This window comes from Thioclava sp. DLFJ4-1 (assembly GCF_002020145.1).
Lineage (GTDB): Bacteria > Pseudomonadota > Alphaproteobacteria > Rhodobacterales > Rhodobacteraceae > Thioclava > Thioclava sediminum.
The window spans coordinates 449,636-649,591 of record NZ_MPZT01000003.1; the positions used below are offsets into that span (position 1 = coordinate 449,636).

At 63.8% G+C, this 199,956-nt stretch carries 182 protein-coding genes, 4 tRNA genes, 1 other RNA gene and 4 pseudogenes (1 of these 191 running past the window's edge); 92 read left to right on the forward strand and 99 right to left on the reverse strand.

The annotated features are described in order from the left end of the window. Positions 1-18, reverse strand: partial view of an NAD(P)-dependent oxidoreductase gene (locus BMI85_RS11990; protein WP_281481026.1) — the start only. Its footprint begins 957 nt before the window's first position; the window shows 18 of its 975 coding nt (coding positions 1-18); the start codon lies at positions 16-18; its stop codon lies beyond the left edge, outside the window. A gap of 48 nt (positions 19-66) precedes the next feature. Between BMI85_RS11990 and BMI85_RS11995 the strand changes: the two genes are divergently transcribed. Beyond that, on the forward strand, positions 67-2,550 hold the full coding sequence (locus BMI85_RS11995) for a penicillin acylase family protein (RefSeq protein ID WP_078601440.1): 2,484 nt from the start codon (positions 67-69) through the stop codon (positions 2,548-2,550). A 48-nt stretch (positions 2,551-2,598) separates the two neighbouring features. Here BMI85_RS11995 and BMI85_RS12000 read toward each other — a convergent pair whose 3' ends face one another. From BMI85_RS12000 to BMI85_RS12015, 4 genes are all read right to left on the reverse strand, one after another. Then, positions 2,599-3,891 (reverse strand): HlyD family type I secretion periplasmic adaptor subunit, encoded by a 1,293-nt coding sequence (locus tag BMI85_RS12000; protein ID WP_078601441.1) that lies wholly within the window; start codon positions 3,889-3,891, stop codon positions 2,599-2,601. Positions 3,892-3,928: 37 nt separating this feature from the next. Next, positions 3,929-5,827 (reverse strand): cadherin-like domain-containing protein, encoded by a 1,899-nt coding sequence (locus BMI85_RS12005; RefSeq protein ID WP_078601442.1) that lies wholly within the window; start codon positions 5,825-5,827, stop codon positions 3,929-3,931. A 3-nt stretch (positions 5,828-5,830) separates the two neighbouring features. Then, positions 5,831-7,603 (reverse strand): type I secretion system permease/ATPase, encoded by a 1,773-nt coding sequence (locus tag BMI85_RS12010; RefSeq protein ID WP_078601443.1) that lies wholly within the window; start codon positions 7,601-7,603, stop codon positions 5,831-5,833. A 73-nt stretch (positions 7,604-7,676) separates the two neighbouring features. Then, positions 7,677-14,519, reverse strand: coding sequence for a peroxidase family protein (locus BMI85_RS12015; protein WP_078601444.1), 6,843 nt, complete (start codon positions 14,517-14,519; stop codon positions 7,677-7,679). Between the two features lie 253 nt (positions 14,520-14,772). Here BMI85_RS12015 and BMI85_RS12020 point away from each other — a divergent pair, with 253 nt between their 5' ends. Then, the gene (locus BMI85_RS12020) at positions 14,773-16,263 is read left to right on the forward strand and encodes an ATP-binding protein (RefSeq protein WP_168174782.1); all 1,491 of its coding nucleotides are present in this window, start codon (positions 14,773-14,775) and stop codon (positions 16,261-16,263) included. A 191-nt stretch (positions 16,264-16,454) separates the two neighbouring features. Then, positions 16,455-17,117 (forward strand): response regulator transcription factor, encoded by a 663-nt coding sequence (locus BMI85_RS12025; RefSeq protein WP_168174783.1) that lies wholly within the window; start codon positions 16,455-16,457, stop codon positions 17,115-17,117. A 39-nt stretch (positions 17,118-17,156) separates the two neighbouring features. Here the strand turns inward: BMI85_RS12025 and BMI85_RS12030 are convergent, their stop codons facing one another. Continuing rightward, positions 17,157-17,930 carry a 3-hydroxybutyrate dehydrogenase gene (locus BMI85_RS12030; RefSeq protein WP_078601447.1) on the reverse strand — a complete coding sequence of 258 codons (774 nt, stop codon included), beginning with the start codon at positions 17,928-17,930 and terminating at the stop codon, positions 17,157-17,159. A 318-nt stretch (positions 17,931-18,248) separates the two neighbouring features. On the opposite strand from BMI85_RS12030, the gene BMI85_RS12035 reads away from it, so the two are divergent. The 7 genes from BMI85_RS12035 (at position 18,249) to BMI85_RS12060 (ending at position 25,132) form a co-directional block, all read left to right on the forward strand. Continuing rightward, complete coding sequence (locus tag BMI85_RS12035; RefSeq protein ID WP_078601448.1) at positions 18,249-20,075, forward strand: extracellular solute-binding protein; 1,827 nt, start codon at positions 18,249-18,251, stop codon at positions 20,073-20,075. After that, on the forward strand, positions 20,072-20,191 hold the full coding sequence (locus BMI85_RS21805; protein ID WP_338113616.1) for a lipoprotein: 120 nt from the start codon (positions 20,072-20,074) through the stop codon (positions 20,189-20,191). The genes BMI85_RS12035 and BMI85_RS21805 overlap by 4 nt, the downstream gene beginning before the upstream one ends. Positions 20,192-20,324: 133 nt before the next feature. After that, complete coding sequence (locus BMI85_RS12040; RefSeq protein ID WP_078520654.1) at positions 20,325-20,648, forward strand: hypothetical protein; 324 nt, start codon at positions 20,325-20,327, stop codon at positions 20,646-20,648. Between the two features lie 272 nt (positions 20,649-20,920). Beyond that, positions 20,921-22,387 (forward strand): class I adenylate-forming enzyme family protein, encoded by a 1,467-nt coding sequence (locus BMI85_RS12045; protein WP_246832551.1) that lies wholly within the window; start codon positions 20,921-20,923, stop codon positions 22,385-22,387. After that, positions 22,384-23,031, forward strand: a complete 648-nt coding sequence (locus BMI85_RS12050; protein WP_078601450.1) for a DsbA family oxidoreductase — start codon at positions 22,384-22,386, stop codon at positions 23,029-23,031. Before BMI85_RS12045 ends, BMI85_RS12050 begins: the two co-directional genes overlap by 4 nt. Positions 23,032-23,168: 137 nt before the next feature. Next, positions 23,169-24,389, forward strand: coding sequence for a multidrug effflux MFS transporter (locus BMI85_RS12055; RefSeq protein ID WP_078550415.1), 1,221 nt, complete (start codon positions 23,169-23,171; stop codon positions 24,387-24,389). Positions 24,390-24,457: 68 nt separating this feature from the next. Then, positions 24,458-25,132 (forward strand): class I SAM-dependent methyltransferase, encoded by a 675-nt coding sequence (locus tag BMI85_RS12060; protein WP_078601451.1) that lies wholly within the window; start codon positions 24,458-24,460, stop codon positions 25,130-25,132. On the opposite strand, the gene mfd is transcribed toward BMI85_RS12060, so the two are convergent. Beyond that, a complete protein-coding gene (mfd, locus tag BMI85_RS12065; protein WP_078601452.1) occupies positions 25,104-28,547 on the reverse strand; it encodes a transcription-repair coupling factor in 3,444 nt (1,147 codons plus the stop codon). The two genes, BMI85_RS12060 and mfd, sit on opposite strands and share 29 nt — an antisense overlap. Before the next feature lie 49 nt (positions 28,548-28,596). After that, the gene (locus BMI85_RS12070; RefSeq protein WP_078550422.1) at positions 28,597-29,130 is read right to left on the reverse strand and encodes a hypothetical protein; all 534 of its coding nucleotides are present in this window, start codon (positions 29,128-29,130) and stop codon (positions 28,597-28,599) included. A 156-nt stretch (positions 29,131-29,286) separates the two neighbouring features. On the opposite strand from BMI85_RS12070, the gene hemB reads away from it, so the two are divergent. Continuing rightward, positions 29,287-30,288 (forward strand): porphobilinogen synthase, encoded by a 1,002-nt coding sequence (hemB, locus tag BMI85_RS12075; RefSeq protein WP_078540992.1) that lies wholly within the window; start codon positions 29,287-29,289, stop codon positions 30,286-30,288. Between the two features lie 141 nt (positions 30,289-30,429). Beyond that, positions 30,430-30,987, forward strand: coding sequence for a YSC84-related protein (locus BMI85_RS12080; protein WP_078520647.1), 558 nt, complete (start codon positions 30,430-30,432; stop codon positions 30,985-30,987). A gap of 99 nt (positions 30,988-31,086) precedes the next feature. Here the strand turns inward: BMI85_RS12080 and BMI85_RS12085 are convergent, their stop codons facing one another. The 4 genes from BMI85_RS12085 to BMI85_RS12100 form a co-directional block, all read right to left on the reverse strand. Further along, positions 31,087-31,710, reverse strand: a complete 624-nt coding sequence (locus tag BMI85_RS12085; RefSeq protein ID WP_078601453.1) for a lytic transglycosylase domain-containing protein — start codon at positions 31,708-31,710, stop codon at positions 31,087-31,089. A 116-nt stretch (positions 31,711-31,826) separates the two neighbouring features. After that, on the reverse strand, positions 31,827-32,366 hold the full coding sequence (locus tag BMI85_RS12090; protein ID WP_078540996.1) for a helix-turn-helix transcriptional regulator: 540 nt from the start codon (positions 32,364-32,366) through the stop codon (positions 31,827-31,829). A gap of 6 nt (positions 32,367-32,372) precedes the next feature. After that, the gene (locus BMI85_RS12095; protein ID WP_078601454.1) at positions 32,373-32,972 is read right to left on the reverse strand and encodes a cytochrome b/b6 domain-containing protein; all 600 of its coding nucleotides are present in this window, start codon (positions 32,970-32,972) and stop codon (positions 32,373-32,375) included. Positions 32,973-33,057: 85 nt separating this feature from the next. Next, positions 33,058-33,321, reverse strand: a complete 264-nt coding sequence (locus BMI85_RS12100; protein WP_158522159.1) for a PepSY domain-containing protein — start codon at positions 33,319-33,321, stop codon at positions 33,058-33,060. A 275-nt stretch (positions 33,322-33,596) separates the two neighbouring features. On the opposite strand from BMI85_RS12100, the gene ssb reads away from it, so the two are divergent. Next, positions 33,597-34,112 (forward strand): single-stranded DNA-binding protein, encoded by a 516-nt coding sequence (gene ssb, locus BMI85_RS12105; RefSeq protein ID WP_078601455.1) that lies wholly within the window; start codon positions 33,597-33,599, stop codon positions 34,110-34,112. Between the two features lie 88 nt (positions 34,113-34,200). On the opposite strand, the gene BMI85_RS12110 is transcribed toward ssb, so the two are convergent. The 10 genes from BMI85_RS12110 to BMI85_RS12155 all read right to left on the reverse strand — a co-directional run bounded on the left by BMI85_RS12110 (position 34,201) and on the right by BMI85_RS12155 (position 42,017). Beyond that, positions 34,201-34,737 carry a DsbE family thiol:disulfide interchange protein gene (locus BMI85_RS12110; protein ID WP_143595064.1) on the reverse strand — a complete coding sequence of 179 codons (537 nt, stop codon included), beginning with the start codon at positions 34,735-34,737 and terminating at the stop codon, positions 34,201-34,203. Then, a complete protein-coding gene (ccmD, locus tag BMI85_RS12115) occupies positions 34,730-34,948 on the reverse strand; it encodes a heme exporter protein CcmD (RefSeq protein ID WP_078601456.1) in 219 nt (72 codons plus the stop codon). The genes BMI85_RS12110 and ccmD overlap by 8 nt, the downstream gene beginning before the upstream one ends. Then, positions 34,945-35,673 (reverse strand): heme ABC transporter permease, encoded by a 729-nt coding sequence (locus BMI85_RS12120; protein ID WP_078520639.1) that lies wholly within the window; start codon positions 35,671-35,673, stop codon positions 34,945-34,947. The genes ccmD and BMI85_RS12120 overlap by 4 nt, the downstream gene beginning before the upstream one ends. Positions 35,674-35,753: 80 nt before the next feature. Beyond that, positions 35,754-36,410 carry a heme exporter protein CcmB gene (ccmB, locus tag BMI85_RS12125; RefSeq protein WP_078550436.1) on the reverse strand — a complete coding sequence of 219 codons (657 nt, stop codon included), beginning with the start codon at positions 36,408-36,410 and terminating at the stop codon, positions 35,754-35,756. A 163-nt stretch (positions 36,411-36,573) separates the two neighbouring features. Continuing rightward, positions 36,574-37,206, reverse strand: coding sequence for a heme ABC exporter ATP-binding protein CcmA (ccmA, locus tag BMI85_RS12130; protein ID WP_078601457.1), 633 nt, complete (start codon positions 37,204-37,206; stop codon positions 36,574-36,576). Further along, complete coding sequence (locus tag BMI85_RS12135; protein WP_078601458.1) at positions 37,203-37,583, reverse strand: Mth938-like domain-containing protein; 381 nt, start codon at positions 37,581-37,583, stop codon at positions 37,203-37,205. The genes ccmA and BMI85_RS12135 overlap by 4 nt, the downstream gene beginning before the upstream one ends. Further along, entirely contained in the window at positions 37,567-38,553 is a 987-nt protein-coding gene (gene secF / locus BMI85_RS12140) for a protein translocase subunit SecF (RefSeq protein WP_078520635.1), read from the reverse strand. The genes BMI85_RS12135 and secF overlap by 17 nt, the downstream gene beginning before the upstream one ends. A gap of 13 nt (positions 38,554-38,566) precedes the next feature. Further along, entirely contained in the window at positions 38,567-40,237 is a 1,671-nt protein-coding gene (secD, locus tag BMI85_RS12145; protein ID WP_078601459.1) for a protein translocase subunit SecD, read from the reverse strand. A 21-nt stretch (positions 40,238-40,258) separates the two neighbouring features. Beyond that, a complete protein-coding gene (gene yajC, locus BMI85_RS12150) occupies positions 40,259-40,597 on the reverse strand; it encodes a preprotein translocase subunit YajC (protein ID WP_078520633.1) in 339 nt (112 codons plus the stop codon). A 256-nt stretch (positions 40,598-40,853) separates the two neighbouring features. Continuing rightward, complete coding sequence (locus BMI85_RS12155; RefSeq protein ID WP_078601460.1) at positions 40,854-42,017, reverse strand: M20 aminoacylase family protein; 1,164 nt, start codon at positions 42,015-42,017, stop codon at positions 40,854-40,856. Between the two features lie 63 nt (positions 42,018-42,080). On the opposite strand from BMI85_RS12155, the gene mazG reads away from it, so the two are divergent. Next, positions 42,081-42,923 carry a nucleoside triphosphate pyrophosphohydrolase gene (mazG, locus tag BMI85_RS12160; protein ID WP_078550448.1) on the forward strand — a complete coding sequence of 281 codons (843 nt, stop codon included), beginning with the start codon at positions 42,081-42,083 and terminating at the stop codon, positions 42,921-42,923. Between the two features lie 107 nt (positions 42,924-43,030). Here the strand turns inward: mazG and BMI85_RS12165 are convergent, their stop codons facing one another. The 5 genes from BMI85_RS12165 to BMI85_RS12185 all read right to left on the reverse strand — a co-directional run bounded on the left by BMI85_RS12165 (position 43,031) and on the right by BMI85_RS12185 (position 46,757). After that, entirely contained in the window at positions 43,031-43,846 is an 816-nt protein-coding gene (locus BMI85_RS12165) for a sulfite exporter TauE/SafE family protein (protein ID WP_078572301.1), read from the reverse strand. A gap of 25 nt (positions 43,847-43,871) precedes the next feature. After that, on the reverse strand, positions 43,872-44,870 hold the full coding sequence (gene dusA, locus BMI85_RS12170) for a tRNA dihydrouridine(20/20a) synthase DusA (protein WP_078601461.1): 999 nt from the start codon (positions 44,868-44,870) through the stop codon (positions 43,872-43,874). 87 nt (positions 44,871-44,957) lie between these two features. Next, a tRNA-Arg gene (locus BMI85_RS12175) sits at positions 44,958-45,034 on the reverse strand. Between the two features lie 51 nt (positions 45,035-45,085). Further along, positions 45,086-46,192, reverse strand: a complete 1,107-nt coding sequence (gene aroB, locus BMI85_RS12180; protein WP_078601462.1) for a 3-dehydroquinate synthase — start codon at positions 46,190-46,192, stop codon at positions 45,086-45,088. Next, a complete protein-coding gene (locus tag BMI85_RS12185; protein ID WP_078601463.1) occupies positions 46,185-46,757 on the reverse strand; it encodes a shikimate kinase in 573 nt (190 codons plus the stop codon). The genes aroB and BMI85_RS12185 overlap by 8 nt, the downstream gene beginning before the upstream one ends. 234 nt (positions 46,758-46,991) lie before the next feature. On the opposite strand from BMI85_RS12185, the gene BMI85_RS12190 reads away from it, so the two are divergent. The 6 genes from BMI85_RS12190 to BMI85_RS12215 all read left to right on the forward strand — a co-directional run bounded on the left by BMI85_RS12190 (position 46,992) and on the right by BMI85_RS12215 (position 53,164). After that, positions 46,992-47,201, forward strand: a complete 210-nt coding sequence (locus BMI85_RS12190; RefSeq protein ID WP_078601464.1) for a hypothetical protein — start codon at positions 46,992-46,994, stop codon at positions 47,199-47,201. After that, the gene (locus BMI85_RS12195) at positions 47,191-48,795 is read left to right on the forward strand and encodes a hypothetical protein (protein WP_078601465.1); all 1,605 of its coding nucleotides are present in this window, start codon (positions 47,191-47,193) and stop codon (positions 48,793-48,795) included. The genes BMI85_RS12190 and BMI85_RS12195 overlap by 11 nt, the downstream gene beginning before the upstream one ends. Then, the gene (locus tag BMI85_RS12200; RefSeq protein WP_078601466.1) at positions 48,792-49,769 is read left to right on the forward strand and encodes a site-specific tyrosine recombinase XerD; all 978 of its coding nucleotides are present in this window, start codon (positions 48,792-48,794) and stop codon (positions 49,767-49,769) included. The genes BMI85_RS12195 and BMI85_RS12200 overlap by 4 nt, the downstream gene beginning before the upstream one ends. Before the next feature lie 33 nt (positions 49,770-49,802). Then, the gene (locus BMI85_RS12205; RefSeq protein WP_078601467.1) at positions 49,803-51,125 is read left to right on the forward strand and encodes an HlyC/CorC family transporter; all 1,323 of its coding nucleotides are present in this window, start codon (positions 49,803-49,805) and stop codon (positions 51,123-51,125) included. 148 nt (positions 51,126-51,273) lie between these two features. After that, positions 51,274-52,836 (forward strand): glutamine-hydrolyzing GMP synthase, encoded by a 1,563-nt coding sequence (gene guaA / locus BMI85_RS12210; protein WP_078601468.1) that lies wholly within the window; start codon positions 51,274-51,276, stop codon positions 52,834-52,836. A 52-nt stretch (positions 52,837-52,888) separates the two neighbouring features. Next, positions 52,889-53,164 (forward strand): antibiotic biosynthesis monooxygenase, encoded by a 276-nt coding sequence (locus tag BMI85_RS12215; RefSeq protein ID WP_078520621.1) that lies wholly within the window; start codon positions 52,889-52,891, stop codon positions 53,162-53,164. A gap of 4 nt (positions 53,165-53,168) precedes the next feature. Here the strand turns inward: BMI85_RS12215 and BMI85_RS12220 are convergent, their stop codons facing one another. The 6 genes from BMI85_RS12220 to BMI85_RS12245 all read right to left on the reverse strand — a co-directional run bounded on the left by BMI85_RS12220 (position 53,169) and on the right by BMI85_RS12245 (position 61,105). Further along, positions 53,169-54,725: a trimethylamine methyltransferase family protein gene (locus BMI85_RS12220; protein WP_078601469.1), complete on the reverse strand. Its 1,557-nt coding sequence runs from the start codon at positions 54,723-54,725 to the stop codon at positions 53,169-53,171. Positions 54,726-54,796: 71 nt separating this feature from the next. Then, the gene (locus BMI85_RS12225; protein WP_078601470.1) at positions 54,797-55,882 is read right to left on the reverse strand and encodes an ABC transporter ATP-binding protein; all 1,086 of its coding nucleotides are present in this window, start codon (positions 55,880-55,882) and stop codon (positions 54,797-54,799) included. 10 nt (positions 55,883-55,892) lie between these two features. Then, positions 55,893-57,533: an alpha-glucosidase gene (locus BMI85_RS12230; RefSeq protein ID WP_078601471.1), complete on the reverse strand. Its 1,641-nt coding sequence runs from the start codon at positions 57,531-57,533 to the stop codon at positions 55,893-55,895. Beyond that, positions 57,533-58,690, reverse strand: coding sequence for a carbohydrate ABC transporter permease (locus tag BMI85_RS12235; RefSeq protein WP_078601472.1), 1,158 nt, complete (start codon positions 58,688-58,690; stop codon positions 57,533-57,535). Before BMI85_RS12235 ends, BMI85_RS12230 begins: the two co-directional genes overlap by 1 nt. Continuing rightward, on the reverse strand, positions 58,690-59,667 hold the full coding sequence (locus BMI85_RS12240; protein WP_078520616.1) for a sugar ABC transporter permease: 978 nt from the start codon (positions 59,665-59,667) through the stop codon (positions 58,690-58,692). Before BMI85_RS12240 ends, BMI85_RS12235 begins: the two co-directional genes overlap by 1 nt. Positions 59,668-59,740: 73 nt before the next feature. Continuing rightward, a complete protein-coding gene (locus tag BMI85_RS12245) occupies positions 59,741-61,105 on the reverse strand; it encodes an ABC transporter substrate-binding protein (protein WP_078601473.1) in 1,365 nt (454 codons plus the stop codon). A gap of 256 nt (positions 61,106-61,361) precedes the next feature. Here BMI85_RS12245 and BMI85_RS12250 point away from each other — a divergent pair, with 256 nt between their 5' ends. From BMI85_RS12250 to BMI85_RS12310, 13 genes and pseudogenes are all read left to right on the forward strand, one after another. Continuing rightward, positions 61,362-62,390 carry a substrate-binding domain-containing protein gene (locus BMI85_RS12250; RefSeq protein ID WP_078601474.1) on the forward strand — a complete coding sequence of 343 codons (1,029 nt, stop codon included), beginning with the start codon at positions 61,362-61,364 and terminating at the stop codon, positions 62,388-62,390. Positions 62,391-62,439: 49 nt separating this feature from the next. Continuing rightward, complete coding sequence (locus BMI85_RS12255) at positions 62,440-63,768, forward strand: GH1 family beta-glucosidase (protein WP_078601583.1); 1,329 nt, start codon at positions 62,440-62,442, stop codon at positions 63,766-63,768. Next, positions 63,765-64,721 (forward strand): ROK family protein, encoded by a 957-nt coding sequence (locus BMI85_RS12260; RefSeq protein ID WP_078601475.1) that lies wholly within the window; start codon positions 63,765-63,767, stop codon positions 64,719-64,721. The genes BMI85_RS12255 and BMI85_RS12260 overlap by 4 nt, the downstream gene beginning before the upstream one ends. Before the next feature lie 113 nt (positions 64,722-64,834). After that, on the forward strand, positions 64,835-65,125 hold the full coding sequence (locus BMI85_RS12265) for an STAS domain-containing protein (RefSeq protein ID WP_078601476.1): 291 nt from the start codon (positions 64,835-64,837) through the stop codon (positions 65,123-65,125). Next, the gene (locus BMI85_RS12270; protein ID WP_078520611.1) at positions 65,116-65,481 is read left to right on the forward strand and encodes a response regulator; all 366 of its coding nucleotides are present in this window, start codon (positions 65,116-65,118) and stop codon (positions 65,479-65,481) included. Before BMI85_RS12265 ends, BMI85_RS12270 begins: the two co-directional genes overlap by 10 nt. Positions 65,482-65,491: 10 nt before the next feature. Continuing rightward, positions 65,492-67,729 carry a chemotaxis protein CheA gene (locus BMI85_RS12275; protein WP_078601477.1) on the forward strand — a complete coding sequence of 746 codons (2,238 nt, stop codon included), beginning with the start codon at positions 65,492-65,494 and terminating at the stop codon, positions 67,727-67,729. Positions 67,730-67,732: 3 nt separating this feature from the next. After that, complete coding sequence (locus BMI85_RS12280; protein ID WP_078520609.1) at positions 67,733-68,203, forward strand: chemotaxis protein CheW; 471 nt, start codon at positions 67,733-67,735, stop codon at positions 68,201-68,203. After that, positions 68,200-69,039, forward strand: a complete 840-nt coding sequence (locus tag BMI85_RS12285; protein WP_078601478.1) for a protein-glutamate O-methyltransferase — start codon at positions 68,200-68,202, stop codon at positions 69,037-69,039. The genes BMI85_RS12280 and BMI85_RS12285 overlap by 4 nt, the downstream gene beginning before the upstream one ends. 24 nt (positions 69,040-69,063) lie before the next feature. Then, on the forward strand, positions 69,064-69,450 hold the full coding sequence (locus BMI85_RS12290; protein ID WP_078520607.1) for a response regulator: 387 nt from the start codon (positions 69,064-69,066) through the stop codon (positions 69,448-69,450). Continuing rightward, positions 69,450-69,812, forward strand: a complete 363-nt coding sequence (locus BMI85_RS12295; protein ID WP_078520606.1) for a hypothetical protein — start codon at positions 69,450-69,452, stop codon at positions 69,810-69,812. The genes BMI85_RS12290 and BMI85_RS12295 overlap by 1 nt, the downstream gene beginning before the upstream one ends. Before the next feature lie 23 nt (positions 69,813-69,835). Then, positions 69,836-70,769: pseudogene (locus BMI85_RS12300) on the forward strand (transposase); the annotation flags it as partial. Between the two features lie 19 nt (positions 70,770-70,788). Next, positions 70,789-71,488, forward strand: a pseudogene (locus BMI85_RS12305) (integrase core domain-containing protein). Position 71,489: 1 nt separating this feature from the next. Further along, a pseudogene (locus BMI85_RS12310) lies at positions 71,490-71,786 on the forward strand (IS3 family transposase); the annotation flags it as partial. Between the two features lie 80 nt (positions 71,787-71,866). On the opposite strand, the gene BMI85_RS12315 reads toward BMI85_RS12310, so the two are convergent. The 9 genes from BMI85_RS12315 to recA form a co-directional block, all read right to left on the reverse strand. Continuing rightward, positions 71,867-72,388 (reverse strand): chemotaxis protein CheD, encoded by a 522-nt coding sequence (locus BMI85_RS12315; RefSeq protein ID WP_078601479.1) that lies wholly within the window; start codon positions 72,386-72,388, stop codon positions 71,867-71,869. Beyond that, positions 72,385-73,449 carry a chemotaxis response regulator protein-glutamate methylesterase gene (locus tag BMI85_RS12320; RefSeq protein WP_078601480.1) on the reverse strand — a complete coding sequence of 355 codons (1,065 nt, stop codon included), beginning with the start codon at positions 73,447-73,449 and terminating at the stop codon, positions 72,385-72,387. The genes BMI85_RS12315 and BMI85_RS12320 overlap by 4 nt, the downstream gene beginning before the upstream one ends. A 20-nt stretch (positions 73,450-73,469) precedes the next feature. Next, the gene (locus tag BMI85_RS21780) at positions 73,470-76,523 is read right to left on the reverse strand and encodes a methyl-accepting chemotaxis protein (RefSeq protein WP_078601481.1); all 3,054 of its coding nucleotides are present in this window, start codon (positions 76,521-76,523) and stop codon (positions 73,470-73,472) included. Positions 76,524-76,647: 124 nt separating this feature from the next. After that, positions 76,648-77,412, reverse strand: a complete 765-nt coding sequence (locus BMI85_RS12330; RefSeq protein ID WP_078601482.1) for a squalene/phytoene synthase family protein — start codon at positions 77,410-77,412, stop codon at positions 76,648-76,650. Further along, positions 77,409-79,031 (reverse strand): citramalate synthase, encoded by a 1,623-nt coding sequence (gene cimA / locus BMI85_RS12335; protein WP_078601483.1) that lies wholly within the window; start codon positions 79,029-79,031, stop codon positions 77,409-77,411. The genes BMI85_RS12330 and cimA overlap by 4 nt, the downstream gene beginning before the upstream one ends. Positions 79,032-79,161: 130 nt before the next feature. Next, a complete protein-coding gene (gene cysS, locus BMI85_RS12340; RefSeq protein ID WP_078601484.1) occupies positions 79,162-80,631 on the reverse strand; it encodes a cysteine--tRNA ligase in 1,470 nt (489 codons plus the stop codon). 258 nt (positions 80,632-80,889) lie between these two features. After that, positions 80,890-81,195, reverse strand: a complete 306-nt coding sequence (locus BMI85_RS12345) for a DUF1330 domain-containing protein (RefSeq protein WP_078550499.1) — start codon at positions 81,193-81,195, stop codon at positions 80,890-80,892. Next, entirely contained in the window at positions 81,195-83,849 is a 2,655-nt protein-coding gene (alaS, locus tag BMI85_RS12350) for an alanine--tRNA ligase (RefSeq protein WP_078601485.1), read from the reverse strand. The genes BMI85_RS12345 and alaS overlap by 1 nt, the downstream gene beginning before the upstream one ends. A 125-nt stretch (positions 83,850-83,974) precedes the next feature. Next, entirely contained in the window at positions 83,975-85,042 is a 1,068-nt protein-coding gene (gene recA, locus BMI85_RS12355; RefSeq protein ID WP_078523378.1) for a recombinase RecA, read from the reverse strand. 215 nt (positions 85,043-85,257) lie between these two features. On the opposite strand from recA, the gene BMI85_RS12360 reads away from it, so the two are divergent. After that, entirely contained in the window at positions 85,258-85,860 is a 603-nt protein-coding gene (locus BMI85_RS12360; protein ID WP_078601486.1) for a hypothetical protein, read from the forward strand. Here BMI85_RS12360 and BMI85_RS12365 read toward each other — a convergent pair. Together BMI85_RS12365 and BMI85_RS12370 are read right to left on the reverse strand one after the other, a co-directional pair. Beyond that, complete coding sequence (locus BMI85_RS12365; protein WP_078601584.1) at positions 85,852-88,218, reverse strand: ATP-binding protein; 2,367 nt, start codon at positions 88,216-88,218, stop codon at positions 85,852-85,854. The genes BMI85_RS12360 and BMI85_RS12365 overlap by 9 nt on opposite strands. A 153-nt stretch (positions 88,219-88,371) precedes the next feature. After that, a complete protein-coding gene (locus tag BMI85_RS12370) occupies positions 88,372-89,532 on the reverse strand; it encodes an RsmB/NOP family class I SAM-dependent RNA methyltransferase (protein WP_078601487.1) in 1,161 nt (386 codons plus the stop codon). Positions 89,533-89,762: 230 nt separating this feature from the next. Here BMI85_RS12370 and BMI85_RS12375 point away from each other — a divergent pair, with 230 nt between their 5' ends. The 4 genes from BMI85_RS12375 to BMI85_RS12390 all read left to right on the forward strand — a co-directional run bounded on the left by BMI85_RS12375 (position 89,763) and on the right by BMI85_RS12390 (position 93,194). Next, a complete protein-coding gene (locus BMI85_RS12375; RefSeq protein WP_158522156.1) occupies positions 89,763-90,152 on the forward strand; it encodes a TadE/TadG family type IV pilus assembly protein in 390 nt (129 codons plus the stop codon). A 1-nt stretch (position 90,153) separates the two neighbouring features. Continuing rightward, on the forward strand, positions 90,154-91,500 hold the full coding sequence (locus BMI85_RS12380) for a pilus assembly protein TadG-related protein (protein ID WP_078601488.1): 1,347 nt from the start codon (positions 90,154-90,156) through the stop codon (positions 91,498-91,500). A 113-nt stretch (positions 91,501-91,613) separates the two neighbouring features. Further along, positions 91,614-92,309, forward strand: a complete 696-nt coding sequence (locus tag BMI85_RS12385) for a sulfotransferase (protein ID WP_078601489.1) — start codon at positions 91,614-91,616, stop codon at positions 92,307-92,309. Between the two features lie 72 nt (positions 92,310-92,381). Then, positions 92,382-93,194 carry a glycosyl transferase gene (locus BMI85_RS12390; protein ID WP_078601490.1) on the forward strand — a complete coding sequence of 271 codons (813 nt, stop codon included), beginning with the start codon at positions 92,382-92,384 and terminating at the stop codon, positions 93,192-93,194. Here BMI85_RS12390 and BMI85_RS12395 read toward each other — a convergent pair. The 4 genes from BMI85_RS12395 to BMI85_RS12410 all read right to left on the reverse strand — a co-directional run bounded on the left by BMI85_RS12395 (position 93,191) and on the right by BMI85_RS12410 (position 98,019). Beyond that, positions 93,191-94,096: a glycosyltransferase family 92 protein gene (locus BMI85_RS12395; protein WP_078601491.1), complete on the reverse strand. Its 906-nt coding sequence runs from the start codon at positions 94,094-94,096 to the stop codon at positions 93,191-93,193. The two genes, BMI85_RS12390 and BMI85_RS12395, sit on opposite strands and share 4 nt — an antisense overlap. 39 nt (positions 94,097-94,135) lie before the next feature. Then, positions 94,136-96,352 carry a polysaccharide biosynthesis tyrosine autokinase gene (locus BMI85_RS12400; RefSeq protein WP_078601492.1) on the reverse strand — a complete coding sequence of 739 codons (2,217 nt, stop codon included), beginning with the start codon at positions 96,350-96,352 and terminating at the stop codon, positions 94,136-94,138. A gap of 61 nt (positions 96,353-96,413) precedes the next feature. Next, complete coding sequence (locus BMI85_RS12405; protein ID WP_078601493.1) at positions 96,414-96,860, reverse strand: low molecular weight protein-tyrosine-phosphatase; 447 nt, start codon at positions 96,858-96,860, stop codon at positions 96,414-96,416. Between the two features lies 1 nt (position 96,861). Beyond that, entirely contained in the window at positions 96,862-98,019 is a 1,158-nt protein-coding gene (locus BMI85_RS12410; protein ID WP_246832552.1) for a polysaccharide biosynthesis/export family protein, read from the reverse strand. A gap of 413 nt (positions 98,020-98,432) precedes the next feature. On the opposite strand from BMI85_RS12410, the gene BMI85_RS12415 reads away from it, so the two are divergent. After that, positions 98,433-99,491, forward strand: a complete 1,059-nt coding sequence (locus BMI85_RS12415; protein ID WP_246832553.1) for a glycosyltransferase — start codon at positions 98,433-98,435, stop codon at positions 99,489-99,491. A 463-nt stretch (positions 99,492-99,954) separates the two neighbouring features. Here BMI85_RS12415 and BMI85_RS12420 read toward each other — a convergent pair whose 3' ends face one another. The 4 genes from BMI85_RS12420 to BMI85_RS12435 all read right to left on the reverse strand — a co-directional run bounded on the left by BMI85_RS12420 (position 99,955) and on the right by BMI85_RS12435 (position 104,719). After that, on the reverse strand, positions 99,955-100,290 hold the full coding sequence (locus tag BMI85_RS12420) for a hypothetical protein (RefSeq protein WP_078523295.1): 336 nt from the start codon (positions 100,288-100,290) through the stop codon (positions 99,955-99,957). A gap of 99 nt (positions 100,291-100,389) precedes the next feature. Continuing rightward, positions 100,390-100,962 (reverse strand): YjbF family lipoprotein, encoded by a 573-nt coding sequence (locus BMI85_RS12425; protein WP_210402348.1) that lies wholly within the window; start codon positions 100,960-100,962, stop codon positions 100,390-100,392. 71 nt (positions 100,963-101,033) lie between these two features. Further along, positions 101,034-103,148, reverse strand: a complete 2,115-nt coding sequence (locus BMI85_RS12430; protein ID WP_078601497.1) for a YjbH domain-containing protein — start codon at positions 103,146-103,148, stop codon at positions 101,034-101,036. Between the two features lie 140 nt (positions 103,149-103,288). Next, positions 103,289-104,719 (reverse strand): mannose-1-phosphate guanylyltransferase/mannose-6-phosphate isomerase, encoded by a 1,431-nt coding sequence (locus tag BMI85_RS12435; protein ID WP_078601498.1) that lies wholly within the window; start codon positions 104,717-104,719, stop codon positions 103,289-103,291. 195 nt (positions 104,720-104,914) lie between these two features. On the opposite strand from BMI85_RS12435, the gene BMI85_RS12440 reads away from it, so the two are divergent. Further along, positions 104,915-105,421, forward strand: coding sequence for a transcription termination/antitermination NusG family protein (locus BMI85_RS12440; RefSeq protein WP_078601499.1), 507 nt, complete (start codon positions 104,915-104,917; stop codon positions 105,419-105,421). A gap of 22 nt (positions 105,422-105,443) precedes the next feature. On the opposite strand, the gene BMI85_RS12445 is transcribed toward BMI85_RS12440, so the two are convergent. Further along, positions 105,444-106,856, reverse strand: coding sequence for a deoxyribodipyrimidine photo-lyase (locus BMI85_RS12445; RefSeq protein ID WP_078601500.1), 1,413 nt, complete (start codon positions 106,854-106,856; stop codon positions 105,444-105,446). 206 nt (positions 106,857-107,062) lie between these two features. Here BMI85_RS12445 and BMI85_RS12450 point away from each other — a divergent pair, with 206 nt between their 5' ends. After that, positions 107,063-108,115 (forward strand): ABC transporter substrate-binding protein, encoded by a 1,053-nt coding sequence (locus BMI85_RS12450; protein ID WP_078550536.1) that lies wholly within the window; start codon positions 107,063-107,065, stop codon positions 108,113-108,115. Between the two features lie 103 nt (positions 108,116-108,218). Next, a complete protein-coding gene (locus BMI85_RS12455) occupies positions 108,219-109,400 on the forward strand; it encodes a hypothetical protein (protein WP_244176630.1) in 1,182 nt (393 codons plus the stop codon). Between the two features lie 19 nt (positions 109,401-109,419). Here the strand turns inward: BMI85_RS12455 and BMI85_RS12460 are convergent, their stop codons facing one another. Genes BMI85_RS12460 through BMI85_RS12470 form a run of 3 tightly spaced genes read right to left on the reverse strand, consistent with a single transcriptional unit; the run spans position 109,420 to position 113,140 of the window. Further along, positions 109,420-110,430, reverse strand: a complete 1,011-nt coding sequence (locus BMI85_RS12460; protein WP_078601501.1) for a sulfotransferase family 2 domain-containing protein — start codon at positions 110,428-110,430, stop codon at positions 109,420-109,422. Then, positions 110,427-111,572 carry a glycosyltransferase gene (locus tag BMI85_RS12465; RefSeq protein WP_168174784.1) on the reverse strand — a complete coding sequence of 382 codons (1,146 nt, stop codon included), beginning with the start codon at positions 111,570-111,572 and terminating at the stop codon, positions 110,427-110,429. The genes BMI85_RS12460 and BMI85_RS12465 overlap by 4 nt, the downstream gene beginning before the upstream one ends. Further along, positions 111,569-113,140: a glycosyltransferase family 1 protein gene (locus BMI85_RS12470; protein WP_078601503.1), complete on the reverse strand. Its 1,572-nt coding sequence runs from the start codon at positions 113,138-113,140 to the stop codon at positions 111,569-111,571. The genes BMI85_RS12465 and BMI85_RS12470 overlap by 4 nt, the downstream gene beginning before the upstream one ends. Positions 113,141-113,229: 89 nt before the next feature. Here BMI85_RS12470 and ssrA point away from each other — a divergent pair. From ssrA to fumC, 5 genes are all read left to right on the forward strand, one after another. Next, positions 113,230-113,585: a transfer-messenger RNA gene (gene ssrA / locus BMI85_RS12475) on the forward strand. 93 nt (positions 113,586-113,678) lie between these two features. Then, complete coding sequence (locus BMI85_RS12480) at positions 113,679-114,104, forward strand: ester cyclase (RefSeq protein ID WP_078601504.1); 426 nt, start codon at positions 113,679-113,681, stop codon at positions 114,102-114,104. A gap of 154 nt (positions 114,105-114,258) precedes the next feature. Continuing rightward, the gene (locus BMI85_RS12485) at positions 114,259-114,723 is read left to right on the forward strand and encodes a ClpXP protease specificity-enhancing factor SspB (protein WP_078601505.1); all 465 of its coding nucleotides are present in this window, start codon (positions 114,259-114,261) and stop codon (positions 114,721-114,723) included. 4 nt (positions 114,724-114,727) lie between these two features. Continuing rightward, positions 114,728-115,129 (forward strand): ester cyclase, encoded by a 402-nt coding sequence (locus BMI85_RS12490; RefSeq protein WP_246832554.1) that lies wholly within the window; start codon positions 114,728-114,730, stop codon positions 115,127-115,129. Between the two features lie 96 nt (positions 115,130-115,225). Next, the gene (fumC, locus tag BMI85_RS12495) at positions 115,226-116,620 is read left to right on the forward strand and encodes a class II fumarate hydratase (protein WP_078523282.1); all 1,395 of its coding nucleotides are present in this window, start codon (positions 115,226-115,228) and stop codon (positions 116,618-116,620) included. 142 nt (positions 116,621-116,762) lie between these two features. On the opposite strand, the gene BMI85_RS12500 is transcribed toward fumC, so the two are convergent. The 7 genes from BMI85_RS12500 to BMI85_RS12530 form a co-directional block, all read right to left on the reverse strand. Continuing rightward, the gene (locus tag BMI85_RS12500; protein ID WP_078601506.1) at positions 116,763-117,509 is read right to left on the reverse strand and encodes an alanyl-tRNA editing protein; all 747 of its coding nucleotides are present in this window, start codon (positions 117,507-117,509) and stop codon (positions 116,763-116,765) included. Beyond that, positions 117,493-120,042 carry a DUF3772 domain-containing protein gene (locus BMI85_RS12505; RefSeq protein WP_143595066.1) on the reverse strand — a complete coding sequence of 850 codons (2,550 nt, stop codon included), beginning with the start codon at positions 120,040-120,042 and terminating at the stop codon, positions 117,493-117,495. Before BMI85_RS12505 ends, BMI85_RS12500 begins: the two co-directional genes overlap by 17 nt. Next, positions 120,039-121,070 (reverse strand): cysteine synthase A, encoded by a 1,032-nt coding sequence (locus tag BMI85_RS12510; protein WP_078601507.1) that lies wholly within the window; start codon positions 121,068-121,070, stop codon positions 120,039-120,041. Before BMI85_RS12510 ends, BMI85_RS12505 begins: the two co-directional genes overlap by 4 nt. A gap of 86 nt (positions 121,071-121,156) precedes the next feature. Next, positions 121,157-122,290: an NUDIX domain-containing protein gene (locus BMI85_RS12515; RefSeq protein ID WP_168174785.1), complete on the reverse strand. Its 1,134-nt coding sequence runs from the start codon at positions 122,288-122,290 to the stop codon at positions 121,157-121,159. An 87-nt stretch (positions 122,291-122,377) separates the two neighbouring features. Next, positions 122,378-122,863 carry a TrgA family protein gene (locus BMI85_RS12520; RefSeq protein ID WP_078601509.1) on the reverse strand — a complete coding sequence of 162 codons (486 nt, stop codon included), beginning with the start codon at positions 122,861-122,863 and terminating at the stop codon, positions 122,378-122,380. A 170-nt stretch (positions 122,864-123,033) separates the two neighbouring features. After that, positions 123,034-124,482, reverse strand: coding sequence for an IMP dehydrogenase (gene guaB, locus BMI85_RS12525; RefSeq protein ID WP_078550562.1), 1,449 nt, complete (start codon positions 124,480-124,482; stop codon positions 123,034-123,036). 301 nt (positions 124,483-124,783) lie between these two features. Further along, entirely contained in the window at positions 124,784-125,746 is a 963-nt protein-coding gene (locus BMI85_RS12530) for a hypothetical protein (protein WP_078601510.1), read from the reverse strand. 107 nt (positions 125,747-125,853) lie between these two features. On the opposite strand from BMI85_RS12530, the gene speB (BMI85_RS12535) reads away from it, so the two are divergent. Then, positions 125,854-126,843 (forward strand): agmatinase, encoded by a 990-nt coding sequence (gene speB / locus BMI85_RS12535; protein ID WP_078601511.1) that lies wholly within the window; start codon positions 125,854-125,856, stop codon positions 126,841-126,843. A 39-nt stretch (positions 126,844-126,882) separates the two neighbouring features. Here speB (BMI85_RS12535) and BMI85_RS12540 read toward each other — a convergent pair whose 3' ends face one another. Continuing rightward, on the reverse strand, positions 126,883-127,776 hold the full coding sequence (locus BMI85_RS12540; protein ID WP_210402349.1) for a GNAT family N-acetyltransferase: 894 nt from the start codon (positions 127,774-127,776) through the stop codon (positions 126,883-126,885). 478 nt (positions 127,777-128,254) lie between these two features. On the opposite strand from BMI85_RS12540, the gene BMI85_RS12545 reads away from it, so the two are divergent. The 7 genes from BMI85_RS12545 (at position 128,255) to BMI85_RS12575 (ending at position 134,869) form a co-directional block, all read left to right on the forward strand. Then, on the forward strand, positions 128,255-129,373 hold the full coding sequence (locus BMI85_RS12545) for an outer membrane protein transport protein (RefSeq protein ID WP_078523201.1): 1,119 nt from the start codon (positions 128,255-128,257) through the stop codon (positions 129,371-129,373). A 118-nt stretch (positions 129,374-129,491) separates the two neighbouring features. After that, entirely contained in the window at positions 129,492-130,397 is a 906-nt protein-coding gene (locus BMI85_RS12550; RefSeq protein WP_078601513.1) for a DMT family transporter, read from the forward strand. Between the two features lie 50 nt (positions 130,398-130,447). Next, entirely contained in the window at positions 130,448-131,302 is an 855-nt protein-coding gene (locus BMI85_RS12555) for an ATPase (protein WP_078572233.1), read from the forward strand. Between the two features lie 54 nt (positions 131,303-131,356). Next, entirely contained in the window at positions 131,357-132,277 is a 921-nt protein-coding gene (gene metA, locus BMI85_RS12560; protein WP_078601514.1) for a homoserine O-succinyltransferase, read from the forward strand. Next, a complete protein-coding gene (locus BMI85_RS12565; protein WP_078601515.1) occupies positions 132,252-133,235 on the forward strand; it encodes an alpha/beta hydrolase in 984 nt (327 codons plus the stop codon). Before metA ends, BMI85_RS12565 begins: the two co-directional genes overlap by 26 nt. A gap of 136 nt (positions 133,236-133,371) precedes the next feature. Further along, positions 133,372-134,268: a polyphosphate kinase 2 gene (gene ppk2 / locus BMI85_RS12570; RefSeq protein ID WP_078601516.1), complete on the forward strand. Its 897-nt coding sequence runs from the start codon at positions 133,372-133,374 to the stop codon at positions 134,266-134,268. Beyond that, complete coding sequence (locus BMI85_RS12575; RefSeq protein WP_078572230.1) at positions 134,261-134,869, forward strand: TetR/AcrR family transcriptional regulator; 609 nt, start codon at positions 134,261-134,263, stop codon at positions 134,867-134,869. The genes ppk2 and BMI85_RS12575 overlap by 8 nt, the downstream gene beginning before the upstream one ends. Positions 134,870-134,969: 100 nt before the next feature. On the opposite strand, the gene BMI85_RS12580 is transcribed toward BMI85_RS12575, so the two are convergent. After that, complete coding sequence (locus BMI85_RS12580) at positions 134,970-135,563, reverse strand: outer membrane beta-barrel protein (protein ID WP_158522152.1); 594 nt, start codon at positions 135,561-135,563, stop codon at positions 134,970-134,972. Positions 135,564-135,814: 251 nt separating this feature from the next. Here BMI85_RS12580 and BMI85_RS12585 point away from each other — a divergent pair, with 251 nt between their 5' ends. Beyond that, positions 135,815-136,561, forward strand: coding sequence for an SDR family oxidoreductase (locus BMI85_RS12585; RefSeq protein WP_078541151.1), 747 nt, complete (start codon positions 135,815-135,817; stop codon positions 136,559-136,561). A gap of 109 nt (positions 136,562-136,670) precedes the next feature. After that, positions 136,671-136,760: transfer RNA gene (locus BMI85_RS12590), tRNA-Ser, on the forward strand. Between the two features lie 161 nt (positions 136,761-136,921). Here BMI85_RS12590 and BMI85_RS12595 read toward each other — a convergent pair. The 8 genes from BMI85_RS12595 to dctP form a co-directional block, all read right to left on the reverse strand. After that, on the reverse strand, positions 136,922-138,058 hold the full coding sequence (locus tag BMI85_RS12595) for an ATP-binding protein (RefSeq protein ID WP_078601517.1): 1,137 nt from the start codon (positions 138,056-138,058) through the stop codon (positions 136,922-136,924). Further along, positions 138,055-139,065: an ATP-binding SpoIIE family protein phosphatase gene (locus BMI85_RS12600; RefSeq protein WP_078601518.1), complete on the reverse strand. Its 1,011-nt coding sequence runs from the start codon at positions 139,063-139,065 to the stop codon at positions 138,055-138,057. The genes BMI85_RS12595 and BMI85_RS12600 overlap by 4 nt, the downstream gene beginning before the upstream one ends. Continuing rightward, complete coding sequence (locus tag BMI85_RS12605) at positions 139,062-139,502, reverse strand: ATP-binding protein (protein WP_078601519.1); 441 nt, start codon at positions 139,500-139,502, stop codon at positions 139,062-139,064. The genes BMI85_RS12600 and BMI85_RS12605 overlap by 4 nt, the downstream gene beginning before the upstream one ends. Then, the gene (locus BMI85_RS12610; protein ID WP_232621759.1) at positions 139,474-139,818 is read right to left on the reverse strand and encodes an STAS domain-containing protein; all 345 of its coding nucleotides are present in this window, start codon (positions 139,816-139,818) and stop codon (positions 139,474-139,476) included. Before BMI85_RS12610 ends, BMI85_RS12605 begins: the two co-directional genes overlap by 29 nt. A 10-nt stretch (positions 139,819-139,828) precedes the next feature. Continuing rightward, the gene (locus tag BMI85_RS12615) at positions 139,829-140,704 is read right to left on the reverse strand and encodes an STAS domain-containing protein (RefSeq protein WP_078523189.1); all 876 of its coding nucleotides are present in this window, start codon (positions 140,702-140,704) and stop codon (positions 139,829-139,831) included. 278 nt (positions 140,705-140,982) lie between these two features. Further along, entirely contained in the window at positions 140,983-142,338 is a 1,356-nt protein-coding gene (locus BMI85_RS12620) for a TRAP transporter large permease subunit (RefSeq protein ID WP_078572209.1), read from the reverse strand. Positions 142,339-142,341: 3 nt separating this feature from the next. Continuing rightward, on the reverse strand, positions 142,342-143,664 hold the full coding sequence (locus BMI85_RS21560; protein ID WP_210402350.1) for a TRAP transporter small permease subunit: 1,323 nt from the start codon (positions 143,662-143,664) through the stop codon (positions 142,342-142,344). A 92-nt stretch (positions 143,665-143,756) separates the two neighbouring features. After that, positions 143,757-144,854: a TRAP transporter substrate-binding protein DctP gene (gene dctP, locus BMI85_RS12625; protein WP_078541260.1), complete on the reverse strand. Its 1,098-nt coding sequence runs from the start codon at positions 144,852-144,854 to the stop codon at positions 143,757-143,759. 643 nt (positions 144,855-145,497) lie between these two features. Between dctP and BMI85_RS12630 the strand changes: the two genes are divergently transcribed. The 8 genes from BMI85_RS12630 (at position 145,498) to BMI85_RS12665 (ending at position 156,066) form a co-directional block, all read left to right on the forward strand. Continuing rightward, on the forward strand, positions 145,498-146,601 hold the full coding sequence (locus tag BMI85_RS12630; RefSeq protein WP_078523185.1) for a transporter substrate-binding protein: 1,104 nt from the start codon (positions 145,498-145,500) through the stop codon (positions 146,599-146,601). Beyond that, on the forward strand, positions 146,598-147,206 hold the full coding sequence (locus tag BMI85_RS12635) for an ANTAR domain-containing protein (RefSeq protein WP_078541264.1): 609 nt from the start codon (positions 146,598-146,600) through the stop codon (positions 147,204-147,206). Before BMI85_RS12630 ends, BMI85_RS12635 begins: the two co-directional genes overlap by 4 nt. Beyond that, entirely contained in the window at positions 147,184-148,071 is an 888-nt protein-coding gene (locus BMI85_RS12640; RefSeq protein ID WP_078550588.1) for an ABC transporter permease, read from the forward strand. Before BMI85_RS12635 ends, BMI85_RS12640 begins: the two co-directional genes overlap by 23 nt. Beyond that, complete coding sequence (locus BMI85_RS12645) at positions 148,071-148,991, forward strand: ABC transporter permease (RefSeq protein ID WP_078523182.1); 921 nt, start codon at positions 148,071-148,073, stop codon at positions 148,989-148,991. The genes BMI85_RS12640 and BMI85_RS12645 overlap by 1 nt, the downstream gene beginning before the upstream one ends. A gap of 81 nt (positions 148,992-149,072) precedes the next feature. Beyond that, complete coding sequence (locus tag BMI85_RS12650) at positions 149,073-150,704, forward strand: ABC transporter substrate-binding protein (protein ID WP_078601588.1); 1,632 nt, start codon at positions 149,073-149,075, stop codon at positions 150,702-150,704. A gap of 6 nt (positions 150,705-150,710) precedes the next feature. Next, on the forward strand, positions 150,711-151,670 hold the full coding sequence (locus tag BMI85_RS12655) for an acetamidase/formamidase family protein (RefSeq protein WP_078523181.1): 960 nt from the start codon (positions 150,711-150,713) through the stop codon (positions 151,668-151,670). Beyond that, entirely contained in the window at positions 151,667-153,490 is a 1,824-nt protein-coding gene (locus tag BMI85_RS12660; RefSeq protein ID WP_348638976.1) for an ABC transporter ATP-binding protein, read from the forward strand. Before BMI85_RS12655 ends, BMI85_RS12660 begins: the two co-directional genes overlap by 4 nt. A gap of 356 nt (positions 153,491-153,846) precedes the next feature. Continuing rightward, positions 153,847-156,066 carry a choice-of-anchor F family protein gene (locus BMI85_RS12665; RefSeq protein ID WP_078601520.1) on the forward strand — a complete coding sequence of 740 codons (2,220 nt, stop codon included), beginning with the start codon at positions 153,847-153,849 and terminating at the stop codon, positions 156,064-156,066. A gap of 103 nt (positions 156,067-156,169) precedes the next feature. Here the strand turns inward: BMI85_RS12665 and BMI85_RS12670 are convergent, their stop codons facing one another. Both BMI85_RS12670 and BMI85_RS12675 read right to left on the reverse strand, forming a co-directional pair. Next, positions 156,170-157,030: a polysaccharide deacetylase gene (locus BMI85_RS12670; RefSeq protein ID WP_078601521.1), complete on the reverse strand. Its 861-nt coding sequence runs from the start codon at positions 157,028-157,030 to the stop codon at positions 156,170-156,172. A gap of 12 nt (positions 157,031-157,042) precedes the next feature. Further along, positions 157,043-157,675 carry a TetR/AcrR family transcriptional regulator gene (locus BMI85_RS12675; protein WP_078523171.1) on the reverse strand — a complete coding sequence of 211 codons (633 nt, stop codon included), beginning with the start codon at positions 157,673-157,675 and terminating at the stop codon, positions 157,043-157,045. Between the two features lie 138 nt (positions 157,676-157,813). Here BMI85_RS12675 and BMI85_RS12680 point away from each other — a divergent pair, with 138 nt between their 5' ends. The 6 genes from BMI85_RS12680 to speB (BMI85_RS12705) all read left to right on the forward strand — a co-directional run bounded on the left by BMI85_RS12680 (position 157,814) and on the right by speB (BMI85_RS12705) (position 163,005). Next, entirely contained in the window at positions 157,814-158,875 is a 1,062-nt protein-coding gene (locus BMI85_RS12680) for an ABC transporter substrate-binding protein (RefSeq protein ID WP_078601522.1), read from the forward strand. A gap of 100 nt (positions 158,876-158,975) precedes the next feature. After that, positions 158,976-159,734, forward strand: coding sequence for an ABC transporter permease (locus BMI85_RS12685; RefSeq protein ID WP_244176628.1), 759 nt, complete (start codon positions 158,976-158,978; stop codon positions 159,732-159,734). Between the two features lie 2 nt (positions 159,735-159,736). Further along, positions 159,737-160,531, forward strand: coding sequence for an ABC transporter ATP-binding protein (locus BMI85_RS12690; protein ID WP_078601523.1), 795 nt, complete (start codon positions 159,737-159,739; stop codon positions 160,529-160,531). Further along, positions 160,528-161,295 carry an SDR family oxidoreductase gene (locus tag BMI85_RS12695; RefSeq protein ID WP_210402351.1) on the forward strand — a complete coding sequence of 256 codons (768 nt, stop codon included), beginning with the start codon at positions 160,528-160,530 and terminating at the stop codon, positions 161,293-161,295. The genes BMI85_RS12690 and BMI85_RS12695 overlap by 4 nt, the downstream gene beginning before the upstream one ends. Continuing rightward, the gene (locus BMI85_RS12700) at positions 161,292-162,023 is read left to right on the forward strand and encodes a 3-oxoacyl-ACP reductase family protein (RefSeq protein WP_078601524.1); all 732 of its coding nucleotides are present in this window, start codon (positions 161,292-161,294) and stop codon (positions 162,021-162,023) included. Before BMI85_RS12695 ends, BMI85_RS12700 begins: the two co-directional genes overlap by 4 nt. Positions 162,024-162,036: 13 nt before the next feature. Beyond that, positions 162,037-163,005 (forward strand): agmatinase, encoded by a 969-nt coding sequence (gene speB / locus BMI85_RS12705; protein WP_078601525.1) that lies wholly within the window; start codon positions 162,037-162,039, stop codon positions 163,003-163,005. Between the two features lie 16 nt (positions 163,006-163,021). Here speB (BMI85_RS12705) and BMI85_RS12710 read toward each other — a convergent pair whose 3' ends face one another. Then, positions 163,022-163,345, reverse strand: a complete 324-nt coding sequence (locus BMI85_RS12710; RefSeq protein ID WP_143595067.1) for a hypothetical protein — start codon at positions 163,343-163,345, stop codon at positions 163,022-163,024. A gap of 649 nt (positions 163,346-163,994) precedes the next feature. Between BMI85_RS12710 and BMI85_RS21435 the strand changes: the two genes are divergently transcribed. The 3 genes from BMI85_RS21435 (at position 163,995) to BMI85_RS12725 (ending at position 167,555) form a co-directional block, all read left to right on the forward strand. Beyond that, the gene (locus BMI85_RS21435) at positions 163,995-164,870 is read left to right on the forward strand and encodes a Crp/Fnr family transcriptional regulator (RefSeq protein WP_168174786.1); all 876 of its coding nucleotides are present in this window, start codon (positions 163,995-163,997) and stop codon (positions 164,868-164,870) included. A gap of 132 nt (positions 164,871-165,002) precedes the next feature. Then, the gene (locus tag BMI85_RS12720; protein ID WP_078601528.1) at positions 165,003-165,437 is read left to right on the forward strand and encodes a hypothetical protein; all 435 of its coding nucleotides are present in this window, start codon (positions 165,003-165,005) and stop codon (positions 165,435-165,437) included. Between the two features lie 159 nt (positions 165,438-165,596). After that, the gene (locus BMI85_RS12725) at positions 165,597-167,555 is read left to right on the forward strand and encodes an ATP-binding protein (RefSeq protein WP_078601529.1); all 1,959 of its coding nucleotides are present in this window, start codon (positions 165,597-165,599) and stop codon (positions 167,553-167,555) included. Here BMI85_RS12725 and BMI85_RS12730 read toward each other — a convergent pair. From BMI85_RS12730 to BMI85_RS12770, 9 genes are all read right to left on the reverse strand, one after another. After that, the gene (locus BMI85_RS12730) at positions 167,530-168,243 is read right to left on the reverse strand and encodes a response regulator transcription factor (RefSeq protein ID WP_078601530.1); all 714 of its coding nucleotides are present in this window, start codon (positions 168,241-168,243) and stop codon (positions 167,530-167,532) included. The two genes, BMI85_RS12725 and BMI85_RS12730, sit on opposite strands and share 26 nt — an antisense overlap. 132 nt (positions 168,244-168,375) lie before the next feature. Beyond that, positions 168,376-169,722 (reverse strand): hypothetical protein, encoded by a 1,347-nt coding sequence (locus BMI85_RS12735; RefSeq protein WP_078601531.1) that lies wholly within the window; start codon positions 169,720-169,722, stop codon positions 168,376-168,378. Continuing rightward, positions 169,709-170,848: a helix-turn-helix transcriptional regulator gene (locus BMI85_RS12740; RefSeq protein ID WP_078601532.1), complete on the reverse strand. Its 1,140-nt coding sequence runs from the start codon at positions 170,846-170,848 to the stop codon at positions 169,709-169,711. Before BMI85_RS12740 ends, BMI85_RS12735 begins: the two co-directional genes overlap by 14 nt. A 136-nt stretch (positions 170,849-170,984) precedes the next feature. After that, on the reverse strand, positions 170,985-171,386 hold the full coding sequence (gene csgH / locus BMI85_RS12745; RefSeq protein WP_078541297.1) for a curli-like amyloid fiber formation chaperone CsgH: 402 nt from the start codon (positions 171,384-171,386) through the stop codon (positions 170,985-170,987). A 73-nt stretch (positions 171,387-171,459) separates the two neighbouring features. Beyond that, positions 171,460-171,873 carry a hypothetical protein gene (locus BMI85_RS12750; RefSeq protein ID WP_078601533.1) on the reverse strand — a complete coding sequence of 138 codons (414 nt, stop codon included), beginning with the start codon at positions 171,871-171,873 and terminating at the stop codon, positions 171,460-171,462. A gap of 93 nt (positions 171,874-171,966) precedes the next feature. Continuing rightward, positions 171,967-172,323, reverse strand: a complete 357-nt coding sequence (locus tag BMI85_RS12755; protein ID WP_078550614.1) for a hypothetical protein — start codon at positions 172,321-172,323, stop codon at positions 171,967-171,969. A 747-nt stretch (positions 172,324-173,070) separates the two neighbouring features. Then, positions 173,071-173,436: a hypothetical protein gene (locus tag BMI85_RS12760; RefSeq protein ID WP_078601534.1), complete on the reverse strand. Its 366-nt coding sequence runs from the start codon at positions 173,434-173,436 to the stop codon at positions 173,071-173,073. Positions 173,437-173,544: 108 nt separating this feature from the next. Then, positions 173,545-173,979 (reverse strand): host attachment protein, encoded by a 435-nt coding sequence (locus tag BMI85_RS12765; protein ID WP_078601535.1) that lies wholly within the window; start codon positions 173,977-173,979, stop codon positions 173,545-173,547. 8 nt (positions 173,980-173,987) lie between these two features. After that, positions 173,988-174,827, reverse strand: a complete 840-nt coding sequence (locus BMI85_RS12770) for a universal stress protein (protein ID WP_078601536.1) — start codon at positions 174,825-174,827, stop codon at positions 173,988-173,990. A gap of 189 nt (positions 174,828-175,016) precedes the next feature. Here BMI85_RS12770 and BMI85_RS12775 point away from each other — a divergent pair. The 3 genes and pseudogenes from BMI85_RS12775 to BMI85_RS12785 all read left to right on the forward strand — a co-directional run. After that, positions 175,017-175,106 (forward strand): annotated as a pseudogene (locus BMI85_RS12775) (Hsp20 family protein); the annotation flags it as partial. 79 nt (positions 175,107-175,185) lie between these two features. Continuing rightward, on the forward strand, positions 175,186-175,608 hold the full coding sequence (locus BMI85_RS12780; RefSeq protein ID WP_078601537.1) for a cytochrome c: 423 nt from the start codon (positions 175,186-175,188) through the stop codon (positions 175,606-175,608). 38 nt (positions 175,609-175,646) lie between these two features. Then, positions 175,647-176,072, forward strand: a complete 426-nt coding sequence (locus BMI85_RS12785; protein ID WP_078601538.1) for a DUF2267 domain-containing protein — start codon at positions 175,647-175,649, stop codon at positions 176,070-176,072. Positions 176,073-176,085: 13 nt separating this feature from the next. Here BMI85_RS12785 and BMI85_RS12790 read toward each other — a convergent pair whose 3' ends face one another. Then, a complete protein-coding gene (locus tag BMI85_RS12790) occupies positions 176,086-176,757 on the reverse strand; it encodes a phosphoribosyltransferase family protein (RefSeq protein WP_078601539.1) in 672 nt (223 codons plus the stop codon). A gap of 209 nt (positions 176,758-176,966) precedes the next feature. Here BMI85_RS12790 and BMI85_RS12795 point away from each other — a divergent pair, with 209 nt between their 5' ends. The 3 genes from BMI85_RS12795 to BMI85_RS12805 all read left to right on the forward strand — a co-directional run bounded on the left by BMI85_RS12795 (position 176,967) and on the right by BMI85_RS12805 (position 179,454). Next, the gene (locus BMI85_RS12795) at positions 176,967-177,677 is read left to right on the forward strand and encodes an SDR family oxidoreductase (RefSeq protein ID WP_078601540.1); all 711 of its coding nucleotides are present in this window, start codon (positions 176,967-176,969) and stop codon (positions 177,675-177,677) included. Positions 177,678-177,696: 19 nt separating this feature from the next. Next, on the forward strand, positions 177,697-178,650 hold the full coding sequence (locus BMI85_RS12800; RefSeq protein ID WP_078601541.1) for an aldo/keto reductase: 954 nt from the start codon (positions 177,697-177,699) through the stop codon (positions 178,648-178,650). Positions 178,651-178,716: 66 nt separating this feature from the next. Continuing rightward, on the forward strand, positions 178,717-179,454 hold the full coding sequence (locus BMI85_RS12805) for a sulfite exporter TauE/SafE family protein (protein WP_078601542.1): 738 nt from the start codon (positions 178,717-178,719) through the stop codon (positions 179,452-179,454). Here BMI85_RS12805 and BMI85_RS12810 read toward each other — a convergent pair whose 3' ends face one another. The 4 genes from BMI85_RS12810 to BMI85_RS12825 form a co-directional block, all read right to left on the reverse strand. After that, positions 179,455-180,054 carry a DUF2927 domain-containing protein gene (locus BMI85_RS12810; RefSeq protein ID WP_078601543.1) on the reverse strand — a complete coding sequence of 200 codons (600 nt, stop codon included), beginning with the start codon at positions 180,052-180,054 and terminating at the stop codon, positions 179,455-179,457. A 161-nt stretch (positions 180,055-180,215) separates the two neighbouring features. Next, positions 180,216-180,653, reverse strand: a complete 438-nt coding sequence (gene aroQ / locus BMI85_RS12815; RefSeq protein WP_078601544.1) for a type II 3-dehydroquinate dehydratase — start codon at positions 180,651-180,653, stop codon at positions 180,216-180,218. A 64-nt stretch (positions 180,654-180,717) separates the two neighbouring features. Further along, a complete protein-coding gene (locus tag BMI85_RS12820) occupies positions 180,718-181,542 on the reverse strand; it encodes a glycosyltransferase family 2 protein (RefSeq protein ID WP_078601545.1) in 825 nt (274 codons plus the stop codon). Positions 181,543-181,685: 143 nt separating this feature from the next. Continuing rightward, positions 181,686-183,344, reverse strand: a complete 1,659-nt coding sequence (locus tag BMI85_RS12825; RefSeq protein WP_078601546.1) for a BCCT family transporter — start codon at positions 183,342-183,344, stop codon at positions 181,686-181,688. Between the two features lie 348 nt (positions 183,345-183,692). Between BMI85_RS12825 and BMI85_RS12830 the strand changes: the two genes are divergently transcribed. Continuing rightward, positions 183,693-184,895 carry a M24 family metallopeptidase gene (locus tag BMI85_RS12830; RefSeq protein WP_078601547.1) on the forward strand — a complete coding sequence of 401 codons (1,203 nt, stop codon included), beginning with the start codon at positions 183,693-183,695 and terminating at the stop codon, positions 184,893-184,895. A 107-nt stretch (positions 184,896-185,002) separates the two neighbouring features. Here BMI85_RS12830 and BMI85_RS12835 read toward each other — a convergent pair. Then, a tRNA-Ser gene (locus BMI85_RS12835) sits at positions 185,003-185,092 on the reverse strand. A 179-nt stretch (positions 185,093-185,271) separates the two neighbouring features. Between BMI85_RS12835 and BMI85_RS12840 the strand changes: the two genes are divergently transcribed. From BMI85_RS12840 to BMI85_RS12870, 7 genes are all read left to right on the forward strand, one after another. After that, entirely contained in the window at positions 185,272-186,372 is a 1,101-nt protein-coding gene (locus BMI85_RS12840) for an AI-2E family transporter (RefSeq protein WP_078523178.1), read from the forward strand. Positions 186,373-186,441: 69 nt separating this feature from the next. Beyond that, positions 186,442-187,872 (forward strand): protein adenylyltransferase SelO, encoded by a 1,431-nt coding sequence (locus tag BMI85_RS12845; RefSeq protein ID WP_078601548.1) that lies wholly within the window; start codon positions 186,442-186,444, stop codon positions 187,870-187,872. Between the two features lie 27 nt (positions 187,873-187,899). Next, positions 187,900-188,619 (forward strand): endonuclease/exonuclease/phosphatase family protein, encoded by a 720-nt coding sequence (locus BMI85_RS12850; RefSeq protein ID WP_078523140.1) that lies wholly within the window; start codon positions 187,900-187,902, stop codon positions 188,617-188,619. 64 nt (positions 188,620-188,683) lie between these two features. Next, the gene (locus BMI85_RS12855; RefSeq protein WP_078601549.1) at positions 188,684-189,580 is read left to right on the forward strand and encodes a DMT family transporter; all 897 of its coding nucleotides are present in this window, start codon (positions 188,684-188,686) and stop codon (positions 189,578-189,580) included. 104 nt (positions 189,581-189,684) lie between these two features. After that, positions 189,685-190,959, forward strand: a complete 1,275-nt coding sequence (eno, locus tag BMI85_RS12860; protein WP_078541333.1) for a phosphopyruvate hydratase — start codon at positions 189,685-189,687, stop codon at positions 190,957-190,959. Between the two features lie 207 nt (positions 190,960-191,166). Continuing rightward, complete coding sequence (locus BMI85_RS12865; protein ID WP_078601550.1) at positions 191,167-191,841, forward strand: haloacid dehalogenase type II; 675 nt, start codon at positions 191,167-191,169, stop codon at positions 191,839-191,841. Further along, positions 191,838-192,266 (forward strand): cupin domain-containing protein, encoded by a 429-nt coding sequence (locus tag BMI85_RS12870; RefSeq protein WP_078550651.1) that lies wholly within the window; start codon positions 191,838-191,840, stop codon positions 192,264-192,266. Before BMI85_RS12865 ends, BMI85_RS12870 begins: the two co-directional genes overlap by 4 nt. Here BMI85_RS12870 and BMI85_RS12875 read toward each other — a convergent pair whose 3' ends face one another. Continuing rightward, positions 192,267-192,713: a DUF4405 domain-containing protein gene (locus BMI85_RS12875; RefSeq protein WP_078601551.1), complete on the reverse strand. Its 447-nt coding sequence runs from the start codon at positions 192,711-192,713 to the stop codon at positions 192,267-192,269. It lies immediately after the preceding gene. A 78-nt stretch (positions 192,714-192,791) separates the two neighbouring features. Beyond that, positions 192,792-193,901 (reverse strand): anhydro-N-acetylmuramic acid kinase, encoded by a 1,110-nt coding sequence (locus tag BMI85_RS12880; protein WP_078601552.1) that lies wholly within the window; start codon positions 193,899-193,901, stop codon positions 192,792-192,794. Positions 193,902-193,960: 59 nt separating this feature from the next. On the opposite strand from BMI85_RS12880, the gene tyrS reads away from it, so the two are divergent. From tyrS to BMI85_RS12895, 3 genes are all read left to right on the forward strand, one after another. Next, a complete protein-coding gene (gene tyrS, locus BMI85_RS12885) occupies positions 193,961-195,211 on the forward strand; it encodes a tyrosine--tRNA ligase (RefSeq protein WP_078601553.1) in 1,251 nt (416 codons plus the stop codon). A 74-nt stretch (positions 195,212-195,285) separates the two neighbouring features. Continuing rightward, positions 195,286-195,468: a DUF4169 family protein gene (locus BMI85_RS12890; protein ID WP_078523133.1), complete on the forward strand. Its 183-nt coding sequence runs from the start codon at positions 195,286-195,288 to the stop codon at positions 195,466-195,468. After that, positions 195,465-195,689 carry a ribbon-helix-helix domain-containing protein gene (locus BMI85_RS12895; protein ID WP_078523132.1) on the forward strand — a complete coding sequence of 75 codons (225 nt, stop codon included), beginning with the start codon at positions 195,465-195,467 and terminating at the stop codon, positions 195,687-195,689. The genes BMI85_RS12890 and BMI85_RS12895 overlap by 4 nt, the downstream gene beginning before the upstream one ends. Here BMI85_RS12895 and BMI85_RS12900 read toward each other — a convergent pair. From BMI85_RS12900 to BMI85_RS12910, 3 genes are all read right to left on the reverse strand, one after another. Beyond that, complete coding sequence (locus tag BMI85_RS12900; protein ID WP_246832555.1) at positions 195,665-196,492, reverse strand: lysophospholipid acyltransferase family protein; 828 nt, start codon at positions 196,490-196,492, stop codon at positions 195,665-195,667. The genes BMI85_RS12895 and BMI85_RS12900 overlap by 25 nt on opposite strands. Then, positions 196,489-197,265: a GNAT family N-acyltransferase gene (locus BMI85_RS12905; protein WP_246831689.1), complete on the reverse strand. Its 777-nt coding sequence runs from the start codon at positions 197,263-197,265 to the stop codon at positions 196,489-196,491. Before BMI85_RS12905 ends, BMI85_RS12900 begins: the two co-directional genes overlap by 4 nt. A gap of 165 nt (positions 197,266-197,430) precedes the next feature. After that, positions 197,431-197,610: a DUF3553 domain-containing protein gene (locus tag BMI85_RS12910; RefSeq protein ID WP_093477165.1), complete on the reverse strand. Its 180-nt coding sequence runs from the start codon at positions 197,608-197,610 to the stop codon at positions 197,431-197,433. Positions 197,611-197,635: 25 nt separating this feature from the next. On the opposite strand from BMI85_RS12910, the gene BMI85_RS12915 reads away from it, so the two are divergent. Next, positions 197,636-198,250: a histidine phosphotransferase family protein gene (locus BMI85_RS12915; protein ID WP_078601554.1), complete on the forward strand. Its 615-nt coding sequence runs from the start codon at positions 197,636-197,638 to the stop codon at positions 198,248-198,250. A 24-nt stretch (positions 198,251-198,274) separates the two neighbouring features. Here BMI85_RS12915 and BMI85_RS12920 read toward each other — a convergent pair whose 3' ends face one another. The 3 genes from BMI85_RS12920 to BMI85_RS12930 all read right to left on the reverse strand — a co-directional run bounded on the left by BMI85_RS12920 (position 198,275) and on the right by BMI85_RS12930 (position 199,956). Further along, on the reverse strand, positions 198,275-199,540 hold the full coding sequence (locus BMI85_RS12920; protein WP_078601555.1) for a glutamate-5-semialdehyde dehydrogenase: 1,266 nt from the start codon (positions 199,538-199,540) through the stop codon (positions 198,275-198,277). Beyond that, positions 199,537-199,797, reverse strand: a complete 261-nt coding sequence (locus BMI85_RS12925; protein ID WP_078601556.1) for an RND transporter — start codon at positions 199,795-199,797, stop codon at positions 199,537-199,539. The genes BMI85_RS12920 and BMI85_RS12925 overlap by 4 nt, the downstream gene beginning before the upstream one ends. Positions 199,798-199,879: 82 nt before the next feature. After that, positions 199,880-199,956: transfer RNA gene (locus BMI85_RS12930), tRNA-Asp, on the reverse strand.

The window sequence follows — 199,956 nt, forward strand, 5'->3', positions numbered from 1 at the left end:
GCCAACCGGGCGCGTCAACTCATGCGCCGGGAGGCGGGATTTCGGGTGAGGCGCGCAGAGGGCTCGATGTATAAGGCATTTCGATGGGGCGTTCGGCTGATCATGGCCGCGATCGTGGGTGTGGTGCTCGTCGGGGGGCTGATCTATTTCTTCGCCTCGCGCTCGCTTCCTGATTACGACGCGACCTATAAAGTCACCGGGCTCACCGCCCCGGTGGAGATCGTACGCTCCACCGAGGACGTGCCGCATATCTTCGGCAAGGACGACCCGGATGCCTTCTTCGCACTGGGGCTCGCCCATGCGCAGGACCGGCTGTGGCAGATGACGCTGATGCGCCGCACGGTGCAGGGGCGGCTGTCGGAAGTGTTCGGTCAGGAGACGCTGAAAACCGACGAGCTGATGCGCCGGATGGGCCTGTATCAGGCGGCGGTCGACTCGGTGTCCTCGCAGGACGATTACACCAAGGCCGCGCTTGAGGCCTATGCGCGGGGCGTCAACCAGTGGATCGAGATCGTCAACGAGGGCGCAATGGGGCGCGGCGCGCCGGAATTCTTCCTCTTCGACAGCAAGATCTCCTATTGGACGCCCGCGGATTCGCTCGCGATCATGAAGCTGATGGCGGTGCAGCTGTCGAACCAGCTGCAAGACGAGGTGCTGCGCGCCCGTGTGTCGCTCGTCGGCAAAGACCTCGTGCGCGACATCATGCCCGACGATCCGCAACAGGCGACCGCTGCCCTGCCCGATTACGCGAGCCTGTTCCCGACCATGCAAAAGGGCATTCAGACGGCGGAGAACGGGGCGCCGGGGGCGTTCTCTCCCTTCCCCGCACGTGGCTCTGCCGGTGCGTCAAACGCATGGGCTGCGGGGCCTGACCGCTCGGCTGCGGGGGGCGCGCTTCTGGCCAACGATCCGCATCTGGGTCTGACGGCGCCCTCGATCTGGTATCTGGCGCGGCTGCAACTGCAATCTGGCGGCGTGATCGGCGGTACGATCCCGGGGATGCCGCTGGTGCTGTCGGGCCGCAACAAGGATCTGGGCTGGGGGCTGACCACGGCCTTTGTCGACGATCAGGACCTGCATATCGAAGAGATCGATCCCGACGATCCGACGAAATACCGCACGCCTGACGGCTGGAAGCGTTTCAAGACCAAGCGTGTGATCGTCGAGGTGAAGGACGCCAAGCCGGTCACGCTGACCCTTCGCTGGACCGATAACGGTCCGGTGCTGCCCGGCAGTCATTTCGATCTGGCGACCGTCACGCCGCCGCATTCGGTGATGTCGCTCAGCTGGACCGCATTCGATCCGCAGGACACGACGATGACCGGCGCGATGGACCTGATGCGGGCGCATTCGATACCGCAGGCAATGGATGCGGCGAAGAAGATCGTCGCACCCGCGCAGAACATCACGCTGGCCGACAAGGACGGGGTGGCGCTGGTCACCGGCGGGAAAATCCCGCTGCGTGACCGGGCGAATGACACGCAAGGCCGGATGCCGAACGCGGGCTGGAAGCCCGAGAACCGCTGGAAAGGCTTCCTGCCCTTCAAGGACAACCCGCAATTCGTCGAGCCGAAAAGCGGCATCGTCGTGAACACCAATAACAAGACGGTGGACCGGCCCTTCCCCTATAACGTCTCGTTCCACTGGGGCGACACGCAGCGCATTCAGCGCCTGTCGAAACTGATGGGCGAGCGCGAGGTGCATTCGCGCGACAGCTTCATCTCGGCGCAGCTCGACACGGTGTCGCCTGCCGCGCGCGGTCTGCTCCCGCTGGTCGGTGCGAACCTGTGGTATACCGGTGATCCCGCCCCCGCCGGCACGCCCGAGCGGATGCGTCAGCGCGCGCTCGAGATGCTGGCGAGCTGGGATGGCGAGATGTCCGAGCATCTGCCCGAGCCGCTGATCTACGCCGCCTGGATGCGCGAATTGCAAAACCGGCTGATCCGCGACGAGCTGGGCCCGCTGGCGAAGAAATTCGACCATCTGGAGCCCCTGTTCATCGAGCGCGTCTTCCGCGACACCCAAGGCGCGAGCCATTGGTGCGACATCATCCAGTCGGCTCCGAAAGAGACCTGCAGCGATATCGCGCGGCAGTCGCTCGACGCGGCGCTCTTGGATCTGTCGAAGAAATACGGACCGAATATCGAGAGCTGGCGCTGGGGCGACGCGCATATCGCCGAGCAGGACAATCAGGTGCTGGGCAAGGTGCCGGGACTGAAATGGTTCGTGAATATCCGGCAGTCGACCTCGGGCGGCGATTTCACCCTGATGCGCGGTCGCACCAAGGGCGGCGACGGATCTGACCGCTTCGCCAACGTCCATGCGGCGGGCTATCGCGAAGTGCTCGATTTCGCGGATCCCGACAGTTCGGTCTTTATCATCTCGACCGGGCAATCGGGCCATCCGCTGAGCCGCCACTACGACGACCTGTCGGAACTGTGGCGCTCGGGCGAATATATCCCGATGTCGCTCGATCCGGCGCTGGCACGCGCGGCGGCGGCGGGGATCACCCATCTGGTGCCGAAAGGTGCGGCGAAACCGGGCAATTGATCCGGTTTGAAACTCGGGGCGTACGCAGGCCCGCCCCGGTTCGCGCCCTCAGTCCTCGCGCATCGTGCGCTGCACCTGATCGGCGACCGGCTTGAGCAGATAGGAGATCGCGGTGCGCTCTCCGGTCTGGAAGAACACCTCCACCGGCATCCCCGGGCGCAGGCCGCGCCCGTCGGGCAGCACCGGCGCCTCGGTCAGCGCGACGGCGCAGAGGTAATAGCTCCCGCCGCTTTCGTCCTTCGTCGCCGAGGCTGCGACCACGCGCACCTCTCCCGCCACTTCCGGCGTCGTGCGTTGGTTGAAGGCGGTGAAGCGCAGCCGCACCGATTGGCCCGGCATGACCTGATCGATATCGGTGGTGCGCAGCCGCGCCTCCACGATCAGCTCGCCATCGGGCACGATCGCCATCACCCGCTCGCCCGGCGCGATCACACCGTTCACCGTATGCACGCCCAGCTCGTTCACCACGCCTGCGATCGGCGCGCGGATCTCGGTGCGCGAGAGCCGATCGCGTGCGGCCACGGCGCGCTCATGCAGTTCGGCCAGTTGGGCGTCGATATCGCGAAGTTCCTTCTGCGCAGCGGTGCGGGCCTGATGGTCCAACTCGAGGATACGCAGGTTCGACTCGCTGATCTGTCCCTTCACGCGCGCGATATTGGCCTCGATCTCGCCCGAGACCCCGTCGAGCCGCGCCATGTCGCGTTCGACCTCGGTGATCGCGCCTTTCTCGGTCAGCCCTTTCTTCAGCAGCTTCTGCAGCCGGTCATGATCTTCGCCGCGCAGACGGCGTTCGATCTCGTTCGACTGGCGCTGCGCTTCGAGCGCGCGGATCTCTTCGTCAAACTGGTCGACCTGAGACAAAAGTTGGTCGCGACGCAAATCCTGCATCGCGCGGTCATGGGCCAGCAGCTGACGTTCGCCATCTGCAATCGCAGCCGTCTCCTCGGCGGTCTCAAATCCGTCCGGGAACACGATCTCGGCGGCGCTGTCGCGCACCGCGATCAGCCGCGCGCGGCGGCCGGTGAATTCGCGGATCTGGGTCTCGACGATCCCCAATTCGGAGCGGAGCTGCGTATCGTCCAGCAGCACCACCACGTCGCCCGCCTGCACCAGATCGCCGTTCTCCACGCGGATATCGCGGATCACGCCGCCATCCGGGTGCTGCACGACCTTCAGTTGCGATTTCACCGCAACCTGCCCCTGCGCGATCACCGCGCCGGAGAGTTTCGCCTGCGCCGCCCATCCGCCGAAGACGAGGATCAGCGCGCCCAGAAACGCCGTCGCGAACAGGATGCGCGCACGGATCGAGAACAGGGCCGGATCGTTGTGAGTCTTGGTCATTTTCGGTTCCCCCCACCAAAAAATCGCGCGCAGCCCGTCAGGCGGGCACGTCGCAATCAAACAGGAAATTGGTTTCTTCGAGCGTGAGATGGCCGTCGAGTTCGATCTCGAAATCGTAATCCTCGATGCTGCCATCCTCGTGCTGCGCGCTCAGCTTGGCTTTCACGACGGTGAATTCATGCGCGTCTTCTCCGTCTTCGATCTCGTAGGCTACGAAAACGCCGCCGCGTGCCTCGGGAACCTCGCCGGTCGCGCCTGCAAAGAACAGGCGCATCTCGCCATAGCCTTCGCCCATCGGGTCGATCTGCGAGAGGTCGATCCGGTCGCCGGGTTCGAAATCGGTAATGCGGTCATGGCCTTGGCCCGCGTTCTGGATAGATGCGAGCGAGGTGAAGACGAAGACGTCCTCTCCCGCGCCACCAGAGAAGAGGTTGCAGGCATCGCTTGCAACCAGCTGATCGGCGCCTGCGCCGGAGGTGACGTTCTCGATGCTGACGAGAGATGCCTCGCCCGCAGCGCTCGTCATCGTCCCGGCAGATAGCTCGACGGTGACCGACTCCGCGATGCGGCTGAGGTCGAGCGTGTCGGATCCTCCGCCGCCATCGTAGCTGTCGCCCGAGGCCTGCGAGATCTCTGCGACCACGATGCGGTCCTCGCCCGCGCCACCGGAGACGAGGTCTTCGCCTGCGCCGCCATCTAGCAGATCGCAACCTTCGCCGCCCATCAGCGTGTCGTTGCCCGATCCGCCATCGATGCTGTCCGCGCCCATGCCGCCGTCGAGATAGTCGTTGCCGTCCTCGCCATGCAGCGCATCCGCGCCCGCCTCGCCGAAGACGATATCGTCGCCTGCACCTGCGAAGACCGTGTCATTGCCCGCGCCGCCATAGATGACATCCGCGCCCGCGCCACCAATCAACACGTCGCAGCCATCGCCGCCGTCGAGCATGTCGTCGCCTTCGCGGCCATAGAGGATGTCGTTGCCCCCCTCGCCCCGGATCGCGTCGCGGTCGGGCGTGCCGGTCAGCAAATCGTCCTCGGTGGTGCCGATCACGTCATGATAGTCCGGCGGCAGGATCAGTGCCGTCGCGGTCTGGCCGATTGCCAGCTCGCCATCGCTGAGGTCGTAGGTGATGACCAACTCGCCCTCGAACCCCTGATCGGGTTTGATGAGCCATTCGCCCTCGCCATGGGCGATCACCTCGCCCCCTTGGGCTTGCATCGACAGGATCGAGAGCGGATCGCCGTCGGGATCGCTCGCCCCGCTTAGCAGCACCGCCGCGACGATGAAAAAGCTCTCGTCGCGTCGACCGGGTGAGAGGCGCACCGGGCCATTCGTCTCCGGCGCGCGGTTGCGTGGAACCTCGGGCGCCGGACCCGGCGGACGGGGCTCATCAGGCGCGCGGTCCCCGCTCTCGCGCGCCTTGCGCGCCGCGGCACGGGTCGAGGAGAAGACCGGAACTTTCGGAAAATCGAACTCCTTCACCTCGATCGCCTCGGGGAAGAAAAGCGTATCGTCCTGCGCATCCACCGTCGCCTTGTGCTTGGCGTGCCAGCGTTGCGGAGAGAGCGCGAAAGGTGCCGGATTTGCGCCCGGGAACAGGATCACGTTCTCGGGCAAGGGATCGGGCTGCTCCTCCTCCTGCGCCAGCGCGGCACTCGGCCCCATTTCGGGGATGTGATGCGCGTTCGGCGTCTGCGGGCTGGCGGGGGCGTCGGGATCTGCCGGGGGGTGGGCCGGGCCGTCCTGAACACCTTCCGCCTGCGCCGCATCCGTGCCGAAGAGCTTGCGCGCGAGCGCCGCCCAGGCAAGAGCTACCAGCCCCACCGCCACGCGGCCGGGCCAGACCGAGCGCCCCTCGGGCGCACGGTATTTCTGTATCGGCGCGAGGGCCGCTTCGTCATCCGGGATACCGAGCTTGAGCTTGTCCTGTTCCATGGCTCAGCCCACCGCCTGTTCGATGCTGTCCCCCAGCTCCGCCGCTGCTGCGGGGCGTTTGCCCTTGGGCAGCGGTTTGAGCCCGACGGATCGATTGACGATCTCGTCTTTCGGACCGAAGGCCACCAGCTTGCCGCCCTGAACGAAGCCCACGAGATTGACGGATTCCAGCGCCTTGGGGCGATGCGCGATCACCACGACGATGCCGCCACGCGCCCGGACCGACGCGATGGCCGCGCTGAGCGCCGCTTCGCCATCGGCGTCGAGGTTCGAGTTCGGTTCGTCCAGCACCACGAGGAAGGGCGCGCCATAGAGCGCGCGCGCCAGACCGACGCGCTGACGCTGGCCCGCGGAAAGCGAGGTGCCGAAGGGGCCAAGCTGCGTCTGGTAGCCGTCGGGCAGATGGATGATCGTCTGATGCGCGCCCGCAGTCTTCGCCGCCGCCACCACATCCGCATCGGTCGCGTCCGGCGCAAAGCGCGCGATATTCTCGGCGACCGTGCCTTCCATCAGCGAAACCTCCTGCGGCAGGTAGCCGATATGATCGCCCAGTAGGTCCACCCGCCATTGATCAAGCGCCGCGCCGTCGAAGCGCACATGGCCCCGCAGCAGCGGCCAGATGCCGACGATACCCTTGGCGAGCGTCGTCTTGCCCGAGCCCGAAGGCCCGATCAGGCCGAGCGCATCGCCCGATTTCAGATCGAAGCTGACATCGCCCAGCAGCACCGCACCGGAGCCCGGCGCGACGACCGTCATTCCCTCGACGGTGAAGCTCTCGGTCGGCGCGGGCAAGGCGACCATTGTGTCATCATCCTCGAGCGTCGCGAGCGTGTCGCGCAGCCGCGCATGGCTGCGGCGAGCCGCCACGAAGCCCTTCCAGTTGCCGATCGCCATTTCCACCGGCGCGAGCGCGCGCGACGCGGCCACCGAACAGGCGATGATCGCGCCGGGCGACAGCTCGCCCACGATGGTCAGGTAAGCGCCAAGCCCCAGAAGCGCCGATTGCAGCATCATCCGGGTGACCTTCGACAGCCCGCTGAGCGTGCCGGTGATGTCGCTGGTGCGCGCATGTAGGCGCAGATGTTCGGCATTGGCGGTGTCGAACCGCTCGACCGCGCGGCGACCGAAGCCCATCGCGTGAAGCACATCGGCATTGCGGGTGTTGGTGTCGGCGATCATCGCGCGGGCGATGGAGGCCTTCTGCAGCTCCCGGCCCGAGCGGCGCGACATCATTTCGGTGATGACGGTCAGCGTGATCAGAACGCAGGCCCCGCCGATGGTCATCAGCCCCAGCAGCGGGTGAAGCAGATAGACGAAACCGAGAAACAGCGGCATCCACGGCAGATCGAGCAGCGCAATGGCCCCGGCCCCCGAGATGAAGCTGCGGATCGTGTCGACGTCGCGGCCCCGCTCCAGCGCCTCAGAAGTGGAATAGCCAAAGCGCGGCATCTCGATCGCGACGCGATGCGTGAGCGGCGCGAGGCGGTTGTCGATCCGTGCGCCGACCCGCACGAGGATCTGGTTGCGCAGCACATCGAACAGGCCCTGAAACAGGTAGAGCGCGATGGCGAGAACCGAGAGCGCCAGCAGCGTCGGCACAGAGCCGCTGGTCAGCGCCCGGTCGTAGATCTGCAACATGTAGAACGAGCCTGTCAGCGCGAGCAGGCTGATCACGAAGGACAGGCCGAGAAGAAAGACGATCAGCCCGCGATAGCGGCCGAGACGTTCGGAGACGAGCTCTTCGCTGGCTTGGAAACGGCGACGTGCATTGCTCATGTGATCCTCCCACCAAGATCTTGAGACTTTGAAAAATCACGCCCGGCGGACCCCTCCGCCGGGCGCTACCCCCTTAGTTCACCCCGTTGAAATCAGAGGCGTCGAGCATGTGACGGCCCGCGATGTCGATCTCGAAATCGGCATCCAGATCGTCGTCGACATTGCCCGCGACAATCGTGTGCTCGCCGTCGTCGCGCATCTCGTAGGAGACGCGCAGCTCGCCCGCGGCGCTGAAATCGCCCGCCGCGAACAGGACGAAGGATTGCGCCCCCGCCGCGCCCTGATCTGCGTCGATCCCGCTCAGGTCGATCTTGTCGCCCGGTGCGAAACCGTTGATCCGGTCGCCATCGGCATCGGCCGCGGAGTTGAAGACGAAAGTGTCGTGGCCGCCGCCGCCATCCATCACGTTGACCGCGCTGTTGGCGATGATCGTGTCGTCGCCGCTGCCGGTGATGACATTCTCGAAGCTGTAGATCTGATCCGCGGTCTCGCCGATCATCACCTGACCGTGGCCGTTCGTGCCGTGGCCAAGATCGACCTCGACCGAGGCCTGGATCGCGGCGTAGTCGAGCGTATCCGAGCCCTCCCCGCCCCAGTAGCTGTCGGCCCCGTCGTCCTCGGTCGCGATCACCGTGTCGTCGCCGTCATCGGCAAAGACCATGTCGCGGCCCTTGCCAGCCTCGATCACGTCGTCGCCTTCGCCGCCGAAGAGACGATCCGCGCCCCCGTCACCGAAGATCATGTCGTCGCCTTCGTTGCCGAGCGCATTATCCGCGCCGCCGCCTGCGAAGATGACGTCATTGCCTTCCATGCCGATGAAGGTCTCGGCGGTTTCGTCGCCGACCAGCACCAGCCCGTCGGGCATCGCGCTGTCGGACCCGTCATCGCTGCCGCTGCCGCTATCCGAGCCGTCCGGGTTCGCATTGTCCGGACGCGCGCCGTGGCGTGCATCGACAAGCACGTCCTGCGACCGCGTTCCGCCGACCAGCACGTTGTCGCCGCCGCCACCGTGGAAGACGATGCGGTGATCGGATTCGAGTTGCGAGATGTCCACGACATCGTCGCCATCATCACCGTTCACCGTGATCGTCGAGTAGTTCAGGCTGGTGCCGGTGAAGTCGCCTACGATTTCGACATTGTCGCCGCGCCGCCCGCCGGTATTGCCGCCGTCGAGCCCGCCATTGCCGTTATCGGCGGTCACGTCGAGCGTGTTGATCGTGATCTCCTCGATGTTGGCGAGCTCGGCGATCACCTCGCCATCGCGGGTGATGACGATTTCGGCGGCCGCGTTCTGCACCGTGATATTGGCCGCCATCGCAGCCGCGACAGTGTAGATCACGAAGTTCTCGCGGGTGTTGTTGCCGGTGACAACGAAGCGGTCCCCCGTGGTGCCATTGGCTCCACCATCCACGAAATCGCGCCCGTCGGGCCGTTCCGGCTGGTTGCGACGCGGATTGGTCACGTTCCAGACGATGGTGTCGTTGCCATCCCCGCCGGTAATCGTGTCATTGCCTTCGCGACCGTAGATCGTGGTGTCATTGGTCGCGCCGGTCAGGTCGATCACCTCGTCCGTCGCATCGCCGGTGACGATATCGAAGGTCTCGGTGACCTGCGTACCAGACGCGTCGGTCGCGCGGATCGTGGCGGTGAGCGCCTCATTGTCGCCGAGCCCGCCCTGAATGCGGATCTGATCGTCGTTGGTCCCGGTGAGCAACACACCCGGCGAGCCGGAAAGCAGCTCGTAGGTCGCCTGGCCGCCGAAGGGCACATCCGCGCTCAGCCGGGCGATGGTGCCGCTGCCACTGCTGCCGGTCGCGTTCCACATGATGTCCGACATCGGATCGGGATTGAGCGAGATCGTCTCGCCATTCGCGAACTCGGCCCATTCGACGCCCACGAGGATATCCACCCCATCGGTCGCGACCGGGTTGCCCTGATTGTCGGTGCCGTTGCGCAGATCGGTGATCTTCACCGCCTGCTGGCCGTTCATCGAGATCAGCTCAATCCGGTAGTCCTCGCGGTTGCCGGTATAGAGCGCGGTATCGGTGCCCTCCGTCCCGGTATCGCCGAGGATGTGGCCCAGCGAGCCGTCCGAGAACTGAACGCGGGTGTCGCCGGTGCCGTACCAGTCTTCGATGAAGCCGGTCACGGTCACGCTCTGGTCGTGGCGGTTGTCGCCGATCCAGTAGAGGTTCGAGTCCACGATCACGCTGTCGCCGAAGATGAAATCGGCCTGCCCCGTGCTCTCGTCGCCGCCATCGCCCAAGCCGGTCAGCCGGTCGTCTCCGCCGCCCCCTACGAGATAGTTGTTCATCCCGTTCGAGCCGATGCCGTTCTCATCCGCGCCGGTCAGATCGTCATTGTATTGCGAGCCGACAAGGCCTTCGAGGAAGGCATACTGGTCCATCAGGACCGAGCCGGTGCCTGCGTTGTTCGAAGTCTGCAGGTTCGCGACCACGTTGATATAGGCGTCCTCGTAGGAGCCGATATCCATGTCGCCCTCGGTGCCGTCTCCGTTGAACTCGATCACCGGGTTGAGCTGCGCGGGGCTGTCGCCGTTGAGACGGTCGCCATCGTTCGCGGTCGGGCCGAGGCCCCCTTCGAGCAGGTCGTTGCCCGAGCCGCCATTGATGTTGTCGTCGCCCACGCCGCCGACCATCCAGTCCGCGCCGTTGCCGCCGAACATCTCGTCGACGCTGTCGCCTCCATCCATGTAGTCGTTGCCGTCACCGCCCATCATCAGGTCGGTGTCGCCCTCGCCATAGAGACGGTCATCGCCATCGTCGCCGAAGACCTCGTCGATGCCGTCGCCGCCATGGACCTCGTCATCACCCGCGTTGCCGTGGGAGGTGTCGAGCACACCCGGGCCGGCAAAAATCGTGTCGTTGCCGTTCCCGCCGAGGATGAAGTCGTCATTCTCGTAATCGGTGATGTAGTCGTCGCCGTCGCCGCCATAGATATGGTCGTTGCCCTGCGCGCCTTCGATGCGGTCGTTGCCCTCGTCGCCATAGAGCACGTCATCGCCCAAGGCCCCGACGATGAAGTCGTCGCCCGAAAGGCCGATCACGGTGATATGGCCGTCATTGGCCGGACCGCCGGGGATGCTCTCGGTGAGTTGGACATTGTCGAAGAGCGTGTATTGGCCGGTGCCGTCGGTTTCGACCACGATGCTCAGGCCCAGGCCTGCGAGATCGGCGGGCACGGCATCGGTGCTCAGGGTGACCATGTCCCAGGCATCGTCCGTCGTGACGTCGTCGTCATCGAGCGGCGGCGCGAATACGGCACTGGCCAACACGGTGCCGTCCGCGGCCACCAGTTTGACCGTGCCTCCGGTCGCGACATAGCCGATCTTGTCGCCAACCTTGAGCGTCAGAGTGTAGACATTTCCCTCGACGAGCTCCGTGCCGGTGTCGGCTTTCATCGATGCATTGCGGCCAAGCTGTGCGACCTGCGTGCCTTCGGGCAGGAAGGGCACCGCAGCTTCGGTGGGCGCCCAGGTGCCGCCGGTGCCGTTGAGGGTCCAGCCCTCGATCGCCCCGTTGAGATAGGTGCCGCGCGCATTGGTCGGGGCTCCTGCCGCGACGAGATCCTGCGCCTCGAAGCCACCATTTGCGAGGGCCACGTCGCGCACCTCGTCGGGCAGCCGCTCCAGCGTCGCGTTGAAGTAGTCGTTATCGCCATAGGCGTCATCGACACCCAGCAGACCGTCGCGCGCATTGTCGTGGTAGTCGCCGCTCGAGGTCGTCCCGTCGAGCACATAGGTCGCCGAGGGCGTGGCAAAGGCGTCCGGGATATGCTCCAGCCCGGTGGTGCGCATGATCAGATGGGCGAATTGCTCGCCGATGATCTGGTCGCCGAGATGGTGGCCGACCGGCATCCGGTAGAGGTAGTAGAAGCGGTCGCCATCCTGCAGGCGCTGGGTGAAGTCCAGCATGATGAAGCTGAAGGTGGTGCCCAGCGGGCCGTCGAACATCGCCTGTTCGGCCAAACCGCCGACCCAGAGGTCGATATCCCAGAAGCCCTGATCGCCCTGCCCGCCCGAGAGCGACCAGCCCACACCCGGCGTGTAGGTCGGCTCTCCCGAACCGCGCATGAACATCAGCGCTTCGTCATGCAGCGGATCGGACGCATCGGCTGCGGCATCGAGGATCGCCTGCGCCGCCGCGCGGATTTCATAAAGCTCGCCCGTGCCCGCCTGATAGGCGTCGCGCGCGGCTTGCAGCCCGAAGGTGCCGTCCTCGTCCCGCCCGTAGGCGGCGATGAAGTTCACCAGCGATTCCGGCGTGCGCAGATGCGCCCCGAAATCTTCCCAGCTGTGATAGGGCGCGATGCCGGAGCCGTTGGTGTTGTTCGAGGTGTTCTGGGTCAGCCCGTCGAAGACTTCCATGCGCAGCTCGTTGAGCGTCGGCAGTCCGACATCGCGACCGCGCGCGATATTCAGCGCGGGCAGATCGAGCGGCACACCCACCAGCGACTGTTGCAGCGCGGCGGTGACGAATTCGTCCATCTCGTTGCCCTGCTGGGTCAGCAGACCCGCCGCGATCCCGGACGCGCCATAGATGTCGAACTGATCGGGATTGAGGAAGACGTCGAAGAGCCCCTTCTCGACATAGGTCGGCACGTAGCCCGGCTCGCCCGGATTGACGCCCGCCTCGTCGGTCACCGCGATCTGGACGGTCTCGCGCAGTTGCGAGTGGCCCAGACGGAACACGGCCTGCGCGAATTCGAGGCTGATATTGAGGTTGATATCGGCCGAGTAGGACACGAATTCCGGCAGCGCCGGGTAAAGCGTGCCCATGTATTGGTCGACCGCGATATGGTTGTATTCGCTCTCGGTGATGATGCGTGCGGCCTGATAGACGCGCTCGCCATCCCAGGTGAGGCTGTCGACGATGGCCTGCACAGCCGCGTCGTCGGTCAGATCGGTGCCAGCCCAGCTGTCGAAGGTGATCTGGTCGATATCCACCGCCAGCCAACCTTCATTCGCCGCATCCGTGCCGTTCAGCCCGTCGATATCACCGCTTGCGATCGCATCGCGAACCGCCGACATCATGACGTTTTGCGCCTGGATGTTGTGCTCTTCGTGGAAGACGTGGTGCACCGAGGTCAGCGTGATGTTCTCGTTCACGCGGCCATCGCCCGAGACCTTGTGACGGGCCAGAAGCGCGTCATCGTAGGTGAAGGCGCCCGCATTCGGGTCCGACGCCGGGTCGAGCTCATTGCCCTGGAAATCGGCGCCCGGCGCGGCGCCATGCGCGATATCCAGAAGGATCGCCTGATTGGTGGTGCGCACCTCGCCGATATCGGCCGCGGCGCATTTGCCCTCCATCGCATCCTGCAGGGTCCAGCGCACGAAGGGGTCGTAGCCCGCAGCTGCCACATCGGCGAAGGAGGTGTAGGTCATGCCCCCGATCTCGATCCCGGTCGTGGAAGCGATCGCTTCGAGATCGGCGATGCTCTGATCCGAGCGGAACAGGAAATCGCTCTGCGGGGTGAAGTTCATCCGGCCGATCGCATCTGCGTTGATCCACGGGCAATCGAGCACATCCGTGTCGACCAGTTCGATCCCGATCCGAGCCGCATTGACCTTCATGTCGCCCCAGGTCGCCAGCTCGTCCTTGCCCGTGACCTCCGTGCCATCGGGTGCGACTGCCGCCCCCGTCGAGACGTCGAGTTCCACCAGATCGCCATTCGCATCCGGGCGATGGACGATCCCGTCCTCGGCCCCGGTGATCAGCTTGCCGGTGAGGACGCCATTGGCATCGTATTGGCGCAGCAGCACGTTGACCGACTCATGCGAGCCATAGGTCTGGCTCTGGTCGATCATCAGGCCGGTATTGTTGTTGTAGAGCGGCGTGACGCCCGGCAGTAGGTTGCCGTTCTCGTCGAAATCCGTATCTGGGTTCGACAGCTTCGCGCGGCTCAGCATCATCATGTTCGAGACGCCCGGGATATAGGCCGGGTTCGTCGCGATCATCTCGGGAACGTTCGGCGTGGTCGCCGCATCCACGTAATCCGGGTTCGGCGCATACATCGGATCAATGTAAAGCGGATCGTTCGGGCTCAGCGGGATCATCACCACGCCGCCGGTCTTCTGGATGAAGTCCAGACCGTGATCGAAGAACTGACCGAAGGCCACGAACCATTCGTTATAGGTGACACCGCCGAGGATGCCGGGGTTCGGCATGAAGGCGGTGGTGATGTCGCCCACGACGGAGTTCGACACGTCCACGGCCGAGCCGCCCAGATTGTTCATCGCGGCGACCGCTGCCGGGTTGTAGTTCGGATCGGTCATGTCGACGTTCGAGCTGGTGATCAGCTGCGAGATCAGGCGCGGAGTGGAATCCACCACGACCGAGCTGTTGAGAATGTCGAGCGTCGAGCCGTCCGTGCCGAACTGGTATTCGGCCTGCGCATCCGACATTGCCACCATCATCGACATCGCGTCGACGGTCGGAATGTAACCCTCCGCGCCGGGAGCCACGCCATTTGCGTCGGCCACGAACATCGAAGGCGACATCGACATCGGGTTGTCGACCAGCACCTGCTTGGAGGTTGCGACATAATCGGGATCGTCGGGAAGACGGCCCTCGCTGTCGGGCAACACCAGTGTCACCCACATCTTCTGCACGGTGGCATAAGAGGTGCCGTATTCCGGCTCGGTCGGGTGGTTGGTGGTGAACATGCGCAGGAACTCGGTATCGGCCTGCCCCCAATCGGGATGCACATTGCCGCCGGTCCAGACGATGGTGCCATCCGCGCCGACGGTATAGCCGCCCGCGAGGTTGTTGTTATAGCCCGACACTTCGCGCACCCCGTTCGGGTCGAGCGCGCTCGTCAGTCGGGAATAATCATTCAGGATATTTGCTTGTTGCAGCAGATAGTCGAGATCGGCTCCGGCCAGTTTGATCGTCATGTCAGCCCCCTAAGACCAAATCGGGCCGCATCGCGGTCCCGTGTCACACCCATCGCCGGTGCTTGGCTCATTAGGAGGCTGTACGAGACGGCACTTACCCCTGTGCCTCGCCTCGCGCCGTCACCCCCCACAAGCACGGCGCTTTTCCTGCCTTCCATCAGGCCATCAAATCGGAGGCGCGAAAATTGTCTTAGGTCGAACGAGATTCTCCCCTATGGTCGGGAACGCTCCTCGCCAAAGGACGCAAGGGACTATGGGACAAAGGTCTAAGAGCGATGCGACCAAGGTCGGGGGTTTGGGGGCCCCGGACCCGGTGCAGACGGTGCGAAACCCGTTGCGCTGGTTTCTGGGGTTTTCGCTGTCGCTGCAGTTTCTCGTGGGCCTGGGTCTGGTGCTGAGCCTCCTGCTCGCCTCCCTCGCGTACTGGATCAACAACCGTGCGACGACGCGGCTGCTCGATGCCTCTGCCGATACCGCCGCCTTCTACATGCAGAACCTCTTGCAGCCGCACGTGCAGGCGCTGGGCCGATCTGAGGCCCTGCTCCCCGACGATCTCGAAGCCGTAAACGCGCTGGCGGAGGGTTTTCGCAAACAGGGCAACTTCCTCGCCATCAAGATCTGGAGCCGTGAAGGCAAGCTGGTCTTCGCCCCGGACACCGGGCATGGCCACGTGCTACCCGACGACGAGATATTCGAGGCGCTCGAGGGGAAGGTCTTCGGGCGCTTTCCCGATCTGGAGGACGCCGCCCATGATGCCGAACGCGCGCTGGGCGTGCAGCTCTACGAGATTTACGCGCCGTTGCGCGATCTGGAGACGGGCACGGTCCTCGCCGTGGGAGAGTTCTACCAGAATGCCGACGTGGTCCGGGGTGCGCTGCTGACCTCGGCCAAGACGACGTGGCTCTTCGTCGGGCCGGTGGCGATCATCGTCTTCACCATGCTGTTCCTGATCGTGCGGCGCGGCAGCCTGACGATCGAGCGCCAGACCGTCGAGCTGCGCCGCCAGTTCGCCGAGCGCGAGCGTCTGCTGCTGGGCAATTCGCAATTACACCGCTCGATTGCCGAGGCAGCCCAGAACGCGTCGAATATCGACGAGCGCGCGAAGCGGCGTATCGGCGCGGACCTGCATGATGGGGCGTGCCAGCTTCTCTCCTATCTGGTGCTGGAGATCGACCGGCTGGAGCATATGATTCGTTCCCCCGGCGCGACTGATGAGCCGAAAGCGGCCGGGATTGTCGCGGAAATCAAGAAAATCGCGCGCAAGACGATGGAGGAAATCCGTGCCATCTCGGGCGGATTGGTCGCGCCGCAATTCGATGCCGCGCCGACGCTTGCCGCGCTGATCGAAACGCTCGCCACGGACCATGGCCGACGCACCGGGGCGCAGGTCTCGCTCTCGCTTGTGCCGGGCGCGCCAGAGCTGACCGAGACGACGCGGCGCACCTTGGGTCGGATTGTGCAGGAAGCCCTCGCCAACGCCGCGCGTCACGCGCCCGGCTCAAGCCAGAAAATTGAAACCTATCAAGAAGATGGCTCGTTCGTCCTGCGCATTTCCGACAGCGGCCCGGCCCCCGGCCACACCATCGAGCAAGAGCGCGAATACCGCGAGGGTGGGCTTGGTCTGCCGGGAATGCAATTCCGGGCGCAATCGCTTGGCGGCACGCTCGAATTTCACCGTCTCGAGCCGCAGGGCGCGGAGGTGGTTTGCCGCATTCCGCTCGCTCCAGACGCCCCCTGCAGGTGACGCGCACGTAATCCTAACGGTCTATAGCCATAGCCAGATGGGACTATTCTGTAAGCGTCTTTCTTTATTGTGTTTATTCAGGACACCTTCATTCTGTTGGTCAGGGGGAAGAAGGATTTCGCGGCATTCCGGACGGCATGGCCGTCGCGCGTTGGGGAACGCGGTCGCGGGATCGTTTAAGGGGTATTTCCATGTCTGATTTCGTGCCGACGACGGCTTGTATTATCGATGATCATCCAATTTTCCGGCAGGGTCTGTGTGCCGTTCTGCAAGACGCGCTCGGGATCGACGTGATCGATCAGGGCAGTTCTGCCATCGACGCGATCGAGCTGGCCCGAACGCGCAGGCCGGACGTGATGATCCTCGATCTCAGCATGCCCGGCGGCGGGCTGAACGCGCTGCGCACGATCATCGACCATGACCCGTCCATGCAATGCATCCTGCTGACCGCCTGCGACGAGCCTGCAACCGCGATCGAAGCGATGAGCGCGGGGGCAAAGGGCTACATTCTCAAGGGCGTGGGCGTCTCGGAGTTGCAGGCCGCGATCGACGCGATCCTGCATGGCGGCACCTTCGTCTCGCCCAGCTTTGCGGCGGCGCTGCTGCAGGCGGCGCTATCCGGTCAGGAGAAATCCGAGAGCGAGAACCTCACCCATCGCGAAATGCAGGTGCTGCGGGAGCTGGAACGCGGCAAGACCAACCGCGAGATCGCAACGCGCCTCGCAATCAGCGAGAAGACGGTGAAGTTCTACATGACGAATATCATGCAGAAATACGGGGTGAAGAACCGCCTGGAGGCGGTGATCGCCCATCGTCAGGCGCATGAGCGCGCGCTCTCGTCGCGCCCCTATTGATCCGGCGGAGCGTTGCCGCTCCGCCAGAGGGTTTTCCGATTACAGCGCGGTCCAGCCGCCATCGACCGAGATCGTGGTCCCGGTGATCTGCGCCGCCGCATCCGAGCACAGGAACACGGCGGTGCCGCCGATCTGCTCCACCGTCGCGAATTCCTTCGAGGGCTGACGCGCGAGGATGACCTTCTCGATCACCTCTTCCTCGGTCATGTTGTATTCCTTCGCCGTGTCGGGGATCTGCGCCTCGACCAGCGGGGTCTTCACATAGCCCGGGCAGATCGCGTTGACGGTGATGTCTTCCTTCGCGGTCTCGAGCGCTGTGACCTTCGTCAGGCCCACAACGCCGTGCTTGGCCGAGACATAGGCCGATTTATAGGGCGACGCGGTCAGACCATGCGCGGAGGCGATGTTGACCACCCGGCCCCAGCCCGCCTTGCGCATCATCGGCAGCGCGACCGCGGTGGTGTGGAAGGCCGAGGTCAGCATGATCGCGATGATCGCGTCCCACTTCTCGACCGGGAATTCCTCGATCGGCGAGACGTGCTGGATGCCCGCATTGTTCACGAGGATATCGCATTTGCCCGCCTGCTCGATCAGCGCGCGCGCTTCGGCGCCTTTAGACAGGTCGGCCTTGATATAGCGCGCGGTGACGCCGAATTCCTTCGCGATATCGGCGGCGAGCTGGTGGTCCTCATCGCGATCGGTGAAGGAGTTGATGACGACATCGGCTCCGGCCCGCGCCAGTTCGCGCGCGACCCCGAGACCGATCCCGGAATTCGACCCGGTAATGACGGCGGTTTTTCCCTGAAGCGACATGTTCTCTCCTTCGGTGGCGATAAGTTACGGATTCGCCGGGATCATGCCGTGCCGCGCCTGCGAACGCCATGCTGCAAGCGCAATACCGCGTGATATCGCGGTGAGGACCTTGTTTTCTTGGGGGATGACGTAAAAAAAGACGCCCGCGCTAGGGCGGGCGTCAAGTCATGAGGCAGGTTTCATACAGGCAAGAAACCTATCGAGCAGTGCATCCCTTATAAGCAATCCTGCGCCGCTCTCCAAGGGAAAAGTTTGCGCAGTTTCAAACCTCTCGCTAGCTTGGCGCCAATAAATGCAGGCAAGGCAGGGATTGTTAACATGACGAGATCGGTGTTTTTCCATTTACTCGGCGGGGCGCTTTTCGGGCTCGCCCCTGTATTTACAGGGATCGCTGCCGCGGAGCCACAACCTGCGATTGCAATGTATGGAGAGCCTGCACTTCCGGCCGGCTTTACCCACCTGCCCTATGCCAATCCCGACGCGCCCAAGGGCGGCGAGATCAGATTTGGCGTGGCCGGCATGTTCGATTCGCTTAACCCGTGGATTCTGAACGGGCGTCCGGCAGAGGGAATCAGCCGCTATGTTGCCGAATCGCTGATGGGCCGCTCAATGGACGAGCCTTTCACGCTTTACGGGCTTCTCGCCGAATCGGTGGAGACCGATCCCGACCGTACCTGGGTGGAATTCACCCTGCGCCCCGAGGCGAAGTTCTCCGACGGCAATCCGGTGACGGTCGCAGATGTGATCTGGTCCTATGAAACGCTCGGGACCGAAGGCCATCCGCGCTACCAAAACGCCTGGTCGAAGGTCGAGAAGATCGAGAAGACCGGCGAGCGCAAGGTCCGCATCACCTTCAAACCCGAGGTGAAGGACCGCGAAATGGCGCTGATCATGGGGATGCGCCCGGTGCTGGAAAAAGCGCAGTGGGAGGGGCACAACTTCGCCTCGACCACCAATATGGCGCCGATCGGGTCCGGCCCTTATGTCGTGGGGCGCGTCGATCCCGGCAAATTCATCGAGCTCAAGCGCAACCCCGATTATTGGGGCAAGGATCTGGGCTTCAACAAGGGCCGGAACAATTTCGACACGATCCGCTACGACTATTTCGGCGATGGCGGGGTCGTGTTCGAGGCCTTCAAGGGCGGCGAGACCGACAGCTATACCGAATGGAACGCTGCCGACTGGGGCCGCAATTACAACTTCCCCGCCGTGCAATCGGGCGACGTGATCAAATCCGAGATCCCGAACGGGCGTCCTTCGGGCATCAAGGGGCTGGTGATGAACACCCGCAACCCGGTCTTCGCCGACTGGCGGGTGCGTCAGGCGATGATCGACGCGTTCAATTTCGAGTTCATCAACAAGACCATCAATGGCGGCGCGGAGCCGCGGATTTCCTCCTACTTCTCGAATTCCGAGCTTGGGATGGAACACGGCCCCGCAGCGGACAAGGTCAAAGCCCTGCTGGAGCCTTTCGCCGATCAACTGCCGCCCGGTACGATCGACGGCTACACGCTGCCGACCTCGGATGGTGGCGTGCGCAACCGCAAGAACATGCGCGCGGCGGCGAAGCTTCTGGAAGACGCGGGCTGGCAGGTCGATAGCGATGGCGTGCTCAAGAAAGACGGCAAGCCCTTCACCTTCGAGATTGTGCTGCAGCAAGGCGCGGCCGAAACGCAGAGCATCGTCGATATCTACACCGAGGCGCTCAAGAAGCTCGGCATCTTCCCGAAAGTGACCGTGATCGATGACGCGCAATATACGCAGCGCACCAACGCCTATGATTTCGACATGGCATGGTACTGGCGCGCGCTGTCGTTGTCGCCCGGTAACGAGCAGAACCTTTATTGGGGTTCGAAAGGCGTGAAAGAGCCCGGTTCGCGCAACTGGATGGGCATGAACTCCCCCGCCGCCGAGGCGATGGTCAAGGCCATGCTCGACGCCAAAAGCCACGAGGATTTCGTCGCCGCGACCCATGCGCTCGACCGAGTGTTGACTGCAGGTCGCTATGTCATCCCGATCTGGTATGCCCCGGTTGACCGCATCGCCCATATCAAGCAGCTTCACTACCCTGAGAAGACCCCGCTATACGGGGCATGGCCGGGTTTCCAACCCGATGTCTGGTGGTATCAAGAGGCAGGACAATGAAAAAACTCATCCTTCTGGCAGCAGTCGCTGCGGCATTGGCAGGCTGCAACACGGTGGCCGGTGTGGGCGACGACATCTCTGGCGGTGCGCGCTCGGTGCAGGGCTGGTTCAGGTAACCTCGCGGATCTGATCACGATATGGAACCGCGCGAGGTATCTTTGCCTTGTGCCTTGCAAAGCCCCCCGGGCGTCCCTTTCTCAGAAATAGGGCCGCCCGTGAGACGAGCCGCGAAGAAAAGGATCAAAAGCGATGAAATGGCACCATATCGAGGAAAACTGGGCGGCATTTTACGAGGCGATCGTGGACAAGTGGCCCGAAGCCGACGAGGCCGAACTTGACGAGATCGACGGCGATCAGAAGGCCTTCATCCGCTATATCGCCGAGCTGACCGAACAGGAGCCGGCCGACGCGCGCGATGAAATCCGTGACTGGATGCGGGGCGAATTGCCCTCCGACGTGGTCATGGACCCGACCCATGACGGTCATTCGATTGCGCTGTCGGCGAAATATGTCGGCGAGGGCGAAGACGAATATGACGACGACGCCCGCTTCGGCGACGACGACGAAGAGTGAGCGTCGCGCGCCGTTGATCGGTTGCAGGGGGCTCTGCCCCCCCGCGCGCGTAGGCGCGCACGACTTACTCCGAGCGCGGAAGCGCGCATGACCTAGGTTGAAGGGGGCTCTGCCCCGCGGCTCCGCCGCTCCCCGGGATATTTTCGCCAAGGCGAAGCGAAAGTGATGGAGACGCGTTCGGGCTTGCTCGGGCGCGCGCTGCGTCCTAGCTAGGCTGCATGGATTCCGTTTACCGCACAGACCCGATCCCTGACCCGCCAAGCGCCTTCAACATGGCCGCACATGTTTTGGCGGCAGGGGCCGCGACGCCCGACAAGCTGGCGATGCAGATCGTGAAGCCCTCGGGCGCGCAGCGTTGGTCCTATGGGCGGCTGATCGCGGCGGTGCGCGGTGCGGGGACGCTTTTGCGCGACGCGGGGCTGGCGCCCGGCGACCGCGTGATGCTGCGGCTGGGAAACGGGCCGGAATTTCCCATCGCGTTCCTTGGCGCCATCGCCGCCGGTCTGGTGCCGGTGCCGACCTCGGCGCAACTGACCGAGGCCGAGATCGCCAAGCTCGCCGCCGATCTCGATCCGGCGGCTGTCGTGGCGGGCGACGGGATCGCCCTGCCCGATCATCCGGCGCGCGTGATCCCCGCTGGCATTCTGCGCAAGGCCGAGGACGCCGCGCCCTGCGAGTTCGCAATGGGCGAACCGAACCGCCTCGCCTACATGATCTTCACCTCAGGCACGGGCGGCTCGGCGCGCGCGGTGATGCATGCGCACCGCGCGATCTGGGCGCGCCAGATGATGTATCGCGGCTGGTATGGCATGGGGTCCGATGACCGTCTGATGCATGCGGGCGCCTTCAACTGGACCTACACGCTCGGGACCGGGCTGATGGATCCGTGGACGCTGGGCGCGACCGCGCTGATCCCGGCGGACGGGGTCGAGTCGCGCAGCCTGCCCCTGCTGGTCAAGCGGTTCGACGCGACGATCTTTGCTGCCGCCCCCGGGGTCTATCGGCAAATCCTGAAACATCACGAGACGCTGTCGCTGCCGAAGCTGCGCCATGGGTTGAGCGCGGGCGAGGCACTGCCCGAACCCACGCGCGCGGCCTGGAACGCAGCGACGGGCACCAAGGTTTATGAAGCACTCGGCATGTCGGAATGCTCGACCTTCATCTCGGGCAGTCCGGACCATCCCGCGCCGCCCGGCACCTGCGGCTATCCGCAGGCGGGCCGCCATGTCGCCGTGCTGGGCGAGGATGGGCAACCGGTGCCGCGCGGCGAGCCGGGTCAGCTTGCGATCCATGAGAGCGATCCGGGCCTCTATCTGGGCTATTGGAATGCGCCCGAAGAGACGGCGGCGCGCCGGGTCGGCCCGTGGTTCGTAACCGGCGACACGGTCTCGATGGGCGAAGACGGTGCGATCACCTATCTCGGGCGGGGCTATGATATGATGAATGCGGGCGGCTTCCGGGTCTCGCCGATCGAGGTCGAAGAGGTCATGCATGACTGCCCCGGCGCAGGCGACGTGGCCGCCGTCGAGATCGCGGTGAAGGCCGATGCCAGCGTCGTCGCGCTGGCCTATACTGGCGAGGCGGAAGAAGACAGTTTGCGCGCCCATGCCGAGGCGCGGCTTGCACGTTACAAGCAACCCCGCCTTTACGCCCATATCGCCGCCCTGCCCCGCAACCGTAACGGCAAGGTGCTGCGCTCCGAGATCCGCGCCATGCTGCAACAGGAGGTCACCTCATGATCACGCTCGATATTTTCGCCGATCCCGTTTGCCCGTGGTGCTTCATCGGCAAAGCGCGGCTGGACCGGGCCTTGGCGCAACGCCCGAACCACCCGTTCCAGCGCGCCTGGCAGCCCTTCGAGCTGAACCCGACGATGCCGCCCGAGGGGATGGCGCGCGCGGATTATCTGCAAGCGAAATTCGGTCAGGACGGGGCCGCGAAGATGCATGTGCAGCTCCTAGAGATCGCCGAGGCAGAGGGCTATGATTTCCACCCCGAGCGCGTCACCCATCAGCCCAACACACGCAACGCGCATCGCCTTCTCCATTGGGCCGGGCTGGAAGAGCGTCAGGAGGACGTAATGGAGGGGCTGCTGGCCGCGCATTGGCGCGACGGGCGCAATATCGGCGACGCGACCGTTCTGTGTGAGGTGGCGGAGGCCGCGATGATGGATCCGCGACTGGTGGAGCGGCTGCTTGCCTCGGATGCCGATATCGACACGATCGTCGCCAAGGAAGCGCATGCGCGCGAGCGTGGGATCAACGCGGTGCCCTCGGTCGTTGTCGCCAATGCGCATCTGGTGAGCGGCGCGCAACCGACCGAGCTGTGGCTGCAGGTGATCGACGAGCTGTCCGGCGCACCCTCCGACGCAACGCAGCACTGACGGCTTTGTCCGGCGTCGTAGCCGCCGTCACTATCGCGTGAGCGCACAGGGGGCTGCGCGCCCGGCCCTCTGGCCATCGGCGCGCATTCCCCTATTTTGCGCACTGAATTCCTCCGTCTTTCGGAAAGTCCCCCAGAATGTCTCAGATCTCTGACGCGCCCCGGGCGCGCACGCCTCTTTCGCTGCCCGAACTGACGGTCATGCTCGCCTCGCTGATCGCGACGGTCGCCTTCTCGATCGACGGGATGTTGCCAGCCCTACCGCAAATCGCGGAGGAGCTGAGCCCCGATGCGGTCAACCGTGCGCAGCTGGTGCTGACCTCTTTCGTGCTTGGCATGGGCGTCGGCACGCTGTTCGCGGGGCCGATCTCGGATGCGCTGGGGCGGCGCAAGACCATCGCGGGCGGCATCGCGATCTACATGGTCGGGGCGTTCGTCGCCGCTCATGCACAAAGCCTCGAGGCGCTGCTGGCCGCGCGGGTGCTGCAAGGGATCGGCGCCTCGGGGCCGCGGATCACCGTGATGGCGCTGGTGCGCGATCTGTTCGCCGGGCGCGAGATGGCGAAGATCACCTCCTTCATCATGATGATCTTCATCCTCGTGCCCGCCGTGGCGCCGTCGATCGGCCAGCTCGTGATCGCGTTTGCGGGCTGGCGCGGCGTGTTCTGGGCTTTCATGGTCTTTGGCTGCGTCGGCGTGAGCTGGCTGATGATCCGGCAACCGGAAACGCTCGCTCCCGAGGATCGCCGCCCGTTGAACGTGTCGAAGCTGCGCGCTGCGGCGCTGGAAGTGATCACCCATTCCGATGTGCGGCTCTATATCGTGACGATGACGCTGGGTTTCGGGCAGATGTTCGCGCTGCTGTCGACCGCGCAACAGCTTTACGCGGCGCATGGCGTGACCGACACTTTCCCGATGTGGTTCGCCATCGGCGCGCTGATGGCGGGCACGGCCACGATCTTCAACGCGCGCTACGTGATGCGGCTGGGAATGCGCAAGATCGTCAAGGGGACCTATATCTCTCAGGTGGCGATCTCGGCGGTGATGCTGGTGCTGGTGCTTAGCGGGCTGACCGATGGCGCAAGCGGCTTCCCGTTCATCTTCGTCTATTCGGTCTCGGTCTTCGCGATGGCGGGCCTGACCTTCGGGAACCTGAACGCGCTGGCGCTGGAGCATATGGGCCATATCGCCGGCATGGCGGCCTCGATCGTGGCCGCGATCTCGACGGTCGGCGCGGTGGTGATCGCAGCCCCCGTGGGTCTGTCCTTCAACGGCACGGCACTGCCGATGGTGATCGCGACGCTGATCTGTTCGAGCCTCGCCTGGTGGCTGATCCGCAAGACGCAGGAGACCGACTGACGGGGCTTTACGCACGGGGGCAAAGGGCGCATACCCGCGCATCTTTCCCCGATCCCGAGTCGCTCCCGATGTCCTTGCCCTATGCCCGTCCCGGGTTCTACGATGAGGCGCTCGCCAAGGGTCGCCACCGCGATATCGTGGGCGGGCGCTGGGACGAGACGGGCCGCGCGCAGATGGCGGCGCTCATGGATCACGGGTTGCGGCCCGATCACGTGCTTCTCGATATCGGCGCGGGCGCGTTGCGGCTTGGCTGCAAGGCGGTGCCCTATCTGGAGCCGGGCCATTACTGGGGCACGGATGCCTCGCGCGCGCTGATGCTGGCGGGCTATGCGGCGGAGCTTGACGCCCGCGAGCGGCTCGATCCTGTGCAGCTGGTCGAGGATGCGGATTTCGGTTTTGATGGGGTGTCCGACACGATCACCCATGCCATCGCGTTCGGTGTATTTCCGCATCTGGAGAGCGACGCAATTGCACGCTGTCTCAATGGGTTGCGGCGCTTTCCTCAGCTGGAATGCGTGCTGCTGACAGTGTTCCTCGCGCCCGACGAAGAGCCGAGCCACCGCCAAAAGGACGGCGTCGTCACCCATGCCGCCCGCGCGCCCTATCACCTCTCGGATACCGCGCTTTACGCGATGGCGGACGCGTCTGGCTGGAACCTCACCCGCGACGTCCGGATGCTGCCGCGCGGACAGGTGATGTTCCGCGCAGAGCCCTTCAGGCCTTCGCCTTCTTCGCCTCGATAACCTTCTCGGCGAGATCGCGGGCAATCGCGAAGGCGCCCTTGATCTTGTCCTTGTCGTTCTTCCAGTCGCGGCGAATGACCAGCTTGTTGTCCTTCACCTTGGCCAGATCGCGCTGCGCGGTCAGGAATTCTACGAGACCCTGCGGGTTCGGGAATTTGTCGTTGTGGAACTGGACCGTGGCCCCTTTCGGACCGACATCGAGCTTGGCGATCATCGCGCGTTTGCACATCGCCTTGATCCGCACGACCAGCAGCAGCGTGTTGACCTCTTTCGGCAGTTCGCCGAAGCGGTCGATCAGCTCGGCGGCGAAGCCTTCCAACTCGACCTTGGTGGTCAGGCTTGACAGGCGACGATAGAGGCCGAGGCGCACGTCGAGATCGGGGATGTAGCTGTCGGGGATCATCACGGGCACGCCGAGATTGATCTGCGGCGACCAGTCGCCATCCGCCGTCTCGGTCAGCTCGCCCGATTTCAGCTTCGAGATCGTCTCTTCCAGCATCGACTGATACAGCTCGTAGCCCACCTCGCGGATATGGCCGGACTGTTCCTCGCCCAGAAGGTTGCCCGCGCCGCGCAGGTCCAGATCCTGACTGGCGAGGTTGAACCCCGCCCCAAGGCTGTCGAGCGAGCCCAGCAGACGCAGCCGCTTCGAGGCCTGCGGCGTCAGCGGCATCCGCGGCTTCGTCGTCAGGTAGCAATAGGCGCGAGTCTTGGCGCGGCCCACCCGGCCCCGGATCTGGTAAAGCTGGCTCAGGCCGAACATATCGGCGCGGTGGATCACCATTGTGTTCGCGGTCGGAATGTCGAGGCCGCTTTCGACAATCGTGGTCGCCAGCAGAACGTCGTATTTACCATCGTAAAACGCGTTCATCCGGTCGTCCAACTCGCCCGCCGCCATCTGCCCATGCGCCACGAGATATTTCACCTCGGGCACGTGGGTTTGCAGAAATTCCTCGATTTCGGGAAGATCGGAAATCCGCGGCACAACATAGAAGCTCTGCCCGCCCCGGTAATGCTCGCGAAGCAGCGCCTCGCGCACCGTGACAGTGTCGAATTCGCTCACATAGGTGCGGATCGCGAGACGGTCGACGGGCGGCGTGCCGATGATCGACAGATCGCGCACGCCGGTCAGCGAGAGCTGCAACGTGCGCGGGATCGGCGTCGCGGTCAGCGTGAGCACATGGATCTCCGAGCGCATCTCTTTCAGGCGCTCTTTGTGCTGCACGCCGAAATGCTGCTCCTCGTCGATGACCAGCAGACCGAGATTGGCGAATTTCACCGATTTCGCCAGAACCGCATGGGTGCCGATCACGATATCGACCGTGCCATCGCGCAGGCCTTCGCGGGTTTTGGTGGCTTCCTTGGCGGAGACGAAACGCGACAGCGGCTTTACGTTCAGCGCGGTGCCCCGGAAGCGTTCGGCGAAGGTCTTGTAATGCTGGCGCGCAAGCAGCGTCGTCGGTGCGATCACCGCGACCTGCATGCCCGATTGCGCGGCGACGAAGGCCGCGCGCATCGCGACCTCGGTCTTGCCGAAACCTACATCGCCCACGACCAGACGATCCATCGGCGTGCCCGATTTCAGATCGTCCACGACATCCTCGATCGCGCTCATCTGATCGTCGGTCTCGGTATAGGGGAAGCGCGCGGCGAAGCTTTCCCACTCGTGATGCGGCGCTTCCAGAATGGGCGCGTTGCGCAGGTGGCGCTCGGCCGCGATCCGCATCAACTTGTCGGCGATCTGGCGGATGCGCTCTTTCAGCTTGGCCTTCTTGGCCTGCCACGCGCCCCCGCCGAGCTTGTCGAGCAAGCCTTCCTCATGGCCATAACGGCTGAGCAGTTCGATATTCTCGACCGGCAGATAGAGGCGATCCCCGCCCGCATATTCCAAGAGCACGCATTCATGCGGTGCGCCAAGCGCCGTGACCGTCTCCAGACCCTTGTAGCGGCCCACCCCGTGATCGACATGGACGACCAGATCGCCGGGCGACAGCGTGGTGTGTTCGGTCAGGAAATTCTCGGCCTTGCGCTTGCGCCGCGGCTTCGAGACGAGCCGTTCGCCCAACACGTCCTGCTCGGAGATCACGGTCATCTCGCCACCGTCGCGCGGGGCCTCGAACCCCTCGTCGAGCGGCCAGACCGTGAGGTTCACCCCCGGTCCGATTTCGCGCGCAGAGCCGATCAGCTTGGCGCCGATGAGCCCCTCGTCCTCCATCAACCCGCGCAGACGTTCGCGCGCGCCCTCGGACCACGAAGCGATCACTACGGGCCCATCGGCCAGACGCGCTTGAACATGATCCTTCAAGGCGCTGAACAGGCTGACGTTTTCGACCTTGCGCTCGGGCGCGAAATTGCGCCCCACGCGCCCGCCCGCATTCAGGATGCCGGGTCCGGGCGGTGCCGGGATCACCTGCAGGCGCAGCACGCGAAGCGGTTTCAACACCGCTTCCCAACCCTCTGGGTTCAAATACAAAAGCTGCGGCGGCGCGGGTTTGTAGACCGAATCCAGCCGGTCGCGCCGGGTCATCGCCTCGCGCCGCGTGTCGTACTGATCCGCGATGCCTTCCCAGCGGCTTTCCTGCTGCGCGGCGATCTGATCGTCGAGCATCACCGACGCGTCGGGCAGATAGTCGAAGATGGTCTCGAGCTTTTCATGGAAGAAGCCCAGCCAATGCTCCATCCCCGCCTGTTTGCGCCCTGCCGAGACGGCCTCGTACAGCGGGTCTTCCGCGCCGCCCGAGCCGAATTCGATCCGGTAATTCTGCCGGAAGCGCGTGATTGCCGCCTCGTCGAGGATGACCTCTGAGACCGGAGCCAGCTCCACGCCTTTCAGCTTCTCGGTCGTGCGCTGGGTCACCGGGTCGAAGCCGCGCGCGTCGTCGAGCACATCGCCGAACAGGTCGAGCCGCACCGGCCCGCCCTCGCCGGGCGGGAAGATGTCGATGATGCCGCCGCGGATCGCGTAATCGCCGGGCTCGGACACGGTCGAGGCCTGCGAGAAGCCCATCCGCACGAGGAATTCGCGCAACGCCTGCTCGTCGATCCGCTTGCCGACCTGCGCGGTGAAGCTCGCACCCGCCAGCACCTCGCGCGCGGGCACGCGCTGCATAGCTGCCGAGAGCGTCGTCAGCAGAACGAACGGCCCGGGCATCCCCGAGGCCAGCGCGGCGAGCGTCGCCATGCGCGTGGCCGAGATATCGGCATTGGGCGAGACCCGGTCATAGGGCAGACAATCCCAAGCCGGGAAGTCCAGCACCGTCGCCTCGGGCGCAAAGAACGCAAGTGCCCCGCGCATGGCCGCCAGACGGCGATCGTCGCGCGCGACATGGATGACCGATTTGCCCTTCGCGAGCTCTTTGGCCAGCAAGGCGGCGTCGAACCCTTCCGGGGCGCCCGAGAGAAGAAAATGCTCCATAGCCAAGCGAGGTATCGGCCCTGCCGCCGGTGTCAAGTTGCTTCGCGCGTCAAACCAGCATCGAAGCGAGAAGGTTCTGATACATTCCCCAAAGCGCGCTCACGATGATCGCCACCACGCCGATCGCCTGCACGTTCACCCGGTGGCGCGAGAGCGCCTTGATTGCAAGCGTCGGATCATGCGCGAGCGCTGGGTCCGCGTCGAGTTTATGCGCCAGACGCAGGCTCAGGCCGAACACCCCCATCATCGGCACCAGCAGCAGCGCGAAAGCCTGCGCGGTCTCCGAGCCATAGATGAAACCGGTGATCAACAGGAAGCTCAGCATGAACGGGATGGAGATCGACATCGAGAATCCCGCATCGCGCCGGATCCGGTTCAGCCTGCGCGCGTTCAGCGCCGTCATCGCGGCGAGATCTTCGGCCGCCTCTCCGCCCTTGCGGCGCGCGCGGATCACCATGTCCCACGGCACGCCCAGCACCCAATGTGAGGCCGAGGACCAGACCGCGGCCAGCGCGATCCAATACCACAGGTTGGAAAAGCTGCGCAGGTCGATCAGCCGCGCGATCGTGTCGAAAACTTCCAAGCCCCTCGCCCTCGTTCTTCCGGGTCGTCGTGTCGCGGCCCCTCAAGTCGATGCATAGACCAGCCTCGGCCCGAGCGGAACCCCGCGCGGATCTGCCGCGCTTGCCTGTTACATCGATCCATGGCACCCATTTGGCCGAGCCAGAGGAGCCTGCCGATGAACCCGATCCTTCCGCCCTTCCCCCATACCCGCCTGCGCCGGATGCGCCGCACTGCCGCGCTTCGTGATCTCGCGCAGGAACACCGGTTGAGCGTGAAGGACATGATCTGGCCGATCTTCATCACCGACGTGCCGGGCGCGGATGTCGAGGTGCCCTCGATGCCGGGCGTCGTGCGTCGTACGCTGGAGGGCGCGGTGCGCGCCGCTGAAGAGGCCGCAAAGCTCGGAATTCCGGCGATCTGCCTTTTTCCTTATACCGATCCGGCGGTGAAGACCGAGGCCTGCGAAGAGGCCTGGAACCCCGAGAACATCACCAACCGAGTGATCCGCGCGATCAAGGCCGAGGTGCCCGAGATCGCGATCATGACCGATATCGCGCTCGATCCCTACAATGCGAACGGCCATGACGGGCTGGTGCGCGACGGGATCATCCTCAACGACGAAACTGTTGAATGTCTTGTCAAAATGGGGATCGCACAGGCCGAGGCCGGGGCGGATATCCTCGGGCCCTCGGACATGATGGACGGGCGGATCACGGCGCTGCGCTCGGCGCTCGAGGCCGCGGGCCATGCCGATGTGACGATCCTCAGCTACGCCGCGAAATATGCCTCCGGCTTCTACGGGCCGTTCCGCGATGCGGTGGGCGCGACGGGTGCGCTCAAGGGCGACAAGAAGACCTATCAGATGAACCCCGGCAATTCCGACGAGGCGATCCGGCTGGTCGCGCGCGATCTCTCCGAGGGCGCGGATATGGTCATGGTGAAGCCGGGGATGCCCTATCTCGACATCTGCCACCGCGTGAAAGAGCAGTTCGGCGTGCCGACCTATGCCTATCAGGTGTCGGGTGAATACGCGATGATCATGGCGGCGGTGAAGAACGGCTGGCTCGACCATGAAAAGGTCATGCTCGAAAGCCTGATGAGCTTCCGCCGCGCGGGCTGCGATGGCGTGCTCACCTATTTCGCGCCGGAGGCTGCGAAACTGCTCGGTAACGGCTAAGCAGGGTCTTGCCACTTCAGCGTGAATTGGCTCAAGAAGAAGTGACAAAGCGGGTTCCCTCGTCTATTAATTGTGCCAAGCGGTCGTAATAAGACCAATCAGCCCGGCGCGAGATCGGGCATATCGAGCGGAGCGACAGACATGACGAAACTTTCCAGACGGACCCTTCTGGCGATGGGCGGTGCGGGGCTCGGCCTTGCAGCCTGCGGCAACGGCGTGGGCAGTGCGGGCAGCGCCAAGCTGGACGCGCGGGTCGATGCGACCCGGAACTACCTCCTGACGAAATATCCCGGCACCCGCGATCTCGAGAATAAATCGGTGGGCGTGCTCTGGATGCCTTTGATGACCGAAGCGGGCTTCGGCATTGGTGGCGCATTCGGGCGCGGCGCGCTGCGGATCAACAACGTGACCGTGGATTACTACTCGGCAGCGGCGGCGAGCTTCGGTCTGCAGATCGGCGCGCAGCAATATGCCCATGCCCTGTTCTTCATGACGCCCGAGGCGCTTGCCGGCTTCCGTCGCGGCGATGGCTGGCAGCTCGGCGCCGATGCGCGCTATGCGGTGCCGGATCAGGGCGGCGCGATTTCGGCCTCCACCCTGACCTCGACCGCGCCGATCATCGCGCTGGTCTTCGGCCAGGCCGGTCTGATGGCGGGCGCGACGCTCGCAGGCACGAAATACACCCGGATCATTCCGTAAGATCAGCCGCTTCAGCGGTTCTCTTCAGACAAGACATAAAGAAAGCCCCGCAGATCGCTGATCTTGCGGGGCTTTTTTGCTTTCTGGCATAGTTAAGGATCAACCGCCGAGGATGATCCGCACATAATTCCGGGTCTCGCGATAGGGCGGAATGCCGTTATGTTTCGCGACCGCCTCCGGTCCTGCATTGTAGGCGGCAAGCGCCAGCCGCCAGCTTCCGAACCGATTATACATCATCTTCAGGTAGCGCGCGCCGCCTTCGAGGTTCTGCGCCGGATCGCGGGGGTTCACGCCCAGTTTGCGCGCAGTGGCGGGCATCAGCTGCGCCAGCCCCATCGCGCCCTTGTGCGAGCGCGCCTGCGGGTTCCAACCGCTCTCCTGCTGCACGAGACGGAGGAACAGATCGGTCGGGATGCCATGGCGCGAGGCCACCGATTTCGCGGTATTCATGTATTGGCCGCGATACTTGCCGTTGTAGCGCGGCACGTTCTCGACACTGGCGGTCTGGGTCAACTTACCCTTGGGCGTCAGCCGCGAGGAATGTTCATATTGCTGCGCGGCGCGGGTATCGAGAATGTTGGTCTGGTTTCGGAACAGCATCGCGCGGGATTTCGAAGAACTCCCCTGAAGCCGCAGCCCCTCTGCCTGGGCGCTCATTGGGCCCGCCATCACCGCTGTCGCGGCAATCGCCGCCAGCCCGAGAATTCCGATCGTTCTACGCATCGGCCCCCACCACTCACTGTCCACGTATTCTGGGGCAAACTATAGAGAAATCAGCGAAAAGTTAAAGCAAAACGCCAATCGCCTCGGCAACCTCCCGCCGATAAGCTGCCGTTGCGTCAGATTGCGTGCGCCTGTTGCTTTTTCGCATCGGCCTTGATGGGGCCGTGAAACAGCTCCTCCACGAAGATCGAAACGAGCTGAGAGCGGCCCGACACGCCCGCCTTGCGATAGACGGAATTGAGGTGGGATTTCACCGTGGCCTCGCTCGAGCCGCGGAAAGAGGCGGTCTCCGAGACCGAGAAGCCCTTGATGGTAAAGGCTGCGACATCGGCCTCTGCGGGGGTCAGCCCCCATTGATCGAACTGCGCGCTCATCATCTCGGCCATTGCGCCTTGTGCAGCCCCGATCGTGCGGTCGGCATGTGCCTGACGGCGCAAGAGCGCCCAAAGCACGGCAGCCTCGACGACGATCCCTGCGATCAGGCCGAGATTGGCGAAAAGCTCCATGTTGAGATGCAGGGAGAGACGCCCGGCCTCGCGGAAGTCGTCGAACACGTCGGCCACGAAGAGCGATGTGCAGGCGGCTTGGAATATGATGAGGGCGACCAGTGCGCCCTCTTTCGTCCAGATTGAGACTCGCTCTCGCGAAACCGCCATCGGCGCTTACCCTCTGTTGCCGCGGAACACCTTCTTACCGGTGATCATCGCGCGCGCAAGGTTCACGCGCAACCGGCGGCTCTCGAAGACGACGGCAGCGATATGGGCGGCGATCGAGACTTCGGCCCAGTTGACGGCGAGTTCATGCACTTCCTGAGGCCATTTCACGCCCCAATAGGCGTCAGTGGTCATCAACCAGCCCGATCCCGCGATGACGAGAAGCGTGATCAAAAGGTTGTAAATCATCAGCGCGCCGAGCGGCGAGTGGCCCAGATGCGCGTGCCGCCGTCCCGTCGCCATATCGCGAAGCTGCGTAAGTGCGCCCGTGGGCGATGGCGGGAAATCCTTGAAGCGCGCGTGGCGGGTGCCGAACAGACCCCAGAGGATGCGCGCGGTCACGAGCCCCGCGACCGTGTAGCCGATCCAGTGGTGCAGATCGTGCTTCGGCGAGGTGAAGAACGCATTGGCGGTGAAGAGGCCCGCAATGGACCAGTGGAACACCCGGATGAACGGGTCCCATACGCTATGCGCACCGACGGGCGGCGGTTCTGCGTGAGTCGTCTCCTGCGACGGAAGATCGGTAAAGCTCGCGTCTTCGATGGCCATGATCGGGCCCTCCTGCTGCTTCTGGAAAGACTGGCGTGAGGAAGACGGGCCGGATCATACCGGCCCGTCGAAAAGGCGCTGACGATTAGTTGTCGCCCGAGCGCTTCACCTGCTTGAGGTTGGAATCGAAGTAGAGTTGGGCGCGCTTGCCGTCCTTCATCGCGTAGACTTCGATATAGCCGTCTTCCATTTCCATCCGGCGCACGTCGTAGCCCTGATTTTTCAGCTCGGCGGAAAGCTTCTGCTCTTTCGCCGGGGCTACGGCACCTTCGCCACCTTCTGCGAGAGCGGGGAGAGTGGAGGCAGCGGCAATCGTGGCGCTCGCGGCGATCAGCATCAGGTATTTCATGGGGTATCTCCTCATGGGATGTAGGGTTGCTCGACCGGATCGGGTGGGGTTCGTCCCCGTGTGCCGTCCGGCTCGTCCAGACCTGTGGCAAACCCACGGCGCCATCTATCGGCACAAGGTTGGAAATCCGGGGCCGAAATCGCTCTCAAACCAAAGATGCACGCGGGATTTCGCCGCTTTCCGTCACGGTTGAGCGAAGCTTCGCCCCTAGGCTCCAGCGGGGCTCTGCTCTATACCCTTTGGGACCAATTCTAGAATCGCGAGGCGGAGGCAATATGGCAGGCAGCGTCAACAAGGTCATTCTGATCGGCAATCTGGGCCGAGACCCGGAGGTGCGGACCTTCTCGAACGGCGGCAAGGTGTGCAACCTGCGCATCGCCACCTCCGAGACGTGGCGCGACCGCAATACCGGCGAGCGCAAGGAGCGCACCGAATGGCATTCGGTCGCGATCTTCTCGGAGCCGTTGGCGAAAGTCGCGGAGCAATATCTGCGCAAGGGCTCGAAGGTCTATATCGAGGGCCAGCTCGAAACCCGCAAATGGCAGGACCAGAACGGTCAGGACCGCTACTCGACCGAGGTCGTGCTGCGCCCCTATCGCAGCGAACTGACCATGCTCGACGGGCCTGGCGGCTCGGGCGGCGGTCAAGGCGGCGGTGGCGGTGGCTACGGCGGCCCGTCCTCGGGTGGCGGCGGCTACGATGATGGCGGCGGCTATGGCGGCCCGTCCTCGGGCGGCTCCGGTGGCGGCGGCGGTGGCCGCTCGGATTTCGACGACGAGATCCCGTTCTGAGTTCGAAACAAGAAAGGCCCCCGGTTCGGGGGCCTTTGCTTTTGGTGCGATCTGGATCGGGGCTAGTGACGCGCTCGCGCCCTGCCCTTTACTTCGCGGCCGTTTCGCCGTTCAGGAGCGGTCGCAGATCCGAGGCGATCACGCGCTCGGTCAGCGGACCGGCGAAGCGGTAGAGGACTTTCCCCGTGCCATCGATCACGAAGGTCTCTGGCACGCCGTAGACGCCCCAGTTCAACGCCATCTTGCCGTTCGGATCGGCGCCGAGCTCGGCAAACGGGTTGCCCATCTCGCTCAGGAAGCCCTGCGCTTTGACGGGCTTGTCCTTGTAATTGACCCCGTAGATCGGGATCCCCTCTTCGGCGAGCGCTTCGAGATTGGGATGCTCGACCCGGCACGGCGCGCACCACGAGGCCCAGAAATTCACCAGCTTGACCTTACCGTCCTTCAGGTCGGCATCGGTGAAGGGTTGGAAATCGCCCAGCGGTTCAAGCTGTACCGGCGGCGCGGGCTTGCCTGCGAAAGCGGTCGGCAGCTGCGTCGGGTCCTCGCGCGTCATCCCCCAGATGAACACGCCCGCAAGCCCCGCGAAGATCAGCGGCGGCAACAGCATCAGCGGCTTAACCATGTGCGCCCCCTTTCCGGCGGGCCTCGGCCTCGGCCAGTTGACGTTTCACCTTCGCGCCACGCATCAGCGAGACGACGACGATCAGCACCAGAAGCACGACCGTCGAGGCCCAGGCGATGTTGACGGTTTCGGTGTAGGATTTGGTGGACGGGTCCACGAGGACGACGCCGCCCTCGGTGACGGTGCCGCCTTGCTCGGTCGTATCACTCATGCCATGCGCTCACGTTGCTGGATGGCGCCCAGACGGCGCGCGCGGACCTCGGTGCGGGTGCGGATCAGCACCAGCGCGAGGAAGAAGAATATGAACCCGGCCATGCACAGAAGCAGCGGGAACCAGTAGACATCGGCGATGTGCTGTTCGGAATCCATCGAGAGCGTCGCGCCCTGATGCAGCCCCTGGTTCCAAAAATTCGCCGCATAGCGCGAGAGCACCGCGAACACCCCGCCGACGAGGCTGAGCACGCCGGTCAGATCGGCGGCGGTATCGGGGTTCTCGACCGCAGCCCAGAGCGCGATATAGCCGAGGTAGAACAGGAACAGGATCAGGAACGAGGTCAGGCGCGGGTCCCATTCCCACCAGGTGCCCCACATCGGCTGGCCCCAGACCGCGCCGGTGATCAGCGCGATCAGCGTCATCACCGCGCCGATGGGCGCTGCAGCCTTCGCGGCCAGCGCCGAGACATGGTGGCGACGGATCAGCCAGATCAGCGAGGTCACGACCATCATCACCCAGATGTTAATCGCCATCATCGCGGCGGGGACATGGACATAGATCACCTTCACCGAGCCGCCGAAATTCTCGGCAGCCGGGACGAAGAAATAGCCCCAGACCAGGCCGACGATCAGCGTGATCGCGGCAATTCCCACCGTCCAGGGCAGGATCTTGTCCGTGGTCTTCATGAATTTGACGGGGTTGGCGTATTCCCAGATCGACATCTTGTTGTTCTGCTCACCTTCTGGCCAGGTTGGCTCTGTGTATCACGGCTCTTCCTATCACGGCGCGCGCATGGGTTGCGCTAGCGCAGATTGACGCGGATCGCGGCGGCCGAGGCGAAGGGCACCAGCGCGACCGTCGCCGCCGTGATCCCGGCCAGCATCAGAAGCGGTGTCTCAGTGTTCATCCCCTCGGCGCCACGGCGCACGAGCTCCGCCCCGAAGATGAGGGTCGGCACATAGAATGGCAAGACCAGCAGCGACAACAAAAGACCGCCGCGCTTCAGCCCGACCGTCAGCGCGGCCCCGAATGTGCCCAGAACCGAGAGCGCAGGCGTGCCCAGAAGAAGCGAGATCACCATCCAGACATGCGCGCCCTGCGGCAGATGCAGCAAGATCCCGAACACGGGCGCTGCGACCACGAGCGGCAGCCCCGTGGTGATCCAATGCGCGAGCGCCTTGATCGACACGACCCCTTCGAGCGGCACCGGCGCGGTGACCAGCAGATCGAGCGAGCCATCCTCGTAATCGAGCGCGAAAATCCGGTCGAGCGAGAGCAGGCAGGCCAGAAGCGCGCCGACCCACAGGATGCCCGGCGCGATCCGCGCGAGGATTTTCCCCTCGGGACCGACGCCGAACGGGACCAGCGTCACCACGATCAGGAAGAAGGCCAGCCCGAGGCCGAAGCCACCGCCGGCGCGCACGGCGAGGCGCAGGTCTCGCATGAGAAGTGCGATCATGCCCGGCCTCCTTCTGACGCCAAGGGGGCGCTGCCCCCTTCGCGGCTGCGCCGCTCATCCCCCGGGATATTTCTGCCAATCCGAAACAGCGCGTAGCTGCTTTCGGCTTGGTCCAAATATCCCCGCCGGAGGCTCCCGACCGCGCCGATAGCGCGCCGCGCGATCATAGGAAGGCCTCGTCGAAAGCGCCCTGCATCCCGCCCTCTTCCGGCGTCTTGGCCTTGAAGGGCGTCAGGTCGAGAACCTTGGCCTCGTTTAGCCCGAGATCGATATGGGTCGCGATCAGCGCGGCCCCGCCGCTCGCCAGATGGCCGCGCACGGCCTCGGCGAAAAGCGCGACGGAGGCGGTGTCGAGCGACACGGTCGGCTCGTCCAGCACCCAGATCGGGCGGCCGGTCACGAGAAGCCGCGCAAGGCCAAGGCGGCGCTTCTGCCCGGCCGACAGGCTATGAGCGGGCCGCGTCTCGAGGCTTTGCAGGTTCATGCGTTCCAGCGCCGGTTCGATATCGTTCTTCGCGTAGACCGAGGCCCAGAAGCCGAGGTTCTCGCGCACCGTCAGCGTCGATTTCAGCCCGTCGGAATGGGCGGCATAGGCCATGCTCTCGGGCGGCATCGAGACCGTACCTGCCAGCGCCGGTTGCAGCCCGGCCAAGGTGCGCAGAAGCGTCGTCTTGCCGACCCCGTTGGGGCCGCGCAGCACCAGCGCATGGCCTGCATCGAGCGAAAAGCTCAGGTCTTCCAGAACCGGGAGACCACCGCGCGACACCGCGAGCCCTTCGACCGACAGCATGCTCATTCAGGCGTCTCGGGGTTTTCCGGCATAGCTATCAGCGCGCAGCCGACCCGACGGCCCTCCGATAGCAGCACGTTATAGGTGCGGGCCGCCGAAGGCGTCGCCATGCCCTCGCACATCAGGCCCTCGGCCTCGAGCTCGGCCACGAGGTCCTTCGGCAGATGGGCGATCTCTTCGCCCGTGCCGATGAACAGCACATCGAGCTTGCCTGCGAGTGCGCGCAGCGCAGCGCGGTCGTCCAGACCGCCCCAGCTGCCCATCTCCTCGCCCGCGACCCAGATCGAGCCTCGCGTGACCTCTCCGGCCACGCGGAAGAAACCCGGCCCGTAGCCGTCGATCGGCAGCGAGGCCCCGAAATTGGCTTCAGTCAGTAGCGACATCCGTTTTGTCGAAGAACTTCTCCGAGGGGTCCTTCTTCTCCTTGTTGCGGTCGAGCCCGATGAACAGGACGATGTTCTTTGCGACATAGACCGAGGAATAGGTACCCACGATCACGCCCCAGGTCATCGCGAAGACGAAGTTGCGGATCACGTCGCCGCCCAGAACGAGCAGCGAGATCAGCGCCAGCAGCGTGGTGCCCGAGGTCATCACGGTACGCGACAGCGTCTCGTTGACCGAGAGGTTCATAACGTCGCGCAGCGGCATCTTCTTGTATTTCACGAGGTTCTCGCGAAGACGGTCGAAGACGACGACGGTATCGTTGATCGAATAGCCGAGGATCGTCAGCAGCGCCGCGATGATCGACAGGTCGAACTTGATCTGGAACAGCGCGAAGATGCCCACGGTGACGGTCACGTCATGGATCAGCGCGGCGACCGCGCCGACCGAGAACTGCCACTCGAACCGCAGCCAGATATAGACGAGGATCGCGGCCACGGCGGCCAGCACGGACCAGATCGCGGTCCAGATCAGCTCGCCCGAGACCTTGGGACCGATCGACTCGGTCGCGACGATCTTGATGTCCTTGTTCACCGATTTGAGCGATTCCAGCACTTTGGCCTGGGTGTCGGGGCTGATCGCCTCCTGACCGTCCTGCGCCTGAATGCGGATCGTGACGACCTTCTGATCGGCGCGGAAGTTCGGGTCATAGACCTGCGTGATCAGCACGTCGCCCAGATCGAGCGGCGCGATGGCGGAACGGTAAGCGCCGATATCGACCGGCTCGGTCTGATCGGCCTCGGTCCGGATCGTGGTGCCGCCCCGGAAGTCGATGCCGAGGTTCAGCCCCATCACGAGCACCAGCACGATCGAGGCCAGCACCATGAAGACGGAGAAGCCGAAGGTCGCGACCTGATGTTTGAAGAAGTCGAAGTTGGTCTTCTCGGGGACCAGTTTCAGACGGAATGCCATGTCTCGATCTCCCTTACAGTACCAGTTCGCGGGGACGACGGCGCGCGAACCAGATGCTCACGAACAGCCGCGTCACCCAGATCGCGGTGAAGACCGAGGTGATGATCCCGATCAGGAAGGTGACGGCGAACCCGCGCACCGGGCCTGCGCCCAGCACGAAGAGGATCACCGCCGTGAGGAAGGTGGTCACGTTGGCGTCGACGATGGCGGACATCGCGCGCTCGTAGCCAAGCTCGATCGCGCGGGCGGCTTTCGCCTTCTGTTGATTGCGCAGCTCCTCGCGGATACGCTCGAATACGAGCACGTTGGCGTCGACCGCCGTGCCCATCGTCAGCACGATCCCTGCGATGCCCGGCAGCGTCAGCGTGCCGCCAATCACCGAGAGGATCGCGAAGATCAGCGCGATGTTGATCCCCAGTGCCAGCGAGGCGAAGACGCCGAAGGTGCCGTAGGACGCGATCATGAAGACCACCACGAGCACTGCGCCGACGGCTGCGGCCATCTTGCCGGCCGCGATCGAATCCGCGCCAAGCTCCGGGCCGATGGTCCGCTCTTCGAGGAAGGTCATCGAGGCGGGCAACGCACCGGCACGCAGCAGCAGCGCCAGATCGGTCGCCTCTTTCACCGTGAACCGGCCGGTGATGATGCCCGAACCGCCCGCGATATGCGATTGGATCGTGGGAGCCGAGATCACCTTGTTGTCGAGCACGATGGCGAAGGGCTTGCCGATATTGTTCTGCGTGTAATCGCCGAAGGTGCGGGCGGCGCTCGCATTGAAGCGGAAGGCCACAGCCGGATAGCCGTTCTGGTCGGTATCGGGGCGCGCATCGGTCAGGTCTTCGCCGGTCACGACCGGAAGGCTGTCGAGGATGTAATAGAGCCCCTTCTGATCGGCCGAGGGCAGGATTTCCTGATCCGAACCCACCGCCTCGTTCGGGTTCGAGCTGGTGCCGATCACCGAGTTGAAGGTCAGTTTCGCCGTGGTGCCGATCAGCTGCTTGATCTCCTGAGCGGAGCTTGCGCCCGGCACCTGGATCAGGATGCGGTCGGAGCCTTCGCGCACGATCGTGGGTTCACGAGTGCCCGCGGCGTCAATCCGGCGGCGCACGATCTCCAGCGATTGCTGCATCGTGCGATCGTCGGTCGCGGCCTTCTCGGCATCCGAGAGCTGGATGATCAGCTGGTTGCCTTGGGTCGTGATCGCGAGGGTTTTCTGCCCCACACCGGTCAGCGACGAGACCGGATTGTTCAGCGTCTCGGCGATCTTCTGGGCTTCCGCGATCTGATCGGTATTGCCGATCTGGATCCGCAGGACGCCTGGATCGGCGTTCAGACGACGGATCGAGCCGAGCGTACCGCGTTCGGCGGCGAGCGCCTTGCGGAACTCGGGCCAGAGCGCATCGACGCGCGCCTTGTAGACCTCATCGACATTGACCTCGGCCAGAAGCTGCGCGCCACCGCGCAGATCGAGGCCGAGATTGACGATGTCGGAGGGCAGCCAATCGGGCCAGCCAGCCTGCGCGGCCTGCTGCTCGGGCGTCAGAGACTCGCCCTTCGCGGCGGCGGCAACGGCATCGTTATGCCCCTCCACCCGGTTGTAAAAGATGTTCGGCGCGGCAAAGACGACCCCGATCAAAATGATGATCAGGATCAGCACGCGCTTCCACAGCGAGATGTGCAACATGGGGGACGGGCCTTTTATGGCTTATTCAGAGGTCTTGGCGGGTTCGGTGCGCGAAACAACCTGCACGATGGTCGATTTCACCACGCGGACTTTGACGCCCTGCGCGATCTCGACCTCGACCTCGCCGTCTTCCTTGATATGGGTGACTTTGCCGAGAATGCCGCCCTGGGTCACGACCTGATCACCGCGGCGCAGAGCCTCGAGCATCGCCTTGTGCTCCTTGGCTTTTTTCTGCTGCGGACGGATCAGCAGGAAATACATGATCACGAAGATCAGGATCAGGGGAAGGAACTGGCCGAACGCGGCGGCGGGGTTACTGGCGCCACCGGCGGCCTGCGCGAAAGCGGGGGTCACGAACATGATCTATGGTCCTTTGTCATGGGCCTTGGGGGCAGCAAGCCCCGGTTGTCGGCGCGCACCCTAGCCGTGGCCCTGAGGCTTGGCAAGGCGAAGCGGCCCCTGTGAACGCGTCCTCACGTCGCGGTGACGGGGCGAAAGGAAACGGGGCGCAGGCCCCCTATCGCCGGAGGGCTGTGATCGGCAAGGAAAAAGGGGCTCTGCCCCCGCTCCTGCGGAGCGTCCCCGGGATATTTTTCCCAAGAGGAAGAGAGGCGGCTCAGCCCAAGGGCAAAGCGCGCTCGGCCAGTCGGGCGAGGTAGGAGGCCCCCACGGGCGCGGCCTCGTCGTTGAAATCGAAGCGCGGATGGTGGAGCCCCGCGCCCTCCCCGGTGCCCATGAAGAGATAGGCGCCGGGCCGGGCCGCCAGCATATAGGCGAAATCCTCAGCCCCCATTTCGCGCGGAGCGTCGGTCACGACACGCTCGGGCCCTGCGATCTCGCCTGCGACTTCGGCGGCGAAACCGGTCTCGTCGGGGTCGTTCACTGTGGGCGGATAGCCACGCTCGTATTCGATCTCGACGCTGACGCCATGGGCCGCGGCGAGGCCTTCGCAAATCTCGCGCAGCCGTTTTTCCGCCAGATCACGGACCTCCGGCTCGAAGCAACGAATCGTCGCGGTGAGGAAGCCGCTTTCGGGAATGATGTTGAGCGCGGTACCCGCATGGATCTGCGTGACCGAGACGACGAGCGCATCGCCCGCGCCCACGTTGCGCGACACCACCGTCTGCAGCGAGGTAACCATGGCCGAGAGCGCCGGGATCGGATCGATGCAGCCCTGCGGGGTCGCCGCATGGCCGCCGCGCCCGGTCACCGTCACGCGCGCCTCGTCGACCGAGGCGAGATAGGGTCCGGGCGTCGTGTAGAAATGCCCGAACGGCAGCCCCGGCGCGTTGTGGATCGCGAAGACGCGCGAGATGCCGAAGCGTTCCATCACGCCCGCATCGACCATCACCTCGGCCCCGCCACCGTCTTCCTCGGCGGGCTGGAAGATCAGCGCCACGGTGCCTGCGAATTTCCGGGTCTCGGCCAAATAGGCCGCAGCCCCCAGAAGCATCGCCGTATGCCCGTCATGGCCGCAGGCATGCATCTTGCCGGGCGTCTCGGAGGCGTACTCCGCATGGGTTTCTTCCGTGATCGGAAGCGCGTCCATATCGGCGCGCAGGCCGATTGTGGCCCCCTCGCCCTGCCCTTTGATCAGCGCCACGATCCCGGTCTGCGCGATCCCTTCATGGATCTCATCCACCCCGATTTCACGCAGCCTTGCTGCGACAAACTCCGAGGTCTGGTGCAGATCGAAGCGCAGCTCGGGATGGCGATGCAGCCAGTGCCGCCATTCGGTCATTTGCGGGCCGAGATCGGCGATACGGTTGAGAACGGGCATAGTGGACTTCCCCTTGCGGGCTGGTTAGGCCAGAGGCATTCGCATGGCAGGAGGCAAGCTGCAATGGCCAAACCCGACGACGCACTCATCTTCGACGATACGGGCGATGCGGCCCATCAGTTCACTCGGCTGACCGCGATCATGGAATGCCTGCGTGATCCGGAGAGCGGTTGCCCGTGGGATCTGGAGCAGGATTTCGCCTCCATCGCGCCCTACACGATCGAGGAAGCCCATGAGGTGGCCGATGCGATCGCGCGCGAGGCTTGGTCGGAATTGCCGGGCGAGCTGGGCGATCTGGCCCTGCAGGTGGTCTATCACGCGCAGATGGCCTCCGAAGACGGGCGGTTCGATATCTCCGACGTGCTGCGTGCGATCAACGCGAAGATGGTGGCGCGCCATCCGCATGTCTTCGGCGACGAGAGCCGCGAGAAATCAGCCGCGCAGCAGACCGCCGATTGGGAAGCGATCAAGGCGGCCGAGCGCAGGGCTGCGGGTAAATTCGAGCGTGTCGGCGTGCTCGATGGCGTGGCTCTGGGCCTGCCCGCGCTGACCCGTGCGATCAAGCTGCAGAACCGTGCGGCGCGGGTGGGGTTCGACTGGCCCTCGACCGATGAGGTGCTCGACAAGATCGTCGAGGAAGCGCGTGAATTGGAAGAGGCGCGCGACGAATTGGGCCCCGAAGAGCTGGCCGAGGAATATGGCGATCTGCTGTTTGTGATGGTCAATCTCGGGCGGCATCTGGGGCTGGACCCGGAAGCGTCCTTGCGCGCGGCCAATCTGAAATTCACCAATCGGTTCAATCATATCGAGCGCGAACTTGAGGCGCGCGGCAAGGCGCCGAAGGACAGCGATCTGGCCGAGATGGATGCGCTGTGGAACGAGGCGAAGGCGCGCAAGATCAAGTGACGGAGGGGGCTCTGCCCCCGTGCGCGGCTGCGCGCAAAACTCAGAGGTTGAGGGGGCGCTGCCCCCGCGCTAGCGCGCCCCCCGGGATATTTTCGCCAAGAGGAAGTTCAGAGAAACGCTTTGCGGAGCATGTTGAGTGCGACGAGCATCAGGAAGCCCGCGAAGACGCGCTTGAGCTTCTTGGGGTCGAGCTTGTGGGCCAATGCCGCGCCCAGGGGGGCGGTGATCGTCGTCATCGCAATGACGATCAGAAAGGCGGGAATGTTGACCGCACCGATCGAGTAAGGTGGCGCGTCGGCCACCGGCGTCAGCAGGAAGCCGATCGCGGAGGGCAGCGCGATGGTCACGCCGAAGCCTGCCGAGGTCGCGACCGCACGGTGGATCGGGATACCGTGGAGCGTCTGCATCGGCGTTCCGATCGAGCCGCCGCCGATCCCCAGAAGCACGGAGAGGAACCCCATCAGCGGGCCGAACCAGGCGCGGAAGATGCCGCCCGGCAGCCCGTCCGAAATCCGCCAGCTCGACTTGCCGAACATCATATAGCAGGCGATCACCAGCACCATTACCGCGAAGATGATCTGCATGGTCGAAGAGCGCAGTTGATGGACGACCAGCACCCCGATGATCGCGCCGATGGCGATGGGGGCGATCCATTGCTTGAGGATGTCCCAGTCCACCGCGCCCTTGCGGTTATGGGCCATGACCGAGCGGATCGAAGTGACGATGATCGTGGCCAGCGAGGTTGCGACGCAGACCTGCATCAGATCATTCGATCCGTAGCCCAAGCCGCTGAAAAGATAGAAGAAGGCGGGCACGAGGACGATTCCGCCGCCGACCCCCAGAAGCCCCGCCAGAACGCCTGCGAACGCCCCCACTGCCATCAGGATCAGGACGAGCGGCGCGAGCGTGGCGAAATCGGGCATGTCGGGAAGTCTCCTTGGGTTCCGCTCAGTTAACCCGTTCACGTACGGCTGACAACGCACTCTCGAAAAGTTCAACCCCGGCGCCGTCGCGGGTGGCGCCTTCCGACAGGATCTGCCGGAAGCGGCGCGCGCCGGGCTTGCCGTGGAACAAGCCGAGCATGTGGCGGGTGATCTGGTGCAGCCTGCCGCCACGCTCGAGATGGCGCGCGATATAGGGGATCATCGCTTCAGCCACGTCGAAGGGATCGCGCGCCTCGCCCTGCCCCCAGATGCGCTGATCGGCGGCGCCCAGCACTTCCATCGGCTGATGATAAGCTGCGCGGCCCACCATCACCCCGTCGAGCCCTTGCGCGAGTTCCGCCTCGGCTGCGGCGAGATCTTTGATACCGCCATTGATCGACAGATGGAGCTGCGGATAGGCCGCCTTCATCGCGTGGACGAGCGGGTAATCGAGCGGCGGGATTTCGCGGTTGTCCTTGGGCGAGAGGCCTTGCAGCCAAGCCTTGCGAGCATGGATCGTGATGCGGGTCACGCCGGCGGCGGCGACCTTCTCGATGAACTCGGGCAGTACCTCCTGCGGGTCCTGATCGTCCACGCCGATGCGGCATTTCACCGTGACTTCAATCGGTTGCGCGGCGATCATCGCGGCACAGCACTCGGCCACCAGATCGGGCGACTTCATCAAAACCGCGCCGAACGCCCCGGATTGCACGCGATCGGACGGGCAGCCGCAGTTGAGGTTGATCTCGTCATAACTGAGATCCGCGCCGACCTTCGCCGCCTCGGCCAGTTCTTTCGCGTCCGAGCCGCCGAGCTGCAGCGCCACCGGATGTTCGGCGGCGTCAAACCCCAGCAGCCGATCGCGATCACCGTGAATCACCGCGGGTGCAGTCACCATCTCGGTGTAGAGCAGCGCGTTGCGGCTGATCTGACGGTGGAAATAGCGGCAATGGCGGTCGGTCCAGTCCATCATCGGCGCGACCGAGAGCTTCGCTGCGCGGATCAGGGCGTCATCTGTCGTCATCGCATCTCTCATCGGGTCTGTCTCGGGGCCGTCTCGATAGCGTCTGTGCCGCCCCCAAGGCGTTGAAATTCCGGAAACTGGGGGAAATGGCGCACCCAGAAGGATTCGAACCTTCGGCCTCTGCCTTCGGAGGGCAGCGCTCTATCCAGCTGAGCTATGGGTGCCTGAAGCGGCGTATAAAGAAGGAGCGCGCGGCTCGCAACTGGGAAATCGGCTTACCGCGCGGCGAGCGCGTCGTCGAGCACGCCTGCCAGCACATCGCGCGGCACATCCGAGGTCACGAAAGCCTCGCCGATGCCGTGCGCGAGAATGAAACGCAGCTTGCCGTCGAGCACCTTCTTGTCCTGCGCCATCAGGTCGATCAGCGCGTCGCGGCCCGGCAGATCGCCCTCGATATCGGCCAGATCGGTCTTCATTCCCATGTCGCGCAGATGCGCGCGCACGCGGCTCGGGGCTTCTTGCGAACACAGGCCAAGGCGCTGGCTCAGTTCGAACGCCATCGCGCAGCCGATCGCCACGCCCTCGCCATGCAGGAGCCGGTCGGAATAGCCCGTTGCGGCCTCCAGCGCGTGGCAGAAGGTGTGACCGAGATTGAGGAGAGCACGGTCGCCCTCCTCCGTCTCGTCGCGGGCCACGATCTCGGCTTTCATCTCGACCGAGCGTTTCACCGCATGCAGGCGCTTTTCCATATCGCCCGCCGCCATCGCAGGCGCGTTCGCCTCGAGCCAGTCGAAGAACGCCGCATCGCCCAGAAGCCCGTATTTCACCACCTCGCCATAGCCCGCGAGGAAGTCGCGCGGCTCGAGCGTTCCCAGCACGTCGAGATCGGCCAGCACCAGCGAGGGCTGATGGAAGGCGCCGATCAGGTTCTTGCCCTGCGGCGCGTTGATCCCGGTCTTGCCGCCCACGGAGCTGTCGACCTGCGCGAGAAGCGAGGTCGGGATCTGCACGAAGCGCACGCCCCGGCGCAAAACGGCGGCGGCAAACCCCACCAGATCGCCGATCACGCCGCCGCCCAAGGCGATGACGATATCCTTGCGCTCGACCTTCTGCTCCAGCAGCCATTCGACAGTGCGGGTGAACTGCGGCCAGCTTTTCGTGCCCTCGCCCGGCGGCAGGGTCAGCGAGACCATCTCGATATCGCCAAGGCCGCGGCGCATGGTCGCGAGATGCAGATCGGCGACCGTCTGATCGGCGACGACAGCCACGCGCGGACGGCGCAGCAAGGGCGCGATCTCGGTGCCAGCATTTTCCAAAAGCCCGGTGCCGATGCGCACCTCGTAGGAACGCTCGCCCAGCTCGACCGGCACGATCTCACGCATCTTTCACCTCTTCGATCAATCCATCCACCTCGCGCAGATGCGAAACCACCTTGCGCGCCATGCCCTGCACCGAGAGCCCCGGCTCGGCCTCGACCACGATCTGGGCCTTTTGATAATGCGGAAGGCGCGCCGCAAGCAGATCGCTCAGCGTCTGTTTCGGGTCGGCCGTGCGCAGCAGGGGGCGCGTGTTCTTGTGGCGCACCCTGTTCCAAAGGATCTCCAAATCCGCTTTCAGCCAGACCGAGACACCGAGCCGGTTGATCAACTCGCGGTTTTTCTCGGAGAGAAACGCCCCGCCCCCGGTGGAGATCACGCCGGGCGGGCCCATCAAGAGCCGCTCCAGCACTTCCGATTCGCGGGCGCGGAAGAACGGCTCGCCATCGCGGGCGAAAATTTCGGCCACGGTCATCTGGGCCGCGCGTTCGATTTCGTGGTCGCTGTCGAGGAATGCCGAATCGAGCATCTTGGACAGGGCGGTGCCGACCGCCGTCTTGCCCGAGCCCATCATGCCGACGAGCACGACGGAGCGCGTCAGATGCCCTTCGATCCCGGTTTCGCCTTCCACCTAGCGCCCCCTGCCTCGCGTCGCCTGCGGTATTCCTGCCCTGTCAATCCCGGCGGGACGGACAAGGCTTGCCATCGGCGGAGCCTTGCACAATCGTGACGCAGGACCCCTTGAATGGCGTGAACTTCCCTGAAATGCCATATATGATCAACGCGAAACCGCAACCAAGAACGGCCCGCCCGCCGAGAGACACGTTATGGGACGGGCCGCGACAGACGGCAGAAAAGAGAGATTATGGGGCGCATCTTCAAGCTTATCGTCATCCTTCTGGTGCTTGGCGCGATCGGCGTGATCGGCTTTGCTTACTTGGGCGACATGAGCCCCGACAGTCAGGAACAGCGGATCGAAGTCACGCTGCCCGATGGTTCGGGCATGGCGGGCACGAGTAATTCCGATGCAGATACCGAGACGAGCACGGACAGCGAGACTGCGAGTGGCAACTGATCGCCGCGCGGCGACTCTTGGTCTGATCTGGCTGAGCGGTTTCGCGCTTGGCGGTCTGGTGGCGGGACCCGCCGCCGCGCAATCGAATGCCGCGGCGGACGCCTCCGCTACGGCCAGCAGCCCTATGTCGGCGATCGACTGGCTGTCGCATTCCCTGAAGTCGGCACCGCGCGATGGCCCGGCGGGCTCGACTGCCCCGGTCACCGGGGCGGGCGGAATCGAAGATATCGCGGTACTCTCGCTCGACGCGCCCTCCGCCGATACGTTGGGGCTGTTGACGCCGGATCGCACCGGGTTGCCGCGCGATCTTTGGGGCAAGACCCCCGAGCCGGAACTGGCGCAGGCGCTGCGGGCAATGCCGCTCGATCAGTTGCCCGCGCTGCGGGGGCTGAGCCTGACATTGCTGCTGGCCGAGCTGAACCCGCCGCAGATCGAGACGCCGTCGCAGCGCAACCAGCTATTCCTTGCCCGGATCGACCGGCTTCTGGATATGGGCGCGCTGGAACAGGCCAATGCTCTGCTCGGACAGGCGGGCACGGCGAGCCCCGAGATTTTCCGCCGTAGCTTCGACGTGGCGCTGCTGCTTGGGCAGGAAAACCGCGCCTGCAAAATCATCGAACGCACGCCCGGGATTGCGCCGTCTTATGCGGCGCGGGTGTTCTGCCTTGCGCGCAACGGGCAGTGGGACACGGCAGAGTTGACCTATGGCACGGGCGCCGCGCTGGGGCAGATCCCTGCGGAGGATCGCTCTCTGCTGGAGCAATTCCTCGACCCGGCCCTGGCCGAAGAGGCCGGGGATGCACCGCCCCCCGATCACGTCACGCCGCTCGCGTTCAAGATGATGGAGGCGATCGGGCAACCGCTGCCCACCGCAACGCTGCCTCTGGCCTTCGCGCAGGCCGATCTGACCGAGAATAACGGCTGGAAATCGCAATTGGAGGCCGCCGAGCGTCTGGCCCGCGCGGGTGTCCTCGATCCGAACCGGCTGCTGGGACTTTATACCGAGCGTAAAGCGGCGGCGTCCGGGGCGCTCTGGGATCGCGTGTCAGCCGTGAGCGCGCTCGATGAGGCGCTCGAGGCGAGCGATACCGACAAGGTCGCGACCGCCCTGCCCGACGCTTATGACGTGATGGCCTCGGAAGATCTCGCGCCGGTTCTGGGCGCGCTGTTTGGCGACCAGCTCGCGGGGATGGACCTGCCGGGCCGCGCGGGCCGCCTCGCCTACGAGCTGAGCCTCCTGACCCCGAATTACGAGGAAAACGCCCGGAAAGGGACGCAGAGTTCAGCGCAGGCCGCGCTGCTCAAGGGGCTGGCAGCAGGAGATACCAGCGCAACCCCTGCAAGCGGCGCGCGCGATCAGGCGCTGAAGGCGGTCTTCGATGCGCCGCCGGGTGCCGCGCCCGAGCGCTACAAGGGATTGCTTCCCGATCAGCTTGGCCTCGCACTGATCGAGGCGATCGGGGATGTTGGCGAAGGCGCGAAAGGCGATTATCCGCGCCTGCAGGACGGGCTGAGCCTGCTACGTCTGGCCGGGCTGGAAACCGTCGCGCGGCGCGCCGCGATCGAACTGATCGTGCTGGGAGATCGCGGATGACCGGACCCGGTTCAGACGCGCCGCCCGATCCGCAATGGCTGCCGAGTTTTCTCGACGCGCAATCCGCCGAAGCCGGTGCCGCGCGCAACACGATCCTGAGTTATGGTCGCGATCTCAATGACTTCGCGGGGTTTCTTCAGGCAAAAGGGCTGAGCTATGCGACGCTCACCCGCGCCGATATCGAGACCTACTTGATCCGCTGCGAGGCGGAGGGGCTGGCGAAATCGACCCGCGCGCGCAGGCTCTCGGCGATCCGGCAGCTTTACCGCTTCGCCTATGAGGAAGGCTGGCGCGCCGACAACCCGGCGATCCGCATAGCGGGCCCCGGGCGCGCGCAACGCCTGCCGAAAACCCTGAGCCTCGAGGAGGTCGAAGCGCTGCTGGAGGCCGCCCGCGATCAGGGGCGCTCGCAGAAGGACCAGATCCGCAATCGCTGCCTGATGGAGCTTCTCTATGCCGCGGGGATGCGGGTTTCCGAACTGGTCTCGCTGCCGGTGTCCTCCGCCCGCGGCGATCCGCGGATGCTGCTGGTGCGCGGCAAGGGTGACAAAGAGCGGATGGTGCCGCTGTCGCCGCCGGCGCGCGAGGCGCTGGCCGACTGGCTGACCGCGCGCGACGCGGCTGAGGAACAGGCCCGCATCGAACATCGCGCGCCGCCCTCGCGTTTCCTCTTTCCCTCGGGCGGCAAGGAAGGCCACCTGACGCGTCAGGGCTTTCACAAGCTCTTGAAAGACATCGCGGTGAAGGCCGGGGTCAGCCCCGCCAAGGTCACGCCCCACGTCTTGCGCCACGCCTTCGCCACGCATCTTCTGCAAGGCGGCGCGGATCTGCGTGCGATCCAGATGTTGCTGGGGCATGCGGACCTGTCGACCACGGAAATCTACACCCATGTCCTCGACGAACGGCTCAAGGAGCTGGTGCTGACGCATCACCCGCTGGCGAAACCGCGCGGCAAAAGTGACGGCACCGCTTGAATGCGCCCTGCCCGCGCCCCATAACCTGACACCATGGAAAACACTCTCGATTTTGCTTTCTGGCTCACCGCCGGTTCGATCATTCTGCTGCTGGCGCTCTCGGCCTTCTTCTCGGGCTCCGAAACGGCGCTGACGGCGGCCAGCCGTGCGAAGCTGCGCGCGCAGGCCGATAAGGGCGAAAGCGGCGCGAAGACCGCGCTGGAGGTCACCGAGGATAGCGAACGCCTGATCGGCGCGATCCTTCTGGGCAATAACGTCGTCAACATCCTGTCCGCCTCGCTGGCGACGGCTTTGATGACGCGGGTCTTCGGGCAATCGGGGGTGGCGCTGGCGACGCTGGTGATGACGGTGCTGGTGCTGGTCTTCTCGGAAGTGCTGCCCAAGACCTATGCGATCACCCTGCCCGAGAAAGTCGCCTCGAAGGTCGCGGGGCCGATCCGCGTGGTCACGCTCGTCCTCGCCCCGATCGTCGCCATCGTGCGGATGATCGTGCGCGGCATCCTCTATGCCTTCGGGATGCGGACCGACAAGGACACCCATATGTTCTCGATCCACGAGGAGATCGCAGGCGCGCTGGCGCTGGGGCAATCCGAGGGCACGGTCGACAAGGAAGACCGTGACCGGTTGCTGGGCGCGCTCGATCTGGGCAATCGCACGGTCGAAGAGATCATGCTCCACCGGAGCCAGATCGAGATGATCGATATCGAGGAAGATCCCGACACGATCCTGACGGCGGTGCTGTCCTCGCCGCACACTCGCCTGCCGCTCTATCGCGGCGAGCGCGAGAACGTGGTGGGCGTCATCCACTCGAAAGACCTGCTGCGCGCGGTCGAGAAGGTCGTGCGTGGGGGCGACGGGACGTTGGAAAGCGTCGCCGATCTCGACATCGCCAAGGTGATGATGAAGCCCTATTTCGTCCCCGAGACGACGCCGCTCGACGAGCAGATGCAGGAGTTCCTGAAGCGTCGCACCCATTTCGCGCTGGTGGTGGATGAATATGGCGACCTGCGGGGTCTGCTGACACTGGAGGACATCCTCGAAGAGATCGTCGGCGAGATCACCGACGAGTTCGACCCCAAGGCCGAGAAGCGTCTGAAGCCCACCGAGAGTGGCGATTACATCGTCGACGGCGCGATGACGATCCGCGACCTGAACCGTGAGACCGACTGGACGCTGCCCGACGAAGAGGCCAATACCGTGGCCGGTCTGGTGATCCACGAGGCGCAGACGATCCCGACCGAGGGGCAGGTCTTCTCCTTCCACGGCTTCCGCTTCGAGGTCGCAGGCCGCAAGGACAACCGGATCACGCGGCTGAAGATCCGGCCGCTGATCCCGGGCGGCTATCCGGAGAGTTAAACGGCGATGTCGGAGGGGGCGCTGCCCCCGCGGCTGCGCCGCCCCCCGGGATATTTTTGCCAAGAGGAAGGGATCAGTCGTGCGATAAATTACCGTCGCGCAAGCTGCCCTCTTGCCAAGCGCGAAAACGCGTCCTAATGCCAACGGCATGACAGACCATCAGCGCCTCCTCATCATCGACTTCGGCTCTCAAGTCACGCAGCTGATTGCGCGGCGGCTTCGCGAGCTGAATGTTTACTGCGAAATCCATCCCTATCAGAACGTCACCGACGCCTTCCTGAAAGAGTTCGCCCCGAAAGCGATCATCTTCTCGGGCGGACCGGATTCGGTTACGCGCGAGGGCTCTCCACGGCCGCCGAAATCGGCCTATGAACTGGGCGTACCGATCCTCGGCATCTGCTACGGCCAGCAGGTGATGATGCAGGATCTGGGCGGTCTGGTGGAGGCCAAGCACGGCTCCGCCGAATTCGGGCGCGCCTATGTGACGCCGACCGAGACGCGGATCGATCTGCTCAATGGCTGGTTCATGGATGGCGCGGGCCGCGAGCAGGTCTGGATGAGCCATGGCGACCATGTCAGCCGCATCGCGCCGGGCTTCGAGGTCTATGGCACCTCGCCGGGCGCGCCGTATGCGATCACCGCCGATCTGAGCCGTCGCTTCTACGCGGTGCAGTTCCACCCGGAGGTGCATCACACGCCCAACGGCAAGACGCTCTACGAGAACTTCGTGCGCGACGCGGGCTTCACCGGCGACTGGACGATGGACGCCTATCGCGACGAGGCGATCCGCCAGATCCGCGAGCAGGTGGGCGACAGCCATGTGATCTGCGGTCTGTCCGGCGGCGTCGACAGCTCGGTCACCGCGATCCTGCTGCACGAGGCGATCGGCGATCAGCTGACCTGTGTCTTCGTGGATCATGGCCTGCTGCGGATGAACGAGGCTGAGGAAGTGGTCACGATGTTCCGCGACCATTACAACATCAAGCTGATCCATGCCGATGAGAGCGAGCTGTTCCTCGGCGAGCTGGAAGGCGTCACCGACCCTGAGGTCAAGCGCAAGACGATCGGGCGCCTCTTCATCGACGTGTTCCAGAAATATGCGGGTGAGATCGAGGATGCGAGCTTCCTCGCGCAGGGCACGCTTTATCCCGATGTCATTGAATCGGTGAGCTTCTCGGGCGGTCCCTCGGTTACCATCAAGTCGCACCACAATGTGGGCGGTCTCCCCGAGAAGATGGGCCTCAAGCTGGTCGAGCCGCTGCGCGAGCTGTTCAAGGACGAGGTCCGTGCGCTCGGTCACGAGCTGGGTCTGCCGGCGTCGTTCATTGGCCGCCACCCCTTCCCCGGCCCCGGCCTCGCGATCCGCTGCCCCGGCGAGATCACCCGCGACAAGCTGGAGATCCTTCGCAAGGCCGACGCGGTCTATATCGACCAGATCCGCAAGCACGGGCTTTATGACGAGATCTGGCAGGCCTTCGTCGCGATCCTGCCGGTGCGCACAGTTGGCGTGATGGGCGACGGGCGGACCTATGATTACGCCTGCGCCTTGCGCGCGGTGACCTCGGTCGACGGCATGACGGCGGATTACTACCCGTTCAGCCACGAGTTCCTCGGCGAGACCGCGACGCGGATCATCAACGAGGTGAAGGGCATCAACCGGGTGACCTACGACATCACCTCGAAGCCCCCCGGCACGATCGAATGGGAATGAGTTTCAGGCCCGCGTCCGAAAGGCGCGGGCCTTTTCTTTTGGGGAGACAAAGATGGCCGTCAAACTGACCGGGCGCCTGATCTGCGCCGATGCCGCCGAGGTGGGAATTGTCCGCGTTCACCTGCCCGAGCATATCGCGCTGACCCATGCCGAGCCGGGATGCGAGATGTTCGAAGTCAGGCAAGGAGCCGATCCGCTGGTCTTCACCGTCACGGAACGCTTCACCGACCGGGCCGCGTTCGAGGCGCATCAGGCGCGGACGAAAGCCTCGGAATGGGGCCGCGCGACCCAGGGGATCGCGCGGGACTATCAAATCGAGGAAGACTGAGCGGTTACAGGAAGGCGTCGGGAACTTCGGCCTTCTTGCGCGCGACGTAGGCCGCCAGCGCCTCGGCGACGCTCGGGTCCATGGCGGGCTGCTGATACTCGCTGAGCATCTTCTCCACCCGCTTCGTCGCCAGCGCCATCGTGTCGGGCGCGCCCTGCTCTTCCCAGGTCTCGAAGGGACGGTAATCGAGCAGTTTCGTGCGCCAGAACGCATCCTTGAAGTTCGCCTGCGTATGGGCGCAGCCGAGATAGTGACCGCCGGGGCCGACCTCGCGGATCGCATCCATCGCCTGACCGTTCTCCGAGATGTCGACACCCTTGGCGAGGCTGTGCAGGATGCCCAGCTGGTCGGCATCCATCACGAATTTCTCGTAGGACGAGACCAGACCGCCCTCCAGCCAGCCGCAACCATGCAGCATGAAGTTCACACCCGCATAGAGCCCGTTATTGAGCGTATTCGCGGTCTCGTAAGCGGCCTGCGCATCGGGAAGCTTGGACCCGGTGAACCCGCCCGCCGAGCGATACGGCAGGTTCAGACGCCGCGCGAGTTGCCCCGCGCCGAGCGTGATCAGCGAGGCTTCCGGCGTGCCGAAGGTGGGCGCGCCCGAGTTCATGTCGATCGAAGTAACGAAGGCCCCGAAGATCACCGGCGCACCGGGACGGATCAGCTGGGAATAGGCGACGCCCGCAAGCACCTCGGCCAGCACCTGCGTCAGCGTGCCCGCGACCGAGACTGGCGCCATCGCGCCACCCACGATGAAGGGCGAGATGATGCAGGCCTGATTGGCCTTCGCATAAACCTCGAGTGCACCCATCATGGTGGAGTCGAAGGTCAGCGGCGAGTTGATGTTGATGAGCGAGGTCATCACGGTGTTCTGGTCGACGAACTCGTCACCGAAGAGGATCTTCGACATCTCGACGCTGTCGGCGGCGCGCGAGGGCTCGGTGACCGAGCCCATATAGGGCTTGTCGCTAAGCGTCATGTGGGCGTGGAGCATGTCGAAATGACGCTTGTTCACCGCCACATCGGTCGGCTCGCAGACGGTGCCGCCGGAATGGTGGACCCATTTCGACATGTAGCCGAGTTTCACGAAGTTCCGGAAATCCTCGATCGTCGCGTAGCGGCGACCGCCCTGGCTGTCGCGCACGAAGGGCGGGCCATAGACCGGGGCGATGACGAGGTTGCGCCCGCCGATCTCGACATTGCGTTCGGGGTTGCGGGCGTGCTGGGTGAATTGCGACGGCGCGGTCGCGCAGAGCTTGCGGGCAAGGCCGCGCGGGATGCGCACGCGTTCGCCTTCGATCGAGGCCCCGGCCTCGCGCCAGCGTTCCAGCGCTTCGGGGTTCTCGACGAAATTGACGCCGATCTCTTCGAGCACGGTTTCCGCGTTATGCTCGATGATCTCGAGGGCTTCCTCGTTCAGGATTTCCATGTCGGGAATGTTGCGCGTGATGAAGCGCGAGAACTCCACCTTCGCGGCCGTGCGTTCGGCACGACGGGCTGCCCCGCCACCACCGCGCGCGCGACGCCCCACACGTTCACCCAGTTCCGAATCGGCCATGATTGCCTCCGCCCGTTTATCTCGCCTCAAACTAGCGGGCAGAGGGATACGCGATGGCCTGTTTGCGTCCGTCAGCGGTAGAGAAGCGACTGACCGTCCGCGAAGATATGCACCTTGGACGGATCGGCGCCGAGAGAAATCTCGGTATAGCGACGGTCGTGATGGATGCCGGGCAGTTTCGCGATGATCGGGTCGTGACCGCCTTCGGCCTCGAAATACAGAAGCGTCACTTCGCCCAGAGCTTCGACGATATCGACGCGACCGGTGTAGATCGCCGCGTCCTCGGAGGGCACGAAATCCTCCGGGCGCACCCCGATTTTCACGCGCCGCGACAGGTCCTCGGGACGCGTCGGGATGGTGGAACGTGCGATGCCGCCGCCATCGAGTTTCACCGTGGTCACCTCGCCCGTCTCGGTGATCTCGCCCGACAGCAGGTTCATCGCGGGAGAGCCGATGAACTGCGCGACGAATTCGTTGCGCGGCTGCTCATAGAGTTCGAGAGGCGTGCCGACCTGCGCGATCCCCTTGTTCGCCAGCACCACGATCCGGGTCGCGAGCGTCATCGCTTCGACCTGATCGTGGGTGACGTAGATCATCGTGCGATCGGGCATCGCCTCTTTCAGCTGGGCGATCTCGATCCGGGTGGCGACGCGCAGCGCCGCATCGAGGTTCGAGAGCGGTTCGTCGAAGAGATAGACCTTCGGGTCGCGCACGATGGCGCGCCCGATGGCGACCCGCTGCCGCTGACCGCCCGAGAGCGCCTTCGGCAGACGGTCGAGATAGTCGGTCAGTTGCAGCATATCCGCCGCCTTATTGACGGCGGCATCGATCTCGTCCTTGCTCATCTTCGCGATTTTCAGGGCGAAGGCCATGTTGTCGCGCACTGTCATATGCGGATAGAGCGCGTAGGACTGGAAGACCATCGCGATGCCTCGGTTCGAGGGCGGCACATCGTTCATCCGCACCCCGTCGATCTCGAGCGTGCCGCCCGTGATTTTCTCGAGCCCCGCGATCATCCGCAAAAGCGTCGATTTCCCGCAGCCCGAGGGCCCCACGAAGACGATCAGCTCACCCGCTTTGATGTCAAGGTTGATGTTCTCGAGAACCGACACCTCGCCATAGCTTTTCGCGACGTTTTCCAGTTTGAGTTCGGCCATAGTCTCCCCCTCAGGCCTCGTGTTCGTCGAGGCGCAGAATGCTCGGCTGCCATGGGCCGAGATGCAAAGTGTGATCAGGCATCGGTCGGATCGAGCCCAGCTCGCCCCCGACCGTCACCCAGTTGCCCGGCGGAACGGTGGCGTTCACCGGATGATCGGACAGGTTGAAATAGCACAGGATCGTCTCCTCCTCGTTCCTGCGCGTGAAGACCAGCAGATCGCCGGAGCAATACATATCCTCCATCGCGCCGGTCCGAAGCACGTCGTGATTGCGACGGAAGCCGATCGCGCGGCGGTAATGGTGCAGCAGCGAGGCCGGATCGTGCTCGGCCACATCGGTCGCGATGTTCTGGTGCGTGGTGGGCACCGGCAGCCACGGGCGCGCCTGCGAGAAGCCCGCATACGCAGCATCGCGTTCCCAGACCATCGGCGTGCGGCAGCCATCGCGGCCCTTGAATTCGGGCCAGAATTCCTTGCCGTAAGGGTCCTGCAGGTCTTCGTAGGACAGCTCCGCCTCGGGCAGACCCAGTTCCTCGCCCTGATAGAGGCAGAGCGAGCCGCGCAGGCACATCATCAGCGAAGTATAGAGGCGCGCCGAGGCCGGCGTCAGCTGCCAGCGCGAGATATGGCGCTCCACATCGTGGTTCGAATAGGCCCAGCAAACCCAGCCATCCTTCGCGACCGCATCGACCTTGTCGAAGACGGACTTAAAGTAGCTCGCCTTGAGCGGTTCATGCCCGGAGAGCAGCTCGAACGCGTAGGACATCTGCATCTTGTCCGCGCCGGAGGTGTATTCGCCGAGGATCTCCAGCCCGCGCTGGCTATCGCCCACTTCGCCCACGGCCGCGGCGTTGTAGTTGTTCATCAGCGTCCGGAGCTTGCGCAGAAAGCGCAGGTTCTCGGGGTTATTCTTGTCGTAGATGTGGCGCTGGTGATTGTAAGGGTTCACCTTGGGCGCGGTCTGGTCGTTACGCTCTTCCGGCGGCAGCGCGGGATTATCGCGCAGTTCGTCGTCATGCATGTAGAAGTTGATCGTGTCGAGGCGGAAGCCATCGACACCGCGCTCCAGCCAGAACTGCGCGACGTTGAGCAATTCCTGCGTCACTTCCGGGTTGTGGAAGTTCAGATCGGGCTGCTCCACGAGGAAGTTGTGCATGTAATATTGTTCGCGCCGGCTGTCCCAGTGCCAGCCCGGGCCGCCGAAGATCGACAGCCAGTTATTGGGCGGCGTGCCGTCGGGCTTGGGATCGGCCCAGACATACCAGTCGGCCTTGGGGTTGTCCCGGCTCGACCGGCTTTCCTGGAACCAGGGGTGCTGATCGGACGTGTGGCTCAGCACCAGATCGATCATCACCTTCAGACCGAGCGCATGGGCCGTCGCGATCACCTGATCGAAATCGGCGAGGCTGCCGAACATCGGATCGACATCGGTGTAATCGCTGACGTCATAGCCGAAATCCTTCATCGGCGAGGTGAAGAAGGGAGAGATCCAGACCGCATCCGCCCCGAGGCTCGCGACATGCGGCAGCCGCCTCACGATCCCCAGAAGGTCGCCGATGCCATCGCCATTGCTGTCCTGAAAGCTGCGCGGATAGATCTGGTAGATCACGGCCCCGCGCCACCAGTCTTCTTTCTTAGTAAGGGTTTTCATCAACCACCTTTAACCGAACCCGCCAGCAGACCGCGGACGAGATATTTCTGCATAGCGAAGAACACCAGAAGCGGCACGGCGATGGAGATGAAGGCGGCGGACGCCAGAATGCCCCAGTCGCCGCCGCGCGACCCCAGAAGGTCGTCGGCGATCTTCACAGTCATCACCTTCGAGGCGTCGTTCGCCGGAAGGAAGACCTTCGCGACAAGTAGGTCATTCCAGACCCAGAGGAATTGGAAGATTGCAAAAGAAGCAAGCGCCGGGAATGACAAAGGCAGCACGATTTTCATGAAGATCTGGAAATCGGTCGCCCCGTCGACCTTCGCGCTCTCGATGATATCGCGCGGAAGACCGACCATGTAGTTGCGCAACAGGTAGATCGCGAGCGGCAAGCCGAACCCGGTATGGGCCAGCCATATCCCGAGGAAGCTCTGCCCGATGCCGATCTCCTGATGGAGCCGCAGGAGCGGCACCAGCGCGAGCTGCAGCGGCACGACCAGAAGGCCCACAACCGCCGCGATCAACAGGCCCCGGCCCGGAAACTCCATCCAGGCCAGCGCATAGGCCGCGAAGGCCGCCACGAGGATCGGGATGATCGTCGCCGGGATCGTCACCGTCAGCGTGTTCATGAAGGCCTGCCCCATGCCGTCGGAGAACAGCACGTTGCGGTAATTGGCCAGCGTGAAGGCGGGCGGCATCTCGGCCACGAAATAGACCCGCGGGCCCGAACCGTCGAAGCTCGTCTTCGACGTCGCCTTGTAGGTGCCGTCCTCGGCGACGCTCAGCGTGCCGCCATCGCCGGTATCGACCGTCTCGCCCGCCTTGTAGGCGCCCGGCTTGATGCCCGAGGTGCCGAAGGCGGTGATCGTCGTGCCGGATTTCAGGTCATTCGCGTTCTGCCCGTTATTGAGCAGATCGCCCTCGAGCACGTAGAGCCCGTCGACCTGTTTCTCGCCGTCGGCCGGGATGCGGTCGCGGAAAGCTTTCTCCACCGAGAAGGCCGCGTCCCACCAGCCCGACTGGCTGATCTGGTCGGTCGTGCGGAAGGAACTGACCAGAAGCCCCACCGTCGGCACCAGCCACAGCACTACCATGAAGACGACCGAGAGTTGCACCGCCCAAGTCAGGCGCGATTTCTGTCCTGCGATAGCGGCCATCAGCGCGTCTCCCTACGGGCTTGAATGATGTTCCAGATCATCACCGGCAGCACGATGATCATGATGACGAAGGCCACCGCCGTCGCGCGCCCGTCATCGCGGAACATGTATTGCATCATGTAGCTGGGCAGGATCTGCGTGCCGAAATTCCCGCCGGTCGTTGCGTAGACGATGTCGAAGACCTTCAGCACGAGGATCGTGATCGTGGTCCAGACCACGACGATCGTCGGCATGATCTGCGGCACCTTGATCTTGAAGAACAGCTGGAACGGGTTCGCGCCGTCGAGAACAGCGGCCTCGATCGTCTCCTCGGGGATACCGCGCAGGGCGGCCGAGAGGATCACCATCGCGAAGCCGGTCTGGATCCAGATCAGGATCACCATCAGGAAGAAGTTGTTCCAGAACGGCACCTGAAGCGGGTCGAGCGGCTGCATGTGGAAGGCCACGCGGATCGCGTTGATCATCCCGATATCGGGGTTCACCGCATAGACGAATTTCCAGATCAGCGAGGCGCCCACGAAGGAGATCGCCATCGGCATGAAGATCAGCGATTTCGCGATGTTACCCCATTTGATGCGATCGGTGAGTTGCGCTGCCAGCAGACCGAGGAAGGTCGCGAGCGCGGGCACCACCAGCACCCAGAGGAAGTTGTTGAACACGGCCTGACGGAAGCTCGGGTCCATCGCGAGCCGCTCGTAATTGCCAAGGCCCACGAAAGTGCCGCCGTCGCGATTGAACAGCGAGCGCCAGAACGAGCCCACCACCGGATAGGCCAGATACAGACCGAGCGCGAAGATCGCCGGGAACAGGAACAGCCAGGGGCGGACCATGTTCGCGCGGTTGATGTTGCGCCCCGGGTCTTTGCCGCTCGGCGGGAAGATGACTTTGTCGAGGACGATATTCGCGGCGTAGAAATAGGCGACACAGCCGCCCACCCCAAGCGCGATCGTAATCAGACCCTGCAAGATCGGTGACATCTGGCCCCTCCCCGAACCGGCGTGAAAAGATGCGAACGCCCCCGGAGAACGGCTCCGGGGGCGCAGGCGTTACTTACTTCTGGATGCTGTCCCAGCGCTTCTGGACCGCGTCTGCGGCCTCTTGCGCGGTCTCGTCACCGGTGGTGTAGGCGACCATCGCTTTCCAGAACGCATCGGTGCCGATCTCGCCCGGCATCTGATCCGACCCGTCGAAGCGGAAGGTCGTCGCGTCCAGCAGGATCGAGTTCATGTGCCGCTGCACGTCATTGGCGAAGGCCGCCGGATTGACGTTCTTGTTCGGCGTCAGGAAGCCCGATTGCGCCATCCAGATTTCCGAGGCGATCGGCGTCTCGAGGAACTTCACGAAGGCTTCGGCGGCCTTGGAGTCCTTGGTGATGCCGAACATCGTGCCTGCACCGAGGACCGGCTTGCCGAGATCCTTGCTGGCATAGGACGGGAAATAGAAGAAGTTCACGTCCTGACCAACCTTGGTTCCGTCGGGGAAGAAGGTCGGAATGAAGCTCGCCTGTTTGTGCATGTAGCATTTCGGCGGGAAGTCGAAGAGACCTTTCGGGCTGTCGCGGAAGTCGGTGGTGGCCACCGCCTGCTCGCCGCCTTCGGCGAAGCCGGGGGTCTTGGCGAACCAGCCGTAATCCTCGATCGCCTGAACGACCTTGGGATCGTTGAACTTCAGCTTGTTGGTGACCCAGTCGTCATAGGTCTCGGGCGACTGCGTGCGCAGCATGAAGTCCTCGACCCAGTCGGTCGCGGGCCAGCCGGTGGCAGCCCCGGACCCCAGACCGATGCACCACGGCGTACCGCCGTCGGCCTTGATCTGCTCGGTCAGCGCCTTGAGGTCCTCCATCGTCTCGGGAACCTTGTAGCCCGCTTCCTTGAAGTTCTCCGGCACATACCAGACGAGCGATTTCACATCCGCCTTGAAGGGGAACGTGTAGGTGTGCATCTCGCCGTCCTTGCCCTTGTAGGTGGACAGGTCCTCCCAGGACTTCCCGGCGGCGTAGTTGTTCTTGATCCAGTCACCCGTGCCATCGGGCATCGCCGTCAGGTAGCCCTGCTTGGCCATGTCGGAGGCGAGGCCCGGCTGCGGGAAGACCGCGATGTTCGGCGGCGTGCCAGCCTTGGCGGCGATCACGATATCCTGCTCGAAGCTTTCCGAACCGGAGTAGTTCACCTTGGCGCCGGTCGCGGCCTCGAAATAGGCCAGAACGCTCTCGAAAAGCGCCTTGTCGTTGCCCGTCCACGGGCCGGTGATCGTGAGCGTTTCGCCGCTCAGATCGGTGTCGTTCTTAAATTGGTCATAGCTCGCCCAGTCAAACTTGTCGGCATCGCTGCCCGGCGCGAACTTGAGATCCTGCGCGTGAGCAAGCCCCGCCGACAGCGCGAGCGCCGCGATCCCAAGCATCAGATGTTTGGTCATGAAATCCTCCCAGTGTGTCGCGCTTTTTGGCCCATGGCGACTCGCCAACCCAAAGCGCTTTGGACAGCTCCGACCGTTTCAGAGCCTCGCAAAGAAGTCAATTGTGCCTGCTCACGCCAAAATCAATTCCGCTTTATATCCTCATGACTTACGCAGAAAGTTACGCCGCAGCGCAGCATGTGCCGCGCCGCACCCGCATCATTGACGCCGATAGACGCGCACCCTAGTCTCTCAATAATCCAAAGCGGTTTGGCTCATGAATCTCAAGACATTGGCACTCGAATTGGGGCTGTCGCCCACCACTGTGAGTCGCGCGCTCAACGGCTACCCGGAAGTCTCCGAGGCGACGCGGCGTCGGGTGCGCGAAGCGGCAGAGGCCGCCAATTATCGTCCCAACACGCAGGCCAAACGATTGGCGACGGGGCGTGCGATGGCCATCGGCCACATCATCCCGATCTCGGACCGCCACGAGATCGTGAATCCGGTTTTCGCGGATTTCATCGCGGGCGCCGGTGAAGTCTATGCGCGTGCGGGCTACGATATGGTCATGACCATCGTGCCCGACGATTCCGAGGCCCGCGCCTATGCCGAGCTGCGCTCGAAAGGGAATGTGGACGGCGTGCTGATTCACGCGCCCAAGGTCGAGGATCACCGGATCGCAATGCTCGACGCGCTTGGGATGCCCTATGTGCTGCACGGGCGGGTGAGCGGAACGAACGCCCCCTTCAGCTGGGTCGATGTGAACAATAAGCGCGCTTTCGAGCGTGCCACGAATTTCCTGCTCGATCTGGGGCATCGCCGGATCGCGCTGATCAACGGCATCGGAGAAATGGATTTCGCCCGCAGACGTCGGCGCGGCTATGAGGCGGCACTCAAGGCGCGTGATATGGCCATCGACCCTGCCTTGATCGTCGAGGGCGAGATGACCGAGGCACAGGGCCATGATGCGGCGCGCGAGATGCTGCAATGGCCCGACCCGCCGACGGCCTTCCTGACCGCCTCGCTGCTCTCCGCGATGGGTGCGCGGCGCGGCATCGAAGAGGCAGGGCTGGTGATGGGGCGCGATGTCTCGATCGTGACCCATGACGACGAGCTGGGTTACTTGAAAAACGGCACGGCGGAAGAGCCGATCTTCACCGCGACGCGCTCTTCGGTGCGCGAAGCGGGACGGCGCTGCGCGGCGCTTCTGATCGAACAGATCGAGAGCGGCGACCGCAGCCCGCGCCATGAATTGATGGAGGCGGTTCTGGTCGTCGGCCAGTCCACCGGTCCGGTCCCCACCTGATGAGGCGCGCTGCGCCCGAGTTGAAACCAATTTTATATACAGGATGAAGATGCTCCCGAAACGCGCTGATTTTCCTGCCGATTTCCAGTTCGGCGTTGCCACCTCCTCCTATCAGATCGAGGGTCATTCCTTTGGCGGTGCGGGCCCGACCCATTGGGACACTTTCGCCGCCACGCCGGGCAATGTCGTGCGCGCCGAGAACGGTGCGGTCGCCTGCGACCACTATCACCGCTGGGAGGAAGACCTCGACCTGATCGCCAATGCAGGGTTCGACATCTACCGCTTCTCGACCTCCTGGGCGCGGGTGATGCCGGAGGGGCGCGGCCCGGTGAACCGCGAGGGTCTGGATTTCTACGACCGGCTGGTCGACGGAATGCTGGAGCGTGGCCTCAAACCGGCGCTCACCCTCTATCACTGGGAATTGCCTGCCGCGCTCGCCGACAAGGGCGGCTGGCGCAATCGCGACATCGCCTCGTGGTTCGCGGATTTCACACAGGTGATCGCGGATCGGCTCGGCGACCGTATCTGGTCCGCGGCCCCCATCAACGAGCCGTGGTGCGTCGGCTGGCTGAGCCATTTCCTCGGCCATCACGCGCCGGGCCTGCGCGACATCCGCGCCACGGCCCACGCGATGCATCACGTGCTGCTCGCCCACGGCAAGTCGATCCGGGTGATGCGCGCGCATGGGATGAAAAACCTCGGCGCAGTGTGCAATCTCGAATACCCGATCCCCGCCGACGAGACGCCCGAGGCCGCGGCGGCCGCCAATCTCTATGACGCGTATTACAACCGCTTCTTCGTGGACGGCATCTTCAAGGGCCGCTATCCGCAGGAGGTGATGGAGGCCTTCGCGCCGCACATGCCGCACAATTGGGAAGACGATTTCGCGCTGATCGGCGAGAAACTCGACTGGCTAGGCCTAAATTACTACACCTGCAAACGCATCGCGCCCACCGAAGGCCCGTGGCCCGCGCATCACGAGGTCGACGGCCCGCTGCCCAAGACCGCGATGGGCTGGGAGATTTATCCCGAGGGGCTCTATCAGTTCCTGACACGGCTCAAGCGCGACTATACCGGCGATCTGCCGCTCTACGTCACCGAGAACGGCATGGCCGCGCCCGATGTGGTCGAAGACGGCAAGGTCGAGGACCCGCATCGCATCGCCTATTACCGCGATCACCTCGCCGCAGTTCAGCGCGCGATCGCCGAGGGCGTGCCGGTGAAAGGCTATATCGGCTGGTCGCTGATGGACAATTACGAATGGGCCCTGGGCTATGAGAAGCGCTTCGGGCTCGTCCATGTGGACTTCGACAGCTTGCAGCGCACCCCGAAAGCGTCCTATCTGGCATGGAAAGACGCATTGGGGACCCGCGGATGAGCGAACAGATCACCCTGCTAGCCGATATCGGCGGCACCAATACACGCGTGGCGATGGCCCGTGACGGCAAGCTGATCCATTCCACGATCCGCCGCTTCTCGAACAAGGGGCGCGGGGCGCTCGAGGACATTCTCGAGGAGTATATCCGCGACGAGGATTGCGGCGAGATCGCGGGGGCCTGCGTGGCCGCCGCTGGTCCGGTGCGCGACGACGTGGCCGAAATGACCAATCTCGCCTGGGTGATCCGCGCCGATAACATCGCGCGGCTGACCGGGACGGATCATGTCTTCGTGCTCAACGATCTGCAGGCGCAGGGCCATGCGCTGGGAAGCCTCGCCGAAGATGCCGTGCACCCGATCCTGGCGGGCCTGCCTGCGAAAGAGGGCTCTGCGCGGCTGGTGGTCGGGATCGGCACCGGGTTCAACGCAGCGCCCGTGCATGAGGGGCCCGGCGGGCGCGTCGTGCCGCCCTCCGAGGCAGGCCACACCACCTTGCCGATCGAGACCGAAGAGGATTTCGCGCTCAAGACCTATCTCGACGCGAAGCACGATTTCGCCAGTGTCGAGCATGTCGTGTCGGGGCGCGGTCTGGAACTGCTCTACGCCTATCTCAGGGGCGAGGATGACGCGACCACCTCGGGTCAGGAAATCCTCGAAGCGATCACCCGCGGCGAAGAGACGGCCGTCGCGGCAGGCCAGCTTTTCGTGCAGATGCTGGGCCGGGTCGTGGGCGATCTGGCGCTGACCCACCTGCCCTTCGGCGGCATCTACCTGATCGGCGGGGCTGCGCGCGGCGTTGTCCCGTGGCTCGACGAGTTCGGGTTCGCCGAGGCGATGCAGGCCAAGGGGCGCTTCTCGGAATTCCTGCGCGCCTTCCCGGTCAGCGTGGTCGAGGACGACTACGCAGCGCTTCAGGGCTGCGCCTCCTATCTTTCTTCGCGCATGCTGCGATAGGCGCGTTTCCGTCAAGGCTATTTTAACGGCTTGGGCTTAGACCTCTTTCACGGATGTGTTTGAAAGAGGTTGCCGATGCGTACGCTCTGCCTTCGTGACTTTGTGGTGGCGCCATGACCGCGCTTGCCCTGCCCGACCGGATCGACCTTGCGACCGTGCGCCCCCTGCAAGCGTCGCTGCAATGCGTGGCGACGGAAGATGTCGCCCTCGATGCCTCCAGCGTGACCCATTTCGGCGCGCTGGGGCTGCAACTGCTGCTTTCTGCAGCGAAGACTGCCCGCATCGCAGGTCACCGCCTCGAGATCGCCGACAGTTCGGAGGCGTTCGACAGCGCCCTGACCCGGTTCGGCCTCTCGCATGAGGATCTCCAGCACCTGCCGGATGCGGAGGCCCCATGTCACTGAAAGTTCTCGCGGTCGATGACAGTCGCACCATTCGCGACATGCTCAAGCTCACCCTCGAACATGCCGGGATGGAGCTTTACCTCGCCGAAGACGGCGTGCACGGGCTGGAGGTGCTCGACGGGCTGGAGCCTGACGCGATCATCTCCGACATCAACATGCCGCGCCTCGACGGGTTCGGCTTCATCGAGGCCGTGCGCGGGCAGGACCGCCACCGCGCGACCCCGATCCTCGTCCTCACCACCGAATCCGCGGCCGAGCTGAAAGCCCGCGCCCGCGCCGCCGGGGCAACCGGCTGGATCGTGAAGCCCTTCGACCCGACCAAACTGGTCAAGGCGCTCAACATGGTTGCCGGATAAGGAGTGCGACATGTCCGACCCGATGGCAGAAATCAAAGCATCGTTCTTCATCGAATGTGAAGAGCTGCTCGAAAGCCTGCAAGACGCGCTCTCCGACCTCGACGAGGGCGCTGACGATGGCGAAACGATCAATGTCGTCTTCCGGGCAGTCCATTCGATCAAGGGCGGCGCAGGCGCGTTCGGCCTCGATGCGCTGGTCGCTTTTGCGCATCGGTTCGAAACCGTCCTGGACGAGCTACGCGCCGGAAGGCTCGACCTGACGCCTGAGGCGGTGAAACTCTTTTTTCAGGCGGCCGATCTGCTTGCAGACGAAATCCACGCCGCGCGCGAAGGGTCTTCCGAACCCGAGGCCACCGAGGAGTGCCTTCAGGCGCTTGAGGCGCTTTTGGGGGATCGGGGGCCTGCAGATCCGGCTGATACGGAAGACGAGGTGGAGGCGGCAGATTTCCAACCGATGGGGGTCGCGCTCGACCTCGACTTCGATTTCACGCCCGAGGATGCGTCCCCGACCGGCTTCACCCTGCAGTTCCGCCCGGACGGCGCGCTCTATGCCTCGGGCAACGAGCCGCTGCAGCTCCTCCGCGCCCTCGCCGAGATCGCGGTGGTCTCGATCACGACCGACGCAGAGGCGGTCCCGCCACTCGATACGCTTGACCCGGAGGAGAACCATCTGAGCTGGACCGTCCAGATCACGGGGGATTTAACGGAAGACGAAATCCGGGAAGTGTTCGAATTCGTCGAAGACGTCTGCCAGATCGAAATTTCATCGATCCTCGATACACGGGAGACGCCCCTCCCGGATCTCCCCGAAATAGATGGCGAACCGTCAGGCGTCACTGAGGAAGATGAAAATCTGGAATCCGAGGCGGAGAGGGATACCGCCGGTTCCGTCAATCCCGCGCCGCCTCCCACCAATGAGACAGCGGAGATCGAAACCGAAGCTCCCGCGCGCACGCATGATCCGGCCCCGACAGAGCAACAAGCGGAGGCCGCGAAGCCCTCCGCCGCTCAGCCTGCGGCAGCCAACACCGCTCCCGCGGCAGAGCCCGGCGCCACCGTGCGCGTCGATATCGAGCGCATCGACCGCTTGGTGAATCTCGTCGGCGAGTTGGTGATCAACCAAGCCATGCTTGCCCAATCCGTCGCCGAAGCCGGTCTGCCGCCAAACTCCGCCGTGAATACCGGGCTCGAAGCCTTCATGATGCTGACCCGTGACATTCAGGACAGCGTGATGATGATCCGCGCTCAGCCGGTCAAGCCGCTGTTCCAGCGGATGGCCCGGATCGTGCGCGAAGCCTCTTCAGCGATCGGCAAGGATGTCCGTCTCAAAACCGAAGGTGAAACAACCGAGGTCGACAAGACTGTCATCGAGCGCCTCGCCGATCCGCTCACCCATATGATCCGAAACGCCGTAGATCATGGCCTCGAATCTCCCGAAATGCGCGAAGCCGCTGGCAAACCGCGCGAAGGCATCGTCACCCTCTCCGCTCACCACCGATCCGGCCGCGTCGTGATCGAAGTCAGTGATGACGGTGGTGGCATCGACCGCAAGAAGGTCTTCGAAAAAGCCATCGAAAACGGGCTTGTCACCCCGGATGCTCAGCTTTCCGATAGCGAAATCGACAACCTTCTCTTCCTGCCCGGTTTCTCCACTGCGGACCAGGTTTCCGCGCTCTCTGGCCGCGGCGTCGGCATGGATGTTGTGAAAAGCTCGATCCAGTCCCTCGGCGGTCGAATTTCAATCACCTCTGAACCTGGCAAAGGCAGTTGCTTCTCGATCTCCCTGCCACTGACCCTAGCCGTGCTCGACGGCATGGTCGTCAATGTCGCGGGCGAAACCCTCGTGGTCCCGCTCTCCTCGATCCTTGAGACTGCGACGCTCACAAGCGAAGACATCCGCGCGCTCGGTCCATCGACGAACGTCATCCATCTGCGGGGCGCCTTCGTCCCTCTTTTCGATCTCGGTGCAGAACTCGGATACCGCGGACCGAAGCGCTCCTATAGCGGCGACGTCGTTCTGCTTACCGCTCAGGAAGATGGCGCCCGTTCCGCCCTCGTCGTCGATTCAATCCTCGAGCAGCGCCAAGTCGTGATCAAGGGGCTGCAGCAGTCCTACGGTCACATCCCGGGCGTCGCTGCCGCCACAATTCTTGGCGACGGTCAGATCGCGCTCATTCTCGACCCCGCCGATCTCGTCCAATCCGCATCGGGCAATACCCGCGCCACTGATCTCTCACTCGCAGGATAAGCCATGACAGAAGACACTATGCCGAAAACCGAAGCCGCAGAGGTTGAGCTTCTCTCTTTCCGCCTCGGCGATGAAGAATACAGCGTCGACATCATGTCCGTGCGCGAAATTCGAGGTTGGACCCGGGCGACACCGCTTCCGCACGCCCCAGCATTTGTACGCGGCGTGATCAACCTGCGCGGTACCGTTCTGCCTGTCGTCGACCTTTCCATCCGTCTCGGTATGGAACCGGTCGCCGGTGACGCACGCAACGTGATCATTGTCGTCCAGGTCGGCAGCCAAACCGCAGGGCTTCTCGTCGATGCGGTCTCGGACATTCTCGCCCTGCCCCGCTCTGAAATGCAGTCTCCGCCCGACCTTAATGCCGACATTTCGCAACGATACATCTCGGCGCTCACTATCGTAGAAGGCCGGATGATCAGGATTCTCGATCTCACGTCCGTGTTGCCGCAAGAGGCGATCGAAGCTGCATGAACGTGCCCCTGTCCACATTGGGGCAGGTCGCTCCGACCGAGTCCGAATTCAGAGCTATCGCTCAGCTCCTGCACGAGACGACGGGCATTGTGCTTGCGCCCGGCAAATCTTCGATGGTGCAAAGCCGTCTTGCAAAGAGACTTCGGAACTTGGGGCTCGCGCAATACAAAGACTATATCGCTCTCGTGACCTCCGAATCCGGTCGCGAAGAGCGTCGACAAATGGTGTCCGCACTCACCACAAACGTGACCCATTTCTTCCGCGAGAACCATCATTTCGACTCCTTGCGCCGTATCGTTCTCCCCACCCTCTTGGAAACCGCAAGGAATGGTGGTCGCGTTCGGCTCTGGTCTGCGGGATCGTCGAACGGACAAGAAGCCTATTCCATAGCCATGACGATTGCCGAATGCGCGCCTGATTTTGCAAAGCTAGACCTTCGGATACTCGCATCCGACATCGACCCTCTTATGATCGCAGCAGGTTCGAAGGGTTTCTATCCCGCGACCGCAGTTGCAGCTGTGCCCGAGACTTTGCGAAAGAAATATTTCCGCCCGGAGGGTGAAGACTTTCAGATCATCTCAGAGCTCCGCGATATCGTGAAGTTTCGCGAACTCAATCTTCACGATCCTTGGCCAATGCGCGGAAAATTTGACGTGATCTTCTGCCGCAACGTCGTCATCTATTTCGCGCCCGAGGCACAAGTCAGTCTTTGGAAACGGTTTGAGGAACAGCTAGCGCCAGGCGGATACTTGTTTGTTGGCCATTCGGAAAGGGTGACAGATGGCGATCAGTCTAAACTCAGAACAGCTGGCGTCACCTCTTATAAACTGACTTAACCTAACTGGACAGGATCGCATTTTATGGCATTACGAGACCAATTACGCATCCTCGTGGTCGATGACATGTCGACAAGCCGCGGGCTCATCATGCAGGCGCTTGACGCGATGGGAATCCGGCAGGTCGGATACGCAACCGACGGCAAAAGCGCGCTCCAGATCCTCGAAGCCAAGCCTGTCCATCTTGTGATTTCTGACTATAACATGCCGGGAATGGACGGACTGCAATTCCTTCAGGCGATGCGAAAGGATGCTCGCACAAAGGGGTTAGGCTTCATCCTGATCACCGGGCGGGCCGATCCTGAAGTCATCGATACGGGTCGACGGTTCGGGATGAATAACTTCATCAAGAAACCATTCACTCCGCCCGAACTAAAAGCGTGTATTGAAGCAGTTGTAGGACGTTTGTGATGCAACAGCAGGCACGCCGAGTTCCGCTTGCTGATCTAACTGCGCGCGTCGGGCGTGAACTGGAAGCGCTCGCTCGCATGTCGATTTCACTCCAGCGTGCCCTTTCGGCGAGCGGGATCGACAGCAGCCTTGCTCCGCAGATCATTCGCGAGTTACAGAGCATTGATCGCATCAGCCAATCGCTCGAAGATCTCGGGGTGTTCGTCAGCACACTAGCTGAACAGATTTCACCCGACTTAGCCTGTGATGCGGACCCAATTTTCGCCTCGCTTCGACTTCAAGATCTCGCTGATGCACTCGATCCGCAGCACTTCACGGAAATTGAAACGCGCGCCTCAGAAGGTGACGTCAGTTGGCTTTGATTGAATAGCCCCGTGTATCGTCGATGCCTTCTTTGCTAATTTTGAAGCACGGAGGCCATGATGAGCAGCGACCCACGTTCTGCGACGATTTCAAGCGAGATGCCGTCGCGCAGCTCTCGGAGAGGAGTTAACCGTTCAGGGAGGTAGCCGCGCGCTTGGGCGTGAGCCAATACTCCCTCTACTTCTGAAAGAAGAAGTTCTCGAAAGCCTCGACTGGTGACGCGGAGAAGGATGCCGAGATCCGTCGGCTCAAGCGTGACCTCCTGAGAGTGACGGAGGAGCGGGACATCAAAAAAAGTGCGCGCCATTGTCCGCCATTGGTCCGAGGACAATGGCGAGCGCCTATTTCGCCAAGGATGCCAAGTGAGATACGCGTTCGTGGCCGAGCATCGCGGGCAGTTCTCTATTCGGGCGATGTGGCGTTGCTTACGTATCCAGCCGATGGGCTTCTACGCGTGGCTGAAGGCCCCACTGAGCAAGCGAGCTCGAGAAGACGAGCGGCAGATTGCGCTGCTGAAGGAGGCGTGGGTGGAAAACGGCAAGGTCTGAGGTCACCGCAATCTACATGACGACCTTCTCGAGCAGGGCGAAAGCATCGGCCTGAACCGGGTCGCCCTTTTGGCCAGGCTGGCGGGCATCAAGGCGCAGATCGACAACACTCTAGACCGACAGTTCAGCGTGGCGACACCGGATAAGGCCTGGGTGACCGAGATTTCCTATCCGCAAACAGGAAGGTTTCGCCTATCTCGCCGTGGTCATTGATGGTCGCCAGGAAAACGATCCCCCGGATCGTTTTCTCATCCTCGTCTATCTCGCATCGTGTCGTCGGCTGGGCAATGCAGAGCCGCCAGACGACAGACGTTGTCCTGCAAGCGTTACTCATGGCGCCATGCCGGAGGAAACCCCGCGCAAAGGTTTTGTGACCAGCCACGGGATTTTTCCTCCACCATCGATTGGAGACCGACCCAACTTGAGGATGGACAATGAAGCGAATGAAATCACGGACGAGCAGATCATCGGCATCCTGGCCGAACACGAGGCAGGCGTGAAGTGCGCGGACCTGTGCCGCAAGCACGGTATGTCGGAAGGGAACTTCTATAACTGGAAGGTGAAGTTCGGCGGCATGACGGTGCCGGAGGCAAAGCGGCTGAAGACGCTCGAAGACGAGAACGCCAAGCTGAAGAAGCTGCTGGCCGGGCAGATGCCGGACTTGGCGCCGATGAAGGAACTGGTTTCAAAAAAGTGGTGACGATGAGCCATGTCATGCCATTGGTCCGAGAGACAATGGCGAGGGGCACGGAACTGACCTCCAACGCCATCCTGCGGTGGTGTGCCGAGCACCGGATCGAATGGCACTACATCGCGCCGGGCAAGCCGATGCGAGACACGGCTTCGTGGAGAGTTTCAACGGCCGGATGCGCGACGAGCTGCTCAACGAAACCATGTTCCGTAACTTGGCTCATGCGCGCATCGTGATCGCCGTTTGGGCTGCCGACTTCAACACCGAGCGTCCACATTCCGCCTTGGATTACGAGACCCCGGCTGGCTACGCGCGAGTAGTGTCCTCCGCAATCGCCGGCCCCGCTACGCGAGATGATAACCCCGCGCGTCGGGCGACTACTCAACCTACGCTGATCGGCGTAAATAGCAACCGGACTCCGGTCGCTGCTGGATGAAAGACCCGTGGCAGGTCAGCTGATCCACTCGGACCAGGGCAGCCAATTCACCAGCATGAACTGGGCGGCGTTCCTACGAGCCCACAACCTGGAGCACTCGATGAGCCGCCGTGGGAACTGCCATGATAACGCGGAAGCTGAGAGCTTCTTTAACCTGCTGAAGCGTGAGCGGATCAGACGACGGACCTACCGAACACGCGAAGAAGCCAGGCAGGATGTGTTCGACTACATCGAGATGTTCTACAATCCAAAGCGCACGCATGCCCGGAACGGAATGCTGTCGCCCGTCGACTTTTAGCGGCAGCAGAAACTGAAACACGAAGGCGTCTAAGAAACGCGGGGGCATTCATTTGACATGTATTTCTGCCATCTAACACGTCAGAAAAGTTCAATTTCGCGAGCCGGCGCGGGCGTGACATCGCGCTCAAAGACTTCTGCATTACCAAGCATTTTCTGGCGCGCGCGGCCAGTATCGGGCCAGAACTCTACCCTACGCGCTTGAGAACCGCCCAAACTCTGGCTGACACATGTAATACGCTCCTTAGCTAGGAACGCGATTGAGAACTCGCTATTCTTAAAGCCGATGTCCGAGAGGCCATTGACCATGCGCGCACCACCAAATAGCTTCGCACGTAGATCACTGCGCTGCGCCCCGTGTTTAATAAGTTCATTGATCAAAAGCTCCATCGCATTCACGCCGAAGCTTGCCGCTTGAAAGGTTGAACCAGTCGTATTCGGCAATAGAAAGTGGTTCATACCACCGACCTGCGCATTTTCATCGTAGAGACAACAGGCGACACAAGAGCCGAGGATCGTTGTAATAGATTGCGCGCCCGTGCCGGCGACGAGAAACTCGCCTTGCGAAATATGGATCGGTTTGTCTGTGGAAACTGCATTCATGTTTCACCTACTTTCCTGACCTTTGCCGGGCTCTGAGCACATCTCCTGAGAATTTCTGGGGCGATTTTTTCAAGGGCCACCGAATAGGACGCCGCGCCAATTTCGAGCGCCGCCCTCGGCATTCCAAAAACAGTCGACGTCTCCTTGTCTTGGGCAAAACAATGTGCTCCGGCTCGGCGCAAGAGCATCATCCCCTCTGCGCCATCTCGGCCCATACCGGTGAGTAAAACGACGACGGCATTCGTAGCCATATCCAGTGCGGATTCGAACAGAATATCCACCGACGGTCGATGTCCGTTTCGCTTCTCGCTTACAAGCAATGACAGGCAAGGTGTTCTGTCATTTTGAACCGTGAGATGCGTCGAGCCACCAGGCGCAAGATAGACTTGCCCTTGTGCGAGAGGGAGGCCCGTTTGGCCAAGCCGCACACTTGGAGCAATGATACGATCAAGCCGTTCGGCGAAGCTCGCGAGGAAGCTCTCTGGCATGTGCTGCGCTATAAGCGTGGGCGGGCAATTTTCAGGAAATCCCTTCAAGATCGTCTCGAGAGCGTCAACGCCGCCGGTTGAGGACCCGATCAGCACGAATTGACCGGCCCAGTGAAAGTTTCGTGCGGGCCTCACCGCAGCTCGCTCGACCCCACTCTGAGGCAGGCGCGCGTTTGCTGCCGCAAGAAGAATATCTGGAAGCGTCTCAAAACTCTTTTCGAGGTGACCGGACCTCGGCTTTCCCACGCAATCGATCGCACCGAGGGCGAGCGCTTCGATTGCGGCGCGCGATCCGCTATGGGTTTCCGTCGACACCATGACCACAGGCATCGGTCTCAACCGCATGAGGCGTTCAAGAAAATCGAGGCCGTTCATTCGCGGCATCTCGACATCGAGCGTGATCACATCCGGCGAAAGCGCTTTAATTTTTTCACGCGCCTCAAACGCGTCCGCCGCTTCGCCGACGACGACTAGGCGCGCGTCGTTTGCCAGACGCGCTCGAATAAGTTGACGCATCGTAGCCGAGTCATCGACGATGAGAACTTTCTTGGCGAGCGGCAATTCGTTTGGCATCGCGTGTCCTTCGTGCGAATTCAAAACTCTTCCCAGTCTTCAGCTGAAAAGGTGGTACCGCGCGGAGCGGTTTCGCCCACCGCTTGCGGAAGTTCACGGCCTCCTTCGCTTGCCTGAACCCCATGTTGATTTTGCGCCGACAGAGTGCTCTCGCCTTCGTTTGACGTCGCCCGCATTCTGACTTTGAACTGGGCAGTAATGTCGCGAAGGGATGTCGCATTTGTCATCAGAGCGTGACTGGCCGCGGTCGTTTCTTCGAACATTGCTGCGTTTTGTTGCGTCACCTGGTCCAGCTGATTCACCGCGGTATTTATCTCTTTCAGCCCCTCTGCCTGCTCATGGGCACCGCCCGCTATTTCAGAGACACGCGCCGAAATATCGACGACAGCGTTAAGAATTTCCGTGAGCGCACGGCCGGTTTCGCCGACGAGGCCCACGCCTCGGGTCACCTGTTCGCTCGACGCGGTGATCAGGGTGTCGATTTCGCGTGCGGCTTCGGAAGACCGTTGCGCGAGGGCGCGTACTTCTGAAGCGACAACGGCGAAACCGCGGCCCGCTTCACCGGCGCGCGCGGCTTCGACACCAGCGTTGAGCGCAAGTAGGTTGGTCTGGAAGGCAATCTCGTCGATCACGCCGATGATCTTGGAAATCTGCTGTGAGCTGGTTTCGATTTCGCTCATCGCCTGTATGGCCTGCTTGACCACTTCACCCGAGGTTTCCGCGCTGCTGCGGGCTTCTGACACCACCCGATCCGCTTCGGTCACGCCTTGCGCCGATGTCGTGACAGAGGATGAGAGCTGATCGAGCGCGGCTGCGGTTTCTTCGAGCGTCGCGGCCTGCTGTTCCGTTCTGCGGCTGAGGTCATCAGAGGCAGAGGCGATCTCACTGGCCTCAGTATCGATCGCCGCAGCGTTGTCGATGACTGAAACAATCGCTGCCGCAAGGTTTTGGGCCGCAGCGTTGAAATCGTTGCGCAACGCCTCGTATTCCTCGGAGAACTCCGTGTCGAGTGTCAGGCTCAGATCACCGCGCGACAGGGCCGCGAGACCGAGCTGAAGCGTCTCGACGACAGATTCCTGAGCCTCGAGCAATTTGAGATTTCGCTGTTGTGCGGAGGCAAGCGCGGCTTCCGCGACGGTCACGTCAGTGGCCATGAGCACGATCTTCATCAAGCGCCCTGCTTTATCCGAGATCGGATTGAGCGAGCCGTCGAGCAGAAAGGTATTGCCCTGACGGTCACGTATCGAAAAGCGGGCAGTGACGGGCTCACCGGCGGCAATCGAAGGCCAAGGATCACTGCCATCAACCGTGCTTAGCCAGTCCTTCAGCGGCTCTCCCATGAGTCTTGGTGCCTGCCCCCCGAGGAGCGATTGCAGATTTGCGTTCATTCGAACAACCTTCCCCGCAGGATTGGCCTCGCAAACGAGCTGGCCACGCTCGATGGCCGCGATAAGGGCATCCTTCATCCGTCGTTCGGTCACGTCGCGCCACTCGACCACGAACCCCACCTGATTACCCTGCCCATCAACGAATTCGGTGACGTCGACGCCAAATCGACCCTCGCCAACCTTGATATCGACATGAAGGGGCAATTGAGTTGGATCCCCAAGCAACGCACGGGCATGTCCCCGATTGGCGTGGAAGTCATCCATCGAGCGGCCCAGAAGATTTTCAGGATCGAGGTCAGGACTGACAACGAGAAACTCGTCGATCCGCGACTCGACCAGATCGACGAGCGCACGGTTGACATGGGTGATACGGAAGTCGCGATCGACGATCATCAAGGCGGCGGAGGCGTTGGCATAGGCTGCGCCCTGGCGCGTGGCCTCTCGTTTGATCCCTTCAGACTGATCAAGCTCGTCGCGCAGGTTGCTCAGCGCGGCGGCGATTGCACCGACTTCGTCGCCACGGCGAGTCTGTGCAATCTCGCTCGCGTAATCGCCTCCGCTGATCTTCCGAATGGATCTTTCGAGGTACTTGAGAGGGCTGGAGACGGATCGTGCCATCCAGGCAGAAAGGGCCGCCAATAGAAGGATGAGCCAGGAGGCGTTGAATAGCATAGCACGGGCAAGTGACGTGGCAGGAGCGAACAGCTCTGCACGGTCTTGCTCGACGACCGCCCAATAGGGCTGTTCGAATAGAGTGAACTTCTGGGTTCTCTCGATCGCTGGATGCCCCTGCAAAGAGATCACCTCTTCCTGCGCCTGTTCTACAGCACTCACGGTAGCCGCGGGCAAAACCTCCCCCGGTTTTGGAGCGTTGGCCGGAAAGCGCAGATCGCTCATCAGCCTCCCTTTCTCGTCAATCAGGAAACCTTCACCGGTCTCGCCGATACCGCGCGCGTTGGCCATGATCCCCCCGAGTTCGGCCATCGGCTTTCGCAAGACAACAGCACCGAGCTTGAGACCATTTCCGCTTCGCACGGGGCGCGCTGCGAAGAACCGACCCTTGGCAAACTCGAAATGCGGGGGCGAAACGGCGACGGTATCGGCCGCCACCATGCCCGTCGGCGCGCTCAACCAATCCAGCGCAGCGGTCGCGGCCTCGATCAGCCCCGCCGGTTCATCCGCAAGCGCGTGACCAATCGCGCTGTGATCACGCGCGGCAAATACAATGCGACCGTCACGATCGATAAGATAGAAATCGCTCAGGCCATTCTCGGCCAAAATTTGATCGATGGCGGGTCCATAGCGGTCGAGTAGCAGGCGGTAGTCCCGGAGCGGGCCGCTCACCTCGCCCTCGGATGCACCGGCCTCTGCGGCCCCGGTCCTCAGGCTTTCGATGGCGGGAGGATCGAGCCGGTTGAGGCTGTGGGCGAAATCGTAAAGCGCCCGCGCCGTGTCGGGATTGGCGGCGATCGTGCGGGTATTGGAGGCCAGTGTCTGCGCCCAGTCCTCCGCGAGGGCGACGCGCGCGGCCAGCGTTCGCGAGAGCCACTGCGTCCCTTCGCTTTCCAACAGTCCGTAGGCGGTACGATAGGCTGAAATTCCCATGATGGTCAGCGCGACCATGGCAATCGCCACCAGCATCAGCGGCAATTTCAGTCCAAGTTTCAGATTGTCGAGAAAGCGCATCAACGTCCTCCGGCGAACTGCGGCAGCGACCCGACCTATCGGGGCAATCGCGATCACCTTCAGGCGAAGAGTTGAAGATTCCTCTAATTTCCAAAAATTTCCCGCACACTGCCCCCCAAGGGGCTCAGACGCCAAGCAGCGCGGCGCGCAGAAGTCCCGATCTGCGGCGGAATTCCGACAGCGCCAGCGCGCCCGGTGCCAGCGGGTCTTCTATTTCGCGCGCGCGCGCGAGCAGCGCCCGAGCCTGCCATCCCGGCAGGAGTGCCGCCTTCGCCGGTCCCAGACGCAGCTTGCGGGCGGGTTCGAGTCGCACTTGGCCCTCCGCCGCGAGCTGATGCAGCGTTGCGACCTCCGGCGCGGCAAGAGGCGGGCGCCCCCGCGCGGCGAGATCGGACCATGCCTGCAGGAGCGCCGCGAGCCCGGCGCCTGCACCGAAACTGCGCACGGTTATTTCCGCGTCTTCGGGCGCGCCGAGCGCCTCGGCCGCGGCCCAGTAAAGCGCGCCGGAAGTCTGATCGAGATAGGCCCAAAGGCTTGAAATATCGTCGAAAGGATCGGGCCAGCAATCGGCACGACGGGCTTCGGCCGCGGCAATCAAATGGCGCGCGGGTTGTGCCACCGAGACAAGCGCCGGGCCGATCTCATGCGGCGGTTCGCGGCCCTCGGAAAGAGCCTCCAGCGCATCGACCCACCATTGCAGGCGCATCTCGGCGACCATCGGCTCTGACGACGCCCAGGGCGCACGCGCGATTTCCAGATTGGCGGCGTAGAGCGGCCAGAGGCGGTCACGCAGCTCCGCAGGCGCAGCCATCGTGGCGGCGAACCGGTCGGGATCGCCCTGACGCACGGCCTCGGCTGCCGCTTGAAGAGACGCGGCCAGATCGCTCATGCCGGTTTCGCCCCGTCGCGCATCAGCTTCCAGATCATCGCGTCGAGCAGCGCCTCGAAACTCGCGTCCACTATGTTCGGCGACACGCCCACGGTCGACCAGCGCTGGCCCGCATCGTCTTCGCTGTCGATGATGACGCGGGTGACGGCCTCGGTGCCGCCTTGCGTGATACGGACGCGGAAATCGACCAGTTTCATGTCGTCGATCAGGCTCTGATAGGGGCCGAGATCCTTCGACAGCGCTTTCGAGAGCGCGTTCACCGGGCCGCGGTCATGACCCTGCTCGTCCATGCTTTCCGAGACCGAGAGCATCTTCTTCCCGCCGACTTTTACCACCACGACCGCCTCGGAAATCGAGACCATCTTGTCGTAGCGGTTCTTGCGGCGCTCCACCGTGACCTTGTAGCGCTTCACCTCGAAGAACTTCGGCAATTGCCCCAGCTCGGCCCGCGCGAGCAGCTCGAAACTCGCCTGCGCCCCGTCATAGGCATAGCCCTGATCCTCGCGCTCCTTGATCAGATCGAGGATGCGGGCGAGGCGCGGATCGTCCTTCGCGACCTCGATCCCCATGCCTTTCAGCCGCGCACGCAGGTTCGACTGGCCCGCCTGATTGGACATCGGGATGAGGCGCGTATTCCCCACCACGGCGGGGTCGATATGCTCGTAAGTGTCTGGATTCTTTAGGATCGCCGAGGCGTGTAGCCCCGCCTTATGGGTAAAGGCCGAGGCGCCGACATAGGGCGCGGAGCGCAGCGGCACCCGGTTCAGGATATCGTCGAGCTTGCGCGAGAGCTTGGTGATGTCGCGCAGGCTTTCGGGCGCGATCCCGGTGTCGAGCGTCGAGGCGTAGGGCTCTTTCAGCAGAAGCGTCGGGATCAGCGTGATCAGGTTCGCATTGCCGCAGCGCTCGCCCAGCCCATTCAGCGTGCCTTGGATCTGGCGCGCACCGGCCTCGATGGCCGCGAGGCTGCCCGCCACGGCGTTGCCGGTATCGTCATGGCAATGGATGCCGAGACGGTCGCCGGGAATGCCCGCCGCGATCACCGCTCCGACGATCTTGCCGATCTCGCCCGGCAGCGTGCCGCCATTGGTGTCGCACAGCACGATCCAGCGCGCGCCCGCCTCATAGGCCGCGCGGCAACACTCCAGCGCATAGTCGGGGTTCGCCTTATAGCCGTCGAAGAAATGCTCGGCGTCGAACAGCGCCTCGCGACCTTGCGCCACCATATGCGCGACCGAGGCGCGGATATTCTCGAGGTTCTCCTCCAGCGTGATCCCGAGCGCGGTGGTGACGTGGTAGTCATGGGTCTTGCCGACGAGGCAGACGGCAGGCGTATTCGCGTTCATGACGCCCGCCAGCACGTCGTCATTCGCGGCCGAGCGCCCTGCCCGCTTGGTCATCCCGAAGGCGGTGAAGGTCGCCCGCGTCTCGGGCCGGGCCTCGAAGAAATCGCTGTCGGTCGGGTTCGCCCCGGGCCAGCCGCCTTCGATATAGTCGATGCCGATCGCGTCGAGCGCCTTGGCGATCTCGATCTTCTCCGGCACCGAGAACTGGACGCCCGCCGATTGCTGTCCATCGCGGAGCGTGGTGTCGTAGAGATAGAGGCGGGATTTGGTCATTGGAGGCCTCCGTCGAGGTTACGTTCCGCCCGGCGGCACGCCGGGCCGCGCCCGACCCGCCCCCCAGGGCGGGCGCGATTGCGCCCCCCCTCGGGTCCGGCGCGTCCCTTATCGCTGTAGCTGCGCGCCATCACAGCGCCTCCAGCTTGGCGGGGTCAAAGGACTCGGTCATGTCAATCTTCACTTCGGTTTTCGACATACGCACCTCCAGTCCAGCCGCCAACAGCATCGACTTCAGTGCATCAACCTTCGAAAAGTCTTTGCTCTCCATCGCTTCGGCGCGCAGCCCTGCAAGGGCCTTCTCGTAAGCATCGAAATTGATTGGATCAGAAAGAGTATGCGAAAGGGATGTGCCAAACGAAACTGACCAGATATGATCGGGATCGAAACCGAGAAACCGAAGTGTTTCTGACAATTCGATCTTAGCCTGCAGATCAGTTTTTGCACGCTTTGCAATCGCGTGCATCTCAGCTATCGCCAATGCAGTGTTCAGATCGTCGGCCAATGCGGAAATGACCGATTCCGAAGGTCCCTGGCCTTCTGCGTTCTCAGCTACAGCATCACGTTCGGTATCGATGAGTTCCTTCCACCCAAGAAGCGTCCTCTCCGCCTGCCGCGCCTTCTCCGCCGTCCAATCCATCGGCTTCGTATAATGCGTCTGCAGGAACACGAAGCGGATCACCTCGCCGGGAATGCCCTTCTCGCCGTCATGGCCGTCCAGCAGATCGCGCACGGTGAAGAAATTGCCCAAGCTCTTGGACATTTTCTTGCCCTCGACCTGCAGCATCTCATTATGCAGCCAGTAATTCGCGAACGATCCCTCGGGATGCGCGCAGCAGCTTTGCGCGATCTCGTTCTCGTGGTGCGGGAATTGCAGGTCGATGCCGCCGCCATGGATGTCGAACGACGCGCCAAGCAACTCGTAAGACATGGCCGAGCACTCGATATGCCAGCCCGGACGGCCCCGGCCCCACGGGCTCTCCCAACCCGGCAGCCCCTCGTCGGAGGGCTTCCAGAGCACGAAATCCATCGGGTCTTCCTTGAAGGGCGCGACCTCAACCCGGGCCCCCGCCATCATGTCGTCGACCGTCCGCCCCGACAGCGCGCCGTAATCCTTGTAGCTGCGCACCCGGAACAGCACATGGCCCTCGGCGGCATAGGCGTGACAGTCTTCGATCAGCGTCTCGATCATCGCGATCATCGCGCCGATATAGTCGGTCGCGCGCGGCTCCTGATCGGGACGCAACGCGCCGAGCGCATCCATATCCGAATGATACCAGCCGATGGTCTCCTCGGTCCGCGCGCGGATCAGCTCTTCGAGCGACCCTTCGGCCCCGGCTTCCTTGCGCGCCAGCGCCGTCGCGTTGATCTTGTCATCCACATCCGTGAAATTGCGCACATAGGTGACGTGCTCCGGCCCGTAGACGTGGCGCAGCAGCCGGTAGAGTACGTCGAAGACCACCACCGGACGGGCGTTGCCGAGATGCGCGCGGTCGTAAACGGTCGGCCCGCAGAGATACATCCGCACGTTGTCGGCATCGATCGGACGAAAATCCTCGACTTTCCGGGTCAGGGAATTGCGCAAACGGATCTGGGTCATGTGTCCTCGCAAAGGGTCGGCGGCACCTGCCGGCGGGCTTACAAGGTCATGAGAAATTTGGAAAGAGAAGACCAGCCCGCGTGACGTATGTCAGCGGATAATGCAGCAGATGATGATGGTCTTCGTGGTCATGGCGGCAGCATAGGACGCAGCGCGCCCGAAGGTCCAGAGCAAAAACGACCGTGTGCAACGTCATAGAAAAAGGCGGCCGCAGCCGCCTTCTTAATGATTTCCGATCAATACCTTACAGGCCGATCTTTATTTGATCTCGACGTCGTCCATCGCCTCGACGATCATCAGGTCCCGCTCGGATGCGCCTTTGGCATGGGCGAGCGCCGCCTGATACTCGTCGGAGTAGTAGCAAGTCTCGGCAGCTTCCAGCGACGGGAACCATGCAACGACGTTGCGCGCGCGGTCATTGCCTTCGAGCTGCACATAGCGCGCGCCACGGGCGAGGAAGCGCCCGCCATGTTTCGCGATCGCGGGGCCCGCGCCCTCGGCATATTTGCCATAGGCCTCGTCGTCGAGCACCTTTACATGGGCGATCCAGAATGCGCCTGCCATTACAATCCCTCCAGAACAGTTTTCACGGCCGCGATGGCCTCATCGGCTTTCGACGGATCGGCCCCGCCGGCTTGCGCCATATCGGGACGACCGCCGCCGCCTTTGCCGCCAAGCGCCTGCGCCGCGGCCTTCACCAGATCGACCGCGCTGACACGCTCGGTCAGGTCCTTGGTGACGCCAGCCGCCACGGCCGCCTTGCCGCCCGCATCGGCCACCACGAGGATAACGCCGGAGCCGACATTCTCTTTCAGCTCGTCCACGATGCCCGGAAGGTCCTTGCCGGTCACGCCGGACACAACTTGAGGAACGAAATTCAAGCCGTTGATTTCGCTGATGTCCGGACCACCGGAGGCACCGCCGCCCATCGCAAGCTCGCGACGCAGTTGCGCGATCTCATTGGCCTGCGCCTTGCGCTCGTCGAGGATCGCCTGAAGACGTCCGAGCAGATCGGCCTCGGAGGTTTTCACCAGCCCTTCGATCTCGCCCAGCAGCTTGTCGCGGCGGCGCAGCTCGGCCATCGCGATATCACCGGTCAGCGCCTCGATCCGACGCACGCCCGACGAGGACGCGCTTTCGCCGGTCAGGACGAAGGTGCCGATATCGCCGGTCCGCTTCACATGGGTGCCGCCGCAAAGTTCGAGCGAATAGACATTTCCGTTCGTGCCTTTGCCGGAATTGGCCAGCTCGCCCATCGAGACGACACGGACCTCATCGCCGTATTTCTCGCCGAACAGCGCCTGCGCGCCCAAATCGCGCGCGTCATCCGGCGTCATAATCCGAGTATCGACCTGCGTGTTTTGGCGAATGAATTCATTCACTTCGCGTTCGATCGTCGCGACTTCCTCAGCCGAGAGCGCCTTGTTATGCGAGAAGTCGAAGCGCAGACGGTCCTCGGCATTGAGCGAGCCGCGTTGGGCCACGTGATCACCAAGCGTGCGGCGCAGCGCCTCGTGCAGCAGGTGCGTGGCCGAGTGGTTCGCGCGGATCGCGCTGCGGCGCGCGTGATCGACTTCCAGCTTTGCGCCCTGCCCCTTGGTGATCTCGCCCTCGGTGACACGCGCGAAATGGATAAAGACGCCTGCAACTTTCTTGGTGTCGGTAACCTCGGCTTTACCCGTCTCGGTCACAATCCAACCGCGATCGCCAACCTGACCGCCGCTTTCGGCGTAGAACGGGGTCTGGTTGACCACGATCTGAACCTCGTCGGTCGCTTTGCCGATCTCGGCCCCGTCGGTCACGAGCGCGGTGATCTGACCTTCGGCGGTCTCGGTGTCGTAGCCGAGGAATTCGGTCGCGCCGAGCTTCTCGGACAGATCGAACCAGATCGCGGCATTGGCCGCCTCGCCGGTCCCGGACCAGCTGGCGCGCGCCTTGGCCTTCTGCTCTTCCATCGCGGCGTCGAACCCTTCGGTATCGACCTCACGCTCACGTTCGCGCAGCGCATCCTGCGTCAGATCGAGCGGGAAGCCGAACGTGTCATAGAGTTTGAACGCAGTCTCGCCCGGCAGCCTCTCACCTTCGGGCAGGTCCACAAGCGCCTCGTCGAGCAGCTTGAGCCCGCGATCGAGCGTGGTCTTGAAACGGGTTTCCTCGCCCAGAAGCGTCTCTTCAATCAGCGCTTGCGCCCGGCCAAGCTCGGGGTAAGCCGCACCCATCTCGCGGATCAGCGACGGCACGAGACGGTGCATCACCGGGTCCTTCGCGCCCAGCAGGTGCGCGTGACGCATCGCGCGGCGCATGATCCGGCGCAGGACGTAGCCACGCCCATCCGCCGAGGGCATCACGCCATCCGCGATCAGGAACGAGGTCGACCGCAAGTGATCCGCGATCACACGGTGATGCACGTTGCCCGGCCCGTCCGGCGCACCATCGGTCGCGTTGGCCGAGGCCTCGATCAGGTGGCGCATCAGGTCGGTGTCGTAATTGTCGTGCTTGCCTTGCAGCAGCGCGCCGATCCGCTCGAGCCCCATGCCGGTGTCAATCGACTGCATGTCGAGCGCGCGCATCGAGCCGTCCTCGAACTGCTCGTTCTGCATGAAGACGAGGTTCCAAATCTCGATGAACCGGTCGCCATCTTCCTCGGGCGAACCTGGCGGGCCGCCCCAGATATGGTCGCCGTGATCGAAGAAAATCTCGGTGCAGGGACCGCAGGGACCGGTCGGCCCCATCTGCCAGAAATTGTCCGAGGTCGGGATACGGATAATCTTCTCGTCGGGCAGACCTGCGACCTTCTTCCAGATATTCGCCGCCTCGTCATCGGTGTGGTAGACCGTGACCAGCAACTTGTCCTTCGGAATATCGAAATCCTTGGTCAGCAATTCCCAAGCGAACGGGATCGCGTCTTCCTTGAAATAATCCCCGAAGGAGAAATTCCCCAGCATCTCGAAGAACGTATGGTGGCGCGCGGTGTAGCCGACATTGTCGAGGTCGTTGTGCTTGCCGCCTGCGCGCACGCATTTCTGCGCGGTCGTTGCGCGGTTGTACTCGCGCTTCTCCACCCCGGTGAAGCAGTTCTTGAACTGCACCATGCCGGAATTGGTGAACATCAGCGTCGGGTCGTTGCGCGGAACGAGGGGAGAGCTGTCAACGACCCGGTGGTCGTTACGCTCGAAGTAATTAAGGAAAGTGGAGCGGATTTCGTTAAGGCTGGGCATATCGTCCTGTCTCGCCTGATCGGGCATGTTCGGTCCCGTTTAACGCCGCCCTTTGCCCCTGTCCAGCAATCGCAAAAAGGCCGGGAGACGACGCTCCCGGCCTTTGCATGAATTTGCGGTGACGATCAGTCTTCGGTCAGCGCGTCATCTTCGGACAATTTGTCGAATTCGAGCCCGTGGCTGGCGCGAATCTTGTCCTCGATCTCATAGGCGACATCGGGGTGCTCGCGCAGGAACGTCTTCGCGTTTTCACGGCCTTGGCCGATGCGTTCGTCCCCGTAGGAATACCAGGCGCCAGCCTTGTCGACGACCCCGGCCTTGACGCCCAGATCAACCAGCTCGCCCATCTTCGAGATGCCCTCGCCATACATGATATCGAACTCGACCTGCTTGAACGGCGGGGCCACCTTGTTCTTCACCACTTTCACGCGGGTCTGGTTGCCCACCACCTCGTCACGATCCTTGATCGAGCCGATGCGACGGATGTCGAGACGCACGGAGGCGTAGAATTTCAGCGCGTTGCCGCCCGAAGTCGTCTCCGGCGAGCCGAACATCACGCCGATCTTCATCCGGATCTGGTTAATGAAGATCACCATGCAGTTCGAACGCCCGATCGAGGCGGTCAGCTTGCGCATCGCCTGGCTCATCAGACGGGCCTGCGCGCCCACGGTGTGATCGCCCATATCGCCTTCGATTTCGGCCTTCGGCGTCAGCGCCGCGACCGAGTCGACCACGACGAGACTGACCGCGCCGGAACGCACCAGCGTGTCGACGATTTCGAGCGCCTGCTCGCCTGCGTCGGGCTGCGAGATCAGCAACTCGTCGAGATCGACGCCAAGCTTGCGTGCATATTGCGGATCGAGCGCGTGTTCAGCGTCGACAAAGGCGCAGACGCCACCCTTCTTCTGCTCTTCCGCGATCGCGTGCAGCGTCAGCGTCGTCTTGCCCGAGCTTTCCGGCCCATAGATCTCGACGATCCGGCCTTTCGGCAGCCCGCCGATGCCGAGCGCAATATCGAGGCCCAGCGAGCCGGTCGAGGTCGCTTCGATTTCCCGCGCGGGCGTGTCGCCGCCGAGCTTCATGATCGAGCCTTTGCCGAATTGCCGCTCGATCTGCGCCAGCGCCGAGTCGAGCGCCTTTTGCTTGTCTGCCTTGGGAGATTTATCCATATCGAAAAGCTTCGCTACTGCCATTTGTCCGCTTCCTTATTTCACAGCGACGGCTGGTCGGCAATGCGACGCCCTCGCGCAGATGTTCACCTCATGTTCTGATCGTACTATGCGCACAGAACGTGAACATTACAACAAAATTTTCCACAACTCACTGAACCGCCAATTCGGTTAAGAAACGGTTTACCCGCGTCGGCCGAATGATTATCACCGGCTCAGTTAGGAGCTGACCCGCCAAGATGCTGATTTTCTGGAAACAAAAACTCGTTTTTCTCGCCACGCCCAAGGCAGGTTCCTCTGCGGTCGAGACAGCGCTGGAGTCGCTGGCCGACGTCGCACTGACCCGTCCGGCTGTTCTCAAACACGCCTCGGCCCGCGATTTCCAGGATCATCTTGCGCCGTTGCTGTCGTCGAAGACCGAGGCCAGTTTCACCACGGTCGCGCTGATGCGTGAGCCGCTCGACTGGTTGCGGTCGCTCTATCGTTTTCGACTGCGCGATTTGATCGAGGAAAGCGACATTTCAGCCGGCTATTCCTTCGAACAGTTCGCGCGCGACTACATCGAGGACCCGCGCGCAGGGTTCAGTGACGTGCCCAGTCAGGCCGCATTTCTGTGTGATGATGCGGGCACGCCGCTGGTGGACCGGATTTTTCCGTATGAGCGGATCGAGGATTTCGTTCATTTTCTCGAAGATCAGCTCGGCTTCGCCATCACCCTGCCCCGCGTGAACGTCCCCCCGGCGGTCGAGACCGGGCTCGCGCCCGAGACCGAGGCTGCGCTGCGGGTCGCGATGCAGGACGATCTTGCGCTCTATGATCGGGTCACCCGCGCCTTAGCGTGAGAGCAAGTCCTGCACTGTCGCGGTCAACTCGCTCAGCGAGAAGGGTTTCGGCAGGAAGACCGAATCCGGTACGGGGGACGTTCCGTTCTGGAACACTTCCTCTGCATAGCCCGACATGAAGACCGTGCGCGTGCCCGGCCGCGCCTCGAGCGCGCGGCTGACCCAGCTTGGCCCATCGAGCCCGGGCATGATCACGTCGGTGACGAAGATATCGACCTGCAAATCCGCATCTTCGAGCAGTTCCAGCGCCTCTTCCGCGCTCTCGGTCTCCAGCACGGTGTAGCCGCACAGCTTGAGCGCGCGCGCGGCGAAGGCACGCACCGGGGGCTCGTCCTCGACCAGAAGCACGGTCGCCTCGGCGGCAATCACCGGGGTCGCCTTTGTCGCGAGCGGCGCAGCTTCCGCTTTGGGCACGACGGAAGGCGTCGGGGGGCCACGCGGGGCAGTTCGCGCCTCCGCGGCATCGCCGTCGGCGCGCGGCGTATCGCTTTCGTCACCAGCGTCATAGGCGGGCAAAAGGATCGTGAAGCTCGTTCCTGTCCCGATGACGGAATCGCAAAAGATATAACCGCCGGTTTGCTTCACGATGCCATAGGCCGTCGAAAGCCCCAGCCCCGTGCCCTCGCCGGTGCGTTTGGTGGTGAAGAAGGGCTCGAAAATCTTGCTTAATTTATCGGCCGCGATACCGATACCGGTATCGGTGACCTTGATCGCAACATAGTCGCCCTTCGGCACCGCCACGCGGTCGCGGGTGCGGTTTTCGGCAAGGTGCACCGCGTCGGTCTCGATCCGGATCTCGCCCCCGCCGGGCATCGCGTCGCGCGCGTTCACCACGAGGTTCATGATGACTTGTTCGAGCTGCCGCTTGTCCGCGCGCACCCGTCCGGGATCGCTTTCATGCTTGACGCTCAGGACGACCTTCTCGCCAACCAACCGATTGAGCAGATGGGTCAGTTCGGAAAGCGTGTCGTGCAGATCGAGGATCTCCGGCTTCAGCGTCTGCTTGCGCGAGAAGGCAAGCAACTGACCGACCAGCGCGGCCGCGCGATTGGCATTCTGGCTGATTTGATCGAGATCGGCATAGTCGCCATCGCCCTTGTCGTGGCGCAGCATCAGCAGGTCGCAATGACCCGAAATCGCTGTGAGCAGGTTATTGAAATCATGCGCAACACCGCCTGCAAGCTGACCGATCGCCTGCATTTTCTGGCTTTGCACGAATTGCGCTTCGAGCGTCTTGAGCTGCGTCGCGTCGGACAGCACGGCGAGCAGCCCCGCACGCCCGTTTTCCACGATCCGCGAGAGTGTGACCTGAAGAAAGACCTCCTTGTCGCCGCGCCGAGCGCGCAGCACCTCGGGACGGCCATCGGCGCGGCCTGCGAGCGCGTCGTTCACCCAATCCGAAACAGGCCGCCCGAGCCCTTCGAGGAGGTCGGCAAGGCGGGTCTGTGGCTCGATCCCGCCAAGGAGGCCGCGCGCCGCGCGATTGGCTGCGCGCACCCGACCATGGGCTGACAGGCGCAGCATAGCGACGGGCAGCGCCTCGAAATTCGCGCCTTCCTCGGCGGAGCGCGCACCCCCGATCGGGAGGAGATACACCTCGGATCGGCCGCCCACGCCTTCAAGCTGGGCCACGACCGCGGTAACGGGGCCGTCCTCTCCCTTGATCTCGTGCTCTTCGCCCGAGCGCAGCGGCAGATCGGTGAAGATGCGATCGAGGGAGCGCACCCGCTCCCCCACGAGCCGCCGCAGCGCCTCGTTCATGAACAGGATCGTGCCGCCGTTGGAGACGGTGAGCATCGGCAGGCTGATCGTTTCCGCGCCGCGCCCGCCAATCGTCCGTTCGGCCATATCTTCGAGCCGCCAGAGAAAATCGCCCGAGCCGATACGATGAACAGAGAGCCGCAGATGGCCGCGCCGGGTCACGAGATCCTCGCGCGCGGCCCCCGTCGCCTCTGCCTTGCTTTGCAGGCGGCGCAACACCGCGCCGGGATCGGCGAAAAGTTCCGCCAGGGTTCGCGCCAGGCCCTGCCCGCCGCGCGAGCCGAAACGCTCCACGGCGGCCCTGTTCTGATAGCCGATCTCGCCTTCGGGATCCGTAGTGAAGCTGGGGGCTGCGTCATGGGCGATGAAATTCGCGAGCGTTTCCTGCTGTCGTGCGCGTCGCCTTCGGTCCTGCGCCAAGGCCAGTCGCAGCCAAGCGGCCGTGATCACGAGCGTCCCCGCGACAGAGAACATCGCCCAGGTCACCACCTCATCGGGCATCACGAAAGCAATCGCCGCCGCAATTCCCGCTGCAAGCAGCAAATAGACCGCGCCCGGCGCCAGCGCCGCCATCGTCTTCGAGAGTGGCTGCAGCATCAATTCGTTCCGCCCCACGCTCGCCTCCCTGCCTTACAGATCGGCCCCATAGCGCGGCAAAAAAATTAAAACCCAATTAACGAGACTAGACTTTCAACTGACGATTGAGTCAATCACGCAGCCGTGATCCGGGCTGCAAAAGTGGCAGAAAAATCAAAGCTGGAGTTGGGCCACGAAAAACCCGTCACCACCGGAGAGCGGCGTGAATTGCCGCCGCGACAACAGCTCGCAGCCGTGACGCGTCACGAAATCGGCGATCTGCGCGCCATTCTCGACCGAAAGAAGAGAGCACGTCATGTAGACCAGACGTCCGCCGGGGGCGACGAGGTCGCGGGCCGCGTCGAGAATTTCGCTCTGCAGGGCGACAAGTTCGGTCAGACGCGCAGCACTCAGACGCCATTTCGCATCCGGCGTCCGGCGCCAGGTCCCCGAGCCCGAACAGGGCGCGTCGACCAGCACGAGGTCATAGCCCGTCCCAGGATCGCCCGGCGCGCACAGGGTCACTTTTGCCCCCGCCCGCTTTGCGCGGATGGGCAGATCGCGCATCCGCCCCGCATCGATGTCATGCGCCGCGATCTTGGCCCCGGGACAGGCCGCGGCCAGCGCCAGCGCCTTGCCCCCGCCGCCCGCGCAATAGTCGAGCACGCGCTGACCCGCCGCGATCGGAACGGACGAGATTGCGGCTTGCGACGCCGCATCCTGCAATTCCACCAGACCGTCCATATAGGCCGCCGACTGCTGAATGCGCCGCGCGCCTTCGCCAAGCTCCAGCGCGGTCTCTGCGAGCGGATGCGGGAACGCCTCGATCCCGTCCTTGGCGAGCGCGGCGATTGCCTCGGCACGGTCCGCTTTCGCAATATTGACGCGCAGGAACACCGGCGCCCGGGCGCGCATCGCCCCGGAAATTTCGTCGAAGTCCGGCCCGAGATCGGCGGCAAGCTGGTCGCGCAGCCAATCGGGCCAGTCCAATTGCGCAATGTCGTCGGGCAAAAGCTTGGACAGGGCCGCGCGCTCCTCTTCCGTGAGAGGCGCGGGCGCAAAGCCCTCGCCCGTGAAGATCGTTACGGGATCGGTGCCCTGCAAGCGGAGCAGCCCGGCGACCAGCGAACGTCCCTGCGCCCCGCCCCCGGCAAGCGCGGCACTCGCCTTGCAGCGCAACACATCGAAGACGTGATCGCGGATCGCCGCGCGGTCCTTGGAGCCCGCGAAACGGTGGCCGCGCGCCCAGTTGGTCAGCGCGCGCTCGGCCACCTCGCCCGTCCGGATGCGGTCGAGAATATCGATGGCGGCGGCATAGCGCGCGGCGGGCGTCATGGGCGAGCTCCGAATTAAGCTGTGGTCTGGGGGCGTTGTAGGCGGCGGCGGGGACCGGCGCAACGTCGCGCTGCAAAGACCGCAGCCCGAAGCATCGCGCGCCCAAATGTGTCGATTCCGATCAATTTCTGCCCCATTTTCGCAATTTCGCCATATTTACGCCGCGGTAGTTTCGCTTTTTGCAACTGGAGATAGTTAATCAACCGTTTTCAACCATGGGGCGTCCTGTCTTGAAGCGTTTAAAGAGTTTCTTCTCCGCCGAAGACGGCGCCACAACGATCGAAGCATTGCTCTGGCTGCCGTTGTTTATCGGGATGCTCGCCGCGACCGTCGATGTTTCCCTCATCTTCAACGCCCAGTCGCGGATCCTCGGTATCGTGCAGGATGTCGATCGCGCCTACTCGGTTGGGCGGTTCGAGAATGACGAGGACACGATGGCGCGCCTGCGCGCCCTGCTGCCCTATGACGAAAATACGTACACGGTCGACACGCAGGTCACAGACGGGATCATCGAGACCCGCGTGACGATCCCGATGTCCGAACTCGTCGCTACAGGTCTTTTCACCAGAGTTCTCAACATGGACCTCACGGTCCACGACTACCGCTACATGGAGTCCTGACATGAACCGCGTAACGATTACCGATTTTACCGCTGAAGAAGATGGCATGATCACCCAGCTTTCGCTGTTCTGGACGATCCTGTTCCTCGCTGTCGGCAGCCTCGCGCTCGACGTCTCGAACGGCTATCGCAATCGGGTGGTGATGCAGGACGCGGCCGATGCAGCGGCGCTCGGTGCGATGTACCTCTCATCCGACCCGCTGATCACCAAAGACGAGGCGAAGACCCGTGCGGCCCAGTTGGCGCATTCCAACCTCGCCTCCGATGACGGGACTTCGGTGATCACAAAAGACGACGTGACCTTCGGCTATTACGACGCGACCAATCACCGCTTCGTCACGGATTACGCCGAAGACCTCGATCTGAGCCCGGCCGTCCGCGTGATGGCCCATCGCACGACCGAGCGCGCGAACGCCGCACCCACCTTCTTCGGCAAGGTGATCGGTCAGGACGGTTGGCAGATCAACACCGGCGCCGTGGCCGAAGCCTATCAGCCCGCCTGCCTCACCGAAGGTCTGGCCGCGAAAGGCGTTATCGACCTGCAATCGGGCAACAGCTTCGCTTCGGGCTTCTGCCTCTATGCGGCGCAATATGTTTCGCTCAATCAGAACAACCTCTTCGAGAGCGGCGCGATCGTGTCGATGCCCGACACCAGCAAGCTCGACATTCCCGCCTCGGGCTTCACGAAGAATGACGGGCTGCAAGAGGCGCTGCGCACCTCCTTCTACAAGCTGCGCGTGCTCGACCGGATTCCGAAAATCATCCAGTCCATGCGGGACGGCACCGGCTACTTGCCGGCCTATATCACGAACAGAACCCCGACGGTCCTTACCGGAACGAAGCTTGAAACTACCGAATTCACCCCCGGCAATCTCTATGTGCTCGACTGCAATTCGAGCGTGACGATCTCGGTGCCGAGCAAGGTCGACGACACTGTGACGACCGATCCCGCCGTGATCTCGGAAGTCGCTGTGATCGCGGATTGCCCGGTGAAATTCGGCAATGGCGTTGCACTCGAAAACGCGATCTTCGCGAACACCTCGACCGACGATCGTAGCTTCTCGGCTCCGCAGGGGCTGCGCATTGGGCGCGATGACAATTGCGCACCTGACGGCGGCGCGAAACTGATCACTATGGGCGGTGTCTCCTCGGCAGCGAAAATCTCCTTCTTCGGCGGCCAGATCCTCGCGGTGAAGGATGTGAGCTTTTCGGCACAGGCCGACGGGATCGAAGGTGTCGCGATCGTCTCCGGCGGCAAGATCGACGGCACCTCCAACTCGCGGTTCGGTCATTGCGATACCGGGATGGAAGGCAATATCGAGATGAGCTACTTCCGGCTGCGGATGTAACCGGCTTGCGGCGGGTCGCCAGACGCGCAAAGCGCGATTGAAACGATCCGCCCAAGATGGGATAGGAGAAGTTACGTTTTCGCCGCTCCTGTCTCACTCGCTCCGAGGTCGCCATGCCTGATCGCGCCGCATCCGCGCAACCGCACTCCCTGCCGCGCGTCGTCGCGATCGGTTTCAACAAATGCGGCACGCGTTCGCTGGCCGAGCTGTTTCGCGCGGCAGGCCACCCCACCGTTCACCACAAGATCCGCGAAGGCCGCCCCGTACCGCGCCGCATCGGCCGGGTGATGCGCGAGAACCTCGCCGCCGGGCGCAAGGTCTTTGCCAGCGCCGAGGATTTCACCTTCTACTGCGACCTGATCTACAGCGACGGCACCGTGACCTGGGAAGGTGCCACGGCCTTCCGCGAGATCCTGCGCGACTATCCCGACACGATCCTGCTGTTGAACTTCCGCGACCGCGAGGGCTGGATCGCGTCGCGCCTCAAGCATGGCCATGGCGAGTTTGCCAAGCGCGAACTGGCGGCACGGGGGCTGACCGATCTCGAAGAGCTTAAAGGTCAATGGCGCGCGGAATGGGATGCGCATCTGTCCGATGTGCGCGCCTATATGGCCGACAAGCCGGATCAATATGTGGAGTTCGATCTCGACCGTGACAGCGCCGCCGACCTCGCGGCCCGCCTGCCCGCCTATGGGCTCGATGCGGCGGATCTGCAGGATATCGGACGCACACGCGGCAAGAAGATGCACCCGCTCAAGCGCTTGGCGAAAAAGCTCAACGCCCATCTGCGGCCGCGCTTCTTCCGCTGACCCCACCGATCCGCGATTGCACGGCCCCGCCCGCTGGGGCTATTGAGGGCGCGTAACTCAAAAAGGTGTCGCATGAAGAAACAGATCATCTGTATCCGCTGGGGCAAGAAATACGGCGTCGATTACGTCAACCGCCTCTACGGAATGGTCGCGCGCCATGTGACGCCGCCCTTCGATTTCTACTGCTTCACCGACACGTTCGAGGGGCTCGATCCGGGTATCACCGCAATGCCGCTGCCCGAACTCGATTGCGACATGCCCAATGTGCGTCAGGGCATCTGGGGCAAGTCGCGGCTGTGGCGCTCGGATCTGGGCGGGCTGTCGGGGCCGGTGCTGTTTCTCGACCTCGACGTGGTCGTGACCGGCAATCTCGATGCGATGTTCGAGTACGGCGACCCCGATGACGTGATCCTGACCCGCAACCCGAACACCCCGTTCGAGCGACTGGGCCAGACCTCGCTCTACCGTTTCCCGATCGGCAAGCTGGCGCCGTTGCGCGAGGAATTCCTCGCCGATCCTCAGGGCACGGCGGAGAAATACGTCTTCGAGCAGCGCTTCGTGACGCGGCGCACGCCGGGTGGTGTGAAGTTCTGGCCGAAGGGCTGGGTCGCGACCTTCAAGTGGCACTGCATCCGGCAATTCCCGATGAACTTCTTCGCACCGCCGAAACTGCCGAAGGATGCGAAAGTCGTGATCTTCCCCGGCGGGTTGAACCCGATCGACGCGATCGAGGGGCGCTGGAACAGCCGCTCGACCCATATGGCGCCGATGGAGCATGTGAAAGCTGGCCTGCGCGGTGAGCGGGACGGATCGATGCTGCGCCACCTGCGGCATTTCCTCTGGCCCACGAAATGGGTCGAGGAGAACTGGCGCAAAGATCCTTAACCGGTGATCCCGAGCCGCGTGGCCAGGTCGCGGGCGCGCGTATCCTCGACCGTGTCGGCCTCGACGCTGTTCACGGTGCGCATCACCTTGCGCCGATAAGCCTCGCGCTTGGCCACAAGGTTCGGCCCGCGCGCGATCTTCGCCTCCAGATCAGCTTTCGAGCGCGTGTAATAGTGGTTCAGCTGCACGGCAGCGGTGGAGTAGAACTCCGGCTTGTCGCGCGCGCTCATGTCGGATTTCACCCCCGCGTCGTTCCACGTCGCCGGCCCGCCCTCGGTCTCCATCGAATGAACGCGCAGCGCCGTCAGGCGGCACGGATCGACGAGCATCTTGAACGCCCGCAGCCCCGGCGCGTCGCCCATCGGATCGCGTGCACGGGTGGTGAAATTGGCGAGCATCCCGCCCTCGGGCGTCCTCTCATGGCCGGAGAAGCCGAACATGTGCCACGGCAGCGAGACATTCGGGATATCGCCCAGAGGCGCAAGTGCGGCGTTCAGATCGTCTCCCGCGGTGGGGATCAGGAACTCATCCACGTCGATGAAGGCCATCCAGCGCACGTCGCTCCCGAAATTCCCAGCCGCATGAGCATAGGCGAGCACCTGATTGTGGATCTCGCGCCCGAGACGGATGTCGCTCAGCCGCTGTGCCCAGGGGATGATCGTGAGCGCCTCGGGCGGCAGCGTGTCCTGCAACACCGCGCGGGTCTCGTCCGTGCTTGCGTCATCATAGATCACGAAATGCCGCACGCCTGCCGCATGGTGGAACCGCGCCCATTCGCGGATGAACCGCGCCTCATTGCGCACGATCGCAGCAATCGCGATGCCATGACGGTCCGGACGCGGCTCGGGCGTGGTGATCCCGAGCTTCGAGATTTTCGCCCGGCCCAGCAGTTTTCGCAGCATTCGCGCCTCCCGTCCAAGCCACGAACGGGACTCCCCCGCTCAGTCGTCGGATTTGTAGCTGTAGCGGTAGTTATAATGATATTGGTAATGGCCGCCATAGCGCTCACTCGCCTCGGCCTTGAAGCCGTTGAGGACCGCACCGGTAATCGACGTGCCCGCCGCTTCGAAGCTCGCCTGCACCGCGCGCACCGCGCCCTGCATCGTCTCGAGATGGCGCGCGACCGCGATGCTCGCGCCCACGGAGCGTCCGATCACGACCGGGTCGGTCACGGCCAGCGCAGGCGGCGCGTCGACGATGATCAGATCGAATTCGCTATCGAGTTGGCGCAGCATGGTCCCGAACTCGGCCCGCATCAGCAGCTCGGACGGGTTCGGCGGATAACGGCCCGAGGTGATGACTTTCAGCCCCTCGACCGGCCCGTCGCGCATCACCTCCGCCAGGGATTTCTCATGGCCGAGATAGTCGGAAAGGCCTTCCACCGTTTTCGGCAGATGCAGGAAGCGCGCGAGGTAGCCTTTGCGCATATCCGCATCGATCACGCAGACCCGCTGCCCCGCCTGCGCCGCAACCACGGCGAGGTTGATCGACATGAATGTCTTACCGACACCCGGCGCGGCGGAGGTGATCTGGATCGAGTTGGTCTGCGCATCCAGCAGCCCGAAATGCAGCGAGGTGCGCAAGGAGCGCAGCGCCTCGGTCGCGACCGCCTCGGGATGTTCGAGCGCGAAGATCGGCAGATCGCCCTTGCGGTTGCGCAGATCGGCGGCTTCCTGTGCGAAGGGCACGGTTGCGAAGACCGGAAGGCCGAGCGCCTCGATCTCTTCGGCGCCCTTGATCCCCCGGCGCAGCGCGCGACGGATCAGCACGATGGCCGCCCCGATGATCAGGCCGAGGATGGCCGCGAGGGCCACGATCCGCGATTTGCGCGGCGCGACCGGGATCGTGCTGGCATAGGCTTTGTCGATCACGCGGACTGAGCCCACCGTGGAAGCGCGCACAACCTTCAGTTCCTGCGAGCGGTTCAGCAGCTGGGTGTAGACCTGCTGCGCCACTTCAAGATTGCGCTGCAGGTTGAAGATGTCCTTCTGCGTCTCCGGCAGCCCTTGGGTCGCCTTCTTCGCCTGATCGAGCTGCGCCTGCAGCTCTTTGCGGTTCTGCAGCAGCGCCTGATAGGCGGGGTGATTGACCGTGTACTGGTTCTTTAGCTCTGCCTCTTTTAGATCGAGTGCAGAGAGCTCACCCTCGATCTTTGTCACGCGCTCGAGCAGGGCCTGGGTCTCGTATTTGACATCGACCGATTTCTGCTTCTGACGATAGGCGTTGAGCGCCTGTTCCGCGTCGGACACGTTCTGGCGGGCGTCGGGAAGCTGTTTCTCAATAAAATTGAGGCTGTTCTCGGCGGAAGCCGAATTGCGCTCGATATTCTGCTCCACGAAGGACGCCGCGATCGCATTCAGGATCGCTTCGGCCCGCTGGCGATCGGTGTCCTGATACGAGGTCTGGAGGATGTTCGAACCGCGCGGACTTTCGGAGACCGAGAAATTCGCCTTCATCGTCTTGATCGCGGCGTTCAGCGATTGCCGCCCGACAAAGAATTCCCGCCCGGCCGGGGCATCCATCGATGCCAGGGCCAAGGTAAAATCGCCATCACGCGCCGTGATCTCGTGGCCCACCGTACCCGCGAGATCGGTCCCGTCCGGCAGCGTGACTTCGTAGCTATCCGTACCGGTGACCCGCAGGTCGATCACCTCACCGAGCCATTGCTCCGGAACTTTCATCCGCCCGATCTGCAGGCTCTCATTCGCCCATTGATACTGATCGAGCAGCCCCGGATCCGGCAGATGCAGATTGGCCGGCAGCAGACCGATCACCGGCAAACGCCGCGGGATCACGAAATTCTGCAGGTTGAGCTTGTTGGCCGCCTCCCCCAGAACGAGCCGCGAGGACATGATCGCGATCTGGGTTTCCGCCTCCGATTTGCCGCCACCGTCGCTGCCCAGAATATCCTGCATCGAGGTCGGCAGCGCGGCCAGCGCATTTTGCGATTGCTCGAGCTGCAAGAGACCGGTGGCCTGATAGATCACCGGTTTGCGCAGCGCAATAAAAGCACCCAGAACGACAGCGATGACGAAGGCCAGCGCGATCCATTTCCAGCCCGCCAGAAGCGCGCCTGCCAGCGCCATCAGGTCGATCTCGTCATCCGCGACCTCGGGCTGTGCGGCGTGTTTCTGCGTTATCTCGGAAATTTGCTTCATCTGTCCCGCTCAAACTCTCAAATTCTTATACAAAACCACGCCTATGCCGCCCTGACGCGGATCAACGTTTCGGTGCGAGCCGCGAGACCCATGCCTCGCTCGCGGCGGAAATCTCCGTGAAGGCCTTGCGATGGGCGTCGATCGGTTCCCTGTACGGGTCGGCGATCCCTTTGCCCCCCATCCACTGATCGAACAGCATCACCCGCCCGGCCAGTTGCGGTGCGCGACGCGCAATCTCGCGCTTGTGGCCCGCCTCCATAACGAGGATTAATTCGTGCTCGGCGCCGATCTCGGCGGTGAACTGGCGCGCGACGTGACCGTCGAGGCTCAGCCCGTTTTCCGAACAGACCTCGGTCATAGTCTTGTCAGCACTCGCACCGACGACCGCACCGATACCAGCCGAGGTAACTTTAGAGTCAGGCAATGCCGCGGCCAGAAGCCGTTCACCCACGGGGGAGCGGCAGATATTGCCAACGCAGACGACGAGGATGGATCCGACTTTCGCCATATCAGTTCGCCAGCCCCGATGCGGCTTTGGCCGTGCTCAGGGTCGGCAGAATATTGGAAACGACGCGGTTCCACTTCGCGACCGGAGCGGTCGTGACATAGACGACGTCCTGCGGATGCAGGAAGAACTTCGTGCCGACCACGTAAGCAGCGGCACTCGACGTATCGAGCTGGAACACGACAACGCCACTCGGGGTATCGCGGAACACGAAAACCCCGCGCGCATCGGCCTGATTGGTGTTCAGCCCGCCGACAGAGGTGACCGCTTCGGTGAGGCTCACATCGTCCTTGGTCAGATCGATCGGGCCGGGTTTCACCAACTGCCCCAGGAGATAGGCTTCGAGCTTCGTCGCGCGCTGCACCGAGACGACATCGCCATTGCGCAGCACGGGGTTGTTCGAGGCGATGCCCTGGTTGAGGAAGGCCTGCAGGTCGACCGCATAGCTCCGCCCGCCGCGGCGGACGAGCACCTGGCGCGCATCGGCCGTCTCGTTCAGGCCGCCCGCCTCGTTGATCGCATCAAGCAGCGTAAGCGACTTGGAGGTCAGCGGGATCCGCGCAGGCTTCCCTACCTCGCCAGTGACCGACACGGTCTGCGAATTGTAGCCCACGACGCGCACCGACACCTGCGGCGAGGGAATGAATTCCTTCAGCTGGCGCGAGAGATCGGCGCGCACCTGCTCCGGCGTGCGGCCCGCGGCCTGCACGTTGCCGACATAGGGATAGTAGAAGGTGCCGTCCGAATTGACGCGCAGACCACCCTCGGCGGGCGACCGGGTCGAGCCCGCGGGCGAGGTCAGCTCGGGATGTTCATAGACGACGATATCGAGCAGGTCGCCCGGCCCGATGCGGTAGTTCCAGTAGCCGCTCGACGGCAGCGTCGTGCGTCCGCCGCTCAGATCGGACGGTGCGCCGAAGGTGGCAACATTGGCGAGGCTGAGCCGAACGATCGCGACATCGCCCGCCGCCGGATCCTCAACGGAACTGACATTGCGGGTGTTGACCGGGAAATTTGTGGCCGAAGTGTCGCAGGAGGCCAAAAAGAGCAACGCGCAAAGCGCCGCGAAAATCCTCGTCATTGCCCCCATCGTGCCCTCCTGAGCCTCGTAACCTATGCCTGCCACCCATTCCTCGGCCAAGGGACCTGAGACGGGCTTCATCTAGCGCCTCTGAATAGAGAAGCTGTCGCTGTTTTCAACCGCCCATTCATACTTCGGCATGAATCGCCCGCCAAGCCTTTCAACCTTGTGGCGAGCAGCGCACAGCGTGAAACCGGATTGATTTCATCGCGTTCGTGACACTGTTCAGGCGACGCAACGTCACCCCGAGTCTCACGAAGAGGTGATGAGGCGTTGTCGCGAATACTCGCCTAAGTCGTGTGAAAGGACGTTGACCCCCGGGAACAAAGTTAAGTATCTCTCTATCGACGGTATACGTACGATTTTCATTATTTTTACTCTATCGCGTTAGCAAAATATTAAGATTTGCCGCCGCGATAATGATTTTTATTGCCGGGGGGCAGTGTATGATTGGTCTTGAGTATGTTGTGACAGCTTTTGTTGCGTCGCTGTTAATGGCGGTCCTGATCGTTGCGACCAAGAGCTTTCATGGCAAACTCACGCTCGACGGCGATCATGGTGTCCAGAAAATCCACGCAGCTCCAACTCCGCGCATCGGGGGCTTTGCGCTCCTCGCAGGCGTTTTGGCTGCGGGTCTGACGCTCGATGCGCAGACGCAGGCGCTCTGGTGGACGATCTGTCTTTGCGCCATTCCCGCCTTCGGCTCCGGCGCGATCGAGGACATAACCAAGAAAGTCTCCGCCAAGTGGCGCCTGATCGCCACCGTGTGCGCCGGGCTGATCTTCTGCCTCGTATCCGGCTATCATATTCATCGCTCGGACATTCCCGGCCTCGACTACGTGCTGCTCCACTACCCGGCCTTCGGAATCGCGCTCAGCGCCATCGCGATCGGCGGGATCGCCAATTCGCTCAACATCATCGATGGCGTGAACGGGCTCGCATCCGGCTCCGCGATCATTGTCTTCTCGGCCTTCGCGGTGATCGCCGGACAGACCAATGACGGACCGATCCTCGCGATTTGTCTGCTGATGATCGGCTCGATCGCGGGGTTCTTTGTGATGAATTTCCCCTCCGGTAAGCTGTTTTACGGCGATGCCGGGGCCTATGCGACGGGGTTCGTGCTCGCGGTGATCGGAATTGTCCTTCCCGCCCGAAATCATGAGATTTCCCCGCTGATCGCCGTACTCGCACTCGCCTATCCGTGGATCGAAACCGTGGTCTCGATCCGGCGTCGCATGAAGCGGGACGGCACGCATCCTGGGGCTGCGGACCGCCTGCATCTCCACAGCCTCGTCTATCGCAGTCGCGCGAAACGAATCGCCGAGTCGCTCGGACGCCCGGAGATGCGCAATCCGATCACCTCGGTTGTGCTCTGGTCGCTCAGCTTGATCGCGTGTTCCATCACTGTGCTCAGCGCGACCTCACCCGCAGCCCTCGGTGCAGGCGTGGGCGTGGTCTTCGTCTGCTACATGCTGATCTACCGCCGCGTCGCGCTTGGCAGCAAACTACGTCGCGCGATGGCCATTTCCCGCCGTGAACGGGTAAAAATCTAACGCAAATAGGCCCTTATCAACTCGGGCCTCAAAGTGGCGCAGCGTGTCTGCGTGTATCTTTTCAGGTGGCGCCGAGCGCTGATTGGCGCATTGAGTCTTACCTATCCTGCGCGGATCGGCGCTCGTCACCACCTCGCCGGGGCCGTAACCGGCCCAAGCGGTCCCTACTTAGCCACCTCGCGATACGGCGCTTCATCCTGCATAGGTGCAACACTCTCGCAGAGCATCATCCACACCAGAGCCGCGAGAGGAAAAATTGCGAGTCCCGTAAGCATCGCGTGAATCCCCATTCACCTCATACCCGTCACAAATATGTCATATCACAGGATGCGCGAATCGGCATGAAATAAAGTTGCTGGAGCCGCTGTCCATTTGAACAGTTTCTCTGGCCTGACTTAGGTTTAGCCCGAATCAAAAAGGCCCCGCAGATGCGGGGCCCTTCCTAATTCGCAGCTCGAACGGATCAGTTCGTGCCGTTGGTCCCGTTGGTACCACTGGTACCGCCGCCGCTGCCCATCGCAGCCGCTGCAAGACCGACACCAATGATCACCGCTGCGACCGGGGTGGCGCCACTAAGAGTGCTCTTCGTCGCCTTGGGCGTGCAAGTCACAGCGACGTTCCCGTCGGCGTTGTAAACGGCATCGGAAACGGCCGTTTCACAAACGTTATTGGCTTTTGCCCAAGCGACGAGCGCGTCATGGCTGAGATTGGCCGGCGCTTGCAGATCCTGCGCCGCACCCGGAAGGGCGCCGGCGAGAGTAGCTGCCACTGCAATGGCACCGGTAAAGAACTTCGTCATCGAAACCTCCGATTAGGTTGGGATAGGTAAGACATGATAATCTTATATTAATCTTTTGGTGAACCATAGGGTTAATTAATCCCGAACGGTTCAACCGGCTTAGTTGAGCACACCAATCGCGATCTGCCCGACAGTGGGGGAAACCCATTGCCGCCCGGCTTGGATCCGTCCCTTTTTATCGGTCCAATAAATATTGGTGACGGTCATTTTCGGATTGCTGCATTTTTCTTCGTGACGCAGCAAATTCTGCCCCGCGAGGGTTTCGTTTCCGGCTGTCGTCATTTCGCAGCCAAGCAGGACATAATCGGAATGGTTGTCCGCCGTGAGGAAGCGGTAGGTCCGGCGATAGGCGCCGATCTTCGTCCCGCGAAGGGCGGCGAGCGTCGGTCCGGAGTCCGCGGCCATCAGATCATCGCCTAAACCTCTGGTTGCAACAACCACGCCACGATCCACGGACACCGTGATGTCGTCATCCGTGCGCCAGGTTTCGACCGTGCCGTTACGCCCGGCCAGAGACAGGACCGCATTGGCGTCGCGCGACGGGATGACCACTTCGAGCCCGCGCGCGGGAGCGGTCTGCGTCACAACCTTCACGCCGACGCCCTCGCCTTGAGCTGGAGCAGTCGGCGCAGTCGCGCCCTGCCCCGCGGAACGGCTGCCCGAGAGCGTCACGGTATTGCTCAGATTTTCGAGCTGCGCACAGCCCCCCAGCGCAAGCAGCGCCGCACCGAAAACGAGTGATCTCATCGCCAGAACCGCTCCCAATTGCCGTCAAAGGAGGCGGGCTGATCCTCGCGCACCATCCCGTAAAGCCGGTTCGACACCCCCAGCCGCGCCCCGCCATCGCGCACGATCGGCTGAATCACGGTCGAATAACGTTGCTTCGTCGTTTGACCCGTCGCCCAGTGCAGCGGGATCGTGATCATGAAGCCCTTGTCGAAGGAGCCCTCGCCGAAATCTGCCGAGGACACATCGGTCTTCGTCGCATAGACGCCGACTTTCCAGCCATTGTCGAAAACGCGCGAGAAGCTCAGCGTCGCCCCCCAGTCGCCCGCGAGATACCGGCCCACATCGAGCTGCGTATAGAACTGGTCGGTGAACTGGTAATAGGCCGACAGATGGCCCGTCGTGACCTCGTAATCGCGCAGATCGAAGCGCTGGTCATAGCCGCGCTGGCGCACCCGGTTCAGCTCGGCCCCGAGCGCGAGGCGGCTGTGCTCCGGCGCCCAGAGCAGCTCGGTCGAGACGCCCGCGAACATCGGTTCTAGATAGCCCGCGGTCACACGCCCGAAGAGATCGCGACCGGGACGGAAGAAATAGGCCCCCGTCAGTTCGGGAACCGTCGGCCCGGATCCTTTGTAATAGAGCCACGCATCCGAGCGCACATGCGGCAGCACCGAGTCCGAGGGCCGGTTCGCCTGATTGAGATTGCCGATCACCTTCTGGTTCACGCGCCCGGACAGCAGCAGGCCCGGCGCAATCTCGTATTGCGCATTGACGCTGACACCAAGATCGGCGCGCAACGGATCGTCGGGATCGAAGAGGCCCGGGCGCAGATACGGCCCGACATTCCACGAGAACCGCGGATAGGCGCCCGGCGCAACCGGAAGCTGTACGGGCGCGCCGTCGATCTGAGCATGGGCGCGCATCAACTCGCCGCCGACCGGGTGGAATTCATAGGCCTCGAGATCGTCGCGGCGGATCGTCGTGGTCGAGACTGGCTGCGAATTTTCCGACAGGGTGATCGCGAAGCGGTCGACGCTCGCCGGGGCCTGCGCACTCAGCACGCGGGCGGCGCGCCCGATCGCCTCGGGCGGCGCGTTGTAGCGATCGTTGCGGATCTGGATCGCGAGGGTGGAGCCGCTGAGCTTTGCGCCTTCCAGCACAAGCCCCTGTTGCGCCAAGCCCGGGCGGAGTTTCGCCGCGAGATAAGCGGGATCGTTCGTCCAGCTTTGCGCCGCCTCGACACCCGCGCGCGGCACGACCGGCGGCGGCGCGTCATTGAGCCCGCTCGGGTGCGTATTGTGTTTGGGGTTCAGCGCATAGCTCAGCTGCACGCTCAGATCGGTGCCGTAGAGATAGCCCGCCGTGAGCGAGGCGTTGTCGCTGAGCTTGTATTGCGCCGCGATGTTGATCGGGGATTTGCGATCGAAGGTCGGGCCGTCCTCGCGCGTATAGGCGTCGGAGGAATATTCCGCCATCAGCCGCAACCGGTCCGTCGCCTGCCACTCGACGCCGGCAAACAGCGCGGCATCCCCGGTAAACCATTGCTGCGGCTGGAAAGTCCCGCCTTGCGCGCCGGTGCGTTCTCCGCGTGTCTTGAAGTGATCTCCCAGCACGCCCAGCGGATTGTCAAAGCCGTTATTCGACCCAAGCCGCCCCCAGCCGATCCCTGCCGTCGCGCGCAGCTTCGGCGTGACCGACTTGGTCGCGACGACATATTCCCCGGAATAGACACCGGTGCCGGTCATGTCGTTGATGCCGAAGGCCATCGCGGGCCGGATCCGGCCCTCGTCGAGGAAACGATACTGGATCGAGAAGCTGCGATCATAGAGCGTATCGCCGCCCATGTAGTTCTTGATCGTCGAATACCGGAAGCCTGCCGACAGGCGCGGCGTGATCTGGAACGCGGCCGAGACGCGGGTTTGTCCTGCGAAGGTGAAGACGTTGAAGCCCAGCTCCGCATCCTCGCGGCTGCCCGCGACAGGCATGTCGATCAGGCCGGGGATGCCATAGCTGTTATAGCCCCACGCGCGATCGGCGGATTGCGCGCAGGCGGGACCAAACCCGACCCCTGCGAGCGCGCTGCTCGCCATCGCGAGGAAGAGGAAACGGGAGCGGTAGGGGCGCACCAACATGTCTGCAAAAATCCGGCTCGGTCACAATCAATCGGAGACCTAGCAGAGAGTCGCACTCCTCCGAAACGCGAATTCACGCTTTCTTAAGGAGCTGTCGCAGATTTGCACGGAGTGGTGGCGGCGCACCGCCGAGTTGGCTGCTATTCGCCGGCCAAGCGCATGTAGACGTCTTCGTAGCGGATGATGTCATCCTCGCCCAGATAGGCGCCGGTCTGCACCTCGATCAGCACCATCGGCAGCTTCCCGGGGTTTTCGAGCCGATGCGTCTCGCCGATCGGGATGTAGACGGATTCGTTTTCCGTCACGAGGCGGGTCTCGGGGCCCAGCGTCACCAGCGCGGTGCCTTGCACAACGATCCAATGCTCCGCCCGGTGGTGATGGCTTTGCAGGCTGAGCGCCGCGCCGGGCTTGACCGTGATGCGCTTCACCTGAAAACGATCACTGAGTACAAGGCGTTCGAACCAACCCCAGGGCCTGTGATCGCGTGGAAAATCCGTCGCTTGCGCGGCGTTTCGCGCCTTGAGCGCGCTTACCGCCGCCTTCACATCCTGCGCGCGCGAGCGATGCGCAACAAGCACCGCATCAGGCATCGCCACCGCGATCACGTCCTCAAGCCCGATCCCGACCATCTCGATACGCGGATCTTCGGAGCGCAGCAGGCTGTCGCGACAGTCAATCGCCGTCGCGGGTCCAGAGAGCGTCACCCCATCCCCGCGTGTCCCCGGATTAGCACGACGCACCCCCTCCCAGTCGCCAAGATCGGACCAGCCCGCCTGCATCGGCATGACGGAGACGGTCTCTGCCCGCTCCATGATCGCGTAATCGATGGAGATGTCGGGGGCGTCGCTCCATGCCTCCGGATCGAGGCGCAGAAATCCCAGATCGGCACGCGCCGCGGCAAAGGCCGCTTCAACCGGAGCGAGAACCGTCGGCGCATGGGTTCGGGCTGCGTCGAGGATTGCCCCTGCCGAAAACAGGAACACCCCGGCATTCCACAGGTAATCCCCGCTCTCATACATCGCGCAGGCCTGCGCAGCGTCGGGTTTCTCGATGAACCGGAGCAAAGGCACGACGCCCTGCGCATCTGCCTCGCGACCGGGTTCGAGATAGCCATACCCCGTTTCCGCACGGTCGGGCGTGATGCCGAAAGTCACCAGCCGCCCTGCCCGCGCCGCTGGCTCCGCCGCCGCGATCGCGTGCCAAAACGCGTCTGAATCGGCGATGACATGATCCGACGGAGCGACCAGCATCAGCGCCTGCTCTCCGGCCTTTTGCGCGACCCAAAGCGCGGCCGCGAGTATGGCGGGCGCGGTGTTGCGGCCCTCGGGCTCGAGCATCACCGCGCCCGGGTCGATCCCGGTATCGGCAAGCTGCTCGGTCGCGATGAAGCGAAAATCGGACTGTGTCAGGACCACGGGGGGCGCGAAACCCTCACCCGACAGCCGTTCGGCCGTGGTCTGAAACAGCGTCTTGGGGCCAGTCAGTTCTGCGAATTGCTTAGGGTAGCTGCGCCGGGACAGTGGCCAGAGCCGCGTGCCCGATCCGCCCGCGAGAAGAACCGGAGTGATCATGCGTATCCTCCCAAAACAGCGGCAGATTTTCTGCCTGCCACGAGCCTGGCACAGGCATCCCTAACGCAAGGTTAACTTCAGATCGGACAACCTAAGCGCGCACGTTTTCGCGCAGGTTCGCCTTGCCTGATTGACTTTCCGCGCCCGATCCCTCAGCCAATACGGGCGTAATTCGATTGAACAGAAAGCCCTTTCATGACCGATCACAGCCCGGCCCGCGCGTGGCATGTGGCGCAGTTCAAGCCCAACAGCGCCGCGATCGCCCGGCGAAATCTGGAGCGGCAGCGGTTCGACATTTTCCTGCCGATGGTCGAGACGACGCGTCGCCAGTCGGGCAAGTTCGTGACCCGCAGCGCACCGCTCTTTCCGGGCTATCTTTTCGTGCGCGAACAGGAGAAATCGGCGCGTCTGGGCGCGGTGAACGGCACGCAGGGGATCACGCGGCTCGTGGCGCTCGCGGGGCGCCCGACACCGGTTCCCGATGCGATGATCAAGGCGCTGCAGGCGCGCTGCGACGCGGAGGACCAGCTGCAGCCGCTGCCGGACTACGCACCGGGAGACGAGGTCACGCTGGCGACCGGCCCCTTCGCGGATTTCGTGGCCACGGTCGAAAAGGTAGATGCCGAGAAACGGGTCTGGCTGCTGCTGGATTTCATGGGCCGCGAGACCCGGATCAAGGCGACATCCGACGCCTTGATCTAAACCCGCCAGCCAGCGCGACAGCCTAGCCTTTGTGCTGCTCATACGCGGCTAAAGCGCGCGCGCGCCCCTCTTTCAGATCGATCAACCGTTCGGGATAATCCTGATCCTGCGATAGCTGCCAACTCTCTGGGATCGCCTCGAAATAATCCGTCGCCGTCTCGGGCGGGCTGGTCTGCCCCTCGGCAATGAAATCCTTCCGGTAACGCCCGTCCTTGTCGAATTTCTCGAGCTGCGTCTCGGGGTTGAACACGCGGAAATAAGGCGTCGCGTCCGGCCCCGGCCCGGCCACCCATTGCCAGCCCATCGCGTTGCTCGCCGGGTCCCAATCGATCAGGCAATCCTCGAACCAGCGCAAGCCCACCCGCCAATCGGTCATCAGGTGCTTGCTGAGATAGGAGGCCACGATCATCCGCGCGCGGTTATGCATCGTCCCGGTGACATACATCTCGCGCATCGCCGCATCGACGAAGGGCTCCCCGGTCATGCCGCGCCGCCATGCCTCGGCGTCGTTATTGTCGCGCCGCCAGTCGAAGCCGTTCCATTCCTCGCGCCAATTGCGCTCGGCCATGTCGGGCCAGTGGAAGAACAGATGCCACGCGAATTCGCGCCAGACGAGCTCCTTCAGGAAGGTCTCGGCGCCTTGATTGCCCTCGCTCATGTAGCGATAGCCGGCGTGCCAGATCGTGCGCGGAGAAATCTCGCCATAAGTCAGGTTTTCAGACAGGCCCGAGGTACCGCCCGAAGCGGGCACGTCGCGCTGCGTCTTGTAGTCCGAGAGGCGATCGCGCAGGAAATTCGACAGCCGCGACTGGGCGGCGCGCTCGCCGACATTGACATGTTTCGCCACGATTGCCGCGCCGCACCGCATTGCCGCGCCCATCTTCCAGTCGTCCAGCTTTTCACTTTCAGGCCAAGACTTTAGAGCACGGAGCTCAGACACCGTCTTAACTTCCGGCGGGATGTCCTTGCCCTTCACCGCATTCCGATAAGGCGTATAAACCTTGTAAGGTTCGCCCGTTTTCGTCTCCACCGTCCACGGCTCGAACAACAGATGCCCAGTGAAGCTTTTGGCCTCGATCCCCTCCTCGGAGAGCGTGGATTTGACCTCCGTATCGGTGTCGCGGCCCGGCTTGTCGTAGCGGCGCGACCAGTAGACCGCGCCTGCCCCTGTCTCCTCGATGAGTGCTTGCAGGGCTTTCAGCGGATCGCCTTTGCGCAAGATCAGCTTTGAGCCTTTCTCCGCGAGGCTCTCCGCGAAGGCCTCCACGGCGAGGCCGAGCCGCCATTTCGCCGCCGCCCCCAAAGCTTCGACCTGATCGTCATGGATGAAGACCGGGATCACCGGGGCACCGGACTTCGCGGCCGCCGCCATCGCCTCATGATCGTGGAATCGAAAGTCGCGCCGCAGCCATAACAGGACGGGGGTGTCACTCATGCTCGTCTCCTTTGCCTCCCTTTCCCTACGCGCGGCGCCCGATCCGGTTCAGTCGCGCCCAAATTTTCCGCAACGCCCCTCTGCGTCGAGGCTTTTCCACACTTTGCCGCAGGGCTTCTGCCTATCTGCCGTGCAAATGCCTCTTGCGAGGGCGAAAAAGCCGCTCTAGCGTTTTCACAAAACGAACACAAAACAGGGAATATGCAATGAAGACTTCTGCTCTCCTTCTGGCGGGGATTGCCGTGGCCGCGCTGAGCGCCCCGGCCCGTGCCGCCGATCCGGACCTGACCATTTTCGATTGGGCCGGTTTCGAAATCCCCGGCCTCTTCCAGCCCTATATCGACAAATACGGCGACAGCCCGACCTACGCTTTCTTCGGCGATGACGACGAGGCCTATCAGAAACTCGCCTCAGGCTTCAAAGCAGACGCGGCGCATCCCTGTTCGCAGATGATCTCGAAATACAAGGATGCCGGGCTGATCGAACCCTGGGACGTCTCGAAGATCCCGGAATTCAAGAATATCGACCCCAAGTATCTGAATTCGAAGATCTTCGTCGATGACGACAAGAACGTCTGGTATCTGCCGACCGACTGGGGCGCGACCGCGATCGCCTATAACCCCGACAAGGTCCCGGCCGAAGACGTGGCGAGCCTCAATGTCTTCATCAATCCGAAATATGCCGGCCGCACCTCGCTGCCCGACAGCTCGGATGACGTCTGGGCGCTGGCCTATCTCGCGACAGGCGTGACCGACTGGACCAATGTCACCGACGAACAGTTCCAGGCCGCCGCCGACTGGCTGCGTGAAGCCAACAAGAACGTCCAAAGCTACTGGACCGACCCCTCGCAGCAGGCACAGCTGATGGCCTCGGGCGAGGTGCTGGTCGCGTGGTCGTGGAATGACGGCGTCGCCTATCTGCAGGACGACAACTACCCGGTCGCCTTCCAGCGCGAGGCGAAAGAGGGCTCGTCGACCTGGTTCTGCGGCTTCGTGAACCTCAAAGACGGTCCCGGCTCGGAAGAGAAGCTTTACGATTTCATGAACGCATGGCTGCGCCCCGAGGCGGGCCCGGTTCTCGTCGACGAGATCGGCTACGGTCACACCAACACCGAAGCGATGAAGCTGATCCCGCCGGAGCAGCTGGAAACGGCGGGCCTGACCGAGATCAACGCGCCGATCCTCGCCCAGACGCCGAACTCGCCGGAACTGCGCGAAAAGCAGCTCGCCGAGTTCGAGAAAATCAAGGCTGGCTTCTGATCACTGCGCCGAATAGATCACAGCGAAGGGCCGCGTCTGACGCGGCCCTTTTTAATTGCCCCTGCTGCGCTAGCTGCGTCCAACCGACCATTTGAGACAGACCATGATACTCGACGCCGCCATTATCATCCTCGCCCTGATCGTCCTTGCCGCGATGTTCCTGCCCCAGCTACGCGATCGCCCGAAATGGCGCGCGATGGTGACCCCGCTGGCCTCGATCATCGGCTCCGGCTTTCTGGTACTTGGCCCGATTTTGGAGGTCCGCTACGGCAGCTTCGCCCCGCTCGCGATGGCGGCTTTGTGTGCTCTGGGCTGGTTTTTCGGGGCGGCGGTGCGCGCCAATATCCGCGCCGAGGAGGTGCCCGACACCGCCGTGATCAAGCGCATCGAAGAGGTGGCGCAGCTCGCGCTCGCCTTCGCCTATGTCATCTCGGTCGCCTATTACCTCAACCTGTTCGGGGCTTTCGCCGTCTCGCTCACGCCGTGGAACACGGATTTCGCCGCCCGCGCGGTAACCACGGCGATGCTCGCCATCGTCGCCATCGCCGGGTTCTCCGGAGGGTTCAAACGGCTCGAGCAGATGGAATATGCCTCGGTCGCGCTCAAACTCGCGATCATCGCCGGTCTGATCCTCGGGCTGGCGGTCTATTTCGGCAAGGTGGCCGTCGCCGGCGATCTGGTGGTCGATGCACCGACGCTGGGCCCGTGGGACTCGCTGCGGCTGCTCTTCGGCCTGATCGTGACCGTGCAGGGGTTCGAGACCGCGCGGTATCTGGGCAAGAGCTACGATGCCGACACCCGGGTCGCGGCGATGAAATGGGCGCAGATGCTCGCGACGGCGATCTACATGGTCTATATCGCGCTGCTGGCTTACATCTTCACGCCCAACGCCCATAACCTGACCGAGACCGCGATCATCGATATGATGCGCGTCGTCGCTCCGATCCTGCCCGCGATGCTGGTGGCCGCGGCGCTGGCGGCGCAATTCTCTGCCGCCGTGGCCGATACCGGAGGCGCGGGCGGTCTGATCGCGGAGTTCTCGCGCGGGAAAATCCCGCAAAAAGCGGCCTATCCGGTGTTGATCGGCGCAGGCATCGCGCTGACTTGGACGACCGATCTGTTCCAGATCATCTCCTACGCGTCGCGCGCCTTCGCGGGCTATTACACGCTGCAGGCGGTGCTCGCCGCGCTGCAGACCGAGGGCACGAAACGCTACGCGTTCTGGGCGCTCGCCGCTTTGGGCGTGGCGATCACGCTTCTTGGCATTCCGGCGGAAGGCGACTGATCGGCGGGGCCGCTGCGGCTCAACTCTCGGAAAGCGCCTGCGCATGCAGCCGTGCATCGAGCGCGTAATAGTCGCCGATGAAGCCGCGAATATCGTCTGTCAGGAACGCCTCATAGGGCGGCGTGCGCGCGCCCGTCCACTCCCCCGGAAGCGCATCGGAGAGATCACGGATCGCCCCCCCGCCCGCCTTTTGCGCGGCATTAGTCAGCCCCAACCGGATGTCGCGAAGCTCCTCCGGCAAGCGATCCCGCAGGAAGCTCTCGAAGCTCTCGATCTTCTCCAGCGCGAACAGCCGGTCCCAGCGGCGATTTTGCAGGTAGCTCCACTGCGCGGCCCAATGGCTGTCCTGCACCTCGCGCGCGGTGGCGTTGATGTAGAAACAGAGCTGCCGAAAGCTCAATCCGCGTTCGATCATCTCCCGGTCCGGATCGTCCCCGCCCGCGAAAAACGCATAGACCGGGCGCGTATGATGCAGCACCGAGTCCTGCATTCGATTGCGTCCGAACTTGTCGCAATAACAGCTGACCAGCCGGTCGACGGGATCGCGCAACAGCGCGACCGAGACCCAGTCCGGCGCATGATCGACGCGGTCGCGCGCGGCGAAAGCCCAATGGCGCGCCTGCATCTGGCTTTGTCCGGAATCGAGCCAGTAATGCGACATGCCGGGTTCGGGCCTGCCGTCGCCCACAAGCCGGAGCGCCCAATCCTTGACCGAGGTATTGGCGACCTTTGCAATCGGGCAGAACACCACGCGCGCAGGTGCGATATACAGCATCGCGCCGTCGTATTGGCTGCGATCGTGATCGCGCAGCAGCCGCGCCTTGCGGCGATATTCCTCCGATCCCCGCAATTCTCGTTCGACATCGGCGACGGACGCGCGCCGCTCCTTCAACGCGCTCTGCGCCGCCTCTTTCGCGGGCCGTCCGAGATAGGCTTGGAACAAGATGTCGATCGCTGCGGGCGTGGCCTGCATCTGCGCGGTGAGATCGGGATCAGCAAAGGCGACAGGGTGCGGGGGCAAATCTTTCATGCGGCGAGACTTTCATAACGGGAGATCAACGGCGCGAGCTGCGCGGGCCAGCCATATTGCGCGACCTCGTCCGGGCGGCGCTCCGATCCGATCGACTTGGTCATGGCATCGCGCAGCAGACGGCGGAACTGCACCGGGTCGTCTGCGACATGCACGCCGCTGAGGCGTTCCGCCTCTTCGAACCCGCGCATCGCTGGGCGCATCGCGACGACTGGTTTGCACGACAAAAGCGCCTCGGCGGTCTTGAGATTGGTGCCTCCGCCCTCGGTGATCGGCAGGCATATGGCGCGGGCGTGATGCAGAAGACCGTTCAAGGTTTCTTCCGCCACCACACCAAGGGGCTCGACGAATTCCGCGTTCATTTGCGCGTACCGCCGAAAGCGGTCGTCGGCGGTGATCAAATGGGTCATTCCGCCTGCAACGACGAGGCGACTGGGCGGTGGCAGGAATCCGGGAATGTCGCCGAAGGACACCCAATAGCCGCGCGCATTCGGCGGATGGGCGGAGCCCGCGACAAACGCATAGGGTCCGTCTAGCGGCGCGGACGGGACCGTTTCAGGATCTGGCGCCCAGCAGCCGTTTGGCGCAACAACGACCTCTGCCGCGCCCGGCAGGTGCGCGAAATGGCGCGCATCGGCCTTACAAACGGCGACGGTGAGATCGGCCCTCGCGACGAGCGCGGCCTCGAGCGCCTCAGCCTCCGCGCGCCAATGCGGATCGATCAGCGCGGCCTCGACATTATGCGCGGAATAGATCAGCCGAGCGCGGCGCAGGACCGGATCGCGGTCCAACGCCTCGGCGAATAGCGGATAGAGCCACGGATGTTCGAACTGCACCGCATCGGGGGCGAAATCGCGCAGTTCCCTGATCAACCCTTCGATCAGCGGATGATCTTTGAGCGTGTCGGAGATATGAAGATCCTCGCGGCGCTGCGGATCGTGGAGACGCGAAAGCAACGCCTCCGGTACCGCCGTGCGACGCTCGTCGGGCGAGCCGTCGCGATAGCCGCGGGTCGAGTAGATCGGGACGTAGCGAAAGATGTAGCCCGCCGCGCGCGCCTGCCGGGCGATGGCCGCGACCCGGCGCTGGCCGCCATGCAACGGACGGTGTATCGGGTAATGGCCGAAAGCTGCGATCTTCATGCGGCATCCTCGCGATAGGGGATCGGCTGGCCCGTCTGTTGTGTCCATGCAGGGTCGCGCGTGGAGGTGTCATCGCCGGCCGCGTCGAACCCGGCGGCGAGCGCCGCTCGGAAATCGGCCCAGCGATGCGGCGTGAACCGCTCCGCTTGCGCACAGGCCGCGCGATAGGCCGCCTCGTCGTCCATCAGCGCCTCGGCCCGGGCTAGCCAGCGCTCGCCCTCCAAAAGCCCGATCGCCTCCGCGCAGCCCTCCGCCGCCTCGATCAAGGCGGGCGCATCCGAAGTCAGACAGGGTTTGCCATGCAGAAGCGACTCGACGACCGGGAGCCCCCAACCCTCGTAATGGGACGGGTAGATCGTGTAGCGGCAATGAGCATAGAGCGCCTCCAACTCGACGTCGTCGACATCATCGAGGATGCGGATCGCGCCATGCGGCAAGCCGGGATCCGCGCGCACCATTTCAAGCAGCGGGCCGATCGACCAGCCGGGCTGTCCGACCCAGACCAGCGGCATGATATCGCCCGCGCGGCGCGCAGCCAGTTCGCGCCAGAGCCGATAGGCGAAATCATGGTTCTTGCGCGGCTCCTGCGTGCCGACCATCAAAACGTAGCCCCCAGGCTCCAGATCGCGCTGTGCGAAGAGGCCCGCGAGATCGGTGGCGGGCGCGGTCTCGCGCAGCGCATCCGCGCCAAGCGTCACGACGTGCACCTTCTCTGGCGGCAACTCGGGATAGCCGCAGCGGGCGGCATGAGCGAGCAGATCGCGCCGCGTCACCTCCGAATTCGTCCAGACCCGATCCACGCCCCAGAGCATCCAATGCAGCGCGGGCGGAAAGGTCTTGCGCGTCGTGGGTTCGGCGACATGCCCCCAAAGGATCGGGATCAGGTCATGGATGTAATAGCTCAACCGCCACCCATGAGCGGCCCGCATCTCATAGGCGGCCCGGTAGCGCGCATCGCCCCAGAACCCACCGGCAGAGACATACTCGCCCACCTCTTCCGGCGCGATCCGATTTCGCTCCGCGCAGATCTGGTCGTGGACCGTATGCACCAGGCCGTAATGCGCCCGGTGATTGAGCGCATCGAGGGCCCGGATGCGCGGCGCGATCCCCGGCGCGACCCGTTCCAGAGCCACGAGCCCATGGCGCATCAGGGCATATTCCTCACCGCTCAACCGCAGCAATTCCTCCGCCACCGCGCTCTCGCGGCGCAAGCGGGTCTCGGCCTCGTCGTATCGCCCGCCCTGCCCGACAGCCCGCATCCTGCGCCGAGCGCGCCAGAGAAACCGTCCGATCCGCGCCCAGGAGCGCCAGCGTCTCGGTGCAGTCAAAGTGCGCGCAGGCGCCTCCGGCTGACAGCCATTGCGGAAGATCACCTCCTCGAAGATCGCCTGCGGGATGCGATAGAACCCGCCGCGCGCCTCATCATAGATCGCCGGTACCGCGCGCGCCCCGAACCGGGCGGCAAACGCCCGCCAGACCTCATGCTCCACCCGCAAGATGCCCATCGGCCGCCAATGGCGGAACTGATAGCTGGTGCTGAGATCGATCAGGATCGACTTGTCGCGCATCGCGCCCCTCCATGGCCAGTTCTTGGCCCGACTCGAGCTATAGCGCGCGGCAAGTTCACGCCCGGTTAATGCGCATCCATCCCATCCGACGTCTTGAAGGCCCCCGATCTTCCCCCTATATTCCAAGACGTTCCCGGCAACGGGGACTATGGGCATAAACGCGCATGAAATAAGCGGATCGGACCCGGGGGCGGTACCCGGCGGCTCCACCAATCAACCCTCGTTGGGGGAGAATGGGGCCGAAATAGGATCGACGAACGTGTAAAGATGTTTGCTTTGTCCCGGTGAGCTACCACCGTTATCGGTGCGATTTGTACAGTTGCCAACGACAACCGTGCTCCGGTCGCTCTGGCTGCGTAAGCAGCTCGGGTAACCGAAACTTAACTCCTTGCGCTTAGCCGCGTAAGGCGGGGCCCGCAGGAGCCTTGCAACAGAATCCTGCACTTTCTCCCTCTTTTTGCGATGCGACCGGCGTTAACCGGTTTGAAATCCGTACCTGCCATGGTGCCCCCAGGACCGACGGGAAACGGAGGGCACGATGTCCCGGCTTGCGAGGATCGAAACGTGGCTCCATGCCGTATGGGGCGAAGGTCGGCTGGACGAGGTCGACGGGTTGTTCGACGCCGAGGCGCAGACCAACGGGCTGTTGCCGGGGCTCGAATTTCGACCGCAGGAATTTCGCGAGCTGGTGCCGGCCTTGCGGGCGCATTTGCAGGACATCAAGATCACCGTGCTGCGCCATGTCGAGACGGAAGACTGGCTTTGGACGCTTCTGAAAATCGCGGGGAAATCGGCACAATCGGCGCGCGCGGTGGAATTCACCGGGCAACTGACGATGCGGTTTCGCGGCGACAGGATTGTGGAAGCCTATAATAATTACGACGTGATCGCGCTTTTCGAGGCGTTGGAGATGATGCCGCGCGACACCGTCGCGCTCTGCCTGTCGGGCGAAGTGCTGGGATAGGCGCGGCCCCCGTGAGGTTCTCCCCAAGGTTGCGCAAGATCGGATGCCGCCACGCCCGGCACATGCCCTCGACGTCAGCCTTCGCGCGGCTCTGCCCGCCTTGCGGCCCGCCACGAATCCCCTATGCTGAGCCCGAGAAGAAAGGGACCCGGCCATGACGCAATCCATTGATTACGGCAACCTGATGCATCACGCGATGCGCGGGCTGATCCAGACAGTGCTGAGCGACATCGCAGCCAATGGTCTGCCCGGCGAGCACCACTTCTTCATCACCTTCGACACCCGTCACCCCGATGCCGAGCTGGCCGATTGGCTGCGCGAGCGCTATCCCGAGGAAATGACCATCGTCATCCAGAACTGGTATGACAATTTCGAAGTGGGCGAGGACGGGTTCTCGATCACGCTGAATTTCGGAAATTCTCCCGAGCCGCTTTATGTGCCGCTCGACGCGATCACCACCTTTGTCGACCCCTCCGTCGAATTCGGCCTGCGTTTCGAGACGCAGGAATATGACGAAGAAGACGAGATCGAAGAGGATGAGGTGACCGAGGAGGAAGAGGCCGCCCCTGCCGAGCGTGGCGAGGCCGAGGTCGTCAGCCTCGATCAATTCCGCAAGTAATCCGGTGCCTTCGGAGCCTCTGGACCGCGAAGCACTCCTGTCGCTTTATCGCGGCTATCTTGATTGTTTGAACGCCCAAGATTGGGCGCAGCTCGGCGATTTCGTGCATCCAGAAGTTACGCACAACGCGCGCCCGCTCGGCCTCGCGGGCTACCGGCAGATGCTCGAGGGTGACCATCGCGCGATCCCCGACCTGCACTTCCGCGCAGAAACGCTCGTGGCCGATCCGCCGGTGATCGCCGCCCGGCTGCGTTTCGACTGCACGCCCGTGGGAATGTTCTTCGATCTGCCGGTGAACGGCCGCCGCGTGACCTTCGACGAACATGTCTTCTATTGCGTCACCGATGGCCGCATCCGCGAGGTGCATTCCCTGATCGACCGCGACGCAATCGCCGCACAGATCTGAGAGCCACACCAAGTATACCTCCGTATACCGTTGCAAAATCCCTCCGCGCGCCCTATCAGTGCGAGCGAAAGATTGCGCGCAATCATGGAGGCCCAGATGACCGCGACCCGCACCGAGACCGACAGCTTCGGCCCGCTTGAAGTTCCCGCCGACAAATATTGGGGCGCGCAGACGCAGCGCTCGATCATGAACTTCCCGATCGGCTGGGAGCGCCAGCCCGTCCCGATCATCCGCGCGCTTGGCGTGATCAAGAAAGCCTGTGCGATGGCCAACAAGGCGCAGGGCAAGATGGACGCGAAGATCGCCGATGCGATCATCGAGGCTGCGGGCGAAGTGATCGAAGGCAAGTTCGACGACAACTTCCCGCTGGTCGTCTGGCAGACCGGCTCGGGCACGCAGTCGAACATGAACGCGAACGAGGTGATCTCGAACCGCGCGATCGAAATTCTCGGCGGCGAGATGGGCTCGAAAGACCCGGTCCACCCGAACGATCACTGCAACATGGGGCAGTCCTCGAACGACACCTTCCCGACCGCGATGCATGTCGGGATCGCGATGCAGGCGCGCGACGTGCTGCTGCCGGGTCTGCGCAAGCTGCACGCGGCGCTGGAAGCCAAGTCCGAAGACTTCAAGGACATCATCAAGATCGGCCGCACCCATACGCAGGACGCGACGCCGCTGACGCTTGGTCAGGAATTCTCCGGCTACGCCCATCAGGTGAAGAAGGGGATCGAACGCGTCGAAGCCTGCCTCGGCGACATCTACGAACTGGCCCAAGGCGGCACCGCCGTCGGTACCGGCCTGAACACGCAAGTTGGCTGGGCCGAGACGGTCGCGGCGAACATGGCCGAGATCACCGATCTGCCCTTCGTCACCGCGCCGAACAAGTTCGAAGCGCTCGCCGCGCATGACGCGATGGTGATGTTCTCGGGTGCGCTGAAGACCGTGGCCGCCTCGCTCTTCAAGATCGCCAATGACATCCGCCTGCTGGGCTCGGGCCCGCGCTGCGGTCTGGGTGAACTGATCCTGCCGGAAAACGAGCCGGGCTCCTCGATCATGCCGGGCAAGGTGAACCCGACGCAGGCCGAAGCGCTGACCATGGTCTGCGCCCATGTCATGGGCAACGACGCCGCGGTCGGTTTCGCCGGCTCGCAGGGTCATTTCGAGCTCAACGTCTACAACCCGATGATGAGCTACAACGTGCTGCAGTCGATGCAGCTTCTGGGCGACAGCGCCTCGGCCTTCACCGACAACATGGTCGCAGGTATCGAGGCCAACGAGCCGCGCATCGAGAAGCTGCTGCACGAGTCGCTGATGCTGGTCACCGCGCTCGCGCCGACCATCGGTTACGACAACGCGACCAAGGTTGCGAAGACCGCGCATAAGAACGGGACCACGCTGAAGGAAGAGGCGATCAAGCTCGGCTTCGTCGACGAGGAAACCTTCGACAAGGTTGTGCGCCCCGAGCAGATGATCGGCCCGAAAGCCTGATCCAGCTCCCATGAATGACGAAGGGCGGCCCCGGTGGCCGCCCTTTTGCATTTGGGGCTCCGCGCGCCCCTTCGCTCTTGCTCAAATATCCCGGGTGAATGCCGCAGGCAGAGGGGCAGCGCCCCCGCCCGACCCGCAGCTCTCAGGCCAGATGAAGATGCACGCGGCGGTTCATCTTGCCCTTCTTCTCGATCTTTCCGATCCTGAGGGCGCCGATCTCGCCGGTCGAGGCGACATGCGTGCCGCCGCAGGGCTGCAGGTCGATCCGGTCCGCCTCGTCGCCGATTGCCACGAGACGCACCCAGCCCTGACCTTTGGGCGGCGCGACCGAGAGCGTCTTGACCAGATCGGGCTGCGCCTCGAGCTCGGCATCGGTAATCCAATGCTCGACCACCTTGAGGTCCTGCGCGATCCAGTCGTTCAACTGACGCTCGATTGCCTCCAGATCCTCGGGCCGCTCCGGCATATCGAAATCAAGCCGTCCCTTTTCAGAGCCGATCTGCCCACCCGTCACCGGCAGCGGGATCGCGACCGACAGCAGGTGCAGCGCGGTGTGGACGCGCATGTGACGGTGACGCCGTTCCCAGTCTAGATGTTGCTGGACCTGTGCGCCAACAGGCGGCAGCGGCTGGGGCTCGGCGGGCACCAGGATCACCGCGCCGGGCGCGCCGGGTTCGGCCTTCACCGCGGTCGCGATCTCGATCTCGCCGCCATCCCAGACCAGTTTACCACTGTCGCCGGGCTGACCGCCGCCGGTCGGGTAAAAGATCGAATCCGCGCAATAGATGCCGCCCTCATCGGTCAGCCCTGTCACCCGGACCTCGAGATCGCGAGCATAGGGGTGAATGCGGTAGCTCTGCTGCTGCGGCTGTTTAGCGGTCTCCGGCATCGGCCTCTCCGTCTGAAGTGTCGTGGCGCTGCTCCTCCATCCCCTCGGGCCCTTCGCCGGGCTGAGGCTTGCCGTAATCGGCGCGGGTGACGGGGCGCTTGGTGTCGCTGTCGTCTTCGCCCGAGTCCTCGAAGGTCTCCTCCGCATCCGCGTCCTCTTCGGTCTGCTCGTCCTTGGGCCGCAGAACCTCGGGGTTGCGCAGCCACACGTCGCGCTGTGCGAAGGGAATTTCGATTCCGGCCTCGGCGAAGCGTTGATTGATCTCGTGGTTCATCTCGCTCTGGACGCGCAGGATGAAGTTCACGTCCGAGAGGATCACGCGCACCTCGAAATCGAGGCTGTCCGCGCCGAAACCTTTGAACATCACCACCGGCTCGGGGTTCATCATCACCAGCGACTGGTTCTCGGCGACTTCGTGCAGGATCTTCTCGACCTTGCGGGTGTCGGTGCCGTAGGCGACGCCCACCGGCACGATGAGGCGGCCCGTGACATTGCCGCGCGTCCAGTTCGTCACCTGCCCCGAAATCAGGTCCGCATTGGGAACGATGACTTCGGTGCGGTCGAAGGTCTCGATCCGGGTGGAGCGCACGGAGATCGCCTTGACGATCCCCATCTGGCCATTGACTTCGATCCAGTCGCCTTCGGAAATCGGGCGCTCGATCAGCAGGATGATGCCCGAGACGAAGTTCTGCACGATGGTCTGCAGACCGAAACCGACACCGACGGAGAGCGCACCGGCGACGATGGCGAGCGAGCTCAGATCAATCCCTGCCGAGGAGATCGCGATGATCGCGGCGAGGAAGATCCCCAAATAGCCAAGCCCCGAGACAATGGCATTCTGGCCGCCCTTGTCGATCTTGGTCTTTGGCAGCAGCGAGGTCTTCAGCGCCCCTTGCAGGAGCCGCGTGACCATTAGGCCGATCACGAAGACGATCGCGAAGGTCAGGAAGATACCGGGCGAGATCGTGACGCCGCTGACCGAGACGCCGTTCTGGAACCGGGTCCAGAGCTCGGCCAGATCGGCCGGGCGCGCGCCCCAGATCAGCGCTGCGGGCGGCATGGCGAGCAGGCCCAGCAAGAAGCCGATCAGCGCCGGGATCAGGGAGTCGCGGCCGTCATCCTCGCGCCGGGTGACCAGCACGTAGACATCGGTGAAGAACTGGTTGAGCACCAGGACCAGCGCGATCAGCCCCAGCGTCAGTATGGTCGGGAAGATCAGCGCATTGGCGGCGTTGATATAGCCGATCCCGCCCAGAACCGGCGCGACCACCGCGACGCCAATCAGCGCATTGCCGAGCGCGCCGACAAGACGGTCGCGAAACGCGCCTTCCTCGCTCCCGTTGGTCTCGTTGCGCAGGTGACGGCGCAGCAGCTGGCCGAAGCGGAACAGCGCAATCGCTGCAAGGACCTGCAGCGGGAAGACCAGCACGCCGAAGCCTGCATCGAGCGTATGCCCCGCCGCGTCGATCTCTTCGGCGGTTTTCGCGCTGCCCTCGAATACGTCCTGCCCGCGGGCCACAAGCCAGTCACCGAACGGGCCCTGGATCGCGGCGAACACGGCCAGCGAGATCGTCAGCACCCGGCCTTCTCGGCGCCGTTCGCTTTGCAGCGTGAAGGGCGCGGCCTGCCGGTCATTGCGTGGGAAGATACGGCCCGAGAGCCAGAAGGCGACGAAGGCCGCGCTCAGAACCACGCCGATCGCGAGCAACAACTCCAACCAGCGCGCGCCGAACAGCTCCGTCTGCACCAGCGCCGCTTCAAGGAGCGCGATCCCGGCGATCGGCAGCAAGAGTTGGCCCAGCGAGACGATGAAATCGATCACCCGCTGCGCGTTGCGCGCCAGACGCGCCTCCAGCACATCGGCCAGTTTGTCGATCCATGTCCGCCCGCGCAGCACCAGCATAAGCGCCACCAACAAAAGGCCCACGATCGCAGGGGCGTTGTTGCGCGCATTGGCGTAAGGGTCGTTCTGATCGAGTTGCTGCCCCATCTCGGAGGCAAGCTCGGAGGTCAGCCCGGTGAGGACTTTCACCCCTTCGGGCCAGTTTATCGGGTTCAGCGGCGACGGTGTCAGCCGCAGGAGTTTGTCGGTCTGCCGTGCGCGCAAAAGCTGGTCGATATTGGCGACGATGGAATCCGCGCGGCTGGCGGCCTCGGTCGCGCGCAACCCCGGCGATTGCAGCTGCGCCAGCTCGTCATTGAGCTTCTTGCGCCGGTCGGCAATCGCCTGATCCTCGCTCTGGCCCTCCTTTGGTGGGGGCCCGAGCGCGTCGATCTGCGCTTTCACGGTCGAGATCTGGCTGGCGTTGATATCCTCCGCCGCCTTGAACTTTTCCCGCCAGTCGACGACCTCCTGCCGGATCTTGTCGAAGGCCGGGCGTTGGGCCTGATCGGCCTGCACCATCTTTTCGGCTTCGGTCGCGGTCTGTTCCCACGCCTTGTAATCGGGCGTGTCGGGGCTTTGCGCGAAACCAATCCCCGGGAGCGCCAGCGCGACGGCCAGCAAGAGCAGACGCGCCAGACGCAGTATCATCCCTCGAATACCTCCGGCATCTCACGCGGAGCCCGGTCGAGCCATTCCGGCACCGGCAAGCCCTTGCCCTTGAGGAAGTCGGGGTTGAACAGTTTCGACTGGTAGCGGTTGCCGTAATCGCACAGCACCGTCACGATCGTGTGGCCGGGCCCCATCTCGCGCGCCATATGCATCGCGCCCGCGATATTGATCCCCGAGGAGCCGCCCAAGCAGAGGCCTTCTTCCTGCAGCAGGTCGAAGACCACCGGCAGCGCCTCGCTATCGGGGATGTTGAAGCTCATATCCGGGGTGAAGCCCTCGAGATTGGCGGTGATCCGCCCCTGCCCGATGCCTTCGGTGATCGAAGAACCCTCGGATTTGAACTCGCCGGTCGTGTAATAGCTGTGCAGCGCCGCGCCGTCGGGATCGGCGAGACCGATCTTCACGCCCTTGGGCTGCAGCGCCATGCCGGTGCCTGCGAGCGTGCCGCCGGAGCCCACCGCGCAGATGAAGCCGTCAACCTTGCCGCCGGTCTGATCCCAGATTTCGGGGCCGGTCGTTTCGATATGGGCCTGCCGGTTCGCGGTATTGTCGAACTGGTTCGCCCAGATCGCGCCATGCGGATCGGTCTTGGCGAGTTCCTTCGCGAGCCGCTCGGAATAGCGCACGTAGTTGTTCGGATTGCGATAGGGCGCGGCCGGAACCTGCACCAGTTCGGCCCCCGCCAGCCGCAGCATGTCCTTCTTTTCCTGGCTCTGCGTCTCGGGGATCACGATCACCGCGCGGAAGCCCATCGAAGCGCCGACGAGCGCGAGACCGATGCCGGTATTGCCCGCCGTGCCTTCGACGATCGTCCCGCCGGGCGCAAGCTCGCCGCGCTGGATCGCGTCACGGATGATGAACAGCGCCGCGCGGTCCTTCACCGATTGGCCGGGATTGAGGAATTCCGCCTTGCCGAGGATCGTGCAGCCGGTCTCTTCCGATGCCTTCCTGAGCTTGATGAGCGGGGTATTTCCCACCGCCGACGCCAGATCGCTGCAGATACGCATCGCGCATTCCTCCCGTATCGAGTAACCCCCAACGGGGCCGTTGAAATCAGACTTAGGACGCGGCGCGCGCCACCTCAACCCCGCGATTACGCGACGCCAGCCATCCGCTGCAGTGCAGCGCGCTGCCCGGCGAGCCAGAGCGCGAGCACGACCAGCGGCGCATTGCCCGCCTCGCCGGTCGCAACCAGCGTCATCAAGCGCTCGAACGGCACCAGATGCGCGCGGATATCTTCGTGCTCATCGGCCTTTCCGCCAAGCTGTGCGGCCTCATCGGGCAGATCGGTGATCCCGATATAGGAATAGACGAATTCGCTTTTCGCGCCGGGCGACGGGTAATAGCGCGGGGCCTCGATCAGGCGCGCAATCGTGATCCCGGCCTCCTCGCCCGCCTCGCGCAGCGCGGCCTCTTCGGGCGTCTCGCCGGGATCGACCCGGCCCGCGATCGCCTCGATCATCCACGGGTTCGGCTCGCCCCGCGCCAGTGGCCCGGTGCGGATCTGTTCGATCAGCATCACCCGGTCGCGCACCGGATCGTAAGGCAGAACGACGCTCGCATCGCCCGAGACGAAGGCGGCCCGGTCGAGCTTGGCGCTCATCCCGCCGGCGAACAGCCGATGTTCCAGCTTGTAATCCTCGACCGCGAAAAACTTCGCATAAGCAGTCTGTTGTGCGTCGATCTTGATGTCGCCCTCGTGCAGATCCCGGCGCAAATGCTGCGCCATCGGGGTTGCGCGCGCGCGCAAGGTAGACGCCGCGCGCACGAGGATCGCGTGATAGCGCGCATTGGCGGCGTCGGGCCCCACGGCCTGCGCCTCGGCGATGAAAAGCCGCGCGGCCTCGGTCTTCAGCGCGGCCCATTTCGGCGCCCAGTCTCCGAGGGTCCACGCCTCGCCCACGTCCCAGCGCCCCGCTTTCGGCAGCCACAGCTTTGCCTCGCGCGGCCCCGATCCGGTCTCGAGTTCGCGGAGCTCGGCATCGTAGCCATCCTCATACCACGCGATGCGCTCGGCCTCGGCCTTGGTCAAGTCGGCCACGACGCCGCGCGTCACAGCGTCCGGTGTCGCGATCAGGATCGGAAAGCCCAAGCCCTGCCCCTCGCGACAGGCCTCATGCGGGGCGAAGCCCTCCAGCCGCGCCGGAACGAGCTGCGGCACACGACCGATGACCGCCTCCAGCAGAGGCGGATGACACAACGTGCCGTAAAAGAAATGTCGTTGCATGACCGTCCCCGCAGCTTGGCACATCATGCGCCACAACCTGCAAGGCAGGCGCGCGATGTCAAGCGGAGGGTGTGATGGGTTTCGTGCTCAGCGCCCGTAGCGGCGATGCGCGAGTTCCGACAGGAGCCCCGCGCCCATCGCGCCCAAGCCCAGCGTGATGACCGGCATTACCCCAAGCGAGGCCAACCCGATCGCGGTGCCCTGCCCGATGACGTCGGTCACGGCGGAGAGCACATCGTCATAGCGCATGCGCAGCGCCAGTTTCAGCATCTGCATCACGCCGAGGAAGGCGAAGGTCCACAGCAGGACATAAAGACCGCCGCGAAGACCGTCATTGATTGCGTCGACCCAGCGGCGCCCGGCGGAAACCCCGACCACGCGCCAGCCGAACAACAGCCCGAACGAGCCCATGATCAGCCATAATTCCTTTGCCCCGTCGGTCCCGGCGGGAATCGCGGGCATGATCTGCTGCGCGGCAAAGAACCCGGTCGCCCCAAGCGCCAGCGCCGCGAAAAGTTTCGCGATCGTAGGGATTTGCGCCTGAGAGTTGCGCACGGCAATTCGGTGCATCATGTCGGGCCTCCATCTCGAAACCAAGGAACGGTTTGAGGGTGATCCCCTCTGGTTAACGGGCGATTACGGCGAAACTATGAAAAGTTTACGCTGCGTAATTTGCTATGAAAAAGGCCCGGACCATCGCTGGCCGGGCCTTTCGCGTCTATCGCAATGCGGCGCTGCGCGCCTTAGCCGATCCGGTAGTTCGGGCTCTCGCGGGTGATCGCGACGTCGTGGACATGGCTTTCCTTGAGGCCCGCGCCGGTGATGCGGACGAAATTGCAGTTCGTGCGCATCTCGGCGACCGTGGCGGAGCCGGTATAGCCCATCGCCGCGCGTAGACCGCCCACGAGCTGGTGGATCACCGCGCCTGCGGGGCCTTTGTAGGGCACCTGCCCCTCGATGCCTTCGGGGACGAGCTTGTCGTTCGCCGCATCTTTCTGGAAGTAGCGATCCGCCGAGCCGCGCGCCATTGCGCCGAGCGAGCCCATGCCGCGATAGGATTTGAACGAGCGGCCCTGATAGAGGATCACTTCGCCGGGGCTTTCATCGGTGCCCGCGATCATCGAGCCGACCATGGCGCAGCTTGCGCCTGCCGCGATGGCTTTCGCGAAATCGCCCGAGAACTTGATGCCGCCATCGGCGATGATCGGCACGTCGCCCGCCGCGCTTACGCAATCCATGATCGCGGTCAGCTGCGGCACGCCCACGCCCGCGACCATCCGCGTCGTGCAGATCGAGCCCGGGCCGATGCCGCATTTCACCGCGTCGGCGCCCACGTCGATCAGCGCTTTGGTGGCGTCGGCCGTGGCCACGTTGCCCGCGATCACCTGCACATCGCTCGACAGTTGCTTGATGCGCTTGACCGCGTCAATCACGCCCTGGCTGTGACCGTGTGCGGTATCGACCACCACGATATCGCAGCCCGCGTCGATCAGCGCCTCGGAACGCTCGAATCCTGCGTCGCCCACGGAGGTCGCAGCGGCCACGCGCAACCGGCCCAGATCGTCCTTGCAGGCGGTCGGGTTGAGGACGGCCTGCTCGGTATCGCGCAGCGTCAGGAGGCCCGTCAGCTTGCCTTCGTCATCGGTCACCAGCAGCTTCTCGATCCGGCGCTCGCGCATCATCGCGATGGCTTGGGCGCGGTCGGCGGGCTCTTGCAGGATCGCGAGACGGTCGGTGGTCATCATCACCGAAACCGGGGTTTCGTCCTTCTGGGCGAACCGCATGTCGCGGTTGGTCACGATGCCAACGACGCGGCGGTTTTCATCGACGACCGGGAAGCCGGAGAAACCGTAGCGCTCGGTCAGCGCCTTCGCATCGGCGAGCGTCTGATCGGGGCGCAGCGTGATCGGGTTGTAGACGATGCCGCTCTCGAAGCGCTTCACGCGGCGGACCTCGTCGGCCTGCTGCTCGACGGTGAGGTTCTTGTGGATCACGCCCACGCCACCCGCCTGCGCCATAGCGATCGCCATGCGCGCCTCGGTGACGGTGTCCATCGCGGAAGACAGAAGCGGGATGTTGAGCCGGATTTTCTTCGTCACCTGGGTCGAGACATCTGCGGTTGCAGGAAGCACCGAAGAGGCTGCGGGAAGAAGAAGAACGTCGTCGAAGGTGAGCGCCTCGCGAATCTGCATGGGGGGTCTCCAGTGTCCAGATGCGTTTGGCAGTTTGCTGTTTCACGCAATGGACGCGAAGGCAACCCCTCGCGGACGCGCTGCGCATGGGGTGTGCGCGAACGAGGGGTATGGCGCCATCGTGTCAGCCTCCTACGGTGGCGCGGGGCGACCAGCCCCGGGCCGCGCCCGACCCTCCCCACGGGAGGGCGCATTGGCGCTATCATCGCGGGAACGACCGACTTACGGGCTTGCAGGATAAACCGCCCAGCCACGTGCGGAGCAAAGCGCCCACCCGAGGCTCGGGCGCCGCCCTCCGCGCTCAGGCAATCGCGGCGTTGGTCTTCATCGCGAGCTGACCCTTCGCCCAAAGCTGCAGCACTTTCAGCGCAATCGGCACCACGATCAGCGTCGCTGCCGTCAGCATCAGCGCGCCGGGCAACGCCCAGACCCCGCCAAGCGCGAGCCAGCACCCTGCCGTCGCAGCCGCTGGGAAAGTGAACGCGCCCCAGAGCGGCGAGAAGCCCCCTGCGAGCAGCCAGCGTATCGACGCGACCAGCGCCAGAAGGAAGGCCGCCGCGAGGATCGCCATCGCCTGCGCGATCCCCATCGCGCCGAACGCGCTCGCCACGGTGCCGATCAGCGCCGCGGGCGCGAGATGAATGGCGAGCAGCGGCCGCAGCGGCGCAGGCACGCGCTCGCGGGAGAATTGCTGCAGCGAGATCATCCAGATCACGACCGCCGACAGCATCGCGACCCAGAACATCACCAGGGCCACCGTATCGAGCCCAAGGATCACCGCCGCCACCGCGCCGACGATCCAGCCCGAGAAGGTCAGCTGCCATGTGGGATTGACGCGGCGCTGCTCGGCCGGGCCGGTTACGAGCGTATAGATCACCGCTGAGATCAGCCCCAGATGCACGACCACGCCCAGCCAGAAGACGATCTTTGCCAGCCCGCCATAGGGCGCAAGCGAAGCCGCGATCAGGTAGATCGTCAGCGTTCCCGCGGCGAGCCCCGCACGCCCCGGCAGCACGCGCAGATCCTCGAACACCACGCCCGGGCGCCGCACGACCTTCCCGCCATAGGCCACCAGCGTGAACAGCGCGAGCAGCGTCACCGCGCCCAGAAACAGCTCCGCCAGATCGGGCGGCAGCGCGAATTGCCCGACGCCGCGCCGCCACGCGATCCCGAGGCCCATCAGCCCCAGCACGGGCGGGAACATCGCGGGCGGGGTGCGGCGAAACAGGCCCTTGGGCGTCATCTTGGGCGGGGCAAAGGACATGTGCTTACCTCGGGCAATCGGCAAATCATTTCGGTCGCGCAGAAGCTTGCAATATTTCGCGCGCGGCGGAAAGCTGTCCGAGGTGCGACAGGGTGTCTGGAGGCAAGATGGCGGGACATGGATATGAATCGGGGCGGCTGAACCTGCCCTTCGTGGGAATTTCCACTTTCGGCAAGCGCGCTTACGTGGCCGATTGGGACGCGATCGAGGCGGATGTGGCGGTTATGGGCGCGCCGTTCGATTTCGGCACGCAATTCCGTCCCGGCGCGCGGTTCGGGCCGCGGGCGGTGCGCGAAGCCTCGACGCTGTTCTCCTTCGGTCATGCGGGGGCTTACGATCACGAGGATGACGCGACCTATCTCGGGCCGGAGGTCACGATCGTCGATATCGGCGATGCCGACATCGTCCATACCGACACGGTGAAGAGCCACGCCAATATCGAGACCGGCGTGCGGGCGATGCTGAAGGCGGGCGCGCTGCCGGTGGTGATCGGCGGCGATCATTCGATCAATATCCCCTGCATCCGCGCCTTCGCTGAAGACTGCGCCGAGAAGGGCCCGATCCATATCCTGCAGATCGACGCTCATCTCGATTTCGTGGACGAGCGTCACGGCGTGACCGAAGGCCACGGCAACCCGATGCGCCGCGCCGCCGAGAAGGGGTACGTCTCGGGGATCACCGCACTCGGCATTCGCAACGTGTCCTCCACCTCGAAGGAGGGCTATGACGCCGCCCGCGCGATGGGCGACGATTTCCTGAGCGTGCGGCAGGTGCGCAAGCTGGGGGCCGAGGGCGTGCTGGCCCGCATCCCGGAGGGTGCGCGGATCTATGTCACGATCGATATCGACGGCTTCGACCCTTCGATCGCGCCCGGCACCGGGACGCCGAGCCATGGCGGGTTTCTCTATTACGAGGTGCTGGAGATCCTGCAGGGCGTGGCGAAGCGGCACGAGGTGGTGGGCATCGATCTGGTCGAGGTCGCCCCCGATTACGACCCCACCGGCTCCACCCCGATCCTCGCCGCGCAAGTGCTGCTGAATTTCCTCGGCTTCATCTTCCACGCGCGACAGTCCGGCGGTGCGCCTGCGGCAGGTTGAGGGAGCCTCCGGCGGGGATATTATCCTCAAGGAGAAGGGTTAACGGGGCAGCACCCACAGAGTCGCCCCGAGGCTATGCGGCTGCGCGCCGGTGCCCAGTTTGAAGCGCATCCGCCCTGCCCCGTCCTCGCTATCCACGGCGCCCAGATCGAGCTGCCGGATCCCGCGCGCCTTCAGCCGCAGCGCCGCGTGCCAGAGCATCACGTTATGCGCCCCCGACGCGCGCCCCTCCGGCCCGGTCCAGCCGATATGATAGCTCGCCCCGTCGCCATGGAGCAGGAAGATGCCGCCCGCGAGGCGCTGTCCCTTGGAATCCTCGATGCGCAGCGCGAGGAACTTATCAGGACTGTGATCCGCCCAAGCACGGGTGAAGCCGGGCGGCAAGGCGCGGTAGCCACGCGCCCGTTGCTGCGCGGCATCGGCGGCGAGAAGCCAGTCGATCTCGGGCTCAAGCTGCACCTGCACCCCTGCGCACTCCGCCGCCGCCAGACGATTGCGCCATTTTCCGGCCAGCCCGGCGCGCAGCGCCTCCGTCTCGGGCTGCAAGGACCAAAGTGCATGATGGCGGGAGGTGATAAGCGGGACCAGCCCGATCCCGGCCAGCGGCGCGTCCGGCGTCGCGAGGACGATCCCGCATCGGCGCGCGATCCGGTGCAGCACCGCGATTTGGAGAGAGCGATCAAGGTCCGGCGCGAAAACCGGTCCGCGCGACAGTAGCCACAGCCCGCCGCGCCCGATCATCTGGGCCAGTGCGATCCGCCTGCCCGCCTGCGTGATCTCGAGCCGCAGAACGCGCCGCCCCCGCGCGGCAGCGAGCGTCCCATAGAGCGCCGCCTGCTGAAAGGCCGGCGCGTGCCCCGGTGCGAGCGCGCGCAACGCCCGATCCCACCCCGCATCGGGGCCTGAAAATTGCGTGAGACGGACAGGTTTCATCGCCGCCATTAAGGCTTGCTTTACCTAAGCTGGGGTTAATGACGGCGCTAAACATGACAACCCTGAGGCGAAATGAACCGCGCTCCTGAAAATCCCCCGCGCGCAAAGCGCAGACAGCCCCCGCCTGCCGGGACATCGTTGCAGGCGCGCAAAACCGACGGGCCGCCACACCTGCCAGCTCCGCGCGCCACGCTTTGGAGTGCGCTTCTGGTCGCGCTTTTCGGCGCGGCTCTCTGGCTCGGCCTTCTTGCGATTCTCAAGTTTTCCAACGGCTTCTAAACGCTTCAGTTCAGAACTTGACGCGAACGTCACCTTCGAGTGGCCGCAAAGACACATTTTTCCGTGCATGCCGGCAACAGAACGTGACGTCATCGTGAAGCGCAGATTGATTTACACCTTCCGGCTGATAGCGTCACCGCAAGGAATTCCTTCGAGACGTTAGGATCTCCTTCGGGACACGTTAGGGAAGAGGAACATTATGAAACGTGTGATGACTTCGATGGCCGCACTCGCGATTGGCGCAGGCGCGGCCCATGCGGGCGGGGTGGAGCGCTCGACGCAATCGGTCGGCATCCTGTTCGAACAGGGCAATTACGGCGAAGTGAGCTTCGGCGCGTTCAATCCGGACGTGTCGGGTTCGGTGAGCTACGGACCCTTTGGCAACCCCTCTTCGGGCGACATGGCGCCCGGCTATGGCACGGTGAGCCTTGGTTACAAGCAGCATCTGAGCGATCAATGGGACCTCGCGGTTATCTTCGATCAGCCGATCGGTGCAAAAGTGAACTATCCCGCTCAGCCCGCTCCGCCGGCAGGCTATCCGCTCGGTGGTTCTCAGGCATCGATCAAGTCCGCGGCTATTACGGCACTGCTGCGCTACAAGATGCCGAACAACGTATCGTTCTACGGCGGTGTTCGTAGCGAGAGCGCGTCGGGCAAGGTTTCGCTTCCGTTCCTGAACTACAAGATGAAGACTTCGGACGAGACCGATTTCGGTTATGTCGTCGGGGTGGCTTGGGAAAAGCCGGAAATCGCGGCCCGCGTGGCTCTGACCTACAACTCCAAGATCACGCATGATTTCAGCGCAACCGAAGAAACCGTCGCCGGCACCTTCAATTCGAACTTCGAAACCACCGTACCGGAATCGGTCAACCTCGAATTCCAGACCGGGATCATGAAGGATACTCTGCTGATGGGCTCGGTTCGCTGGGTGCACTGGACCCAGTTCGATATTTCGCCCAACGCATACACGCAGAGCCCTCTGAATGGCGGCGTCTATGGTCAAGGTGCGCTCGTCGAATACACGGACAACACGATCACCTATAACCTCGGCGTTGGCCGTCGCTTCAACGACCAGTGGTCGGGTGCGATCATGTTCGGCTACGAGAAGCACACCGGCAAACCGACCGGGAACCTCGGCCCGACCGATGGCTTCAAGTCGGTCTCGCTGGCAGCAAGCTACCAGGCGACCCAGAACATCAAGGTGACCGGCGGCGTTCGCTACGTCGATATCGGCGACGCGACCACCAATGGCATCAACGGCGACTTCACCGGCAATGACGGCTGGGGCGCGGGCCTGCGCGTCGGGATCAACTTCTGATCGCAAGCCTCTGAAAAATTAGGAATAGCCCCGCCTCGTGCGGGGCTTTTTCTTTGGACCTCGGCAATGCCGCAAGTTCCGGGTGGTGCGTGTCGCTGCTGCCCGCTAGATCGAAGCGATGAAACACGCACCCGCCCCTTTATCCCTCACCCCGCTCGCCTGGGCGCTGCTCGCGGCGCTGGCGCTGATCTGGGGCTCGTCCTTCCTATCGAACCGCGCGGCGCTGGAAGGTGCGGGCGTCTTTACCGTGGTCTTCCTGCGCGTGGCCTCGGGCGCGGTGCTGATCTGGGCCTATGTCGCGCTGCGTCGCCTGCCGGTGCCGCGCCGCCCGATCTATCTCGGGCATTTCCTGATCATGGGGCTGTTGAACAACGCCATTCCCTTTTCGCTCATCGTCTGGGGGCAGAAACATATCGATAGCGGGCTGGCCTCGATCCTGAACGCCTCGACCGCGATCTTCGGGGCGCTGGTCGCGGCCGTTGTCTTCACCGACGAGCGGCTGAGCGCACGCAAGGCCACCGGCATCGCAGTCGGTTTCGCGGGCGTCGTGGTGGCGATCGGACCGGATGCGCTGAAAGGGTTCGACCTGACCTCGGCGGGCCAGCTTGCCGTACTTGGCGCGGCGCTGAGCTATGGCTTCGCCGGAGCCTATGCGCGCTTTGCAATCAGGGGGTTACGACCCGAAGTTGCAGCGGCTGGGATGCTCACAGGTGGCGCGATCTGGACGCTGCCGATCCTGCTTGTCACCGAAGGAGTGCCGAGCTTCGACTACGCGCCCTCGGTCTGGATCGCGATGCTCTGGCTCGGCTTTGGCTGTTCGGCGCTGGCCTATCTGCTCTATTACCGCATCCTTGCGCTGGCGGGGGCCGCGAACCTCGCCCTCGTCACCCTCCTGATCCCGCCCGTCGCGATCCTCGCGGGCTGGGCGGTCTATGGCGAACGTCTGGGTTGGGCGGAGGCCTTGGGCTTCGCGATCCTCGCGCTTGGCCTGATGATCCTCAACCGCCGTCCCAAAACCCCGTGACGCGCGCGCCTTGCCGGGCTACACCGGGGCGAAAGACCAATGGGGACGACATGATCTATTCCAATCGCGCCGAGTGGCTGGCCGCCAAATCGAGGAAGGTTGCGCTGTTCGGCATGTCCGGCCTCGGCAAGACCTGGGCTGCGAACCTGCTGCGCGACGAGGGCTGGTTCCACTACTCCGTCGATTACCGGATCGGCACGCGCTACATGGGCGAATATATCGCTGACAACTTCAAGCGCGAGGCGATGAAGAACCCGTTCCTGGCGGAGCTTCTGCTGTCGGACTCGGTCTATATCGCGTCGAACATCACCTTCGAAAACCTCGCGCCGCTCTCGACCTACCTCGGCAAGCCCGGCGATCCTGCCAAGGGCGGGCTGCCCTTCGAGGAATATCTGGAACGGCAGAGCCAGCACCGCACGGCGGAGATGGCGGCGCTTCTCGATACGGCGCATTTCATCGACCGCGCGAAGCAGATCTACGGGATCGAGAATTTCCTGTGCGATTCCGGCGGCTCGATCTGCGAGGTGGTGGACCCCGCCGATCCCGAGGATCCGATCCTGACCTCGCTGTCGCAAAACCTGCTGATGGTCTGGATCGAGGGCTCCGAGGCCCATACCGAGGAGCTGATCAACCGCTTCTCGCGTGCGCCGAAGCCGATGTATTATCAGCCCGAGTTTCTGGCCGCGAAATGGGCCGAATATCGCGCGCTGAAAGGCGTGGCGGAGACGGAGGTCGATCCCGACGATTTCGTGCGCTGGACCTATGCGCAGGCGCTGGCGCACCGTCAGCCGCGCTACGCGGCGATGGCGAAAAACTGGGGCGTGACGATCCGTGCCGAAGATCTCTACCTTGTCCGCGATGCAAAAGATTTTACATCGCTGATCGCTGATGCTTTGCCCGCGTGAGCCTAGACACTTCACGCATCACTTTAACTTCACCCTGTAAGAGACTGAGAAACAATGCCGATCAAGTTGCCTGAAAACCTCCCCGCCTTCGACATCCTGTCGCGGGAAGGCGTGATGGTGATGTCGCCCGAACGGGCATCCCGGCAGGAAATCCGCCCAATCCGGATCGGCCTTCTCAATCTCATGCCGAAGAAAATCCAGACCGAGAACCAGTTCGCCCGGCTGATCGGTGCGACGCCGCTGCAGATCGACTTCCAGCTGATCCGCATGAGCGAGCACCAGACGAAGAACACCGCCGCCGCGCATATGGAGGAGTTCTACCGTCCGTTCGAGGAGGTAGAAGCCACCGGCGAGAAGTTCGACGGGCTGATCATCACCGGCGCCCCGATCGAACATTTGCCTTTCGAGGAAGTGACTTACTGGGACGAGCTCAAGCGGATCTTCGACTGGACCCAGACCCATGTCTTCTCGACCTTCGGCGTGTGCTGGGGCGGCATGGCGATGGCCTATTACTTCCATGGCGTGAACAAGCATATGCTCGATCACAAGGCCTTCGGCTGCTTCCGGCACCGCAATTGCGCGCCCGCCTCGCCCTATCTGCGGGGCTTCTCGGACGATCTGCTGATCCCGGTCAGCCGCTGGACCGAGATGCGGCGCGACGAGCTGGAAGCGGCGGGGCTGGTGACGCTGATCCATTCCGACGAAACCGGGCCCTGTCTGGTCGAAGATCGCGCCCATCGTGCGCTCTATATCTTCAACCATCTCGAATATGACAGCGGCACGCTGAAGGAAGAATACGATCGTGACGTCGCGTCGGGGAAACCAATCAACGTCCCCGCGAATTACTATCCTGAGAACGACCCGAGCCGGGTGCCAACCAACAGGTGGAAAAGTCACGCCCACCTGCTTTACGGCAACTGGATAAACGAGATTTATCAGGAAACGCCGTATGATCTGGCCGAGATTGGTAACTAGCCTTGTCGTGCTGCTGCTCATCCTGAGCGGCGCGACATGGGGGCTGGAGAGTTGGCGGGCCCGCATGGCGGAGCAGCGCTACCCGCCCAACGGCACATTCGTCGATGTCGGCGATCAGCGCGTGCATATGGTCATCAAGGGCGATCATGGTCCGGCGGTGGTGTTGATCCACGGCGCGTCGGGTTCGGCCCGCGATCTGACCTTCGATCTCGCCCCGGAACTGGCGAAACGCTATCGCGTCTTCGTGCCCGACCGTCCGGGGTTCGGCTATTCCGACCCGCTACCGGCGGATCAGGACACGATCGAGAACCAGGCCAAGCTGCTGCAGAAAGCGACCAAGCTCGCGGGCGCCGACGATCCCATCGTGCTCGGCCATTCCTATGGAGGCGCGGTGGCGATTGCCTGGGCGGTGTATCAGCCCGACACGCTCTCGGGTCTGGTGCCGGTCTCCGCGCCTTCGCATAGCTGGGATACCGGGCTGCCGCTTCTCTATGAGATAACCTCGCCGCCGCTGGGTCAGGCGGTTGTGGTGCCGCTGATCTCGGCCTGGACACCGCCTGCGATCATCCGCTCGGAGGTCGACAGCGTCTTCACGCCGCAGGAGATGCCGATCGGCTATCTGCACTGGTTCGGCCCCGGCATGACGCTGCGGGTGCAGACGATGCGGGTGAATGCTCGCCAGCGTGCCAGCCTGAAGTCGGAAATTCAGGCGATGATCCCGCATTACCCCGATCTCGATCTGCCGGTCGTCTCGATCCACGGCACGGCCGACACCATCGTCGGCGAGCAGATCCATGCGGTGCCCTTCACAAACGAGGTGCCGGGAGCGGAACTGATCTCGCTCGACGGGATCGGCCATATGGTTCCGCATGTCGCGTTGCAGCAGACCGTCGCTGCGGTAGACCGTGTCGCCAAGCGCGCGGGCTACGATATCCCGATGCGCCCGGCGGCGGAATGAGGGACGCCTGAGCGCCGCCTGCACCCCACCTTGCACGCACGTCACAGACATGTGGGCCGCCTCTCTCCGGACGCGGCGCCGCTTGCACCGCCCCTGCCCGCGCAGCATACTGCCGTGAAACAACAAAAGGCAGATCATGGCCAAGGACAAGAGCGACCCGCCGTTCGACATCCCCTTCGTGGGCGACATCACCCGCTACCTTGAAGACGAAGCGCCCGACGCCGTGCGCGAGGCGATCGAGGAGGCGGGCAAGGATGACATGCTCTCGCCCTCCTACCCCTATGACGAGGAGATGAAGCGCAAGAAATACGACCGCCAGATGGATGCGCTTCAGGTCGAGCTGGTCAAGATGTTCTGGGACGCCAAGGAAACCGGCAAGCGGATCGCGGTGATCTTCGAGGGGCGCGACGCGGCGGGCAAAGGCGGCACGATCGGGCGGATGCGGCAGAACCTGAACCCGCGTTCGGCCTATGTCGTGGCGCTGCCGAAACCCACCGAGACCGAAGCCACGCAATGGTATTTCCAGCGCTATATCGACTGGCTGCCCGCAGCAGGCCAGATCGCGATGTTCGACCGGAGCTGGTATAACCGGGGCGTGGTCGAGCATGTCTTCGATTTCTGCACGCCCCAGCAGCGCGAGCATTTCTTCTACCAGCTCCCCGATTTCGAGAAGATGCTGGTCGATGACGGGGTCATCCTCGTGAAGCTCTGGCTGAACGTGGACCGCGCCGAGCAGCTGCGCCGCTTCCTCAAGCGCGAGAAGGACCCGCTCAAGCAGTGGAAGCTGAGCTGGATCGACGTCGAGGGCCTCAAGCGCTGGGATGCCTACTCCGAAGCAATTCAGGAGACGCTGGAGCGTTCCGACACCGATCATGCGCCTTGGACGGTGATCCGCTCGGACGACAAGAAACGCGCCCGGATCGCCGCGATCCAGACGGTGCTGAACGCGGTCGATTACGCGCATAAGGACCCCGAGGCGATTGGCGAGATCGACGAAAAAATCTGCGGCGGCATCGACGTTCTGAATGTCTAAGCAAGGCTATCATCACGGCAATCTGCGTCAGGCGCTTGTCGCCTCCGCGCTGGAGTTGATCGAGGAGAAGGGCCCGACCGGGTTCACGCTCTCGGAGGCGGCGAAACGCGCGGGCGTGACCCCGGCAGCGGTCTATCGTCATTTCGAGGGGCGCGAGGACCTGATCGCGGAATGCGCGCGTCAGGGCTATCTGATTTTCGGCGACCTTCTGGATCACGCGTGGAACGGTGGGAAGCCTTCGGCGCTCGCGGCGTTCTCTGCGGTGGGCCGGGCCTATCTGGCTTTCGCCCGGAAATATCCCGGTCATTACATGGCGATGTTCGAAAGTGGCATCTCGCCCAACCGCTCGCCCGACCTTGCAGCGGTGGCGAGTAAATCGAGCACCGCGATGGAACGCGCGACGCGGGCCCTGATGGAACATGTGCCGCCGGCAAAACGCCCTCCCGTCGCGATGGTCTCAGCCCATGTCTGGGCGATGAGCCACGGTGTGGTGGAGCTCTACGCGCGCGAGGGAAATCGCTCGCCCTATGCCCCCGAGGATCTGTTGGAAAGCGGCATCGGCGTCTATCTGCGCGGCCTCGGCCTGATCGCCCCGGATTGAGCCGCCCTGCCCCGATTTTGCCGCGCCGCGGCATTGCCCGCACATAGAAAACGGGCGGAGGTTTCCCCCCGCCCGCGTAGATCAGACGATCCGCCTGAGATCAGAACTTGTAGGACGCGGTGAGGTTCAGCGTCGTGGTGTTCAGATCGTTGGTGGTGCCGTCGAAGTTGTTGCCGTCGCGGTAGTCGAGCTCGGTACCGACGGTCCACTTCGGGTTGATGGCATATTTCATGCCGATACCAACCAGCGGAACGGTGTCGGAATAGCCGTTGCCCGCACCGTCTTCTGCGTCGACATAGGACGCACCGAGCGTGCCGTAGAACAGCATGTTGTTGTAGGGCGCACCGGCGATCATCTTGAGGTCGGTCATCGACTTGACCTTCGCACCGGAGTTGCTGTCGTCGATGTTCGCAGCGTTATAGGCCAGTTCGCCACCGAGGACATAGTTGCCGAAGTCATAGAGGTAGCCAGCGTGGGCACCGCCGACGACGCCGTCGCCGTCGATCGACTCGTTGGCTTTGCCGTAGCCGAGCTGAACACCGGCGTAGAAGCCGTCCCAGCTGAACTGCGCGGGCGCAACCGCGACCGGAGCCGGGGTGACCTCGGGGGCCGGTGCCGGGGTGGTGTAACCGCCCGCCATTGCGGCGGAGCCAGCGAGTGCCAGAATGCTCGACGTAACGATGATACGTTTCATGTTTCTCTCTCTCCTGTCTTGGGGGTTCATCCCCCGTTGAGACGTTTTGGATCAGATCCGTTGCCCGGACCTATGCCCCCTGAATGCGAAATCAATCCGGTTGGTTCCAAGCATGAGCGGCGCTTTGCCGAACGTGTCACAAGACGTGATCGAACTGGCGAATGCTGCAGGCGCAAAATGCATTGGCAAGACTGGACAAAGCGGGGGTTCCTTTGGTTAATGAACACACGTTCATTTCCAGGGAGGATCACATGGAGTTGAGTGAAATTCGTGCCGTCATCACCGGCGGCGCCTCGGGTCTCGGGGCTGCGACCGCCCGGCACTTCGCTGAGTCGGGGGCCCAGGTGACGCTCTTCGACCGCGACCGCGCCGGCGGCGAGGCCTTTGCTGCCGAGATCGGCGCGACCTTTGCCGAGGTCGACGTGACCTCCGAGGACAGCGTCGCCGCCGGGATCGCCGCCGCCTTCAAAGCGATGGGCGGCATCGACGTCGCCGTCAATTGCGCGGGCATCGCCACCGGAGAGCGCGTCGTGGGCCGCGAGGGTCCGCATCGCCTCGAGAGCTTCGCGCGCACGATCGACATCAACCTCGTGGGCAGCTTCAACGTCGCCCGTCTCGCCGCCGCCGAGATGGCCCGCAACCCCGGCCCTGAGCGCGGCGTGATCGTCAACACCGCCTCCATCGCCGCCTTCGACGGGCAAAAGGGTCAGGCGGCCTATGCAGCCTCGAAAGGCGGCATCGTCGCGATGACCCTACCGCTGGCCCGTGATCTCGCCAGCCAGGGCGTGCGCTGCTGTGCCATCGCGCCGGGCATTTTCGCCACCCCGATGATGAAGGGCCTACCGCAGGAGGTGCAAGACAGCCTCGCCGAGGAAGTGACCTTCCCGAAACGGCTCGGCGATCCGTCGGAATACGCGAAACTCGCCGGTTTCATCGTCCAGAGCGGCTATCTGAACGGCGAAGTCATCCGCCTCGACGGGGCGCTGCGGATGCGTTGACCTCACGTTTATGACGGCTTTGCGAAGTATCTGAAAATTTCGTCGAAAAACGGGTTGCAAGGGCGCGCGAGGGCGGCTAAATCCCGCCCTACAAGACGACCCCTGATGCGGAGAGGTGGCAGAGTGGTCGAATGCGGCGGTCTCGAAAACCGTTGTCGGTGAGAGCCGACCCAGGGTTCGAATCCCTGTCTCTCCGCCACTTTCCCTTGTTGATCGACACATCAACACTCTGAAAGTGCGCAATCCCTGAAAATGCGATATTAATCGGACCCTCGGGCCACCCCTGCGCGGCTCAAGCTCCCGCGTCCTTCGCCGTGCACCCTTCTGCACCGCGCGCGTCCCGGCGCCATGCCCCGACCGTCAGGCCTGCGCGGGGAACTCGATACACACGCGCAGCCCATCCGTGCCATCCACGGTCAGGGTGGCGTCGTGCTGGAAGGTCAGCGTTCGGATCAATCGCCAACCCAGAGAATTCGACCGCTCCGGCCGCTCGGCATCCGAGGGCAAGCCGATGCCGTTGTCGGACACCACCAAGGCGATACCGCTCTGCACATTGCCGGAGACTTGGACGCGGATGGTCCCGCTATCCCTGCCCGCGAAGGCATATTTGAACGCATTGGTGATGAGTTCGCCGATGATGAGCCCGATGTCGATGGCAAGCTTGCTGTCGAGTTGCAGCTCTGCGCAGGTCACCTCGATATTGGCGTCGAGGCTTCCACCGCTGAAGGCGCGCTCCGACGTCCTTGCGACTTCCGCCGCCATCTCCGCCAGATCGACCTTGCCGGTGTCGGTTCCGCGCTGCATCAACTCGTGGGCCTTGGAGAGCGCCCCCACGCGGACTTCGAGCTCGGTCAGAACCTGATGGGTTTCATCCTGTTTGGCCCGCGACTTGCTCATGCGAATGAGCGCGGCGATGAGGGCCAGATTGTTGCCGGTCCGGTGGTGGAGCTCCTGCATCAGCAGGTCACGTTCCGTGATTTCCTCGCTCAGCTCGCGGTTCTGTTCGTTGAGGGCCGCCGTCGGATCCTTGGCGCTGAGGGCATCGAGCGCCTCGGTCGCCTGATCGACGAGTTGGGCGCCTGCCGGCAACACGGCAGAAGACACGAAAGCGGCATCGATGCGCGTGCCCTCATCGCCGGTCTGCACATCGAAACGCGTGGCGATCCGCTGCACGCCGCGAAGCCCCAGCCCCATCCCCGTCGCCGAGGACGGTGCGCCATCGGGCTGAAGGTTCTCCTTCGGGATGCCCCGCCCCTGATCGGTCACGAGGAGCCCTAGCGCGGGTTTGCCGCTCGCCTCGGTGAGCGAGAAGGTCGCGCGGCCCTTCTGGCCATGCTCGATCGCGTTGCGCCCAAGCTCAACGACGGCTGTGACGGTCCTTGTGCGCTCGAAGGAGCTGAATTGGAGAACGCTGGTCAATGTCATTGCGACATCGCGCAACCGAGCGACGTCGGTGCTTTTCTCGAGGGTCACGGTGGTGAGCTTCGTCGTTTTCACTGCTCGCGCTCCCAGTTGATACGCAAGACGACGATGCTGGCATCATCGCGTCCGCGGAAGGCCCGATCCAGAAGAAATCCGGCAATCAAAAGCGGGCTCTTCTTCAGCAGTCCGGGCGGGAAATGCGCCTCCCGCAGGGTTTTCAAACCGTCGCTATGCAGGATCACCATATCCCCCGCCTCCAGTTGCACGACTTCCTCGTAGCCATGGGTCGCCGCGCCACCGATGCGGCCGTCCCGCACCGCCATGCGGCGAATGCCATTCGCGCCGACCAGCAGAGACGAGATATTGCCAAGCGCGGCGTAGCGCAGCTCCATCTGCGGCTGCGCGATATGCATCAGCGCAGCCACCGCGCCGCGCCGACCGACCAGCCGCTCGGTGATCTGGCGCATCAGTTTGCCCGGCTCGGACGAAAGCCCGCCCGCAGCGCCGGCGGCGTCGATGACCTCGCTGGCGGCTTCGGCGGCGGCAGGGCCATGCCCGAGCCCGTCGCAGAGCAACACATCGGTTGCCCGCGGGGTCTGCCGGATCTGAAAATCGTCGCCGCAGGTGACTTCGTTCGGGTGGCAAACGCGCAGTCCCACCGCGTCGACGCCGCAATCAGCCCCGTCGCGTCGCCCGCCGAAGGTGCACACGATGGTCGTTCCGGTGTCGGGCGAGCTGAAGATGTCGAACGTATCCGACAGGCGCACGATCGCCCCGAGCCCGAGCCCTGCGGAGTCGGTGGAGCTTTCGCCGTCCTGAAACATCCGGTCGATATCCGCGATCCCCGGCCCGCGATCGGTGAAAATCATGTTGATGACGTCGGCGCCGGGCCGCCGCACGAGCTCGATCAGAGCCCGCCCGCGCTCTGCGTAACGCAGGATGTTCGTCGCGGCCTCCGTGGCCACGATCGCGAGTTCGCCGACGCGGGTCTCGGGAAGACCGATCTCGACGCCATGACGTCGCGCAAGCCGCCGCACGACGGCCACGGCGCTGCGATCATCAATTTCGACCCACTGGTTCATAGCTTCACGCTCATGGAAACGGTTGTTCCTTTCCCGGGCGCTGAGTGGACCTCGAACCCATGTGAGAGGCGTTTGGCGCCGCCAAGACCTTTGCCGAGCCCGCCCGCGGTCGTATAGCCCTCGGACATGGCCAGCGTCACATTTTCGATCCCCGGTCCCTCGTCTCGGCATTCGACGCGCAGATACTCGTTACGACCGTCGAGATAAATTGAAATCTTGCCGCCGCCACCGTGGACGATGGCGTTGCGGGTGATTTCGCTCACAGCCGTGGCGAACCGGGTGATCCGCACCGCCGACAGCCCGCGTTCCTTGAGAATTCGCGCGACCGCCTGGCGCGCGGCGACGACATCGCGACTGGTCGCGAGCGTTATCTCCGCAACGGCGGGTCTGCTGGATGTTTCGTTTGGATCAGGCACGCCGTAACTGAGTGAGTGCATGGGTCAGGCTGAGCGCCGTACGGGTCTCGGGCAGATACATCCCCAGCTCCACCAAGGTCACCGCAACCGCGGGCCGCATCCCCACAACATAGGTTTCCGCGGCCAGCAGCTTGGAAATGCCCGCGAGCTGGGCAATGACACGGCCGACGAAGGTGTCGACGATCTCCAGCGAACTGATATCGAGGATCACGCCTTTGACGTTTTCCTTGGCGATCCGGTTCGACAACGTGTCCTGCAGCTCAACGATTTCCGTATCGGTGACGTCGTCCTGAATGGAGACGAGAAGCGCGTTCTCGACCAGGTTTATGGACGTCACACCCGACACGTCAGGAAACCTCGCTGGTTTTGATGACGTAGCCGACCTTCTGCAATGCATCGGCCAGAGCCGTGCGGATGCTGGACCGGGTAGACACCGTGCCCACGTCGATGCCGAGCTGCACCATGGTCTGCGCGATCATCGGGCTGATGCCGCTGATGATGCATTCCGCGCCCATCAGGCGCACGGCGGCCGCAGCCCGCAAAAGGTGCTGCGCAACCTGCGTGTCGACCGTGCCGACACCGGTGATGTCCATGATCACCACCTCGGCCTGCCGCTCGAGGATGGTCTCCAGCAGGTTCTCCATGACCTCCTGCGCGCGGGCGGAATCCAGCGTTCCGATCAGCGGCAGCGTGAGGACGCGGTCCCAGAGCTCGACCACCGGGGTCGAGAGTTCGAGCATTTCCTGACGCTGACGCTCTATGATCTGGTCGCGCTCGCCGATGAAGATCTCGTTGGTGTAGATCGCGAAAGCGTCGACGAGACGGGTCACCATCAGCACGTCGCTGATGAGCTTGCCGCTTTCGATATCCGTCATCGCCTCGAGCCGCGTGAACAGCGGGGCTTTGAGGGCCAGCACGAAGGTCGCCATCTCGGTCGGTGTCACGCCACGGCCGACGCGCTCCTTGCTCACGTCTGCAAGGACGGCGCGCAGGTCTTCCCACTCGTCGTCGTCCAGGCTGAACTCTTCATTCACGACGCCCGCGCGGACACCTTTGGTGAAGGCCTTCAGAAGTTCCTGGTTCTGCGCACGGCTCTCGGAGTCGGAGAACAGGTCAGAGCGTTTCACGCCCTCTTTCACCTGAGTGCCAAGCCACTCCTCCACAACACCAGAGAAATCGGATTCGAGGATGTTCAGGATATTTGCCGTCGCTGTTTGCGGCATGTGCAGGCACTCCAGTTCTTTTCAATACAGCAGGTAAGCCAATTAGCCGCGGTAAAGTCAACGGCTTGGACGGGTCGGTTGCCGCAACGGAGATTGATCCGGAGAAGTATCGCTCAAGGTCCGAAAGTTGGCGGCAGACTTTCGCAGACGGCGATTTTCTGCGTGAGGATACCCCGTGGCACCCTGCCGAGGCTTACGGCAGGAACCTGAACCGACAGACAAAAAAGCCCCGCGCACTGCGCGGGGCTTGTCATTTCTGTCGGTCCGGGTGCGAGCGATTAACCGTAGACCAGTTTCGGCAGCCAGATGATGATCTCCGGGAAGAACATACATAGCAGCAAGCCGACCACCTGCAGCGCCAGGAACGGCAGCGCCGAGCGGAAGATATCGCCCATCGGGATTTCCGGCGGCGCCACCCCGCGCAGATAGAACAGCGCATAGCCGAAGGGCGGCGACAGGAAGCTCATCTGCATGTTCACGAGGTAGAGCACCCCGAACCACAGCACGAGATCGTCGGGATCGCTCAGCCCGAAGGCCTCGGCCCCGAGCGCCTTCACGATCGGCACGAAGATCGGCACGCAGAGCAGCAGGATGCCGACCCAATCGAGGAACATCCCGAGGATGATCAGCACGAGCTGCATGATGATCAGGATTCCCCACGGACCGAGCCCGGTCGCCTGCAACGCGTTCTGCACGAATTGCTGGCCACCCTCGAGCACGTAGAGCCCGACGAAGATCGTCGCGCCGAACATGATCCAGATGACCATCGCCGAGGCCTTGAGCGTGGTGACCGCGGCCTCGCGGATCGTCTGCCAGTCGAGCTTGCGGTGGATCGCCGCCACGATGATCGCGCCGAACGTGCCGATGCCAGCCGCTTCCACCGGGGTCGCAACACCGGTGAAGATCACGCCCAGCACGATCACGATCAGCGAGATCGGCGCCGACATGTTGCTCATCAGGCGGATCTTCTCGCGCCCTGTGATGCGCTCTTCCGGCGGGATCGGTGGCCCCATCTCGGGGTTGATCGCGCAGCGGATCAGCACATAGGCCACATACATGCCCGACAGAAGAAGGCCGGGAATGACTGCGCCGATGAACAGCTCGCCCACCGATTGCTCGGCCACGACCGCGTAGATGATCGCGAGGATCGACGGCGGGATCAGGATGCCGAGCGTGCCGCCCGCCATGATAGACCCCATCGCGATCTTCGCGTTATATCCGCGATCGAGCATCGCCGGCAGCGCGATGATCCCCATCGTCACCACCGCAGCCCCGATCACGCCCACCATTGCAGCCAGCACGGTCGAAGCGATGATCGTGGCCGCGGCCAGACCGCCGCGCACCCCGCCCAACACCTTGTAGATGACGTCGAACATCTCGTTGATGATCCCTGCCCTCTCCAGCATTGACGCCATGAAGATGAACAGGGGGATCGCCGAGAGCTGGTAGTTCGTCATCAGCGGGAAGATGCGGCTCGGCACGATGTTGAGCGCGCGTTCGTCGCCCAGCACGAACAGGAAGACACAGGCCAGACCGCCCGTGACGAAGGCCAGTGGAAGCCCTGCCATCAGCAGGACGACCAGCGAGCCGAACATGATGAGTGTCAGCCACTCAATTCCAATTTCAAGTCCCATGTATCAGCCCCTGCCCATTACGATCCGCAGATCTTGTGCGAATTTCGAAATGCCCTGCAGAACAAGCAGCAGAGCGCCGATCACCATGACCCATTTCATCGGCCACAGAGGCACCTCCCATTCGTTGAAGCTGATCTCGCCCCAGCGGACATTCGCATCGGTCCATTGTCCGAGATTCCAGTTCGCCAGCATCTCGCCGGTCGGGATTTCGCCCCGCGCCCATTGCGAAATGAGCCCGTTGCCCGTGGGCACGGCGATCGCGTCCATCGCGAAGATCCACGACGTCACCAGCAATGTGCCCGCGAAGATGAAGAAGAAGACCGAGGTCAGCAGGTCGACCCACGCTTTGCGCGGTTTCGACAGCGGCGCGTAGAAGATGTCGACGCGCACATGGCTCTCGGTCAGCATCGCATAAGCGCCCGAGATCAGGTATTGCATCCCGAACATCAGATACATCGCCTCATGCGCCCAGTTGGTCGGGCTGTTGAAGACGTAGCGGCTGATCACCTCGAAATAATAGACGAAGACCGCGATGATCGCCCAATAGCTGACGAATTCGCCCGCCTTGAGCGACAGCCGGTCGATCCAGCCGGTCCAGCCCGATGAGATGTGGCGGGAGTCGTCTTTCATCTCCTCGTCTTCGAGCGCTTCGAGGCGCCGTTCGACGTCGCTTTCCTCCTCATGCTCGGGCAGCGCGGCATTCGCCCGCCGCACGAGCATCGGAAGCAGGAGCGCGTCGATGACGATCCCTGCGAGCAGCACCCAGAAGGCATATTTCGAGATGCTGCGCCATTTCGCGAGGACGGCGGCAGCCGCGTCCCTCTTCGGGCGCGCCTCGACGAGATCGGCCTGCGCCTGTTCGATCACCGCCTCGCCATCCGTGACCCGCTTCTCGGCGCGATCGACGTTACGCTGCGCGCGCTTCTGCGCGAAGCTGCCTTCCTCGGCGGCGGCGAGTTCCTCGCGTAGCTTGGGCAGATCGGCCTGCGCCGTGTCGACCCGTTCTTGTTCGCGCTCCAGCGAGCGCTCGGCCATGCGCACCACGTTCGACATGTCGGAAACCGTGCCGCGCGCGTCGTGACCTTGCGCATTCGCATAGAGAATGGCGATGAAGACCGGGATGAAGAGAAAGCCCAGCAGGCTTTTCACGTAGAAGCGATGCAGTCCCAGCATCCCCCCGGTCACGAGAATGAAATAGCCCAAGGAGAGCGAATAACGCCGCTCCGTCTTGCGTGGCCGGTTGGCCAGCGTCGCCGCAATGATCGGGAAGAGGATCAGCCCCGCCCAATAGGCCCAATGCGGTAGAGTAAAGTCGATACTGGGCATTGCCCACCCCCTGTTGCCGGGTCATGCCCAGCCATCAGTTGAACCGGGCCCGCGCCAAAGGGCGGGCCCGTCACACTGTCTGTCGGATCAAATCAGAGCTTCAGTTCCAGACCGTCGACCAGATCGGGCGTCACATAGCCCAGCGAGCCGGACATCATGTAATCGAGCTGCGTCTTGAAGATCCGCGCGCTGTCCTTGTCGCGATTGGCGTATTTGAACCAGATCGGAACGGCGACTTCGGTCATCAGCTCGACATCGTCTTGGCTGAGGCGCGTAACCTCGGTGCCGTCGGCCTCGAACTTGGCCCAGGCCTCCTGGTCGGCCTTCTGGATCGCCGCGTGATGCATGTCGGAATAGACGTGGGTCTCCATCTCGACGAACTGCTTCATCTCGGGGCTGAGCTTGTTCCACGCATCCATGCCGACGGTGATGTCCATGATGTCCACCGGCTGGTAGAGCGACATCATGCCGGGCGGGCCCATCGAGATGTAGCTGGTCACCTGGCTGAAGCCGAGCGCGTAGTTCACCGCCGGGCCCACATAGTCGGCCACGTCGATCGTGCCCTTCTCCAGCGCCGGGAAGATTTCCGAGCCCGGAAGCACGGTGGTCTCCGCACCGATCTCGCCGAAGACATCGGCGACCATGCCGCCCGGAAGGCGCATCTTGCGGCCGCGGAAGTCGTCGATCGAACGGATCGGCACTTTCGAGTGGATGATGTTCGGGCCGTGATGGACCGGACCCACGAAATACATGCCCTGCGCCGCATAAAGCTCGCGCGCCATCTCCAGCCCGCCGAGGCCGTAATAGAACACGTCGAATTCATGCGGGTTGCGCAGACCGAGCGGATAGGACGTCAGGAACACCCCCGCCGGGATGATGCCCTGCACGTAGATGGTGAACGGGTTGACCGCGTCGAGCACGCCGTTCTTCACCGCGTCGTAAAGCTGGAAATCCCCCACGACGTCATTCGCGCCGAACGGCTGGAAGGCCAGCTCGCCACCGGTCTTTTCCTGAATCGTGGCGCACCAGTCCTTGAAGGTCTGAAGGCCGACGCCGCCCGGCCACGAGGTCTGGATTTTCCAGGTCGTGCCATTGGCTTGGGCCGAGGCGATATGCGGCGCAGCAAGGCTGGCAGCGCCCGCCGCGGCAAGAGTGCGTAACGCATGTCTGCGAGTGGTCAGATTTTTCATGGTTCCTCCCCGTTTGGTTGCGACCCCGACAGATGCGGGATCGAAGTGAGCGGGAGGTCGAAAACACGCGACAGCACTCCTCCAAGCGAATCGCGGTTTCGTGAGTCGGCGTGAACGCCAAGCTTCCGACTTCTCCTCAAAAGCGGAAACTCTCTTTCCTCCCCCTGTGTGTGCGAGGTTTGCACGGGTTATGTCATTTCGCAAGTATTCACGAATTTGCGTGCGTCCGTGATATCCGACAGGCGAACGTCCTGTCTCGACGCGGAGCTTCTGCGATGGAGCGGGGAGCGATTTGAAACTGCGGTCGCCATCAGGACGCTGGTGACCCTCAATTCGAACCAGCCACTACCGACGATCCATGAGGTTCCGAGGCGCGCGATTCTCACTGCAGCGTGAGACCAATCCGCTCTCACATGACGCTTTCGTGCACAAATTTTATGCAAATCACCCCGAAAATCCCGCTCTGCCTCCTGATCCCGGCGCGGTTTCGCAATTTGCGCTTGTCGGCTGACGGGCGCGCTGCAAACCTTAATGCACATCGGAATAACCCGAACGGCATTCGCGCCTCGCTTTGACACCGCACGTTAGCGGTCAGTCAGCGGGGCGTTTTGCGTTTTGGCTCAAAGGGTCTGCAAGAGTGGAAATGAAGAAACGGATTGAACTTGGCCTGCTGTATTCCCGCTCGGGAAGCTATTCGCTGATCTCCGAAGCCTGCCGGACCGGGGCGCTCAGTGCGATTGCCGAGATCAATTCGATGCCCGATCTCCCGATCACCTTCGCCCCGATCGAGCGCGACCCGCAGGGCAATATCGACGCCTACGGCCCGCTCTGCGAAGAGATCCTGCGCGACAGCGATGCGCGCCATGTCGTCGGCTGCGTCACCTCGTGGAGCCGCAAGGAGGTGATCCCGACACTGGAGAAGGCGGGCGGGACGCTTTGGTATGCGGTGCCCTATGAGGGGTTCGAGGCGTCCGATCATGTCGTCTACACCCATGCCTGCCCGAACCAGCATCTGCTGCCGCTGCTTGGCTGGGCCTTTGCGCGGCTCGGGCGGCGGGGCTTCCTGACCGGCTCGAATTACATCTGGGGCTGGGAGATGAACCGTCTTGCGCGGGACGTGATCCTCAGCGCCAGCGGCGAGGTTCTGGGCGAGCGTTACCTGCCGCTCGGTTCGCTGGATGTCGAGCGGATGATCAATGAGATCCGCGCGACCCGGCCCGATTTCATCCTCAACAACCTGATCGGCCCGTCGCAATACGCCTTCCTCGAAGCCTATCACAAGCTCGGGCAGGAAGACGCGCATTTCCGCCCCGAGACCTGCCCGATCCTGTCGTGCAATCTGACCGAATGCGAACTGCCCGCGATCCACCCCGCCGCGATCGAGGGTCTGGTCGCCGCCGGGCCGTATTTCCGGGGCGCGACCGGCTGGCCGCAGGCGCAGCGCAATTTCGGCTCCTCGCATGAAGCAGCCGCATGGTCGTCGGTCTATCGCCTCGCGATTTTGCTGTCGGGGCATGAAGACGCTGCCGAGCAGAGCCTCGCGCAGCTGTTGCACGATGCGCCGCAGGGCTCGGAGGGGATCGACCTGTCGACCCATCACACCGCCCTGCCCGTCCTGATCGCGCAGGTCGAGAACGGCGCCTTCGCGGTCCGCGAGCGGTTCGAGGCCGTCGCGGGCGATCCCTATCTCGCACGCGGCCGCAATCCGATCGCGCCCGGAGCGCCCCGGCTGAAGGTGGTCTCATGAAGCGCAAGATCCGCATCCCCGATCTCGGCGGCGCGCGCGCCTATATCCTGCACCGCCCCCACGCGACCGTGCAGGCACTCGAGCGGCAATTGCGCGCGATCGGCCTGACGGTCGTGCATTGCTGGCCCGAGCTGCCCGCCGAGGCCCTGTCGGGGGATTTCGTCTTCTTCGACGCCGATCAGGGCTATGACGAGCAATTCCCGTGGAAGCCCGGCGAAAGCCCGATGCCGATGATCGCCTTGATCGGCACCGAAGCGCCCGGCCGGATCGAATGGTCGCTGGAGGCCGGCGCACATGCGCAGATTCTCAAACCCGTGGGCGATGGCGGGGTCTATTCGGCGCTGCTGATCGCGCAGCTCGCCTTCGAGGCGCGGGCGCAGCTCTCGGGCGAGATCGCGGATCTGCGTCGCAGGCTCGATGAGCGCCAGACGGTGGTGCGGGCGGTCACGCTGCTCGCCGCGCGGGGCAAGAGCGAGGCCGAGGCCTATGACCAGCTGCGCCAGATGGCGATGGCCTGGCGCGTGACGTTCGAAGACGCCGCGCGCCGCATCGTCGCCAACCATGACGAACAAAGGAAGAGTGATGACCGACGCGACCTTGGCTGAGGGACCGGCCCGACCGCAAAGCGCCTTGCGCCGCCTGATGCGCCGCAAGCTCGCGCTGCTGGGCTTTGCGATCATCGCGATCGTGACGCTCGGTGCGATCTTCGCGCCGTGGATCGCCCCTTTCGAGCCGCAGGAGCAGATGTTCGACGGGCTGACGCTGGAAGGCTCGCCCATGCCGCCGGGCGAGAAGTTCTGGCTCGGCACCGACCTGCTGGGCCGCGACCTGTTCTCGCGCATCCTCTATGGCGCGCGGACCTCGCTGATCATCGGCGTGGTCGCGAATGGCCTCGCGCTGATCATCGGCACGCTGATCGGCGTCACCGCGGGCTATTTCCGCGGCTGGATCGGCGCGGTGCTGATGCGCTTCACCGACCTTATGATGGCCTTCCCGGCGCTGCTGCTGGCGATCTGTCTCGCCGCGATCTTCACGCCGTCGCTTTGGATCGTCGCGATGGTGATCGCGCTGGTGAACTGGGTGCAGACGGCCCGCGTGGTCTTCACCGAGACCTCGGCGCTGGCCGAGCGCGAATTCGTCGCCGCCGAGCGCACGCTGGGCGCTGGCACGGTGCGCATCCTGTTCCGCCATATCCTGCCGCATCTGGTGCCGATGATCATCGTCTGGGGCACGCTGGGGATTTCGACCACGGTGCTGCTGGAGGCGACGCTGAGCTATCTCGGCGTGGGCGTTCAGCCCCCGACGCCAAGCTGGGGCAACATCATCTTCGAGAACCAGACCTACTTCCAGGCGGCCCCGTGGCTCGTCTTCATCCCGGGCGCCGCGATCCTGTTGCTGGCGCTGTCCTTCAACCTCGTGGGCGACGCGCTGCGCGACGTGCTCGACCCGACGCAGAGAGGGCGTGAGTGATGCTGGCCTATCTGATCCGCCGCCTGATCCAGGCCGCCCTGATCCTGCTGGGCGTGTCCTTCATCACCTTCTTCCTGCTCTTCGTGCTGCCGGCCGATCCGGTGCGCCAGATCGCGGGCCGTTCGGCCACGCCCGAGACGGTGGCCAATATCCGCCACCAGCTGGGCCTCGATCAGCCCTTCATCGTGCAATACTGGCACTATCTGACCGGGCTGGTCCAAGGCGATATGGGGCGCAGCTACCTGCAGAAAACCGAAGTCGCGACTCTGATTGCCGCGCGTCTGCCTGCGACGCTTCTTCTGATGCTGGGCGCGATCGTGGCCGAACTGATCATGGGGCTCACGCTGGGGATCGTGGCCGCGATCCGGCGCGGCGGCGCGCTCGATCAGTCGCTGATGATCACCTCTTTCGTCGCGGTCTCGGCGCCTCAATTCGTGGTCGGCCTGCTCCTGCTTTACGTCTTCGCGGTCAAGCTGAGCTGGTTCCCGATCGGCGGCTACGGCAGCTTCTCGAACCTCGTGCTGCCCGCGCTGACGCTCGGGATCATGGGCTCGGGCTGGTATAGCCGGATGATGCGCTCGAGCATGATCGACGTGCTGCGCTCGGATTATATCCGCACCGCGCGCGCCAAGGGTCTGCGGCGTTTCCGGGTGCTGGCACTGCACGCGATGCCCAACGCCATCCTGCCGATCATCGCGATGATCGGGATCGATATCGGCATCTTCATGTCCGGCATCGTCGTCGTGGAAAGCGTCTTCGGCTGGCCCGGTATCGGGCAGCTCGCCTGGCAGGCGATCCAGCGCGTCGACATTCCGATCATCATGGGCGTCACGCTCGTTTCCGCCTGCGCGATCGTGCTGGGCAACCTGCTCGCCGACCTAATCACCCCTTTCATCGATCCGCGCATCAAGCTGCGCTGATCGCAATCAGATACCCCGGGCCAACCGGGGAGCGAACCAAAAGAAAAGTCCAACTGACGGAGAACACCTCAAATGAGCCTGATGAAAAACATCCTTGCCACAAGCGCGCTGTCGCTCTCGCTGGGTCTTGCCAGCTTCGCCTCGGCGCAGGACTACCAGCCCGATCCGAACGCCAAGCCCGGCGGCAATATCATCGTGACCTACAAGGACGATGTGGCCACGCTCGACCCGGCAATCGGCTATGACTGGCAGAACTGGTCGATGATCAAATCCGTCTTCGACGGTCTGATGGATTACGTCCCCGGCACCACCGAGCTGCGCCCGGGTCTTGCCGAGAGCTACGAGATTTCCGACGACGGCACGACCTTCACCTTCAAGCTGCGCAAGGGCGTGAAATTCCACAACGGTCGCGAGATGACGGCCGAAGACGTGAAATACTCGCTCGACCGCGTCACCACCCCCGCGACCCAGTCGCCGGGTGCCGGCTTCTTCGGCTCGATCAAGGGCTATGACGCGATGGCGGACGGCTCGGCCACCAGCCTCGAAGGCGTCACCGTCGTCGATCCCTACACCGTCAAGATCGAGCTTTCGCGCCCCGACGCGACCTTCCTGCACGTGATGGCGCTGAACTTCGCCTCGGTCGTGCCCAAGGAAGCGGTGGACGAATACGGCACCGATTTCGGCAAGCATCCCGTGGGCACCGGCGCGTTCAAGCTGTCTGACTGGACCATCGGTCAGCAGCTCGTGTTCGAGAAGAACGCCGACTACTGGCGCGAGGGCGTGCCCTATCTCGATAGCATCACCTTCGAGGTTGGTCAGGAACCGATCGTGGCGCTGCTGCGGCTGCAGCAGGGTGAGGTGGACGTGCCCGGCGACGGCATCCCGCCGGCGAAGTTCAACGAGGTGATGGACAATCCCGACGAGGCCAAGCGGGTCGTCGTGGGTGGCCAGCTGCATACCGGCTACATCACGCTCAACGTCCAAATGGAGCCCTTCGACAAGGTCGAGGTGCGGCAGGCGATGAACATGGCGATCAACAAGGACCGCATCGTGCAGATGATCAACGGTCGCGCCACGCCCGCGAACCAGCCGCTGCCGCCGTCGATGCCGGGCTATACCAAGGATTACGAAGGCTATCCCTTCGATCAGGAAAAGGCCAAGCAGATGCTCGCGGATGCGGGCTATCCCGACGGGTTCGAGACCGAGCTCTACGTGATGAACACCGACCCGAACCCGCGTATCGCGCAGGCGATCCAGCAGGACCTGTCGCAGATCGGCGTGAAGGTCGACATCAAGGCGCTGGCGCAGGCCAACGTCATCGAGGCGGGCGGCACGCCGAAGACCGCGCCGATGATCTGGTCGGGCGGCATGGCGTGGATCGCCGACTTCCCCGATCCGTCTAACTTCTACGGTCCGATCCTGGGCTGCGCGGGCGCGGTCGAGGGCGGCTGGAACTGGTCGTGGTATTGCAACGAGGAACTCGACGCGATGGCCACCGAAGCGGACTCGATCACCGACCCGGCCAAGCAGGACGAGCGCCTGCAGAAATGGTCCGACGTCTACATGAAGGTCATGAAAGACGCCCCGTGGGTCCCGGTGTTCAACGAGAACCGCTACACCATGAAGTCGGGCCGTATGGGTGGCGCGGATGCGCTCTATGTCGACCCGGTCTCGATCCCGGTGAACTACGACTACGTGTACGTGACGGAGTAAGCGCGCATGTGCAAAGCCTGTGACTATACGATCCATGGCGCACAGCACCATTTCGGCTGGGACAACTCGTTTGTCCCGGCCGAGACGGTGGCCCCGGGATCGACCATCGAATTCCACTGCCACGACAGCTCGGCCGGACAGCTCGGGCCGTCCTCGACGGTGGAAGACGTCAAGACGCTCGATTTCGGCAAGATCAACCCGGTCTCCGGCCCGATCTATGTCGAAGGGGCGAAGCCCGGCGACGTGCTCAAAGTCACCATCGACAGCTTCACCCCGCGCGAGCAGGAAGGCTCTGCCTGGGGCTGGACCGCGAACATCCCGGGCTTCGGCCTGCTGGCGGATCAGTTCGAAGATCCGGCGCTGACGATCTGGAAATACGACGCCGCCTCGCCCGACAAGGCGCTTTGGGGCAGCGAAGGCAAGGTCGGCCTCAAGCCGTTCTGCGGCACCATTGGCGTCGCCCCGGCCGAAAAAGGCCTGCATTCCATCGTGCCCCCGCGCCGCGTGGGCGGCAATCTCGACATTCGCGATCTGGCGGCGGGCACCACGCTCTATCTGCCGGTCGAGGTCGATGGCGCGCTGTTCTCGGTGGGCGACACCCATGCCGCCCAAGGCGACGGCGAGGTTTGCGGCACCGCGATCGAGAGCCCGATGAACTGCGTGCTCAGCTTCGATCTGATCAAGAACGAGACGCTGAAATTCCCGCGCTTCACCACGCCGGGGCCGGTCACGCGCCACCTCGACACGGCGGGCTACGAGGTCACGACGGGCATCGGCCCCGACCTGATGTCGGGCGCGCGCGATGCGGTCTCCGGCATGATCGACCTGCTGTGCGCACAGCGCGGCATGTCGGCGGTCGACGCCTATATGCTCGTCTCGACCTGTGGCGATCTGCGCATTTCGGAGATCGTCGATATGCCCAACTGGGTCGTCAGCTTCTATTTCCCGAGAAACGTGTTCGAATGATCGAAATGAAACAAACGCAAGCCGGGGCTGTCACGGCCCCGGAGCCCGCCCAGCCGGTGCTGTCCGTCGAGGGCCTCACGATCTCGGTGCGCTCGGAGGGGCACGAGCGGGCGCTGGTCAGCGATCTCAGCTTCACGCTCGCGCGCGGCGAGACCATCGCCATCGCGGGCGAGAGCGGCTCGGGCAAATCGCTCACCTCTCTGGCGATCATGGGGCTGTTGCCACCCCCTGCCCTGCGGGTCAGTTCCGGCGCGATCCGCTTCCACGGCGAAGACCTCACGCGCCTGCCCGAAAGCCGGATGCGCGCCATGCGCGGCAACCGCATCGCGATGATCTTCCAAGAGCCGATGACGTCGCTCAACCCGGTGCTGAGCATCGGCCTGCAACTTTCCGAGGCGATCCGCGCGCATGAGCCCGTCTCGAAACGCGAGGCCCGCGCCCGCGCGCTCGAGGCGCTGCGCCGCGTGCGCATCTCCGAACCCGAGCGTCGGATGACGCAGTATCCGCACGAGCTGTCCGGCGGCATGCGGCAGCGCGTGATGATCGCGATGGCGCTGGCGCTGCGCCCCGACGTGCTGATCGCCGACGAGCCGACCACCGCGCTCGATGTGACCGTGCAGCGCGAGGTGCTCGACCTGCTGCGCGATCTGCAAAGCGAGATGGGCACCGCAATTATCCTGATCACCCATGACATGGGCGTCGTGGCCGAGATGGCCGAGCGGGTCATCGTCATGAAACAGGGTCAGGCGGTCGAGACGGGCGCTGTCTCGCAGATTTTCACCGCCCCGCGCGAGGCCTATACGCAGGACCTTCTGGCTGCCGTTCCGCGCATGGGCGACGGCAGCGGCGCTGCGGGCGCGTCCCCGAATGCGAAACCCGTGGCGCGGCTGCGCGACGTGAAAGTGCATTTCGACATTCGCGGCGGGATTCTGTCGCAGGTCACCCATCGCGTCCACGCGGTCGAGGGCGTCAGCTTCGACATCATGGAGGGCGAGACCTTCTCGCTCGTCGGCGAAAGCGGCTGCGGCAAATCCACCATCGCAAAAGCACTGACGGGCCTCGTGCCGCATCAGGGCCGCATCGAGGTCGCGGGCCACACGATGGGCGGGCTGAGCGGCGCGAAGATGAAAGAGATGCGCCGCGACGTCCAGATCGTGTTCCAGGACCCGATGGCGGCGCTCGATCCGCGGATGCGCGTGGGCGATCTGGTGGCCGAGCCGCTGGTCATCCACGGGATCGGCACGCCCGAGGAACAGCGCGAGAAAGTCGCAGGCCTGTTCGAGCGCGTCGGCCTCACCCGCGATCAGCTCGATCGCTATCCCCACGAGTTCTCGGGCGGTCAGCGTCAGCGGATCTGCATCGCCCGTGCGCTGGCCCTGCAACCCAAGCTGATCATCGCGGATGAAAGCGTCTCGGCGCTGGATGTGTCGGTGCAGGCGCGGGTACTGGACCTTCTGGAGGTGCTGAAACGCGAATTCGGCATCGCGTATCTGTTCATCAGCCATGACATGGCGGTGGTCGAGAATATCTCGGACCGGATCGCGGTGATGTATATGGGCCAGATCGTGGAGATGGGCACGCGCGCGCAGATTTTCGGATCGCCGCAGCACCCCTATACGAAGCGCCTGATGGCGGCCGTGCCGATCCCCGATCCCGACAAGGTCCGCGAACCCACCCCGCGCCTGTCCGGCGAGGTGCCGAGCCCGGTCTACAAGCTGGGCACGGGTCCGCAGCGCCTAATGCTGCGCAATCTCGGCGACGGGCATCTCGTGGCGGATAGCGACCTGCCCGCGATGCCGACCGAGACGGCGGCTGAATAACACGAAACCGCGCACAGGGCGGGCGGAATTCTCCGCGCCGCCCTGTGCTTTCAAGGCCGTTTTCGGGCCGCAAACCGCAGCCCCTTCTCAAGGCCATTCATAGTCGGCAAAGCAAAAGCGACATCCACCCCGTCTCTTTTCCGCAACACCCCGATCACCCCACCAAATCATTGATACAAATCAAAGAAAGCTTCCGGGCGGAAGCTTAGCGCGGTGACTGAAGTCCGTGCGAGGGAACTTCTGAAACGCGCCGAGGCAAACGCACGGACAGGTTGTCAGTTCAATTACGTAAAGAGTGGCTCGATTGACGTACGATTTCTTGTCGTAGCGTTTGCCTTGGGGAATGGGGACAAAGAATGTCGAACACACTACTCACCAATTTGAAACGCACCGTAGCGCCCGCCGCTTTGCTGCTGTGCCTCGGGACTCCGGCCTGGTCGGGCACATTTGATGACGCACCCGTCATCAGCGTGACCGGCGATGGCCTCATCTTCTCCGATCCGGCGGAAGGCGTGCAGCCGCCCGGCCTCAAGGCCGTGACGGGGGAGGTCAACGCCGACTTTCCCAACACGAACAATCCGAAGGACATCACCAACTGCCTGATGGCGAACACGCCGGATTTCACTTGCACGGCCCCTCCCGGCTCGGGCAAACGGGTGAAGACGCAGCTGACCGGCCCGACGCCGATGGAAATCACGCTCTCGACCCAATCGAGCGGCGGCATCACGGAATACTATACCTACGGCAAGACCTCGAACCTCACCGGCGCCCGCATTATCGCCTTCAAGGTGCAGCTCGGCACCGGCTCGGGTGACAGCTTCACCCCCTTCGACCCGAGCGACCCCCAGACCGCGGCACTCTTCGATCCCGATTACATCTCGAAGTTCAACCTGCCCGACGGGCTCTTCGGCGATGGCGGTCAGGAAGAGGCAGGCATCGGCTTCTTCGACAGCACCTCCGCCGAGATGACCATTGCGAACAACGCCAACACGCTCGACGCGACGAACCTGTCGAACAGCGTTCTGGCCACCTATTTCGGCAACTCGCTGATCGACAACAGCATGCTGCCGAAAGCGATCTTCTGGGACGCGACCGGTACGGCCGTTGCCTCGGACGAGGCCCAGCTCATCGCGTGGTACAACCTGAGCGCCGGCCAGTGGCAATACGGCAATCTGGGCGTCGACAGCTCGACCTATCTGGACAGCAAGCTGCAGGCGATGGCCGACTCGCTGGGCGTCACGGTCGCGGATCTCGGCTATACGGGCGGTGGCGTCGTGCCTGCCGATATCGTCGCGGCGATGCAGGCCAATGGCCTCTATACGCAGGACGTGGTCGAGGATCTTCGTAACCTCAACCTGAACTACATCATCGATCTCGGCGATGTCGCGGGCAACAATGTCACGATGCGCATCGCGCCGATCTTCGCGCCGATCGTCGAGCAGACCGCGACCCGCTACCAGTTCGCAACCGCCGGGCGCCTCGATGCGGCAGCCAACATCCCCTATCTCGATATCGGGAATGCGGAGACCTATCAGACCGCGATCAGCGACATCATGGCGATCACGGATCCGGTCGCGCGCAACGACATGCTCGAGACGACGGGCTACAGCTTCCTGCCCGCCTTTGGCGCTGTCGGCTTCGAGTTCGGGCAAAACATCACGAAAGGGATCGGTCGTCCGGTTGCGCAGACGCAGAACGGATCGGTCACGCTTTCGACGATGGGCGGGCCGACCTCGTGGAAAATCGGCGACGACACCTATGCCTTCGTCTCGGCGGGGGCGCAGAAAGCCAATTACGACCGCACCACCAATGCGATCGGCTATGACGTCAACTCGCATTACATGATGGTCGGTGGCGAGAAGTTCGTCGACAATCAAGTCTCGGTCGGCCTCTTCGGCGGCTACTCGGACGGCACCTCCGATGCCGATCAGAGCCGTGGCAGCATCGATGGCTCCGGCGCCTTCGTCGGTGGCTTCGTCCGGACGGCCTTCGGTAATGGCGGCGCGGCGCAGTTCATGATCGGCTATCAGGATCTCTCCTACGACATGAGCCGCAATGTCATGGGATCGACCGCACGGGCGAGCACGGATGGCCATCAGGTCTTCGGCGCAATCGATGCCGAGTACATGTTCGGCCAAGATCGTCTTCGCTTCGGCCCGACGGGTTCGCTCGAAATGTATCACCTCTCGGTGGACGGCTTCGACGAGACCGGCGCGGGCGCGTGGAACCTGTCCGTCGGGGATCAATCCGGCACCGTGACCGTCGCCTCCGCCGGGATGCGTGGCCAATATGCGCTGTCTTCGAGCGCACAGGCCCCGACCCTGTCCGGTGCGATCAAGTACAACAAGGTCAGCGGCGACGATCAGCTCGTTCAGACCGCTTTCGTCGGGCTGCCCTCCAGTGCAACGCCCGTCGACGGCTTCGACATGAACTGGGTGACGGCGGATGTCGGGATCGACGTGCCGCTCGACCAGACCGGGACGTTCTCCTCAAGCCTGCATGCCGGGATCTCGGGGACCTTCTCGAGCGACTATGAGAGCCACGCGCTGCAGCTTTCCTTCAACGCGAAGTTCTGAGCGCGAAGTTCTGAGCGCTCACAGGCCTATACGAAAACACCGCGGCGCTTTTCAGCGCCGCGGTGCATTTCTTTTCTCAGGTTAGTCGCTTTCGCAGGTGGCGTTACGCCTCCATCCCGATCCGTTCCCGGCGCAGCGTCGACGCCCCGGATTTGGCATGGCTGGCGATCTCTTCCATCGGCGCGAACCAGACGTCGCCTGCCTCCACGGCGCGCTCCAGCAGACGCTCCATCTCGCGCCAGCGCGCCAGACGGCCCGTCAGGAACGGGTGCAGCACCGGCATCCAGAACCCGCCCGCCTCGTGCATCGCGTCGAATTCCTCGGCGAAGGCACGGATACCATCGGAGGGCGCGCGGATCGGCATCAGGTAGTCGATCTCGCCGAAATGCGCGAAGGGCGGCCAGTCATCGGTGCCCCAGTGCGGCGGCACCTCGATCAGGCTGCCTTTCGGCGTCTCGACCAGATAGGGCAACTCGTCGGCCATCATCGAGCTGTCATAGAGAAACCCGTGCTCGATCAAGCGGTTGAGCATCGCAGGCGTGAAGGAATAGACCGGGGCGCGATAGCCGCGCGGCTTGCGGCCCGTCATCTTGACATGAACCTCCAGCGCACGTTCGAACAACTCCGCCTCACGTTCGTCGGAATGCTCCATCGGATCTTCATGCATCCACGAATGATGCCCGATCTCGTGCCCCGCTTTCAGGATCGCCTCGACCGTTTCCGGGTAGGTCTGCATCACCCAGGCGGGCATGAAGAAGGTCTGGGTCAGGCCCAGACGGCGATAGGTCTCGAGGATGCGCGGCACCGCCACCGTTGGCCCGTAACGGCCCATCGAGATCGGCTGCAGACGCAGCTCGGCATCCTCAGGCCGCGCCGTGCGGATCAGCGAATCCGCGTCGATATCGAAGGTCACGCAGGCGGCGCTGCGCTTGCCCTCGGGCCAGGTGATCGGGTTGAGAAACATGTCACTCTCCGCTCAGGAAGGATCGGCGGGCACCGGGAGCGTCACCGAGAACAGCGCCACGAGATCGTTGCGCAGCCAGGTCTCGATCTCGTCCCGGCGCGCGGCGTCGGTGGAAATGAACTGGATGAAACGGGCGTTTTGCAGCTGGAACAGCGCCCGGCCCAGATGGAGCGGGTTCAGATCGGCGCTGAGCCGCCCGTCCCGCTGCATCGCCTCGATCCGGCGCACCAGCACCGAGGCAAGCTGTTCGTCGAGCTTGAAATAGGCCTTGGAGAGCTGCGTCCCCGCCTCGATCGTCACCGCCGCGATGACCTGACGCCAGATGTCTTTCTCCAGCGTCTGCATCGCGTGAACCATGATCTCGTGCGCGAAGGCCACCGTCAGCTCGACGAGCTCTGCCTCCGGTCCGGGCAGCGTCGAATCGAGCCGTTCCAGCAGTTGCTTGTCGCTTTCGATCACCAGCGCGAGCAGCACCCCGGCCTTGGTTCCGTAGTAGTTATGGACCGTTACGCCCGAGACGCCGGCCGCCACCGCGATCGCCTCGATCGTCGTCTTGTCATAGCCCTTCTCGCGAAAAAGCTCTTTGGCCGATGTGACGATGCGGTTGCGACGGTCTTGTTTTTGTTGGGCGCGTAGGTTGCTCACTAAGTCCTCCTAGGGTTGCGAGCAGTTTTCGGCAATTGGTCATCTTTGGTCAAGACAAATTTTTTATTGCATAAAAGTTTTTATCGAATAAAGTTTTTGTACAAGATCAAGAATCCATACCAACAGCGAGGTCCGCTTATGCGCTCCGTTCTCAAACTCGCCGCCGCCTCCGCGGTCGCCCTCTCCGCGGGCAGCCTCTCCGCTGCCGCCGCTGAAACCGTCAATGTCGGGGTCTGCGTCTCCTGGCCGGGCTATGCCATGCTCGAAGTCGCCAAGGAAAAGAACCTGATCCCCGATTACGACCTGAACATCACGATCTTCGAAGATCCGCTGGGCGGTCATGCCGCCCTCGCCGCGGGTCAGCTCGACGTCTATGGCTGCACCGCCGATTACACGCCGCTGGTCGTGGATCGCGGCACCGATGTGGTCAACGTGGCCCAGCTCAACCCCTCCTACGGGGTCGATCACGTCATTCTTGCGCCCGACACCGAGCCCGCCGACCTGCCCGGCAAAAAGGTCTCGGCCCCGCAGGCCTATATCGGTCAGCTGCTGATGGGGATCTGGCTCGATTCCGAGGGCATCACCCCCGATCAGGTCGAGTGGGTGAACCTGAATGCCGATGAAGCCGTCGGTCCGATGATGTCGGGCGATCTGTCGGCTGCCTACATGTACGAGCCGTGGATCTCCAAGGTCTTGGAGGCCAAGCCCGGCGCACGGTCCATCGTGAACACCGCCGATCCGGAGATGCTGAAGACCGGGATCTTCATGGACGCTCTGTATATGAACAAGAATTTCATCGCCAATGACCGCGAGGCGGCGCTGGCTGTGCTGAAAGCGCGTTGGGAAGGGCTGGCCTACTGGAACCAGCACACCGAAGAGACCAACAAGATGCTCGCGTCGTTCCTGCAGTGGCCCGAGGAAGATATCGGCTACGTCATCGGGACCAACGGCAAGTCCTTCGAGGGCGGCATCTACATGATGGACTTCGACGAATCCGCCCGCCTGTGCGGCGTACTCGACGGCGACGGCCCGCTCGGCATGGCGAACGGTTCGATGGTCGACTCGATCGCGATGACCAATGACTGGTGGATCAAGCTCGGTCTGATGGAAAACAAGATCGACGCGTCGAAAGGCATCGACTGCTCGCTGATGGGCGATCTGGTCGAAGCCGGATACCGCCAGAGCCTGACCGCACACTAACCCCCTCGGGAAGCGCCGATCCCCGGCGCTTCCCTTCCCCCAAGCCGGAGCATCTACCTTGAGCGCCCGACCCACTCCCTTTCTCCAGCTGCGCAAGCCCGTGAGCCGCCGTCAGAAGCTGCTTTCCGCGCTCGCCATCTGGGTGCTGTTCTTCGGCATCTGGATCGTCGCCTCAGCCAGCGGTCTGGTGAACCCGCTTCTCGTCCCTGCCCCGCAGCAGGTCTTCGCGACCACTTTCGATCTGTTCTTCAGCCGCGGGTTCGGCAGCGACGTCCTGATCTCCATCAGCCGCGTGCTGATCGCCTTCGCGCTTGCCAGTGCGGTCGCGGTGCCGCTGGGTGTGATGATGGGGTCCTTCCCCGCGATCGAGGCCTTCTTCGCACCCTTCGTCTCGGCCTGGCGCTACCTCCCCGCGCCGTCCTTCATCCCGATCCTGCTGATGTGGTTCGGGACCGGCGAGGCGCCGAAACTGGCGCTGTTGTTCCTCGGCGTGATCTTCTTCCTGATCACCCTGATCATGGATCACACCAAGAATGTGCGCGAGGAACTGGTCGAGACCGCCCTGACGCTGGGCGCGCCGCGCCACAAGGTCGTGGCCCGGGTGATCTTCCCCGCCGTGCTGCCCGATATCGTCACCGCGATGCGTCAGATGCTGGCGATGACCTGGACCTATCTGGTGATCGCCGAGATCGTCGCCTCCACCACCGGTATCGGCGCGATGATGATGCGCGCGCGTCGCTTCCTGAACACCGATGAGATCCTGTCGGGGATCGTCGTGATCGGCGTGCTGGGGCTGCTCTTCGACCTCACTTTCTCCGCCCTGCACCGCTGGGCCTTCCCCTATCTGAGAAAGGCGTGACCATGAGTGCCGAAACCGCATTGGAAATCCGCGAGATCTCGAAGGAATTCGAGCTTTCGGGCGGGCGCAAGCTGGTCGCCGTCGAGGGCGCGGGCTTCACCGTCGAACGCAACTCCATCTGTGTCCTGCTCGGCCCGTCGGGCTGCGGGAAATCGACGATCCTGCGCATGATCGCAGGGCTCGAAACCCCGAGCGGCGGCGAGATCGTCATCGGAGGCCGCCGCGTCGAGGGACCGGGCCGCGACCGGGGCATGGTCTTTCAGGCCTATACCTCCTTCGACTGGCTGACGGTGCGCAAGAATGTCGAGTTCGGGATGCAGATCAACGGCGTCCCGGCCGCCGAGCGCCGCGAACGCGCGGAACGCTTCATCAACCTCGTGGGGCTCGGGAAATTCGCCGAGGCCTACCCGTCGCAGCTCTCGGGCGGGATGCGTCAGCGCGTGGCCATCGCGCGCACGCTGGCCAACGACCCGGAAGTGCTGCTGATGGACGAGCCCTTCGGTGCGCTCGATGCCGAGACCCGCTGGCTGATGCAGGAGCTGATGATCGACGTCGCCGAGAAGACCAACACGACGATGGTAATCGTCACCCACGATCTCGAGGAAGCGATCTTCCTCGCCGACAAGATCGTTTTTCTCTCGAGCCATCCGGGCCGCGTGAAAGAGGTGATCGTGCCGGAATTCAAGCAAGGCGCCCGCATCGCCGACAAGGAAAGGGCCGTGAAACTCGACGGCTACTCCGATCTGGAGGCCCATCTGATGCGGCTGATGCGAGAGGAAGGACGCGGCAAGGAATGAGCGTGACATTCGACTTCACCGGCAAGACCGTTCTGGTCACCGGCGCTTCGAGCGGGATCGGCTATGGCATTGCCGAAGGCTTCGCGCGCGCGGGCGCCGATCTGATCATCCTGTCCGAGACTGAGACTATCCATGATGCCGCCGAAAGCCTGCCCGGCAAGGTCCGCGCGATCCGCTGCGATATCGCAGACGCCGCGATGGTGACCGAAGCGCTGGCCGATATCGAACGCGTCGATGTGCTGGTGAACAATGCAGGCCTCGAGCGCCCCACCCCGCTCAACGGTGCGAACCCGTTGGGCAACGCCACCTTTGAGCGGATCGTGGCGATCAACATCACCGGCACGCAGAACGTGACCGACGCGCTGATCTCGCGCATCCCCGAGGGCGGGCGCATCCTGAACACCGCCTCGATCTGGGCGCGCACCGCCGTGCCGGGCTTCTCGGCCTATGTCGCGAGCAAACACGCGCTTCTGGGCCTGACCCGGACATGGGCGCAGGAACTGGGCCCCCGCGGCATCCGCGTCAACGCGATCTGCCCCGGCTGGGTGAAAACCGGACCGGCGGCCAATTCGCTGCGGGAACTGGCGGAATCGAGCGGCCGCAGCGAGGCCGAGGTCGAGGCCGAGATCATGGCCGCGCAAGCGATCGACGGGCTGATGGTACCCGCCGATATGGCCGATCCTTACATGTTTCTCGCGTCCGAGGCCGGCGCGAATATCACCGGTCAGGCGCTCAACGTCGACCGCGGCGAGGTAATGTCATGAGCCTTCAGGGAAAAGTCGCACTGGTCACCGGCGGCTCGCGCGGGATCGGGCGCGCCATAGCGCTGGCGCTGGCCGAACAGGGCGCGAAAGTCGCCTTCTGCCATCCCGACGATGCGCAGGCGCATGACACGCTGGCCGAGCTTCAAAAGCTGACCGAGGCGGAATCCCTGCCGGCCGATGTCTCTGACGAGGCACAGGTCGAGGGGATGTTCGACGCGGTGATGGCGCGCTTCGGGCGGATCGACATCCTCGTGAACAACGCGGGCATCCTGCGCGAAAGCCCGATTGCCGAGACAAAGATCGACGAATTCGACCGGGTGATCGCGGTGAACCTGCGCGGCACTTTCCTCGCGTCGCGCGCCTTCGTACGCCGTACCGAGGAAGGCCGGATCATCAATATCGCAAGCGATCTGGGCTTTCTGGGGCGCGAGGAAATGTCCGCCTATACCGCCTCGAAAGGCGCGATCATCGCGCTGACCCGGACGTTGGCGCGTGAATTGGCGCCGAAGATCCTCGTCAACGCCATCGCGCCGGGCTCGATCGAGACCGACATGACGAGCCCCGCCTCGATGAGCCCCGAACAACTGGCAATCGACATGGCGACGCCGCTCGCCCGGTTCGGCCAGCCTGAGGATATCGCCGCGATGGCCTGCTATCTCGCGGGCCCGCAGAGCAATTTCATCACCGGTCAATGCTTCGGCGTGAACGGTGGCAGTGTCATGACCTGACAGGAGCGACCCCATGTCCAGCGATTCCTATTTCCACCCGGTTTCCGGCTTCGATCTGCCGCGCTTCGCGGGCGTGCCGACCTTCATGCGCCTGCCGCATGTCGAACTCGACGACCCGCGCCTGAAGGATGTGCAGGTCGGGTTCATCGGCAGCCCCTGGGATTCCGGCACGACCAACCGTCCCGGCCCGCGCCACGGGCCACGCCAACTGCGCGATCTCTCGACGATGATCCGGGCGCAGAACGGCGCGACCGGAGTGCGCCCCTTCGAGATGGTCAACTGCGCCGATCTCGGCGACGTGGCCCCGAACCCGGCCGACATTCAGGACGCGATGGCCCGGATCACCCGGTTCTTCGAGACCGTCCGCGCCCATGGCATCCGCCCGATCACGGCGGGCGGCGACCACCTCAATTCGTTGCCGATCCTGCGCGCGTTGGGCACGCCCGAGCCGCTCGGCATGGTGCATTTCGACAGCCATACCGACCTGTTCCACAGCTATTTCGGCGGCAACATGTACACCCACGGCACGCCGTTCCGCCGCGCCATCGAAGAGGGTCTCCTGGACCCGAAACGCGTGGTGCAGATCGGCATTCGCGGCTCGACTTATGACAGCGAGGACCGCGATTTCGCCGATAGCGTCGGCGTGCGCGTGATCCCGATCGAGGAATTCCATGCCCGCGGCGTCGAGGATGTGATGGCGGAAGCGCGCGAGATCGTCGGCACCAAGCCCACCTATCTCTCCTACGATATCGACTTCATCGACCCGGCCTTCGCCCCCGGCACCGGCACACCCGAAGTCGGCGGCCCCAATTCCTATCAGGCGCTGCAGGTGATCCGCCTGCTCGACGGGGTCAACATCGTCGGCGCCGATCTGGTCGAGGTCTCCCCGCCCTTCGACCCGTCCGGCGCGACCGCTTTCCTCGGCGTCTCGGTGATGTTCGAGATCCTCTGCCAGATGGCGGTGCGCATGACCCGCGGGTGATCGCCGCGCCGCCCGCTCAGCCCACGCGGCGCATATCTTTCGCGTGGGTGCGATAGACCGGGGTCATGTTGTTGTCGAGGCTTGCGCCGAGGTCGAGATCCGCCTCTTGCAGCCGGGCGACCTCCTGCAGGGCGAGACCGAGATAGCGCGCGATCTCCTGCATCGAGAGCCCGAGGTCGCTCAGCGCCGAGACTTCCAGCGCGCGATCCGGTCCCGTTTCCTCAGCGCGCGCGCCCGACAAAGGCCAGGGAATGGTCTTCGTCGCGCGGCTGTCCTGCCGTGGCTTACGCGGCAGAGGTAGAAGGTCAGGGCTGTTTTCTGGGGTGATCCAACGAAACATCCGCACACTCCTTCGAGCTTGGCTATGAGACCCGTTCAGCTAAACCGCATCCGGCCCGCCGCGCCATTGACCGCCGTCAATGCGAACCGCGCAGACCCGGTTCGGTGCGCTCTCTGGGCAGGGTTTTGCCAATCCACGCGGGGCGCCCGGAGGGGCAACACGTCTTTTCACACTTCAGGCACTGAACTGGGTCGGAGCGCGCACCGAAACCCGAGCGCTGTTGCGCAACATGCGCCAAGGGCCGCAACCTGCGCAGTCATGGCTGCGATTGACGCCCAATAATGCCACTCGCGCCGCGCGGGCGTATACTTGGATATTCGCGGAGGGTTGGGGCTACCTCACCCGTTCGAGTCCGCTCGAAGAGCCTTTCGCGAAACCCGCCGGCCACCGCGCGTCTGTCCCCAAGGCTCGGCCGGCGGGGCCGTTTTCATGCGCGCTTCAAAACTCCGCCGATGGCGCACCGCAGGTCAGTCAGTGGGCCGCTATACGCAATATTATTGCGCGAAATGCCCCTCATGTTTCGGAATCTACATTTCTCTACAATTTCTCGCCTGACAGATGGCCCCTGAGGCGGCAAGATTCCTGCAGTCACAAAAGACGCGTGTTGCCCGACCACTGCCATCGATCGGGGGGCATAAAGGGGGGGAATATGTTCAACACTCAGGCCATACGGCCGCAAGTCGACGCGAAATGCGAGGACTGCATCGCGCGCCAGACAGGACTTTGTAGCGCCTTCGATAGCGAGGCGCTCCTCGATTTTGCTCATCGCAGCTATCGTGAAACCTATCACCAGGGCGCCGAGATCGCGGCTCAGGGCGAAGTGGCGGAACGGGTCGGTATCGTCGCCTCCGGGCTGGTGAAGGTCGTCGTTCTGACCGAAGGCGGGGACGAATACGTTCTGCAAATCCTGCGCGCGGGGCACCTGATCGGGGATCCGGACCGCGAGGTGAACGGGTTTTCCAGCGAGGCCGCCACCGATACCGCGATCTGCTGGATGCCACGCCAAACATGGCACAATTTCCTGCAAACGCATCCGCAGATCTTCCGCGGCTGTCTCTCGGCGCTGAACCGGCAGTTCGAAGAGCTGCAGTTGAGCGTCGTGAAAATGCGCGGGCGCAGCACCGTGCAGCGGCTCGCGCTTTGGCTGATCGAACAGCTCCCCGGTGCGCTCGACGGCAGCACACCGCAAATTCGCATCGTGCTGACCCGACGCGATCTCGCCTCGCTGTTGGACATGACGGTGGAGACCCTGTGCCGCGCGCTGCACCAGATCGAAGAGCGCGGCGCGATCCGCCTGCTTGCGCCCGACCATCTCGAAGTCAGGGATCTCGGACGACTGCGGCGGCTTGCCAAATACCAGAACGAGCGGATCGGCGCGGCCCTTGCCGAGCCCGATCCCGCACCGCGCCTGTCTCAACGCGAGACATGGTCCAGGGGCGGAAAAGCACCCGTCTCAAAGCTCGGATGCGAGGGACATGCGCCCGGGCGCACACCGGACTTCGCCACACGCGGAGGGCAGCGATAGACCGCGGATGCGCCGGCCCGGAATGTCTCGGTGGATCACACATCGCGCAACCTGCATTGATCGTGGTCAATGCGCGCGACCTCACGCGCGGCAAAGCTCGCGATGTGTCAGATCACATCCCGGGAGGCCCCTATGCCACGCAAATCCGACGCGACCGCCCGCACCAACGCGGGCTATGCTGACCTCGTGAAACGCCTGCTACCGCCAGACGGGCCGGACCCGGCACTGCTTGGCCCGATCGTCGCGATGCAAACTCAGGCGGCCGATCGCATGTTGCAGCTCAATCAGGAATGGCTGCGCTTCACCACCGATCGGATCACCTGCGACCGCGCCCTGCTCGCCAGTCTGTCCAATCCCGGCGATCCCACCGCAATTGCCTCCGCCTGGTCGGAGTTCTACTCCGGCGCGATCGACGATTATTCCGCGCTCTATCGCCGCCTCTGGGGGCAATATGCCGAGGAGATGACGGAGGCGGTGTTCGACAGCCAGAAGCAGGTGCAGGACCTGTTCATGACCTCCCTGCAAGGGGCGGGTTTCGGCGAGCACCGCCACGCGACGCCGGTCTGAGCGACCGCAATGGGAAGGCCGGATCTGCCTCTCAGCGGCGGGCCCGGCAGGTATAGTTTTGTGCGATTTTTCGTCTTTCCTCCACGGCAGGACACGAAACCGAGTATGATTTCATGAGTGATCAGGGCGTGGTGCCAAGCGCGAAATGAGGTGGCGCCAGTGGTAAATTCCAATCGCGAAGACACCGGACCGAAGACGCGTGCCTCGCGCGCGGTGCTTGCCGATGGTGTGGGAGACATGATCTCGCTGATGCCGATCCCGGTCGCGGTGTTCGACACCGCGACGCGTCTGGTTGCGACCTCGGCGGCGTTTCAGGAGAGCTACGACGTCGATCTCGCCGGCGCGAGCGGACCGGGTGACGGCGACCTGCTGCCCTGGCTGCCAGAGGGCTACCCCGCCGCGCGCGATAAGGCGCTCGCCGGAGAGGTCGTACAATGCGACGAGACCCGGACGACGCTCCCCGATGGGCGTGTGATCCGGAACCGCTGGATTACCGCACCGATCCACCGCGACGGCGGCGTCGCGGGGATCATTCTCATCATCGAGGATATCAGCGCCGGGAAGGACTCGCAGCCGCCGACCGCCCTGCGCGCGGAACGGATCGCCGAGGCGATGGATGCCGCCGGGATCGCCCTGTTCGAGGTGGATTTCGACCGTGATGCGTTTCTCGCGACCGGGTCCGCCCGGCAGCTTCTGGAGACGCAGGAGGTGCCCGACAGCTACGACAAATGGCTCGCCCTCGCCGCGCCGGAGGATCGTGCGCAGTTCGACGCGCTCTATCGCGCGGCGCTGGACCCCACCGGCAGTCGGAAATTCTCGATCGAGTTCAAACTTGCCGAGAGCCGCGAGCCCAAAGTGATCGAGTTGCGCGGCAATATCCGGTTTGATGAGACCTGCGATCCGCCCCGTCCGCTGGGCGTCGTCGGCGCGATCCTCGATCGCACGGAACGCGCGCGGATATCGGAGGCGTTGGTACAGGCGCAGCGGCTGGAAACCGTGGGCCGAATGGCGGGCCTTATTGCGCATGATTTCAACAACTTGCTGACCGTCATCCTGTCCAATTTGGAGCTCGCATCGCGCGCCGAGATGGCCGAGATCGCGCGCGACCACCTGGAACGCGCGATCGACGCGACGCAGATCGGTGCGGGGTTCAATCAGCGGCTTCTGGCGCTTGCTGGGGCGCGGACGCCCAAGCCGGTGCGCTTCGGCCTCGATGCGCAACTCGCCGAGACATGGACGCTGCTGGAGCGTGTGCTGGGCGAACAGGTGCATCTGCGTCTCCTGCCCGGCGCCGATCACGGCCAAGTCTACATGGATCGCGGGGAGCTGGACGGCGCGCTGCTCAATCTCGTCATCAATGCGCGCGACGCGATGACGGCCACCGGTACGATCACCATTCAGACCGGCTGCGCGCGGTTTGACGCGCATCAGGCCGCCGAGATCGACGGGGCGCGGCATGGCTGCTTCCTCACGGTGAGCGTGACCGATACCGGGCAAGGCATGACCCCGGACGTGCGCAGGCAGGCTCTCGATCCGTTTTTCACCACCAAGGATGCGCAGGTCGGGAACGGGCTCGGTCTGACCAGCGTGGCGAGTTCGGTCGCGCGGGCGGGCGGATTCCTGCATATCGACACGGCCCCCGACAAAGGCACCACGATCACGCTCTATCTGCCCGAGACCGAGGGGGAGCCCACGCCCGCGCCTGCCGACCATCACGACACGCTGCGAATGGGCGATGGTCAGCTGGTGCTGGTGGTCGAGGACGATCCGCTCGTGCGCGAGGCTGTTCTCGACCGGCTGGAGGCTCTGGGCTACGCGGTGATCGAGGCCGCAAACGCGTCCGAGGCGCTGGAGCAGATCGAGGCGGGCGAGCCGGTCGAGCTGCTGTTTTCCGACGTCGTGCTGCCCGGCACCTTTTCGGGCTTCGACCTTGTCGATCGCGCCCGCGCCCGCGATCCCGCATTGCCCGTCCTTCTGACCTCTGGCCATACGTCCGAGCACTTCTCCGGGCGCCCCGAAGCCGAACGCGAGGTGGAATTGCTCACGAAGCCTTATTCTCTCTCGACGTTGAGTGCGGCGGTCGCGCGTGCGCTCAAGCCGGAGGGACCTCCCCCGTGATCTGGCCGGTGAAGACATAGCCTACGCCGCGCACGGATCGGATCATCCGATTGGCATCATCCGCCGGTTCGATCTTGCGCCGAAGCCGGGCAATATGGGTGTCGATGGTGCGGTCATAGGGCGACCAGTCGCGCCCGTGGAGCACCCGGTTGATGTCGTCGCGCGAGAGCACCTGCTCCGGGCGGCTGAGGAACAACTCAAGCAGTTTCGTCTCCGTTCCGGTCAGATCCTCGCGGCGACCGTCATTATGCTCGATCACGCCGTGACGCAGGTCGATACTGCTGTGATCGATGCGCAGCCGCTCGCGTGGCAGGTTGCGGGTCCGATAGCCGTCGAGCACCCTGCGGATGCGGATCGCGACCTCGCGCGCGGCGAAGGGTTTGACGATGTAGTCATCCGCCCCCGCCTCCAGACCGCGCACCCGGTCGAGCGGTTGCCCTTGCCCGGTGATGAAGATGACGGGAATATTGCTGCGCCCACGCAGGACACGCGCGAGTGCGAGCCCGTCATCCGCGCCTAGCCCCAGATCGAGCGTCACGAGATCGACGTCGCCCGCTTCGATCTCCTGCATCATGCCAGTGGCGTCCGATGCCTCGCGCACCGACCAGCCTTCCGCCTCAAAGCAGTCCCGTAGCGCGCCGCGCACGGAAGGGTCATCTTCGACGACGAGAATTGTCTGCTGTTCCACAGGCGCGACCTCCTATCCCCTCCGCACCTATCGGGAGCGTCCCGGCGCTTTTCATGGCACCGCAAACCCCTGTCCCGAATTATGTCATGATCGGCGCCCCCTGTCCGCCCTGTCTTTGATGGTGATCAAGTGTCAGAAACGGTACAGGAAATTAAACGTGATCGTTCCCTCAAACCCGTGCCGCCACCGGATTTCGTCGTGCCGGATGGTCTCGCCCGCGGTCGAGAGCGCCGCCGCCGAGACCGAACCGGAGCCCACCGTCGTCGTCCCCGAAGAACGCGAAATGAGCGACGCCTGCCCCGTCTCCTGCACCCCCAGAGAGACGGCGAAGGCGCTGTTCCGGCCGATTTGCTGCTCGAAGACCATGCCCGCCCGCAGGACCGGTTCCACACGGGAATATCGGGACCGCTCGGGCGCGTTGCCGGCCGAGGCGAGCCCCGGGATCGAGAGGGTTTCCTCACTGCGACCGCTTGCCGACACCGCCTTTGCGCCGAGATCGAGATAGAGGCCGAAGGACAGGTCGCTGGTCACGAGACGCCGCCCGCCCAGCCCCAAGGTGAGGCTCTGGCTGCGCTCGTGCAGGCGCGTGCGGCGCGCGCTCTCGATGGCCGGGATGGCCCGGCTCGCCGTGAGAGAGGCCGTCGTCGTGTAGGTCTCGCCCGTGTGGCGCGACAGATCCCCGAAGCCGAGACGCGGGCCCCAGCTCCAGTCGCGGCTGTGCCCCAGCGGGCTCGCGATCACTCCGCCCAGCTCGCGCACACGGCTGTGGGCGCTGACCCGTTGCGCGACCTTCACGCTGTCCGGCGCACCGAGACCGATAACGGAAAACCCGCCCGGATCGAACACGGCCGCCAGAGCTGTGGCCTCTCCGGTAGCGCCATCGAGACTGAGCGCCGCGAAGCCGCCCCCGCCTGCGCCGGGCGAAAACGCGTAGGTCTCGATGCGATTGCCAGTGACTGCGGGCGAGAAGGATTGTTGCTCGATATGAACGGTGCCGCCATGCCCGTCGGGAAGGGACAGCGAGGCTGTCGCATTCGCCCCCGACAGCGTGCCCCCCGCGCCAAGCATCGGGTTCAGATCGATCGCGATATTGCCCTGCCCCGTGCGCGGCCCCGTCAGAAGGAGCGTACCGGAACTCGGCAGGCCCGAGACAGCTTGCGCCTGCGCGAAGCCGGAGCCGCGCCCGAAGCTCAGACCGAGCTGAGGCCGGGTCGAGAAATCCGGGGTCCAGCCCGCCTGCGGAAGGATTTGCAGAGGGCGCACGGGGCCCAGCAGCCCGAACTCCACGCCGCGCCCGTCCTCTCCGGTGATCTGGGTGCCCAGCCCCGGCACGAACGGTCCGCGTTGGGGCGGCGCGAGCGACCAGCCTTGCCACATCGAGGGCGGCTGCGCGAGCGCCGGGGGCGTCAGCGTGGCCAGCGCGACCAGCCCGCCAAGGGCGCAGCCGATGGGGCGGACGATGCCGTCACGCCGTCGCATTGATCGTAGCAAGGCGGCTCAGAAGGGCCACCAGCTCCTGTTGGCGCGACGTTTCGGTCTTGCGCATCACCGCCGCGAGTTGATTGCGCAAGGTTTCCTTCGACATCCGTCGGCGCGAAGCCAGTTCGCCGATCGACTCCCCCGCCAGCAGCGCCAAAGCGAGATCGGCTTCCTTCGCGTTCATGCCGAAGAGCCGCCAAAGAAAATCCTGATCCAGTTCGAGCGGCATATCGAGGTCTTCGTAGATCACCGCAAAATTCGGCCCGGCGCCCGGCAGGCCAACCGCCTCGCCCGCGGCCAGCCGGATGATTGTGAGGATCTCGCGCGGCTCACCGCGATTTCGCGGCACGGACATGATCGCGACGCGCTGGCGCAGGCTGCCTTGCAGCGATTGGATCTGCGTCGCGAATTCGTCGTCCACGATGGGATCGGACAGCCGCAGCGTCCCATCTGGCGAGACCTGCAGCGCGCGGCCATTGCGCAGGATTGCCCGCGCCCGCCCGTTCATCCGCGAAACGTTGCGCCGCTCGTTGCACAGCACCACCGAGAAGGGCAGAATTTCCAGAAGATTACCGCTCAGACGCTCGGCCGCGTCGAGCCGCTGGCGCACCTCCATGATCCGCGTCGCCACATCGAGCTGCCGGGCGAGCCGGGTCAGGAAGTCCTTCAAAGGCCGCCGCAGCTCCGCCTCCAGATGGCGCGGATAGCGCAGCTCGATCCCCAGAAGATGACGCTCGCCACGATCGAACAGGACCCCGGCGAGACAGGTTTTGGGCGGGCTCATCCGGCGCAGCACCTGACCCATCGGCCCGCCATTCACCGTCGCCGCACCGAGATCGCCGTCGTCATAGACCCGGCCGATCTCCTGCCCGTGCAGACTGTGCGCCCAGCCATCGGGGGCGCGCATCTCCTCGGCAAAGGCCCGGCGCAATTCCGGGTTCGGCGTATCGAGAAGCAGGAAGTTCCCTGCGCCCTGCATCCGTTCCAGCCCGACAATCATCGGCGTCGCTTCGGGAAAATTCATCGCGACGACCGCGAGCACGGACCGAAATAGATCCCCTTCGATGGCAGATGTGAAAATTTGATCGACCGCTGCGCCGTTCTCAGCGTGCATGCTCAAAGACATGGCGAAATCCCCTTAACCCTCTGATTAAGGAAATCCTCCGCCACGGAGAAATTTCGACAATGACAGTCATCAAGCCTGCCTATGCGCGCCGACAATGTGCGGCGCGGACAGAGGCGGAATCAGCGGGTCCCGACGATCACTTTTTTGCACTGCAGGTCACGCCACCCTCGCCTTCGACGTCCAGTCGCGCCGAGACGACGGCATGTGGACCGGCGGAGACATAGACCTTGGACAGCGTCTGCGCCTCGTCCGCGCGGGTGGCGAAAGCGCCGCCCTGCGTGGTGCTGGAGGTGCCGCCCGCACCGCTCGAGATCACGGTGAAGGAGTAGCGCCCGCGCATTGCGCGCGCCGATTGCACCCGCGCGGTCAGCTCGAGATGCGGAGCTGCGGGGCGCTCTGCGATCTCGCAGCTGAGAGGGGCTGCGCCTTGTGAGCTTTGCGCACTCATCGCGAGCGCCATTCCGAATGGCATCCCTCCGATGAGGACAAGCAGCCCTCCGCGACGCAGGTAGTCGAGCATTTGCAGGTTCCGAGGCATGGTGTGCCTCCTTTCTCGTCCCCCTGCCCCGCACGCGTTGCGACGGGCGGGGCTGAACGGACGGCTATCGGTTTCATTTCAGCTCGAACTGAATGCCGATCGAGCCGTTTCCGCCAACGCTGCTCCCGCTGCGGGTCACACCCAGCCGGGTCTCACCCTGGAAATGGGTCTCCGTCTGGTAGTTGCCGAGCTGAGAGATCGAGCTGCCGAAACCAGAGCCCGATTGGACGGTGCCCGCGACATTGTTGCGGCCGCTCTGCGTGGTTGAGGCGTCATTATAGCTGCCCTGCTGCTGCGTGACGGCCACATTGCCGCGTGATGGCTGCGGGGCGATGGATGCGATGGGGGCGCTACTCGGATCATAGAAAGGCCGGCTCTGCGCCGCAGCTTCCTTCGCGAAAACGCCCAATGCCAGAGCGGCCAAAAGCCCGGTCGCGAGGATCGCGGGGGGCGCCGTGGGGGCTCTCATCTGTGTTGCGAAACTCATAACCTTTCTCCTTGTTGCTGTCGCGACGGCACAGCAGCCGCCTTCAAGACGTTGATCGGGCGGATCGCAGCCCGCCCGATCAACCATGGGACGTCAGTTCTGAACGGTGCTCGACACGTTGCCGACACCGGTCTGGACCGTGGCCGACGAGTTGCCGACATTGCCCTGAATGGTGGACGAGTAGTTCCCGAGGCCCAGCTGATCGGTGATCGAGTTGTTGAACGCGCCGGTCTGACCGGTGCCCGAGAAGTTGGCGATCCCACGTTGCACCGTGGTGCTGGTGTTGCCGTAGTCGCGCTGCACGGTGATGGCCGCGTTGTTCATACCGAGCTGCGTCGTGCTCGACCCGTTGAACCAACCCATCTGGTCGGTGAGCGACACGTTACCGCCTGCGAGGGCGGCTCCGGCGCCGGAGAGAACGACAGCGGTGGCGAGAAGCAGATGTTTCATGGTGATGGTCTCCAGACTAAAGAATGTTGATCGATCCGGATCCGCGTCCCGATCGTTCCTCCACGCTACGCCGGAGCTGCGCCGGGATCGGGGACGCAAACATCATCGAAGACGCCCCGATCGCCATGCGCTTCGGCCTGAACGCTGCCCCTTCGGCACCGCCCGACCGCGGACCGCCCGCGATAGTTCACCCACCGGCGCAAGTGGTGCGCCAGACGCGATATCCTTGCCCACTGCGCGCATATGGCCGCGCAGCTGCCCCGAACGGGCCAGCGCGTGACGCAGGCGCGGGACGGGCTGCGGCGGATGGGGCGCGAGCCGTGGCGGTCTCGCTTGCGCCCGCGCAATGACGAAAAGCCATTTGGGTGAGACGCAGGCCGCCAAGCGGAGGCAGATCGGTGGCGACGATGGCTCCGCAGGTCAGCGCATTGACGCGCGACAAGACACGGTTGGAAAACCGCACTGCCTGGATCTACGCGAAGGCGGAAATTGCGAATATCTCGGAGCTGTTCGGTTGATACCGGCGGGTCTTGGCCGGGCTTATGGCGAAAGCCGCGCGACTCAGGCCGGAGGGAACTGGGGAAGACCGACACGGACCGCGCTGCGACGCGCGCCCCCTTAAATGCGCAGCGCGCGCTCCCGATACGGAAACGCGCGCCACCCCCCCCAGACAGACACTGCGAGCGGTGTCTCTTTATCGACCCCTACCGCCCGCGCGGCCTGCCCCCACACACATGCCAGTTCCCCTCAATTGCGACGCTCCATCAGCAGCGCCACCAGCAAGCCGGTTCCGACCATGCCCAGAAGCACCCCGGCCCAGGGCACGGGATGGCTGCGCACGCTTCGACGCAAGTCATGCTGCGCCTCTGCCAGCGAGTGGCGCATTTCGAGAACCGCGTCGCGGGTATCCTCCACGAGATCGTGACCCCGCCGCGTCGCCTCCGCGCCAAGATCGCTGGCCCGCAGCCGACCATGACGTCGCAACGCCTGCGCCAACTCCGTCACATCGTCGCGCAGCTCTTCGAGATCGGCGCGTATCGCCTCGACGGCGTGGCGCTCGCGATCCTCGATATCGGCGCGTTCGTGTGCTGCGTCGCTGGATGTCTTGGCCATGGCGTTTCTCCTCTGATCCGATTTTGAACCGTGCGACAGATTGGCAGGATGCAAAGCCGCAAGACGTCGCGCATTGATCGCCGTCACTGCAAAATGCAAACGCGCGGCTCACGTGACCTTCAGCGCCTCTTGCAGCTTTTCGCGGAAATGGCGCGGCGAGAGGCTCGCGAGGTTGGAGTGGATCTCCCGGCTCACCCGCGCCGCCAGAGCCGCGGACATGGCATCCCGCATCGCGCCCAGCATCCGCGGCGGCGCGACGAGGACGAGCGTGTCGAATTGCTCTCGCCCGAGGCTCTCTTCGAGACGTTCACACAGCTGATGCGCGAAAGCGATCTCCGGCTCGTGGTCCGGATCGCCATGCGGCGCCATCGTGGCCCGCCGCCCGGGCGACCCGCTCGAGAAGCTGCGACCCGCCTTATCGCGCGGGCTCTCATGCGGCGCTTCCAGCTCGAAGACCGCCTTGCTTCCCTCGGCATCGGCCAGCACATGCGCGCTGGCGGCGTTCATCACCACGATCCATTCGGTTTTCTTCGGCTGTCGCATCGGCTCACCTATTTTGAGAACAGCACCGGCAGGTGGGATTTTTCCAACAGGCGCGTGGTCACCGCGCCGATCACGAAGTCATAGAGCCGCGAATGACCGTAAGCGCCGACGGCGATCATCTCGGCCCCGCGTTCGCGCGCTGTGTGAAGCAACGCATCGCCCGCTTCCGAGGTCGTCTTCATCCGATCCAGAAGGGTTACATCGAAGCCGCGCCGGTCCAGCGCCGCCGCGAGGTCGTCGCGCAGATCGTCCACGGCCTCCCGCTCGCCTTCCGACGGCGACACGGAAAGCAGATCGATCCGCGCACCATGCGCCGCAAGATAGAGCATGTCATGCACCGCCCGCATCGCCTCGCGGCTGCACGAAACCCCGACGAGGATATGCTGCGCGGGGTTGTTCAGTTGCGCAGCCTCGCTCACCACCAGCACCGGACGCCCGGCCTGGCGGATCAGCTGCTCTTGCATACGCACATCGCCCGCGCGCCCGGAATGGGCCGGCACCTGCGCGGACAGGACGAGATCGGCGGCGCGGCAGCTATCGACGAGAAAATCGATCAGCGCGTCACGCACACCACTGGGGGTTCGAAATTCGCCCTGCACATCTTCGGCCTTGAGCGCATGTTCAAACGTCTCGCGGATCTCAGCCGCCTCCTTGCGCTGCCAGTCGACGAATTCTGGATAGACGATCGGATCGCTCGCCAGATCGCCGCCCAACAGCGGCAACGGCTCGACGCCATGCGCTCCGATCAGATGCGCCTCGAAGCGGCGACACAGCGCGGCCGCCATCGGGGCGAGCCAGCGGGCTTCGTCGGTCTCTAGAAAGGCAGCGGCAAGGGTGCGCGGAATCATCTTGGGGCTCCTGAATGGTCACATCGGCCCAAACCTACGGCGCTGCGCGCAAAATGGCATTGATCGTGCGCAACGTCGGAGCTTTCGCGAGGCCGCGCGCCGCTATGCGCGCCGTCAATGCGAGTGCCGCGCCGGACGTGAGAGGCTTGAACTCGTTCCACCGAGACATTTCTCACGGGAGTTTCTGCATGTCTGAGCGACGGGGTCCTGACCGTGACCCTGCCGAAAGCCGCCGAAGCGCACGAGAAAGATCGCCGCATCGACGTCAAGGCGCGATGAGCGCGCATCACCCGGGCGGCCCTTCGCGCCCTGAACTGTCAGCGCGACGGGCCGCCCCCTGAACCGGAAGGATAGTCCGATGACCAGACCCGTATTTGCAACCCTCGCAGCCCTCGCATGGGCCTTGCCCGTCAGCGCGGAAGAGGCCTCCAGCAGCCCGATGACCGCGGCGCAGATGGGGGCCGATCTTTACCAGAATTACTGCGCCACCTGCCATGGCAAGAGCGCTGCGGGCGACGGGCCGCTCAGCGAATATTTCACCACTCAGGTGCCGGCACTGACCCAGCTTTCGGCGAATAATAATGGGGAATTTCCGCTCGCGCGGGTCGTGCATCTGATCGACGGCGGCCAGCAGATGCCCTTCCACCGGGGCGCGATGCCCAGCTTCGGCCCGACGATGATGGAAGAGACCGCAGGGACGGTCGGCGCGCTCAACGCGGAGGTCTACACGCGCGGGCAAATCCTGCTGATCGCGGAATATCTCGCAAGCATTCAAGGCTGAGGCAGCGCCCTCAGCGCCCCAACCGGGAGGTTTGACCGATGAAAGTGACCGGCCTGAGTGCCATCGACCACGCTCCCCAGATCGTGGCGGAATGGCTCAACGATCTGGAATATCGCTTGGACAACAAGGACCGCAGCCACGCCTATCTGCTGCTGCGCACGACCTTGCACGCGATCCGCGATTTCCTGACCACCGCGGAAGCTGCCGATCTCGGCGTGCAGCTTCCGGTGCTGCTGCGCGGGATTTACTACGACGGGTTCGTGCCCTCGCGCCAACCCGCGCATCCGCGCAATCGCGACGCCTTTGTCGGACGGGTGGCGGAGGCGTTTGCCGACCGCCCGCTCGACGATCCCGAAGCGGAAGTGGCGGCGGTGTTCGATCTGCTGCATGAACGGATCTCCGAGGGCGAATATCGGCAGGTGACGCAGGCGATGCGCCACTCGCTGCGCAGCCTGATCGCCTGAACGGGAGGGGCCGCTACGCCCGATCCTTGCGCGACGGTCGCGCCTGCGCGGTGGCGAGGATTTGTGCGACCTCCGCATCGGGAACCTGCCCGAAATAGGTGTAATAGGCCCCGACCGCCCCAAAATACGATGGCACCAGCGGGCAGATCACGCGGTCGGCCTCGGTGCGGATCGCCTCCAGTGCGTCCTCTGACGCGACCGGGATCGCGCAGACCAGCTCTTCGGGACCGGCGGCCCGCACCGCCCGCAATGCCGCGCGCATCGTGGCCCCCGTCGCCACCCCGTCATCCACGATAATCGCGACCCGCCCGGCCAGCGGCAGCCCCGGTGCGCCGTAGCGCTTGATCCGGTCGGCGATCACCTCGCGCTCGCGGGCGGCGAGGCCCTCTAAAGTCGCCTCATCGCAGCCGCTGGCGCGGATCACATCGGCGTTGCGCACCAGCACCTCGCCACGCAGCCCCGCGATCGCCGCAAGCGCCACTTCGGGATTGCTGGGCGCGCCGAGCTTGCGCACGAAGACAAGATCCAGCGGCAGATCGAGGCGCTCGGCCACCTCCCAAGCGACCGGCACTCCGCCACGCGGCAGCGCAAGAACCACCGCGTCGCGCCCGCGATAGGCCTCAAGCTGACGCGCGAGGACGATCCCCGCCTCGGTCCGGTCGGTATAGCGTTCGAGATGACTCATGCGGGCCTCCCCCTCCCCTTGAGTACGTTCAGATGCCAGCGTGCCGTGCCATCGAGGGCGCGGCATTGATCGCGAACAAGCGCCCCCTTTTGCCCCGCTCTTCTGATCGTGAAAAGAAATTCGGGACCGCCGCACCCGCGGCCCTATGTCGATTTGGAGTGGCCGCCGCACGCCTGAGAACGACAGCCCGAAAGCAGGAGATCAGCGCCATGAGTTTGAAAGACAACCGCATTCTCGTCGTGGGCGGCTCGTCCGGGATCGGTTTCGGCGTGGCGCAGGCGGCGTTGGACCGCGGCGCACGGGTCACCATCGCCTCGCGCTCGGCGCAGAAGGTCGACGAGGCCTGCGCGCGGCTTGGCGGCGCGGTCGAGGGCGTGACGCTCGACACCGGCGATGCGCCCGCGTTGGAGGTCTTCTTCGCGGAGCGCGAACCGTGGGACCATGTCTTTTGCTCGGCGGCCAGCACCAAGGTCGCCGCGGTCAAGGATTTGCCGCTGGAAGACGCCCAAGCCTCTTTCGAGTCGAAATTCTGGGGTGCCTATCGCCTCGCCCGCGCGGCCAAGGTCGCAGATGGCGGCTCGCTCACCTTCACCTCGGGCTTCCTGTCGCAACGGCCCAAATCCGGCGCGGCGATCCAGGGCGCGATCAATGCAGGGCTCGAGGGGCTGACCCGTGGCCTCGCGCTGGAATTCGCGCCGGTGCGAGTTAACTGCATCTCCCCCGGGCTGGTGAAAACCGAGATGTACGAGAGCCTTCAGGGCGATGGACGCCGCGCGATGTTCGACAATGCGGCCGAGCGTCTGCCCGTGGGCCAGGTCGGCCTGCCCGAACATATCGCCATTCAGGCGCTCGCCCTGATGGACAACCCTTACATGACCGGCTCCACCGTCTTTGTCGAAGGCGGCGGGCTGCTGATCTGAGCAAGCGAAAGGACCTCCGATGAAACGCACCCCCCTCGGCACGACCGGTTTTGAGATCGCCCCCATCGTCTTTGGCGGCAACGTGTTCGGCTGGACGCTGGACGAGGCCGAGAGCTTCCGCATCCTCGACGCCTTCATCGACCACGGGTTCGACGCGATCGACACCGCCGACGTCTATTCGAAATGGGCCGAGAGCAATTCGGGCGGCGAATCCGAGACGGTTCTGGGCCGCTGGTTCGAGGCGCGTCCCGGCATGCGCGAGAAGGTGAAGCTGTTCACCAAGGTCGGCTCCGATATGGGCGGACCGGGCGAAAAGGGCCTCGGCGCGGAGTGGATTCCCAAAGCCATCGACCGTTCGCTGGAGCGGCTCAAGACCGATCACGTCGATCTCTATTTCTCGCATTGGCCCGATGACAGCGTCAGCCATGCCGAGACGCTGGCCGCCTATGACAAGCTGCTGAAGGCAGGCAAGATCCGCGCGATCGGGGCCTCGAATTACGATGCCGATCTGCTGACGGCGGCACTGGAGACCGCGGATAAAGAGGGGCTGCCGCGCTACCAGGTGATCCAGCCGGAATATAACCTTTATGACCGTGACGGCTTCGACGGGCCGCTGCGCGACCTCTGCCTGCGGGAGAATATCGGCGTGGTCACCTATTTCTCGCTCGCCGCCGGGTTCCTGTCGGGGAAATACCGCTCGAAAGCCGATCTTGAGGGCCGCAAGCGTGGCGGAATGGTCGAGAAATACCTGACAGATCGCGGCATGGCGATCCTCGACGTGCTTGAAGACGTGGCCAGCCAGAAAGGTGCGAAACCGGCCGAGGTCGCGACGGCATGGTTGATCAACCGCGAGGGCGTCAGCGCTCCGATCGCGAGCGCCACAAGCCTCTCGCAGATGGAAAGCTTCGCGAAGGCTGTCGAGATGAGCCTGACCGACGAAGAGATGCGCCGTCTGACCGATGCGGGCGCTTAATCTTTCCTAACACTCGGGTGGCCGCCGGGCCGCCCGATCCTCCCCTCCCGACCGGACGCCGTTTACATGTATGAAACCGTATTGCTGATCGTGGCGGCTCTGATCGTCGGGATGTCGAAGGGTGGGCTTTCGACCGCCGCGGCCATCGCGGTGCCGATGCTGGCGCTGTTCATGAACCCGGTGAAGGCGGCGGCGACGCTGCTGCCGGTCTATATCGTGACCGATTGGGTGGGCGTCTGGCTCTACCGCCACCATTTCTCGAAGCGGAACCTGTTCATCCTCGTGCCTGCGATCCTCGCGGGCGTCGCCATCGCGACGCTCATCACGCCCTACACACCCGAATGGGCGCTGCTGATCTTCACCGGGCTGATCGGGATCTGGCATGTCGCGCGGGCGTGGTTAAAGCGGCATGACGACAGCCAAGCCGAGGCGAAGGTCGTGCCGGGGCTGTTCTGGGGCACGCTGACCGGGATCGCGAGCTTCATCACCCATTCCGGCGCGCCGCCGGTGCAGGCTTACCTACTGCCGCAGAAACTGCCGAAGCTGGAATTCGCGGGCACCATCGCCATCGCCTTCGCGATCGGCAATATCGTGAAACTCCCCGCTTATTGGGTGATCGGCCAGCTCGACGGGCTGAACTGGTCGCTCGTCGCGGGGCTTGCGGTGGCGGGCATCGCGGGCACCGTTGCGGGGCGCTGGCTGACCGCGCGGCTGTCGCAGCAGCTCTACATGCGGGTCATCCAGATCATGCTGGCGGTGCTGTCGGTTCTGCTGCTGATCCGCGGCGGGATGCAGGTGATGTGATCAGCGCGGCGGGTAATGGCTGCGCAGGGTCATCGCGTCCTGCCCGATCAGCCGCGTAACCGAATTCCCGTTCTCTGAGAAGATCGAACTTTGCGTATAGTACGGGTCTTCCAGATCGGTCGAGAAGCCCAGCGATTGCACGATTTCCTCGAGTACGACCGAGCGGATGTCGCGCATCTGGATGTCCCGGCTGAAGGCGATATCGGCATCGGTGATCCGGCCCGTATTCGTCTGCCAATAGAACGTCACCTTCGCGACCGTGCCCGGTCCTAACCGCCTGCCGTTGAGACGCATCGAGGGCGTTCCCCGCACGGTGCCGCCCACGGGCGTATCGGTCAGATAGAGATTGATATCGGCGGGACGCGCCCCGGCATAGCTCAGGTGCAGCGCGGCGCCGGTCTTGTTGATCTGGTCGATCGCGGCGCGGGCGGCCTCTTCGATGGCATGGGCGCGCTTGGCAGGGAAATGCTTTGAGCGGAAGGCGATGCCCACGGTCAGATCGCGGCACTTGCTCGCGGCCCATCGGCGATAGGGCAAGGTGCAGGCCCCCCCGGGTCGCGCGGCGCAGGCCATCGCCCGGTAGAAGTCGCGATCGCTCATCTTGCCGGAATTGGCGATGTTGCGATCGGCGCTGGTGTCGCGCGCTTGCGCGGGGAGCGCGAGGCTAAGTGCAAGCGCAAGGCAGGTCGCGCCGGGGGCGATACCGCGTGCAATACTTATTGATTTCTCAAATAGTTGCAGACCGATCTTAAAGCCCTCTCTTAACTCAGAACCGAACAGGCGCGGCGTGTGGCGAGGGCGTAGCCCTCAATCCCGAAGCCTGCCAGAACCCCCTCCGCGCGTTGCGAGATGAAGGAATGATGGCGGAAGCTTTCGCGTTTGTGAACATTCGAAATATGCACTTCGAAGACCGGCCCCTCGAACGTGTTGAGCGCATCGAGGATCGCGACGGAGGTGTGGGTATAGGCGCCGGCGTTGATCACGATCGCGCAGGCCGCGTCGCGCGCGCGGTGGATCTGTTCGACGATCTCGCCTTCGAAATTCGACTGAAACAGCGCGACCTCGAAGCCCTTGGGCTGCGCCTCCTCGCGGCAGATCCGCTCCACATCCTCGAGCGTGTCCGAGCCGTAGATCTCGGGCTGGCGCTTGCCCAGAAGGTTCAGGTTCGGGCCGTTGAGGATATGGATGGTCTTCGACATTCTGCGCTCCGGATGGCGCGTGGGACGGGTGCGCCCTGCCCCCAGCGCGGATCATTTCCCCAAGCTATAGGGCCTTGCGCGGGTTCGCGTCCAGCAAAAGGGCGAGATCGGCTGGTGTGGTGGCGCCTTGGTCACGCTCGACGAACTGGCGCAGCTTGGAGAGGTTCTTGCGCGCGAGCACGCCGAGCGCCGAGACCGGCCCACCCAGATGATTGGCACGGATCGCCCGGTAGTCCTCGGCCATCTTGCGCCGCAGATGCGCGAGCGAGCGGTTGCTGACGCCGCCCAGCCGCATCTTGTAGAGAAGCTCCGGCAGGTAGACCGCGCGACCTTGGGGCGCGCTAAAGACCCGCAGCATGAAGTCGTAATCCGCCGCGATCCGGTAAGAGGTGTTAAAGCCCCCCAGCCGCGCATAGGTGGAACGCCGCAGGTAGAGCGTCGGGTGCGCGGGTGCCCATCCCCGGCGCAGCTTGGCCGGGGTGAAGCCGCCATTGGCCCAGTGACGGATCACCGTATCAGGGTCGCCGCGCAGAACATAATCGAGATTGGCGAAGACCGCCTCGACCTGCGGATCGGCAAAGACGGCGGCGACATGGGCCAGCGCATCACGATGGGCCAGCATGTCATCGGCATGAACGAAGCCGACCACCTCGCCCGTGGCCCGCGCGATACCCTTGTTGAGCGCATCGTAGAGGCCCCCATCGGCCTCGCTGAAAGCTATCATCCGAGAATGGCGCGCAGCCTCGATCGCCGCGAGAGAGCCGTCGCGCGAGCGCCCCTCGATTATAAGATGCTCGAGATCGCGGTGGCTCTGCCGCGCGACCGAGGCGATGGCATCGCCGACTGTCGCCTCGGCGTCATAGACCGCAGTGATCAGGGAAATCTTCATCGACCTTACCCATCCGTTAGGAACTCCCCTAACGCTGCGTCATCACGATTAAGAAATCCCTAACGCCACTCTGGCCCCGCCAGAGTGGCGCATGAAAAGGCCGGGCGCTGCGGCCCGGCCTTCTCTCGTCTTCGGTCTTGCGATCACTCCGCAGGGTTGGCCTGCGCGCCCTGCGATGCCGGTGGCGGGGTCGGATCGGCCCCGTAGAGATCGCCCGGCAACTCGGAGGGCATCGCGTGATCGGCCTCCTCGTCGCTCTGGTAGCGCTGGTTGTGGCGATAGAGCATCAAGGGGTCCCATCGCAGCGCCTTCAGCAACCCGATGAGGATGAAGAAGCACACGATTGCGAAGGGGAAGCCCGCCACGACCGCCGCCGCCTGCAGCGCGTTCAGACCGCCTGCGAGCAGCAGCACCGAGGCCACCGCGCCTTCCGTGATCGCCCAGAAGATCCGCTGAACCTTCGGCGGATCGGCATCGCCGCCCGCAGTCAGCATGTCGATCACGAAAGAACCCGAGTCCGAGGAGGTCACGAACCACATCACGATCAGGATCACCGCGAAGCCAGACATCAGGCTCGCCAGCGGGAAATGGTCGAGCAGCGCGAACATCGCATCGCCATAGGCATTCTTCGTCGCATCCACGATAGTGCTGTCACCGCCCAGCGAGATGTCGAGCGCGGTGCCGCCGAAGGCACAGAACCAGAAGAACATGATCGTCGTCGGCAGCAGCATCACGCCCACCACGAATTCGCGGATCGTGCGCCCTTTCGAGATACGCGCGATGAAGACGCCGACGAAGGGCGACCAGGAAATCCACCACGCCCAGTAGAAGATGGTCCAGCTATTCTGCCACGAGCCGTCCTTCTGCCACGCCTCGGTCCAGGAGCCCCAGCTGACGAGTTCCGCGATGTAATCGCCATAGCTTTGGACGAAGAGGTCGAAGATGAAGATGGTCGGGCCGACGATGACCATGAAGGCGAGGAACACGATCGACAGGCCGATATTGAGGTTCGACAGCCGCTTGATCCCGCCATCGAGGCCCGCCACGACCGACAGGGTCGCGGCCGCCGTGATGCAGGCGATGATGATGATCTGCACGAAGGGCGATTGGTCGATGCCGAAGACGGTGCCGAGGCCCGAATTGATCTGCATCGCACCAAGGCCCAGCGAGGTCACGATCCCGAACATGGTGCCGAACACCGCGAGAATATCGACCGCAGAACCCCACGGCCCGTAGATCTTCTCGCCCAGAATTGGATAGAGCGCCGAGCGGATCGTCAGCGGCAGGCCCTTGCGGAAGTGGAAATAGGCCAGCGCCAGCGCCACGACCGCATAGATCGCCCAGGCCTGGAAGCCCCAATGCATGAAGGCGATGGTCATCGCTTGCCGGGCGGAGGCCTGGGTTTCCGCTTCGCCGACGGGCGGGGCGAAGAAGTGATACAGGGGCTCGGCCACGCCCCAGTAGATCAGACCGATCCCGATCCCGGCCGAGAACAGCATCGCCGTCCATGAAAAAAGCCCGTAAGCGGGCTTGTCGGTCATGCGACCCAGTCGGATATCGCCATAAGGTCCGAAGGCGAGAAAGACGGTTGCGGCAAGGAACAGGTTCACCTCGACGATCAGCGCCCAACCGAGGTTGGTCGCGAGCCAGTCCTGCAAGCCGGTGAAGAGCGCCTTGGCCTGATCACTGAACATGGCGCCGAAGATGATGAACCCGATGATGAGGACCGCAGAGACGAGAAACACCGTCTTGTGGACCTTGGGGAATATGAACAGCCGTTCTTGCGGCATCTTATCGTGCATTGGTCTCCCTTTCTGTTGGTGCGCCGGATCGCGTCGGTTGACGAGACTGGGCGCCCAATCCCCGCACGTCTCGGCAGGGTTCCCTCGGATCGATCAATGTTTCATGCGTGCGCCGGGTTCCGCCGATTTGTGAAAAAGCAAATCGCACGCGACGGAATGAGGGGACTTGGCAGCGAGGAGATTTTCGCCCAATCTGCCGCTCAGGGCTGAAGGCGATGGCGTCGCCGGCGCAGCTTGCGCCCGCCCTGTCTCACCCATCCTGCACGCCGGGATCTTGCTTTGTCGCAGCGCGCGACGGGGGAAGATCGTCCCTCGGCGCGCTGCGGCCTCTGATAAGGAAGAGTGCCGATGGACCGTCCTGCTTTTTACCGATTTCACCAAGGCGAGCGCATCCTGCCCTTCGCCGCGACCGAATACGACGCACGGCTCGCGGGTCTGCGCGCGGCGATGACCGAGGCGGGCATTGATGCCTGCCTGTTCACCTCGATGCATAACATTGCCTATTATTCGGGCTTTCTGTACTGCGCCTTCGGGCGGCCCTATGCGCTGGTCGTGACACCGACCGACAGCGTGACGATCTCGGCAGGGATCGATGCCGCGCAGCCGTGGCGGCGCTGCCATGGCGAAAACATCACCTATACCGACTGGGCGCGGAACAATTACTGGCGCGCGATTGCCTCGGTCACCGGCAAACGTCGCGTGCTGGGCGTCGAATCCGATCACCTGACGCTGGCGCAGGCAGCGCTTCTGCAGGATTTCCTCGAACCGTCGGTGACCCATGACATCGCCCCCGCCACGATGCGGCAACGGATGCACAAATCTCCCGCCGAGATCGACCTGATCCGGCAAGGCGCGGCCGTCGCAGATGTCGGCGGCTATGCGATCCGCGAGGCGATCCGCGAAGGCGTGCGCGAGATCGACGTTGCGATGGCGGGCCGTGACGCGATGGAGCTGGAGATCGCCAAGCGGTTCCCCGAGGCCGAGTATCGCGACACCTGGGTCTGGTTCCAGTCGGGCATCAACACCGACGGCGCGCATAACCCGGTCACGGGGCGGGTGCTGGAGCGCGGCGATATCCTCTCGCTCAACACCTTCCCCATGATTTCCGGCTATTACACGGCGCTGGAGCGGACGCTGTTTGTGGGCGAGGTCGACGACGCCTCGCGCGCGATCTGGGAGGCGAATGTCGCCGCTCATGAATACGGGATGAGCTTGCTTAAGCCGGGCGCGAGCTGCGCCGACGTGACGGAGAAGATCAACGCCTTCTTCGCTGAGCGCGACCTGCTGCAATACCGCACCTTCGGCTATGGCCACAGCTTCGGGGTGCTGTCGCATTACTACGGGCGCGAAGCGGGGCTGGAGCTGCGCGAGGATATCGACACGGTGCTGGAGCCCGGCATGGTGATCTCGATGGAGCCGATGCTGACGATCCCCGAGGGCCAGCCCGGTGCAGGCGGCTACCGCGAGCACGACATCCTCGTGATCACCGAGGCCGGCGGCGAAGACATCACCGGCTATCCCTACGGGCCGGGCTTCAACGTGGTGGGGTGACGTGAACCGAACACGCGGGCGGCGCGCCTGCCCGCGTGCACATGACCGAAGAGAGGTCACGCGCGGCCTGCGCAAAGCGGGTATAATTGGAGAAAACTGGGGAATTGTGGCGGAGCGGAAGGGATTCGAACCCTCGAGACGGTTCCCCGCCTACACACTTTCCAGGCGTGCGCCTTCGACCACTCGGCCACCGCTCCGCCGGCGGGTTTATCCGCAAATCCGGGCGGGATGCAAGACCCGATCCGGAATAATGCGCAGGTCATGAAAAAGCCCTGAAATCACGCGGGTTCGGCGCTTGCGCGCCTGCGCGGCGGCTCCTAGCATAAGAAAAACCGGTTACGACCCCGTCAGGGTCAGGCACAGGAAGATGATGAAGATGAAGGACACTCCCGATGAGGGCCACCCTGCCCTGATCGATGGGCGCGCGTTCGAGCCGCGTGCGCTCACCAATGTGCTTCTGGGCATCATCGCCTTCGCGCTGGCGCTGTTCCTGATGGTGCAGGCGAAGTTCATCCTGATCTCGCTGGCCATCGCGATCATCCTGTTCTCGCTGACTTCCGAGGCGATCAACGCGGTCGGGCGGCTGCGGATCGGGCCGGTCTCGATTCCGCCGCGTCTGGCCTCGCTGGTGGCACTGGCGCTGATCGCGGGCGGGCTGCTGACGCTGAGCGCGGTGCTGATCTCTCAGGTGAACACGGTCGTGACGATGGTGCTGAACTATGCGGGCCCCGCGCAGCAGGCGATCGCGCAGCTCTTCGGCTGGATGGGCCCCGAGGTAGAACAATCGGTTCTGGAATCGATGCAGAGCATTCAGGTGGCGGGCTATCTGACCACCTTGGCGGGTCAAGCGTCGAACCTGCTCTCGGCCACGATCCTGATCATTCTCTTCGTGGGCTTCCTGTTCGCTGAGCGGATCTGGTTCGACGCCAAGCTCAACTCGCTGATGGGCGATTCCGAGAGCGCCGAGCGGATCGCGCGGATGGTCGGCACGATCATGCGCCGGGTGAACCACTACCTTCTGGTGAAAGCCATCGTCAGCGCCGTCACCGCCGTCGCGGTCTATGGTGTCTTCACCGTGGGCGGGTTCGATCTGGCGCTGCCGGTCGCGATCATCACCTTCGCGCTGAACTTCATCCCTTCGATCGGTTCGATCATCGCAACCGTCATCGCCACGCTCGCGGTCTATGTGCTGACGCAGAACCCCTATACCGCGGGCACGGTGCTGGTCGCGGTCGGCATCCTGCAATTCGTGATCGGCAACGTGATCGACCCGATGCTGATGGGCCATGCGCTGCGGCTGTCGAGCTTCGGGATCATCATCTCGCTCGCCTTCTGGGGCGCGGTCTGGGGGCTGCCGGGGATGTTCCTCGCCGTGCCGATCATGGTGGCGCTGATGATCATCTGCGCGCAAAGCCCGCGCCTGCGGCCATTGGCGGTGCTGCTGTCGCGCGAAGGTCTGCCGGATATGGACCATTGAGGGCTGCGGGTCATGCGCAGGGATTGGATTGACCGGCACACGGCTTAGATAGGGAGGCAAGGAGACCCCATGACCATTCCCTTCGACAACAGCTATGCCCGCCTGCCCGACAGCTTCTTCGAGCGTCAGCCGCCCCAACCGGTCAAAGCGCCCGAGCTGGTGATCCTGAACCGTGATCTCGCTGCGCGCTTGGGGCTCGATGCCGATTGGCTGGAAAGCCCCGAGGGGCTCGCGATGCTGGCGGGCAATACGATGCCCGAAGGTGCCGAGCCGATCGCACAGGCCTATGCCGGCCACCAGTTCGGCGGTTTCGTGCCGCGTTTGGGCGACGGGCGCGCGGTGCTGCTAGGCGAGATCGTGGCGCCGGACGGCGCGCGGTTCGATCTGCAACTGAAAGGTGCGGGCCGCACGGCGTTTTCGCGCGGACGCTCTGACGGGCGGGCGTGGCTCGGGCCGGTGTTGCGTGAATATGTTCTCAGCGAAGCGATGGCGAAGCTGGGCGTGCCAACGACGCGCGCGCTGGCCGCTGTGCGCACGGGCGAGACGGTGGTGCGCGACGCCTCGGGGCGTCCCGGCGCGATCCTGACCCGCGTCGCGCGCAGCCATATCCGCGTCGGCACCTTCCAGTATTTCGCGGCGCGCAATGACCGAGAAGGATTAAGAACGCTCCTCAACACATTGATAGAGCGCCACTATCCCGATTGCGAAACACCACTTGAGGTGCTGCGAGCGGTCGCAGCAAAGCAAGGCGAGCTGGTCGCGAAATGGATGGCGATCGGCTTCATCCATGGCGTGATGAACACCGACAACATGGCGCTGTCGGGAGAAACGATCGACTATGGCCCCTGCGCTTTCATGGACCACTACCATCCGGGGCGCGTCTTCTCTTCCATCGACCAACAAGGGCGTTATGCCTATGCGCGCCAGCCGCAAGTGGCGGTCTGGAACCTCGCGCAATTCGCGACCTGCCTGATGCCGCTCATCGGTGACGATGATGCCGCCATCGAACAGGCGAGCGCCGCGGTCGACAGCTTCATCGGCGTCTATCAGCGCGAGTGGCTGCGACTGATGGGCCGCAAGATCGGCATCGCGGAAGCGACCGAGGACGATCTGCCACTGATCGAGGATCTGCTGAACCGCATGTCGACCGAGAAAGCCGATTTCACGCGCGTGTTCAGTGCGTTGCGGCGCGATCCTAAGACAGCGAGCAAGGAATTCACCGAGCCGATGGCCTTTGATCTCTGGCGCGAGGGCTGGGAAAAGCGGATCGCCAGCGAGGATGATCCGCACTCCGTCATGGCCGCCGCGAACCCGCTGCGCATCCCGCGCAATCACCGGATCGAGGAAATGATCGCCGCGGCGGTCGATGGCGATGACGGCCCGCTTCACACTCTCATGGGCGCGCTTGCGGACCCCTATGCGGAAGATCCGCGTTACGCCGCATATGAAGCCGCGCCGAAATCCGATGAACGGGTGTATCGGACTTTCTGCGGCACATGAAGATCACCCTGTAAGGCACTCATAAAAATGACACTTCGGATCGCTTCCTACAATCTGCACAAATGCGTGGGGACCGACCGCAAGCATGATCCGGCGCGGGTCGTGAATGTCATCAACGCGCTGCATGCCGATGTGATCGCCTTGCAGGAGGTCGACAAACGCATGGGCGAGCGCCCGGCGGCGCTGCCGCAAAAGCTGATCGAGGAAGAGACCGACTTCATCCGCCACGACATGCCGCGGACCACCGCCGCCTCGCTGGGCTGGCATGGGCAGGTCGTGCTGGTGCGGCGCGGCTCACGGGTGCTGGGGGTCGAGCCGGTCACCCTGCCCGGTCTCGAGCCACGCGGCGCCATCGCGGTGAATATCGCGCCCGACAGCGGCGCACCCTTCTTGCTGATCGCGGCGCATCTGGGGCTGCGGCGCACGGATCGGCGCGCACAATGGGCGCGGATCGCGGAGATCATGGCCGGGGTGAAGCCGCACCCCGCCCTCGCCATCGGCGATTTCAACGAATGGCGCGCGCGGCACGGGTTCGAGGCGCTGACCGGGTTTCACATCCATGCGCCGGGCGCGACCTACCCCTCGCGCGCGCCGATCGGCCAGCTCGACCGGATCGTGACCTCGCCGGGTCTGCGCGTGGTGCGCAAGGGCGTGCTGGATACGCCGCTGGCGCGGGTGGCCTCGGATCACCTGCCGATCTGGGCCGATATCGGTGGCATCGTCACCCGGGCGCATCCCAGTTCGTGACGCGCCTTGAAGGCCGATCACACCCGCGCTAGGTGGGCCTTGACCATCCGGTCAGGAGCGCCCCATGACACCCGAACCCACCGACCACGATAACCTGCGCGGCTCGATGCTGATGATCCTCGCGATGGCAGGGTTCGCGCTGGAGGATATGTTCATCAAAATGCTCGCGGGCGACTGGCCGGTGGGGCAAATTCTCGCCGCCGTGGGGCTTGGCGGCGCGACGATCTTCGCGGTGCTCGCCAAGCTGAAGGGCGAACGGATCTTCACCCGCTCGTTGCTGTCCTCGGCGCTCTGGCTGCGCAACGTTGGCGAGATCGTCGGCACCGGCTTTTTCGTCTCCGCCGTGGCCTTCACGCCACTGGCCCAAGCCACTGCGATCCATCAGGCGACGCCGCTTGCGACCACGCTTGGCGCGGCGATCTTCCTCAAGGAGCGGGTCGGCTGGCGCAGGCTCTCCGCCATTCTGATCGGTTTTCTGGGCGTGTTGGTCGTGATCCGCCCAGGCACTGACGAATTCTCGATGCTCTCGCTTCTCGCAGTCGGCGCGGTCATCGGCCTGTCGATGCGCGACGTCACCACGCGACGCGTGCCGCGCGATGTGACCTCGCTGCAGGTGGCGACGCTCGGCTTCTTCTGCGTGCTGCCGCTGGGTCTGGTGCTGCTGGCGGTCCTGCCCGAGCCGATCGTCACGCCCGAGCCGATGGACTGGCTTTACCTTGCGGGCGCGCTCGCGATCGGGCCGGTGGGCTATTACGCGCTGATCGCCTCGGTGCGGCTGGGCGAGATCGCGGTCATCATGCCGTTTCGCTATTCACGTCTCGCCTTCGCCGTCGTGATTTCCATCGTCGTTTTCGCCGAGCCGCCGGACCGCTGGACGCTGATCGGCGGGGCGGTGATCGTGGGCTCTGGCCTCTATGCGCTGTGGCGGCAGGCCAAACTGCGCCGGGAAGGCCGCCGTTAGCGTTAACATTTCTGCCAGAAATTGCCCTTACGGCCTTTTCGCAGGCGCAGCACAGGTGTATGCACCTAGCCAAGCATCAACCGGAGCCCGAGGAGAGCGCCCCCATGAGCACCATCATCGACATCCACGCCCGCGAGATTCTCGACAGCCGTGGCAACCCCACCGTCGAAGTCGACGTGATCCTCGAAGACGGCACGATGGGCCGTGCGGCCGTGCCGTCGGGCGCGTCCACCGGCGCGCATGAGGCGGTCGAGCGCCGCGACGGCGACAAGGCCCGCTACATGGGCAAAGGCGTTCTGGAAGCGGTCATGGCCGTGAACGGCGAGATCGCGGAAAACCTCGTCGGCGAAGACGTCACCGAGCAGGTCGAGATCGACCGCGCGATGATCGAACTCGACGGCACCGAGAACAAGGGCCGCCTCGGCGCCAACGCGATCCTCGGCGTCTCGCTGGCCTGCGCGAAAGCGGCGGCCGATTTCTCGACCCTGCCGCTCTATCGCTATGTCGGCGGCACCTCGGCGCGTGTCCTGCCGGTGCCGATGATGAACATCATCAATGGCGGCGAGCATGCCGACAACCCGATCGACATCCAGGAATTCATGATCATGCCGGTCTCGGCGGGCAATATCCGCGACGCGGTGCGCATGGGCTCGGAAGTGTTCCACACGCTGAAGAAAGAGCTTTCTGCGGCAGGCATGACGACGGGTCTGGGCGATGAAGGCGGCTTCGCGCCGGAACTCAGCTCGACCACCGCCGCGCTCGACATCATCCTGAAATCGATCGAGAAAGCGGGCTACAAGCCGGGCGAGGACATCTACCTCGCGATGGATTGCGCCTCGACCGAATATTACAAGAACGGCAAATACGAGATGAAGGGCGAGGGCCTGTCGCTGACCTCGGAAGAGAATGTCGACTATCTCGAGAAGCTGCTGGGCGCCTATCCGATCATCTCGATCGAAGACGGTATGGCGGAAGACGACTGGGAAGGCTGGAAGCTCCTGACCGAGCGTCTGGGCGACAAGGTGCAGCTGGTGGGCGACGATCTCTTCGTGACCAACCCGACCCGTCTGGCCGATGGCATCAAGCAGGGCGTCGCGAATTCGATGCTGGTGAAGGTCAACCAGATCGGCACCCTGACCGAGACGCTGCAGGCGGTCGATATGGCGCATCGCGCGGGCTACACCAACGTGATGAGCCACCGTTCGGGCGAGACCGAAGACGCGACCATCGCCGATCTCGCGGTCGCCACGAACTGCGGTCAGATCAAGACCGGCTCGCTGGCCCGTTCGGACCGGCTCGCGAAATACAACCAGCTGATCCGTATCGAGGAATCGCTGGGTGAGACCGCGGAATATGCGGGTCGCTCGATCCTGCGCTGAGCGCGTCTTGAATTGAGACACCCAAGCCCCCGGCGGAGCACGCGCTTCGCCGGGGGTTTTCGTTTGCACCTTGCCCGGATCAGCCGCGAAGCGGCCCGGGCGGAGCACGCGCGTCGCCGGGGGTTTTCGTTTCGCCTTCGGCGAGGATATTTGAGCCAAGCCGAAGGGGCGATTGCGCCGAGGCGCGATCCGGGTCAGTGTCGGGCCATGATCAAGGCTCTGATTTTCGATGTGTTCGGCACCTGTGTCGATTGGCGCAACTCGGTCGCGCATGAGGTGGAGATCGCCTTTCCCGGGATCGATTCCCTTGCCTTCGCCGATGCGTGGCGCGCCGAATACGATCCTGCGATGCGGCGTATCCGCGAGGGCGGGCGCGGCTATGTGGCGCTCGACGATCTGCATCGCGAGAACCTGCACCGGGTGGCGAAACGCTTTGCGGTCTCGGCGCCCGATAGCCTCTCGCATGTCTGGGAGCGGCTGACCCCGTGGCCCGATGTGGTCGGCGGCCTTCACGCGCTGAGGCGCCATGCGATCATCGCGCCCTGTTCCAACGGGTCCATCGCGCTGATGACGCGGCTTGCGCGCCATGCGGGGCTGCCGTGGGATTGCATTCTCGGCGCGGATATCGCCCGCGACTACAAACCCAAGCCCGAGGTCTATCTGGCCTCCTGCGCCGCGCTGCGCCTGCCGCCCGAAGAGGTGATGATGGTGGCCGCGCATAACGACGACCTCGCAGCTGCCCGGCCCTTGGGGCTGCAGACAGCTTTCGTGCCGCGCCCCACCGAATACGGGCCCGCTCAGGACAAGGACCTTGTGGCGAGCGAGGAATGGGACGCGATCGCGCCCGATTTCGAGACGCTGGCGAAGGAGCTTTTCGCATGAGTGAGGCCGACGCGATCATCGAAGCCCTCGGTCTCGCGCCCCATCCCGAGGGCGGACATTACCGCCAGACCTGGGAGGCGGAGGCCGCAGACGGTGCGCGCCCGGCGGGCACCTGCATCTATTTCCTGCTCAAAGCGGGCGAGCGCAGCCATTGGCACCGGGTCGATGCGACCGAGATCTGGCATTTCCACGCAGGCGCGCCGGTGCAGCTCGATATCGCGCCGCAGGAGGCGGGGCCGGTGCTGGAACTGCTGTTGGGCCCCGACGTGCTCGGCGGCGATCAACCTCAGGGGATCGTGCCCGCGGGCCAGTGGCAATCGGCGCGCTCCACCGGGGCGTGGAGCCTCGTCAGCTGCACCGTCTCGCCGGGCTTTCGCTTCGAGGGCTTCGAACTGGCCCCGAGAGGCTTCGACATCCCCCGCTGATCACCAGAGCCCGATGCTCGCCCAACGCGAGAGCTGATCGAGCCAGCTAATCGGCGGCCACCAGAGCAGCGTCAGCACGATCACCGCACCCACCAGCCCGACCGCCAGCGCCAGTTCGCGCCGGTGACACAGCGTCTGCGCCGCTGCCGACCACAGCAGGTTGCGGATCACAGGCCAGTGCAGCTTGATGTGCCAGATACCGGCGAAGATGAAGAGCACCCCCATCGCGAGGTGCAAAAGCTCCCAATCGGCGCGGTTCAGCGCGAGGAGCGACCAGTCGATATCCCGCGCCAACCGGCCCGAGGGCGCGATGCTGACGACGAGGCCGGAGATGACCATGACGACGAAGCTGAGCCCCGCGAGGAAGACCGCGGCGGCCCGGTTCGAGAACGGGGCCTGCTTGCGCGCCTGCGGCGTGGGACAGGGATCGGTTGGAGTTTCAGACATCGGACTACCCTCTTCAATGAGGCCGATCCTAGCGCCTTGCGCCGCGGCGCGGCATGATCGGCGTCAAGTGATGTGAATTTAGCCGGGCCGCGAGACCTTGCCGCCGCCGATCAGCGCCGAGACCCCGGTCGTGGACGGTCCCGAGGTCGCCATGCCGCGCGCGACCCGCACCGCGAGATAGGCGAAGGCCTGCGCCTCGAGCATGTCGCCGTCGAGCCCGATATCCTCGACGGGCTGCACCGGCACGTTCATCCGCCGCTGCAACGCCACCATCAGCGCGGTGTTGAGCCGCCCGCCGCCGCAGACATAGATCGCTTTCGGCGGCGTCGGGTAATGCTCGCCCGCGCGCGCGACCGAGGCTGCCGCACAGGCCGTCAGCGTCGCTGCCGCATCGGCATCGTCCAGCTCCGCGACGCGGGTCAGGATGTCGTGGAAATCGTTCCGATCGAGCGATTTCGGCGGCATCTTCAGGAAATAGGGATGCGTCAGGAAGGCCTCGACCATGGCCTCGTCAACGCGGCCCGCCAACGCCAATTCGCCCCCCGCATCGAACTCGGCCTTGCGCCGGAGCCGCATCAGGTCGTTGATCGGCGCGTTAGCGGGGCCGGTGTCGAAGGCCAGCACCGCGCCGGGCACCTCTGCCGAGGGCTGGCGCGGATCGACCCAGGTGACATTGCCGACGCCGCCGAGGTTCAGAAATACCGCAGGCGCGTCGAGCTTGGCGTATTTCGCGCAGGCGAAGTGGAAGAACGGTGCGAGCGGCGCGCCCTGCCCGCCCATCTCCACATCGGTGGAACGGAAATCCCAGACCACCGGGCGCGACAGCACCTCGGCCAGAACCGAACCATCGCCTGCCTGATGGGTGCGGCGCGGGCCCTGCATCCCGTAGGGATCATGGGCGAGCGTCTGGCCGTGAAACCCCACGACCTGCGCCTCTCCCAATCCGCTGAGCAGTTCCGCATGGGCGGTCTCGACCACCTCGCAGGCCTCTTCCACACCGGGCTCGCCGGGCCAATGCCCGAGAGCCGCGTGGAGCGTCGCACGCTCGGCCTCGGTATAGGGGCGGTAGTCGCTGCGGCCGAAATCGAGAATGCGGGTTCCGTCGGTCAACACGAGCGCCGCGTCCACCCCGTCCAAGGACGTGCCCGACATGGCGCCAACTGCCCAGACCGGCCCGGATTTCAACATGGCTTCCCTCTCGTCGCCTGCCCCGATATACGCACGCTCAGACGAAAGGAACAAGCACGATGACCTACCATCCGAAATCAGACTTCATGCGCGTGATGATCGAGCGGGGCTTTCTGGCCGACTGCACGGATTATCAGGGGCTGGACGAGGCTTTGGCGAAGGGGGTCGTGCCGACTTATATCGGCTATGATGCGACGGCGAAGTCGTTGCATGTCGGCCACCTGCTGAACATCATGATGCTGCGCTGGCTGCAAAAGACCGGCCACAAGCCGATTACCCTCATGGGCGGCGGCACCACGAAGGTCGGCGATCCGTCGTTCCGCTCCGATGAGCGCCCGCTGCTGACGCCCGAAGCGATCGACGAAAACATCGCCGGGATGAAGCAGGTCTTCGCGAAATACCTCGATTACGGCGACGGACCGACCGATGCGCTCATGCTGAACAACGCGGAATGGCTCGACGGGCTGAACTACCTCGAATTTCTACGCGATATCGGGCGGCATTTCTCGGTCAACCGGATGCTGTCCTTCGAGAGCGTGAAATCGCGGCTGGATCGCGAGCAATCGCTGTCCTTCCTCGAATTCAACTACATGATCCTGCAGGCCTATGACTTCCTCGAACTGAACCGCCGCTACGGCTGCCTGCTGCAAATGGGCGGCTCGGACCAGTGGGGCAATATCGTCAACGGGATCGACCTGACGCGCCGTGTGCTCGATCACGAGATCTACGGGTTGACCTCGCCGCTTCTGACCACCTCGGACGGCCGCAAGATGGGCAAGAGCCAGGGCGGCGCGATCTGGCTGAACTCGGACATGCTGAGCCCTTACGAATTCTGGCAGTTCTGGCGCAACACGACCGATGCCGATGTGGGCCGTTTCCTGAAGCTTTACACCGAGCTTCCGGTCGAAGAATGCGAGCGTCTGGGCGCGCTGGAAGGCTCCGAGATCAACGCGGCGAAGGTGCGTCTGGCCAACGAGGTCACCGCACTCTGCCACGGCTGGGAGGCCGCGCATGCCGCCGAGGCGACCGCGCGCGAGGTCTTCGAGAAAGGCGGCGTGGGTGACGACCTGCCGACCCTGACGCTCACGGTCGAGGAACTGGGAGACGGCATCAGCCTCGCGCAGCTCGTGGTCCGCTCGGGCCTTGCGAAATCGGGCAAGGACGGCAAGCGGCTGATCGCGGAAGGCGCGCTCAAGGTCGATGACGAGACCTGCGCCGATCCGGGCCGCATGTTCACCGCCGCCGATCTGGAGACCCCGGTGAAGCTGAGCGCGGGCAAGAAGCGCCACGCGCTGGTCGAAGTCGAATAAACCTTCCGGGCGCGCCTCACGCGGGCGCGCCCAAGCCCCTTTCCCGATCCGGTCGGCTGTGGCACTCTTTGCTTATGAGCAAGGTCACCAATCTCAACCAGTTTCGCAAACAGCAGGCCCGCGTGAAGAAACGCGAGCAAGGCTCTGTGAACGCTGAGAAATTCGGGCGCAGCAAGGCGGAGAAGACGCTGCAGGAAAGCCGCGCCACGAAAGAGCGGCGCGATCTCGACGGGCATCAGCGCGAGCATGACGAATGAGCCGACCGAAGAAACGCTCCCTGACGCTGGGCGGGCATCGCACCTCGGTCACGCTGGAGGATGAATTCTGGCGTGCCTTCCGCGACATCGCGACCGAAAAAAACCTTGGTCTCAATGAGTTGGCAGCCGAAATTGATGTAGATCGCGGCACCGAGACGGGCCTTGCCACGGCGATCCGCCTCTACGTTCTGGCCTATTACCGGGCGCGCGCGATCTCGTAAGGCAGACCGCGACGCACAGCGCTTTCCGCCGCCCATGCAAGTTCCTTGCGCGAGCGATAGTCGGAGACGGAGAGCGGCGTGTGGAACACCACCTCGACCGCGCCTTGCCGCTTCTGGGCCAGCACCTTTATCAGATGCGGTCCGAAGCCCATATCGCCCCACCAGCCATAGAACCGCACGTCCTCGCCCGCGGGGGGCGTGTAGACGACGGTGACCGGCTGGATCTGCATCACGCGCTCCAGCCCGTGGCTGTAGAAGGCCTGAAACAGCGTCGGCTTGAAGGGTAGCACCCGGCGCGCATCGGTAGACGTGCCTTCGGGGAAGAACAGCAGGTGATGGCCCGCGCGGATGCGATCCTCGAACAGCCCCTGCTGCGTCTTCGCCTCACGCGGATCGCGCTTGATGAAGACGGTCCCGGTGGCCCGCGCGAGCCAGCCGACGAAGGGCCATTTGGCGACCTCGGCCTTGGAGACGAAATAGACCCGCTGGCAGGCGTTGAGCGCGAAGATATCGAGCCACGACCCGTGATTGGCGACCACCGCGCCGATCTTGGTCATCGGACGCCCGGTGACGCTGTACGAGAGCCCGAGGATCGGGAAGCTCATCCGGCACACCGCCTGCGTGATCCACGGCGTCCAGGGCCGCGCCAGCCCGTGAACCGGGCGCTCTACCAGCCGCACCAGCAGCAGCACGATCAGCCCGATCAGCAGCATCAGCCCCCAGATCAGACCGCGCAACACAGCCCGCGTCCAATCGAGCGCGCCAAGCGGTTTGGGATCGGGCTCGTCCTCGATCCAGCTCACGCGCGGCCCTCGAAACGGCGGGTGTAGAAGCTGCGATGCTTGTCGCTCATCGCCTTGGTATCCATCAGCAAAAGGACATCGGTGGTGTTGAAGGGACGGTCGATGAATGCACCCTCGCCCACGAAGCCGCCAAGCCGCAGATAGGCCTTGATCAGATTGGGCATCTGAGCCAGCGCCGCGCGCCGATCCAGCGCCTCCTCGGGCACGAGATCCATCGGCTGATAAGCTTCGGGCCGTGCGCGCGGGCGCATATGTTCGGGCGCAAGATGGTGGTGATGCAGCCAGGAGAGCGGCGCTTTCAGCGTCTCGGCATCGGTGCCGTGGAAGGAGGCCACACCGAAGAGAATCTCGATGTCATGGGCCAGCACATAGTCGGCCAGCGCGTTCCACAGAAGCAACATCGCCGCCCCGCCGCGATAGTCCGGGTCGACGCAGGAGCGGCCCAGCTCCAAGAGCTTGCGCCCCGTGCCGATCAGCGGCGCGAGGTCATATTCACTGTCGCAATAGAACTGCCCCGCCCGTTCCAGCCGATCGGAGGGCAGAAGCCGATAGGCCCCCACCACATGCTCGCCTTCCGCGCGTGCCGGATCGACCAGCAGCAGGTGATCGTAGACCGGGTCGAGCCGGTCGCTTTCCAGACGGTTTTCGTGATCGACCGTTTCACCGCCGCCGCCGAGCTCTTCGACGAAAACGCGATAACGGAGCCGCTGCGACGCCACGAGATCGGCGGCATCACGGGCCAGCCTGATTTCGAATGCGGCGCTGTCGATCACGGGCGTCCTCCTGCCGATCTTCGCTGGCCCGGTTTAGAAAGCCGCGCCCGGATTGGCAATATCGCGCGGTGCGCGCCGTGTCATCGGCGCATCACGGAGGGTTCAATCGCCACATCCCAAGGTTGAAGGTTTCCCACACGACCTCACGAAGCTGTTAACCATTCGTCAACTTTGTTCAGAGAAAACCAATTCCAGCGCGACCCGCCGCCCGTCCAGGACAAGCTTGCCTTGATGCTCGAAATTTACCGTCACTTTTTCGCCGATACGCGATTGAACCTGTCCGGTGCCCCAGTCGGGCTGGGCCGGGTTTCTGACCAGCATGCCGGGTTCGAGAATTTCATAGATCACATTTCACCTATTGGAGAGTTTAATGCCATTCGAGACCGCCAATGCCGGTACGGACGACGATGATTTGACCGCCCTTGTGGGCTCGCGCCTGTGTCATGACCTTATCAGCCCGATCGGGGCGATCGGCAATGGGGTCGAATTGCTCACCATGACGAGCGATGCGCCCGGGCCTGAGGTCGAGTTGATCGCCCAAAGCGTGGCGGCGGCGAATGCGCGCGTCAAGTTCTTCCGGGTGGCTTTCGGGCGAGCCGGCGCTGAACAACAGCTTGGCGAGGCGGAGGTCTCCGGTCTGTTGGGCGAATTATCGGCGCAAAGCCGTCTGGACTACGAATGGAAAGTGCCGGGCGATGCACCGCGCGCCGAGGTGAAGCTGGCGTTTCTCGCGATGCTCTGCCTGGAGACCGCGCTGCCCTTCGGCGGCACGCTGCGCGCGTTGCCCTGCGGCGATGGCTGGATGATTACCGCGCGGTCCGAGAAAGCGCGGCCTAACCGGGAGGTTTTCGCCGTGCTCGATGGGGCCCGGATGGAACTGACGCCCGCGCGGGTGCAATTCGCGATTCTACCGCGCGAGGCATCGCGGCAGGGCCGCAGGCTCGACTGGTCGGTCGACGCCGACGGCGGCACGATCGCGTTCTGAGGTCTCCGGGGTGTTCGGTGCGCCTTAAGGGCGCACCGTGCCATGCCCCGTCACCAGATATTTGAACGATGTCAGTTGCTCGGCACCCACCGGCCCGCGCGCATGCATCTTGCCGGTCGCGATCCCGATCTCTGCGCCCATCCCGAACTCGCCGCCATCGGCGAACTGGGTCGAGGCGTTGCGCATCAGGATCGCGCTGTCGAGCCGCTCGAAGAAGCGGTCGGCGGCGGCGTCATTCTCGGTCAGGATCGATTCCGTGTGCTGGCTGCCATAGCGGCGGATATGTTCGATCGCGCCATCCACGCCATCGACGATCTTCGCCGCGCAGATCATATCGAGGAATTCGCGCCCGAAATCTTCCGCGCTCGCCTCGGTGACGCCCTCGATTTGCAGCAGATCGCCGGTGCCGCGCACCTCGACGCCCGCCTTCAGCAGGTCCTCGATCAGCACGCCGCCATGTTTCTCCCAGAAGGCCCGGTCGATCAGAAGACATTCCATCGCACCGCAAATCCCGGTGCGCCGGGTCTTGGCGTTCACCACCACGGCCCGCGCCTGTTCCAGATCGGCGGCCCCGTCGGCATAGATATGGCAGATGCCCTCGAGATGGGCGAAGACCGGCACGCGCGCCTCGGCCTGCACCAGTCCGACGAGCCCCTTGCCCCCGCGCGGCACGATCACGTCGATGAATTCGGTCGCGCGCAGCATCTCAGCCACGGCGGCGCGGTCGCGGGTCGGCACAAGCTGGACTGCCGCTTCGGGCAGCCCTGCGGCGCGCAGACCTTCGAGCAGGCAGGCATGGATCGCACGGCTGGAATGGAAGCTCTCCGAGCCACCGCGCAGGATCACCGCATTGCCCGATTTCAGGCACAGCGCGCCTGCATCCGCGGTCACATTGGGCCGCGATTCATAGATCACGCCGATCACGCCAAGCGGCGTACGCACGCGCTTGATATGCAGCCCCGAGGGCATGTCCCATTCCGCGATCGTGTCGCCCACCGGATCGCGCTGCGCAGCCACCGCCCGCAGACCCTTGGCGATCGCCTCGATCCGCGCGTCGTCCAGCATCAGCCGGTCCATCATCGCGGGGCTCAGCCCCTTCTCCGCGCCGTAGGCCATATCCTCGCCATTGGCGGTAATGATCTCGCCCTTGCGCGCGAGCACCGCATCGGCGGCCGCTTCCAGCGCCTTTTTCTTCACCTCAGCGCTGGCGAAGGCCAGCTCCGCCGCCGCCGCACGCGCGGCCGCGCCCATCGTCTCGATCAGCCCTTTGGCGTCCATGTCGTCTTTCATTGCGCACCTCTACCGGATTTCCCGGTCTGTCCCGTCTTCACCCATTGCGCCAGCTTCACCGCCAGCACGATCCACGGCAGCCCGTGCATCACCAGATCGAACCAGTCGATCGGACGCACCAGCGTGCCCGCCATCAACATCTTCAGCTTTTCCCAGATATGTGGCTCTGGGGCGAATGGTGCGAGACCGAGCAGTGCTGCGAAAAGCACCGCCTGCAGCAGGGTGATGTGGTCGAAAACCTGTTTGATCCAGCGCATACGCTCCTCCCGAAACTTCGCCCGGATATAAGCGACAGATGCGCGTTTCACAAACGCAACTTTACCGTAAAGGAGGGGAAAGTGGCGCGGTTGACGGGGCTCGAACCCGCGACCCCCGGCGTGACAGGCCGGTACTCTAACCAACTGAGCTACAACCGC

What these genes read in the sequence shown, in the direction of transcription:
- BMI85_RS12800 (WP_078601541.1), top strand. Translation starts at nt 177,697, where the DNA reads ATGAAACGCACCCCCCTCGGCACGACCGGTTTTGAGATCGCCCCCATC.
- BMI85_RS12215 (WP_078520621.1), top strand. Translation starts at nt 52,889, where the DNA reads ATGGCCGTCAAACTGACCGGGCGCCTGATCTGCGCCGATGCCGCCGAG.
- BMI85_RS12765 (WP_078601535.1), bottom strand. Translation starts at nt 173,979, where the DNA reads ATGCGACAGCCGAAGAAAACCGAATGGATCGTGGTGATGAACGCCGCC.
- BMI85_RS12060 (WP_078601451.1), top strand. Translation starts at nt 24,458, where the DNA reads ATGTCCTTGCCCTATGCCCGTCCCGGGTTCTACGATGAGGCGCTCGCC.
- BMI85_RS12635 (WP_078541264.1), top strand. Translation starts at nt 146,598, where the DNA reads ATGAAGCGCAAGATCCGCATCCCCGATCTCGGCGGCGCGCGCGCCTAT.
- mfd (WP_078601452.1), bottom strand. Translation starts at nt 28,547, where the DNA reads ATGGAGCATTTTCTTCTCTCGGGCGCCCCGGAAGGGTTCGACGCCGCC.
- BMI85_RS12790 (WP_078601539.1), bottom strand. Translation starts at nt 176,757, where the DNA reads ATGAGTCATCTCGAACGCTATACCGACCGGACCGAGGCGGGGATCGTC.
- yajC (WP_078520633.1), bottom strand. Translation starts at nt 40,597, where the DNA reads ATGTTCGTGACCCCCGCTTTCGCGCAGGCCGCCGGTGGCGCCAGTAAC.
- BMI85_RS12285 (WP_078601478.1), top strand. Translation starts at nt 68,200, where the DNA reads ATGAACGTGCCCCTGTCCACATTGGGGCAGGTCGCTCCGACCGAGTCC.
- BMI85_RS12720 (WP_078601528.1), top strand. Translation starts at nt 165,003, where the DNA reads ATGCCACGCAAATCCGACGCGACCGCCCGCACCAACGCGGGCTATGCT.
- BMI85_RS12500 (WP_078601506.1), bottom strand. Translation starts at nt 117,509, where the DNA reads ATGCCGGAGACCGCTAAACAGCCGCAGCAGCAGAGCTACCGCATTCAC.
- dctP (WP_078541260.1), bottom strand. Translation starts at nt 144,854, where the DNA reads ATGAAAAATCTGACCACTCGCAGACATGCGTTACGCACTCTTGCCGCG.
- BMI85_RS12550 (WP_078601513.1), top strand. Translation starts at nt 129,492, where the DNA reads ATGAAACACGCACCCGCCCCTTTATCCCTCACCCCGCTCGCCTGGGCG.
- BMI85_RS12580 (WP_158522152.1), bottom strand. Translation starts at nt 135,563, where the DNA reads ATGAAACGTATCATCGTTACGTCGAGCATTCTGGCACTCGCTGGCTCC.
- BMI85_RS12050 (WP_078601450.1), top strand. Translation starts at nt 22,384, where the DNA reads ATGATCACGCTCGATATTTTCGCCGATCCCGTTTGCCCGTGGTGCTTC.
- BMI85_RS12405 (WP_078601493.1), bottom strand. Translation starts at nt 96,860, where the DNA reads ATGGCGAAAGTCGGATCCATCCTCGTCGTCTGCGTTGGCAATATCTGC.
- BMI85_RS12205 (WP_078601467.1), top strand. Translation starts at nt 49,803, where the DNA reads ATGGAAAACACTCTCGATTTTGCTTTCTGGCTCACCGCCGGTTCGATC.
- BMI85_RS12045 (WP_246832551.1), top strand. Translation starts at nt 20,921, where the DNA reads ATGGCCGCACATGTTTTGGCGGCAGGGGCCGCGACGCCCGACAAGCTG.
- BMI85_RS12090 (WP_078540996.1), bottom strand. Translation starts at nt 32,366, where the DNA reads ATGGCGGTTTCGCGAGAGCGAGTCTCAATCTGGACGAAAGAGGGCGCA.
- BMI85_RS12660 (WP_348638976.1), top strand. Translation starts at nt 151,667, where the DNA reads ATGATCGAAATGAAACAAACGCAAGCCGGGGCTGTCACGGCCCCGGAG.
- BMI85_RS12430 (WP_078601497.1), bottom strand. Translation starts at nt 103,148, where the DNA reads ATGTTGGTGCGCCCCTACCGCTCCCGTTTCCTCTTCCTCGCGATGGCG.
- BMI85_RS12690 (WP_078601523.1), top strand. Translation starts at nt 159,737, where the DNA reads ATGAGTGCCGAAACCGCATTGGAAATCCGCGAGATCTCGAAGGAATTC.
- BMI85_RS12155 (WP_078601460.1), bottom strand. Translation starts at nt 42,017, where the DNA reads ATGCCCGTTCTCAACCGTATCGCCGATCTCGGCCCGCAAATGACCGAA.
- BMI85_RS12190 (WP_078601464.1), top strand. Translation starts at nt 46,992, where the DNA reads ATGGGGCGCATCTTCAAGCTTATCGTCATCCTTCTGGTGCTTGGCGCG.
- BMI85_RS12710 (WP_143595067.1), bottom strand. Translation starts at nt 163,345, where the DNA reads ATGTTTCGTTGGATCACCCCAGAAAACAGCCCTGACCTTCTACCTCTG.
- aroQ (WP_078601544.1), bottom strand. Translation starts at nt 180,653, where the DNA reads ATGTCGAAGACCATCCATATCCTCAACGGCCCGAACCTGAACCTTCTG.
- ccmA (WP_078601457.1), bottom strand. Translation starts at nt 37,206, where the DNA reads ATGAGCATGCTGTCGGTCGAAGGGCTCGCGGTGTCGCGCGGTGGTCTC.
- BMI85_RS12545 (WP_078523201.1), top strand. Translation starts at nt 128,255, where the DNA reads ATGAAACGTGTGATGACTTCGATGGCCGCACTCGCGATTGGCGCAGGC.
- BMI85_RS12480 (WP_078601504.1), top strand. Translation starts at nt 113,679, where the DNA reads ATGTCCCGGCTTGCGAGGATCGAAACGTGGCTCCATGCCGTATGGGGC.
- BMI85_RS12020 (WP_168174782.1), top strand. Translation starts at nt 14,773, where the DNA reads ATGGGACAAAGGTCTAAGAGCGATGCGACCAAGGTCGGGGGTTTGGGG.
- BMI85_RS12680 (WP_078601522.1), top strand. Translation starts at nt 157,814, where the DNA reads ATGCGCTCCGTTCTCAAACTCGCCGCCGCCTCCGCGGTCGCCCTCTCC.
- BMI85_RS12870 (WP_078550651.1), top strand. Translation starts at nt 191,838, where the DNA reads ATGAGTGAGGCCGACGCGATCATCGAAGCCCTCGGTCTCGCGCCCCAT.
- BMI85_RS12890 (WP_078523133.1), top strand. Translation starts at nt 195,286, where the DNA reads ATGAGCAAGGTCACCAATCTCAACCAGTTTCGCAAACAGCAGGCCCGC.
- BMI85_RS12875 (WP_078601551.1), bottom strand. Translation starts at nt 192,713, where the DNA reads ATGTCTGAAACTCCAACCGATCCCTGTCCCACGCCGCAGGCGCGCAAG.
- BMI85_RS12505 (WP_143595066.1), bottom strand. Translation starts at nt 120,042, where the DNA reads ATGATACTGCGTCTGGCGCGTCTGCTCTTGCTGGCCGTCGCGCTGGCG.
- BMI85_RS12110 (WP_143595064.1), bottom strand. Translation starts at nt 34,737, where the DNA reads ATGGTTAAGCCGCTGATGCTGTTGCCGCCGCTGATCTTCGCGGGGCTT.
- BMI85_RS12805 (WP_078601542.1), top strand. Translation starts at nt 178,717, where the DNA reads ATGTATGAAACCGTATTGCTGATCGTGGCGGCTCTGATCGTCGGGATG.
- ccmB (WP_078550436.1), bottom strand. Translation starts at nt 36,410, where the DNA reads ATGATCGCACTTCTCATGCGAGACCTGCGCCTCGCCGTGCGCGCCGGC.
- BMI85_RS12515 (WP_168174785.1), bottom strand. Translation starts at nt 122,290, where the DNA reads ATGCAACGACATTTCTTTTACGGCACGTTGTGTCATCCGCCTCTGCTG.
- BMI85_RS12920 (WP_078601555.1), bottom strand. Translation starts at nt 199,540, where the DNA reads ATGAAAGACGACATGGACGCCAAAGGGCTGATCGAGACGATGGGCGCG.
- alaS (WP_078601485.1), bottom strand. Translation starts at nt 83,849, where the DNA reads ATGCCCAGCCTTAACGAAATCCGCTCCACTTTCCTTAATTACTTCGAG.
- BMI85_RS12380 (WP_078601488.1), top strand. Translation starts at nt 90,154, where the DNA reads ATGAACCGCGTAACGATTACCGATTTTACCGCTGAAGAAGATGGCATG.
- tyrS (WP_078601553.1), top strand. Translation starts at nt 193,961, where the DNA reads ATGACCTACCATCCGAAATCAGACTTCATGCGCGTGATGATCGAGCGG.
- BMI85_RS12220 (WP_078601469.1), bottom strand. Translation starts at nt 54,725, where the DNA reads ATGGCCGATTCGGAACTGGGTGAACGTGTGGGGCGTCGCGCGCGCGGT.
- BMI85_RS12275 (WP_078601477.1), top strand. Translation starts at nt 65,492, where the DNA reads ATGTCCGACCCGATGGCAGAAATCAAAGCATCGTTCTTCATCGAATGT.
- BMI85_RS12330 (WP_078601482.1), bottom strand. Translation starts at nt 77,412, where the DNA reads ATGAGCGATCTGGCCGCGTCTCTTCAAGCGGCAGCCGAGGCCGTGCGT.
- BMI85_RS12565 (WP_078601515.1), top strand. Translation starts at nt 132,252, where the DNA reads ATGATCTGGCCGAGATTGGTAACTAGCCTTGTCGTGCTGCTGCTCATC.
- BMI85_RS12015 (WP_078601444.1), bottom strand. Translation starts at nt 14,519, where the DNA reads ATGACGATCAAACTGGCCGGAGCCGATCTCGACTATCTGCTGCAACAA.
- BMI85_RS12435 (WP_078601498.1), bottom strand. Translation starts at nt 104,719, where the DNA reads ATGATCACTCCGGTTCTTCTCGCGGGCGGATCGGGCACGCGGCTCTGG.
- secD (WP_078601459.1), bottom strand. Translation starts at nt 40,237, where the DNA reads ATGTTGCACATCTCGCTGTGGAAGCGCGTGCTGATCCTGATCATCATT.
- BMI85_RS12540 (WP_210402349.1), bottom strand. Translation starts at nt 127,776, where the DNA reads ATGAAACCTGTCCGTCTCACGCAATTTTCAGGCCCCGATGCGGGGTGG.
- BMI85_RS12410 (WP_246832552.1), bottom strand. Translation starts at nt 98,019, where the DNA reads ATGAAGCCCGTCTCAGGTCCCTTGGCCGAGGAATGGGTGGCAGGCATA.
- BMI85_RS12315 (WP_078601479.1), bottom strand. Translation starts at nt 72,388, where the DNA reads ATGAATGCAGTTTCCACAGACAAACCGATCCATATTTCGCAAGGCGAG.
- BMI85_RS12465 (WP_168174784.1), bottom strand. Translation starts at nt 111,572, where the DNA reads ATGAAGATCGCAGCTTTCGGCCATTACCCGATACACCGTCCGTTGCAT.
- BMI85_RS12925 (WP_078601556.1), bottom strand. Translation starts at nt 199,797, where the DNA reads ATGCGCTGGATCAAACAGGTTTTCGACCACATCACCCTGCTGCAGGCG.
- BMI85_RS12265 (WP_078601476.1), top strand. Translation starts at nt 64,835, where the DNA reads ATGACCGCGCTTGCCCTGCCCGACCGGATCGACCTTGCGACCGTGCGC.
- BMI85_RS12670 (WP_078601521.1), bottom strand. Translation starts at nt 157,030, where the DNA reads ATGTTTCTCAACCCGATCACCTGGCCCGAGGGCAAGCGCAGCGCCGCC.
- guaA (WP_078601468.1), top strand. Translation starts at nt 51,274, where the DNA reads ATGACAGACCATCAGCGCCTCCTCATCATCGACTTCGGCTCTCAAGTC.
- BMI85_RS11995 (WP_078601440.1), top strand. Translation starts at nt 67, where the DNA reads ATGTATAAGGCATTTCGATGGGGCGTTCGGCTGATCATGGCCGCGATC.
- BMI85_RS12245 (WP_078601473.1), bottom strand. Translation starts at nt 61,105, where the DNA reads ATGACCAAACATCTGATGCTTGGGATCGCGGCGCTCGCGCTGTCGGCG.
- BMI85_RS12100 (WP_158522159.1), bottom strand. Translation starts at nt 33,321, where the DNA reads ATGAAATACCTGATGCTGATCGCCGCGAGCGCCACGATTGCCGCTGCC.
- mazG (WP_078550448.1), top strand. Translation starts at nt 42,081, where the DNA reads ATGGCCAAACCCGACGACGCACTCATCTTCGACGATACGGGCGATGCG.
- BMI85_RS12755 (WP_078550614.1), bottom strand. Translation starts at nt 172,323, where the DNA reads ATGAAACATCTGCTTCTCGCCACCGCTGTCGTTCTCTCCGGCGCCGGA.
- BMI85_RS12400 (WP_078601492.1), bottom strand. Translation starts at nt 96,352, where the DNA reads ATGAAGCAAATTTCCGAGATAACGCAGAAACACGCCGCACAGCCCGAG.
- BMI85_RS12320 (WP_078601480.1), bottom strand. Translation starts at nt 73,449, where the DNA reads ATGCCAAACGAATTGCCGCTCGCCAAGAAAGTTCTCATCGTCGATGAC.
- BMI85_RS12795 (WP_078601540.1), top strand. Translation starts at nt 176,967, where the DNA reads ATGAGTTTGAAAGACAACCGCATTCTCGTCGTGGGCGGCTCGTCCGGG.
- BMI85_RS12460 (WP_078601501.1), bottom strand. Translation starts at nt 110,430, where the DNA reads ATGAAAGATTTGCCCCCGCACCCTGTCGCCTTTGCTGATCCCGATCTC.
- BMI85_RS12810 (WP_078601543.1), bottom strand. Translation starts at nt 180,054, where the DNA reads ATGAGCGATCGCGACTTCTACCGGGCGATGGCCTGCGCCGCGCGACCC.
- BMI85_RS12785 (WP_078601538.1), top strand. Translation starts at nt 175,647, where the DNA reads ATGAAAGTGACCGGCCTGAGTGCCATCGACCACGCTCCCCAGATCGTG.
- BMI85_RS12005 (WP_078601442.1), bottom strand. Translation starts at nt 5,827, where the DNA reads ATGGAACAGGACAAGCTCAAGCTCGGTATCCCGGATGACGAAGCGGCC.
- secF (WP_078520635.1), bottom strand. Translation starts at nt 38,553, where the DNA reads ATGGCATTCCGTCTGAAACTGGTCCCCGAGAAGACCAACTTCGACTTC.
- BMI85_RS12225 (WP_078601470.1), bottom strand. Translation starts at nt 55,882, where the DNA reads ATGGCCGAACTCAAACTGGAAAACGTCGCGAAAAGCTATGGCGAGGTG.
- BMI85_RS12455 (WP_244176630.1), top strand. Translation starts at nt 108,219, where the DNA reads ATGATACTCGACGCCGCCATTATCATCCTCGCCCTGATCGTCCTTGCC.
- BMI85_RS21435 (WP_168174786.1), top strand. Translation starts at nt 163,995, where the DNA reads ATGTTCAACACTCAGGCCATACGGCCGCAAGTCGACGCGAAATGCGAG.
- BMI85_RS12080 (WP_078520647.1), top strand. Translation starts at nt 30,430, where the DNA reads ATGACGAAACTTTCCAGACGGACCCTTCTGGCGATGGGCGGTGCGGGG.
- BMI85_RS12260 (WP_078601475.1), top strand. Translation starts at nt 63,765, where the DNA reads ATGAGCGAACAGATCACCCTGCTAGCCGATATCGGCGGCACCAATACA.
- BMI85_RS12085 (WP_078601453.1), bottom strand. Translation starts at nt 31,710, where the DNA reads ATGCGTAGAACGATCGGAATTCTCGGGCTGGCGGCGATTGCCGCGACA.
- BMI85_RS12830 (WP_078601547.1), top strand. Translation starts at nt 183,693, where the DNA reads ATGGACCGTCCTGCTTTTTACCGATTTCACCAAGGCGAGCGCATCCTG.
- BMI85_RS12585 (WP_078541151.1), top strand. Translation starts at nt 135,815, where the DNA reads ATGGAGTTGAGTGAAATTCGTGCCGTCATCACCGGCGGCGCCTCGGGT.
- BMI85_RS12290 (WP_078520607.1), top strand. Translation starts at nt 69,064, where the DNA reads ATGGCATTACGAGACCAATTACGCATCCTCGTGGTCGATGACATGTCG.
- BMI85_RS12135 (WP_078601458.1), bottom strand. Translation starts at nt 37,583, where the DNA reads ATGTCGCTACTGACTGAAGCCAATTTCGGGGCCTCGCTGCCGATCGAC.
- BMI85_RS12855 (WP_078601549.1), top strand. Translation starts at nt 188,684, where the DNA reads ATGACACCCGAACCCACCGACCACGATAACCTGCGCGGCTCGATGCTG.
- BMI85_RS12530 (WP_078601510.1), bottom strand. Translation starts at nt 125,746, where the DNA reads ATGTCCTTTGCCCCGCCCAAGATGACGCCCAAGGGCCTGTTTCGCCGC.
- BMI85_RS12270 (WP_078520611.1), top strand. Translation starts at nt 65,116, where the DNA reads ATGTCACTGAAAGTTCTCGCGGTCGATGACAGTCGCACCATTCGCGAC.
- BMI85_RS12750 (WP_078601533.1), bottom strand. Translation starts at nt 171,873, where the DNA reads ATGAGTTTCGCAACACAGATGAGAGCCCCCACGGCGCCCCCCGCGATC.
- BMI85_RS12370 (WP_078601487.1), bottom strand. Translation starts at nt 89,532, where the DNA reads ATGACGCCCGCCGCGCGCTATGCCGCCGCCATCGATATTCTCGACCGC.
- speB (WP_078601525.1), top strand. Translation starts at nt 162,037, where the DNA reads ATGTCCAGCGATTCCTATTTCCACCCGGTTTCCGGCTTCGATCTGCCG.
- BMI85_RS12345 (WP_078550499.1), bottom strand. Translation starts at nt 81,195, where the DNA reads ATGGCAGGCGCATTCTGGATCGCCCATGTAAAGGTGCTCGACGACGAG.
- BMI85_RS12295 (WP_078520606.1), top strand. Translation starts at nt 69,450, where the DNA reads ATGCAACAGCAGGCACGCCGAGTTCCGCTTGCTGATCTAACTGCGCGC.
- BMI85_RS21780 (WP_078601481.1), bottom strand. Translation starts at nt 76,523, where the DNA reads ATGCGCTTTCTCGACAATCTGAAACTTGGACTGAAATTGCCGCTGATG.
- BMI85_RS12055 (WP_078550415.1), top strand. Translation starts at nt 23,169, where the DNA reads ATGTCTCAGATCTCTGACGCGCCCCGGGCGCGCACGCCTCTTTCGCTG.
- BMI85_RS12010 (WP_078601443.1), bottom strand. Translation starts at nt 7,603, where the DNA reads ATGAGCAATGCACGTCGCCGTTTCCAAGCCAGCGAAGAGCTCGTCTCC.
- BMI85_RS12445 (WP_078601500.1), bottom strand. Translation starts at nt 106,856, where the DNA reads ATGAGTGACACCCCCGTCCTGTTATGGCTGCGGCGCGACTTTCGATTC.
- BMI85_RS12395 (WP_078601491.1), bottom strand. Translation starts at nt 94,096, where the DNA reads ATGCTGCGAAAACTGCTGGGCCGGGCGAAAATCTCGAAGCTCGGGATC.
- BMI85_RS12250 (WP_078601474.1), top strand. Translation starts at nt 61,362, where the DNA reads ATGAATCTCAAGACATTGGCACTCGAATTGGGGCTGTCGCCCACCACT.
- BMI85_RS21560 (WP_210402350.1), bottom strand. Translation starts at nt 143,664, where the DNA reads ATGCCCAGTATCGACTTTACTCTACCGCATTGGGCCTATTGGGCGGGG.
- speB (WP_078601511.1), top strand. Translation starts at nt 125,854, where the DNA reads ATGGCGGGACATGGATATGAATCGGGGCGGCTGAACCTGCCCTTCGTG.
- BMI85_RS12645 (WP_078523182.1), top strand. Translation starts at nt 148,071, where the DNA reads ATGCTGGCCTATCTGATCCGCCGCCTGATCCAGGCCGCCCTGATCCTG.
- cysS (WP_078601484.1), bottom strand. Translation starts at nt 80,631, where the DNA reads ATGACCCAGATCCGTTTGCGCAATTCCCTGACCCGGAAAGTCGAGGAT.
- eno (WP_078541333.1), top strand. Translation starts at nt 189,685, where the DNA reads ATGAGCACCATCATCGACATCCACGCCCGCGAGATTCTCGACAGCCGT.
- recA (WP_078523378.1), bottom strand. Translation starts at nt 85,042, where the DNA reads ATGGCAGTAGCGAAGCTTTTCGATATGGATAAATCTCCCAAGGCAGAC.
- BMI85_RS12880 (WP_078601552.1), bottom strand. Translation starts at nt 193,901, where the DNA reads ATGTTGAAATCCGGGCCGGTCTGGGCAGTTGGCGCCATGTCGGGCACG.
- BMI85_RS12365 (WP_078601584.1), bottom strand. Translation starts at nt 88,218, where the DNA reads ATGCTGCAGCCACTCTCGAAGACGATGGCGGCGCTGGCGCCGGGCGCG.
- BMI85_RS12650 (WP_078601588.1), top strand. Translation starts at nt 149,073, where the DNA reads ATGAAAAACATCCTTGCCACAAGCGCGCTGTCGCTCTCGCTGGGTCTT.
- BMI85_RS12850 (WP_078523140.1), top strand. Translation starts at nt 187,900, where the DNA reads ATGACACTTCGGATCGCTTCCTACAATCTGCACAAATGCGTGGGGACC.
- BMI85_RS12200 (WP_078601466.1), top strand. Translation starts at nt 48,792, where the DNA reads ATGACCGGACCCGGTTCAGACGCGCCGCCCGATCCGCAATGGCTGCCG.
- BMI85_RS12165 (WP_078572301.1), bottom strand. Translation starts at nt 43,846, where the DNA reads ATGCCCGATTTCGCCACGCTCGCGCCGCTCGTCCTGATCCTGATGGCA.
- BMI85_RS12510 (WP_078601507.1), bottom strand. Translation starts at nt 121,070, where the DNA reads ATGCGTATCTGCAGCGATCTGGCGTCGGCGGTGGGAAATACCCCGCTC.
- BMI85_RS12255 (WP_078601583.1), top strand. Translation starts at nt 62,440, where the DNA reads ATGCTCCCGAAACGCGCTGATTTTCCTGCCGATTTCCAGTTCGGCGTT.
- BMI85_RS12620 (WP_078572209.1), bottom strand. Translation starts at nt 142,338, where the DNA reads ATGGGACTTGAAATTGGAATTGAGTGGCTGACACTCATCATGTTCGGC.
- BMI85_RS12840 (WP_078523178.1), top strand. Translation starts at nt 185,272, where the DNA reads ATGAAGGACACTCCCGATGAGGGCCACCCTGCCCTGATCGATGGGCGC.
- BMI85_RS12450 (WP_078550536.1), top strand. Translation starts at nt 107,063, where the DNA reads ATGAAGACTTCTGCTCTCCTTCTGGCGGGGATTGCCGTGGCCGCGCTG.
- BMI85_RS12360 (WP_078601486.1), top strand. Translation starts at nt 85,258, where the DNA reads ATGCTGATTTTCTGGAAACAAAAACTCGTTTTTCTCGCCACGCCCAAG.
- metA (WP_078601514.1), top strand. Translation starts at nt 131,357, where the DNA reads ATGCCGATCAAGTTGCCTGAAAACCTCCCCGCCTTCGACATCCTGTCG.
- BMI85_RS12780 (WP_078601537.1), top strand. Translation starts at nt 175,186, where the DNA reads ATGACCAGACCCGTATTTGCAACCCTCGCAGCCCTCGCATGGGCCTTG.
- BMI85_RS12485 (WP_078601505.1), top strand. Translation starts at nt 114,259, where the DNA reads ATGACGCAATCCATTGATTACGGCAACCTGATGCATCACGCGATGCGC.
- BMI85_RS12915 (WP_078601554.1), top strand. Translation starts at nt 197,636, where the DNA reads ATGCCATTCGAGACCGCCAATGCCGGTACGGACGACGATGATTTGACC.
- ssb (WP_078601455.1), top strand. Translation starts at nt 33,597, where the DNA reads ATGGCAGGCAGCGTCAACAAGGTCATTCTGATCGGCAATCTGGGCCGA.
- BMI85_RS12420 (WP_078523295.1), bottom strand. Translation starts at nt 100,290, where the DNA reads ATGACGAAGTTCTTTACCGGTGCCATTGCAGTGGCAGCTACTCTCGCC.
- BMI85_RS12740 (WP_078601532.1), bottom strand. Translation starts at nt 170,848, where the DNA reads ATGTCTTTGAGCATGCACGCTGAGAACGGCGCAGCGGTCGATCAAATT.
- BMI85_RS12615 (WP_078523189.1), bottom strand. Translation starts at nt 140,704, where the DNA reads ATGCCGCAAACAGCGACGGCAAATATCCTGAACATCCTCGAATCCGAT.
- BMI85_RS12770 (WP_078601536.1), bottom strand. Translation starts at nt 174,827, where the DNA reads ATGATTCCGCGCACCCTTGCCGCTGCCTTTCTAGAGACCGACGAAGCC.
- BMI85_RS12470 (WP_078601503.1), bottom strand. Translation starts at nt 113,140, where the DNA reads ATGCGCGACAAGTCGATCCTGATCGATCTCAGCACCAGCTATCAGTTC.
- fumC (WP_078523282.1), top strand. Translation starts at nt 115,226, where the DNA reads ATGACCGCGACCCGCACCGAGACCGACAGCTTCGGCCCGCTTGAAGTT.
- BMI85_RS12695 (WP_210402351.1), top strand. Translation starts at nt 160,528, where the DNA reads ATGAGCGTGACATTCGACTTCACCGGCAAGACCGTTCTGGTCACCGGC.
- BMI85_RS12665 (WP_078601520.1), top strand. Translation starts at nt 153,847, where the DNA reads ATGTCGAACACACTACTCACCAATTTGAAACGCACCGTAGCGCCCGCC.
- BMI85_RS12865 (WP_078601550.1), top strand. Translation starts at nt 191,167, where the DNA reads ATGATCAAGGCTCTGATTTTCGATGTGTTCGGCACCTGTGTCGATTGG.
- BMI85_RS12240 (WP_078520616.1), bottom strand. Translation starts at nt 59,667, where the DNA reads ATGTCACCGATCTTGCAGGGTCTGATTACGATCGCGCTTGGGGTGGGC.
- aroB (WP_078601462.1), bottom strand. Translation starts at nt 46,192, where the DNA reads ATGCGTGAGATCGTGCCGGTCGAGCTGGGCGAGCGTTCCTACGAGGTG.
- BMI85_RS12030 (WP_078601447.1), bottom strand. Translation starts at nt 17,930, where the DNA reads ATGTCGCTTCAGGGAAAAACCGCCGTCATTACCGGGTCGAATTCCGGG.
- BMI85_RS12760 (WP_078601534.1), bottom strand. Translation starts at nt 173,436, where the DNA reads ATGGCCAAGACATCCAGCGACGCAGCACACGAACGCGCCGATATCGAG.
- BMI85_RS12735 (WP_078601531.1), bottom strand. Translation starts at nt 169,722, where the DNA reads ATGCGACGGCGTGACGGCATCGTCCGCCCCATCGGCTGCGCCCTTGGC.
- dusA (WP_078601461.1), bottom strand. Translation starts at nt 44,870, where the DNA reads ATGACGACAGATGACGCCCTGATCCGCGCAGCGAAGCTCTCGGTCGCG.
- csgH (WP_078541297.1), bottom strand. Translation starts at nt 171,386, where the DNA reads ATGCCTCGGAACCTGCAAATGCTCGACTACCTGCGTCGCGGAGGGCTG.
- BMI85_RS21805 (WP_338113616.1), top strand. Translation starts at nt 20,072, where the DNA reads ATGAAAAAACTCATCCTTCTGGCAGCAGTCGCTGCGGCATTGGCAGGC.
- BMI85_RS12390 (WP_078601490.1), top strand. Translation starts at nt 92,382, where the DNA reads ATGAAGAAACAGATCATCTGTATCCGCTGGGGCAAGAAATACGGCGTC.
- BMI85_RS12575 (WP_078572230.1), top strand. Translation starts at nt 134,261, where the DNA reads ATGTCTAAGCAAGGCTATCATCACGGCAATCTGCGTCAGGCGCTTGTC.
- guaB (WP_078550562.1), bottom strand. Translation starts at nt 124,482, where the DNA reads ATGCAGATTCGCGAGGCGCTCACCTTCGACGACGTTCTTCTTCTTCCC.
- BMI85_RS12640 (WP_078550588.1), top strand. Translation starts at nt 147,184, where the DNA reads ATGACCGACGCGACCTTGGCTGAGGGACCGGCCCGACCGCAAAGCGCC.
- BMI85_RS12415 (WP_246832553.1), top strand. Translation starts at nt 98,433, where the DNA reads ATGGCGGTCCTGATCGTTGCGACCAAGAGCTTTCATGGCAAACTCACG.
- BMI85_RS12035 (WP_078601448.1), top strand. Translation starts at nt 18,249, where the DNA reads ATGACGAGATCGGTGTTTTTCCATTTACTCGGCGGGGCGCTTTTCGGG.
- BMI85_RS12280 (WP_078520609.1), top strand. Translation starts at nt 67,733, where the DNA reads ATGACAGAAGACACTATGCCGAAAACCGAAGCCGCAGAGGTTGAGCTT.
- BMI85_RS12120 (WP_078520639.1), bottom strand. Translation starts at nt 35,673, where the DNA reads ATGTCGATCTGGGAATACGCCAACCCCGTCAAATTCATGAAGACCACG.
- BMI85_RS12440 (WP_078601499.1), top strand. Translation starts at nt 104,915, where the DNA reads ATGACCGATCACAGCCCGGCCCGCGCGTGGCATGTGGCGCAGTTCAAG.
- BMI85_RS12820 (WP_078601545.1), bottom strand. Translation starts at nt 181,542, where the DNA reads ATGAAGATTTCCCTGATCACTGCGGTCTATGACGCCGAGGCGACAGTC.
- BMI85_RS12000 (WP_078601441.1), bottom strand. Translation starts at nt 3,891, where the DNA reads ATGACCAAGACTCACAACGATCCGGCCCTGTTCTCGATCCGTGCGCGC.
- BMI85_RS12655 (WP_078523181.1), top strand. Translation starts at nt 150,711, where the DNA reads ATGTGCAAAGCCTGTGACTATACGATCCATGGCGCACAGCACCATTTC.
- BMI85_RS12385 (WP_078601489.1), top strand. Translation starts at nt 91,614, where the DNA reads ATGCCTGATCGCGCCGCATCCGCGCAACCGCACTCCCTGCCGCGCGTC.
- BMI85_RS12825 (WP_078601546.1), bottom strand. Translation starts at nt 183,344, where the DNA reads ATGCACGATAAGATGCCGCAAGAACGGCTGTTCATATTCCCCAAGGTC.
- BMI85_RS12095 (WP_078601454.1), bottom strand. Translation starts at nt 32,972, where the DNA reads ATGGCCATCGAAGACGCGAGCTTTACCGATCTTCCGTCGCAGGAGACG.
- BMI85_RS12235 (WP_078601472.1), bottom strand. Translation starts at nt 58,690, where the DNA reads ATGGCCGCTATCGCAGGACAGAAATCGCGCCTGACTTGGGCGGTGCAA.
- BMI85_RS12895 (WP_078523132.1), top strand. Translation starts at nt 195,465, where the DNA reads ATGAGCCGACCGAAGAAACGCTCCCTGACGCTGGGCGGGCATCGCACC.
- BMI85_RS12230 (WP_078601471.1), bottom strand. Translation starts at nt 57,533, where the DNA reads ATGAAAACCCTTACTAAGAAAGAAGACTGGTGGCGCGGGGCCGTGATC.
- BMI85_RS12605 (WP_078601519.1), bottom strand. Translation starts at nt 139,502, where the DNA reads ATGCACTCACTCAGTTACGGCGTGCCTGATCCAAACGAAACATCCAGC.
- hemB (WP_078540992.1), top strand. Translation starts at nt 29,287, where the DNA reads ATGAACCCGATCCTTCCGCCCTTCCCCCATACCCGCCTGCGCCGGATG.
- BMI85_RS12845 (WP_078601548.1), top strand. Translation starts at nt 186,442, where the DNA reads ATGACCATTCCCTTCGACAACAGCTATGCCCGCCTGCCCGACAGCTTC.
- BMI85_RS12025 (WP_168174783.1), top strand. Translation starts at nt 16,455, where the DNA reads ATGTCTGATTTCGTGCCGACGACGGCTTGTATTATCGATGATCATCCA.
- cimA (WP_078601483.1), bottom strand. Translation starts at nt 79,031, where the DNA reads ATGACCAAATCCCGCCTCTATCTCTACGACACCACGCTCCGCGATGGA.
- BMI85_RS12040 (WP_078520654.1), top strand. Translation starts at nt 20,325, where the DNA reads ATGAAATGGCACCATATCGAGGAAAACTGGGCGGCATTTTACGAGGCG.
- ppk2 (WP_078601516.1), top strand. Translation starts at nt 133,372, where the DNA reads ATGGCCAAGGACAAGAGCGACCCGCCGTTCGACATCCCCTTCGTGGGC.
- BMI85_RS12630 (WP_078523185.1), top strand. Translation starts at nt 145,498, where the DNA reads ATGAAGAAACGGATTGAACTTGGCCTGCTGTATTCCCGCTCGGGAAGC.
- BMI85_RS12520 (WP_078601509.1), bottom strand. Translation starts at nt 122,863, where the DNA reads ATGATGCACCGAATTGCCGTGCGCAACTCTCAGGCGCAAATCCCTACG.
- BMI85_RS12600 (WP_078601518.1), bottom strand. Translation starts at nt 139,065, where the DNA reads ATGAACCAGTGGGTCGAAATTGATGATCGCAGCGCCGTGGCCGTCGTG.
- ccmD (WP_078601456.1), bottom strand. Translation starts at nt 34,948, where the DNA reads ATGAGTGATACGACCGAGCAAGGCGGCACCGTCACCGAGGGCGGCGTC.
- BMI85_RS12555 (WP_078572233.1), top strand. Translation starts at nt 130,448, where the DNA reads ATGATCTATTCCAATCGCGCCGAGTGGCTGGCCGCCAAATCGAGGAAG.
- BMI85_RS12700 (WP_078601524.1), top strand. Translation starts at nt 161,292, where the DNA reads ATGAGCCTTCAGGGAAAAGTCGCACTGGTCACCGGCGGCTCGCGCGGG.